This is a genomic window from Streptomyces sp. NPDC048018 (assembly GCF_043202995.1).
Taxonomy (GTDB): Bacteria; Actinomycetota; Actinomycetes; order Streptomycetales; family Streptomycetaceae; genus Streptomyces.
Genome location: NZ_JBIDBK010000003.1, coordinates 685,079 through 909,190, shown reverse-complemented (window position 1 = coordinate 909,190; position 224,112 = coordinate 685,079). Strand labels below are relative to the sequence as shown.

The 224,112-nt window shown below is 73.8% G+C and carries 205 protein-coding genes, 2 pseudogenes and 1 riboswitch (1 of these 208 running past the window's edge); of the genes and pseudogenes, 92 read left to right on the top strand and 115 right to left on the bottom strand.

The features are described from left to right. Window positions 1-1,089 carry the 5' portion of an ROK family transcriptional regulator gene (locus ACGF1Z_RS15295; RefSeq protein ID WP_393003921.1) on the bottom strand. 69 nt of this gene lie to the left of the window's left edge, so the window shows 1,089 of its 1,158 coding nt (coding positions 1-1,089); its start codon is at window positions 1,087-1,089; its stop codon lies off the left edge, out of view. Window positions 1,090-1,276: 187 nt separating this feature from the next. Here ACGF1Z_RS15295 and ACGF1Z_RS15290 point away from each other — a divergent pair, with 187 nt between their 5' ends. Beyond that, complete coding sequence (locus ACGF1Z_RS15290; RefSeq protein WP_393003919.1) at window positions 1,277-1,645, top strand: hypothetical protein; 369 nt, start codon at window positions 1,277-1,279, stop codon at window positions 1,643-1,645. Between the two features lie 139 nt (window positions 1,646-1,784). Here the strand turns inward: ACGF1Z_RS15290 and mug are convergent, their stop codons facing one another. The 10 genes from mug to bioB all read right to left on the bottom strand — a co-directional run bounded on the left by mug (window position 1,785) and on the right by bioB (window position 12,103). Then, the gene (mug, locus tag ACGF1Z_RS15285) at window positions 1,785-2,300 is read right to left on the bottom strand and encodes a G/U mismatch-specific DNA glycosylase (protein WP_393003917.1); all 516 of its coding nucleotides are present in this window, start codon (window positions 2,298-2,300) and stop codon (window positions 1,785-1,787) included. A gap of 62 nt (window positions 2,301-2,362) precedes the next feature. Then, window positions 2,363-3,805: an adenylosuccinate lyase gene (gene purB / locus ACGF1Z_RS15280; RefSeq protein ID WP_393003915.1), complete on the bottom strand. Its 1,443-nt coding sequence runs from the start codon at window positions 3,803-3,805 to the stop codon at window positions 2,363-2,365. A 78-nt stretch (window positions 3,806-3,883) separates the two neighbouring features. Beyond that, window positions 3,884-4,678, bottom strand: a complete 795-nt coding sequence (locus ACGF1Z_RS15275; protein ID WP_393003913.1) for an SGNH/GDSL hydrolase family protein — start codon at window positions 4,676-4,678, stop codon at window positions 3,884-3,886. 219 nt (window positions 4,679-4,897) lie between these two features. Continuing rightward, a complete protein-coding gene (locus ACGF1Z_RS15270) occupies window positions 4,898-5,914 on the bottom strand; it encodes a hemolysin family protein (RefSeq protein WP_393003911.1) in 1,017 nt (338 codons plus the stop codon). Then, window positions 5,911-7,242: a hemolysin family protein gene (locus ACGF1Z_RS15265; protein WP_393003909.1), complete on the bottom strand. Its 1,332-nt coding sequence runs from the start codon at window positions 7,240-7,242 to the stop codon at window positions 5,911-5,913. The genes ACGF1Z_RS15270 and ACGF1Z_RS15265 overlap by 4 nt, the downstream gene beginning before the upstream one ends. Window positions 7,243-7,414: 172 nt before the next feature. Further along, window positions 7,415-7,873, bottom strand: a complete 459-nt coding sequence (locus ACGF1Z_RS15260) for a GNAT family N-acetyltransferase (protein WP_393003907.1) — start codon at window positions 7,871-7,873, stop codon at window positions 7,415-7,417. Window positions 7,874-8,298: 425 nt separating this feature from the next. Continuing rightward, the gene (locus ACGF1Z_RS15255; RefSeq protein ID WP_393003905.1) at window positions 8,299-8,643 is read right to left on the bottom strand and encodes a VOC family protein; all 345 of its coding nucleotides are present in this window, start codon (window positions 8,641-8,643) and stop codon (window positions 8,299-8,301) included. 65 nt (window positions 8,644-8,708) lie between these two features. Beyond that, a complete protein-coding gene (gene bioD / locus ACGF1Z_RS15250) occupies window positions 8,709-9,437 on the bottom strand; it encodes a dethiobiotin synthase (RefSeq protein ID WP_393003903.1) in 729 nt (242 codons plus the stop codon). A gap of 142 nt (window positions 9,438-9,579) precedes the next feature. Next, window positions 9,580-10,860, bottom strand: coding sequence for an adenosylmethionine--8-amino-7-oxononanoate transaminase (locus ACGF1Z_RS15245; protein ID WP_393003901.1), 1,281 nt, complete (start codon window positions 10,858-10,860; stop codon window positions 9,580-9,582). Then, window positions 10,853-12,103 (bottom strand): biotin synthase BioB, encoded by a 1,251-nt coding sequence (bioB, locus tag ACGF1Z_RS15240; protein WP_393003899.1) that lies wholly within the window; start codon window positions 12,101-12,103, stop codon window positions 10,853-10,855. The genes ACGF1Z_RS15245 and bioB overlap by 8 nt, the downstream gene beginning before the upstream one ends. Before the next feature lie 142 nt (window positions 12,104-12,245). Between bioB and ACGF1Z_RS15235 the strand changes: the two genes are divergently transcribed. Both ACGF1Z_RS15235 and ACGF1Z_RS15230 read left to right on the top strand, forming a co-directional pair. Further along, the gene (locus ACGF1Z_RS15235; RefSeq protein ID WP_393003897.1) at window positions 12,246-13,457 is read left to right on the top strand and encodes an 8-amino-7-oxononanoate synthase; all 1,212 of its coding nucleotides are present in this window, start codon (window positions 12,246-12,248) and stop codon (window positions 13,455-13,457) included. A gap of 460 nt (window positions 13,458-13,917) precedes the next feature. Continuing rightward, window positions 13,918-14,715, top strand: coding sequence for a DUF817 domain-containing protein (locus tag ACGF1Z_RS15230; RefSeq protein WP_393003894.1), 798 nt, complete (start codon window positions 13,918-13,920; stop codon window positions 14,713-14,715). A gap of 51 nt (window positions 14,716-14,766) precedes the next feature. Here ACGF1Z_RS15230 and ACGF1Z_RS15225 read toward each other — a convergent pair whose 3' ends face one another. After that, entirely contained in the window at window positions 14,767-15,177 is a 411-nt protein-coding gene (locus tag ACGF1Z_RS15225; RefSeq protein WP_393003891.1) for a VOC family protein, read from the bottom strand. A 194-nt stretch (window positions 15,178-15,371) separates the two neighbouring features. Here ACGF1Z_RS15225 and ACGF1Z_RS15220 point away from each other — a divergent pair, with 194 nt between their 5' ends. Next, on the top strand, window positions 15,372-15,809 hold the full coding sequence (locus tag ACGF1Z_RS15220; protein WP_393003889.1) for an ATP-binding protein: 438 nt from the start codon (window positions 15,372-15,374) through the stop codon (window positions 15,807-15,809). A 291-nt stretch (window positions 15,810-16,100) separates the two neighbouring features. On the opposite strand, the gene ACGF1Z_RS15215 is transcribed toward ACGF1Z_RS15220, so the two are convergent. From ACGF1Z_RS15215 to ACGF1Z_RS15205, 3 genes are all read right to left on the bottom strand, one after another. Then, entirely contained in the window at window positions 16,101-16,577 is a 477-nt protein-coding gene (locus ACGF1Z_RS15215; RefSeq protein ID WP_393003887.1) for a C40 family peptidase, read from the bottom strand. 3 nt (window positions 16,578-16,580) lie between these two features. Next, a riboswitch (cyclic di-AMP (ydaO/yuaA leader) is annotated at window positions 16,581-16,778 on the bottom strand. A 315-nt stretch (window positions 16,779-17,093) separates the two neighbouring features. After that, window positions 17,094-17,399: a hypothetical protein gene (locus tag ACGF1Z_RS15210; protein ID WP_393003885.1), complete on the bottom strand. Its 306-nt coding sequence runs from the start codon at window positions 17,397-17,399 to the stop codon at window positions 17,094-17,096. Window positions 17,400-17,405: 6 nt separating this feature from the next. Next, a complete protein-coding gene (locus ACGF1Z_RS15205; RefSeq protein ID WP_393003883.1) occupies window positions 17,406-18,038 on the bottom strand; it encodes an ATP-dependent Clp protease proteolytic subunit in 633 nt (210 codons plus the stop codon). A gap of 56 nt (window positions 18,039-18,094) precedes the next feature. On the opposite strand from ACGF1Z_RS15205, the gene ACGF1Z_RS15200 reads away from it, so the two are divergent. The 8 genes from ACGF1Z_RS15200 (at window position 18,095) to ACGF1Z_RS15165 (ending at window position 25,025) form a co-directional block, all read left to right on the top strand. Beyond that, window positions 18,095-18,379: a type II toxin-antitoxin system Phd/YefM family antitoxin gene (locus ACGF1Z_RS15200; RefSeq protein WP_393003881.1), complete on the top strand. Its 285-nt coding sequence runs from the start codon at window positions 18,095-18,097 to the stop codon at window positions 18,377-18,379. Window positions 18,380-18,763: 384 nt separating this feature from the next. After that, window positions 18,764-19,066, top strand: a complete 303-nt coding sequence (locus ACGF1Z_RS15195; RefSeq protein WP_376631714.1) for an urease subunit gamma — start codon at window positions 18,764-18,766, stop codon at window positions 19,064-19,066. 16 nt (window positions 19,067-19,082) lie between these two features. Beyond that, complete coding sequence (locus tag ACGF1Z_RS15190; protein WP_393003878.1) at window positions 19,083-19,421, top strand: urease subunit beta; 339 nt, start codon at window positions 19,083-19,085, stop codon at window positions 19,419-19,421. Further along, window positions 19,414-21,135 (top strand): urease subunit alpha, encoded by a 1,722-nt coding sequence (locus ACGF1Z_RS15185; protein ID WP_393003876.1) that lies wholly within the window; start codon window positions 19,414-19,416, stop codon window positions 21,133-21,135. The genes ACGF1Z_RS15190 and ACGF1Z_RS15185 overlap by 8 nt, the downstream gene beginning before the upstream one ends. A 17-nt stretch (window positions 21,136-21,152) precedes the next feature. Beyond that, the gene (locus ACGF1Z_RS15180) at window positions 21,153-21,827 is read left to right on the top strand and encodes an urease accessory protein UreF (RefSeq protein ID WP_393003874.1); all 675 of its coding nucleotides are present in this window, start codon (window positions 21,153-21,155) and stop codon (window positions 21,825-21,827) included. A 25-nt stretch (window positions 21,828-21,852) separates the two neighbouring features. Next, window positions 21,853-22,530 (top strand): urease accessory protein UreG, encoded by a 678-nt coding sequence (ureG, locus tag ACGF1Z_RS15175; protein ID WP_393003872.1) that lies wholly within the window; start codon window positions 21,853-21,855, stop codon window positions 22,528-22,530. 14 nt (window positions 22,531-22,544) lie between these two features. Beyond that, window positions 22,545-23,291, top strand: coding sequence for an urease accessory protein UreD (locus ACGF1Z_RS15170; RefSeq protein WP_393004195.1), 747 nt, complete (start codon window positions 22,545-22,547; stop codon window positions 23,289-23,291). Window positions 23,292-23,447: 156 nt separating this feature from the next. Further along, window positions 23,448-25,025, top strand: coding sequence for an alpha/beta hydrolase (locus ACGF1Z_RS15165; protein ID WP_393003870.1), 1,578 nt, complete (start codon window positions 23,448-23,450; stop codon window positions 25,023-25,025). Between the two features lie 53 nt (window positions 25,026-25,078). On the opposite strand, the gene ACGF1Z_RS15160 is transcribed toward ACGF1Z_RS15165, so the two are convergent. Continuing rightward, on the bottom strand, window positions 25,079-26,113 hold the full coding sequence (locus tag ACGF1Z_RS15160; protein ID WP_393003868.1) for an NAD-dependent epimerase/dehydratase family protein: 1,035 nt from the start codon (window positions 26,111-26,113) through the stop codon (window positions 25,079-25,081). Window positions 26,114-26,177: 64 nt separating this feature from the next. Beyond that, window positions 26,178-26,891 (bottom strand): lysophospholipid acyltransferase family protein, encoded by a 714-nt coding sequence (locus ACGF1Z_RS15155; RefSeq protein WP_393003866.1) that lies wholly within the window; start codon window positions 26,889-26,891, stop codon window positions 26,178-26,180. A gap of 83 nt (window positions 26,892-26,974) precedes the next feature. Here ACGF1Z_RS15155 and ACGF1Z_RS15150 point away from each other — a divergent pair, with 83 nt between their 5' ends. After that, window positions 26,975-27,976: a DUF3048 domain-containing protein gene (locus ACGF1Z_RS15150; RefSeq protein ID WP_393003864.1), complete on the top strand. Its 1,002-nt coding sequence runs from the start codon at window positions 26,975-26,977 to the stop codon at window positions 27,974-27,976. An 84-nt stretch (window positions 27,977-28,060) separates the two neighbouring features. On the opposite strand, the gene ACGF1Z_RS15145 is transcribed toward ACGF1Z_RS15150, so the two are convergent. The 5 genes from ACGF1Z_RS15145 to ACGF1Z_RS15125 all read right to left on the bottom strand — a co-directional run bounded on the left by ACGF1Z_RS15145 (window position 28,061) and on the right by ACGF1Z_RS15125 (window position 32,641). Then, window positions 28,061-28,270 (bottom strand): hypothetical protein, encoded by a 210-nt coding sequence (locus ACGF1Z_RS15145; RefSeq protein ID WP_393004205.1) that lies wholly within the window; start codon window positions 28,268-28,270, stop codon window positions 28,061-28,063. Between the two features lie 101 nt (window positions 28,271-28,371). After that, on the bottom strand, window positions 28,372-29,322 hold the full coding sequence (locus tag ACGF1Z_RS15140) for a cytochrome c oxidase assembly protein (RefSeq protein WP_393003862.1): 951 nt from the start codon (window positions 29,320-29,322) through the stop codon (window positions 28,372-28,374). A gap of 113 nt (window positions 29,323-29,435) precedes the next feature. Beyond that, entirely contained in the window at window positions 29,436-30,461 is a 1,026-nt protein-coding gene (locus ACGF1Z_RS15135; RefSeq protein ID WP_393003860.1) for a 6-phosphofructokinase, read from the bottom strand. A 177-nt stretch (window positions 30,462-30,638) separates the two neighbouring features. Beyond that, entirely contained in the window at window positions 30,639-31,367 is a 729-nt protein-coding gene (locus ACGF1Z_RS15130; RefSeq protein ID WP_393003858.1) for a type 1 glutamine amidotransferase, read from the bottom strand. Between the two features lie 32 nt (window positions 31,368-31,399). Then, entirely contained in the window at window positions 31,400-32,641 is a 1,242-nt protein-coding gene (locus ACGF1Z_RS15125) for a MurT ligase domain-containing protein (protein ID WP_393003856.1), read from the bottom strand. Between the two features lie 114 nt (window positions 32,642-32,755). Between ACGF1Z_RS15125 and def the strand changes: the two genes are divergently transcribed. Continuing rightward, window positions 32,756-33,316 carry a peptide deformylase gene (gene def / locus ACGF1Z_RS15120; RefSeq protein WP_393003854.1) on the top strand — a complete coding sequence of 187 codons (561 nt, stop codon included), beginning with the start codon at window positions 32,756-32,758 and terminating at the stop codon, window positions 33,314-33,316. A gap of 178 nt (window positions 33,317-33,494) precedes the next feature. Here the strand turns inward: def and ACGF1Z_RS15115 are convergent, their stop codons facing one another. Further along, window positions 33,495-34,145: a TetR family transcriptional regulator gene (locus ACGF1Z_RS15115; protein ID WP_393003852.1), complete on the bottom strand. Its 651-nt coding sequence runs from the start codon at window positions 34,143-34,145 to the stop codon at window positions 33,495-33,497. 175 nt (window positions 34,146-34,320) lie between these two features. Between ACGF1Z_RS15115 and ACGF1Z_RS15110 the strand changes: the two genes are divergently transcribed. Further along, window positions 34,321-35,553, top strand: a complete 1,233-nt coding sequence (locus ACGF1Z_RS15110; protein ID WP_393003850.1) for an acyl-CoA dehydrogenase family protein — start codon at window positions 34,321-34,323, stop codon at window positions 35,551-35,553. Window positions 35,554-35,825: 272 nt separating this feature from the next. On the opposite strand, the gene ACGF1Z_RS15105 is transcribed toward ACGF1Z_RS15110, so the two are convergent. Further along, window positions 35,826-36,293: a VOC family protein gene (locus ACGF1Z_RS15105; RefSeq protein ID WP_393003848.1), complete on the bottom strand. Its 468-nt coding sequence runs from the start codon at window positions 36,291-36,293 to the stop codon at window positions 35,826-35,828. A gap of 218 nt (window positions 36,294-36,511) precedes the next feature. Between ACGF1Z_RS15105 and ACGF1Z_RS15100 the strand changes: the two genes are divergently transcribed. Further along, a complete protein-coding gene (locus ACGF1Z_RS15100) occupies window positions 36,512-37,882 on the top strand; it encodes a cytochrome P450 (protein WP_393003846.1) in 1,371 nt (456 codons plus the stop codon). A gap of 94 nt (window positions 37,883-37,976) precedes the next feature. Here the strand turns inward: ACGF1Z_RS15100 and ACGF1Z_RS15095 are convergent, their stop codons facing one another. Next, complete coding sequence (locus ACGF1Z_RS15095; RefSeq protein ID WP_393003844.1) at window positions 37,977-38,762, bottom strand: putative protein N(5)-glutamine methyltransferase; 786 nt, start codon at window positions 38,760-38,762, stop codon at window positions 37,977-37,979. Further along, a complete protein-coding gene (locus tag ACGF1Z_RS15090; protein WP_393003842.1) occupies window positions 38,755-39,237 on the bottom strand; it encodes a glutathione peroxidase in 483 nt (160 codons plus the stop codon). The genes ACGF1Z_RS15095 and ACGF1Z_RS15090 overlap by 8 nt, the downstream gene beginning before the upstream one ends. 35 nt (window positions 39,238-39,272) lie before the next feature. Between ACGF1Z_RS15090 and ACGF1Z_RS15085 the strand changes: the two genes are divergently transcribed. Continuing rightward, window positions 39,273-39,494: a DUF6011 domain-containing protein gene (locus tag ACGF1Z_RS15085; protein WP_393003840.1), complete on the top strand. Its 222-nt coding sequence runs from the start codon at window positions 39,273-39,275 to the stop codon at window positions 39,492-39,494. A 59-nt stretch (window positions 39,495-39,553) separates the two neighbouring features. Here ACGF1Z_RS15085 and ACGF1Z_RS15080 read toward each other — a convergent pair whose 3' ends face one another. Next, complete coding sequence (locus ACGF1Z_RS15080; protein ID WP_393003838.1) at window positions 39,554-40,417, bottom strand: acyl-CoA thioesterase; 864 nt, start codon at window positions 40,415-40,417, stop codon at window positions 39,554-39,556. 190 nt (window positions 40,418-40,607) lie between these two features. Then, window positions 40,608-43,181 (bottom strand): DEAD/DEAH box helicase, encoded by a 2,574-nt coding sequence (locus ACGF1Z_RS15075; protein WP_393003836.1) that lies wholly within the window; start codon window positions 43,179-43,181, stop codon window positions 40,608-40,610. Between the two features lie 95 nt (window positions 43,182-43,276). Between ACGF1Z_RS15075 and ACGF1Z_RS15070 the strand changes: the two genes are divergently transcribed. Together ACGF1Z_RS15070 and ACGF1Z_RS15065 are read left to right on the top strand one after the other, a co-directional pair. Further along, window positions 43,277-44,068: a metal-dependent hydrolase gene (locus tag ACGF1Z_RS15070; RefSeq protein WP_393003834.1), complete on the top strand. Its 792-nt coding sequence runs from the start codon at window positions 43,277-43,279 to the stop codon at window positions 44,066-44,068. Window positions 44,069-44,452: 384 nt separating this feature from the next. Beyond that, window positions 44,453-46,054 (top strand): peptide-N4-asparagine amidase, encoded by a 1,602-nt coding sequence (locus ACGF1Z_RS15065; RefSeq protein ID WP_393003832.1) that lies wholly within the window; start codon window positions 44,453-44,455, stop codon window positions 46,052-46,054. A gap of 75 nt (window positions 46,055-46,129) precedes the next feature. Here ACGF1Z_RS15065 and ACGF1Z_RS15060 read toward each other — a convergent pair whose 3' ends face one another. Both ACGF1Z_RS15060 and ACGF1Z_RS15055 read right to left on the bottom strand, forming a co-directional pair. Then, window positions 46,130-49,054 (bottom strand): FAD-binding and (Fe-S)-binding domain-containing protein, encoded by a 2,925-nt coding sequence (locus ACGF1Z_RS15060; protein WP_393003830.1) that lies wholly within the window; start codon window positions 49,052-49,054, stop codon window positions 46,130-46,132. A gap of 55 nt (window positions 49,055-49,109) precedes the next feature. Beyond that, window positions 49,110-49,571: a MarR family winged helix-turn-helix transcriptional regulator gene (locus tag ACGF1Z_RS15055; RefSeq protein ID WP_393003828.1), complete on the bottom strand. Its 462-nt coding sequence runs from the start codon at window positions 49,569-49,571 to the stop codon at window positions 49,110-49,112. A 91-nt stretch (window positions 49,572-49,662) separates the two neighbouring features. On the opposite strand from ACGF1Z_RS15055, the gene ACGF1Z_RS15050 reads away from it, so the two are divergent. Both ACGF1Z_RS15050 and mltG read left to right on the top strand, forming a co-directional pair. Beyond that, a complete protein-coding gene (locus ACGF1Z_RS15050) occupies window positions 49,663-51,498 on the top strand; it encodes an ABC transporter ATP-binding protein (protein ID WP_393003826.1) in 1,836 nt (611 codons plus the stop codon). Window positions 51,499-51,784: 286 nt separating this feature from the next. Next, window positions 51,785-52,645 (top strand): endolytic transglycosylase MltG, encoded by an 861-nt coding sequence (gene mltG / locus ACGF1Z_RS15045; protein ID WP_393003824.1) that lies wholly within the window; start codon window positions 51,785-51,787, stop codon window positions 52,643-52,645. Here mltG and ACGF1Z_RS15040 read toward each other — a convergent pair. The 3 genes from ACGF1Z_RS15040 to ACGF1Z_RS15030 form a co-directional block, all read right to left on the bottom strand. Beyond that, window positions 52,611-53,711 (bottom strand): FAD-dependent oxidoreductase, encoded by a 1,101-nt coding sequence (locus ACGF1Z_RS15040; RefSeq protein ID WP_393003822.1) that lies wholly within the window; start codon window positions 53,709-53,711, stop codon window positions 52,611-52,613. The genes mltG and ACGF1Z_RS15040 overlap by 35 nt on opposite strands. Before the next feature lie 356 nt (window positions 53,712-54,067). Then, window positions 54,068-55,282: an LLM class flavin-dependent oxidoreductase gene (locus ACGF1Z_RS15035; RefSeq protein WP_393003820.1), complete on the bottom strand. Its 1,215-nt coding sequence runs from the start codon at window positions 55,280-55,282 to the stop codon at window positions 54,068-54,070. Between the two features lie 153 nt (window positions 55,283-55,435). After that, window positions 55,436-55,519: a putative leader peptide gene (locus ACGF1Z_RS15030; protein ID WP_356842044.1), complete on the bottom strand. Its 84-nt coding sequence runs from the start codon at window positions 55,517-55,519 to the stop codon at window positions 55,436-55,438. A gap of 91 nt (window positions 55,520-55,610) precedes the next feature. On the opposite strand from ACGF1Z_RS15030, the gene ACGF1Z_RS15025 reads away from it, so the two are divergent. Further along, window positions 55,611-56,027 carry a secondary thiamine-phosphate synthase enzyme YjbQ gene (locus ACGF1Z_RS15025; RefSeq protein WP_393003818.1) on the top strand — a complete coding sequence of 139 codons (417 nt, stop codon included), beginning with the start codon at window positions 55,611-55,613 and terminating at the stop codon, window positions 56,025-56,027. A 188-nt stretch (window positions 56,028-56,215) separates the two neighbouring features. On the opposite strand, the gene ACGF1Z_RS15020 is transcribed toward ACGF1Z_RS15025, so the two are convergent. Together ACGF1Z_RS15020 and ACGF1Z_RS15015 are read right to left on the bottom strand one after the other, a co-directional pair. Further along, window positions 56,216-56,509 carry a nucleotidyltransferase domain-containing protein gene (locus ACGF1Z_RS15020; RefSeq protein WP_393003816.1) on the bottom strand — a complete coding sequence of 98 codons (294 nt, stop codon included), beginning with the start codon at window positions 56,507-56,509 and terminating at the stop codon, window positions 56,216-56,218. A gap of 75 nt (window positions 56,510-56,584) precedes the next feature. After that, window positions 56,585-58,540 (bottom strand): amino acid transporter, encoded by a 1,956-nt coding sequence (locus ACGF1Z_RS15015; RefSeq protein WP_393003814.1) that lies wholly within the window; start codon window positions 58,538-58,540, stop codon window positions 56,585-56,587. A 639-nt stretch (window positions 58,541-59,179) separates the two neighbouring features. On the opposite strand from ACGF1Z_RS15015, the gene ACGF1Z_RS15010 reads away from it, so the two are divergent. Next, on the top strand, window positions 59,180-60,094 hold the full coding sequence (locus tag ACGF1Z_RS15010) for a hypothetical protein (RefSeq protein ID WP_393003812.1): 915 nt from the start codon (window positions 59,180-59,182) through the stop codon (window positions 60,092-60,094). 43 nt (window positions 60,095-60,137) lie between these two features. Here the strand turns inward: ACGF1Z_RS15010 and ACGF1Z_RS15005 are convergent, their stop codons facing one another. Continuing rightward, window positions 60,138-60,878, bottom strand: a complete 741-nt coding sequence (locus ACGF1Z_RS15005) for a class I SAM-dependent DNA methyltransferase (RefSeq protein ID WP_393003810.1) — start codon at window positions 60,876-60,878, stop codon at window positions 60,138-60,140. A gap of 284 nt (window positions 60,879-61,162) precedes the next feature. Between ACGF1Z_RS15005 and ACGF1Z_RS15000 the strand changes: the two genes are divergently transcribed. Beyond that, window positions 61,163-61,624: a DUF6325 family protein gene (locus ACGF1Z_RS15000; protein WP_393003808.1), complete on the top strand. Its 462-nt coding sequence runs from the start codon at window positions 61,163-61,165 to the stop codon at window positions 61,622-61,624. Between the two features lie 55 nt (window positions 61,625-61,679). Beyond that, on the top strand, window positions 61,680-61,964 hold the full coding sequence (locus tag ACGF1Z_RS14995) for an SHOCT domain-containing protein (protein ID WP_393003806.1): 285 nt from the start codon (window positions 61,680-61,682) through the stop codon (window positions 61,962-61,964). Window positions 61,965-62,502: 538 nt separating this feature from the next. Here ACGF1Z_RS14995 and ACGF1Z_RS14990 read toward each other — a convergent pair. After that, window positions 62,503-63,231: a GAP family protein gene (locus ACGF1Z_RS14990; RefSeq protein WP_393003804.1), complete on the bottom strand. Its 729-nt coding sequence runs from the start codon at window positions 63,229-63,231 to the stop codon at window positions 62,503-62,505. A 226-nt stretch (window positions 63,232-63,457) separates the two neighbouring features. Between ACGF1Z_RS14990 and ACGF1Z_RS14985 the strand changes: the two genes are divergently transcribed. Continuing rightward, window positions 63,458-64,576 (top strand): YhjD/YihY/BrkB family envelope integrity protein, encoded by a 1,119-nt coding sequence (locus ACGF1Z_RS14985; RefSeq protein ID WP_393003802.1) that lies wholly within the window; start codon window positions 63,458-63,460, stop codon window positions 64,574-64,576. A gap of 39 nt (window positions 64,577-64,615) precedes the next feature. Here the strand turns inward: ACGF1Z_RS14985 and ACGF1Z_RS14980 are convergent, their stop codons facing one another. After that, window positions 64,616-66,373, bottom strand: a complete 1,758-nt coding sequence (locus ACGF1Z_RS14980; RefSeq protein WP_393003801.1) for a DEAD/DEAH box helicase — start codon at window positions 66,371-66,373, stop codon at window positions 64,616-64,618. 87 nt (window positions 66,374-66,460) lie between these two features. Further along, the gene (locus ACGF1Z_RS14975) at window positions 66,461-66,664 is read right to left on the bottom strand and encodes a cold-shock protein (RefSeq protein WP_007502648.1); all 204 of its coding nucleotides are present in this window, start codon (window positions 66,662-66,664) and stop codon (window positions 66,461-66,463) included. 185 nt (window positions 66,665-66,849) lie between these two features. Between ACGF1Z_RS14975 and ACGF1Z_RS14970 the strand changes: the two genes are divergently transcribed. Continuing rightward, window positions 66,850-67,422: a HutD family protein gene (locus ACGF1Z_RS14970; protein WP_393003799.1), complete on the top strand. Its 573-nt coding sequence runs from the start codon at window positions 66,850-66,852 to the stop codon at window positions 67,420-67,422. A gap of 30 nt (window positions 67,423-67,452) precedes the next feature. Here the strand turns inward: ACGF1Z_RS14970 and ACGF1Z_RS14965 are convergent, their stop codons facing one another. The 5 genes from ACGF1Z_RS14965 to ACGF1Z_RS14945 are packed head-to-tail and all read right to left on the bottom strand — an operon-like array spanning window position 67,453 to window position 74,095. Next, window positions 67,453-67,737 carry a hypothetical protein gene (locus ACGF1Z_RS14965; RefSeq protein ID WP_393003797.1) on the bottom strand — a complete coding sequence of 95 codons (285 nt, stop codon included), beginning with the start codon at window positions 67,735-67,737 and terminating at the stop codon, window positions 67,453-67,455. Window positions 67,738-67,765: 28 nt separating this feature from the next. Next, complete coding sequence (locus tag ACGF1Z_RS14960) at window positions 67,766-68,695, bottom strand: acetoacetate decarboxylase family protein (RefSeq protein WP_393003795.1); 930 nt, start codon at window positions 68,693-68,695, stop codon at window positions 67,766-67,768. Further along, window positions 68,692-69,765, bottom strand: a complete 1,074-nt coding sequence (locus tag ACGF1Z_RS14955) for an alpha/beta fold hydrolase (protein WP_393003793.1) — start codon at window positions 69,763-69,765, stop codon at window positions 68,692-68,694. The genes ACGF1Z_RS14960 and ACGF1Z_RS14955 overlap by 4 nt, the downstream gene beginning before the upstream one ends. 5 nt (window positions 69,766-69,770) lie before the next feature. Then, window positions 69,771-71,669 (bottom strand): hypothetical protein, encoded by a 1,899-nt coding sequence (locus ACGF1Z_RS14950; RefSeq protein ID WP_393003791.1) that lies wholly within the window; start codon window positions 71,667-71,669, stop codon window positions 69,771-69,773. Continuing rightward, a complete protein-coding gene (locus tag ACGF1Z_RS14945) occupies window positions 71,666-74,095 on the bottom strand; it encodes a GMC family oxidoreductase (protein WP_393003789.1) in 2,430 nt (809 codons plus the stop codon). Before ACGF1Z_RS14945 ends, ACGF1Z_RS14950 begins: the two co-directional genes overlap by 4 nt. A 218-nt stretch (window positions 74,096-74,313) precedes the next feature. Here ACGF1Z_RS14945 and ACGF1Z_RS14940 point away from each other — a divergent pair, with 218 nt between their 5' ends. Further along, window positions 74,314-75,252: a MurR/RpiR family transcriptional regulator gene (locus ACGF1Z_RS14940; RefSeq protein WP_393003787.1), complete on the top strand. Its 939-nt coding sequence runs from the start codon at window positions 74,314-74,316 to the stop codon at window positions 75,250-75,252. Between the two features lie 290 nt (window positions 75,253-75,542). Here ACGF1Z_RS14940 and ACGF1Z_RS14935 read toward each other — a convergent pair whose 3' ends face one another. Beyond that, window positions 75,543-76,571 carry a TolB family protein gene (locus ACGF1Z_RS14935; protein ID WP_393004193.1) on the bottom strand — a complete coding sequence of 343 codons (1,029 nt, stop codon included), beginning with the start codon at window positions 76,569-76,571 and terminating at the stop codon, window positions 75,543-75,545. Between the two features lie 2 nt (window positions 76,572-76,573). Next, complete coding sequence (locus tag ACGF1Z_RS14930; protein ID WP_393004191.1) at window positions 76,574-77,899, bottom strand: MFS transporter; 1,326 nt, start codon at window positions 77,897-77,899, stop codon at window positions 76,574-76,576. A gap of 592 nt (window positions 77,900-78,491) precedes the next feature. Here ACGF1Z_RS14930 and ACGF1Z_RS14925 point away from each other — a divergent pair. The 9 genes from ACGF1Z_RS14925 (at window position 78,492) to ACGF1Z_RS14885 (ending at window position 88,140) form a co-directional block, all read left to right on the top strand. Continuing rightward, window positions 78,492-79,712 (top strand): hypothetical protein, encoded by a 1,221-nt coding sequence (locus ACGF1Z_RS14925; protein WP_393003785.1) that lies wholly within the window; start codon window positions 78,492-78,494, stop codon window positions 79,710-79,712. Further along, window positions 79,709-80,488, top strand: a complete 780-nt coding sequence (locus tag ACGF1Z_RS14920) for a WecB/TagA/CpsF family glycosyltransferase (RefSeq protein WP_393003783.1) — start codon at window positions 79,709-79,711, stop codon at window positions 80,486-80,488. The genes ACGF1Z_RS14925 and ACGF1Z_RS14920 overlap by 4 nt, the downstream gene beginning before the upstream one ends. Beyond that, the gene (locus ACGF1Z_RS14915; protein ID WP_393003781.1) at window positions 80,488-81,744 is read left to right on the top strand and encodes a nucleotide sugar dehydrogenase; all 1,257 of its coding nucleotides are present in this window, start codon (window positions 80,488-80,490) and stop codon (window positions 81,742-81,744) included. Before ACGF1Z_RS14920 ends, ACGF1Z_RS14915 begins: the two co-directional genes overlap by 1 nt. A 5-nt stretch (window positions 81,745-81,749) precedes the next feature. Further along, the gene (wecB, locus tag ACGF1Z_RS14910) at window positions 81,750-82,889 is read left to right on the top strand and encodes a non-hydrolyzing UDP-N-acetylglucosamine 2-epimerase (protein ID WP_393003779.1); all 1,140 of its coding nucleotides are present in this window, start codon (window positions 81,750-81,752) and stop codon (window positions 82,887-82,889) included. Window positions 82,890-83,041: 152 nt separating this feature from the next. Then, window positions 83,042-83,971, top strand: coding sequence for a chain length determinant protein (locus ACGF1Z_RS14905; protein ID WP_393003777.1), 930 nt, complete (start codon window positions 83,042-83,044; stop codon window positions 83,969-83,971). Between the two features lie 14 nt (window positions 83,972-83,985). Then, complete coding sequence (locus tag ACGF1Z_RS14900) at window positions 83,986-85,533, top strand: oligosaccharide flippase family protein (RefSeq protein ID WP_393003775.1); 1,548 nt, start codon at window positions 83,986-83,988, stop codon at window positions 85,531-85,533. Between the two features lies 1 nt (window position 85,534). Next, window positions 85,535-86,578: a hypothetical protein gene (locus tag ACGF1Z_RS14895; RefSeq protein ID WP_393003773.1), complete on the top strand. Its 1,044-nt coding sequence runs from the start codon at window positions 85,535-85,537 to the stop codon at window positions 86,576-86,578. Window positions 86,579-86,674: 96 nt separating this feature from the next. After that, the gene (locus ACGF1Z_RS14890; RefSeq protein WP_393003771.1) at window positions 86,675-87,337 is read left to right on the top strand and encodes a class I SAM-dependent methyltransferase; all 663 of its coding nucleotides are present in this window, start codon (window positions 86,675-86,677) and stop codon (window positions 87,335-87,337) included. Next, window positions 87,337-88,140 carry a glycosyltransferase family 2 protein gene (locus tag ACGF1Z_RS14885; protein ID WP_393003769.1) on the top strand — a complete coding sequence of 268 codons (804 nt, stop codon included), beginning with the start codon at window positions 87,337-87,339 and terminating at the stop codon, window positions 88,138-88,140. The genes ACGF1Z_RS14890 and ACGF1Z_RS14885 overlap by 1 nt, the downstream gene beginning before the upstream one ends. Here the strand turns inward: ACGF1Z_RS14885 and ACGF1Z_RS14880 are convergent. Then, window positions 88,119-89,063 carry a glycosyltransferase family 2 protein gene (locus ACGF1Z_RS14880; RefSeq protein WP_393003767.1) on the bottom strand — a complete coding sequence of 315 codons (945 nt, stop codon included), beginning with the start codon at window positions 89,061-89,063 and terminating at the stop codon, window positions 88,119-88,121. The genes ACGF1Z_RS14885 and ACGF1Z_RS14880 overlap by 22 nt on opposite strands. After that, entirely contained in the window at window positions 89,063-91,117 is a 2,055-nt protein-coding gene (locus tag ACGF1Z_RS14875) for an O-antigen ligase family protein (RefSeq protein WP_393003765.1), read from the bottom strand. The genes ACGF1Z_RS14880 and ACGF1Z_RS14875 overlap by 1 nt, the downstream gene beginning before the upstream one ends. A 44-nt stretch (window positions 91,118-91,161) precedes the next feature. On the opposite strand from ACGF1Z_RS14875, the gene ACGF1Z_RS14870 reads away from it, so the two are divergent. Next, on the top strand, window positions 91,162-91,842 hold the full coding sequence (locus ACGF1Z_RS14870; RefSeq protein ID WP_393003763.1) for a hypothetical protein: 681 nt from the start codon (window positions 91,162-91,164) through the stop codon (window positions 91,840-91,842). Here the strand turns inward: ACGF1Z_RS14870 and ACGF1Z_RS14865 are convergent. From ACGF1Z_RS14865 to ACGF1Z_RS14830, 8 genes are all read right to left on the bottom strand, one after another. Next, window positions 91,817-92,425: an acyltransferase gene (locus ACGF1Z_RS14865; RefSeq protein ID WP_393003761.1), complete on the bottom strand. Its 609-nt coding sequence runs from the start codon at window positions 92,423-92,425 to the stop codon at window positions 91,817-91,819. The genes ACGF1Z_RS14870 and ACGF1Z_RS14865 overlap by 26 nt on opposite strands. Window positions 92,426-92,523: 98 nt before the next feature. Beyond that, complete coding sequence (locus ACGF1Z_RS14860) at window positions 92,524-93,570, bottom strand: glycosyltransferase (RefSeq protein WP_393003759.1); 1,047 nt, start codon at window positions 93,568-93,570, stop codon at window positions 92,524-92,526. Between the two features lie 94 nt (window positions 93,571-93,664). Beyond that, window positions 93,665-96,919 carry a DUF4082 domain-containing protein gene (locus tag ACGF1Z_RS14855; RefSeq protein ID WP_393003757.1) on the bottom strand — a complete coding sequence of 1,085 codons (3,255 nt, stop codon included), beginning with the start codon at window positions 96,917-96,919 and terminating at the stop codon, window positions 93,665-93,667. A 64-nt stretch (window positions 96,920-96,983) separates the two neighbouring features. Then, window positions 96,984-98,099 (bottom strand): DegT/DnrJ/EryC1/StrS family aminotransferase, encoded by a 1,116-nt coding sequence (locus tag ACGF1Z_RS14850; protein WP_393003755.1) that lies wholly within the window; start codon window positions 98,097-98,099, stop codon window positions 96,984-96,986. Then, window positions 98,096-98,821: an acetyltransferase gene (locus tag ACGF1Z_RS14845; protein WP_393003753.1), complete on the bottom strand. Its 726-nt coding sequence runs from the start codon at window positions 98,819-98,821 to the stop codon at window positions 98,096-98,098. Before ACGF1Z_RS14845 ends, ACGF1Z_RS14850 begins: the two co-directional genes overlap by 4 nt. Next, on the bottom strand, window positions 98,818-100,941 hold the full coding sequence (locus ACGF1Z_RS14840) for an aminotransferase class I/II-fold pyridoxal phosphate-dependent enzyme (protein ID WP_393003751.1): 2,124 nt from the start codon (window positions 100,939-100,941) through the stop codon (window positions 98,818-98,820). Before ACGF1Z_RS14840 ends, ACGF1Z_RS14845 begins: the two co-directional genes overlap by 4 nt. After that, window positions 100,938-102,098: a Gfo/Idh/MocA family protein gene (locus ACGF1Z_RS14835; RefSeq protein WP_393003749.1), complete on the bottom strand. Its 1,161-nt coding sequence runs from the start codon at window positions 102,096-102,098 to the stop codon at window positions 100,938-100,940. Before ACGF1Z_RS14835 ends, ACGF1Z_RS14840 begins: the two co-directional genes overlap by 4 nt. 1 nt (window position 102,099) lies before the next feature. Continuing rightward, complete coding sequence (locus tag ACGF1Z_RS14830) at window positions 102,100-103,572, bottom strand: sugar transferase (RefSeq protein WP_393003747.1); 1,473 nt, start codon at window positions 103,570-103,572, stop codon at window positions 102,100-102,102. A gap of 355 nt (window positions 103,573-103,927) precedes the next feature. Here ACGF1Z_RS14830 and ACGF1Z_RS14825 point away from each other — a divergent pair, with 355 nt between their 5' ends. The 5 genes from ACGF1Z_RS14825 to ACGF1Z_RS14805 all read left to right on the top strand — a co-directional run bounded on the left by ACGF1Z_RS14825 (window position 103,928) and on the right by ACGF1Z_RS14805 (window position 109,328). After that, a complete protein-coding gene (locus ACGF1Z_RS14825) occupies window positions 103,928-105,037 on the top strand; it encodes a glycosyltransferase (RefSeq protein WP_393003745.1) in 1,110 nt (369 codons plus the stop codon). 127 nt (window positions 105,038-105,164) lie between these two features. Continuing rightward, window positions 105,165-106,460, top strand: coding sequence for a glycoside hydrolase family 6 protein (locus ACGF1Z_RS14820; protein WP_393003743.1), 1,296 nt, complete (start codon window positions 105,165-105,167; stop codon window positions 106,458-106,460). A gap of 88 nt (window positions 106,461-106,548) precedes the next feature. Then, window positions 106,549-107,592 carry a M4 family metallopeptidase gene (locus ACGF1Z_RS14815; RefSeq protein WP_393003741.1) on the top strand — a complete coding sequence of 348 codons (1,044 nt, stop codon included), beginning with the start codon at window positions 106,549-106,551 and terminating at the stop codon, window positions 107,590-107,592. 428 nt (window positions 107,593-108,020) lie between these two features. Beyond that, window positions 108,021-108,524: a hypothetical protein gene (locus ACGF1Z_RS14810; protein ID WP_393003739.1), complete on the top strand. Its 504-nt coding sequence runs from the start codon at window positions 108,021-108,023 to the stop codon at window positions 108,522-108,524. 141 nt (window positions 108,525-108,665) lie between these two features. Beyond that, window positions 108,666-109,328, top strand: a complete 663-nt coding sequence (locus tag ACGF1Z_RS14805; protein WP_393003737.1) for an HdeD family acid-resistance protein — start codon at window positions 108,666-108,668, stop codon at window positions 109,326-109,328. Window positions 109,329-109,551: 223 nt separating this feature from the next. Here ACGF1Z_RS14805 and ACGF1Z_RS14800 read toward each other — a convergent pair whose 3' ends face one another. Both ACGF1Z_RS14800 and ACGF1Z_RS14795 read right to left on the bottom strand, forming a co-directional pair. Then, window positions 109,552-110,946, bottom strand: coding sequence for an NAD(P)/FAD-dependent oxidoreductase (locus ACGF1Z_RS14800; protein ID WP_393003735.1), 1,395 nt, complete (start codon window positions 110,944-110,946; stop codon window positions 109,552-109,554). 293 nt (window positions 110,947-111,239) lie between these two features. Further along, window positions 111,240-111,950: a TetR/AcrR family transcriptional regulator gene (locus ACGF1Z_RS14795; protein WP_393003733.1), complete on the bottom strand. Its 711-nt coding sequence runs from the start codon at window positions 111,948-111,950 to the stop codon at window positions 111,240-111,242. Between the two features lie 121 nt (window positions 111,951-112,071). Between ACGF1Z_RS14795 and ACGF1Z_RS14790 the strand changes: the two genes are divergently transcribed. After that, a complete protein-coding gene (locus ACGF1Z_RS14790; RefSeq protein WP_393003731.1) occupies window positions 112,072-113,706 on the top strand; it encodes an amidohydrolase in 1,635 nt (544 codons plus the stop codon). Between the two features lie 232 nt (window positions 113,707-113,938). Here ACGF1Z_RS14790 and ACGF1Z_RS14785 read toward each other — a convergent pair whose 3' ends face one another. Further along, complete coding sequence (locus ACGF1Z_RS14785) at window positions 113,939-115,012, bottom strand: LacI family DNA-binding transcriptional regulator (protein ID WP_393003729.1); 1,074 nt, start codon at window positions 115,010-115,012, stop codon at window positions 113,939-113,941. A gap of 130 nt (window positions 115,013-115,142) precedes the next feature. On the opposite strand from ACGF1Z_RS14785, the gene ACGF1Z_RS14780 reads away from it, so the two are divergent. Genes ACGF1Z_RS14780 through ACGF1Z_RS14760 form a run of 5 tightly spaced genes read left to right on the top strand, consistent with a single transcriptional unit; the run spans window position 115,143 to window position 120,443 of the window. Then, window positions 115,143-116,774, top strand: a complete 1,632-nt coding sequence (locus ACGF1Z_RS14780; RefSeq protein ID WP_393003727.1) for an ABC transporter substrate-binding protein — start codon at window positions 115,143-115,145, stop codon at window positions 116,772-116,774. Window positions 116,775-116,782: 8 nt separating this feature from the next. Next, window positions 116,783-117,736 (top strand): ABC transporter permease, encoded by a 954-nt coding sequence (locus ACGF1Z_RS14775; RefSeq protein WP_393003725.1) that lies wholly within the window; start codon window positions 116,783-116,785, stop codon window positions 117,734-117,736. Beyond that, on the top strand, window positions 117,733-118,623 hold the full coding sequence (locus tag ACGF1Z_RS14770) for an ABC transporter permease (RefSeq protein WP_393003723.1): 891 nt from the start codon (window positions 117,733-117,735) through the stop codon (window positions 118,621-118,623). The genes ACGF1Z_RS14775 and ACGF1Z_RS14770 overlap by 4 nt, the downstream gene beginning before the upstream one ends. 3 nt (window positions 118,624-118,626) lie before the next feature. Further along, complete coding sequence (locus tag ACGF1Z_RS14765) at window positions 118,627-119,643, top strand: ABC transporter ATP-binding protein (protein ID WP_393003721.1); 1,017 nt, start codon at window positions 118,627-118,629, stop codon at window positions 119,641-119,643. After that, complete coding sequence (locus tag ACGF1Z_RS14760) at window positions 119,640-120,443, top strand: ABC transporter ATP-binding protein (protein WP_393003719.1); 804 nt, start codon at window positions 119,640-119,642, stop codon at window positions 120,441-120,443. Before ACGF1Z_RS14765 ends, ACGF1Z_RS14760 begins: the two co-directional genes overlap by 4 nt. On the opposite strand, the gene abc-f is transcribed toward ACGF1Z_RS14760, so the two are convergent. The 3 genes from abc-f to ACGF1Z_RS14745 all read right to left on the bottom strand — a co-directional run bounded on the left by abc-f (window position 120,429) and on the right by ACGF1Z_RS14745 (window position 124,107). Beyond that, complete coding sequence (gene abc-f / locus ACGF1Z_RS14755) at window positions 120,429-122,060, bottom strand: ribosomal protection-like ABC-F family protein (protein ID WP_393003717.1); 1,632 nt, start codon at window positions 122,058-122,060, stop codon at window positions 120,429-120,431. The two genes, ACGF1Z_RS14760 and abc-f, sit on opposite strands and share 15 nt — an antisense overlap. 373 nt (window positions 122,061-122,433) lie before the next feature. Continuing rightward, window positions 122,434-123,255, bottom strand: a complete 822-nt coding sequence (locus ACGF1Z_RS14750) for an SGNH/GDSL hydrolase family protein (RefSeq protein WP_393003715.1) — start codon at window positions 123,253-123,255, stop codon at window positions 122,434-122,436. A gap of 198 nt (window positions 123,256-123,453) precedes the next feature. Beyond that, a complete protein-coding gene (locus ACGF1Z_RS14745) occupies window positions 123,454-124,107 on the bottom strand; it encodes a class I SAM-dependent methyltransferase (RefSeq protein WP_393003713.1) in 654 nt (217 codons plus the stop codon). Window positions 124,108-124,644: 537 nt separating this feature from the next. On the opposite strand from ACGF1Z_RS14745, the gene ACGF1Z_RS14740 reads away from it, so the two are divergent. Further along, a complete protein-coding gene (locus ACGF1Z_RS14740; protein WP_393003711.1) occupies window positions 124,645-125,346 on the top strand; it encodes a VC0807 family protein in 702 nt (233 codons plus the stop codon). Window positions 125,347-125,773: 427 nt separating this feature from the next. Continuing rightward, window positions 125,774-127,855 (top strand): SpoIIE family protein phosphatase, encoded by a 2,082-nt coding sequence (locus ACGF1Z_RS14735; protein WP_393003709.1) that lies wholly within the window; start codon window positions 125,774-125,776, stop codon window positions 127,853-127,855. Window positions 127,856-128,115: 260 nt separating this feature from the next. Here ACGF1Z_RS14735 and ACGF1Z_RS14730 read toward each other — a convergent pair whose 3' ends face one another. The 4 genes from ACGF1Z_RS14730 to ACGF1Z_RS14715 all read right to left on the bottom strand — a co-directional run bounded on the left by ACGF1Z_RS14730 (window position 128,116) and on the right by ACGF1Z_RS14715 (window position 130,518). Then, on the bottom strand, window positions 128,116-128,568 hold the full coding sequence (locus ACGF1Z_RS14730; RefSeq protein WP_393003707.1) for an SRPBCC family protein: 453 nt from the start codon (window positions 128,566-128,568) through the stop codon (window positions 128,116-128,118). A gap of 69 nt (window positions 128,569-128,637) precedes the next feature. Then, complete coding sequence (locus tag ACGF1Z_RS14725; RefSeq protein ID WP_393003705.1) at window positions 128,638-129,264, bottom strand: DinB family protein; 627 nt, start codon at window positions 129,262-129,264, stop codon at window positions 128,638-128,640. Window positions 129,265-129,490: 226 nt separating this feature from the next. Further along, window positions 129,491-129,886: a molybdopterin-binding protein gene (locus ACGF1Z_RS14720; RefSeq protein ID WP_393003703.1), complete on the bottom strand. Its 396-nt coding sequence runs from the start codon at window positions 129,884-129,886 to the stop codon at window positions 129,491-129,493. Window positions 129,887-130,044: 158 nt separating this feature from the next. After that, a complete protein-coding gene (locus ACGF1Z_RS14715; protein WP_393003701.1) occupies window positions 130,045-130,518 on the bottom strand; it encodes an Lrp/AsnC family transcriptional regulator in 474 nt (157 codons plus the stop codon). Between the two features lie 309 nt (window positions 130,519-130,827). Here ACGF1Z_RS14715 and ACGF1Z_RS14710 point away from each other — a divergent pair, with 309 nt between their 5' ends. Together ACGF1Z_RS14710 and ACGF1Z_RS14705 are read left to right on the top strand one after the other, a co-directional pair. Next, window positions 130,828-132,327, top strand: a complete 1,500-nt coding sequence (locus ACGF1Z_RS14710; RefSeq protein ID WP_393004189.1) for an FUSC family protein — start codon at window positions 130,828-130,830, stop codon at window positions 132,325-132,327. A 109-nt stretch (window positions 132,328-132,436) separates the two neighbouring features. Beyond that, window positions 132,437-133,498, top strand: coding sequence for a lactonase family protein (locus ACGF1Z_RS14705; protein ID WP_393003699.1), 1,062 nt, complete (start codon window positions 132,437-132,439; stop codon window positions 133,496-133,498). A gap of 187 nt (window positions 133,499-133,685) precedes the next feature. Here the strand turns inward: ACGF1Z_RS14705 and ACGF1Z_RS14700 are convergent, their stop codons facing one another. From ACGF1Z_RS14700 to ACGF1Z_RS14630, 15 genes and pseudogenes are all read right to left on the bottom strand, one after another. Then, window positions 133,686-134,603 carry a sirohydrochlorin chelatase gene (locus ACGF1Z_RS14700; protein ID WP_393003697.1) on the bottom strand — a complete coding sequence of 306 codons (918 nt, stop codon included), beginning with the start codon at window positions 134,601-134,603 and terminating at the stop codon, window positions 133,686-133,688. 98 nt (window positions 134,604-134,701) lie between these two features. Next, the gene (locus tag ACGF1Z_RS14695; RefSeq protein WP_393003695.1) at window positions 134,702-135,679 is read right to left on the bottom strand and encodes an N-acetylglucosamine kinase; all 978 of its coding nucleotides are present in this window, start codon (window positions 135,677-135,679) and stop codon (window positions 134,702-134,704) included. After that, window positions 135,676-136,353, bottom strand: coding sequence for a uracil-DNA glycosylase (locus ACGF1Z_RS14690; protein WP_393003693.1), 678 nt, complete (start codon window positions 136,351-136,353; stop codon window positions 135,676-135,678). The genes ACGF1Z_RS14695 and ACGF1Z_RS14690 overlap by 4 nt, the downstream gene beginning before the upstream one ends. 116 nt (window positions 136,354-136,469) lie before the next feature. After that, window positions 136,470-136,880, bottom strand: coding sequence for a gas vesicle protein K (locus tag ACGF1Z_RS14685; protein WP_393003691.1), 411 nt, complete (start codon window positions 136,878-136,880; stop codon window positions 136,470-136,472). A 154-nt stretch (window positions 136,881-137,034) separates the two neighbouring features. Further along, window positions 137,035-137,223, bottom strand: a pseudogene (locus ACGF1Z_RS14680) (gas vesicle protein); the annotation flags it as partial. Next, window positions 137,220-138,026: a GvpL/GvpF family gas vesicle protein gene (locus ACGF1Z_RS14675; protein ID WP_393003689.1), complete on the bottom strand. Its 807-nt coding sequence runs from the start codon at window positions 138,024-138,026 to the stop codon at window positions 137,220-137,222. The gene ACGF1Z_RS14675 and the pseudogene ACGF1Z_RS14680, both read right to left, overlap by 4 nt. 4 nt (window positions 138,027-138,030) lie before the next feature. After that, entirely contained in the window at window positions 138,031-138,585 is a 555-nt protein-coding gene (locus tag ACGF1Z_RS14670; protein WP_393003687.1) for a gas vesicle protein, read from the bottom strand. Window positions 138,586-138,612: 27 nt separating this feature from the next. Beyond that, window positions 138,613-139,731 (bottom strand): SRPBCC family protein, encoded by a 1,119-nt coding sequence (locus tag ACGF1Z_RS14665; RefSeq protein WP_393003685.1) that lies wholly within the window; start codon window positions 139,729-139,731, stop codon window positions 138,613-138,615. Further along, window positions 139,724-140,329, bottom strand: a complete 606-nt coding sequence (locus ACGF1Z_RS14660) for an ABC transporter substrate-binding protein (RefSeq protein ID WP_393003683.1) — start codon at window positions 140,327-140,329, stop codon at window positions 139,724-139,726. Before ACGF1Z_RS14660 ends, ACGF1Z_RS14665 begins: the two co-directional genes overlap by 8 nt. Before the next feature lie 57 nt (window positions 140,330-140,386). Next, window positions 140,387-140,623: a gas vesicle protein GvpG gene (locus tag ACGF1Z_RS14655; protein ID WP_393003681.1), complete on the bottom strand. Its 237-nt coding sequence runs from the start codon at window positions 140,621-140,623 to the stop codon at window positions 140,387-140,389. A 77-nt stretch (window positions 140,624-140,700) separates the two neighbouring features. Further along, window positions 140,701-141,414, bottom strand: coding sequence for a GvpL/GvpF family gas vesicle protein (locus ACGF1Z_RS14650; RefSeq protein ID WP_393003679.1), 714 nt, complete (start codon window positions 141,412-141,414; stop codon window positions 140,701-140,703). A 2-nt stretch (window positions 141,415-141,416) separates the two neighbouring features. Continuing rightward, window positions 141,417-141,875: a gas vesicle structural protein GvpA gene (locus ACGF1Z_RS14645; RefSeq protein ID WP_393003677.1), complete on the bottom strand. Its 459-nt coding sequence runs from the start codon at window positions 141,873-141,875 to the stop codon at window positions 141,417-141,419. A 34-nt stretch (window positions 141,876-141,909) separates the two neighbouring features. Next, window positions 141,910-142,272, bottom strand: coding sequence for a gas vesicle protein (locus tag ACGF1Z_RS14640; RefSeq protein WP_393004187.1), 363 nt, complete (start codon window positions 142,270-142,272; stop codon window positions 141,910-141,912). A gap of 373 nt (window positions 142,273-142,645) precedes the next feature. After that, on the bottom strand, window positions 142,646-142,858 hold the full coding sequence (locus ACGF1Z_RS14635) for a CsbD family protein (RefSeq protein ID WP_393003675.1): 213 nt from the start codon (window positions 142,856-142,858) through the stop codon (window positions 142,646-142,648). Window positions 142,859-142,988: 130 nt separating this feature from the next. Continuing rightward, window positions 142,989-144,173 carry an alcohol dehydrogenase catalytic domain-containing protein gene (locus ACGF1Z_RS14630; protein ID WP_393003673.1) on the bottom strand — a complete coding sequence of 395 codons (1,185 nt, stop codon included), beginning with the start codon at window positions 144,171-144,173 and terminating at the stop codon, window positions 142,989-142,991. Window positions 144,174-144,495: 322 nt separating this feature from the next. On the opposite strand from ACGF1Z_RS14630, the gene ACGF1Z_RS14625 reads away from it, so the two are divergent. From ACGF1Z_RS14625 to ACGF1Z_RS14610, 4 genes are all read left to right on the top strand, one after another. Then, entirely contained in the window at window positions 144,496-144,870 is a 375-nt protein-coding gene (locus ACGF1Z_RS14625) for an STAS domain-containing protein (RefSeq protein ID WP_393003671.1), read from the top strand. A gap of 76 nt (window positions 144,871-144,946) precedes the next feature. Next, the gene (locus tag ACGF1Z_RS14620) at window positions 144,947-145,693 is read left to right on the top strand and encodes a nucleotidyltransferase family protein (RefSeq protein WP_393003669.1); all 747 of its coding nucleotides are present in this window, start codon (window positions 144,947-144,949) and stop codon (window positions 145,691-145,693) included. Continuing rightward, the gene (locus ACGF1Z_RS14615; RefSeq protein ID WP_393003667.1) at window positions 145,686-145,949 is read left to right on the top strand and encodes a BON domain-containing protein; all 264 of its coding nucleotides are present in this window, start codon (window positions 145,686-145,688) and stop codon (window positions 145,947-145,949) included. Before ACGF1Z_RS14620 ends, ACGF1Z_RS14615 begins: the two co-directional genes overlap by 8 nt. Continuing rightward, the gene (locus ACGF1Z_RS14610) at window positions 145,946-146,740 is read left to right on the top strand and encodes a metallophosphoesterase (RefSeq protein ID WP_393003665.1); all 795 of its coding nucleotides are present in this window, start codon (window positions 145,946-145,948) and stop codon (window positions 146,738-146,740) included. Before ACGF1Z_RS14615 ends, ACGF1Z_RS14610 begins: the two co-directional genes overlap by 4 nt. Before the next feature lie 125 nt (window positions 146,741-146,865). Here the strand turns inward: ACGF1Z_RS14610 and ACGF1Z_RS14605 are convergent, their stop codons facing one another. Next, window positions 146,866-147,951 carry a WD40/YVTN/BNR-like repeat-containing protein gene (locus ACGF1Z_RS14605; protein WP_393003663.1) on the bottom strand — a complete coding sequence of 362 codons (1,086 nt, stop codon included), beginning with the start codon at window positions 147,949-147,951 and terminating at the stop codon, window positions 146,866-146,868. Window positions 147,952-148,140: 189 nt separating this feature from the next. Between ACGF1Z_RS14605 and ACGF1Z_RS14600 the strand changes: the two genes are divergently transcribed. Then, entirely contained in the window at window positions 148,141-148,500 is a 360-nt protein-coding gene (locus tag ACGF1Z_RS14600) for an ArsR/SmtB family transcription factor (RefSeq protein ID WP_393003661.1), read from the top strand. Between the two features lie 430 nt (window positions 148,501-148,930). Here ACGF1Z_RS14600 and ACGF1Z_RS14595 read toward each other — a convergent pair whose 3' ends face one another. Both ACGF1Z_RS14595 and ACGF1Z_RS14590 read right to left on the bottom strand, forming a co-directional pair. Next, window positions 148,931-150,310, bottom strand: coding sequence for an FAD-dependent oxidoreductase (locus tag ACGF1Z_RS14595; RefSeq protein WP_393003659.1), 1,380 nt, complete (start codon window positions 150,308-150,310; stop codon window positions 148,931-148,933). A 284-nt stretch (window positions 150,311-150,594) separates the two neighbouring features. Beyond that, the gene (locus tag ACGF1Z_RS14590; protein WP_393003657.1) at window positions 150,595-151,251 is read right to left on the bottom strand and encodes a DUF305 domain-containing protein; all 657 of its coding nucleotides are present in this window, start codon (window positions 151,249-151,251) and stop codon (window positions 150,595-150,597) included. Between the two features lie 167 nt (window positions 151,252-151,418). Between ACGF1Z_RS14590 and ACGF1Z_RS14585 the strand changes: the two genes are divergently transcribed. Beyond that, window positions 151,419-152,978, top strand: a complete 1,560-nt coding sequence (locus ACGF1Z_RS14585) for an LVIVD repeat-containing protein (protein WP_393003655.1) — start codon at window positions 151,419-151,421, stop codon at window positions 152,976-152,978. On the opposite strand, the gene ACGF1Z_RS14580 is transcribed toward ACGF1Z_RS14585, so the two are convergent. The 4 genes from ACGF1Z_RS14580 to ACGF1Z_RS14565 form a co-directional block, all read right to left on the bottom strand. Then, entirely contained in the window at window positions 152,915-153,637 is a 723-nt protein-coding gene (locus ACGF1Z_RS14580) for a TetR/AcrR family transcriptional regulator (RefSeq protein WP_393003653.1), read from the bottom strand. The two genes, ACGF1Z_RS14585 and ACGF1Z_RS14580, sit on opposite strands and share 64 nt — an antisense overlap. A gap of 129 nt (window positions 153,638-153,766) precedes the next feature. Then, window positions 153,767-154,441, bottom strand: a complete 675-nt coding sequence (locus ACGF1Z_RS14575; protein WP_393003651.1) for a phosphatase PAP2 family protein — start codon at window positions 154,439-154,441, stop codon at window positions 153,767-153,769. 121 nt (window positions 154,442-154,562) lie between these two features. Beyond that, window positions 154,563-155,501 carry a M56 family metallopeptidase gene (locus tag ACGF1Z_RS14570; RefSeq protein ID WP_393003649.1) on the bottom strand — a complete coding sequence of 313 codons (939 nt, stop codon included), beginning with the start codon at window positions 155,499-155,501 and terminating at the stop codon, window positions 154,563-154,565. Window positions 155,502-155,592: 91 nt separating this feature from the next. Beyond that, window positions 155,593-156,171: a DUF5134 domain-containing protein gene (locus ACGF1Z_RS14565; protein ID WP_393003647.1), complete on the bottom strand. Its 579-nt coding sequence runs from the start codon at window positions 156,169-156,171 to the stop codon at window positions 155,593-155,595. Window positions 156,172-156,344: 173 nt separating this feature from the next. Here ACGF1Z_RS14565 and ACGF1Z_RS14560 point away from each other — a divergent pair, with 173 nt between their 5' ends. Next, complete coding sequence (locus tag ACGF1Z_RS14560) at window positions 156,345-156,896, top strand: GNAT family N-acetyltransferase (protein ID WP_393003645.1); 552 nt, start codon at window positions 156,345-156,347, stop codon at window positions 156,894-156,896. Between the two features lie 120 nt (window positions 156,897-157,016). On the opposite strand, the gene ACGF1Z_RS14555 is transcribed toward ACGF1Z_RS14560, so the two are convergent. Then, window positions 157,017-157,700 (bottom strand): glycerophosphodiester phosphodiesterase, encoded by a 684-nt coding sequence (locus ACGF1Z_RS14555; protein WP_393003643.1) that lies wholly within the window; start codon window positions 157,698-157,700, stop codon window positions 157,017-157,019. Window positions 157,701-157,957: 257 nt separating this feature from the next. Here ACGF1Z_RS14555 and ACGF1Z_RS14550 point away from each other — a divergent pair, with 257 nt between their 5' ends. The 3 genes from ACGF1Z_RS14550 to ACGF1Z_RS14540 are packed head-to-tail and all read left to right on the top strand — an operon-like array spanning window position 157,958 to window position 161,255. Next, the gene (locus ACGF1Z_RS14550) at window positions 157,958-159,364 is read left to right on the top strand and encodes a DUF6421 family protein (protein ID WP_393003641.1); all 1,407 of its coding nucleotides are present in this window, start codon (window positions 157,958-157,960) and stop codon (window positions 159,362-159,364) included. A 53-nt stretch (window positions 159,365-159,417) separates the two neighbouring features. Further along, on the top strand, window positions 159,418-160,179 hold the full coding sequence (locus ACGF1Z_RS14545) for an SDR family NAD(P)-dependent oxidoreductase (protein ID WP_393003639.1): 762 nt from the start codon (window positions 159,418-159,420) through the stop codon (window positions 160,177-160,179). Continuing rightward, the gene (locus ACGF1Z_RS14540; RefSeq protein WP_393004185.1) at window positions 160,176-161,255 is read left to right on the top strand and encodes a threonine aldolase family protein; all 1,080 of its coding nucleotides are present in this window, start codon (window positions 160,176-160,178) and stop codon (window positions 161,253-161,255) included. The genes ACGF1Z_RS14545 and ACGF1Z_RS14540 overlap by 4 nt, the downstream gene beginning before the upstream one ends. Before the next feature lie 237 nt (window positions 161,256-161,492). Here the strand turns inward: ACGF1Z_RS14540 and ACGF1Z_RS14535 are convergent, their stop codons facing one another. Beyond that, window positions 161,493-162,218: a lysophospholipid acyltransferase family protein gene (locus ACGF1Z_RS14535; protein ID WP_393003637.1), complete on the bottom strand. Its 726-nt coding sequence runs from the start codon at window positions 162,216-162,218 to the stop codon at window positions 161,493-161,495. 224 nt (window positions 162,219-162,442) lie between these two features. Between ACGF1Z_RS14535 and ACGF1Z_RS14530 the strand changes: the two genes are divergently transcribed. From ACGF1Z_RS14530 to ACGF1Z_RS14505, 6 genes are all read left to right on the top strand, one after another. Beyond that, on the top strand, window positions 162,443-162,754 hold the full coding sequence (locus ACGF1Z_RS14530) for a TlpA family protein disulfide reductase (RefSeq protein WP_393003635.1): 312 nt from the start codon (window positions 162,443-162,445) through the stop codon (window positions 162,752-162,754). Between the two features lie 221 nt (window positions 162,755-162,975). After that, window positions 162,976-163,518, top strand: coding sequence for a flavin reductase family protein (locus ACGF1Z_RS14525; protein ID WP_376631435.1), 543 nt, complete (start codon window positions 162,976-162,978; stop codon window positions 163,516-163,518). Window positions 163,519-163,718: 200 nt separating this feature from the next. Then, complete coding sequence (locus ACGF1Z_RS14520; RefSeq protein ID WP_393003633.1) at window positions 163,719-164,504, top strand: electron transfer flavoprotein subunit beta/FixA family protein; 786 nt, start codon at window positions 163,719-163,721, stop codon at window positions 164,502-164,504. Window positions 164,505-164,570: 66 nt separating this feature from the next. Further along, entirely contained in the window at window positions 164,571-165,533 is a 963-nt protein-coding gene (locus tag ACGF1Z_RS14515; RefSeq protein ID WP_393003631.1) for an electron transfer flavoprotein subunit alpha/FixB family protein, read from the top strand. A 162-nt stretch (window positions 165,534-165,695) separates the two neighbouring features. Further along, window positions 165,696-166,985: a DUF6986 family protein gene (locus tag ACGF1Z_RS14510; RefSeq protein ID WP_393003629.1), complete on the top strand. Its 1,290-nt coding sequence runs from the start codon at window positions 165,696-165,698 to the stop codon at window positions 166,983-166,985. Between the two features lie 79 nt (window positions 166,986-167,064). Further along, window positions 167,065-168,906, top strand: coding sequence for a protein kinase (locus ACGF1Z_RS14505; protein WP_393003627.1), 1,842 nt, complete (start codon window positions 167,065-167,067; stop codon window positions 168,904-168,906). A gap of 348 nt (window positions 168,907-169,254) precedes the next feature. On the opposite strand, the gene ACGF1Z_RS14500 is transcribed toward ACGF1Z_RS14505, so the two are convergent. Then, complete coding sequence (locus tag ACGF1Z_RS14500; RefSeq protein ID WP_393003625.1) at window positions 169,255-170,286, bottom strand: LacI family DNA-binding transcriptional regulator; 1,032 nt, start codon at window positions 170,284-170,286, stop codon at window positions 169,255-169,257. 145 nt (window positions 170,287-170,431) lie between these two features. On the opposite strand from ACGF1Z_RS14500, the gene ACGF1Z_RS14495 reads away from it, so the two are divergent. After that, the gene (locus ACGF1Z_RS14495; protein ID WP_393003623.1) at window positions 170,432-171,361 is read left to right on the top strand and encodes an ROK family protein; all 930 of its coding nucleotides are present in this window, start codon (window positions 170,432-170,434) and stop codon (window positions 171,359-171,361) included. Between the two features lie 248 nt (window positions 171,362-171,609). Here ACGF1Z_RS14495 and ACGF1Z_RS14490 read toward each other — a convergent pair whose 3' ends face one another. Then, on the bottom strand, window positions 171,610-171,789 hold the full coding sequence (locus tag ACGF1Z_RS14490; RefSeq protein WP_393003621.1) for a hypothetical protein: 180 nt from the start codon (window positions 171,787-171,789) through the stop codon (window positions 171,610-171,612). Between the two features lie 174 nt (window positions 171,790-171,963). Here ACGF1Z_RS14490 and ACGF1Z_RS14485 point away from each other — a divergent pair, with 174 nt between their 5' ends. Continuing rightward, window positions 171,964-173,076, top strand: coding sequence for an NUDIX domain-containing protein (locus ACGF1Z_RS14485; protein ID WP_393003619.1), 1,113 nt, complete (start codon window positions 171,964-171,966; stop codon window positions 173,074-173,076). Window positions 173,077-173,637: 561 nt separating this feature from the next. Here the strand turns inward: ACGF1Z_RS14485 and ACGF1Z_RS14480 are convergent. After that, window positions 173,638-174,336: an MBL fold metallo-hydrolase gene (locus ACGF1Z_RS14480; RefSeq protein ID WP_393003617.1), complete on the bottom strand. Its 699-nt coding sequence runs from the start codon at window positions 174,334-174,336 to the stop codon at window positions 173,638-173,640. An 83-nt stretch (window positions 174,337-174,419) separates the two neighbouring features. Next, window positions 174,420-175,784: a dipeptidase gene (locus ACGF1Z_RS14475; protein WP_393003615.1), complete on the bottom strand. Its 1,365-nt coding sequence runs from the start codon at window positions 175,782-175,784 to the stop codon at window positions 174,420-174,422. Window positions 175,785-175,954: 170 nt separating this feature from the next. Here ACGF1Z_RS14475 and ACGF1Z_RS14470 point away from each other — a divergent pair, with 170 nt between their 5' ends. Further along, complete coding sequence (locus ACGF1Z_RS14470; protein WP_393003613.1) at window positions 175,955-177,376, top strand: geranylgeranyl reductase family protein; 1,422 nt, start codon at window positions 175,955-175,957, stop codon at window positions 177,374-177,376. A 64-nt stretch (window positions 177,377-177,440) separates the two neighbouring features. Here ACGF1Z_RS14470 and ACGF1Z_RS14465 read toward each other — a convergent pair whose 3' ends face one another. Further along, a complete protein-coding gene (locus ACGF1Z_RS14465; protein ID WP_393003611.1) occupies window positions 177,441-177,929 on the bottom strand; it encodes a nitroreductase family deazaflavin-dependent oxidoreductase in 489 nt (162 codons plus the stop codon). Window positions 177,930-178,082: 153 nt separating this feature from the next. Between ACGF1Z_RS14465 and ACGF1Z_RS14460 the strand changes: the two genes are divergently transcribed. From ACGF1Z_RS14460 to ACGF1Z_RS14450, 3 genes are all read left to right on the top strand, one after another. Further along, window positions 178,083-178,787, top strand: coding sequence for a TetR/AcrR family transcriptional regulator (locus ACGF1Z_RS14460; RefSeq protein ID WP_393003608.1), 705 nt, complete (start codon window positions 178,083-178,085; stop codon window positions 178,785-178,787). A gap of 714 nt (window positions 178,788-179,501) precedes the next feature. Further along, window positions 179,502-180,839 carry a sensor histidine kinase gene (locus ACGF1Z_RS14455; RefSeq protein WP_393004183.1) on the top strand — a complete coding sequence of 446 codons (1,338 nt, stop codon included), beginning with the start codon at window positions 179,502-179,504 and terminating at the stop codon, window positions 180,837-180,839. A gap of 59 nt (window positions 180,840-180,898) precedes the next feature. Continuing rightward, complete coding sequence (locus ACGF1Z_RS14450; RefSeq protein ID WP_393004181.1) at window positions 180,899-181,564, top strand: response regulator; 666 nt, start codon at window positions 180,899-180,901, stop codon at window positions 181,562-181,564. A gap of 40 nt (window positions 181,565-181,604) precedes the next feature. On the opposite strand, the gene ACGF1Z_RS14445 is transcribed toward ACGF1Z_RS14450, so the two are convergent. Beyond that, the gene (locus tag ACGF1Z_RS14445) at window positions 181,605-182,348 is read right to left on the bottom strand and encodes a maleylpyruvate isomerase family mycothiol-dependent enzyme (RefSeq protein ID WP_393004179.1); all 744 of its coding nucleotides are present in this window, start codon (window positions 182,346-182,348) and stop codon (window positions 181,605-181,607) included. 70 nt (window positions 182,349-182,418) lie between these two features. Next, window positions 182,419-183,642: an MFS transporter gene (locus ACGF1Z_RS14440; RefSeq protein WP_393003606.1), complete on the bottom strand. Its 1,224-nt coding sequence runs from the start codon at window positions 183,640-183,642 to the stop codon at window positions 182,419-182,421. 570 nt (window positions 183,643-184,212) lie between these two features. Between ACGF1Z_RS14440 and ACGF1Z_RS14435 the strand changes: the two genes are divergently transcribed. The 3 genes from ACGF1Z_RS14435 to cpt are packed head-to-tail and all read left to right on the top strand — an operon-like array spanning window position 184,213 to window position 186,872. Beyond that, the gene (locus ACGF1Z_RS14435; RefSeq protein ID WP_393003604.1) at window positions 184,213-185,445 is read left to right on the top strand and encodes an ROK family protein; all 1,233 of its coding nucleotides are present in this window, start codon (window positions 184,213-184,215) and stop codon (window positions 185,443-185,445) included. Between the two features lie 11 nt (window positions 185,446-185,456). Next, the gene (locus ACGF1Z_RS14430) at window positions 185,457-186,296 is read left to right on the top strand and encodes an SAM-dependent methyltransferase (protein ID WP_393003602.1); all 840 of its coding nucleotides are present in this window, start codon (window positions 185,457-185,459) and stop codon (window positions 186,294-186,296) included. 54 nt (window positions 186,297-186,350) lie between these two features. Continuing rightward, window positions 186,351-186,872, top strand: coding sequence for a chloramphenicol phosphotransferase CPT (gene cpt, locus ACGF1Z_RS14425; protein ID WP_393004177.1), 522 nt, complete (start codon window positions 186,351-186,353; stop codon window positions 186,870-186,872). 307 nt (window positions 186,873-187,179) lie between these two features. Here the strand turns inward: cpt and ACGF1Z_RS14420 are convergent, their stop codons facing one another. Both ACGF1Z_RS14420 and ACGF1Z_RS14415 read right to left on the bottom strand, forming a co-directional pair. Next, window positions 187,180-187,773, bottom strand: a complete 594-nt coding sequence (locus ACGF1Z_RS14420) for a DUF4865 family protein (protein WP_393003600.1) — start codon at window positions 187,771-187,773, stop codon at window positions 187,180-187,182. A 20-nt stretch (window positions 187,774-187,793) separates the two neighbouring features. Then, on the bottom strand, window positions 187,794-188,381 hold the full coding sequence (locus tag ACGF1Z_RS14415) for a TetR/AcrR family transcriptional regulator (RefSeq protein WP_393003598.1): 588 nt from the start codon (window positions 188,379-188,381) through the stop codon (window positions 187,794-187,796). Between the two features lie 144 nt (window positions 188,382-188,525). On the opposite strand from ACGF1Z_RS14415, the gene ACGF1Z_RS14410 reads away from it, so the two are divergent. From ACGF1Z_RS14410 to ACGF1Z_RS14400, 3 genes and pseudogenes are all read left to right on the top strand, one after another. Next, window positions 188,526-188,822 carry an SHOCT domain-containing protein gene (locus ACGF1Z_RS14410; protein ID WP_393003596.1) on the top strand — a complete coding sequence of 99 codons (297 nt, stop codon included), beginning with the start codon at window positions 188,526-188,528 and terminating at the stop codon, window positions 188,820-188,822. Beyond that, a pseudogene (locus ACGF1Z_RS14405) lies at window positions 188,819-189,556 on the top strand (ABC transporter ATP-binding protein); the annotation flags it as partial. The gene ACGF1Z_RS14410 and the pseudogene ACGF1Z_RS14405, both read left to right, overlap by 4 nt. Window positions 189,557-189,903: 347 nt before the next feature. Then, the gene (locus tag ACGF1Z_RS14400; RefSeq protein ID WP_393003594.1) at window positions 189,904-192,453 is read left to right on the top strand and encodes an ABC transporter permease; all 2,550 of its coding nucleotides are present in this window, start codon (window positions 189,904-189,906) and stop codon (window positions 192,451-192,453) included. Between the two features lie 58 nt (window positions 192,454-192,511). On the opposite strand, the gene ACGF1Z_RS14395 is transcribed toward ACGF1Z_RS14400, so the two are convergent. Both ACGF1Z_RS14395 and ACGF1Z_RS14390 read right to left on the bottom strand, forming a co-directional pair. Beyond that, window positions 192,512-193,036 (bottom strand): ATP-binding protein, encoded by a 525-nt coding sequence (locus ACGF1Z_RS14395; RefSeq protein ID WP_393003592.1) that lies wholly within the window; start codon window positions 193,034-193,036, stop codon window positions 192,512-192,514. 190 nt (window positions 193,037-193,226) lie between these two features. After that, a complete protein-coding gene (locus ACGF1Z_RS14390) occupies window positions 193,227-193,517 on the bottom strand; it encodes a hypothetical protein (protein WP_393003590.1) in 291 nt (96 codons plus the stop codon). A 364-nt stretch (window positions 193,518-193,881) separates the two neighbouring features. On the opposite strand from ACGF1Z_RS14390, the gene ACGF1Z_RS14385 reads away from it, so the two are divergent. After that, window positions 193,882-195,000 (top strand): PLP-dependent cysteine synthase family protein, encoded by a 1,119-nt coding sequence (locus ACGF1Z_RS14385; RefSeq protein ID WP_393003588.1) that lies wholly within the window; start codon window positions 193,882-193,884, stop codon window positions 194,998-195,000. Here ACGF1Z_RS14385 and ACGF1Z_RS14380 read toward each other — a convergent pair. From ACGF1Z_RS14380 to ACGF1Z_RS14370, 3 genes are read right to left on the bottom strand one after another with little or no spacing between them, the layout of a single operon-like run. Further along, window positions 194,960-195,460 carry an SRPBCC family protein gene (locus ACGF1Z_RS14380; RefSeq protein WP_393003586.1) on the bottom strand — a complete coding sequence of 167 codons (501 nt, stop codon included), beginning with the start codon at window positions 195,458-195,460 and terminating at the stop codon, window positions 194,960-194,962. The two genes, ACGF1Z_RS14385 and ACGF1Z_RS14380, sit on opposite strands and share 41 nt — an antisense overlap. 56 nt (window positions 195,461-195,516) lie before the next feature. Next, window positions 195,517-195,951, bottom strand: a complete 435-nt coding sequence (locus tag ACGF1Z_RS14375; protein WP_393003584.1) for an SRPBCC family protein — start codon at window positions 195,949-195,951, stop codon at window positions 195,517-195,519. Beyond that, window positions 195,948-196,799, bottom strand: coding sequence for a DeoR/GlpR family DNA-binding transcription regulator (locus ACGF1Z_RS14370; RefSeq protein ID WP_393003582.1), 852 nt, complete (start codon window positions 196,797-196,799; stop codon window positions 195,948-195,950). The genes ACGF1Z_RS14375 and ACGF1Z_RS14370 overlap by 4 nt, the downstream gene beginning before the upstream one ends. Window positions 196,800-196,962: 163 nt before the next feature. On the opposite strand from ACGF1Z_RS14370, the gene ACGF1Z_RS14365 reads away from it, so the two are divergent. Further along, window positions 196,963-199,371: a hypothetical protein gene (locus tag ACGF1Z_RS14365; RefSeq protein ID WP_393003580.1), complete on the top strand. Its 2,409-nt coding sequence runs from the start codon at window positions 196,963-196,965 to the stop codon at window positions 199,369-199,371. Here the strand turns inward: ACGF1Z_RS14365 and ACGF1Z_RS14360 are convergent. From ACGF1Z_RS14360 to ACGF1Z_RS14340, 5 genes are all read right to left on the bottom strand, one after another. Beyond that, window positions 199,341-201,749 (bottom strand): right-handed parallel beta-helix repeat-containing protein, encoded by a 2,409-nt coding sequence (locus tag ACGF1Z_RS14360; protein WP_393003578.1) that lies wholly within the window; start codon window positions 201,747-201,749, stop codon window positions 199,341-199,343. The genes ACGF1Z_RS14365 and ACGF1Z_RS14360 overlap by 31 nt on opposite strands. A gap of 145 nt (window positions 201,750-201,894) precedes the next feature. Next, window positions 201,895-202,500, bottom strand: coding sequence for a hypothetical protein (locus ACGF1Z_RS14355; RefSeq protein WP_393003576.1), 606 nt, complete (start codon window positions 202,498-202,500; stop codon window positions 201,895-201,897). A gap of 214 nt (window positions 202,501-202,714) precedes the next feature. Next, on the bottom strand, window positions 202,715-203,548 hold the full coding sequence (locus ACGF1Z_RS14350; RefSeq protein ID WP_393003574.1) for an MOSC domain-containing protein: 834 nt from the start codon (window positions 203,546-203,548) through the stop codon (window positions 202,715-202,717). A 37-nt stretch (window positions 203,549-203,585) separates the two neighbouring features. Beyond that, a complete protein-coding gene (locus tag ACGF1Z_RS14345; RefSeq protein ID WP_393003572.1) occupies window positions 203,586-204,113 on the bottom strand; it encodes a DUF6643 family protein in 528 nt (175 codons plus the stop codon). A 543-nt stretch (window positions 204,114-204,656) separates the two neighbouring features. Beyond that, the gene (locus ACGF1Z_RS14340) at window positions 204,657-205,835 is read right to left on the bottom strand and encodes a glycosyltransferase (protein ID WP_393003570.1); all 1,179 of its coding nucleotides are present in this window, start codon (window positions 205,833-205,835) and stop codon (window positions 204,657-204,659) included. 58 nt (window positions 205,836-205,893) lie between these two features. Here ACGF1Z_RS14340 and ACGF1Z_RS14335 point away from each other — a divergent pair, with 58 nt between their 5' ends. The 7 genes from ACGF1Z_RS14335 (at window position 205,894) to ACGF1Z_RS14305 (ending at window position 213,645) form a co-directional block, all read left to right on the top strand. Further along, entirely contained in the window at window positions 205,894-206,679 is a 786-nt protein-coding gene (locus tag ACGF1Z_RS14335; protein ID WP_393003568.1) for a glutamate racemase, read from the top strand. Between the two features lie 59 nt (window positions 206,680-206,738). Next, window positions 206,739-207,296, top strand: coding sequence for a hypothetical protein (locus ACGF1Z_RS14330; RefSeq protein ID WP_393003566.1), 558 nt, complete (start codon window positions 206,739-206,741; stop codon window positions 207,294-207,296). Between the two features lie 111 nt (window positions 207,297-207,407). Beyond that, entirely contained in the window at window positions 207,408-209,003 is a 1,596-nt protein-coding gene (lnt, locus tag ACGF1Z_RS14325; RefSeq protein WP_393003564.1) for an apolipoprotein N-acyltransferase, read from the top strand. 48 nt (window positions 209,004-209,051) lie between these two features. Continuing rightward, window positions 209,052-209,534 carry an NUDIX domain-containing protein gene (locus tag ACGF1Z_RS14320; protein WP_393003562.1) on the top strand — a complete coding sequence of 161 codons (483 nt, stop codon included), beginning with the start codon at window positions 209,052-209,054 and terminating at the stop codon, window positions 209,532-209,534. Between the two features lie 55 nt (window positions 209,535-209,589). After that, window positions 209,590-210,423 (top strand): 3-hydroxybutyrate dehydrogenase, encoded by an 834-nt coding sequence (locus ACGF1Z_RS14315; protein WP_393003560.1) that lies wholly within the window; start codon window positions 209,590-209,592, stop codon window positions 210,421-210,423. 76 nt (window positions 210,424-210,499) lie between these two features. Further along, the gene (locus ACGF1Z_RS14310) at window positions 210,500-212,389 is read left to right on the top strand and encodes a helix-turn-helix domain-containing protein (RefSeq protein WP_393003558.1); all 1,890 of its coding nucleotides are present in this window, start codon (window positions 210,500-210,502) and stop codon (window positions 212,387-212,389) included. Between the two features lie 56 nt (window positions 212,390-212,445). Beyond that, on the top strand, window positions 212,446-213,645 hold the full coding sequence (locus tag ACGF1Z_RS14305; RefSeq protein WP_393003556.1) for a CaiB/BaiF CoA transferase family protein: 1,200 nt from the start codon (window positions 212,446-212,448) through the stop codon (window positions 213,643-213,645). A 33-nt stretch (window positions 213,646-213,678) separates the two neighbouring features. Here the strand turns inward: ACGF1Z_RS14305 and ACGF1Z_RS14300 are convergent, their stop codons facing one another. Then, the gene (locus ACGF1Z_RS14300; RefSeq protein WP_393003554.1) at window positions 213,679-214,533 is read right to left on the bottom strand and encodes a LysR family transcriptional regulator; all 855 of its coding nucleotides are present in this window, start codon (window positions 214,531-214,533) and stop codon (window positions 213,679-213,681) included. 70 nt (window positions 214,534-214,603) lie between these two features. On the opposite strand from ACGF1Z_RS14300, the gene ACGF1Z_RS14295 reads away from it, so the two are divergent. Next, window positions 214,604-215,503, top strand: a complete 900-nt coding sequence (locus tag ACGF1Z_RS14295; RefSeq protein WP_393003552.1) for a DMT family transporter — start codon at window positions 214,604-214,606, stop codon at window positions 215,501-215,503. Here ACGF1Z_RS14295 and ACGF1Z_RS14290 read toward each other — a convergent pair. The 3 genes from ACGF1Z_RS14290 to ACGF1Z_RS14280 all read right to left on the bottom strand — a co-directional run bounded on the left by ACGF1Z_RS14290 (window position 215,477) and on the right by ACGF1Z_RS14280 (window position 218,313). Then, window positions 215,477-216,652: an AI-2E family transporter gene (locus tag ACGF1Z_RS14290; protein ID WP_393004175.1), complete on the bottom strand. Its 1,176-nt coding sequence runs from the start codon at window positions 216,650-216,652 to the stop codon at window positions 215,477-215,479. The two genes, ACGF1Z_RS14295 and ACGF1Z_RS14290, sit on opposite strands and share 27 nt — an antisense overlap. A gap of 103 nt (window positions 216,653-216,755) precedes the next feature. Further along, window positions 216,756-217,313 (bottom strand): NUDIX domain-containing protein, encoded by a 558-nt coding sequence (locus ACGF1Z_RS14285; protein ID WP_393003550.1) that lies wholly within the window; start codon window positions 217,311-217,313, stop codon window positions 216,756-216,758. 34 nt (window positions 217,314-217,347) lie between these two features. Further along, entirely contained in the window at window positions 217,348-218,313 is a 966-nt protein-coding gene (locus tag ACGF1Z_RS14280; protein ID WP_393003548.1) for a threonine/serine dehydratase, read from the bottom strand. 200 nt (window positions 218,314-218,513) lie between these two features. Here ACGF1Z_RS14280 and ACGF1Z_RS14275 point away from each other — a divergent pair, with 200 nt between their 5' ends. Then, complete coding sequence (locus tag ACGF1Z_RS14275) at window positions 218,514-221,024, top strand: bifunctional serine/threonine protein kinase/MFS transporter (protein WP_393003546.1); 2,511 nt, start codon at window positions 218,514-218,516, stop codon at window positions 221,022-221,024. Here the strand turns inward: ACGF1Z_RS14275 and ACGF1Z_RS14270 are convergent. Further along, entirely contained in the window at window positions 221,008-222,339 is a 1,332-nt protein-coding gene (locus ACGF1Z_RS14270; RefSeq protein WP_393003544.1) for a C45 family autoproteolytic acyltransferase/hydolase, read from the bottom strand. The two genes, ACGF1Z_RS14275 and ACGF1Z_RS14270, sit on opposite strands and share 17 nt — an antisense overlap. 48 nt (window positions 222,340-222,387) lie before the next feature. After that, window positions 222,388-223,857 (bottom strand): purine-cytosine permease family protein, encoded by a 1,470-nt coding sequence (locus tag ACGF1Z_RS14265; protein WP_393003542.1) that lies wholly within the window; start codon window positions 223,855-223,857, stop codon window positions 222,388-222,390. Between the last annotated feature and the right edge of the window lie 255 nt (window positions 223,858-224,112).

Sequence of the window (224,112 nt, the reverse complement as noted above, 5' to 3'; positions counted from 1 at the left end):
CAGGGCGCCCGTGCCCACCGCGGCCTCGCCCAGCAGCGAGAGCACCACCCGCGGCGGCCGCAGACAGAACCGGGCCAGCTCGTCGCGCAGCGGCTGCAGCACCCCGTCGAGTCCCGCCGCCCAGCCGCCGATCACCACCAACTCCGGGTCGATGGCGAGCACCAGCGCCGCCACGTCGTGCACCAGGCGCTGGATGAACCGCTCCACCGCCGCCTGGGCCCGCGCATCGCCCTCCCGGGCCAGCGCGAACACCGCCGCGACCGCCTGCTCGTCCAGGGGGTGCAGGGGCTCGTCGGTCGTCGACAGCAGATGCTCCGGCGTGACACCCCGGCCCAGCAGGTGCAGGGCGCCGATCTCGCCGGCCGCACCGCCGTAACCCCGGTGCAGCCGCCCGCCGATGAGCGAACCGGCGCCCGGGCTGAGGCCCGCGAGGACGAACACGATGTCGTCGGAGTCGGTCGCCGCGCCCTTCCAGTGCTCGGCGACCGCCGCCGCGTTGGCGTCGTTCTCCACGATCACCGGGCAGCGGAACGAGCGCCGGAGCCGCTCGCCGAGCGCCAGCCCCGTCCAGCCCGGCAGTGCCGTGCCGAGGCGGACCGTACCGTCCGTCTCCACGATCCCCGGCGTACCGACGCCGACCGCCCGCAGATTCGACCGGGGCACCCCGGTCCTGCGCAGCACGTCGGCCACCACGGTGCGCACGCGGTCGAGCCGCTCGTCCTCGGGGGCCGTCTCCGACACCTCGCGCGAACCGGCGCCGATGATCCGCCCGTCCAGGCCCGAGATCAGCGCGGCGACCCGGTGCGGACCGATCTCGACACCGAGCAGATGTCCCGCCTCCGCCCGGAAGCGGAACCGCCGGGCCGGCCGGCCCTGCCTGCGGGCCTCGCCCTCCTCGGGCGCGGCCTCCATGACCAGACCGCCCTCGATCAGACCCTCGGTCACGCCCTCGACCGTCGGCCGGGACAGGCCCGTGATCCGGGTCAGGTCCGTGAGCGTGAGCGCGCCGGAGCTCCGCAGCGCATGGAGTACCACCGCGGAGTTGATCCGCCGCAACAGCGACGGGTCCCCGCCGGTCAGCCGCCCCACCCTGTGTCCTCCCAGCTCGTGCGCCTCTTTGGCCGGATGTTACTCAATGGACGGGTGGGCGGCGAGCGCCGCCCGGGGCGCCGCGGGGCCACCGGCCCGCCAGGCGGAGCCGCCCCGGCCGTCCGGCGCCCCGGGACGGGCGCCTGACGGAGCGCCAACTGTCAGTGCCCGGCGCTTTACTGGACCCATGAGCCTGGCACGCCACGTCGAGACCGTCGACCTGCTGCGCGGACGTCCCTTCCGCGACGGCGGGCACCATCTGACCGAGTTAGCGGCCGCCGACGCCTCCGAGGAGCAGACCGAGGCGGAGCGGTCGGCGCTCGCCGGCCACCTGGCCGCCCGCTGGGGACCGCCGCAGCACGTCGGCCTCGGCACCGTGCGGCTGCGCGCCGCCCGCGGCGAGCCCGTACCGGCACCGTGGGACCTGGTGAGCGCGGCCGCCCCCGACGTCGAGCTGTGGCGGACGGACGGCCGCTGGATAGCCCTCGGAGTCGTACGGGCCACGGAGGACGAGCACCGGATCCTCCTCTGCGTCACCGTCGTCGACCCGCCCTGAGCCCGGCGGCCGGACCGTGCCGTTCGTGCGCCACGGCCCGCGGCCGGGCGACGCTGCTCTCCGGACAGTACCCAGCTCCTGTCGTGACACTCCCGCCTCCCCCGCGCCCCGGGCAACGACGGGAGCGTGACGACAGGACCTAGCCGCGCCGGTCCGGCACGCCCGCGGCCTCCCGCAGCCGGGCGTACTCCTCCGCCATCGTCTGCGCCGTCCAGTGGGCGTTCAGCCCGCTGGGATTGGGCAGCGCCCAGATGCGGGTCGTTCCCGAGGGCCCGTCGACCGTGCGCTCCTGCGGTCCGATCGCGGCCTTCCGCTCGCCGAAGGCGGTGCGGTAGGCGGTCACGCCGACCACCGCGAGCCAGCGCGGGGCCAGCCGCCGCACCTTCTCGGTGAGGATCCGCCCGCCCTCCCGGTACTCCTCCGCGCTCAGCTCGTCCGCCCGCGCAGTGGCCCGCGCCACCACGTTGGTGATGCCGAGGCCGTACGCGAGGAGCTCCTCCTGCTCGGCCGGCGCCAGCAGACGCGGAGTGAAACCGGACAGGTGCAGCACCGGCCAGAAACGGTTGCCCGGCCGGGCGAAGTGGTGGCCGGTCGCCGCCGTCATCAGACCCGGGTTGATCCCGCAGAAGAGGACCGAAAGGCCGCCCGCGACCACATCGGGAACGAGGCGGTCGCGGGCGGCCTGGAGCTCCTGCGCGGAGAACCGGGGGGTTCCGGTCAGAGGATCGCCCCGGGGGTGTATCCGGCGGCCTCCGGGTGCTGCTTCACGATCTCCTCGATGCGGGAGACCACCGCCGCGACCTGGCCGGCGGCGGCACCGGTGAAGGACAGCTTGTCCGCCATCAGCTCGTCGAGCTGCGCGCGGTCCAGCGGGATGCGCTCGTCGGCGGCCAGCTTGTCGAGCAGCTCGTTGCGCTCGGCGCCCTGCTCGCGCATGGCGAGGGCGGAGGCGACGGCGTTCTCCTTGATGGCCTCGTGGGCGAGCTCGCGGCCGACGCCGGCCCGCACGGCGCCCATGAGGACCTTGGTGGTCGCCAGGAAGGGCAGGTAGCGGTCCAGCTCGCGGGCGACGACGGCGGGGAAGGCGCCGAACTCGTCGAGCACGGTGAGGAAGGTCTCCAGGAGACCGTCGAGGGCGAAGAAGGCGTCGGGCAGGGCCACGCGGCGGACCACGGAGCAGGACACGTCGCCCTCGTTCCACTGGTCGCCGGCGAGCTCGCCGGTCATCGAGGCGTAGCCGCGCAGGATGACCATGAGGCCGTTCACGCGCTCGCAGGAGCGGGTGTTCATCTTGTGCGGCATCGCCGAGGAGCCGACCTGACCGGGCTTGAAGCCCTCGGTGACCAGCTCGTGACCGGCCATCAGACGGATCGTCTTGGCGATCGAGGACGGGGCCGCGGCCAGCTGCACGAGCGTGGTGACCACGTCGTAGTCGAGCGAGCGCGGGTAGACCTGGCCGACCGAGGTGAAGGCGTGCGCGAAGCCGAGGTGTCCCGCGATCCGCTGCTCCAGGTCCGCCAGCTTCGAGGCGTCCCCGCCGAGCAGGTCGAGCATGTCCTGCGCGGTGCCGACCGGGCCCTTGATGCCGCGCAGCGGGTAGCGGCCGAGCAGCTCCTCCAGGCGCGCGTACGCCACGAGGAGCTCGTCGGCGGCGGTCGCGAAACGCTTGCCGAGGGTGGTGGCCTGGGCGGCGACGTTGTGCGAGCGGCCGGCCATGACCAGCTCCGCGTACTCGCCGGACAGCTTGCCGAGACGGGCGAGGACGGCGACCGTACGGTCCCGCATCAGCTCCAGCGAGAGCCGGATCTGCAGCTGCTCGACGTTCTCGGTCAGGTCGCGGGAGGTCATGCCCTTGTGGACGTGCTCGTGGCCGGCGAGGGCGTTGAACTCCTCGATCCGGGCCTTCACGTCGTGCCGGGTGACCTTCTCGCGCTCGGCGATCGAGCCGAGGTCGACCTGGTCGAGCACGCGCTCGTAGTCGGCGAGCGCCGCGTCCGGAACCTCGATCCCGAGGTCCTTCTGGGCACGCAGCACCGCGAGCCACAGCCGGCGCTCCAGCTTCACCTTCTGCTCGGGGGACCAGAGGACGGCGAGCTCCGCGGAGGCGTAGCGGCCGGCCAGGACGTTGGGGATGCGGGGCTTCGCAGTCACAGCAGTCACGTGTCCAGATTCTACTGGCGGTTTCTGCAGGCCAGCGCCACGGTCCGGCCTGGAGCTTGCTACGAGACGCGCGTCACGTCAGAGCCCGGTCCTGCCGGTCTCCGGCAGCTCGTACGGCAGCAGCTCCGGGCGCTTGGGCGCGCGGCCGTCGCCCGACGAGCGGCCGGTGAGCCGGCGCCCTATCCACGGGCCCAGGTGCTGCCTGGCGAAACGGGCGTCCGCCACCCGGCGGGAGCCCCAGCCCGGGCGCGGAGTGGGCGCGAGCGGGGTGCGCCAGTCCTCCTCGGCGGGCAGGCCCAGCGTCTGCCAGACCGCCTCGGCCACCCGGCGGTGCCCCTCGCCGGTCAGGTGCAGCCGGTCCACGTCCCACATGCGCGGGTCGCCGAGCGCGGGGGCGCCGTAGAGATCGACGACCAGGGCGCCGTGCCGGGCGGCGAGCTCGTCCACGTACGCGAAGAGCTCCTCCATGCGCGGCCGGAAGCGCTCCAGGACCGGCCCCCGGCGGCCCGGGCTGCGCATCAGGACGAGCTGTCCGCACGAGGGGGCGAGCCGCTCGACGGCCTCGCCCAGCAGGCCGCGCACCCGGCCCATGTCGCACTTGGGGCGCAGGGTGTCGTTGAGACCGCCGACGAGGGTGACGACATCGGCCTTCATGGCGGCCGCCGTGTCCACCTGCTCCTCGACGATCTGGCCGATCAGCTTGCCGCGCACGGCCAGGTTCGCGTACCGGAAGCCGGGCGTACGGGCGGCGAGCCTGCCCGCGAGGACGTCGGCCCAGCCGCGGTAGGAACCGTCGGGTGTCAGATCCGACATGCCCTCGGTGAAGCTGTCGCCCACGGCGACGAGACTGGTGTACGTGGCATTGATCTCCATGGCCCCGCGATCATACCGCCCGGTATGGCGTGCCCGCCCCGGACGGGTCGGGTCCCGGGCGGGTGGGCCCCGGACGGGTCGGCCCCGGGCGGGTCGGCCCCGGACGCCTGGCGGTGCGGCGAGCGTGCGCCGAGAGCGCTCGTGGCTCCGGCGTGCCTGCTCCGGCACGCCGAAGGGTCCCGGGATGCCGTCCCGGGGCCCTCCGTCACGCGGCCGGGATCACGCCGCGGGGCGGCCCACCAGCTCGCGCAGGACGTCCTCCATCGTCACCAGACCGGCCAGCCGGCCGTCGTCGTCGATGACGGCCGCCAGATGGGTCCGGCTGCGCCGCATCGCCGTGAGGACGTCGTCCAGCGGTGTGGCCGCCCGCACGCGGGCGATCGGCCGCAGCGAGGCCACCGGGAACGGCAGGTCGCGCGGGGTGACGTCCAGGGCGTCCTTCACGTGCAGATAACCCAGGATGCGGTGCTCCGAGTCGACGACCGGGAAGCGGGAGAATCCGGACCGCGCCGACAGCGCCTCCAACTGCTCGGGAGTCGTGTCGATCTGGGCGTAGACGACCTTCTCCGCCGACATCACCACGTCGCGCACCGGGCGCCGGCCCAGCTCCAGGGCGTCGTGCAGCCGCTCGGCCGCCCGGTCGTCGAGCAGGCCGGCGTCACCGGCGTCGGTGACCATCCGGGCCAGCTCGTCGTCCGAGAAGGTTGCGGCGACCTCGTCCTTCACGTCCACCCGCAGCAGCTTCAGGATGCCGTTGGCGAAGGCGTTGATGGTGAAGATCACCGGGCGCAGCGCGCGGGTCACGGCCACCAGCGGGGGGCCGAGGAGGAGCGCCACGCGGGACGGTTCGGCCAGCGCGATGTTCTTCGGGACCATCTCGCCGAGCAGCATGTGCAGATACGTGGCCACGGTGAGCGCGATCACGAACGAGATCGGGTGCACCAGGCCGTGCGGCACGCCGACGGCGTCGAAGACCGGCTCCAGGAGATGGGCCATGGCCGGCTCGGCGACGATGCCGAGGACCAGGGTGGACAACGTGATGCCGAGCTGGGCGGCCGCGAGCAGCGCCGAGACGTGCTCCAGACCCCAGATGACGCTGCGGGCCCGGCGGTCGCCGGCCTCCGCGAGCGGTTCGATCTGACTGCGGCGCACGGAGATCAGGGCGAACTCCGCGCCGACGAAGAAGGCGTTGACGAGCAGGGTCGCCAGGCCGATGAGCAGCTGGACGACGGTCATCGGCCGGCCTCCTCACGGGGGTCGGGGAGCGGGGCGTGCAGCAGCACACGGGCCGCCCGGCGCCCCGTGTCGTCGACCACGTCGAGGCGCCAGCCGGCCAGCTCCACGTGGTCACCGAGGACCGGGATCCGGCCGAGCGCGGTGGCCAGCACGCCGGCCAGGGTCTCGTACGGCCCCTCCGGCACGCGCAGGCCGATGGCCTCCAGCTGGTCGGTGCGGGCCGCGCCGTCCGCGGACCACAGCGTCCGGCCGTCGGCGTCCTCGCCCGCCTGCGCCAGGTCCGGCGTCTCGTGCGGGTCGTGCTCGTCGCGTACCTCGCCGACGACCTCCTCGACGATGTCCTCCAGGGTCGCGACGCCGGCCGTGCCGCCGTACTCGTCGATGACGACGGCCATCGTCTGCTTCCCGGACAGGCGGTCGAGCAGTTTGTCCACGGTCAGGCTCTCGGGGACCAGCAGCGGTTCGCGCAGCAGGTCGCCGACGTTCCGGTGCGGCCGTTCCCCGGCCGGTATCGCGAGCACGTCCTTGATGTGCGCGATGCCGACGACCGAGTCCAGGCTGCCGCGGTAGACGGGGAAGCGGCTCAGGCCCGTCGCCCGGGTCGCGTTGGCGACGTCCTCGGCGGTGGCCTGCACCTCCAGGGCGGTGACCTGGACGCGCGGGGTCATCACGTTCTCCGCGGTGAGCTCGGCCAGGTTGAGGGTGCGGACGAACAGCTCGGCGGTGTCGGCCTCCAGCGCACCCTCCTTGGCGGAGTGCCGGGCCAGCGCCACCAGCTCCTTCGGGGAGCGGGCGGATGCGAGCTCCTCGGTGGGCTCCAGGCCGAAACGGCGCACGAGATGGTTGGCCGAGTTGTTGAGGTGGCCGATCAGCGGCTTGAACGCGGCGCTGAAGACGCGCTGCGGGGTCCCCACCACCTTGGCGACGGCCAGCGGGGAGGAGATCGCCCAGTTCTTGGGCACCAGCTCGCCGACGACCATCAGGACGACGGTCGACAGGGCGGTGCCGAGCACCAGGGCCACCGAGGAGGCGACCGAGGGCGACAGTCCGAGGGCCTCGATCGGGCCGCGGATCAGCGCGGCGATCGACGGCTCGGAGAGCATGCCGACGACCAGATTGGTGACGGTGATGCCCAGCTGGGCGCCGGAGAGCTGGAAGGTGAGCGACCTGACCGCCTTCAGGGCGCCGGACGCGCCGCGCTCGCCCCGGTCGGCGGCGGCCTCCAGCTCGGAGCGCTCGACGGTGGTGAGCGAGAACTCGGCCGCCACGAAGGCGCCACAGGCGAGGGCGAGGAGCAGCGCCACCAGGAGCAGCAGCACCTCGATCATCGGTTCACCTCCGTCCCTCGACGAGTCCCATGATCAGTCAGGGAGGGGAGGACCGCGCGATGTCGGCTCGGGGAACGGGTACTGGGAGGCTCGCCCATGGGCGGACGCTCACACCTTTCGATAGATGATCGATTCTGCACACCATGGTAAAGGATCGGCAAAGCGCTCCGGGTCAGCCGGCCAGCGGCTTCACCCAGCGCGTCCACTGGTCCTGCGGTCCGTACGCCGCCGCCCGCCACGCGGTCTCCCCCAGAGCGTTCCGGTCCAGCACCATCGCGTCCGCGCGCCGGCCTCCCAGCCGGACGAAACGCTCCTCCGCCGCGGCGAGCAGCGCGCCGCCGATCCCACGGCGACGGTGCCCGGGATGGACCGCGAGCCGGTACAGATGACAGCGCCATCCGTCGAACCCGGCGATCACCGTCCCCACCAGCTCCGCTTCCGCCCCGCCCGGCCCTTCGGCCGTCGCCCCGACCCGCTCCGCCAGCAGCAGCGCCTCCGGGTCGCGCTCGACCAGCCGAGCCACCCCGGCCCGGTCGTCGCTGATGCTCGTCCCCTCGGCCGCCGCCGCCCAGAAGGCGAGCACGGCGTCGATGTCGGCCGCCACCGCGGCCCGTATCCGAAGATCCTCCATGCCGGAATCCCACCACCGGACCCTCCCACGCGTCGAGCCTGTTTCACCCCTCAGACGCGTCGTGGCCCTCGGCCGCGCGCGACCGCCCGGGCACCGGACCGAAGGCCTCCAGGGATTCTCCTCAGCGCGGCCGCCGTCGCCTCGCGCGCGAGCAGCACATGGACCCTGAAGGCAGCGTCGGGCACGATCGTGCCCCCGGCCGCCGAGGTGATGCCCCGCGCGGCGGCGACGAGCCACGGGAACGCGGCTGACCCCCCGGGTGGCCGGCGCCCCGGATCGGGTAGGTCGGTCGCACCGGACCTCTCGGCGCGGCGGCAGCGGGACCGCCATGCGCTCCCGGTGCCGGCCGTGAGCACGGTGGCGGAGAAACGGCAGGACGGCACCCGACGCATCCTCCTGACGGGCGGACCCGCGGTGACCGGCGCTCACCCGGTCACGAAGCAGAACTCGTTTCCCTCAGGATCGAGCATCACCTGGAAGGAACCCTGCTCGTCGGTCACGAGACCACCCGACCGGCGGGCGCCCAGGGGCGCCACCTCCTCGGCCGCCGCCGACGGATCGGCCACCTCCACGTCCAGATGGACCCGGTTCTTCACCGCCTTGCCCTCCGGCACCTGCTGGAAGGCAAGCCGCACGAAGCCCGGCGGGTCGACGTACGACCAGGCGGGGCTCCGGTCGACCGGAGCCCCGCCGAGGACGGCCGCCCAGAACCGCACGAGGGCGGCCGGTTCGGCACAGTCGAACACGATCTCCTGAACTCGGGCACGCATGCGGTCAGCGTACGGCCGTGCATCCGGCGCAAGGCCCGGTCCCGCCCCGTGCCGGGCGCGCGGGCTCAGGCTCGGGCTGCCGCCCCCGCTCCCGCGGTGAACGCCGCCGCGTCCCAGACACCACCCAGCGCGGGAGCCAGCCACGAGGCGGCCCCCGACCGGAACTCCTCCGCCGTCAGCGCGCCCGCGCCCGCCGGAACGGCCCCGAGCAGCGGCGCGTCCGCCTCCTCGGGAAGGTCCGCCAGATTGCACCGCGAGGCCAGATCCGGGTCCTCCGGCCAGCTGCCGATGACCACGCCCAGCTGCTCGACGCCCCGTGCGCGGAGCGCCTCCGCCGTCAGGGTGGTCGTGTTGAGCGTGCCGAGCCCGGCCGGGACCACCACGAGCACCGGCGCCCCGAGCAGCCGGGCCGCGTCCGCGAGCGTCCCGCCCTCGTCGTCGAAGCGCACGAGCAGCCCGCCCGCGCCCTCCACGAGCACGAGGTCGTGCGTGGCCGCCAGCTCGCGCGCCGCCGCCGCGACGGCGTCGGGCCGGACGGGCGCCATCCCGGCCCGGCGCGCCGCGGTCCCGGGAGCCAACGGCTCGGGGAAACGTGCCAGTTCCGCCCCGGTCGTGGCCCCCGACAGCCGCAGCACGTCGGACACGTCCCCCGGCTCGTCGGGGCCGACGCCCGTCTGCGCCGGCTTGAGCACGGCGACGGACCGCCCGGAGGCGGTGGCGACGGCGGCGAGGGCGGCGGTGACGACGGTCTTGCCGATCTCGGTGCCGGTGCCGCTGACGACGATGACGCTCATGAAGCTGATGTCCTCTCAACCGATCAATTCCACTCCGTCCCCAGGGCACGGAACCCCCTCCCGCCCCCGGGGCACGGACTACCCCCTGCGTCGACGAGCCCCCACGGGGGCGGCGGGGCGGCGCCCCACCCCCCCGGCCGGCTCAGCCCGCCGCCGCTGCGGCCGTCACTCCCGCACAGATCCTCGCCACGTCCTCGTCCCCCGTCACGAACGGCGGCATCGTGTAGACGAGGTCGCGGAACGGGCGGAGCCAGACCCCGGCGCGGACCGCCGCGCTCGTGGCGGCGGCCATGTCGACGTCGTGGTCGAGCTGGACCACCCCGATCGCCCCCAGGACGCGGACCTCCCGCACCCCCGGCAGGTCGGCGGCAGCGGCGAGGCCCTCCCGCAGGCCCGACTCGATGCGCTTGACCTCGACCTGCCAGTCCTGCCCGAGCAGCAGGTCCACGGAGGCGAGGGCGACCGCCGAGGCGAGCGGGTTGCCCATGAAGGTCGGCCCGTGGGCGAGGACGGGGACCTCGCCGCGCGAGATGCCCTCGGCGACCCGGCCGGTGCAGAGGGTGGCGGCCATCGACAGATAGCCGCCGGTCAGCGCCTTGCCGACGCACATCACGTCGGGGGACACCCCGGCATGGTCGGCGGCGAACAGCGCGCCCGTGCGCCCGAACCCGGTCGCGATCTCGTCGAAGACCAGCAGCACGTCGTGGGCGTCGCACGCCTCCCGCAGCACCCGCAGGTACTCGGCGCTGTGGAAGCGCATGCCGCCCGCGCCCTGCACGACCGGCTCGACGACGACCGCGGCCAGTTCGTCCGCGTGCCGCCCGATGGCCTCGCGCAGCAGTTCCGCGTACGACTCCTCGTACTCGGCCGGCGGCGCCTCCACGAACACCTGCCGCTGGAGCACCCCCGACCACAGCTCGTGCATGCCGCCCTCGGGGTCGCACACGGACATCGGCTGCCAGGTGTCGCCGTGGTAGCCGCCGCGCCAGGTGAACAGCCGGTGCTTGCCGGGACGCCCGACGGAGCGCCAGTACTGCAGGCACATCTTGGCCGCGACCTCGACCGCGACCGACCCCGAGTCGCTGAGGAACACGTGCTGCAGCGGCCCGGGCGTGATCTCGACGAGGCGCGAGGCGAGCCGGACGGCGGGCTCGTGGGTGAGCCCGCCGAACATGACGTGGCTCATCCGGTCGAGCTGACCGCGCGCCGCCTCGTTGAGCACCGGGTGGTTGTAGCCGTGGACGGCCGACCACCACGAGGACATGCCGTCGATCAACTCGGTCCGGCCCTCGCTGGGTTCGGCGAGCCTGAGCCGCACCCCGGACGCGGACGCGACGACCAGCGGATCCGTACGGCCCGGCATGGGGCCGTACGGGTGCCAGACGTGCGCCCGGTCCAGGGCGAGGAGTTCGTCGTTACGCATTCGGCGCGAGGTCCGTACCGGCGCCCCGGCGGCGCACGGCCACCAGGTCCGTCCGGGCCTCCGAGGCCGGGGCGGTCGCCGCCGCCGGCACCTCGGCGTGCCCGCCGCACGGCCCGCAGCCGCCGCCCGCCTCGGCGTGGGAGCCGCAGCCGCCGCCGGCCGGGGCGGCGGAACCGCAGGCGCCACCGGCCTCCGCGTGCGAGCCGCAGCCGCCGGCGGCCGCCGCGGCCAGGGCGTCCGCCCGGTGGGCCGGGAGCGTCGTCGTGCCCGCCCCCTCCACCTCGAAGCCGGCGTCCGCGATCATGTCGAGGTCCGCCTGGCCGGCCTGGCCCTCGCTGGTGAGGTAGTCACCCAGGAAGATCGAGTTGGCGATGTGCAGCGCCAGCGGCTGCATCGACCGCAGGTGCACCTCGCGGCCGCCGGCGATACGGACCTCGACGTCCGGGCAGACGAACCGGACCATCGCCAGGATCCGCAGGCAGCGCTGCGGCGTGAGGTGCCACTCCTTGGCGAGCGGCGTGCCCTCGAAGGGGATGAGGAAGTTGACCGGCACCGAGTCGGAGTCCAGCTCGCGCAGCGCGAACACCACGTCGACCAGGTCCTCGTCGCTCTCGCCCATGCCCGCGATCAGGCCCGAGCAGGCCGACAGGCCGGCCCCGTGCGCCTTCTGCACGGTGTCCACGCGGTCCGCGTAGGTGTGGGTGGTCGTGATGTCCCCGTACGTCCCCTCGGACGTGTTGAGGTTGTGGTTGTACGCGTCGGCACCGGCCTCCTTGAGCCGTTCCGCCTGGCCGTCGGACAGCAGACCGAGACAGGCGCACACCTCCACGCCCTCGTTCTGCTCCTTGATCGCCTCGATGGTCCTGCCGACGCGCTCGACGTCACGGTCCGTCGGACCGCGGCCGCTCGCCACCAGGCAGACCCGCTTCGCGCCGCCCGCGACACCGGCCGCCGCTGCGGCCGAAGCCTCGTCGGGCTTGAGCCACGTGTACTTGAGGATGCCGGCGGTCGAGCCGAGCCGCTGCGAACAGTACGAGCAGTCCTCGGGGCACAGCCCCGACTTCAGGTTGACCAGATAGTTGAGCTTCACCCGACGCCCGAACCACTGACGGCGCACCTTGCCGGCAGCGGTCACCACATCGAGCAGGTCGTCGTCGGATGTCGCCAGTACGGCGAGGGCTTCTTCGCGGGTCGGCAGCTCGCGCCGCAGCCCCTTCTCCACCAGGGTGTTCAGCAGGTCCATAAGGGCTGATCCTTACCTACGGCACGCCCCGGGGCCAAGGAAGAGAAGAACAAACAGACCGGTTCGATGTGTGTGTATGGCCACACCATGTCCTCGGTCCCGGCCGGTTAGGGTCTGTGGGCTGCCTACAAAAGGATCTGCCATGCCGCCGTACGCCGAGGACCCGCAGGACGTGCCGGAGCCGAGGGAGGACCCGGACCCCCGCGGGGCCGCCTTCGCCTGGACGGAGACCGCGGCACGGCAGCGCGCGGAGGCCGGTCTCGTACGGACCCTGCGGCCCCGGGCGGCCGAGTCGGACCTGCTCGACCTCGCGAGCAACGACTACCTGGGCCTCACCCGGCGCGCGGAGATCACCGAGGCGGCGGCCGCGGCGGCCCGCCGCTGGGGCGCCGGCTCCACCGGCTCGCGGCTCGTCACCGGCTCGACGCGGCTGCACGCCCGGCTGGAGCGCGAACTCGCCGAGTTCAGCGGTTTCGAGGCGGCGCTCGTCTTCTCGTCCGGATACACCGCGAACCTGGCCGCGCTCACCGCGCTGTCCGCCCGGGACGGGCTCATCGTCTCGGACGCGGGCAACCACGCCTCCATCGTCGACGGCTGCCGGCTGTCCCGCGCCGAGACGGCGGTCGTCCCGCACGCCGACCCGGAGGCCGTCGCCAAGACGCTCGGTGCGCATCCCGACCGCCCGGCGCTCGTGGTCAGCGACTCCGTCTTCTCGGTCGACGGCGACAAGGCACCACTCGCGGCGCTCGCGACCGCCTGCCGGGCGCACGGCGCGGGCCTGGTCGTCGACGACGCGCACGGGCTCGGCGTGCTCGGCACCGGCGGACGCGGCGCCCTCCACGAGGCGGGGCTCGCGGGCGACCCCGACGTCGTCGCGACCCTCACCCTCTCCAAGTCGCTGGGCAGCCAGGGCGGTGCGGTCCTGGGCCCCGCCCGGGTGATCGAGCACCTCGTGAACGCCGCCCGCACCTTCATCTTCGACACGGGGCTCGCCCCGGCCGCCACGGGCGCCGCCCTCGCGAGCCTGCGGCTGATCGCGGCCGAGCCGGGCCTCGCGAACCGGGCCCGCACGGTCGCGGGCACGCTCCACCGGCTCCTCACCGAGGCCGGCCTGACCGCCGTACGTCCCGACGCGGCCGTGGTCTCGGTCCGCGCCCCGGGCCCCAACGAGGCGCTGCGCTGGGCCGCCGACTGCCGGGAACTCGGCCTCGCCGTCGGCTGCTTCCGTCCGCCGTCGGTGCCGGACGGCATCTCCCGCCTCCGGCTGACCGCCCGCGCGGACCTCACGGACCAGGAGATCGAGCGCGCGGTCGCCACCATCGTCCGCACGGCCCCGCAGGGTGCGGCGGGCTGACACCCCTCGCCGCCGTCCCGGCCGGCCGGCGGTCCCGCGCCTGCCCGCCGTGGGCGGCGCCGGCCGCCGGCAGACGTGAGGCCGCCCGGTAGGCGCGGCCGTTCGGTCCGCGAGCGCGCCGGCCGTTCCGCGAACGCGCCGACGGGCCGCAGCCGCACCGGCTGCCCGCATTCGTGCGGGCTGTTCCGGAGTGCGCCGGCCGTCAGCACCCGTGCGCGCCGTTCCGCGAACGCGCTGGCCGTCCGCACCCGCACCGGCCGTTCCGGGAACGCGCCGGCTGTCCGGACGCGCACCGGCCGTTCCGGGAACGCGCCGGCTGTCCGGACGCGCACCGGCCGTTCCGGGAGCGCGCTGGCTGTCCCGGACCCGTGCGTGCCGTTCCGCGAGCGCGCCGGCCGTCAGCACCCGCACCGGCCGCCCCGCAACCGCACCGCCCGTCGTGCTCGTCCTAGAGCGCACCATGCCGACCCTCCCCGTTCCCGTCACAGGGCTCCTGGCCTCGGCCGCCCGCCGCCTGTTCGTGTTCGCCTGGACGCAGACCCGGGCCTGCGCCTTCGCGATCGCGCTGCTGTCGGGGGTCGCGGCGTCGACCCTGCTGCCCGGGCTTCCGGTGGCCCGTTACGACCTGCTCGTCGTGTACGGGGTGCTGCTCACGCTGCTCTTCTGGATGCGCGGCTGGGAGTCCGGCCGGGACGTCGCCGTCATCGGCGTGTGCCATGTCATCGGCCTGGCCTTCGAGCTGGTGAAGGTGTCGCTCGGCTCGTGGAGCTACCCCGAGACGGCCGTGCTCAAGTTCGCCGGCGTCCCGCTGTACGGGGGTTTCCTCTACGCCGCCGTCGGCAGTTACGTCTGCCGGGCCTGGCACCTCTTCGACCTGGAGCTGGTCCGCTACCGGCCCGGGTCGACGGCGGTGGTGGCCGCGGCGATCTACCTGAACTTCTTCACCCATCACTGGCTGCCGGACGTGCGCTGGCCCCTGGCCGCGATCCTGGTGGGCGTCACGGCGGGCACCTCCGTGCGGTTCACGGTGCGCGGTGCCCGCCTGCGGATTCCGCTGGCGCTGTCGTTCGTCCTGATGGGCTTCTTCCTGTGGCTGGCGGAGAACCTCGCCACCTACCTGGGCGCCTGGCGCTATCCGTACCAGCTCCACGGGTGGCAGCCCGTCGGCGTGGAGAAGTTCGGCGCGTGGTCCCTGCTGATCAGCATCACCGTGGTGCTGGCGGCGGCCACCCGCCACGCGGACCCGCGCAGGCCGTGACGGCGCCGGCGCCCGGACCGGCGCCGGACGGGACAGGGGGCGGCTGCCCGGTCATGTCGCCGGGACTCCGGGCACGGCGGCGATGACGAAGGCGTGCCCGGCCGGATCGGTGCAGCGGCGTACGGCGGAGCGCCGGTCGAGGCGGGTGCCGTCGAGTTCCGCCGCCACCGGCCGGGCGCCCAGGGTGATGGCCTCGCGTTCGGCCTCGTCGAGGGCGTCGGGGGCGACCAGGATCCTCAGGTGGGCCTGCTGGGAGTCCTCCGGCCGGGGCCAGCTGGGCGGAGCCTGGCCCAGGTCGCGCTGGATGCCGAGGACGATGCCGGTGGGGGAGGAGACCAGGAGCAGATCGGGATCGCCCGCGGCCGGTTCGACGGTGCCGCCCAACAGGGTGGCGTAGAAGCGGGCGAGGGGTTCGGGATCGCTGCTGTCGAGGACGAGAACGGTGCTCTTGGACACGGTCATGGGACCCGTGTGCCCGCTCAAGGGCCTTACAGGCACGCCGAGTCGGGATCCGCTCGCCCGTTGCACGCTTCACCGCTTCGGGCGACAGATATCCGCCCGTCCTGGTGGATCGCCGGGCAGGGCGGCACGATCGGTGGCACTCTGACGCGAAGTGCAATCCGGGCGGGGCCCGGTGGGAAAGGGACAGCGTCGCCATGGCAGACCACCTGGAAGCAACCGTCACTCTGCCGAGCGATCCCGCCTCGGTGTCCGCCGCGCGGAGACACGTCGCCGAGGTCCTCACCTCCTGGGGCCTCGGGAGCTCGACCGAGACGGCGGACGCGGTCCGGCTGATCGTCTCCGAGCTGGCGACCAACGCCGTGCAGCACACCTTCGGTCAGTCGCCCACCTTCACGGTCGACCTCCGCCTCGAACGCGACGAGCAGCTGCACATCGGCGTGACCGACAGCCATCCGCGCTGGCCCCGGCGCCTCCCGGCAGCCGTCCAGCAGGACAACGGGCGCGGCATGGTCATCATCCGCTGGCTCGCCGCGGAGGCGGGCGGCCGCCTCTCGGTCGAGCCGACGCCCGAGGGCGGCAAGACGGTCTGGATCCGACTGCCCTGGACGGCCGTGGCGCTGACGCCCCGGTAGAGCGGCTCCGGCCCGCCGCGGCGAGCCCGCTCCGCCCGGTCGGCGTCGCACCGGGCCCGTATGGGGCGACCGTACCGCCCGGCGGCCCGGTCGGCCATCCGACCGGCGCCGCCCTCCGCGGGGGCGGGGCCGACCGGTCTCCCGGGGCCGGCCCCGCGGAGGGCGGCGCCGTCCCCGCGACCCCGGGGACGGGGGGCGCGGGGCGGCCGGGGGACGGGCGCCGGGTGGGGCGGCCCGCGGCGCCCTCGCGTGGCGGCCCTTCGCGGGGCGCGGGACGGCGGGGTCCGCTGGTCAGCGGACGCGGCCGTACAGCACCTTCGACGTCCAGATCCGGTCGAGCTTCACCCAGGAGCCGGTCTTCGGGGAGTGCCAGATCTTGTTGTTACCCGCGTAGATTCCGACGTGGTAGACCCTTCCGCCGGAATGGAAGAAGACGAGGTCCCCCTTCTGGCGGCTGGACGCCGTGATGTGACGCGTCTTGTTGTACTGCTGCTGCGCGGTGCGGGGCAGTGTCTTGCCCGCCTTCTTGTACGAGTAGAGCGTGAGGCCCGAGCAGTCGAACCTGCTGGGCCCAGCGGCCCCGTACTTGTAAGGCGATCCCTTCTTCGAGGCGGCGATGCCCAGAGCCGTGTTGGCGTACGAGCTCGCGGCCTGGGCCTCCGGCGCCGCTCCTGGGGCGAGCAGCGTGCCGCCGACGGCGGCGAGGGTGAGAGCCGAGACGGCTCCGGCCCGGGACAGCAGGGACGGGACATGAATCTGCGCAGTCATGCGCAACCCTTCGTCAGCCGCCTGTGAAGGATGACCTGTCGGGTTCGGGCAGGCGAAGATGCCCGGCCGCGGCTGCGGCTTCACCCCGAGGGACGTCACCCTTGCGGGCACGTCCCGTGTTGCTCGGGTCCTCCACTCCTGCCGATCCACTCCTGTCGACCAGACGTCCGGGACAGCGGCAGGACTCGGCGTCCGCCCGGACCGCCCCGCCTCGGGTGGCGGGGGCTTGTCGTCGACAGGGATCTTGACTCACAGTCGGGTAGAAATCCGAGCTGAAACAGCGATATGTGAGGCTCCTCACGACTGATCCATTCGAGTGGACAGTCAGGTTTCGTGATCTTCGGAGGTTTGCCCGACGAGCCGTTCACCAGCGATGGAATGCCCGATTCCGCTAAATGTGTAGACCTGTTGCGCAACTCGCCTGAGCTCTATGTCGATTCGTCGACTACGCCGAACGGGGGAGCGATTCTGCGGCTCGTGTGCCCCGAGTGGACCTCGACACGACACGCCGCACTGTCAACTCGACGACTCTTCGGGGACGGTGACGCGCCCTGAGCGCCGCTCTCCGTCCAACACCCTTAGCGCACGCGCCAATGTGGCCGCGTGGACCTCGCTCTCGCCTCGCACATGCATGAGCGTCACGGCGTCCCGGAGTGCCGTCGCGCGCCCGACCAGGGCCTGAGCGGCCCTCAGGGCCCCATAGGTATGCGATGTCCTGGATGGATTGATCCTTCCGAGGAGGTCGACGACTTCGAGGTACGCGTCCACGAACTCACCCTCGGCGCGGGTCAGCGCGGGCAGCGGCGGCAACTCCGGGACCATCGGGTCTCACCTCTCGCCGACGGTGCCCGCGGACGAGCGACGGCTCTTCACCACGTGGTCCACCAGCCCGTACGTCACGGCCCCCGCCGCGTCGAGCACGGTGGTCCGGTCGATGTCGGCGTCGATCCGGTCGAGATCCTGCCCGGTGTGCTCCGCGAGCAGTCCGGCCACCAGCGCGCGCTGACGCAGCAATTCCCGCGCGTGGATGTCGAGATCGCTGGGCTGTCCGTGCAACGGCTCGTCGAGCGTGGGCTGCTGGAGGACGATCCTGGCCCCCGGCAGGGCGAGCCGGCGCCCCGGCGAGCCGGCCGTGAGCAGCACCGCGGCGGGGCCGACCGCCTGGCCCAGGCAGATGGTCTCCACCTCGCACGAGACGGTGCGGATCGTGTCGTAGATCGAGGTCATCGCGCTGATCGAACCGCCGGGGGAGTTGATGTAGAGGCTGATCACCTGCTCCGGCGCGGAGTGGTCGAGATGCAGGAACTGGGCGATGACGTCGTTGGCCGAGGTCTCGTCGACCGGGGTGCCCAGGAAGACGATCCGCTCCTCGAGCAGCTTCGAGTACGGGTCGAGGGTGCGGGTCCCGAAGTTCGTGCGCTCGGTGAACTCCGGAAGGACATATCGCATGGCGGGACGCATGGCGCTCCCCCTTCTGTAAAAAATGTACAGGACGTACAGCCCGTAAGATGAGGAGCATGGCCTATGAGATTCCGGTGACGCAAGCGCGCGCAGAGCTCGCGGACCTCATCAACCGCGTCGTCTACGGCGGTGAGCGCGTGGTCGTCACCCGGCACGGCAAGCCGCTCGTCGCCCTCGTCTCCGCCGCTGACCTGGAACGACTCGAGGCGGCGGAGGCGCCTGCCGAGGAGCAGGTGATCAGCTCGCTCTCCTCCGTCCGCAGCATCACGTCCGCTCCGGGTGAACAGCGCCGCTTCGGCATCGCCGCCCACCACCGCGATCCGGGCGCGCCCGACGCGTGACGCGCGCCGGGTGGCGCAGGGCAGGGGCGAGGGGCGGTCCGCGGCGGGCTCCCGGCCCGCGGACCGTCGGGGCGGACCGGAAACGGGCTCATGCGGCCGGCGTGTCGCCCGGCCGCATGGCCAAAACCCCCTTGCGCTCGCCCGGGGGTTCCCCGTCCGACAGGCGCTCTTCGGGGACGCCGACGCCGGGATGCCGGAGGACGGCCGGCACGGGCTGATGTCCATGCACATGCAAAGCGCGAGTTAACGAGCCGGAAAAACTTCCGCCCTAACCTGCAATGTCTGATCCCGCGGCCCGTCTCGTGGCTCAACAGAGTGTTGAAGATCGCTATGGTCCGCTGCTGTCCGGGTGAGTCACCCGGTGGAAGACAGTGAGGTGGAAGCGTGCAACTCAGCCCCCACGAGCAGGAGCGTCTGCTCATTCATGTCGCGGCCGACGTGGCCGAGAAGCGCCGGGCGCGCGGTGTGCGACTCAACCACCCCGAGGCCGTCGCGCTCATCACCTCGCACGTCCTCGAAGGGGCCAGGGACGGCCGCACCGTCGCCGAGCTGATGGCCTCCGGACGCAAGGTGATCACCCGTGACGAGGTCATGGACGGCATCCCCGAGATGATCCACGACGTGCAGGTCGAGGCCACCTTCCCCGACGGGACCAAGCTCGTCACCGTCCATGACCCGATCGTGTGAAAGCGGGCCGTCGCCGATGATCCCCGGAGAGATCCTTTACGGGGACGGGCCGGTGCCCCTCAACGAGGGCCGCCCCGTCACCCGCCTCACCGTCCTCAACGCCGCCGACCGGCCCGTCCAGGTCGGCTCCCACTACCACTTCGCCGAGGCCAACCCGGGCCTCGACTTCGACCGTGCCGCCGCCCGCGGTCTGCGCCTGAACATCGCCGCGGGCACCGCCGTCCGCTTCGAACCCGGCATCCCCGTCGAGGTCGAACTCGTGCCGATCGCCGGCCGCAGGATCGTGCCCGGCCTGCGCGGCGGGACCGCGGGACCCCTCGACCACGACGAGACCAAGGGGGGCGAGCGTGCCTGAGCTGCACCGCGCCGTCTACGCCGACCTGTTCGGCCCCACCACCGGCGACCGCATCCGGCTCGCCGACACCGACCTGCTCGTCGAGATCGAGGAGGACCGCTCCGGCGGCCCCGGACGCGCCGGCGAGGAGGCCGTCTTCGGCGGCGGCAAGGTCATCCGCGAGTCGATGGGCCAGTCCCGCACCACCCGGGCCGAAGGCGCGCCCGACACCGTCATCACCGGTGCCGTGGTCATCGACCACTGGGGGATCGTCAAGGCCGACATCGGCATCCGCGACGGCCGGATCACCGCCCTGGGCAAGGCCGGCAACCCCGACACCATGGACGGGGTCCACCCCGAACTCGTCATCGGCCCCGAGACCGAGGTGATCGTCGGCAACGGCCGGATCGTCACGGCCGGCGCCGTCGACACCCATGTGCACTTCATCTCGCCCACCGTCGTCGAACAGGCCCTCGCCACCGGCGTGACCACCCTCGTCGGCGGCGGCACCGGACCCGCCGAGGGCACCAAGGCCACCACGATCACCCCCGGCCCCTGGCACATGGCCCGGATGTTCGAGGCGCTCGACACCTTCCCCGTGAACATCGGCCTGCTCGGCAAGGGCAACACGATGTCCCGCGAGGCCATGCACTCCCAACTGCGCGGCGGCGCCCTGGGATTCAAGATCCACGAGGACTGGGGAGCCACCCCCGCCGTCATCGACGCCTGTCTGGGCGTCTGCGAGGAGACCGGCGCCCAGCTGGCCATCCACACCGACACCCTCAACGAGGCGGGCTTCGTCGCCGACACCCTCGCCGCCATCGCCGGACGCAGCATCCACGCCTACCACACCGAGGGTGCGGGCGGCGGACACGCGCCGGACATCATCACCGTGGTCTCCGAGCCGTACGTGCTCCCCAGCTCCACCAACCCCACCCGGCCGCACACCGTCAACACCATCGAGGAACACCTCGACATGCTGATGGTCTGCCACCACCTGAACCCGGCCGTGCCCGAGGACCTCGCCTTCGCCGAGTCCCGCATCCGGCCCTCCACCATCGCCGCCGAGGACGTTCTGCACGACCTGGGCGCCATCTCGATCATCTCCTCCGACTCCCAGGCCATGGGCCGGATCGGCGAGGTGATCATGCGGACCTGGCAGACCGCCCACGTCATGAAGAAGCGGCGCGGCGCGCTGCCCGGCGACGGGGCGGCCGACAACCACCGGGCCCGGCGCTACGTCGCCAAGTACACGATCAACCCGGCCGTCGCGCAGGGCATGGGCCACCTCGTCGGCTCGGTCGAACCCGGCAAGCTCGCCGACCTGGTGCTGTGGGAGCCCGCCTTCTTCGGCGTCAAGCCGCTCGTCGTCGTCAAGGGCGGGCAGATCGCCTACGCGCAGATGGGCGACGCCAACGCCTCCATCCCCACCCCCCAGCCGGTGCTGCCCCGGCCGATGTTCGGCGCGCTCGGCCGGGCCGCCGCGGCGGGCTCGGTCAACTTCGTCGCGCAGGCGGCGATCGAGGACGACCTGCCGCAGCGGCTGGGCCTGAACAAGGAGTTCACCGCCATCGGTTCCACCCGGCGGGTCACCAAGGCCGACATGCGGGAGAACGACGCCCTGCCCCGGGTGGAGGTCGACGCCGACACCTTCTCGGTGACCATCGACGGCGAGCACGTCGAACCGGCCCCCGCCCACGAACTTCCCATGGCCCAGCGCTACTTCCTCTTCTGAGCGGCGAAGAACCCGAGATGTCCCGATCCGCACTCCTCGTGCTCGCCGACGGGCGGTTCCCCGCCGGCGGGCACGCCCACTCGGGCGGCGCCGAAGCCGCCGTCAAGGCCGGCCGGCTCAGGAACGCCGCCGACCTGGAGGCGTTCTGCCGCGGCCGGCTGCACACCACCGGTCTCACCTCGGCCGGCCTCGCCGCCGCCGCGGCCCTCGGCGCCGACCTCCACGAGCTCGACACCGCCGCCGACGCCCGCACCCCGTCGCCCGCCCTGCGCGCCGTCGCCCGCCGGCTCGGCCGGCAGCTGATGCGGGCCGCCCGCGCCGCCTGGCCCGGCCCCGAACTCGACCGGCTGGCCGCCGCGTTCCCGCGCGGCGCCCACCAGCCGGTGGTCCTCGGGACCGCCGCCCGGTCGGCCGGGCTCGGCCCCGAGGACGCCGCCCACTGCGTCGCGTACGAGACGGTCGGCGGTCCGGCGACCGCGGCCGTGCGGCTGCTCGGCCTGGACCCCTTCCAGGCCACCGCGGTCCTCGCCCGCCTCGCCCCCGCCATGGACGAGGTGGCCGCCGAGGCCGCCGAACGCGCCGCCGTCGCCCTCGTGGAGGGCCTGGACGCCCTGCCCGCGGCCTCCGCCCCGCTGCTCGACCTGACCGCCGAGCAGCACGCGTCCTGGCCGGTCCGCCTCTTCGCCTCCTGACCCCCCGCCCCCGCAAGGAGCCCTCATGCACCTCGATCACGGCCACGACCACGGCCCCGCCGTCTCCGCCGACGCCCACCGGCCCGACGGCACCCGCCGCGCCCTGCGCATCGGCCTCGGCGGCCCCGTCGGCTCCGGCAAGACCGCCACCGTCGCCGCCCTCTGCCGCACCCTGCGCGACTCCCTCTCCCTCGCCGTCGTCACCAACGACATCTACACCCGTGAGGACGCCGAGTTCCTGCTCCGTGAGGCGGTCCTGCCGCCCGAGCGCATCCAGGCCGTCGAGACCGGCGCCTGTCCGCACACCGCGATCCGTGACGACATCTCCGCCAACCTCGAAGCCGTCGAGGACCTGGAGGACTCGGTCGGCCCGCTCGACCTGATCCTCGTCGAGTCCGGCGGCGACAACCTCACCGCCATCTTCTCCAAGGGCCTCGTCGACGCCCAGATCTTCGTCATCGACGTCGCCGGCGGAGACGACATCCCGCGCAAGGGCGGCCCCGGCGTCACCACCGCCGACCTGCTCGTGATCAACAAGACCGACCTCGCCCCGTACGTCGGCTCGGACCTGGAGCGGATGGCCCGGGACGCCAAGGAGCAGCGCGGCGAACTGCCCGTCGCCTTCACGTCCCTGCGTTCGGAGGAGGGCGTCGCGCCCGTCGCCGACTGGGTCCGGGCCCGCCTCGCGGACTGGACCGCATGAGCCTGCCCGACCGCATGAGCCTCGCCGCCACCGCCCGCATCACCGCCGCGGCGGACGGCAGCCTCCCGGTCCTGGAGAGCGACGGCCCCCTCGCCCTGCGCCGCACGCGCGCCACCGGCCCGTACGCCCGCGTCACCGTCGTCGGCGCGATGAGCGCCCCGCTCGGCGGCGACCGGCTCGCCCTCCGCGCGGACGTCCGGGACGGCGCGCGGCTGCTCGTCGACGCCGCGGCGGCGACCGTCGCCCTGCCCGGGCGGTCCGCCGCCCCGGCGACGTACGACGTGACGCTCGCCGTCGGTGCGGACGCGGAGCTGCGCTGGCTGCCCGAACAGCTGGTCTCCGCCGCCGGATCCACGCTCAGCATGCGCACGACGGTCGAGCTCGCCCCCACCGCGCGTCTCGTCCTTCGAGAGGAGCAGGTCCTCGGCCGGCACGGGGAGCCGCCCGGCACCCTCACCACCCGGCTGACCGTGCGCCGTGCCGGGCGCCCGCTGCTCGACCAGGAGTTGCGCTTCGGTCCCGGGGCGCCCGGCGGCTGGGACGGCCCGGCGGTCCTCGCGGACCGCCGGGCCACCGGCCAACTCCTTGTCGTCGAACCGGAGTTCACCGAGAAGCCGGTGGCGGCTCGGCTGCTCGGCGAGCATGCCGTGCTCGTCCCCCTCGCCGGGCCCGCCGCACTCCTCACCGCCGCGGCACCCGACGCCCTCGCCCTGCGGCGCGTGCTCGACGAAGCACTGGTCCTGCTCACCGGCGGCCGGTGACGTTCCGCTCAGCGGTACACCGGTCTCCGGTTATTGGTTCGGCAAAGAAACAGGTGTACGCCCTTTCACCCGAGGCCACCTTGACGAAAGGATCCCCCGGACAACACAGAACACGGCGCTGCCACGGGGGCGGCGCCCGCAAGGGGGAGGGACCACTTGAGACGTACAGCTGTGTTCGGCTCTGCCGGCACGCTGGTCACGGCCACGCTCATAGCCGGGGCCATGGCCGCACCGGCGGCCAACGCCCAGAGCAGCCACCACCGTGACGACGAGGCGCGCGGCGCCACCGTCGCCGCCGCCCGCGCCGCGAAGGCGGGCATCGACTGGCAGGACTGCCCGGCGGACTGGGGCCTCGAGAAGCCGATCCAGTGCGGCTTCGTCACCGTCCCGGTCGACTACGCCAAGCCCAACGGCAAGCAGATCAGGATCGCCGTCGACCGGATCGGTGCCACCGGCACCCCGGCCGAGCGCCAGGGCGCGCTGCTCTACAACCCGGGCGGCCCCGGCGGCTCGGGCCTGCGCTTCCCGCGCCGGGTCACCACCAAGAACAAGATCTGGGCGAACACCGCCAAGGCCTACGACTTCGTGGGCTTCGACCCGCGCGGCGTCGGCCACTCGGCGCCCATCTCCTGTGTCGACCCGACCGAGTTCGTCAAGGGTCCGAAGGCCGACCCGGTCCCGGACAGCGAGGCGGACAAGCTCGCCCAGCGCAAGCTGGCCGCCGAGTACGCCAAGGGCTGCGCCGAGAAGAGCGGCGACATGCTGCCCTTCATGACGACCCGCAACACCGCCCGCGACCTCGACGTCCTCCGGGCCGCGCTCGGCGAGAAGAAGCTCAACTTCGTCGGCGTCTCCTACGGCACCTACCTCGGCGCCGTGTACGGCACGCTCTACCCGACCCACGTGCGCCGCATGGTCGTCGACAGCGTGGTCAACCCGGAGAAGAGCAACATCTGGTACCAGGCCAACCTCGAGCAGGACATCGCCTTCGAGGGCCGCCTCAAGGACTGGATGAACTGGGTCGCCCAGAACGACGCCACCTACCACCTCGGCGACACCCTGGCGAAGGTCCAGCAGCAGTGGGTCACCCTGCGCGCCGCAGCCAAGAAGGCGCCCCTGGGCGGCAAGGTCGGACCGGCCGAGCTCATCGGCTTCTTCCAGAGCGCCCCGTACTACGACTCGTCGTGGGCCCCGGTCGCGGAGGCCTGGAGCGCGTACGCCGCGGGTGACCCGCAGCCGCTCATCGACGGGGCCGCCGCGGACCTCACCGACACCGCCGGCAACATCGCGTCGGAGAACGGCAACGCCGTCTACACCGCCGTCGAGTGCGCCGACGCGCCCTGGCCGACCAGCTGGAAGAAGTGGGACCGGGACAACTCCCGCCTCCACGCCCAGTACCCCTTCATGACCTGGGCGAACGCGTGGATGAACCTGCCGTGCGCCACCTGGTCCGCGCCGCGCCAGAAGCCGACCGAGGTCAAGACCGGCAAGGGCCTGCCGCCGGTGCTGATCGTCCAGTCCGAGCGGGACGCGGCCACGCCGTACGCCGGCGCGGTCGAGCTGCACAAGCGCTTCAAGGGCTCGCGTCTCATCACCGAGAAGGACGCGGGTTCGCACGGGGTCACCGGCCTGGTGAACTCCTGCATCAACCCGAAGGTCGAGACGTACCTGCTCACCGGCAAGGTGGACAGCCGTGACGTGACGTGTGCTCCGCACGCCACGCCGCAGCCGTAACACCCGCAGCACAGCGAGGGGCGGTCGCCGCACGGCGGCCGCCCCTCCGCCGTTCACCGCGAGGCCAGCCAGGCGTCCTCCGCCGCGTAGTCGAAGAAGTCCACCCCGTACTTCACCAGACCGGGGAAGGCCTCGCGCCAGTCCTGCCGCGCGACCGCGGCCGCGAGCCACTCGACCGTGCCCGGCAGCGACTCCTCGTACGTCACCACCGGCCGGTAGCCCAGCTCCCGCTCCGCGGCCGTCATGTCGCAGACCACCGGATGCGGGGCCGTCCACGGGGTGCCGCCGACCCGGTCCTTCCCGGGCGGTCCGTCGAAGAGGATCGTCTCGCTCGTCACCCCCATCACCGCGTCGACCGCCGCGCCGATCTCCGCGACCGTCGGGGCCACCGGGTCACCGCCGTTGAGCACACGGGTCCCCGGCCGCGCCGCGGCCAGGCGGATCAGCTCGGCCAGGTTGTCGACGTGCACCGGGTGGAAGACCGACCGCCCGCCCTCCGCCAGGATCCGCACCGGGCGCCCGTCGAGCGCCCGCTTCACGAACCACAGCTCGCGCGGCGCGGGGCAGTGCGGACCGTGCACGGCCGCGGCCCGCAGCACCGTCGCCGGCAGCCGCTCCCCCGCCGCGAGCACCTCCCGCTCCAGGGCCGCCTTCCGGGTGCTGTACGAGCGCGGGCCCGGCGCGACCGTGCGCCAGGTCACCGGGATCGGCAGCGGATACTCAGGGAACCCGTCCGGCTCCTCCTGCGTGTCGAAGTTCCGCCCCCGGTCGTCCTCGTAGACGGTGCAGCTGGAGATGACCACGGCCGACCCGATCCGGTCCGCCAGCCCCGTCAACTGGCGTCCGTGCCCGGCGTCGTAGGCCACGACGTCCACCAGCACGTCCGTCCCGGTGCCGAGCGCCGCCGCCAGCGCCCCGTCCTCGTCCCGGTCCACCGCCACCGACCGGACCTCCGCCGGCCACTTCTCGTCCCGGCCGCCCCGGCGCGAGGCGGCGGTCACCTCCCACCCGTCCTCGACGAGCGCCCGTACGGCCGCCCGCCCGATCTGTCCCGTCGCTCCCAGCACGAACGCGTTTCCCTTGGTCATGCAGGGGACGCTACGGGTCCCGAGCCGGGCGGCCCAGCACCTTACGCCGTGCGCGGATCCGCCCTCAGCGTCCCGGTCCGGGGAACTTCCGGGGCCCCTCGGGGGTCTCCGCGGCCTTGACCTTCGCCGCGTACTCGTCCACGTACTCCTGGCCGGACAGCCGCAGGATCTCGTACATGATCTCGTCCGTCACCGCACGGACGGCCGCCTTCTCGTCCGCGAGGCCCGCGAAGCGGGAGAAGTCCAGCGGCTCGCCGAAGCGGATGGTGACCCGGCGGATCCGGGGCAGGACCCGGCCCGGCGGCTGGATCTCGAAGGTGCCGACCATCGCGCACGGCACCACCTTCACGCCCGCCCTGAGCGCCATCACCGCGACCCCGACCTTCCCCTTGTAGAGGCGCCCGTCGGGCGAGCGGGTGCCCTCCGGGTAGATCCCCAGCAACTCGCCCCGGCCGAGCACACCGAGGCCCTCGCGGATCGCGGCCCGCCCCGCCTCCTTGCCCGAGCGGTCCACCGGGATCTGGCCCGCGCTCCGGAAGAAGGCCGCGGTCAGCCGCCCCTTGAGACCGGGACCGGTGAAGTACTCCTGCTTGGCGAGGAAGGTGATCCGGCGGCTCAGCACCACCGGCATCAGGAAGTGGTCGGAGAACGACAGATGGTTCCCCGCGACGATCGCCGCGCCTTCCTCAGGAACGTGCTCCAGCCCCTCCACCCTCGGCCGGAACAGCAGCTTGAGGAGCGGCCCGAGCAGGACGTGCTTCAGGACGTGGTAGAACACCGACAACCCCCGTTCGCGCGGCAGCAGCTCCCTTTGTAACCAAGGGCGCCCCCGTGGTCCACTGGTGGGGAGGAACGGGTGCGATGACAGCCGCGCGCGGGAACAGGCGTCCCGGCGCTGTCGCCACCGCCGTACTGTGCGCCGTGGCGGCCGCCGGTCTTCACGGCTGCTCCGGATCGGCCCCTTCGAAGCCGACGCCGACGCCCGCGCCCGTCACTCCGCCCCCGGCCACCCCGCCGACCCGCGGCGGGGTCTCCCCGCTCACCGGACTGCCGGCCCGCTCCGCCCCGGTCCTCGCCGTCAAGATCGACAACGTGCCGCCCGCCCGGCCACACACCGGACTCGCCGACGCCGACCTCGTCTACGCCGAGCAGGTCGAGTCCGGCCAGACCCGGCTGATGGCCGTCTACTCGTCCCACCTGCCCGCGCGGGTCGGCCCGGTCCGCAGCGCCCGCGAGTCCGACCTCGCGCTGCTCCGCCAGTTCGGGCGCCCGGTGCTCGCCTACTCCGGCGCCCAGACCGCCCTCACCCCGCTGCTGCGGGCCGCGCCGCTCCACCTGGTCAGCGAGGGCAGCACCCCGGGCGCCTTCGCACGCGACCCCGGCCGGGCCGCCCCGCACAACCTCTACCTCAAGCCCGTCCGCGCGCTCGCGACCGCGCCCGGCGCCACGCACGCCAAGGACATCGGCTTCCGCTTCGGCCCCGCGCCCGGGGGCGGCACACCGGTCAACAGCCGAACCGTGCGCTTCCCCGCCGCCCGCTACACCTTCACCTGGGTGCCCGCCGGGCACGTCTGGCGCGTCGCCATGGACGGCCGGTCCGACGGCCCGCTGAAGCCGGCCACCGTCGTGGTGCAGCACGTGTCCGTACGGCCCTCGCGCTTCCACGACTTCCTCGGCGCCGTCTCCCCGTACACCGTCACCACCGGATCGGGCCGCGCGGAGGTGCTGCGCGACGGGAAGGTCCACGAGGCCCGCTGGAGCCGGCCGAACGCCGACTCCGGCACCACCTTCACCACCCCCGCGGGCGCGCCGATGACCTTCGCGCCCGGTCAGGTGTGGGTGCTCCTCACCGGGACCGGATGAGCCCCGGGCCGGCGACCCGGCGCTCGCGGGGAGCGGGCTGACGCCCGGGCCCGGGGCCCGGTCCTCACCGGGACCGGACGGGGCTCAGGGGCGGCGTCCGGGGCGATCGGGCCGGGCCGGCCGGGCGTACGGTTCGCCGGCGTCGGCGGCCGCCATCCCGATGGTGGCCACGCCGAGCACCACCCAGCCGAACCAGAGCCAGCCGCTGCTGCCGAGCGCCACCGTGTAGGTCGTGATCAGCACGAGCGCGGCGAGGGTGGTCACACCCATCGTCTTCGTGGGACCGGACATCATCGCTCCGCCCTCCTCGAAGTCATGACGACCCTGCCATCGTGGCCCCGCGAGGGGGGAGCGCGCCAGACATGCGACGCGCCGTTGTGCGCCGGTACGGAGGGTTACCGCCCGCGGCCCTGGAGCGAGGCCAGGTACGCGTTGTACGCCTCCAGCTCCTGATCGCCGTCCCGGTCCGCGGCCCGGTCCTTGCGGACCGCCTGGCGCTGCTCGGAGTGGTACCACTGGTAGACCAGCGCGATCAGCACCAGCACGGACGGGATCTCGCTGAACGCCCACGCGATGCCGCCCGCGGCGTGCTGGTCGGTCAGCGCGTCGATGCCGAGCGAGGCCGGCGGGTTCTCGTACACCTTCACCAGCGGCTCGGTCGCCATCATCATCGCGATGCCGAAGAAGGCGTGGAACGGCATGCCCGCGAAGAGCTCCAGCATCCGCATGACGTAGCCGGGCCGGTGGGGTCCCGGGTCGACGCCCATGATCGGCCAGAAGAAGACCAGGCCCACCATGAGGAAGTGCACCATCATCGCGACGTGCCCCGCCTGCGACCCCATCAGGAAGTCGAAGAGCGGAGTGAAGTACAGCGCGTAGAGGCTCGCGATGAACATCGAGATGGTGAAGGCCGGGTGCGTGACGATCCGCATGTACCGGCTGTGCAGCAGCTTCAGCAGCAGCTCGCGCGGGCCGGTCGAGCCGCGCGCGGCCACCGGCAGCGCCCGCAGCGCCAGCGTCACCGGCGCGCCGAGCAGCAGCAGGATCGGCGAGAGCATGGAGATCACCATGTGCTGCACCATGTGCACGCTGAACATGACCATGCCGTAGTCGTTGAGCCGGGTGCACATCACCAGCGCGATGGTCAGCACGCCCACCGTGAAGGACACCGTCCGGCTCACCGGCCAGGCGTCCCCGCGCCGACGCAGCCGCGTCACGCCCCAGCCGTACAGGCCGAGCCCGGCGAGACAGCCGAAGAGGAAGAACAGGTCGGGCGAGAACTCCAGGGCCCGCCCCAGCGTGAACGGCGGCATGTCCATCGTCATGCCGTGCCCGCTGTGATCCATGTCGTACTCCTGGAGCCCGATTCGCGCTTGTTGTCCGCACCAGACTAGAACCGCCCCCGGTCGCGATCGCGACCGGGGGCGGTTCGTGGCGTGACGCCCGCGCGGGAAGGCGGTCAGAGCACGTTCTCGGCCTCGGCGTAGCGGCCCTCCGGGACCGTCTTCAGCGTCTCCACGGCCTGCGCCAGCGGGACGAGCACGATGTCGGTGCCGCGCAGCGCCGTCAGCATCCCGAACTCGCCGCGGTGCGCCGCCTCCACCGCGTGCCAGCCGAAGCGGGTCGCGAGGACACGGTCGTACGCGGTCGGCGTACCGCCGCGCTGGACGTGCCCGAGGATCACCGGGCGGGCCTCCTTGCCGAGGCGCCGCTCCAGCTCGACGGAGAGCTGGTTGGCCACGCCGGTGAAGCGCTCGTGGCCGTAGATGTCCGTGCCGGCGGTCTTGAAGTCCATCGAGCCCTCGCGCGGCTTCGCGCCCTCGGCGACGACGACGATCGCGAAGCGCTTGCCGTCCTCGAAGCGGGCGCCGACCCGGGCGGCCAGCTCGTCCATGTCGAAGGGGCGTTCCGGCACGACGATGGCGTGGGCGCCGGCCGCCATGCCGGAGTGCAGCGCGATCCAGCCGGTGTGCCGGCCCATGACCTCGACGATCAGGACGCGCTGGTGGGACTCGGCGGTGGTCTTGAGCCGGTCCAGGGCCTCGGTCGCCACGGTGACGGCGGTGTCGAAGCCGAAGGTGACATCGGTCGAGGCGATGTCGTTGTCGATGGTCTTCGGCACGCCGACGATCGGCAGTCCGGCCTCCGACAGCAGGTTCGCGGCCTTCAGGGTGCCCTCGCCGCCGATCGGGATGATCGCGTCGAGGCCCAGGTCGGCCACGTGGCCCCGGGCCCGCTCGACGCCGTCGACCAGATGGGCGGGCTGGACCCGGGAGGAGCCGAGGATGGTGCCGCCGCGGGCCAGGATGCCGTTCACGGCGTCCAGGTCCAGCTTGCGGTAGTCGGCCTCCAGAAGACCCTTCCAGCCGTCGAGGAAGCCGATGACCTCGTCACCGTGGTCGACGACGGCGCGGTGCACGACGGAGCGGATGACGGCGTTCAGACCGGGGCAGTCTCCGCCGGAGGTGAGCACACCAATGCGCATAGCCCAAAAACCTTTGCAACGTGGGCCGACTCCCGGACCACGTCGTCCGGCTGGATCCCCGCCACCCTATCGGTGCCGAGTGGCGGGGCCGAACCGAACGTCCGCAGAGTGGACACCGCATTCACATACGAATCCCATGTGCGTACGGGTGCTCAGACGTGCAGTGCTGCCGAGCCGTCAGGACGGCTGCGTGGCGGCGGCGATGCGCTCGTTGCGCAGCGCCTCGTACCAGCGGTCGTCCGTCGGCGGCAGCGCGTTCACGTCGAGCGCCAGCTTCAGGAGCAGGTCCGCGATCTGCGGGTTCCGCGCCATGACCGGCCCGTGCATGTAGGTGCCGAACACGGTGTCGTTGTACGCGCCCTCGGTGCCGTCGCCGGTGCCGTTGCCGTTGCCGAACACGGTCCGGGCGAACGGGCGGGCGGTCGGGCCGAGGTGGGTGACGCCCTGGTGGTTCTCGAAGCCGGTGAGCTGGGGCAGGCCCAGCTGCGGGTCGATGTCGCCGAGCACGTCGCCGACGCAGCGCGCGCCCTCGCCGCGGACCGTCGTCACGTCGAGGAGGCCGAGGCCCGGCTGGCGCTCGCCGACGTCGTTGACGAACTCGTGGCCCAGGATCTGGTAACCGGCGCACACCGAGAAGATGATGGCGCCGTTGGCCGCGGCCCGGCTCAGGCCGCCGTCGCGGTTCAGCCGCTCGGCGGCGAGCCGCTGCGGCCGGTCCTCGCCGCCGCCGATCAGGTAGATGTCGCCGGAGGTCGGGACCGGCTGGTCACTGCGCACGTCGACGCGCTCGACGCTGAGGCCGCGCTGGAGGGCGCGGCGCTCGACGACGAGGACGTTGCCCTGGTCGCCGTAGGTGCTGAGCAGGTCGGGGTAGACCCAGACCAGACGCAGGCTGCTGTCACTCATGCTGCAAGTCCTTCTGCGGGGTCGAGGCGCGGTCAGTTGCCGACGCGGCGGCGGACGTCCTGGAACGCGGTGTAGTTCGCGATCAGCTCGATCTGCCCGGGCGGGGCCACCGTGACGGCCTCGTCGAGCGTCTCGCACACGCGGAAGTCCACACCCGCGACCTCCAGGCGGACCGCGAGGTCCAGCTTGCGGTCGCCGATCACCATGATCGGGTGGCCGGCCAGGCGGCCGTAGTCCACGTCCCACAGCCAGGACGTGTCCGTGCCGTCGGCGCCACGGGCGTTGACGGAGAGGATCACCGGCGTGGGCGGCTGGTCGATCAGGGAAAACGTTTCGAGCCAGCCCGCCGGGTTCTTCGCCAGCAGCAGCCGCAGCTCACGCCCCTGGAAGGAGACCACGTCGTAGCGGCCGGCGACGGCCTGGACCTGGTACATGCGCTCCAGGGCGACCTGCGGCGGCACCCCGAAGACCGCGGCGACCGCGGCCGAGGTCGCGGCGTTCGCCTTGTTGGCACGGCCCGGCAGCTGGAGGTGGATCGGCCAGGCCGAACCGTGCGGGTCGAGCACGTGGTCGCCGTTGAGCGCCCAGCTCGGCGCGGGGCGGCGGAAGCCGCACTCGCCGCAGAACCAGTCGTCGCCGGGGCGCTGCAGCACACCGCCGCAGGCGGGGCAGGACCAGGCGTCGTCCTTCCACTCCTGGCCGACCGCGACCCACACCACGTTGGGGGAGGAGGAGGCGGCCCAGACGATCAGCGGGTCGTCCGCGTTGGCGATGACCACGGCCTTGGTGCCGTTGAGTCCCTCGCGCCACTTCTCGGCCAGCATCCGGGTCTCGGCCGCGCGGTCGAGCTGGTCGCGCGACAGGTTGAGCAGCGCGATCGCCTTCGGGGTGGTGTCCCGGGCGACGCCCGCCAGGTACTTCTCGTCCACCTCGATGACGCCGAACTTGGCGTCCGAGCCGCCGGCCAGCGCGGAGGTGATGCCCGCCGGCATGTTCGCGCCGAGCGCGTTCGACACGACCGGACCGCTGGCCCGCAGGGCCTCGGCGATCAGCCGGGTCGTGGTGGTCTTTCCGTTGGTCGCCGACACGAGGACCACGTCCAGGTGCTGCGCGAGCCGCCCCAGCAGATCGGGGTCGAGCTTGAGCGCGACCCGGCCGCCGATCACCGATCCGCTGCCGCGTCCCGCTGCCCGCGACACCGCGGCGGCGGCCTTGCCCGCCGTCACGGCCAGCTTGGCGCGCGGCGTCAGCGGCTCCGAGTTGCTGCCTGACATCGTCCTTGTTCCTCCTTGCGTCGGTCCGGCCTCAGCCTATCGAGATCCGGCCAGCAGCCCGAACCGCGGCACCGTGGCGCGGATGGGCTGACCCCTGAACGTACCCTTGCGCCCATGCGAAACCGCCTGATCCCCGGCACTTCCGGCCGCGTCCGAGCGATGACCCTGCTCGGCGATCCGGTGCTGCACACCCCCTGCGAGCCCGTCACCGACTTCGGCCCCGAGCTGGCCCGCCTCGTCGAGGACATGTTCGCGACGATGTACGCGGCGAACGGCGTGGGCCTCGCCGCGAACCAGGTGGGGGCCGGGCTGCGCGTCTTCGTGTACGACTGCCCGGACGACGAGGACGTGCGGCACCTGGGCCACGTGGTCAACCCGCGGCTGGTCGAGGCCGACGGCGGCGTCTTCCGCGGCCCCGAGGGCTGTCTGTCCCTGCCGGGCCTGGAGGCGCCGACCCCGCGCCACGACCGCGCGGTGGTCGAGGGCGTCCGTCTCGACGGCACCCCGGTCCGCGTCGAGGGCACGGGCTTCTTCGCCCGCTGCCTCCAGCACGAGTGCGATCACCTGGAGGGCGGGGTGTACGCGGACCACGTCACGGGACGGGCCCGGCGCCGCCTGCTGCGGGCGATCCGGAAGGAGCCCTGGGGCGGTGGCGTGACCGTCCTGGAGGGCTGACGCACCGGTGCGGCCGCGCCTGCGCGGCGGGACGGCGCGGGGCGGCTCCGTCCGGGGCGCTCCACGCCGACGACCGGGGGAGGGGGCACGGTCCTCGGCCCCGAAGGCGCCCTGCGCCGGCCCCCGCACTCCGTGTCTCGCCGGCGGAGCGAGCGCGGTCCTCCGCCTGTCGCCCGGGTCAGAACCCCGGCCCGTCCGCCCGGTCACCCGCCGCCGCCAGCCGGCCCCACAGGAGGTCCGCGAGACTCCGCACCAACTCGGCGCGGGAGCAGGGGCGTTCGCCCAGCCACCAGTCGCCCGCGGCGTGCATCATGCCGACGATCCCGTGGCCCCAGATGCGGGCCTGCGCCTCGCTGCCCGCGCCGAGGTCGACGCGCTCCGCGATGACCTGGCCGAGCTCCTCGCCCATGCGGCGGAGCAGCGGTGCGGAGTGGCGTCCGACGTCGAAGCCCTGCTCCGCCTGGTGGGACTCCTCGGCCGGGTGCATGAGGAAGCGGTAGACCTGCGGCATGGCCTCGATCGAGGCCAGGTAGGTGTCCAGGGTGGACTCGACCCGCTGCCGCCGCTCGGCCGGCGCGTCGAGCGCGGCCCGGAGGGCGGAGAGCAGGGCGTCGGTGTGGCGGGTGGCGAGGGCCCGGTAGAGGCCGCCCTTGTCGCCGAAGTGGCGGTAGAGGATCGGCTTGGTGATCCCCGCCTCGGCCGCGATCGCGTTCATGGAGGCCTTGGGGCCGTCGCGGAGCACCACGCGGTCCGCCGCCTCCAGCAGCTCCCGGCGCCGCTGGTCGGCCGGCTTCTGCTGGTCGGTGGTGGTCCGGTGTGTGGTGTCCATAAGTGTCTCTCCCCGCCCGTGCGAATTCCTGAGGCTGTCCGCAACGTAACACCCGAACGGCACTCGGTGCCGTTCGGCCGCTGCCTCACGGGAAGCGCTCCGCTGCTGGTTGACAGCCCCTACCCGTCGGTAACAGACTGCTGTTACCGCAAGTAACGTATCGCCTGGAGGGACCATGGCCGAGTTCACGCTCGAACTCAACGACGACCAGAAGCAGGTGCGCGACTGGCTCCACGGCTTCGCCGCCGACGTGATGCGCCCCGCGGCGGCCGAGTGGGACGAGCGTGAGGAGACCCCCTGGCCGATCATCCAGGAGGCGGCCAAGCTCGGAATCTACTCCCTCGACTTCTATGCCCAGCAGTTCTTCGACCCGACCGGCCTCGGCATCCCGATGGCCATGGAGGAACTCTTCTGGGGCGACGCCGGCATCGCCCTCTCCATCGTGGGCACCGGCCTCGCCGCCGTCGGCGTCCTCGCCAACGGTACCGAAGAGCAGATCGGAACGTGGGTACCGCAGATGTACGGCGACGCCGCCGACGTCAAGGTCGCCGCCTTCTGCTCCTCCGAGCCCGACGCCGGCTCCGACGTGGCCTCCATGCGCACCCGCGCCGTCTACGACGAGGCCAAGGACGAGTGGGTGATCAACGGCACGAAGACCTGGGCCACCAACGGCGGCATCGCCAACGTCCACGTCGTCGTCGCGGTCGTCGACCCGGAGCTCGGCTCGAAGGGCCACGCCTCCTTCATCGTGCCGCCGAACACCCCGGGCCTCTCCCAGGGCCAGAAGTTCCAGAAGCACGGCATCCGCGCCTCCCACACCGCCGAGGTCGTCCTGGAGAACGTCCGCGTCCCCGGGCACTGCCTCCTCGGCGGCAAGGAGAAGCTCGACGAGCGCCTCGCCCGGGCCCGGGAGAAGGCCAAGCAGGCCGGCGGCGGCGAGCGGGTGAAGAACGCCGCCATGGCCACCTTCGAGGCCTCCCGCCCCGCCGTCGGCGCCATGGCCGTCGGCACCGCCCGCGCCGCGTACGAGGTCGCCCTCGACTACGCCAGGACCCGCGAGCAGTTCGGCCGCCCGATCATCGACAACCAAGGCGTGGCCTTCCAGCTCGCCGACATGCGCACCCAGATCGACGCGGCCCGCCTGCTGGTCTGGCGCGCCTCCTGGATGGCGACCGCCGGCAAGCCCTTCACCTCCGCCGAGGGCTCGATGTCCAAGCTGTACGCGAGCGAGGTCGCCAAGAAGGTCACCGCCCAGGCCATCCAGATCCTCGGCGGCAACGGCTACACCCGTGAGTACCCGGTCGAGCGGATGCACCGTGACGCCGCGATCTACACGATCTTCGAGGGCACGAGCGAGATCCAGCGCCTCGTCATCGCCCGCACCCTGTCCGGCATGCCGATCCGCTGACACGGATCCGCCGCGGGTAACGCGGGCCCGCACGGAGAAGCGCCCTCCCCGGCCCGGGGAGGGCGCGCGGCGCATCCGGAGCCGGCGGGGCGGAGCCCCGCGGCCCGTGCGCGCCGCCGGGGGCCCTGACCGGCCCTCGGGGCCCGGACGTGCCCTCCGTGTGCCGTCGGTCCGGAACCCGGTCCTGCGTACCCCCGGGCCCGTACCCCCCGGCCCGTACCCCCGGGGCCCGGACCTCCCGGCGGCCGGGCCGCCGGACCGGCCGGACGGGGTCAGACGACGCAGAACTCGTTGCCCTCCGGGTCCTGGAGCACCACCGCGTAGTAGTCCATCCCGTCCGGCTCGTCCATCGCGTACAGCACGGACGCGCCCAGCGCGGTCAGCCGGGCCACCTCGGCGTCCACCCGCTCCCGGCGCACGGCGAGCGGGACGGTGCGCCCGCCGCCGATCTTCAGGTCCAGATGCAGCCGGTTCTTGACCGTCTTCGGCTCCGGGACCCGCTGGAACCAGACCCGGGGGCCCGTGCCCCGCGGATCGACGATCGACTCCGGCAGCGCCCCGGCACCGTCCCCGAGCTCCTCCTCGGGGACGCCGATCGCCCGCCAGTACGCGTTCCAGCTGGCGTGTCCCTCCGGCGGCGGCTCCGGCACGTACCGCAGGGCCTCGGCCCAGAAGGCGACGAGGCGCTGCGGTTCGGCGCAGTCGACGGTGAGCTGCAGGGTCATCTCGGGTGCGTCCATGGGGAGAGCGTTCCAGAGGCCACTGACAACGGCCCGCCGCGCCGACTACCGGCCGGTCCTCTCGTGCGGCAGAATCGATCACGAGATCGATCACGATCACGCGATCCGATCGGCGGACTCGCCGGCCAGGAAGGCCCGTCGACCGGGAGACCGTCGGCCGGACGATCCGGTCACGAGCACCGACCACGCCACCGAAGCTCTCAGGGGGGAACGGCACGATGGCGACGACCACCGCGCGGGCGATACCCGAACTCACCGGAATCCCGCTGCTCGGCTCACTGCTCGACCTCAAGAACGACTCGCTCGGCACCTTCCTCAAGGCCCGCCGCGACCACGGCGACGTGGTCCGGATCAGCGCCGGGCCGCCCGGCGCCCGCGGCATCGTCCACTGCGTGTTCTCCGCCGAGGGCGCCCAGCAGGTCCTGGCCGGCGACGCCGCCAACTTCCGCAAGGACAACGCCTTCTACCAGGAGATCCGCGAGTCCTTCGGCAACGGACTGCTCACCAGCCAGGACGACGACTACCTCCGCCAACGGCGTCTGGTCCAGCCGCTGTTCACGCGTCGCAGCGTCGACACCTACGCCTCCGCCGTCGCCGCCGAGGTCACCCGGCTCACCGACACCTGGCGGGCCGGGGGCGAGGAGTCCGTGGACGTCGTCCACGAGATGACCGGGTTCGCCCTCCGCGCGGTCGCCCGCATCCTCTTCGGCACCGACGTCGAGGCAGCCGTCGGCACCGTCGAGCGCTGCTTCCCGGTGATGGGCGCCTATGTCTCCCGCCGCGGCTACTCGCCCCGCAAGCTCCCGCGCGGCTGGCCCACCCCCGGAAACCGCCGGGCCGCCGCCGCCCACGAGGAGCTCTACGCCGTCTGCGACCGCATCATCGCCCAGCGGCGCGCGGCCGGAGGCGGCAGCGGCGAACGGGACCTGCTGACCCTGCTGGCCGCCGCCGGCAGCGACGAGGACGGCGGCTTCGACGCGGCCGAACTCCGCGAGCAGGTCCTGGTGTTCCTCCTCGCCGGCCACGAGACCACCGCCACCTCGCTCGGCTTCGCGCTGCACCTGCTCGCCCGCCATCCCGAGGAGCAGAAGCGCGCCCACGAGGAGGTGGACCGCGTCCTCGCCGGCCGCACGCCCGAGGCCGCCGACCTCGACGCCCTGCCGTACCTGACCCGGGTCCTCAAGGAGGCCATGCGGCTCTTCCCGGCCGCCCCGGCCATCGGGCGGCGGGCCGTCGAGGCCACCGAGATCGACGGGTACGCGATCCCCGCCGGGGCGGACGTGATCGTCTCGTCGTGGGTCACCCACCGGCACCCCCGCTACTGGGACGACCCGGAGCGCTTCGACCCGGACCGGTTCACGCCCGAGGCCGAGGCCGCCCGTCCCCGCTACGCCTGGTTCCCCTTCGGCGGCGGCCCCCGGGCCTGCATCGGGCAGCACTTCTCGATGCTGGAATCCGTGATCGCCCTGGCGATGATCCTCCGGGACCACGAACTGGAGGCGATCGACACCCAGGTGCCGCTCGGTTCCGCGATCACCCTCCAGGCACTCGGCCCCGCCCGCTGCCGCATCAGGGCACGGACCCGCTGAGAGCGTCGGCCGGCGAACCCCGCCCGCGAAGGAGCCTCGTCACGGCGTGCGCGTCGGGCCGGTGCTCCTTCGCCCACGCCGCGGCCGGACGGCGCTACGCTCCGGGTACGGCCCGGCCGTGGGTCGCCACGATCACCGTCGCGTACAGCTCCTCGTCCTCCAGGACCCGGGCCGTCAGGCCGTGCCCGGTGACCGCGGCGACGGCCCGGGCGGCCTGGCGCTCGCTGGTCTCCACCAGCAGGTGCCCGCCGGGGGCCAGCCACTCCACGGCCCCGGCCGCGACCCGCCGCAGCACGTCCAGGCCGTCCGTGCCGCCGTCGAGGGCCACCAGCGGCTCGTGCTCGCGGGCCTCGGCCGGCAACAGCGCCACGTCCTCGCTCGGGACGTAGGGGACGTTGGCGACCAGGACCTCGATCCGGCCGCGGAGCCCCTCCGGCAGCGGCGCGAAGAGGTCGCCCTCGTACACGCTGCCGCCGCGCGGCTCCACGTTGCGGCGGGCGCAGCGCACCGCCGCGGGCTCGATGTCGGAGGCGTACACCTCGGCACCCTCGACCGAAGCGAGCAGTACCGCGCCCGCCGCGCCGGAGCCGCAGCACAGGTCCACGCAGACGGCCCCCGGCCGGGCCAGGGAGACCGCCCGGGCGACCAGGAACTCCGTACGCCGACGCGGGACGAACACCCCGGCGTCGACCTCGATCCGCAACCCCCCGAACTCGGCCCAGCCCACGACGTGCTCGAGGGGCAGGCCCGCGGCCCGCCGCTCGACCATCGCGTCGAGCTCGGCCGGACCGGCCGCCGCCGCGTGCAGCAGCTCCGCCTCCTCCTCGGCGAAGACACAGCCCGCGGCCCGCAGCCGCTCCACCACCCCCGGGTCAGGCAAGCTGGGCCTCGATGGCGGCGACGACCTCCGGGGCCTCCGGCTCGGTGCGCGGACGGAAGCGGGTGACCGTGCCGTCCCGGCCGATCAGGAACTTCTCGAAGTTCCACTGCACGTCGCCGGCCTCGCCCTCGGCGTCCGCGACCTCGGTCAGCACGGCGTACAGCGGGTGGCGCGCGTCACCGTTGACGTCCGTCTTCTCCAGGAGCGGGAAGCTCACGCCGTACGTCGTGGAGCAGAAGGTCTCGATCTCCTCCGCGCTGCCCGGCTCCTGGCCCGCGAACTGGTTGCAGGGCACGCCGAGCACGGTGAGGCCGCGGTCCCCGTACTCCTTCTGCAGCCGCTCCAGACCGGCGTACTGCGGGGTGAGACCGCACTTGGAGGCCACGTTCACGACCAGGACCGCACGGTCCCGGTAGTCGGCCAGCGAGAGCGGGTCGCCGCTCAGGGTCTTCAGCGGAATGTCGTACAGGCTCATGACTGCTCCTCGTCGGAATGAGGTTTGATCTCAGCATGGGAGATGAACCGCTGGCAATCGACATCGATTCCGCACCCGGGGAGCGGACCGGGCCGCCGCCGGTACGGTGCCGGCTGTGCGGCCGCCCGCTGACCGGCGCGTCGTCCCGCCGATCCGGTCTCGGCCCGGCCTGCGACGCCAAGCTGCACCCGCCCGGGCCGGAGATCCGGACCCGGCGCCACGAGGTCGAGCAGGACACCCTGCCCGGCGTCCCCTGACCCCCTGCCCGGCGTCCCCTGACCCCCTGCCCGGCGTCCAGGACACCCGGCCGGGTGTCCTACAGCTTGCGGAACAGTCCCTCCTGGACCACCGACACCAGCAGCCGCCCCTCCAGGTCGTAGATCCGGCCGCGGGCCAGCCCGCGGCCGCCCGTCGCGATGGGGGACTCCTGGTCGTAGAGGAACCACTCGTCGGCGCGGAAGGGGCGGTGGAACCACATCGCGTGGTCCAGGGACGCCATGTCGAAGCCGCGGGGGCCCCACAGCGGCTCGACCGGGATCCGGACCGCGTCGAGCAGGGTCATGTCCGAGGCGTAGGTGAGCGCGCAGGTGTGCACCAGGGAGTCGTCGCCCAGCGGGCCGACGGCCCGCATCCAGACCGCGCTGCGCGGGTCCGCCCCGCGGACCTCGTCCTTCGTCCAGCGCAGCCGGTCGACGTAGCGGATGTCGAAGGGCTGGCGCCGTGCCATCCGCTCCAGCGCCTCCGGCAGGACGCCGAGGTGGTCGCGGACCTCGTCCGCGAGGTTCGGCAGGCTCTCCGGGTCGGTGAGGTGCCGGGGCGGCAGCTGGTGCTCGAAGGCGCCCTCCTCGGGGAGGTGGAAGGAGGCCGTCAGATTGAAGATCGTCCGGCCCTCCTGCACCGCGGTGACCCGGCGGGTGGTGAACGAGCGCCCGTCGCGCACCCGCTCCACCTGGTAGACGATCGGCACCCCCGGCCGGCCCGGGCGCAGGAAGTACGCGTGCAGCGAGTGCACCGGGCGCTCGTCGTCCACGGTGCGGCCGGCCGCCACCAGTGCCTGGCCGGCGACCTGCCCGCCGAAGACACGCTGCAAAGACTCCTCCGGGCTGCGGCCGCGGAAGATGTTCACCTCGATCCGCTCCAGATCGAGCAGATCCACGAGTCTCTCGGCGGGGTTCGTCACCGTGCTCCTCCTCCAGGTCCCTGTACGGGTGGGCCGTGCCTTCCGGATCATGCCCGGCTCGCGGCGCCGGGCACGCACGTCTGCCGCGGTGCCGTCGCCGGCCAGGGCTCCGCCGTGGCTCCCGCCTCCGCCTCGCGCCCGCACGCGCCGGGCACCGTTCCCCGGCCCGCGCTCGTCCGGGCGTCTGCGCCTACAGCTGTCCGACGGACGTCACGCGGACGATCGCCCGGCCCTCCTCGTCGGAGGCCGCCAGGTCCACCTCCGCGCTGATGCCCCAGTCGTGGTCGCCGTTCGGGTCGGCGAAGGTCTGCCGCACGCGCCAGACGCCGTGCGCCGGGTCCTCCTCGATCGACAGCAGCTTCGGACCGCGCGCGTCCGGCCCCGTACCGAGGTCGTCGTACTCGTCCCAGTACGCGTCCATCGCCTCGCCCCACGCGTCCGCGTCCCAGCCGGACTCCGCGTCCATCTCGCCGAGCTCGTTCACGTTGTCCAGCGCCGCCAGCTCCACCCGGCGGAACATCGCGTTGCGCACCAGGACCCGGAAGGCGCGGGCGTTCGCGGTGACCGGCTTGACCTGGTCGGCCTTCTCCTGGGCCTCCTCCGCGGACTCCAGCTCCGGATTGGCCAGCTGCTCCCACTCGTCGAGCAGCGAGGAGTCGACCTGCCGCACCATCTCGCCCAGCCAGGCGATCAGGTCCTCCAGGTCCTCCGTCTTCAGGTCGTCCGGGATGGTGTGGTCGAGCGTCTTGTAGGCGCTCGCCAGGTAGCGCAGGACGATCCCCTCGGTGCGCGCCAGCTCGTAGAAGGAGGTGAACTCGGTGAAGGTCAGGGCCCGTTCGTACATGTCGCGGATGACGGACTTCGGCGACACCGGGTGGTCGCCGACCCACGGGTGCGACGTGCGGTAGACGTTGTACGCGTGCCACAGCAGCTCTTCGAGCGGCTTCGGGTACGAGATGTCCTGGAGCCGCTCCATGCGCTCCTCGTACTCGACACCGTCGGCCTTCATCGCGCCGACCGCCTCGCCGCGCGCCTTGTTCTGCTGCGCGTGCAGGATCTGCCGCGGGTCGTCGAGCGTCGACTCGACGACCGACACCATGTCGAGCGCGTACGACGGGGACTGCTGGTCGAGCAGGTCGAAGGCGGCGAGCGCGAACGTCGACAGGGGCTGGTTGAGCGCGAAGTCCTGCTGCAGGTCGACCGTCAGACGGATGATGCGGCCCTCGGCGTCCGGGGTGTCCAGCCGCTCCACGACCCCGCCGTCCAGCAGCGAGCGGTAGATCGCGATGGCCCGGCGGATGTGCTTGAGCTGGTTCCGGCGCGGCTCGTGGTTGTCCTCCAGGAGCTTGCGCATCGCCTCGAAGGCGTTGCCGGGACGGGCGATCACCGAGAGCAGCATGGTGTGGGTGACCCGGAAGCGGGAGGTCAGCGGCTCCGGATCGGCGGCGATCAGCTTCTCGAAGCTGCTCTCCGTCCAGCCGACGAAGCCCTCCGGGGCCTTCTTCCGGACCACCTTGCGGCGCTTCTTCGGATCGTCGCCGGCCTTGGCGAGCGCCTTCTCGTTCTCGATGACGTGCTCGGGCGCCTGCGCCACCACGAGGCCCGCGGTGTCGAAGCCGGCCCGGCCGGCCCGGCCCGCGATCTGGTGGAACTCCCGCGCGCGCAGCGTGCGCACCCGGTTGCCGTCGTACTTTGTGAGCGCGGTGAAGAGCACCGTGCGGATCGGCACGTTGACGCCCACACCGAGGGTGTCCGTACCGCAGATGACCTTCAGCAGGCCCGCCTGCGCCAGCTTCTCGACCAGACGCCGGTACTTCGGCAGCATGCCCGCGTGGTGCACGCCGATGCCGTGCCGGACGTACCGGGAGAGGTTCTTGCCGAACTTCGTGGTGAAGCGGAAGTTGCCGATCATCTCGGCGATGGCGTCCTTCTCCTCGCGCGAGCACATGTTGATGCTCATCAGCGACTGGGCGCGCTCCACCGCCTGCGCCTGCGTGAAGTGGACGATGTAGACGGGCGCCTGCTTCGTCTCCAGGAGCTCCGTCAGGGTGTCCGTGATCGGGGTGAGCCGGTACTCGTACGACAGCGGCACCGGCCGGGTCGCCGAGCGGACCACCGACGTCGGGCGCCCGGTCCGCCGGGTCAGGTCCTTCTCGAACATCGACACGTCGCCGAGCGTGGCCGACATGAGGACGAACTGTGCCTGCGGCAGCTCCAGGATCGGGATCTGCCAGGCCCAGCCGCGGTCCTGCTCCGCGTAGAAGTGGAACTCGTCCATCACGACCTGGCCGATGTCGGCGTTCCGGCCGTCGCGCAGCGCGATGGAGGCGAGCACCTCGGCCGTGCAGCAGATCACGGGGGCGTCCGCGTTCACCGACGCGTCGCCGGTGAGCATGCCGACGTTCTCGGTGCCGAAGATCTTGCACAGGTCGAAGAACTTCTCCGACACCAGCGCCTTGATCGGCGCCGTGTAGAACGTGACCTGGTCATTGGCCAGCGCCGTGAAGTGGGCCGCCGCCGCGACCAGCGACTTTCCCGAACCGGTCGGGGTCGACAGGATCACGTTCGCCCCCGAGACCACCTCGATCAGCGCCTCCTCCTGGGCAGGGTAGAGCGTGATGCCCCGGTCCTCCGCCCAGGAGGAGAAGGCCTCGAAGAGGGCGTCGGGGTCGGCGGTCGGCGGCAGCTGATCGATAAGGGTCACGCCCCCATCTTGCCTGGATTCCGTACGGATGAGGGAACCGGCCACCGGATCGAAGATCACGGACGATAGGCTGGCCCGTCGACCGGTCGCAGGACCGGTCGCACGACCGGTCGTCAACTGGGCGCCGGCGTCAGAGGAACGGGGCGGGAACGACCATGATGGGACCGGCGCACTCGCTGTCCGGAGCGGCGGCCTGGCTGGGCGCCGGTGCGGCCGCCGCCGCCTTCGACCACCCCATGCCGTGGCCGGTTCTGGTCGTCGGAGCGCTCATCTGCGCGGGCGCGGCCCTCGCGCCCGACCTCGACCACAAGTCGGCCACCATCTCGCGCGCCTTCGGGCCCGTCTCACGGGCCCTCTGCGAGATCGTCGACAAGCTGTCGTACGCCGTGTACAAGGCCACCCGCTCCTCCCACGACCCGCGCCGCTCCGGCGGCCACCGCACCCTCACCCACACCTGGCTCTGGGCGGTCCTGGTCGGCGGCGGCTGCTCCGTGGCCGCGGTGACCGGCGGCCGCTGGGCGGTCCTGGCGATCCTCTTCGTCCACCTGGTCCTGGCGGTCGAGGGCCTGCTGTGGCGGGCCGCCCGGATGTCCAGTGACGTCCTGGTGTGGCTGCTCGGCGCCACCAGCGCCTGGATCCTGGCGGGTGTCCTCGACCAGCCGGGCCAGGGTGCCGGCTGGCTCTTCACCGAGCCCGGTCAGGAGTACCTGTGGCTCGGGCTGCCGATCGTCCTGGGCGCCCTCGTCCACGACGTCGGCGACGCGCTGACGGTCTCGGGCTGCCCGATCCTGTGGCCCATACCGGTCGGCCGCAAGCGCTGGTACCCGGTCGGCCCGCCGAAGGCGCTGCGCTTCCGCGCGGGCAGCTGGGTCGAGCTGAAGGTCCTGATGCCCGTGTTCATGCTGCTCGGCGGCGTGGGCGGGGCCTCGGCGCTGGGGTATCTGTAGCTCCCGTCCGCCGACCGGACCAGGGCACGGGCCCGAGGCTCAGGCGCCCGCGCGGAGCCTGCCGCCGGTGCGCGGGGCCGGTCTCACCTGTCCGCCCAGCCGTGACCGGCCGGGCCAGAGCAGCAACCGGGGCCCGAGCGGACGTCCGGGTCTCCCGGGCCGGCGAACGGAAGATCGCGAATCCGCATGCTGTCCCAGCGCCGTCGACCGAGGACCCGGACCGGTCCGGCGAGGTCCCGGGCCGGTCCAGGCCCGCCCCGCCGGGCAGTCGCCGGCCATCGGTTCTCCGGCACCCGGGATTTCCGGCAACCGGGCACAGATCCCGCCAACCCGGGCCCAGGCCCTCTGGACCGCGTGAGCGGCCCCGCGCTTCACTCACCACCCATGAGACAACGGAAGATCATGAGCGTGATCGGCGGCCTCAGCCTGGCCGCCGGGCTGCTGCTCGCCGCCCCGGCGGCCCACGCGGACGAGGCCCCCACCCCGCCGGCCGAGTTCGGCACCGACTGGCACGATCCGATCACCGCGGCGCCACCGGTCGCCACGCCCGGCACCCGCAGCTGCGAGGTGACCCTCGCCGAAGCCGCGTTCCGTGACTTCACCCCGTACAAGGGGAGTTACACCCCTCCCAAGGAGTGCGGCACCCGCTGGAACAAGGTCGTCCTGCGCCTGGAGGGCAAGGTGAAGGGGCGTCAGTACGACCGGCTCGGCCACCTCGCCGTCGGCGGCGTCGAGATCCTCCGCACCTCCACCCCGGAACCGTCGCCCGACGGCATCACCTGGTCGGTCGAGAAGGACGTCACCCGCTACCGCGACACGCTCAGCCGCCCGCAGCCCGTCGAGATGCTCATCGGAAACGTCGTCGACGAGACGTACACCGGGGTCCTCGACGTCCGTGTCACCCTCACCTTCCACACCGCCCAGGGCCGGGTACGGCCCGCCGCCGGGACCCCCGACCGGGTCCTCCCGCTCACCGGCGCCACCCTCACCACCCCGCGCAACACCGAGCGGATCCTCGCCGAGGTGTACGCCACCGGCTCGGGCGGCGGCTGCGAGGAGTTCTGGTACCTCACCGTCCCCGACGACGCCCCCTACTCGTGCAAGGCCACCGACGGCCCGTACCGCGAGGTGCGGATATCCGTCGACGGGCGCCTCGCGGGGATCGCCGCACCCTTCCCGCACGTCTGGACCGGCGGCTGGTCCAACCCCTTCCTCTGGTACGTGACCCCGGCGCCGCGCGCCTTCGACGTCCGGCCGATCGTCTACGACCTCACCCCGTTCGCGGGCGTCCTCAACGACGGGCGCGCCCACCGCGTGGAGGTCTCCGTGGCCGGCGTCCCGACCGGCGGGACCGGCTGGAGCGTGCCCACCAACGTGCTGCTCTGGCAGGACGAGGGCCGTGCGGTCGTCACCGGCGCGCTCGACCGCCACGAGGCCGGCACGCCGCGCAACTCCTCCGTCCACACCGCCGGTTCGCCCGACGTCCTGGAGACCGCGGGAGGCCACACCCTCACCGTCGCCGGTCACGTCGACACCTCGCACGGACGGGTCGCCACCACCGTCACCCGCACCGTCGACCACCGGTCCACCCACCGCTGGGGCGCCGACGAGAACCCGGACGCGCTCAGCGCCTACTGGACCGACGACGAGACCGTGACCGCGGGCCGGACCACCACCCGCACCCACCGCCGGTACACCATGGACGGCGAGATCGGCATCGGCGCCGGCGACCGGCTGCGGACCGTCCTCACCCTCGGTGACCGGGCCGACGTCACCGTCGTGCGCGACGGCAGGCGCCTGTCCTGGTCGCGCCTGGACGACACCTCCACCGGCGACGCCTCCTTCACCCTCGGCGTCCCGCGCGAGCAGCGCCACGCGATCGGCACCAGCACCGAGCGCTACCGCCTGTACGGCTCCGACGGCTGCTACGACCGCGCGCTGAAGAGCGTCCAGGGCACCCTCGTCGAGGACCTGCGGCGCTGCTGAAGCGGTGGACCCGTGCGGTGCCCCCGCCCGGCGGGCCGGGACACCGCACGGGACGCCCCGGCGGCGCGCCCTCCGTCACGGCCGCGTCGCGCGCTCCAGTTCCAGCAGCGCCGAGTAGTACGTGCGGCCGGTGGCGCGGTCCATGCCGATCTCGCACATGCGGTTGGCCGAGAGATGCGCGTCGAAGGGCCTCGCGGTGACCTCGGCGGCCTCCCGCGCCGTGGCGGAGGCCGTCAGTTCCGGGTGCAGCATGCCCCGGTCGCCCGCGAAGGCGCAGCAGCGCGCATCGGCCGGGACGACCACCTCGTCGGCACAGGCCCCGGCGACGGCGAGCAGACTGCCCTCCACGTCCAGGTGCCGCATGGAGCAGGTCGGATGGACCACCGCCGCCGCCACCCGGTGGCGCACGTCCAGCCGGGGCAGCAGCTCGTCCGCGGCCCAGACGAGCGAGTCGAGCACGGTCAGCTCGGCGTGCAGCTCCCGGTTGTCGTCGGTGAGGTACGGCACGACCTCCCGCGCGATGCCCAGCGTGCACGAGGAGGCGTCGACGACCAGCGGCAGCCGGCCGCCCGCGGTCCAGCCCCAGGCCGCCTCGACGATCCTGTTGGCCATCACCTCGTTGCCGCGCTCGTACGCCTTGGAGTGCCAGATCGTCGCGCAGCAGGTGCCCGGGACGTCCTCCGGGATCCACACCGGCCGGCCGGCCCGGGCGGACAGGGCCACCACGGCCTCGGGGAGCGACGGGCCGCCGAGGCCGTCGGGGTTGCCGAAAATCCGGTTCACGCAGGACGGGTAGTAGACGGCGACCGCGGCCGGCCGGTGGGTGCGGGGGAGCCGGCGCTTCGCCGCCCCGGGAATCTGGGGCAGCCATTCCGGGACGAGGCCGGAGCGCACGGCCTTGCGGGCGAGCCCGGTCACCGACTCCATGAACCCGTCGCCGAGCCGCGCGCCGGCGCCCACCGCGAGCCGCGCCGAGGCCTCCACGGCACGGAAGTTCCCGGCGGCGAGGGTGGCGATCCGCTCCTCGCGCGGCGAGTGCCGCTCGTGCCGGAACTCCTTCATCAGGGCGCCCGTGTCGATGCCGACCGGGCAGGCCAGGCCGCACGTGGAGTCGCCGGCGCAGGTGTCGACGGCGTCGTAGCCGTACGAATCCAGGAGCCGGGTCTCGACCGGGGCGCCGTCCGCCTGCCGCATCATCTCGCGGCGCAGCACGATGCGTTGACGGGGTGTGGTGGTCAGGTCCTGGCTGGGGCAGGTGGGTTCGCAGAAGCCGCACTCGATGCACGGGTCGGCGATCGGCTCCACGGTGGGAATGGTCTTGAGGCCGCGCAGGTGGGCCTGTGGGTCGCGGTCCAGGACGATCCGCGGCGCGAGGACCCCGTCGGGGTCGATGACCTCCTTGGTGCGCCACATCAGCGCGGTCGCCTTCGGCCCCCACTCCAGCTCCAGGAAGGGCGCGATGTTGCGGCCGGTGGCGTGCTCGGCCTTGAGCGAGCCGTCGAAGCGTTCCACGGTCAGCTTGCAGAACTCGTCCATGAAGGTCGCGTACCGCTCGACGTCACCCGGGTCGCCGGCATCGAAGGCGAGCAGGAAGTGCAGGTTGCCGTGGGCGGCGTGACCGGCGACGGCGGCGTCGAAGCCGTGCCGGTCCTGCAGGTCGAGCAGTTCGGCGCAGGCCTCGGCGAGCAGGGCGGGCGGGACGGCGAAGTCCTCGGTGATGAGGGTCGTGCCCGACGGGCGGGCACCGCCGACCGCCGTCACGAAGGCCTTCCGGGCCCTCCAGTAGCCGGCGACGGTTTTCGGGTCGCGGGTGAAGGCGTTGCGTACGGAGGCGACCGGCGCGACGAGGTCCAGGCCCGCCATGACCCGGGCCGCCGCCCGCTCGTACGCCTCCTGCGCGGCCTCGTCCGGTGCCCGGAACTCGACGAGCAGGGCGGCCGTCCCGGCCGGCAGCTCCGCCCAGTCGGCGGGCACGCCCGGCACGCTGACCGAGGCACGGAGGGTGTTGCCGTCCATGATCTCGACGGCGAGCGCGCCCGCCTCGGTGAAGCCGGGCACGGCGGCCGCGGCCGCGGGCAGGGAGGGGAAGAAGAGCAGGGCCGTGGAGACCCGCCGGTCCAGGGGAACGGTGTCGAAGACGGTCTCGGAGATGAAGCCGAAGGTGCCCTCGGAGCCCACCATCAGGCCGCGCAGGATCGCGACCGGGGTGGCACCGTCGAGGAAGGCGTCGAGCCGGTAGCCGTTCGTGTTCTTGATCGCGTACTTGGCGCGGATCCGGGCCGTGAGCTCCGGGTCCGCCTCGATCTCGGCCTTCAGCGCCGTGAGTCCGGCGCAGAGCCGCGGCTCGGCACGGGCCAGTTCGGCGTCGGCGTCCGGGTCCGCGGTGTCGACGACGGTGCCGCTCGGCAGGACGAAGGTGAGCGAGGCGAGCGTGCGGTAGGAGTCGCGGGTGGTGCCCGCGGTCATGCCCGAGGCGTTGTTGGCGACCACGCCGCCGATCGTGCAGGCGATGGCGCTCGCCGGGTCGGGGCCGAGCACCCGCCCGTACGGCGCGAGCGCCGCGTTGGCGCGGACGACCGTCGTGCCCGGCCGGATCCGGGCGCGGGCGCCGCCGTCCAGGACCTCGACGCCCGCCCAGTGGCGGCGCACGTCGACCAGGATGTCCTCGCCCTGCGCCTGCCCGTTGAGGCTGGTCCCGGCGGCCCGGAAGACCACCTCGCGGCCCTTGCCGTGCGCGTACGAGAGGACCGCGGACACGTCGTCGATGTCCTCGGCCACCACCACGACCTGCGGCACGAAGCGGTAGGGGCTCGCGTCGGAGGCGTAGCGGACCAGGTCGGAGACGCCCGACAGCACCTTGCCCGGGCCGAGGACGGCGACCAGCTCCTCCCGCAGGTGCTTCGGGGTGCCCCGGGCCTGCAGGTCGGGCACCCGGTCGGGCGCCGGCCGCCGTTTCGTGCCGGCGCGCAGGATCTGCGGATTCGGCTCCCGTACGGGCATGGCCAGGGCTCCCCTCCGGTGTGCGGTGCGTGCCCCGGTCCGAGCTGCCCCGGTCTCAGCAGACGCGCTCCGGATCATGGTCGACCAGGGCTGACAGCAGACCTCCGAGCACCTCGCGCTGTTCGACGGTCAGTGGGGCCAGCATGTCCTCTGCGGCGGCACGGCGCGCGCTGCGGAGCTCCCTCAGCGTGTCGCGGCCGGGGTCGGTGAGCTCGATGCGCACCACCCGGCGGTTGGTCGGATCGGGCACCCGGCGGACCCGGCCGGCCGCCTCCAGCCCGTCGACGAGGGTGGTGACGGCGCGGGGGACCACTTCGAGCCGGGCCGCGAGGTCGGCCATCCGGGGCGGTTCCGGACAGTGTGCGACCGTGCGCAGCAGCCGGGACTGTGCCGGGGTGATGCCGACCGGCTCCAGGTGCCGCTTCTGGATGCGGTGCAGCCGGCGGGTGAGGCGGAGCAGCTGCTCGGCGAGGAGACCGTCGGGGTCGGGGCTGCCGGGAGTGGCCGGGGTGTTCATGACGGAACAATATCAGGACCATGTTCATTGTGAGTATAGGTAACAGTGAGCTATGCTCTCATCGCCACACCCCGAACCCTCGTAGGAGCCCATGCACCCGCACGACCAGACCCCGTGGACGCCCTCCGCCCGTGACCGCGCCCGACCCGAGGAGCCCGCCCAGCTGCGGCGCATCCTGAGCCTCTTCCGCCCCTACCGGGGCCGCCTCGCCCTCGTCGGCCTGCTCGTCGCGGCGGCGTCGCTGGTCTCGGTCGCCTCGCCCTTCCTCCTCCGGGAGATCCTCGACACCGCGATCCCACAGGGCCGCACCGGGCTGCTCAGCCTGCTGGCCCTCGGCATGATCGTCACCGCCGTGGTCTCCGGAGTCTTCGGCGTCCTCCAGACGCTCATCTCCACGACCGTCGGCCAGCGCGTCATGCACGACCTGCGCACCGCGGTCTACGCGCAGCTGCAGCGGATGCCGCTCGCCTTCTTCACCCGCACCCGCACGGGCGAGGTGCAGTCTCGCATCGCCAACGACATCGGCGGCATGCAGGCCACGGTCACCTCGACCGCCACCTCCCTGGTCTCCAACCTGACCGCCGTCGTCGCCAGCGTCGTCGCGATGCTCGCGCTCGACTGGCGGCTCACGCTCGTCTCGCTGCTCCTGCTGCCGCTGTTCGTCTGGATCAGCCGCAGGGTCGGCCGCGAGCGCAAGCGCATCACCACCCGGCGGCAGAAGCAGATGGCCGCCATGGCGGCCACCGTCACCGAGTCGCTGTCCGTCAGCGGCATCCTGCTCGGCCGGACCATGGGCCGCGCCGACTCCCTCACCCGGTCCTTCGCCGAGGAGTCCGAACGCCTCGTCGACCTCGAAGTGCGCTCCTCCATGGCCGGGCGCTGGCGGATGTCCACGATCGGCATCGTCATGGCCGCCATGCCCGCCCTGCTCTACTGGGCCGCGGGCCTGGCCCTCCAGTCCGGCGGCCCCGCCATCTCGCTCGGCACCCTGGTCGCCTTCGTCTCCCTGCAGCAGGGCCTCTTCCGGCCCACCGTCGGCCTGCTGTCGACCGGCGTGCAGATCCAGACCTCGCTCGCCCTCTTCCAGCGGATCTTCGAATACCTCGACCTGCCCGTCGAGATCACCGAGCCCGACGAGCCCGTCCGGCTGCCGAAGGCCGCCGGCGAGGTCGTCTTCGAGAAGGTCGGCTTCCGTTACGACCCCGACGGCGAGGGCCGCCCCACCCTCGACGGCGTCGACCTCACCATTCCGGCCGGCGGCAGCCTCGCCGTCGTCGGACCGACCGGCTCCGGCAAGTCCACCCTCAGCTATCTCGTGCCCCGGCTCTACGACGTCACCGAGGGCCGGGTCACCCTCGACGGGGTCGACGTGCGCGACCTCGACTTCGACAGCCTCGCCCGCGCCGTCGGCGTGGTCTCCCAGGAGACCTACCTCTTCCACGCCTCCGTCGCGGACAACCTCCGCTTCGCCAAGCCCGAGGCCACCGACGACGAGATCGAGGCCGCCGCGCGCGCCGCCCAGATCCACGACCACATCGCCTCGCTGCCCGACGGCTACGACACCCTCGTCGGCGAGCGCGGCTACCGCTTCTCGGGCGGCGAGAAGCAGCGCCTCGCGATCGCCCGCACCATCCTGCGCGACCCGCCGGTGCTCATCCTCGACGAGGCGACCAGCGCCCTCGACGTGCGCACCGAACACGCCGTGCAGCAGGCCATCGACGCGCTCTCCGCCGGACGCACCACGCTCACCATCGCCCACCGGCTCTCCACCGTCCGTGACGCCGACCAGATCGTCGTCCTGGAGGCCGGCCGGATCGCCGAGCGCGGCACCCACGAGGAGCTGCTCGCCCTCGACGGGCGGTACGCGGCACTGGTCCGCCGGGACGAACACACGAACGCGGGAGCGGTTGTTCCCCAGAACGTGTGATCGTGCCGGATTTCGTTGCCCGGCTCCCGTGCGGCGGCCGATGATGACGGTGCGCAAGCGACGGGCTGCAGACCGCGACTGCGCAGTCCCACAGAAAGCTCTGTACGAGGAGAAGCACCACCATGAACGTCATCACCAACCTGCTCGCCGGCGTCCTCCACTTCCTGGGCTGGCTCGTCTGACGATCGCAGTGCCCGGCGCCGCCGGTCCCCCGTCCCAGGGGACCGGCGGCGCCGCCGCGTGTGCGCTCCGCGAATTCGCGGGCGCTCCGGGTTAGCGTGCGCCCATGACGTACCGGTCCTGGCAGCCCGAACACCGTCGCCGGCCCCGCCTCACCCCGCGCGGCAGGCTCGTCGTCCTCGTGGGCGCCGTCCTGGCCGCGGCCGCCGCGGTCGCCGTGCCCCTGCTGCTGCTCGGCGGCCCGGACCGGCCGGCCCCCGAGAAGACGCGCACCCTCCTCATCCCGGAAGGCTGGCGCGGGGGAGAGGTCTACGCGGCCGTCGACCGCTCGCTCGGTCTGGCCGCCGGCACCGCCCGCAAGGCCGCCCAGACGCCCGCCACGAAGCTCGCCCTCCCCGCCGCCGCCGGCGGCAACCCGGAGGGCTACCTCTTCCCCGCGACCTACCCGGTGGGCAGGGCCACCACCGTCGAGGCCCTGCTGCGCTACATGGTCGACACCGCGGGCAGGCGCTTCGGCACGGCGCGGATCGCCGAGGGCGCCCGCAGCAACGGGCTGACCGTCCACCAGACCGTGATCGTCGCCAGCATCGTGCAGGCGGAGGCCGACACGCCCGCCGACATGGGCAAGGTGGCGCGCGTCGTCTACAACCGGCTGGCCCGGGGGATGCCGCTCCAGATGGACTCGACCATCAACTACGCCCTCGGCCGCGACACCGTGGACACCAGCCACTCCGACACCCGCATCGACAGCCCGTACAACACCTACGAGCGCGCGGGACTGCCCCCCTCACCCATCGGGAACCCCGGCGACGAGGCCATGGCCGCGGCGGTCGCCCCCGCCCCGGGCGACTGGCTCTACTTCGTCACCGTCCGGCCCGGCGACACCCGCTTCACCGCGGACTACGCCGAACACCAGGCGAACGTGGCCGAGTTCAACGAGCAGCGACGGGCCGCGGCGAGTTCCTGAGCAGTGCGCGGATCTCCGCGACCGCCGCGCGGCCCGCCCGGTTGGCGCCGATGGTCGAGGCGGAGGGCCCGTACCCGACGAGATGGATCCGCGGGTCCCGTGCCGCCCGGGTGCCTTCCAGTCGGATGCCGCCACCCGGCTCGCGCAGCCGCAGCGGGGCGAGGTGGTCGATCGCGGCGCGGAACCCCGTCGCCCACAGGATCACGTCCGCGTCGACGGTCCGGCCGTCGTCCCAGGCGACCCCGGTCGGCGTGATCCGGTCGAACATCGGCAGCCGGTCGAGGACCCCACCGGCCCGGGCCTCCCGGACGGCGTCGTTCAGCGGCAGCCCGGTGACCGACACGACGCTCTGCGGCGGCAGTCCCCGCCGGACCCGCTCCTCCACGCGCGCCACCGCGGCCCGCCCCTGGACCTCGCCGAACGGCCCCTCGCGCCACACCGGCTCGCGGCGCGTGACCCACGTCGTCGCGGCGGCACGGTCCGCGATCTCCATCAGATGCTGGGTCGCGGAGGCCCCGCCGCCGACCACGACGACCCGCTGCCCGGCGAAGGCCTCGGGCCCCGGGTACTTGGCGGTGTGCAGCTGACTCCCCCGAAAGGTCTCCTGCCCCGGGTAGCGCGGCCAGAACGGCCGGTCCCAGGTCCCCGTCGCGTTCACGAGCGCCCGAGCCGCGTACGCCCCCTCCGAGGTCTCCACGAGCAGCCGCCCGCCCTCGCCCTCACGTACGGCCGTCACGTCGACGGGCCGGTGCACCCGCAGGCCGAAGGCCTCCTCGTAGTCGGCGAAGTAGTCACCGATCACCTCGGAGGACGGGCGCGCGGGGTCGGCCCCGACCAGTTCCCTGCCCGGGAGCGCGTGCATCCCGTGCACCTTGCCGTACGTGAGCGACGCCCACCGGAACTGCCAGGCGCCGCCCGGCCGCGGGGCGTGGTCGAGCACGACGAAGTCCCGGTCGGGCTCGAAGCCGCTCCGCCGGAGGTGGTAGGCGGCGGAGAGCCCCGCCTGCCCGGCTCCGATGACCACCACGTCGACGTCGCGTGCTCCGTGTACCCCGAAATCGTTCACGATTCCACCAACCGGGGGCGGCGCGCAGTTCTTCCCGGCCCCGGCCGCACCCCGTACCCCGCCTCTCCGGTCCCGGGCAGGGCCGGTGGCCGCGGGGCCGCAGGCGGGGCCGCCCTCCACCACGCGGCGAGGGCGCCCGGGAGGGGCCCGTCCCTTCAGGGGCCCTGCCCCTTGAGCGCGGCCACGGCGCCCGGCAGGGACCGCTGCCCCTTAGGCGCGGCCACGGCCCCCTGCACGGCCCCGCCCCTTCGGCGCGGTACGACACCCGGGCGGGGGTCCTGCTCCCGCCGCCCGGCCACAGTCCCCGCTCCGGCCCTCCGCGCCACCCCGCCTTGCACCGGGGGGGACCGCCCCGCTTAGCGCCCGCGGCCCCCGACGATCAGTGGCGCTCCACCCGGCGCCGAGGCCGGACGGCCGTTCAGGGCCGGGACCCCGAGCAGCGGGGACGGCGGAACGGTCGCGAGCAGGCCGCGGGCGGCGAGCTCGGGGGTCACGCCCTCGCCGAACCAGTACGCCTCCTCCAGATGCGGATAGCCGGAGAGCACGAAGTGCTCGACGCCCAGGTCGTGGTACTCCTCGATCCGGTCGGCGACGTCGCCGTGGCTGCCGACGAGCGCCGTGCCGGCCCCGCCCCGTACGAGACCGACCCCCGCCCACAGGTTCGGCGCGATCTCCAGTCGGTCCCGGTCGAGCGTGCCGCCCCCGTGCAGGGCGAGCATCCGCTGCTGGCCCACCGACTCGCTCCGCGCGAGCGCCGCCTGGGCCGACGCGACGGTCTCCGCGTCCAGGTCGGCGAGCAGCCGGTCGGCAGTCGCCCAGGCCTCACGGGCCGAGTCGCGCGCGATGGTGTGGAGCCGGATCCCGAAGCGCACCTCGCGACCCCGCTCCTGCGCGAGGCGCCGGATCCAGTCGATCTTCTCCCTCACCTGCCAGGGCGGCTCGCCCCAGGTGAGGTACACATCCGCGTGCTGGGCAGCGACCGGCCCGGCCGCGGCCGAGGAACCCCCGAAGAAGATCTCCGGCAGGGGGTCCGGCGGCAGCGCGGTCAGCCCGCCCTCCACCCGGTAGTGCTCGCCGTGGAAGTCGTACGGCCGCCCGTTCCACGCCCCGCGCACCACTTCCAGGAACTCTGCCGTCCGGGCGTAGCGCCGGTCGTGGTCGAGGAAGTCGCCGTACCGTCGCTGCTCGGCGGAGTCGCCGCCCGTCACCACGTTCAGGAGCAGCCGGCCCCGGGTGATCCGCTGGTACGTCGCCGCCATCTGCGCGGCCAGGACCGGCGAGACGACTCCGGGACGGAAGGCCACCAGGAACTTGAGCCGCTCGGTGTGCTGGGCGAGCGCCATCGTCGTCAGCCAGGCGTCCTCGCACCACGTACCGGTCGGGGTGAGCACCGCCTCGAATCCCAACTGCTCCGCCGCCTTGGCGATCTGCACCAGGTACTCGACGTCCGGCGGCCGTACGCCACTCGCGGTACGGCCGCGACCGATGCCCCCGTCCCCGTAGACGTGCCGGTCGACGAGGCCGCGGCCGTCGCCGCCGGTCGGCAGGAACCAGTGCAGGTGAACGGTCATCAGGGGGAGCCCTTTCCGTGGAGGCGCGCGGGGGGCGGGCGCGCGAGGGCACGCCGCGGCCGGAGGACGCGCGAGGGACACGACGGGGCGGGAACGCCGGACGCGTCGTGGAGGAGGAGAAGGAGAAACCGGGGAAGCGGAGGTGAGGAGGCGTCAGCAGCCGCGCGGACACGCGGCGGAGGCCACCCGCAGCAGGTCGATGTGACCGCGCGTGGTGAGCAGGGCTGTACGCAACATGGGCCGAACGTAGCGAGCCGTTCCGCCGAGGGTCAACGACGTCTCGGAGCGTGGACGAGCGATCCCGACCCCTGAACGGCACTATGTTCCCATGGCCTTCAGCACCAAAATCCTCACGCTCACCACCGGCTCCACGGAGACCGTCACCGATCTCACCCGTCACTGCGAGGACTTCCTCGCCCGCGCGGCCCAGGGCGGCGACGGCCTCCTCAACCTCTTCGTCCCCCACGCCACCGCCGGCCTCGCGATCCTGGAGACCGGCGCCGGCAGCGACCAGGACCTCCTCACCGCCCTGCACCACCTGCTCCCGGCCGACGACCGCTGGCAGCACCGCCACGGTTCCCCCGGCCACGGCCGCGACCACGTCCTCCCCGCCCTCGTCCCCCCGCACGCGACGCTCCCGGTCATCGCCGGCCGCCTGGAACTCGGCACCTGGCAGTCGATCTGCCTGGTCGACACCAACAAGGACAACCCGGAGCGGCAGGTGCGGCTGTCGTTCCTCGGGTAGCGGCTCGCTGCGGCTGAGGGCCGTGGGGAGGGCCGGTGATCTCGGCGAAGCGGACCGTCGTGGAGACGTGCCTCAGGTCGATGCCGTCCGTGCTGCAGATCGCGTAGGCGAAGGTCATGTTGTCCGCGCCGCGTCCGCCGCCGATCCCGCCGACCGCCGTCCAGGAGTCGGGGCGCCGTTTCTCGTGCTCATCGGATTCCCCCTCGTGCGTTCACGGGTACGGCCTGTCGCCATGGTCGAAGGTCTCCCCGGCCGGGCGGATCGGCCACGTGCAGGTCCCGGTCGGCCGGCAGGTCGCGTACGAGGGTCTGGTCGCGCCGGAGGAGGACGTCGAGATCAGCGTGTGCGCGCAGCTCGCGGCCGACCGCCAGTTCGATCGCCTGGCCACCGGCGATCCACCACCGGAAGTCCGCCTCGGTGAAGAGGGCGGCGACGTCCTCGGGACGATCCGGCACCCAGGGTCCCCACAGGGCAGTACTCACCCACCCGTGGTCCCCGTGACCAGGCGGTCGGAGGTGGAGGTCCGCGGCGGGTCGCGGGACCTCCGACCGGCCCGGTCAGCCGACGTGGACGCGGGGGCGGCGGTCCCGGTCCGGCTCCGCCTCGCGCAGCACCTCACGGGTGACCGGGGCGACCTCGCCCTGGCCGAAGAGGAAGAAGCGGACGAAGTTGGCGAAGGGGTTGCCCTCGGTCCACTCGAAGTAGATGTGCGGACGGGTGCCGGTCGTGTCACGCGCGTACAGGAGCAGCGCGGCCAGGGCGTTGGGAACCGACGAGCTCTCCAGGGTGAGGACGCGGTAGCGGTCGTGGAGGACCTCGCCGCGGACGGTCAGCCCGGCCTCGAACTCCGACGGGTCGGTGACCGTCACCTCGACGAAGACGAAGTCCTCGGTGGTCGGCAGGTCGTTGTCGGTGCGGATCTGCTCGATCTTGTCGCGGTACTCGGCGGCGTCCCGCCGGTCGGGCTCGTTGGCGATGAAGCGCGGCGTACGGCTGGCGATGTCCCGGACGAAGCGTTCCGCCATGTCGTCGAGTTCGACGTGGGTGACGCGCAGTTCGAAGGCGCGGCCGAGCCGGGAGAGGAGCGAGATGAGGATGATGCCGGCGATGAAGCAGGCGCCGATCTTCACGCCGTCCGGGCGCTCGATGACGTTGACGACCGTGGTGTAGAGGAAGACGGCGGAGATGACGCCGAAGCCGATGGCCCAGCCGCGCTGGCCGGCCTTGCGGGCGGCGATGGTCACGGCGATGGCCGCGGAGCAGATCAGGACGAGGACGCCGGTCGCGTAGGCGCCGCCCTGCGCGTCGACGTTCGCGTCGAAGATCCAGGTCACCAGGAAGGCGACCAGGATGAAGACGATCACCATGGGGCGGACGGCGCGGGCCCAGTGCGGGGCCATGCCGTACTTGGGCAGGTAGCGCGGCATCAGGTTGAGCAGGCCCGCCATGGCCGAGGCGCCCGCGAACCACAGGATGGCGATCGTGGAGACGTCGTAGATCGTGCCGAAGGTGTTGCCGAGGTACTCGTGCGCGAGATAGGCGAGCGCGCGGCCGTTGGCCTTGCCGCCGGGTTCGAACTCCTGGTGCGGGATCAGGACGGTGGTGATGAAGCTGGTGCAGATGAGGAACACGCTCATGATCAGCGCGGCGGTCGTCAGCAGTTGCTTCGTCCCGCGGATCCGGCCGGACGGGCGCTGCTCGGTGTCGTCCTGGTCACCCTTGACGTGCGGCATCACGGCCACGCCCGTCTCGAAGCCGGACAGGCCCAGGGCGAGCTTGGGGAAGACGAGCAGGGCGACGCCGACCATGGCGAAGACGTTGCCGTGCTCGGCGGTGAGCGCGGCGGTCCAGTCCGTGACGACGTGGCCCTCGGTGAGGACGTGATAGAGGCCGCTGACCACGACGACCGCGTTCAGGGCGAGGTAGACGCCCACGAGGGCCACGGCGACGCCGATCGCCTCCAGGAAGCCCTTGAGGAACACCGCGCCGAGCAGTGCGATCAGCACCATCGTGATCAGCATCTGCTTGTTGTGCAGTGCCTCTTCGAGGTGCGGGTTCTCGACCAGGTGGGTGGAGGCGTCGGCGGCCGAGAGGGTGATCGTGATGAGGAAGTCGGTCGCCGCGAAGCCGAGCAGCGTGAGGACGAACAGCTTGCCCTTCCAGAAGGACAGCAGGCGCGACAGCATCGCGATCGAGCCCTCGCCGTGCGGGCTCTCCTCGGCCACGCGACGGTAGACCGGCAGTGCGCCCGCCAGGGTGACGATCACGAGCACGATCGTGGCCACGGGGGAGAGGAGGCCGGCCGCCAGGGCGGCGATGCCCGGCTGGTATCCGAGGGTCGAGAAGTAGTCGACACCAGTCAGGCACATCACCCGCCACCAGGGCTGGCCCTTGTGTCCGGCGTCCGGGGCCGGCTCCATGGGCCGCGACGGCTTGCCCTTCCCCATGTCGGACAGGCCCTCCAGCATCCACGCACGCAATCGCCCGGTGCGCGTGTCGGTTCTGGTGGCCATGGGGGTGCTCCTGAGGGCGGTCGGTGAGGGAGATTTCCGGCCATCGCACGGATGGCCGAGTCAGCGTATGCAGCCGGACAGCCGTCGGCCCGGCCACAGGCGTAAGGGAAGCGTCAAGATCCCCCGGTCGGGCGTCGGATGTCTCACACCGGGGGCCGCCCGCGCGGCTGGAGCACGTCGGAGCGGTCGACCTTGAGGGCAGGGCCGGGCTGGGCCGGGCTCGGCAGGGTCCGGTCCGGAACATGGACGTGGGGGCATGGCGACCGCGCGTGGCGCGAGGACCGCGTGCGCACGATGACCGCCCGGGGTACGACGACCCGCGCGCTGGGACGGCCGCGCGCACCGACGATCACATGCTGCGCTGGCGCACGTGGCATGACGACCACACGCCAAGCCAACCGCGCGCCAGGCCGACCCCCCGCCACGGCGGCCACACGCCACGACCACGCGCCCCGGCGGCCGCGCCTGGGCGGGCCGCCGTGCCCGCCCCGCCTCACGCAAACCTTCGCGGCAGCATCACACGGGCTGCGCAAGCCCTTCTCCCTGCGCCGATAGCGTTGCTGATCGATCGATCGCGGGTGCGAACCCGGAACAGGTCGTCGGCAGACTCGGCGGCGCGGACAGCGAGAGAGAGCGCAGATGGATTACTGCTCCACGTGCCACCGCACACTCAACGGCGTCTTCGTGTGCCCCGGCTGCGGCGCCTACGCACCCGACATCGCACCGCCCGCCCATCTCGTCCACAGCGCCGTCGCCTCCGTCGCGCCGACGCGCGAGGTGTGGCCGACGCACGGGGGCGCCGCTGCCGGCTCCTTCGACGGCGCGTCCCTCGCCGCGGCCGCTGCGTTCGACGACGCTCCGGCAGCGTTCGACGACGGTCCCGCAGTGTTCGACGACGGTGCCGCCGGGCCCACGGCACCCGGCGCCCCCGACGCCGACGAGGCGGACGGACTCGGAGGCGCCGGCGCCACCGCGGACGGCCGCGCGGCGCGGCGGCGGCAGCGGGAACGCTGGAGGAAGAACCGGCGCCGGGCCCTGGCCGCGACCGCGGTCGCCCTCGTCGGCGGCGGCCTCACGATCGCCGCGATGCCGTCCTCGCGTCCGCCCGCCGGGCAGACGCACGCGGCCCCGCCCCCGGACCCGTCGACGACGCCGGTCACCCCGGAGGCACCGGCCGCCGTCACGATCCCGCAGCGGCCGGCCGGCCCTGCCTCCGAAGGCCCCGGCACCCGCCCGTCCGGCCGGGTGCGGGAGGCGGGCACCGACGATCCGGCCCCCACGGCGACGGGCCGCCCACCGCAGGCCCGTACCGCCGTCGCCGAGACGCCCGCGCACCACGACACGGCGCCGCGAGCGGTTCCCGCCTCGCCCGCACAGACGGACACCGGCAGCACCGGCCCTGCGGTCCCCGTGGAGGCGACGACGCCCCCGCGCACCGAGGAGCGCCCTGCCGACTCCGGGACGTCGCTCCTGGGCGGCCTCGTGTCGACGACCCCCGGGACGGACCCCGCGTCGACCACCCAGGTGTGCCTGGTCGGCCTCTGTCTCGGCTGAGCACCACGTCCCGGGGACGGTGGGATCCGGTTCGCCGGGCGTCTCAGACCGGCTTGCGCCACACGGAGATGTGCTTCGAGGAGTTCTGGTCGAACGGGGCCCCGTCCCAGTCGGCGATCCTTCGCTCCAGCACGAGCCCCGCGATCCGCGCCATGAGATCGAGTTCGGCCGGCCACGCGTACCGGTGCCGGGAGCGGCCGCGGCGGTAGCGGCCGTCCGCGCCGTCCAGGGTGAAGTGGTGCGAGACGAGGACCTGCTCGACGACGTCGAAGGTGTCGAAACCGAGATGCCGCTCGGAGAGGTCGAACGGCACGGCCACCTGTCCGGGCGGCAGGAGGCGCAACGGCGGCAGGCCCAGCTCGACGACGAATCGCCCGCCGGGCACCAGGTGCCGTGCGGCGTTCCGGAAGCACTCGACCTGCTCGTCCTGGGTGAGCAGGTTCGAGAGGGTGTTGTAGACGAGATAGACCAGGGTGAACTCGCCGGGGACGACCGTCGTCGCCATGTCCCCGATGATCACCGGGAGCGTGTCCTCGTCGATCTTGCGCCGGAGGACCGCCGCCATGTGCTCGGAGAGCTCGATCCCCACCACCGGCACCCCCCGCCCGCGCAGCGGAACGCCCACGCGTCCCGTCCCGACGGCGAACTCCAGGGCCCGGCCGTCACCGGCCAGTCCGGCGAGAAGGTCCAGGGCCGGCTCCAGCACCGCGGCCGAGGACATCTCGGTCTCCTCGGCGTCGTAGCGCTCGGCGGTCGCACGGGTCCACAGCTCGCTGCTCGTCACGGGCGGCCACTCTGCCGGGTGCGGCGAGCCGCTGTCGACGCGTTTACGCCCCCGCCCCGTGCCGGAGACCCCGCGGGGGAGGCCGAACCGGTCCGGACACGTAACCGGAGCGAGCTCGGTGCGGCGGGGACGGTGTCTCGCGCGAACGGGCGCCGGCGTGAACGTGCGAAGGCTTCGGGCGAATGCTGCAATGAGGTTACGACTGCGGCCGGTCACGTCCGTCGAGGAGTGACGCAGGCGGGCGGTGGGTGCGGTCACGTCCCCCAGCGGTGAGTGGAGTGGTCATGAGCGACGATTTCGAGGACATGGGCCCGGTCGACTACCTGGTCATCGAGTTCCCGGGCAACCGCATGAGCGGTGAGGCCTTCCCCCTGCTCCTCGACCTGGTCGACCGAGGCATCGTGCGCGTTCTCGACCTCCTGTTCGTCCGGAAGGACGACGACGGCAGCGTCGTCGGCGTCGAACTCAGGGACCTCGCCGCCGACGGCCCGTTCGACGTCTCCGTGTTCGAGGGGGCCAGGTCCGGGCTGCTCGGGCAGGACGACCTCGACGAAGCGGGGGCGGCGCTGCAGCCGGGCAACTCCGCGGCCGTCCTCGTCTACGAGAACGTCTGGGCCGCCCCTCTCGCGCGGACCCTGCGGCGCGACGGTGCGCAGCTCGTCGCGGGCGGGCGCATCCCGGTGCAGGCGCTCCTCGCCTCGCTCGACGCCGTGGAGGCGGCCGAGGGCGGCGGAGCCGCCGCCTGACAGCCCGGACGGCGGAGGAAGCGATCCAGTCGAGAGTGGTCTAGGAGGACCCGACATGCCAGGACTTCTTCGAGGGGTGGCGCGCACCGCGGTCGTGGCCGGAACGGCCACCGCGGTCTCCAACAGGGTCTCGCGGCGCCAGGCCGGCCGGTGGGCCCAGCAGGAGGCGGAGGCGCCCCCGCAGTACGCACCGCCACCGCCGCCGCCCGCGCCGGCCCCGGCCGGTGACGACATGGGCGACAAGATCGCCCAACTGAAGGAACTCGGACAGCTGAAGGAACAAGGTGTGCTGACCGAGGAGGAGTTCGCGGTCCAGAAGAGCAAGATCCTCGGCTCCTGACCTCGCCGGACGCCCGCCCCGCGACACCTGCGCAGGGCGGGCGTCCGCGCGCACCCGGCAACCCGGCTGCCCGTCTTCACCGTGGTGCTCGCCGCGGGTCGGCGTGCTCCTGGCTCACCTGCGAGGCGCGCCCTGGCCGGGCCGCGCGCACCGCGGCGGCCGCGGAGACCGTCTTCGCCGATCTCCTCCGCTTTCTGCGCATCGGCCTGCGGACCGCGCTCGCGCTCGGCATCGTGATCGCCCTCGGCGCGTACGTCATCGGCCCTGGACGCCTGGCCCCTGCCCCGCGCTCCACGGCCGAGCGCGGCGACCGACTCGGGGGCGGCGGGTGGGGGGGGCGCCGCCTCGGCCGGTACGCGCCCGGGGCGGCAGGCACACTGCCCATTCCCAACGGTCGGCACGCATCCCGGGCCCCCACGTCCCCCAGGGCTGCAAACCGTCCGGGAAGCGACGACGCCGACCGGGGAGCGACAAGGCCGGTGGGGGAGCGACGACGCCTACCGGCCCTGGGAGTCTGCTCCGGGCGTGTGCCGCCGGGTCAGGACGTCAGCTCGTAGATGCTCTTGCCCATCAGGAACAGGCCCACCACGAGCGACACACCCACAAGAGCCTGGTTCTGGTGCGTCTGGAACCAGGTACGCAGCTGCCCGAGTCGTTCGCGGGACGTGTCGGGCGCGAACACCGCGTAGAGCTCCATCGCCAGCAGACTGCTGGTGGCGAGGACGGCGTACGCGACCAGGGCCAGGTACGAGGAGGTGCGGGACAGGTCGGCGCCCACCACCGTCGCCGCGCCGGCCGCCACCAGGCCCCAGGGCTGGAGCAGCGGAGCCAGCCCCGCCGCGGTCCAGCCGGAGATCCGGTCGAGCCGTGCCGACATCCTGCCGGAGGGCTCCTCGGGCTCGGGGGACCGGCCCGCGTCGGCCGCCTCCCCTCCCGCCGGGGCGTCGTCCGCGCCGGAAGGCCGCTCCTGACGGGTGGTCCGCCCGCCGCCCCGGTAGCGGTACCACCCGTACACGACCAGCCCCGTGCCGATGGCGAGCTTGACGGCGATCGTGGCGGTGGACGGAGGGGACTTCGGGGCCGGCGGCTTGCCGCCGGTGGTGATCAGCACGGCGGCGAGGACCGCCACGAAGCAGGCGACCCAGGAGAGGATGAAGGCCAGCCCCTTCCACGTTCCGCGGTCCGCGGACAGGACCACGACGAACGCGGTCACCGACAGGGGGAAGATCGCGATCCCGAGGCCGATGAGCACCAGATCAGGCAGCATGGCGGCCCCCGCACGGCCTCGCGGGCCCGGCTGACGGGCCGCTCTCGCTCATGGCTTCATCTTCACCGGCCCGCCGGAACCCCACAAATCCTCGCCGGCGCCGTCCCGGCCGGGACGGCCGTGCCCCCGTACGCTCCGCCGCCCCGATCGTGCCGGGTTCACCCGTTCGGTCCCGGCCCCGCCGCCGCTGCGAGCCGGGCGGGCGTACGGGCGGCACGCTGGCAGCATGCAGCGAGGGACGAAGGCCGGGGGGTGGCGCCGCGGCCGTGGCGCGCGCCGGGACCGGCGGCGCGACCGGAGGCGCAGGTCCGGCGCCTCGCTGCGGGCCCGCGCGGCGCGTCTGCGGAACCGGGCGGTGGGTCTGTGGAACGGGGCGGAGGAGCGCTTCCCGCTGATCACGAACCTGATGTCCCGCCTGATCTCGGTGAACGTGTTCGACTCGGCGACCCGGCTGGCATCCCAGACCTTCCTGACGGCGGTCCCCCTGCTCTTCGTGGTGGGCTCCGTCGCGCCGGACGGGGTGCGCGATCAGTTCGTCAGCTCGCTGCACGCCGTCTTCGGCCTGACCGGGAGCGCGCAGGCCGAACTGGACAAGGCCCTCCAGGGCACCGGGGACCCGTCCGACGAACTGCGTCAGACCTTCGGTGTCGTCAGCGGGCTGATGGTGCTCATCTCGGCCACCGCGTGCAGCCGGGCCATGCAGCGTCTCTGCGAGCGCGCCTGGAGGCTGCGAGGGGCGAGCCCCCGGGTGGCCGCCTGGCGCTGGATCGCCTGGCTCGCCGCGTGGCTGGTCATGATCGCGGTGCAGGGGAGCCTGCGCGACGGCTTCGGCCTGGGACTCTGGCTGGGCGTGCCGCTGCTGCTGCTCGCGGAGGTGGGCATGTGGTGGTGGTCGCAGCACCTGCTGCTGGCCGCCCGGGTGCCCTGGCTGCCGCTGCTGCCGGGCGCGCTGCTGACCGGGGTCGCCCTGAGCGTCGCCACGGCGACCGCGTCGCTCTACATGCCGAGGGCCCTCGACCGCAGCCTGGAGAAGTACGGCTCGCTGGGCGCGGTCTTCACCCTGCTGTCCTGGCTCATCGTGCTCTGCGTCGTCGTGACCCTGTGCATCACCGCCGGCGCCGTCATCGCCCGCGAACCCTGGGCGGCCCGCCACCTGGGGACACCCGAGTCACCGGATCCGCCGTCCGCCGGCGCCGCACCGCCCCTGCCGTCCGCCGGCCCCGCACCGGATCCGCCGTCCGCCGGCACCGCACCGCCCCTGCCGTCCGCCGGCACCGCGCCGGCGCCGCCCCCCGACGACACCCCGTCGGACGGGCCGGGGGCGGCCGGTCCAGCGGCGGACTGACCCCCGCGCCACCGCGCAGGCGGCGGCGCGGGGTCCGGACTACGTCGCGGACCTGCGGCGGTCGCCTCGGCCGGAGGAGCGCTCGGCGGTGCCGCCCGCCGCCGTCGTCCGGCGGCCGGAGGCCCCGCGGCCGGCCCTGCCGGCGGCGCCGCGGGACGGCGCACCCTCGCCGGTCCTGCGCTCGGTACCGCGGACGCCCTGGCCGCCGGCCGTGCCCGCGGCCTTGCCCGCTCCGGCCCCGGCGCGTCCGCCCGAGCCGGCACCGGCGGCTGCACCCGTCCCGCCCCGGCGGGCCGAGCCGCGCCCGTTGGCCGCGGCCGGCTTGTCGGTGCCCGTCGTCCCGGCGGCGGGCCGCCGGCCCTGGCCCCGGTCCCTCGTGCCGGCGGCGGCTTCCGGAGCCGCCGGAGCATCACTCCTGCGGCGGCGGCGCCCGGACCGGGCACCGGACTCGCCGCCGGTCTTCCCGCCCCGGCGGGGCGCCGGCGGGGCGGCCGGCGCGACGACCTCGACGACCACGGGAACGCCGGAGGGCTCGCGCGCGCCGGTGATCGTGGTCAGTTCCTCGTCCGTGGACCTGATGCGGGCCGTCCTGGGGCTGATGCCCGCGTCCGACATGATGCGGGTGACCTCCCGCTTCTGGTCCGGCAGGACCAGGGTGACCACGCTGCCGCTGCCGCCGGCGCGGGCCGTCCGGCCGCCCCGGTGCAGGTAGTCCTTGTGGTCCATGGGGGGATCGACGTTCACGACGAGGTCGAGGTCGTCGACGTGGATTCCCCGGGCCGCCACGTTCGTCGCCACCAGGGCGGTGACATGGCCGCTCTTGAACTGGTCCAGCGTGCGGTTCCGCTGCGGCTGTGAACGGCCGCCGTGCAGGGCCGCGGCGCGGACGCCGACGGACAGGAGCCGCTTGGCGAGCCGGTCGGCGGACCGCTTCGTGTCGAGGAAGAGGATGACCCGCCCGTCACGCGCCGCGATGCGGGTGGTGACGGCCTTCTTGTCGGTCTCGTCCAGGACGTGGAGCACGTGGTGCTCCATGGTGGTCACCGCGCCCGCGGACTGGTCCACGGAGTGCACGACCGGGTCGGTGAGGAACCGCTGCACGAGGCGGTCGATGTTGGCGTCGAGGGTGGCCGAGAAGAGCATGCGCTGACCGTCCGGCCGCACCTGCTGGATCAGCTTGGTGACCTGGGGCAGGAAGCCCATGTCGGTCATCTGGTCGGCCTCGTCCAGCACCGTTATGCGCACGTCGTCGAGGACGCAGTCCCCGCGCTCCACGAGGTCGTTCAGCCGGCCGGGGCTCGCCACGAGCACCTCGGAACCGCGGCGGAGCGAGGCCGCCTGCTTGGTGATGGACAGCCCGCCGACCACGGTGGTCAGCCGGAGGTTCACGGCCGTGGCGTAGGGCGTGAGGGCGTCCGTCACCTGCTGGGCGAGTTCCCGGGTGGGCACCAGGACGAGGGCGAGCGGCGCCTTGGGCTCGGCCCGCAGGCCGGCGGTACGGGCCAGCAGCGCCAGCCCGAAGGCGAGGGTCTTGCCGGAGCCGGTGCGCCCACGGCCCAGCAGGTCCCGGCCGGCCAGCGAGTTGGGCAGCGTGGCGGCCTGGATGGGGAAGGGCGTGGTCACACCCTGGGCGGCGAGGGTCTTCAGGAGAGCTGGCGGCAGCTCCATACCCGCGAAGTCCTCGACGGCGGGAAGCGCGGGCGTCGTGTTTTCCGGCAGCCGGAACTCCCTCGGTGAGGACGGGGCCGGTGACGGCGCCGAGGAACGCCGGTTCGACTTCTGGGGCCTACGGGACATGCGGTGGTCTGCCTTCCTGGGAACAGCGCAAAACCGGGGTCCGCACCCTGACGGTGCGGACCCCGGTGAGCGATACGCGAGTGGCGATCAGGCGGGGACGATGTTCTCCGCCTGCGGGCCCTTCTGGCCCTGCGTCACGTCGAAGGAGACCCGCTGGCCCTCCTGGAGCTCACGGAAGCCCTGGGTGGCGATGTTCGAGTAGTGGGCGAAGACGTCCGGACCGCCACCGTCCTGCTCGATGAAGCCGAAGCCCTTCTCCGAGTTGAACCACTTCACGGTTCCCTGCGCCATGATTTTCTCCTTCTGGTAGGCAGAGGCCCCATCCGGAGATGCCGGAAAACAAAATATGCGCCCAGGAGCATTCCAGGGCGCACATAGGTTCATGGGTACCGCAACTGCAACTACTTCACCTTACCACACTCCCGCCGGGATGATCTCGGTACGCTGCCGGGCACGACGAGCGAAGGAGCGACGACATGACCGCAGGACGCCTGCTCAGGACGCGGGACCGGGCGGCGACGCGCTGGCGGAACGGCGGTGGCGTGACCCGGGAGGTCGCCGCGGGCCCCGCCGACGCGGGCCTGGAGGACTTCGCCTGGCGGGTGAGCCTCGCCGACGTGGCGGCCGGCGGTCCCTTCTCCTCCTTCCCCGGGGTGGACCGGATCATCACGGTCGTGGACGGGCCGGGGATGGAGCTGACCGTCGACGGGGTCCCGCACGTCGTCGACACGCCCTACGAGCCCTTCTCCTTCTCCGGTGACGCCGTCACCGACTGCCGGCTGCTGGGCGGCCCGCTCGTCGACCTCAACGTGATGACGCGCCGCGCCGCCGCGACGGCGGACGTGCGCGTGACGCGAGAGGGGTTCTCCGTCGTCCCGGGGGCCGGTGCCGTGACCCTGGTGATCGCCCTGGCGGGCACGGTGGAGGTCGCCGGGTCCGGGCTCGCCCTCGGCCGGCTCGACGCCGTCCTGTTCTCCGGAGCCGACGCGGCCGCCGTCCACGTCGAGGGCGTGGCCGCTGCCGTCACGATCACCCCCGCGCGGAGCTGACGCGCCGCGCGCGGACGCCGAGCGACACGATCACGCCCGCAGGGTCCCGACGCCCGCGCTCCGCTCCTCACTCCCTCCCCAGGGCGCGCGGCAGCCCCGTGCCCGCCGGCCCGCTCCCGCCGCGACCGGCTCCATGACGGTGCCGGCGACGGTGGGCAGACGGCGGCTGACGACGGTCGAGTCCGCCGGCCGCAGGTCCAGGACCGGGCCCGGCGCCACGAGTCGGCGTCCGCCCGTGAGCACCGTCACCGCCCCGATCGGGACGAGGACCGGCCGGAGCGGGTCCCGGGCGACCCGGGTCGGGAGCAGGCTCACTTCAGGGCTCCGGCAGGCAGGGGCTCCTTCACGACCCGGTCCCCACGTCGAGGCGCGGCGGCTCCGGCCACTCCTGCGACAGGCCCAGGCCGACGACGCTGTCCAGGCGTTCCCCGTACGTCCGCCCCGGCTGCTCGCTGGTGAGGAACCAGCACTCGAAGTGGTCGTCGAGGACGCCCTGGGCGGCGGGCAGGTACACGGTGAACAGCGGGTCGTCGGCGATGCCCAGGCCGTGCAGCGCGGCGACCTGCGGCGCGTCGCCCAGGACGAGCCGGGCGCGGGCCCGCCGGCCGACGGCGACGTCGGCCGGACCGTCGAAGTAGACGGAGGACTTCATCAGCATCCCGCGGAACGGGCAGTAGTTGACCGCGCCGACCCGCATCGGCAGCGCCGTCGCCGGCGGGCGGGCGATCTCGACGTACATCCCGAGCCGCCCGTCCACCTCGTACTGGCTGGACACGGCCGCGTCGCCGACCGTGAAGTCGAGGCTGGCCCGGTGCTTCGGCATCCCCCAGATGCCCTTGCCGCCCTTGACGGAGATCTCGCTGCTCACCGGCAGGTCCACGACGTACTGCCCGGTGCGGAAGGCGCCGCGCAGCAGCCCCGGCAGCAGCGGCGGGGCGGGCCGTGGCCCGTGCGTACAGGCGATCGCGATGGAGAACTCGATGTAGCGCCCGATGTCGGTGCGCAGGTAGTTGACGACCGTGACCAGCAGCAGCCCCTTGCCGCCGGGGAGTGCCAGCGGGTGCAGTTCACCGCCGGGCAGGAGACGGGCGGCCGCCTCCCGGTCGACGGGGAAGCCGGCCATCAGGGCGGGTGTGTCCACCGAGTCGACGGGCAGCACGAACGGGATGCCGTCGACCAGCGCGTGCCGGCCGGCGAGCCGGCGCTGCCGGCGCGGTACGGGCGAGGGCACGGCCGAGAGCCCCAGCCGGGCGAGGCGCAGGAACCGGTTCATCGGGCGAGCTCCTCAAGGATCAGCGGGTACGTGTCGGTCGCCGCGCGGCGGCCCAGGAACACGTCGAGGTGCCCGTAGCCGGGCAGCAGGTGCAGGCGGTCGTCGCGGCCGGGCCGGTGCCGGGCCAGGAAGTCGTAGGTGCGCTCCTGGCTCTCGGCCAGGAAGCAGCGGTTGTCCTCGCCGGCCAGGAGCACGATCCGCGCGTCGGTCCGCGGCGCCCGGTCCGCGAAGGCCGGCGGCAGGGATCCGATGCCCTCCGTCGACACCAGCTGCCCGGCCCGGATGCACCGGTTCATCTGCGCGAAGAACGTCATCGGCACGTCGGCGAACTCGCCGCGGATCCAGTCGTGCGTGGCCTCGTCGAGGTTCTCGTGGGACCACAGGGCGGGCCGGCCGCTGCCGTACGTGAAACTGACCATGCGGCACACGGTGTTCCGGCACTCCGGGTGGGTGGCCCGGACGAAGCCCACGAGCAGCCGGGACAGCGGGCCCGCCGGCCGGTCGCCCCAGGCCGGTGAGATGGCCGGCAGGAAACGGCCGATCACCGGCGCCAGGCGGGCGATCTTGAACATCGAGAGCGGGGGCACGACCGGGTGCAGCGACACGGCGTTGCTGACCACCGTCTCCACCTGGGGCAGCAGTCCGGCGGACAGCGCCATCATGAAGGACGTCGAGCCCTGGCAGTGCACCACGGCCCTGAGCCGGTCCGTCCCCGTCGCCTCCAGGACGTGCGCCACCGCCGCCGGATGGTCGTACGCCGCCGCCTGGTCCAGCGTCCACGGCACCGGGTCCAGGTCGATCGACGCCCGCCAGTTCAGCAGCCACACGTCCCATCCGGCGTCGACGAGGGCGTCCACGAAGGTGCGCCGCAGCGGCGGACGGAACAGCTCTGCCCGCACCCCGGCACCGTGCACGACCAGCACCGGGCCCCGGGTGGGCGGGCGCCGCCCCCGGACGTGCACCAGTGTCAGCGGCCGGCCGTCGAGCGCGGTCAGCGGCCGTACCTCGGTGACGTGGTCGCGCAGGGGCGAAGGAGGGGCCGGCGGGGCCGGCTCGGGTGTGGCGGTCATGGCGGTCACGCTTCCCGGGAGATCACGACGGGGTCCTCGACCAGCCGGACGGGCGGCAGGGCGGCAGGCACGGGACGCTTCGCGCCGTTCGCCTCCTCGCGCAGCTCCCAGTCGCGGCAGACGGTGTCGAGGACCAGCGGGTAGAGGGTGAGGTCGCCGCCCGGCGCGATGCGCAGCCGCAGCAGGCCCTTGCGGTCCTCGATGGACTGGCCGGACATCTGCCAGCCGGCGACCTCGCCGCCCGTCGCGGACAGCACCCACAGGGCGAACACCCCCGAGCCGAGCACCGCGCCCAGGACGGCGGCGACGCCCAGACACGCGAACAGCACCAGCCAGCCGTCCCAGCCGGCCGGGAACGGGATCGCGACCGTCACGGCCAGTGCCACCAGCGCCACCGCGACCTGCGCGAGAACGGCGATCGCCGGGCCCGACGGCGGCGTCGCCCGCCGCCCGCGCAGCAGCCGGCCGAGGAAGCCGAGGACCAGCAGCCCCCCGGCCACGCCCAGGCAGACGGCTCCGAAACCCCAGAAGTCACCGAGCCCGGCCCGCCGTACCGCGTCGACCGGCCGCAGCACCCCCTTCGCCAGCGCGAACAGAAAGCTCATCAGGAGGAAGAGCACCGCGTGCACGCCGGCCGTCAGCTTCGCGAAGCCCAGGTTGCGCCACGGCAGCCAGCGTCCCGACCACGGCACCGCGATGCCGCGGGCGAGCCGCCGGGACTCCGCCATGTCCGGATACGTCCCGCTCATGCGCGCGAACTCCACCGGCGGGTCGTCCTTGTCGCGCAGCCGCGCCCCGCGCGGCGGCAGCGGCAGCACCGCCGGCAGCCGGTGGGTGGCCGCCAGGAAGGCGCCGCCCAGCCCGCAGGTCACCATCTGGCGCCGACGCGGGTCGGGCGGCGGGGGCCCGGCGCCCGGCGGGTCGCCGGGCAGGCGCTCGGCGTAACGGGCGTAGTGATGGCGGTCGCCGGTCAGCCAGAGCCGCACCGAGGCGTGGGTCGGCACCCGCTGCCCGGTGCGCGGGTCGACCCGGGTGCGGACGATGTTGCGGTCGAACCAGTGCAGGGCGTTGAAGGCGTCCACGTTCCGGTCGGCGCTCTTCACCCAGGTCGGCTCGGCGGAGCAGACGATCACGCCGTCGCCCTCGCGCAGGTTCGCCGACAGGTGCTCCTCGAAGTAGCGCAGTTGCGGGTCGTCGAAGTACGAGCCCAGCTGGCTGTCCAGGCCGACCAGCCACCAGCGTTCCGGCAGCCGGACGCAGAAGTAGCTGCGGGTCTGCAGGGTTCGCCAGGCGCCGATCGAGCGCGCCTGTGTGAACATGCGCAGGAAGGCGGTCAGGCCGTCGTACCAGTCGTGGTTCCCCGGCAGCGCGACCATCAGCGGCGGGTCGGCCGCCTCGGGGAGAGCGGCCCGGTAGGGGCCCTTCATGCGGTCCTCGTATCCGGCCGCCGAGGCCGCCGGATACACCTCGTCACCTCCGAGCACCAGGAGCGAGCCGCGCACGAGCCGCAGCGGCGCGCCGCCGGGCCCGGGTGCACCGTCCCCGGCCGCGCGGGAGCCGTCCCGCTCCGTGGAGGCGTCGCCGTCGGTCGGGGGAGCGGCGACGGTGAGTTCCTCTGCGGCCAGGGTGAAGGCCACGGTGGCCGTCGCGTCGAAGCCGTCGCCGAGGTCGGCCACGAAGTCGATCCAGATCTCCCGGGCGTCCGGCCGGCCGAGCGGGGCCCGGAGGAGGTCCGCCTCCAGCACCTTCTGGAACTCACGCTTGTCCGAGTAGCCCGCGAACACCGTCGCGAGGACGGCCTTGACCGCGGTCCTGGCCAGCTCCCTGGGAGCCAGCCAGCGCACCTGGTCCTGGGGCGTGAAACCGAGTTCGCCGGCGTGCCCGCGCAGTTCGCGTGTCTTCACCCGGGCTCCCCGGCCGGGGCGACGCGGGAGCCGTACACGTCCCACAACTCACCCAGGAACAGACGCCCGAAGCGGGCGAGCGCCCGCGCCGGATGCGGTCCGGAGGCGCGGAACGAGGTCAGCTGGCGGGCGAAGTCGGCGGGCAGGATGACGATCACGCCCGCGCCGAGGACGCGCGCCCCGGCGTCCTCGTCCTCCGGGACGTGACCGCCGAGCAGCCGGACGTAGAGCGTGGAGGTGTCGCTCCACACGTCGGGGTCCGGGTCGTCCCGGACCTCCTTGTGACCGACGAGCGTGAGCGGGTTGCCGCCCGGGTCGCGCAGGTGCAGCCGGTACATCATCCGGCGCCGGGAGGGGTCCCCGTCCCGGGTGAAGAGGTTGAACCAGCCCGCCTCGACGGGCAGTCGGCCGCCGAGCGCGTCGCACTCGACGTACCCGGACGCGCCCGCCCGGTGGCGCGGGTCCGCCACGAACCGGTCGACGTCGTCCGCCGTGATCGTGAGCCGGAACATCAGCCGCCGGCCGTCCGCGCGGCCGAGCGCCCGCCCCTCCTCGGGGTCGGTGACGCCGAGCGCGACGTATCCCTTCATCTCCTCGGTGAAGGAGAGGGACGTGGGCCGCCCGCCGTCCGGGCCGGTGGCGGCGTGGTGCGCCGGCGGGGCGGCGGGCGCAGCCTCGGGCCGGCGCGCCGGCGACGCGGCCGGTGCGGTGGCGGGCCGCTCCAGGATGCGGGTGCAGGCCCGGTCGGCGAAGGCGGCGATGGTCAGCGACGGGTTCGCGCCCACCGGCCCGGGCAGGGCGGAGCCGTCCAGCACGTACAGGCCCGGGTGTCCGAACACCTCGCCGTAGGCGTCGCAGACCCCTTCGGCCGGATGCCGGCCCATCGGCGCGCCCCCGAGCGGGTGCACGGTGATCACCCGGCGGGTCCACCACAGCGGGTTGTCGTGGAACTCGCCGCCGAGCGCCCCGGCCAGGTCGCCCATGGTGCGGCGCACGCGCTCGAAGTAGCCGCGCGAGGTGAGGGTGGTCCAGTCGACGTCGAGGTAGCCGCGGCGCAGGCTCATCCGGCCGTCGGGCACGTCCCGGCCCATGCCGAGCAGCGGCAGCGCGCTGTCCGAGAAGACGGCCGGGCCGAGGAGCAGGGCGAGCCCGGCACTGATGTTGCTCTGCGGGCTGAGGCCGAGACGGGCGCGCAGCCGGTGCAGGGCGAAGCGGACGGTGCGGGGGAGGCTCTTCGGCACCTGGGACACCTCGGCGAGCCAGTCCACGAAGGCCGGGTAGCCGGCGTCCTCGACGTAGTACCCCCGGCCCGTCGAGCCGTCCCCGTCGAGTGCGTCGCCGACGCGGATCGCGCTGGTGATGACCGGTCCGGTGCTGCTCGCGAGCCTGCGCGGCCCGCGCCCCGCGGAGCCGCCGGTCGCGTCGAGGATCAGGCCGAGCAGGTCGCCGTTGCCGCTGAAGCGGTTGCCGAGGGCCGGACCGATGCCGGGCAGCGCGGCACGGTTGCGCAGCAGCAGGAACGTCGAGCCGAACGCGCCGGCCGCCAGGACCAGGCGGCGGCAGCGGATCCGGTGCAGCGGCAGCCGGCCCGTGGGGGTGCGGTGCCCCTCGCGGGCGGGGTCGTGGACCACGTAGCGGACCTCGTAGCCGCCGCCGGGGCGGGGCGCGAAGCCGCGCACCTCGCAGCGGGTGCGGAGGTCGGCGCCGTGGTGGCGCGCGGCCGACAGATAGGTGTGGTCGAGGGTGTTCTTGGCGCCGGTGTTGCAGCCGAGGTCGCACTCGCCGGTGAGCCGGCAGGTCCCGCGCGGCAGGCCGTGCAGGTTTCCGTAGTCCGGCTCGGGCAGCGGGGCGCCGGGGACGGGGGCGCCACCCTCGCCGTCGGCGGCGAAGGAGACGGCGAGCGGGGGCCGGGACACCTCCAGGCCCAGCCGCCCGGCGGCCTCGTGCAGGGCCACCGTCTTCGGGGTGTCCCGGTACGGGTACGGCGTGGCGCCGAGCATCCGTTCGACCTCGGCGTAGTGCGGGTCGAGGTCCTGACGGGAGATCGGCCAGTTCTCGTAACCCCCGCCCGGCAGGGGCGACTCGTGGACGAACCACTTCTCGTCCTTGCGCAGGAGCACGTTGGCGTAGATGAGGGAGCCCCCGCCGAGACCGCTGGAGACGACTCCCTCGAGTCCGCGGAAGGACCAGATGTCGAACAGGCCGTGCAGGCCCTCGCTGGGGTCCCAGAAATTGCGGGCCATGGCCGCGGGCGTCCTGGGGAAGCCGCCCGGCGGGTAGGGCTTGCCGCGCTCCAGGACGACGACGGAGCGGCCGCCGGCGGCGAGCCGGTAGGCGGCGACGGAGCCGCCGAAGCCCGAACCGACCACGACGACGTCGACCTCTTCGTCGGATTCCGGTGTGCGGTGGCGCCGTTCGTGCGTCATCGGCGATCCCCTTACGGGCGACGATCGGGCATTCTGCCCCGAAAGGGACGCTAAGGTCTGCCGGGTCGCGGCACCAAGCGAACGGCGCGTCCGGGGGAAGGGCGTGGGGGGGCGGCACGGGAGCGGGAACCCCTCGGGCCCGCTCGTCGGGCGTCCGTCCGGGGGAGGGCGCGCCGTTGAACTATCTTGGGCGGCAGGAGACGAGAGGGAGGCACCCCGTGCCATCTGGGCAGCAGGCGCGCGCACAGGCGGCCGCGATCACGCCGGGCAGGCGCTCGTCGGAGCCGGAGGCGGCCACGCCCGCCGAGCGGGTCCGGGCACTCTTCGGCGGACACCGGCTGTCCCCCGCGCAGCGACGCATCGCCCAGTTCCTGATCGACCACCTCACCGAGGCCGCGTTCCTGTCGATCACCGAGCTCGCGGAGCGCGTGGGCGTCAGCCAGCCGTCCGTGACGCGGTTCGCCACGTCGCTGGGATTCACCGGCTACCCCGCGCTCCGGGAGGCCCTGCAGCCGATCGCGCTCAGCGCGGTGGCCGGTGCGCCGGACGAGGGGGACAAGGAGGGCGAGGGGCGGCTCCGCAACGAGCTCCAGTCGGCGGTCGACGCCGAGATCGAGAACCTGACGGCGCTGCGGCGCGTGTTCGCCGACCCCGACCGGATCCTCGACATCGGCCGCGAGCTGGCCCGGTCCGTGCCGCTGACCGTCGTCGGCCTGCGGATCTCGGTGTCCCTGGCGGAGTACTTCGCCTATGCGGCGCGCCGGATCCATCCGGACGTGCGGGTGGTGACCCGCGGCGGCAGCGTGGCCTACGACGGGCTGCTCCAGGCCCGGGAGGCCGGCGGTACGTGGGTGGTGGCCTTCGCGATGCCCCGGCACGCCAAGGAGACCCTCGCCGTGGTCAGGGCGGCGCGCGGCGCCGGACTGCGCGTCGCGCTGATCACCGACCTGGCGCTCGGACCGCTCGTGGACGAGGCCGACGTGGTGTTCACGGCCGGTACGGGCTCACGGCTCGTCTTCGACTCGTACGCGGCGCCGGGGGTGCTCTCCGCGGCCATCCTGCAGGCCATGGCCGACGCGGACCCGGAGCGGACGCAGCTGCGGCTGGAGAAGTACGAGCAGGCGGCGGAGCAGCACGCCTTCTTCCTGGACGACTGAACCGGTCGCCGGCCGGGCCCGGGGCGCCGGACCGTGGCCGGCCGAACCGTCACCGCGAAGAGCCCGGGAAGACGGGTGCGGCTTCCCGTACCGGCGAGTAGCATGAAAATTTTCATTCTCTTGCTTTCTCGACAGTAAGTATATTTACTGAAGAGGCCCCCACGGGCCCGAACAGAACATCGAAGGTCGCCCCCTCCTCCTCGGACGGCCCTCGTGTTTGAACGGCAGGACCGCACCCCACGCGGTCGCACTGACGGCGGCTCCGGTCAACCCCTGGACCGGAGCCGCCGTCATGCGCGGGGGCCCGCCGGGGCGAGACCGTCCTCCAGGAGAACGGCAGGGGTGCCCGTGCCATCCGCCGGGACGGTCCAGACGTCGTCGGAGTTCGCGCGGGTGTCGGCGGGCAGCGCGTAGGCGAGCGTACGGTCGTCGAGCCAGACCGCCTGATCGTCCACGCTGCGCCGCTCGGCGAGCGGGGTGGACTTCAAGGTCCGCAGGTCCAGGACGTGTTCGCGCCACAGGGCGGACTTCCCGAGCACGCGCTTCTTGTAGGCGACGCGCGTCCCGTCCGGCGACAGGGACGGACACTCGACGTTCCGGGTCAGGGCCGTGACGGAGCGGGCCGCGAGCGAGCCGCGGACGAGATACGTCTCCTCGCCCGTGCTCAGCGTCGCGTAGAACGTGTCGTCGTCCTTCGCGAAGGTCACACCCCAGAAGTTCACGTCCTCGCTGCGGTACGGCCGTCCGTCCAGGACGATCGCGAACTCCTCCAGGTTCGGCGAGAGCCGCCAGCCCCTGGTGTCCAGGATCGCGGTCCGGGTCGAGAAGAACGCCGAGCCGTACGACTCGCCCTTCACGAACACCGTCCAGGCGGCCAGCCGGCCGCTCGGGGAGACCCGCGCCCGGCTCGGGATGCCCGCCAGCGCGTACGACTTCCTGACGCGCAGCTCCCGGTCGAGGATCTGTGCGCGGTACGCCGGGCGTCCCAGGACGGTGGTGGACTGCAGGCAGACGCCCGTGCCGGCCGCGGAGTGGAAGCGCAGACAGCTCGTGTCGGAAGCGGTCCGGACGGCGCCCGCCGCGGTGGCCGCAGGGACCGACACCAGACGGTCGCGGTGCGTGCCCGCCGCCGTGTTGCGGAAGACCAGCCGGTCCGGCTCGTCCAGCCGCACCCGGCCGTTCGCGAAGGCGGGACCGCCCGGCCGCGGCCTGTCGTCCTCGGCGGCCCGGTCGGCCGCCGACAGGACCGACCAGGCGCCCACGCCCCCGAGGAGCACGAGCCCCGCGGCGAGTATCAGCAGGCGGCGCAGCGGGGTCAGGGTCATCGCGGATCTCCCGTGGGACGCAGGGCCGCACCGGCGACGGCCGCACAGCAGGCGAGGCCGGCGGCCGCCGCGGCCAGCGCGGGGCCGTCGCCCCACGCGGCCCACGCGGCGCCGAAGGCCAGGGAACAGCAGAAGCGGGCGAGCGCCTGGCCGGTGCCGACCAGGGCGATACCGCTCGCCCGCAGTCGTTCGGGCACCACGGCGGCCACCGCCGCGGGCAGCACGCCGTCGGTGGCGGCGTAGAAGACGCCGTGCAGCACGAGGACCAGATACGGCAGGGCCGGGACGGCCGGCGCCCACAGCAGCAGGGCGTACGCCAGCAGCAGTCCGGCGTGCCCGGCCAGGAACACCGCCCGGCGCCCCACCCGGTCCGCGAGCCGCCCGACCGGCAGCGCGAGCAGCAGGAACACGGCGGCCGTGCCCAGGGGCAGGAGCGGGAAGAGCTGCTCGTCGATCCCCGTGCGGCGCTGCACCAGCAGGTACAGGAACGCGTCGCTCACCGTCGTCAGGCCGAGCAGGACCGCGCACACGAACAGCGCCCGCAGCCGCCGAGTCCGCAACAGCCCGAACGCCGCCCGCAGATCGACCCGCGGCGGCCCGCCGCCGGCCTCCCCGGGCGCCTGCTCCCCGGCCCCGGGTGCCTGCTCCCTCGCCCCGGGCGTCCGGCCCGCGGCCTCGGGGGCCGCCTTCCTCCCGCCCGGCACGAACAGCAGCAGCACCAGGACCCCGAGCGCCGCCACGCACCCGCTGACCGCGAACACCGCGTCGTAACCCCCGGCCGCCACGCCCAGGATGAGGAACGCGAGCATCGGGCCGAGCAGCGCCCCGGTGGTGTCCATCGCCCGGTGCACCCCGAAGGCCCGGCCCTGGCGCTCCGGCGGCGCCGACAGCGAGATCAGCGCGTCGCGCGGGGCGGTGCGCAGGCCCTTGCCCGTACGGTCCAGGGCCAGCGCCGTCCCGAGGGCGCCCACGTCGTGCACGAGCAGCAGCGGTCTGCACAGGGCCGACAGGCCGTAGCCGATGCCGGCGACCAGCTTGTGGTTGCGCACCCGGTCCGCGAGATGCCCGCCGGTGAGCTGCACCAGGGCGCTCACCCCGTTCTGCAGCCCGTCGAGCATCCCGAACCCCAGCGGACTGAGCCCGAGGCCCATCACCAGGTACAGCGGCAGCACCGCGGTGACCATCTCGCTGGAGACGTCGGTGATCAGACTGACCGTGCCGAGCGCGAGGACGGTCGGGGAGACCGCCCGGACCGTGCCGCGGACGCGGTCCGGCGCGGAACGGGGCGCCCCCTGGGGCGCGGAGCGGTCGGCCAGGTACACGGTCCAGGACTCCAGGCTCGTCGAGCGGGTGAACGCGCGCCCACTGTAACCGCTGGACCCCCGCCGGAAGGTCTGGATCGGTGCGGCTTCGCGACCGCTTGCCACCAATTCCGCGAAAGGCCTCATCATCACCGTGTTGTGCGCCTATCTTCCCGATGTACGCTGCGAGTTGAGCACGACGTTCGCGTTGTGCGCAGGGGGTGTTCGTGGGGGGTTCCACCGGCAGGAGGCCGAAGCGCAGACGCTTCGACGCCGACTGTCCGTCTCATCGTGTTCGTCCTGCCCGGGTTCGTGACGCCCGGGACCGATCGCGCGCCGGCCTGCCCGAGAACCGGGCGGTCACCGGATAGCGCGCACCCGCGCAGGGCGGCGTCCCGGGGGGTGCCGCGGTTCCGTCCTGTGCCCCGTCGCGCTGCCCGCAACCCGGCGTCGCACGACACCCCGTCGCAGTCCCGCACCACCGTCGCCGGCCCCACCGCCGGCCGATCAGCCAGCCGATCCGGACCAGCCGCTCTGGTCCGGGACCGACCCGAGGGGGGTGGGTGTGTCCGATCGTCCTGCCAACACACCCGACATTCCACGCAGTTCACGGATGACCGAGCTCGCGGCGGCGGACCGACCGCTGCACGACCTCGCCACCCGCCTGCTCGCGGTGGCCGAGCGGGGACTCCCGAAGATGCTCCTGCCGGAGGGGACCGGCTTCGTCTTCACCCGTGCCGGACACCCCGCCGCCGACGGCGGGTGGACCCTGGAGCAGCGCGGCACCAGCAACCGCTACGCGGCGATCACCGCCCTCGGCGCGCGCTTCCTGCCCGCCGACCGGCAGCGCGCGGTCCTCGGCGGCCGCACCGCCGAGGAGTTCACCGGCCTGCTCGTCGAGCGGCTGCCCGGAGTGGGCAACCTCGGGGACGCCGCGCTCATCGCCTGGGCCGCCGCCGAGACCGGCCACCCCAAACTCTCGGACGCGCTCGACCGCGTCGCGGCCCTCGACGTACCGGGCCGCCCCCAGTACACCGTCGAGGCCGCCTGGGTGCTCTCCGCGCTGGCCGCCGCCCGCGGCATCCTCGACGTGGAGCAGCGCCTCGCCGCCGCCCGCGACCGGCTGCTGCGCGCCCGGATCGGCGGCAGCCCGCTCTTCCCGCACGCCACCGGACCCGGCCTCAACGCCTGGTACCGCGACCACATCGGCTGCTTCGCCGACCAGACCTATCCGCTGCAGGCCCTCGCCCGCGCCCACGCCTCCGGCGACGACCCGCAGGCCCTCGCCGCCGCCGACGCCTGCGCCACCCGCATCTGCGCCCTCCAGGGCGACGGCGGGCAGTGGTGGTGGCACTACGACGCCCGGCGCGGCACCGTCGTCGAGGGCTACCCCGTCTACAGCGTGCACCAGCACGCCATGGCCCCCACCGCCCTCCTCGACCTCGCCGAGGCCGGCGGCACCGACTTCGGCGAGCCGGTCCGCCGCGGCCTGCGCTGGATGACCGAGGTACCCGAACTCGCGGGCACCGGAGCCTCGGAGCCGATGATCCTCGACGACCTCGGCGTCACCTGGCGCAAGGTGTACCGCGGCGACCCGAGGAAGGCGGTACGCGCCGCCCGCGGCCTGTCCACCCGGGTGGTGCCCGGACTGCGGCTCGGCGCGCTCGACTCCTTCTTCCGTCCCACGGCGGTGGACCGCGAATGCCGGCCGTACGAGTTCGGCTGGATGCTCTTCGCATGGCTCGGGTCGATCCGCGAGGGCAGGCCCCTCGGGGCCGGCGAGGCGGGCGCGGCCGGACCGGAGGCCACCGGCACCGAGGCGGCCGGCAGATGACCACACGTCAGACCCTTTTCGGCGTCACCCTCGACGCGCTCACCATGGACCGGACCGTCGAGCGCTGCCTCGCCGCCGTCCGGGCCGGCGAACGCCTGGAGATCGGCGTCGTCAACGCCGCCAAGCTCGTCAACATGCGCCGCGACCCGGCGCTCGCCCGGGCGGTCTCCGGCTGCGACCTGGTGCTCGCCGACGGCCAGGCCGTCGTCTGGGCGAGCCGGCTGCTGCGCCGCCCGCTGCCCGAACGGGTCGCCGGCATCGACCTGTTCATGCGGCTGCTCGGCGAGGCGGAGGCGGCCGGACACTCCGTCTACCTCCTCGGCGCCAAGCAGGACGTCCTGGAGCAGATGCTCCGCCGGATCGCCGTCCGTTTCCCCGGACTGCGCGTCGCCGGCAGCCGCAACGGCTACTTCGACGACGCCGAGCAGCCCGCGATCGCCGACGCGATCGCCGCCAGCGGCGCGGACATGCTGTTCCTCGGCATGACCTCGCCCAAGAAGGAGATCTTCACCGCCGGTTACGGCGAACGCAGCAAGGTGGCGCTCGTCCACGGCGTCGGCGGCTCCTTCGACATCCTCGCCGGTGTCACCCGGCGCGCCCCCGAACGCTGGCAGCGGCTCGGCCTCGAATGGCTCTACCGCGCCCTGCAGGAACCGCGCCGCCTGGGAAAGCGCTACCTCACCACCAACGTCTCCTTCGCCCTCATGACGGGACGGGAGTTGTTCCGCCGCACGCCGGCACCGTCGATCAGCACCGCAAGCAGGGGGGAATCGTGATGCGCGTCGTCGTCGTGGGACAGGGATACGTCGGACTGCCGCTCGCCGTCCGGGCCGCCGAGACCGGCCACGAGGTCATCGGCTACGACGTGGACGCCGAGCGCGTGAAGAGCCTCGCGTCCGGGGAGTCGTACGTCGAGGACGTCTCCTCCGAGCGGCTGCGCGCCGCCCTCGAGGCCGGGACCTACCGTGCGAGCGACTCCGTACGGGACATCGGCGGCTTCGACGTCGCCGTCGTCACCGTGCCGACCCCGCTGCACGAGGGCACCCCGGACCTGCGCTACATCGAGGAGTCGGCCCGCACCCTGGCCCGCTACCTGCGCCCCGGGGCGACCGTGATCCTGGAGTCGACCACCTACCCGGGCACCACCCAGGAGCTGTTCGGCCCCCTGCTGGAAGAGGGCTCCGGGCTCGTCGCCGGATCCGACTTCCACCTCGGCTACAGCCCCGAGCGCATCGACCCCGGCAACCCGGTCTGGGGATTCGAGCAGACTCCCAAGGTCGTGTCCGGAGTCGACGCCGGCTCGCTCAAGGCCGTGCAGGACTTCTACGACGGGCTGGTCGACACCACCGTTCCGGTCGGCTCACCCAAGGAGGCCGAGCTCGCGAAGCTCCTGGAGAACACCTTCCGGCACGTCAACATCGCCCTGGTCAACGAGATCGCCATGTTCGCCCGCCACCTCGACATCGACGTGTGGCAGGCGATCGACGCCGCCTCCAGCAAGCCCTTCGGCTTCATGCGCTTCACCCCCGGCCCGGGTGTCGGCGGCCACTGCCTGCCCATCGACCCCTCCTACCTCTCCTGGCGGGTGCAGCGGGAACTCGGGCAGAGCTTCCGCTTCGTCGAGCTCGCCAACGACATCAACAACCACATGCCCGACTACGTGATCCAGCGCCTGGTCAGCGCCTTCAACACGCGCAAGCGGGCCGTCAACGGCTCCCGGATCCTGCTGCTCGGCCTCGCCTACAAGAAGAACACCGGCGACGCCCGCGAGTCGCCCGCCGTCAGGATCTCCCAACTCCTGCTGGAGATGGGCGCCGACGTCCGCGCCGCCGACCCGCACGTCGTCGAGGGACATCAGGTCGACCGGCGGCTGGCCCGCGTGGAGCTGACCGAGGAGGAGCTCGCCGCCGCCGACGCGGTGGTGCTCATCACCGACCACGACGCCTTCGACTACGGCCTCGTCGAGGCCCACGCCGACTACGTACTCGACTGCCGGCGCCGGCTGAGCGGTCCCAGGATCGAGGTGCTCTGAACCGCATGACCGTCACCACCGTCCGCAGGATCCTCTGCGTCGCAGGCGCACGCCCCAACTACATGAAGATCAAACCGGTGATGGACGCCCTGGAGGCCCAGGGCGCCGAGGTGGTCCTCGTCCACACCGGACAGCACTACGACCCGGCCATGAACGACGTCTTCTTCCAGGACCTCGGCCTGCGCCCGCCCGACCACTTCCTCGGCGTGGGCTCGGGCAGCCACGCCGTCCAGACCGGGCGGGTGATGGCGGCCTTCGAGCCGCTCGTCGAGCAACTCGCCCCGGACGTCGTCGTCGTGGTCGGCGACGTCAACTCCACCCTGGCCTGCGCCCTGGTCGCGGCCAAGGGAGGCCCGCTGCTCGCGCACGTCGAGGCGGGCCTGCGCAGCCGCGACTGGTCCATGCCCGAGGAGGTCAACCGGGTCGCGACCGACCGGATCAGCGACTACCTGCTCGCCCCGTCCCCCGACGCCGCGGACAACCTGCGCGCCGAGGGCTACCGCGACGACCAGATCCACGTCGTCGGCAACGTCATGATCGACACCCTCTTCGCCAACCTGGAGCGGGCCAAGGAGTCGCGCACCCTGACCGAAACCGGTCTGGAGACGGGGGAGTACGGTCTCGTCACCCTGCACCGGCCGGCCAACGTCGACGACCCCGCCATCCTCGCCGGTCTCCTCAAGGCGCTCGGCGAGGTCGCCACGCACTGCCCGCTCGTGCTGCCCGTGCACCCGAGGGCCGCCGACAGGCTGCACGCGCTCGGCGTTCCCGGCGGCATCCGGCTCGTGCCGCCCGCCGGCTACCTCGACTTCATCGCCCTGCAGGCCGGCGCCCGGATCGTGCTCACCGACTCCGGCGGCGTCCAGGAGGAGACCACGGCCCTCGGCGTGCCGTGCGTGACGCTGCGGGACAACACCGAGCGCCCGATCACCGTCGAGCAGGGCACCAACGTCCTGGCCGGCCGGGACCCGGCCCGGATCGTCCCCACCGCCCTCCGGCTCCTGGCCGACCCGCCACCGCCCCGCCGCCCCGAACTGTGGGACGGGCACGCGGGCGAGCGCATCGCCCGGGTGCTGCTGGACGGGGGAACGGCGGCCGAACGCGCCCGACCCACCGACCACCCCCGCCCCACGGACCACCACTGACAACCGGCGGACACCGCTGACGGCACGTAGCACCGCAGAACGTCGAACGTGGTGATCGCGAAGGGCTCACGCCCGCTCGCGATCCCACCTATCCTCATCTGCGGCAAGGCAGTTGAGCAGCCGCCGATCAGGGGCGCGCAAGGGGGAACGCCATGGACCTCGCAGAGATCTTCCGGGTCATGTGCCGGCGGTGGTACGTCCTCGTGCCCGGACTGCTGCTCACCGCCGGGCTGACGGTGGGCGCGTGGCTGCTCGTACCGGTCTCGTACGAGTCGCAGAGCACCGTCGCCATGCTCAACTCCCGCAAGGGCGCGGAGGCGGACGGCAATCCGTTCCTGAGCATGGAGCCGTCGCTGACCGGGATGGCCGACAGCCTCGCCCGCAACGTCAACTCCGACGTGTCGGCGGCCGAGCTGAAGTCCCAGGGCCTCACCGGGAAGTACGAGGCGAAGATCGCGGACAACGCGCAGGGGCCGCTGCTCTGGCTGACCGTGACCGGCGAGGACCCGGACGCGGTCCTGCGGGGGAACAAGACGCTCATGGCGTTCACCGCCCAGCGGCTCAAGGACCTGCAGGCCGACCAGAAGGTGTCCCCGGACTCCATGATCCGGATCACCACGATCGTCCCGCCGCAGGACCCCGAGGCCAAGCTCAAGTCCAAGGTCCAGTACCTCGTCATGGCCGCGGGCCTCGGGATCGTGCTCAGCCTCGTGGCGACCTTCTTCGCGGAGGCCCGCCGCCGCGGCCGCTCCCCGAGGAAGCACCGTCAGGATCCGGACACCGAGCAGACCGGGCTCGCCGCGGAGCCCGACCGCACGCCCGGCCCCCGGCCCGCGCCGACGGCGGCCGGCCCCGCGCGGCAGGCCGACCTGGCCGGTCACCTCACGGACGGGCTGCTGACCGGCACGGACGCCCCGGACACCCACGACAGCCACGACACCCACGCCCCGCACGCCGAGGCCGAGCGCGACCGGCCCGGCGGCGAGCGGGAACAGCAGCCCGACCAGCCCACCGTCCAGCTGCCCGTGCTGCCCGCCGCCGAGCGCCGCCCCGCCAAGCGGCCGCCGTCATGGGTGAAGTGACCAGGAGACCCTCGATGGAGTCCGCACCCGCCCAGGGCGAGGCGTCCCTGGGGACCAAGGTCCGTTCGGCGACCCGCTGGAGCCTCGTCAACACCATGGTGATGCGGCTCGGCAACTTCGCCACCGGCATCGTCCTGGTCCGCTATGTGCTCGACCCTGCCGCCTGGGGCGTCTACGGCGTCGCCCAGACGGTCCTCATGGTCCTGCTCGCCGCCAACGAACTGGGCGTCACCCTCGCCGTCGTGCGCTGGGACGGCGACGTGCGGCGGTTCGCGCCGACCGTGCTCACCCTCGGCGCGCTCTCCAGCGGCCTGCTCTACCTGCTGCTCTTCGTCTCGGCGCCGGCCGTGGCCGCCCTGCTGGGCTCCGACGAGGCCACCGCCGTGCTGCGCGTGATGTGCCTGTGCCTGGTGCTCGACGGACTGTCCCAGGTCCCCGCGGGGGTGCTCACCCGGGAGTTCCGCCAGGGCCGCCGGATGGTCGTCGACGGCCTCAACTTCGTCGTCAGCACCTCCGTGACCCTGATCCTCGCCCTGCGCGGCTGGGGCGCCATGAGCTTCGCCTGCGGCGCCGTCGCGGGCAACGTGGTGGCGCTCGCCGGCTGCGCCGTGGCCGCACCCGGCATGCTGAGGTTCGGCTGGGACAAGGAGCAGGCCCGGGCCCTGCTGCGCTTCGGCCTGCCGCTCGCCGGCGCCAGCCTTCTGTCGCTCGCCGTGGTCAACGCCGACGCCATGATCGTCGGCGCGGTCCTCGGGAACATCGCCCTCGGCTTCTACATGCTCGCCTTCAACATGGCCGGCTGGCCCGTCCGCGTCATCTCCGAGACCGCCCGCCGGGTCTCCTTCGCGGGCTTCTCCCGCCTCGCCGACGACCCGAAGGCCCTCTCCGCGGGCTTCGCCCGGGCCCTCGGCGTCCTCATGGCCGCCACCGTCCCGGCCTGCGTCCTGCTGGGCGCGCTCGCCGGACCCCTCGTCGAGCTCGTCTACGGCGCCAGGTGGCGGCCCGCCGCCGCAGCGCTGCCCTGGCTGATGGCGCTCGGCCTCGCCAGGATCGCCGCCGAGCTCACGTACGACTGCCTGGTGGCGATCGGCCGGCGCCGCTCGCTGCTGCTCATCCAGGGGCTCTGGCTGGTCACCCTGGTCCCCGTGCTGATCCTCGCGGCCCGGGCCGGAGGCATCGACACGGTCGCCGTCGGCCATGTCGTGGTCGCCGGCATGATCGTCCTGCCCGCCTTCCTCGTCGCCCTGCGGCGCGGCGGCATCGCGGCCCGCGCCCTCGCCCGGGTCTGCGTCCGGCCGGTGCTCGGCGGGACCGTGATGGGCGTCGTGCTGGTCCTGCTGCGGCAGCGTCTCGGCGAGGGGGTCGTGGCCCTGTGCGCCACGAGTGTCATCGGGCTCGCGTGTTACGGGCTGTGCGTGCTGCCCGGCCGCACACTGGTGCGCGGCGCACTCGCCCGGCGCGGCCGGACCCGGGGGGACGAGCGGCCCGTGGCGGACGCCGAGCGCGCCGCCGCCCCCGTACCGGCGCAGAAGCAGCCGGCCGCGCCGGCCCGTGAGCGATGAGGTGAGTCCCCTGGCCCGATCCGGCCGTCGCAAGGTCCTCGGTGCGGCGTTGCTCGCCGCCGTCCTGCTGTTCTCCGTGCTCACCTTCACCGGGCTCGGCCAGAACGCGCTGTGCCTGGGCGGCGCCGCCCTGTGCGAGTCGCGCGCCATCACCGCGCCCGGGGTGACCGGCCCGCCCGGTACGCCGCCCGGCACCGCGGACGGCAAGCCGCGCGCACCGAAGGGCTGCGCGAGCCCCAAGGCCTGCGGCTACCCCGACGCGAGCACCACCGGGCCGCGGCTCGCGACCCTGACCCCGCAGAGCACCGGAAACGCGTCGATCCGCACCGACGGCACGGTCATCCGGGGCTGGGACATCACCGGCTCCCTCGACATCTACGCCAACGACGTCACCGTCGTCGACAGCCGCATCACCTCCACCAACTGGTGGGGGATCAACCTGCGCCCCGGCTACTCCGGCCTGCGCATCCTGCACACCACCATCACCGCCGTCCCGGGCAAGGGACCCGACAACGGCGGCTCGGACTACGCGGTGTCCAACATGAGCACCAGCTCCGTCGAGGTCGGCTTCTGTGACGTCTCCGTCTTCGGCGACGCCCTGTCCATGGGCCAGGGCAACCTGCACGACAACTACGTGCACGACGTCACGCCGTTCAAGAACCTCGGCGGCGAGTGGCAGCACACCAACGCCGTCATCAGCAACGGCGGCGGCAAGGGCAAACTGATCATCCGCCACAACACCCTGCTCAACCCGACCCCGGTCGAGAAGGGCGCCTCCGCCGCCATCGGCCTCTTCGCCGACAGCGCACCCGTCACCAACACCGTCGTCGACGACAACTGGCTGGCCGGCGGCTCCTACGCGCTCTACGCGGGCGGCAAGGACTCCACCGGCATCGAGGTCACCGACAACGTCTTCTCGCCCCGGTACTACCCCGCGGGGGGCCGATACGGCGCCGTCGCCTACTGGAATCCCACCGGCAGGGGGAACGTGTGGCGCGGCAACCGGATGGCGGACGGGACACCCGTCGTCCCGACCCCCTCATGATCCGACGGGGTCGGCAGATCAGCTGATAAATCCCCACTTCCCGCATAGGGTTGGCCCCGACCCCACCCTCTCCTCGAACCCCAGGTGGTTGATGCGATGTCCGGCATCCGTGCCCTCCGCAATCGTTTCGTCGACGCGCCCGACTCCCTCGGCGAACGATTCCGCGCGGCCCGCTGGGAGCGGTTCCGCAACTGCTTCCCCGGCATCGCCGACATGCGCGTCGTCGACCTCGGCGGCACCGCAGACAACTGGCTGCGCTCCCCGCTGCGGCCCCGTCACGTGCACCTGGTGAACCTGGAGGCGCACCCCGCCGAGCTGCCCGACTGGATCACCGCCGAGATCGCCGACGTCACCGACCCCGCGATCCCGGACTCCCTCGGCCAGTTCGACCTCGTCGTCTCCAACTCCACGATCGAGCACGTCGGCGGGCACGCCCAGCGGCGGCGCTTCGTCACCGCCATCGAGAAGCTGGCCCCGCTGCACTGGGTGCAGACCCCGTACCGCTACTTCCCGGTGGAGCCGCACTTCCTCGCCCCCGGCTTCCAGTTCCTGCCGCTGGCCGCCCAGGCCAAGCTCGTCCGGCACTGGCCGCTCACCCACAGCCGCCCCGGCACCCCCGAGGAGGGCATGGACGCGGTCATCAACATCGAGCTGCTCACCCGCGCCGAGATGAGCTACCTCTTCCCCCGGTCCGTGATCCTCAGCGAGCGGGTGGCAGGACTCACCAAGTCGCTGACGGCCGTCCGCACCCGGCCCTGATGCGCAGCCTGCCGCGCCGGGCCCTGCGCGCACCCTGGGAGCTGCTCAAGCGGCGCTTCGGGTGGCTCGTCCTGTACGAGCTGCGGAACAAGCTCCTGCTCGCGCCCACCGCGCGGCGGCTGCGCCGTGTCGAGGACGCCGAGACCGCCCGGCTCGCGAAGGTCCTCGGGCACCGTCCGAGGGCCCGGGTGGCGACCGTCATCGCCACCCACCGGCGCCCCGAGGCGCTGCTGCGGGCGGTGCGCTCGGCCCTGGAGCAGTCGGTGCGCGACCAGGTCGTCCTCGTCGTCGACGACGGTGCCGGACTGCCCGAACTCCCGGACGACCCCCGGCTCTTCGCCGTCTCGCTGGCCCGGAACACCGGGGTGGCGGGCGTCGTCCGCAACGTGGGCATCCGGCTGACCGACTCGTCCTACGTCGCCTTCCTCGACGACGACAACGTGTGGGAGCCGGACCACCTCCAGGAGGCGCTGGCCGCCCTGGAGGCGGCCGGCGGCCCCGACGGCGTGTACACGGCGCTGCGGCGGGTGCGGCCGGACGGCACCGACATGGACGTCCTGTCGGTGCCGTACGACCGGCGCAGGGCCGCCCACGAGGCCTTCCTCGACACCAACGCCTTCGTCGCCCGGCGGGTCCCCGCCCTGCACTTCAGCCGGCTGCGGCGCACCCCCGAGGTGCTGCCCCGCGAGGACTGGGAACTGATCCGCCGCTTCGGACGGACGCACCGTGTCGCCCACGTCGCCCGGCCCACCGTGCGCTATCTGGTCAACCCCGGCAGCTTCTACACCTCGTGGCGGGACTGAGGCCGGCCCAGCAGGGCCCCCACGGCGGCGCGCGCGGGCGCCCGCCCCAGCGCCGCCCGGGACAGCTCCCGCAGCAGCACCGCCCCGCGGAAGGCCGCGGCCGCGGCGAGGCCGTGCCGGCGCCGGTAGAGCCGCACCCGGTTCACCACCAGCAGCGACCACAGGCGCGGCGAGACCCGCGACTCGCCGCCCAGGTGCGTGGCGCGCGCCGCAGGCTCCAGCCGGGTGCGCAGGCCGCGGTCGCCGGCCCGCAGGCAGTACTCCGTCTCCTCGGAGTAGAGGAAGAAGGACTCGTCCCAGGGCCCGCAGGCCGCCACGCACGCCCGTGACAGCGCCATCAGCGCCCCGGTGGCCCAGTCCGCCGTCGTCGGCGCGGCGTAGGCACCCGGGGCGGTGACGAGCTCACTGAGCCACGGGAAGCGGCCGGCCCTGCGGTTGCCGAGGACGGCCTCGCCGAGCGCCCGGCTCAGGCTGGACTCGCGGCGCAGGGAGTGGACGAGGGACCCGTCCTCCTCGTAGAGCAGGGGCACGGAGATCCCGACCGCCGAGCCGTCCGGGAGCGGCGTGCCGAGGGCCTCGACCAGGGTGGCGGCGCAGCCCTCGGCCATCCGGATGTCGGGGTTGCAGATCAGGACCGCCCGGTAGGCGTCCTCCCAGGCCTCGGCGGCGCGCAGGGCCGCGTTGACCCCGAAGGCGTAGCCGCCGTTGCGGCCGGTCTCCACGACCGTGGCATCCGGGGCGCGCGTGCGCACCACGGCGACGGTGTCGTCCGAGGAGGCGTTGTCGGCGACGACGAGCCGCCAGTCCAGGCCCTTCATCCCGGCCGGGAGGGAGTCGAGGAAGCCGGGCAGCACCTCGGCGCTGTTCCAGGTGACGACGAGGACGGCCACGGGGCCGACCCCGGCAGCGAGCTGATGACGCATCAAATCTCCACGAGACGGTGGGAGTCAGGAGTGCGCGGACGGGGCGTGCGCGACGCGGTGCGCTCCTCGGGCGTGGCGGGGGCGACTGCGGCCCCGGCCGCCTCGCGCCGCACGAAGCCGAGGCAGCTGCCGCCCGCGCCGAGGAGCAGGAAGAACACGCCCGCGAACATGGGGAAGCTGAGGGTGTCGAAGGTGGCGCTGATGACCAGGGCGACCGTCGCCGAGGCGAAGAAGGCCTGGCCGAGCTCCCGGTCCGACTCCCGCCGGGCGAGCCGCCGGATGGCGCCGCCCTGGTGCACCCCGGTCAGGCCGAGCAGGAGCAGACAGGCCACGCCGAGGGCGCCCAGCTCGGCGACGGTGAGCAGGTACTGGTTGTCGGTGAAGAAGTAACGCTCCGGGGTGAAGGTGCCGAAGCCCCGGCCGAAGACCGGATCCTGCACGAAGTACTCGTAGATCTTCGGGTACTTGATGGTGCGGGCCTGGGTGCTGCTGTCCGCGTTGTTCAGGCTGCCGGAGAACAGGCCCGTGATCGTCCCGATGAGGCCCGGCACCAGGACCTTGAAGACCGCGACCGAGCCGAACAGGATGCCGATCGCCGTCCAGCGCCGCTCGGGCTTCCAGCGCGGCACCATCACGAGCGCGACGACCAGGATCCCGATGATCGAGGTGCGCGACACGGTCAGCGGCAGCCCGCCGCCGAGCAGCACCACCGGCGCCCAGCGCCGGTAGGCGCGCAGATGCCGGCGGGCCGGGTCGAAGGCGTACCAGATGGCGAACGGCAGCAGGATCGCCAGCATGCCGCTGAACTCCAGCGGATGGGCGGTCAGCGAGCGCGGCCGGGTGAAGGAGCCGCGGTCCATGACGTTGACGCTCGCGGTGCTGGAGCTGAGGCCCGGGATGCGCAGCGAGTCGGCGATGTTGGTGCCCGTGAAGAAGTCGTACAGGCCCAGCGCCGCGACCACCGTGCCCATCACCACGAGCCGTCCCATCAGCACGTTCAGCCGCTCGCGGTCCTGGATCCCGGCCGTGGTCAGCACCACGAGCGACACCCACACCAGGAGCACGATCAGCCCCCGGTCGGCCGCCAGGATCTCCTTCTGGCCGCTGATCCGGTCCTGGTTGGCGATGTACGACAGCAGGACGGTGACGCCGAGCACCAGCATCACCGTCCGCATGGTGCGGGTGCCGGGCGCCGGGGCGATCCGCCCGCTGCACCAGGTCGCCAGGTACCAGAACAGACCGAGCAGGGCGAAGACGTTCGCCGGGGTGCCGGCGCCGCCCAGCGCGGGCAGCGCCAGGTTGGACGGCAGGAAGAGGGCGAGGGCCAGATAGCCGGTCAGCACGGCGGTGGCGTCCAGCGGCCGGGTGAGCAGCCGCCGCAGCCGGCCCGCCCCGGGCGCGGGCGCCGGGGGAGCGGGGTGCGGGTCCGGCAGGCCCCGCGAACGGCGGCGCGCCCCCGCCCAGGTCTCCACCACGAAGGACAGCAGGAAGGCGCCGGTGATCCCGAAGACCACGACCGCGGCCACCTTCTGATAGCGGGACTTCGGCTGCGAGACCGGCTTCTGCGGCGGCACGATGCGCGCCGACTGTACGTAGTAGCCGTCCGGCACCCGGGCCTGCCTCTGCAGGACCTGGAGCTGCTCGGCCGCGTAGTCCGTGATCTTCCGCGTCTCGTCGAGCACCTTCGCCCGGTCCTCGCCCTTGACCGTCAGCGTGAGCAGCGGCCCCTCGGCCTTGGCGGCGAAGTCGACCCCGTACTCGTCGGTGATCCCCTTCGCCTGGAGCGTCCGCGCCGTCTCCGGCGACTGCAGCGCCCGGATCAGGACGTCGGCGGTGCCGATCAGCGAACCGCTCGCGTACGCCAGCGGATTGCCGTAGCTCGGCGCCGGCTTGGCCACGCGACTGGAGTTCAGCAGGGCGAGCTGGCTCTGCGACTCGTACGTCACGGGGACCGTCGTGTACAGATAGCCGCCCGCGACCAGACCGAGCAGGGTCAGCGGCACCATCACGTACCAACGCCTGCACAGCACACGGAAGATCTCGGCGATGCTCACGAACCCTCCCCCGGTTCCCCTCGGTCCTGCCAGTATCGGTGCTGATGAACAGAGACGTGCTGACTCCCGAGGGACTCGCCCGCGTGCTGCTGCGCCGCTGGTACGTCCTGGTCCTCGCCGCGCTGGTCACCGGCGTGGCCTGCTACCCGGCGCTGCGGCCCGAGCCGCGCTACCAGAGCTCCGCGGTGCTCGTGGTGAAGCCGCCGCGCACCGACAACCAGCCCAACCAGCTGACCAACCTCCAGCCCTCGCTGGCGATGGTCTCCTTCTCGGTGGTCCAGCAGCTCCAGTCGCCCGCCGGGCGCGCCGAGCTGCGGGAGGCCGGGGTGCACGGCACCTACCGCCTCACGCCCCGCAACAGCGGCACCAGCGCCACGCCGTACTACTCGATCCCCACCCTGCAGATCGAGTCGGAGCAGTCCGCGCCCGAGGCGGCCGACCGCACGGTACAGGCGATCATCGGGGTCTACAGCCGGCACCTGAGCGCCCTCCAGGCGGCCCAGGGCGTGCCCGCCGCGACGCTGCTCACCGTCGATCTGGTGAACCGCCCCGGCACCGTCGCCCTGCCCCCCAACCGCTCCCGGGCCTTCGCCGGGGTGGGCGCCCTCGGCACCCTCACCGGCGTCATGTCCGCGCTGTGGGTCGAGCGGTACGCGACGGCACGCCGCCGCCGGCGCACCGCCCCGGAGCCGCCGGAGGTCAGTGCGCCGCACCGTGCTCCGTGAGACGTCCGTCCCGCTCCTCGTAGAGCTCGCCCGTCTCCGGGCACTCCCAGATCCCCGGGCGCTCCGCGTGCGCCGTCAGCCGGACGCCCGCCTTGCCGACCCAGCCCGCCCGCCGGGCGGGCACGCCCATCACCAGGGCGAAGTCGGGGACGTCGGCGGTCACCACCGAACCGGCCGCGACCAGGGCCCAGCGTCCGACGCTCACCGGGGCCACGCACACCGAGCGCGCGCCCACGGCGGCGCCGTCGCCGATCCGCACCGCCACCGGCTCCCAGTCGCCGCCCCGCTTGAGACGGCCCCCGGGATCCACCGCGCGCGGGTTGTGGTCGTTGGTGAGGACCACGGACGGTCCGATGAACACCCCGTCGCCGAGCACCGCGGGCTCGTACACCAGGGCGTAGTTCTGCAGCTTGCAGTTGTCGCCGATGGTCACACCGGGGCCGACGTACGCCCCCCGGCCCACCACGCAGTTCTCGCCGAGACGGGCGTCCTCGCGGATCTGGGCGAGCTCCCACACACTGCTGCCGGCGCCGACGACGGCCTTCTCGTCGACCTGCGCGGTGGGCTGGACCCGGTAGTTCACAGACGTGCCTTTCGTTCGGAGGGTCTCTTCGGGAGCGGCTGCGGCCGCCGAGGTGCCCGCCGGGAGCCACGGCCCCGGCACGCACCGCAGGACAGGACCTAGATCCCGCGCCGCTTCCACGACTGCCACCAGAACCACTCGCGGGCCCGCTCGGCGACCGCCGAGAGGACGAGCGGCTGCAGGTACGGCATGGTGCGGGCGCCGATCCGGCGCCGCAGCCGCAGCGCCCGGTACTCCGGCAGCGCCTCGGCGTCGGGCCGGCAGGCGCGGGCGAACTCCACCAGCTCGTCCACCGGCACGACGTCCGTGCGTCCCCGGTCGTACGCCCGGTAGGCCCGGCGCAGCGCCTGGCGGGCCAGGCGCGTGTCGACCAGGCCGGCGAGCCGCTGCCGCTGCGGGAGCAGGTCGCCGCACTTGTCGAGGACCGAGGTGAACGCCACCCGCCGCTGCCGGATGTCGTCCAGCTGGCCGCCGAAGTCCGTGGTGGACATGTTGTCGCCGTGCACGCGGTAGAAGGCCTGGTCCGCCCCGCGGACGTAGCCGACGTCCGCGTGGGCGGCCAGCCGCATCCACATCTCGATGTCCCCGGCGTGCGGCAGGTCGGGGTCGTAGCCGCCCACCGTGCGCTGCAGGCTGGTGCGGACCATCACCTCGGGCGAGGTGATGCACCCCGTGCCCTCCCGGAAGCGCCGCTCCAGCCACCAGTGGCCGGGGTAGACCACGGAGCCGGTGCTCCGGGTGCGGGCCGCCGGCAGCGGCCCGCCGTGCCGGAACCGGAGCGGTCTGCCGTAGGCGAAGCCCGCCTCCGGGTGGGCGTCGAGCAGGGCCGCGGCCCGCACGAGCGCCCCGGGGACCAGTCTGTCGTCGGCGGAGAGCAGGACGACGTAGTCGCCGTCGGCCCACTCCAGGAGTCCCTCGTTGTAGGTGGCGATGTGGCCCATGTTGCGCTCGTGGACCCGCACCTCGATCCTCGGGTCGGAGGCGGCCAGTCTCCTGGCCACGTCCGCCGAGTCGTCGGGCGACGCGTCGTCGATGATCAGTACCCGCACGTCGAGGCCGGGCTGCTCGTCGAGCACGCTGCGTACGCAGTCGGCCAGGAAGTGGCCGTACTTGTAGCAGGGGATCACGACGCTGACAGAGCTCATGTGGTGCGTTCCCCGTTTTCGTTGCGTGGATCGGTCGGTCGGAGGGCCGGTCGTGAGGATCGGGCCGGCCCTCCGTGGTGCGGTCGGCCGGAGGTCAGTCGGTCGTGAAGACCGGGCCGACCCAGTAGTTGGTGGAGTTGTAGGAGCCGTTCGGGAAGGCGGCCGAGGCGCCGTACCTGTAGAGGCCGTTGGCGGAGCCGCTGGTGTCGGCGGGCGCCGACAGCGGGTAGTTCAGGTACGTGCCCGTGAAGTACGCGGGATCCGAGGCGTAGTTGCCGTTCGGCGCGTGGTACGAGGCCACGTACGTGGTGCCGGCGGTGACGGCGACCGGGGCGGCGAAGGTCAGGGTCTGCCAGCCGGTGGCCGTCTCGCCCGTGAAGGTGCCGGTGGCCAGCAGGGTGCCGTCGGCGGCCCACAGGCTGCCGGTGTGGCTGCCGGTGTTGGTCGCGCCCTTGTAGAAGGTGATGCCGGTGACCTTGCCGTCGACCGCGGACCGGAAACGGGTGCCCAGTTCCAGGGAGTTGCCGTCACCGGTCTCCGCGGGCTTCGCGGGCACGGTCTGCGCGTTCCACAGGGTGCAGGGACAGGCGGTCGGCGGCGGCGTCGAGCTCGTCGTGAAGGTCCACGTGACCGGGTCGGCCATCGCGTTGCCCCACAGGTCGGCGGCCTGCACGGAGACCGTGTAGGTGGTGCCGAGCGCCAACTGGCTGTTGAGCGTGAAGGCCGCGGTCTTGCCGTCGCCGTCGAGCGTGGCCCGGCCCGGGACGGGTGTGCCGCCGGGGCCCTGCACCGTGAACACCAGGGTGCCGCTGTCGATGCTCTGGTTGAAGGTCGCCGACAGCGGGGCGGTGATCGACACGCCGGTCGCGCCCGCGGCCGGCGTGCGACCGGTGACGGCCGGCGGCACGGTGCTGGCCGAGCCGGTCTCCAGGATCGCGTCCACCCAGTAGTTGCTGCCCGCGGCCGCCTGGTTCGGGAAGCCGCTGGTGGCGGTGTACCGGTACACGCCGTTGCCGCCGTCGGTGCCGGACTGCAGCGCCGTCAGCGGGGCGAGGCCCGCCGCCTTGTCGGTGAAGTAGTGCGCGTCGTAGGAGTATCCGCCGTTCGGGGCGAAGTACGAGGCGACGTAGGTGGTGTTGGCCTTCACCGGCACGGGGGCGGCGAACTTCAGCTCCTGCCAGCCGGACGCGGTCTCGTTGGTGAACGTGCCGGTCGCGAGGAGCTGGCCGGTGGCGGACCACAGGCTGCCCTTGTGGGTGCCGGTGTTGGCAGTCGACTTGTAGAAGCGGACGCCGGTGATCGTGCCGGGCACCGAGCTGCGGACCTTCACGCCGAGCTCGACGGAGCTGCCGTCGCCGCCGTTCGGCTTGGCCGGGGCGGCCGTCGCCGGCCACACGGTGCACGGGCACTGCTGCTGGGCCACGGTGAGCGGGACGTTGGTGACGTTGCCGATGTTGACGCTGTCGTCGACGGCGCGGACCTTCAGCTGGACCGGTCCCTCGGCGATGGGCGTCCACTTGTAGCTCCAGGAGCCGGTGCCCTCGGCCGCCTTCCAGGTGGTGCCGCCGTCGGTGGAGACCTCCACCCGGGCGACCACGCCGCCGCCCGCGTCGGCGGCGGTGCCGGTGACGGTGATCTGGCGCAGGGCCGGGACGGAGGCGTTGGCGGCGGGGCCGGTGACCGTGACGGCCGGCCCGGTGGTGTCGGTGGAGGCGGAGGCCGTGACGAGCCCGGACTGGAGCGACCTGGGCTGGAGGCCCATGTCGGCCAGGACGTTCACGGTGGCCTGCTGCATCCGCTTGTCCTCGGTGACCACGCCGCCGTCCGGGTCGGCCGTCGGGACGTTGGTCAGCCCCCAGGACCACTGCACGGTCCCGGCGCCGAACACCAGGGCGTGGGAGGTCTGGTCGCGGAAGGCGACGAGGCTGTGCGTGGCGGTGCCGTTGCCGTAGTAGTTGCCCCAGTCGAGCAGGTAGTTGCCGTCGTTGACGTCGACCGTGGTGGAGGAGAGCCTGATCTGGCCGGACGGCCGGGAGGCGTTCTCGATGTCGCTGTCCCACTCGTAGCCGAGGGTGCCCTGCGGGAAGGTGGCGACCTGGTTGCCGGTGAGGCCGGCGACCGTCGTGTTGCGCCACAGGCGCATCTTCGCGAAGGCGGCGGGCACGGTGATGGCGTCGTTGCGGGGGCCGTTCACCTGGAACAGCGAGCCGGTGAGGATGTTCTGCGGTCGGTAGGGCTCACCCTCCTTGGTGCTGTCCGGGTCCATCCAGGTGCCCGTCCACACGTTGCTCGGGTCGGCCACGCCGTTCGGCGTCGGGAACTTGAGCTTGGTCTCCTTGTAGCAGACCAGGGTCCGGTTCGCCGTGCCGCTGCCGTCGATGCTCGGTTCGAGCCGGGTCTTCCAGAAGATCTCGTTGCCCGAGAAGTACGTCTGGTGCTGGCCCGCCTTGCGTGCGTTGAGGACGTTGGTGAACTGCTCCTGGGTCCAGTACTCGTCGTGGCCCTGCGACATGAACATCTTGTGGTTGGCGAGCAGGGCGGAGCCGCGGGTGGCCGTGTCCAGACCGGAGACGTAGCTCAGGTCGTAGCCGTTGCGCTCCAGCCACGAGATCATCTCGTACTCGGAACCGTAGATCCCGTTCTCGCCGCCGATGTCCATCGGGCGGTTGTAACTGACCTTGTACGCACGCCCGTCGGGCGCGGGGCCCTGGCCGTCGTAGAGGTTGGTGCCGCCCCAGTCGTTGTACGCCTGCCAGGTCTGGTCCGAGGTCTGCACGACGATGTCGGAGCGGCTGGCGTCGTTGCGCACGACGAACGGGTACGGCATGAGCCCGTTGCCGTCGGCCTGGTCGAAGTTGACCACGTAGAGACCGGAGACCGCGTCGCTCGGCACCGTCCAGCTCACGGTGGTGGGCCAGTTGCCGCAGTCCATCAGGCCCGTCGGCTGGTCCTTCACACAGCCGGGGCGCTGGCTGAGATAGGTGGCGGGGTAGGTCTGGGCGGCCTGGGCCTCGGTGGAGACGAGCCGCGCGCCGTCACCGCCGTACCAGCCGAGCCGGTAGATCCTCACGTGGTACGAGGAGGGCGACTGGACCTTGAACTGGAGGGTCTCCCCGGCCTGGAGGCTCATCTTGGTGGGGAATCCCGCGATGTCGCCCCAGGAGCTGCCCGCGAACCAGTCGGACATGGGCGTGCCCGGCTTGGAGTTCTCGCAGACGATGGGATTACTGCCCGTTCCGCAGGGATCGGCGAGCGCGCTCGCCTCTCCGCCCGGCGGCAAGAAGATCGCTGTCAGCGCCGCGGCCAGGGCGAACAAGGCGCCTCTGGCCCGGCGGAAGTGGTTTTGCATCGCTGTACCTTTCACGGGCAGTACAGATCCAGGCCGCCCAGCGGCCGGGGTGGGGGAGCAGGCCCTAGTTCAGGGCGTTCACCAGTGCGTCCACGACCTGTCGCTGCTGGTCGTGGGTGATCTGCGGGAACAGCGGCAGCGACAGGATCTCGTCGGCCGCCCGCTCGGCGTGCGGGAAGTCCCCGCGCTCGTGGCCGAGATGCCGGTAGGCGGGCGTCAGGTGCACCGGGGCCGGGTAGTGCACACCCGCCCCGATGCCGCTCGCGTTGAGCTTGCCCACCACCGCGTCCCGGTCGGCGCCGGGCACGCGCACCACGTACAGGTGCCACACGTGCGCGTTGCCGTCGGCCGTCGTGGGGCGGACCACGCGGCCGGTCCCGGCGAGCGGGGCGAGCAGCTCGTCGTAGCGGGCCGCCGCCGTCCGCCGCGCCTCGTTGCCGGCGGCGAGCCTGCGCAGCTTCGCGCGCAGCACGACGGCCTGCAGACCGTCGAGGCGGCTGTTGAAGCCGGGCACGTCGTGCCGGTACTTGCGGACGCCGCCGTGGTTGGCGACGGACCGCACCAGGGCGGCGGCCTCGGGGTCGTCGGTCAGGACCGCGCCCGCGTCCCCGTAGGCGCCGAGGTTCTTGCCCGGGTAGAAGCTCGTGGCGGCGATGCCTCCGCTGCCCGGGGTACGCCCGTGCCGGCTCGCGCCCTGGCTCTGGGCGGCGTCCTCCACGATGCGCACCTGCGCGGGCAGTTGCCCGGCGAGCGCGGCGACGTCGGCGCACTGCCCGTAGAGGTGGACCGGCACCACGGCCCTGGTGGCCCCGCCGACCGCGGCCCGCGCGGCCAGGGGATCGATCAGCAGGGTGTCGGGGTCGCAGTCGACCAGGACCGGGCGGGCGCCGGTCCGGGTGACGGCGCCCGCCGTGGCGATGAAGGTGTTCGCGGGAATGACGACCTCGTCGCCCGCGCCGACACCGCTCGCGCGCAGCGCCAGCTCCAGGGCGTCCGTGCCGTTGGCGACGCCCACGACGTGCGCGACGCCGCCGAACTCGGCGTACTCGCGCTCGAAGGCGGCGACCTCCTCGCCGCCGATGAAGGCGGTGTCGGCGAGGACCCGGTCGAAGCCGACGCGTATCTCCTCCGCGACCTCCGCGTGGGCCGCCTTCAGGTCGACCAGGGGAATCTGGTTCATGAGCCGTTCACTCCTCGTGCCGGGACCGTCAGGTCCCCCTGGACGGTGCTGTCGTCGCGGTCGCGGTGTCGTTCGTCGAGTGCCGGGGCCGGCGCCTCCCGCAGCCGGCGGGCGGGGGAGCCCGCCCACACCTCGCCCGGCGGTACGTCGCCGAGGACCGTGGAGCCCATGCCGACCAGCGACCAGTCGCCGACCGCCGTGCCCTCGCGGACCAGCGCGCCCGCCCCGAGATACGCGCCCCGGCCGATCCGGGCGCCGCCGCCCAGGCGTACGCCCGAGGCGAGGGTGGCGAAGTCGGCGATCTCGTCGTCATGGGTGAGGACCGTGTGCGGCATCACCGCGACGTGCCGGCCCACCCGTACGGCCGCGGTGAGCACGGTGTGGGCGAGCAGCACCGTGCCGGGGCCGACCGTGCAGCTCGCGGAGACCACGGCGGCCGGGTGGACCACCGTCGTGTAGCGGTGCTCGGGCAGGGCCAGCCGCCGCACCACCCGGGCCCGGGAGGCGTAGTCGCGCGGGCTGCCGACGCACACCACGAAGGACGCGTTCGGCAGCTCCGCCGCCCGCTCGGTGCCGCCGAGCACGGGCACGCCGTCGACCTCGGCGCCGTGCAGTGCCGGGTCGTCGTCGAGATGGCCCGCCAGCGGCAGGCCGGCGGCGCGGGCGGCCTGCGCGGTCTCCCGCGCGAAGCCGCCGGCGCCGATGATGACGAGCTGGGTCACGGACGCGCCGCCGCTTCCCGCAGCACGGCGACCACGTGGTCCTGCTGCTCCTCGGTCATGGTGTGGAACAGCGGCAGGATCAGCGAGTCCCGGCTGATCCGCTCGGTGACGGGGAGGGCCGCGGCGGGGTGCCCCGCGTAGGCGGGTTCGAGGTGGCTCGCCATGATGCCGCGGCGGGCCGATACCCCGGCCTCGGCGAGCGTCGCCAGCAGCTCGTCGCGTCCCGACGGGAAGTCCTCGCCGAGCAGCACCCAGTACGACTGGTAGTTGCTCTCGCCGTGCGCGGGGTCCCGCACCGGTTCCAGGCCCGGCACGTCGGCCAGCAACGCGGTGTAACGGGCGCCCAGTTCACGGCGCCGGGCCACCATCGCGTCGAGCTTCCCCAGCTGGGCCAGGCCGACCGCGGCCTGGATGTCGGTCATCCGGTAGTTGAACCCGGTCTCCAGGTAGCTCTCCAGGACCGGCTTGCCGCTCGCGTGGCGCTCGGCGGCCGACACGTTCATCCCGTGCTCACGCAGCCGGCGGAGCCGCGCCGCCCACTCGGCGTTGTCGGTCGTGATCATGCCGCCCTCGCCGGTGGTGAGGAGCTTGCGCGGGTGGAACGACCACGCGGCGAGCAGGGCGCCCCGCCCCACCGAGCGGCCGGCGACGGTCGAGCCGATCGCGCAGGCCGCGTCCTCCACCAGCGGCAGCCCCCAGGCCGCGCAGGCCTCCCGCAACTCCTCCACGTCCGCGGGCACCCCGCCCTGGTGGACGACCAGGACGGCCTTGGCGCGCCCGGTGCGGACCGCGTCCACCGTGGCTGCGGTCAGGTTTCCGGTGGCCGGGTCGACGTCCGCGAAGACCGGCTCGGCGCCCACGTACCGCACCGCGTTGGCGGTGGCGATGAAGGACAGGGACGGCACCACGACCTCGTCGCCCGGGCCGATCCCGAGCGCGACGAGCGCCAGGTGCAGGGCGGTGGTGCAGGAGCTCACGGCCACGCCGTGCCGGGCACCGACCCGCTCCGCGAAGGCCTGCTCGAACGCGGCGACGCGCGGCCCCTGGGCGACCCAGCCGGACCGTACGGCCTCGGCGGCGGCGCTCGCCTCCTCCTCGCCCAGCCACGGCACCATCACGGGGATCCGCACCGGGGCCTGCTCGGCGTCGGTCGCGGTCGCGCCCTTCTCCGCCCGCCACCAGTCGACCAGGTCCCTCAGGCCGGTCCGCAGGTCGATCTCGGCCTTGAAGCCGAGCCGCTCCTCGGCCAGCGAGGTGTCGGCGAGCCGTCGGGTGACCCCGTTGACCGCGCGCGCCGGGCCGTGCACCGGCTCCAGGTCGGAGCCCATGACCTCGAGCAGCGCGTCGGCGAGCTCGCGCAGCGAGGTCTCCGTGGCGCTCGCCACGTTGAACACCTCGTCGGTCAGGTCCGCGCGGGCGGCCAGGATGTTGGCGCGTGCGATGTCGCGGACGTCGACGAAGTCCATCGTCTGCGTGCCGTCGCCGAGGATCAGCGGCGGCTCGCCCGAGGCGATCCGCTCCATCCAGCGGATCAGCACCTCGGTGTACAGACCGTGGATGTCCATCCGGGGCCCGTAGACGTTGAAGTAGCGCAGGGCCACGTAGTCCAGGCCGTACATGGCGTGGAAGCTGCGCAGCATGCCCTCGTTGAAGGCCTTCGCGGCGCCGTAGAACGTGTCGTTGTTGTACGGGTGGTGCCGCTCGCCGGTCGGGAACGACTCGGCCAGTCCGTACACGGAGGCCGAGGACGAGGCGATCACCTTGCCCACGCCGGCGGCCGCCGCGGCCTCCAGGACGTTGAACGTGCCGTCGACCATCACCTCGTTGGCCAGCCGCGGTTCCTCCGCGCACTGCGTGATGCGGATCGCCGCCAGGTGGTAGACGAGATCGGCGCCCTCGGTCACCCGGCGCACCGTCGCCCCGTCCCGGATGTCGCCCTCGACGAGGCGGACCCGTCCGCTCGCCATCGCCCCCGCCAGGTTGGCCCGGCGGCCGCGCACGAAGTTGTCGAGCACGACGACCTCGCGCGCGCCCCCCTCGACCAGCAGGTCCGTCACATGGGAGCCGATGGTGCCGGCACCGCCGGTGACCAGGATCCGCTTGTCCCGAATATCGCTCAACGCCGTTCTCCCACCGCTTCGTTCGCGTTTTTCAGGGACCGGTCGGCACCGGTCCGCAGGCCGACGACCGCACCGCGGAACTCCAGGCTCCGCGAGGCCGCCTCCAGAATGTCCAGGACCCGCAGCCCCGCACGTCCGTCCGTCAGCGGCGCCCGGCCCCCGGTGATCGCCGCCGCGAACTCGTCGACCATGCTGCGCAGCGCCTCCTTCTCGCCGATCGCGGGGGCGACCATGTCGCCGCTCCGGTACGAGATGAGGGCCTCACGGCGCTCGTCCGCGCCCAGGTCCTGGGGCGTCGCCAGGTCCACCCCGCGGTCGAAGACCGCGACGCGCTGCGCGGGGTTCAGGTCGTCCCAGACCAGGGTGCGCTTCGCGCCGCCGACCATGGTGGTGCGCACCTTGGTGGGGGAGAGCCAGTTGACGTGCACGTGCGCGATGGCACCGGTGTTGAGCTGCAGGGTGAGGTACGTGATGCAGTCCTGGCCCGCGCCGATCGGGTCCGCGCCGTGCGCGGCGACCGCCACAGGTTCCACGTGGTCGGGCAGGATGAAGTCGAGGATGGACAGGTCGTGCGGGGCGAGGTCCCACAGCACGTCGATGTCCTTCTGCACCAGGCCGAGGTTGATCCGCACCGAGTCCACGTAGTGGATGTCGCCGAGCGCGCCCTCGTGCACCAGCTCGCGGATCTTGGCCACGGCCGGGGTGTAGCAGTAGGTGTGGTCGCACATCAGGGTCAGGCCGCGTTCCTCGGCCTCGGCGACCAGCCGCGCCCCGTCGGCGTAGGTGGTGGCGAGCGGCTTCTCGACGAGGACGTGCTTGCCGGCGCGCAGCGCGGCCAGCGCCACGTCGAGGTGGGTGCCGGCCGGCGTGGCGACGGCGACGGCGTGCACCTCGGGGTCGGCCAGGACCGCGGCGTAGTCGGCGGTGGCCTGGACGGTGGAGTATCCGCCGAGGACCCGCTGGGCCCGGGTGACGTCGAGGTCGCACAGCCAGCGCAGCCGGAAGCGGTCGCTGGACTGGAAGTTGCGCACGAGGTTGGGGCCCCAGTAGCCGGCGCCTATGACGGCGACTCCCAGTCGCTCGTCGGGTCGGTCGGCGTCGTTCAACGTGTTCCCCTCCAGGTCGGTGCCCGTGTCGGTGGGCTGGTGTGTGCGCATGTCAGTAGGCACCCGTGCCGCGCAGGACGGCGGGGCCGGTGCGGAGCAGGATCACCGCGTCGAGGCCGAGCGACCAGTTGTCGACGTACGCCAGGTCGAGCCGTACGGCCTCGTCCCACGGCAGGTCGGAGCGGCCGCTGACCTGCCACAGGCCGGTGAGGCCGGGCTTCACGAGGAGGCGGCGGCGGACCTCGTGGCTGTAGCCGGCGACCTCCTCGGGCAGCGGCGGGCGCGGTCCGATGAGCGACATCCGCCCGCTCAGCACGTTGATCAGCTGCGGCAGTTCGTCCAGCGAGTAGCGGCGCAGCGTGGCGCCGACCCTGGTCACCCGCGGGTCCTCGCGGACCTTGAAGAGCAGCCCGTCGCTGTTGTGGTTGGCGTCCGCGAGCTCGGCCCGCAGGGCCTCCGCGTCGGGCCGCATCGTACGGAACTTCAGCATGGTGAACTGCTTGCCGTGCAGGCCCACCCGCACCTGCCGGAAGAACGCCGGCCCCTGGCTGCCGAAGCGCACCATCACCGCGACCACGCACATCAGCGGTGCCAGCAGCACCAGCAGCACCGCGGCGATCAGCCGCTCGGCCAGCTCCTTGGGGAGCCGGGCGAGCCGGGACAGCCGAGGCGCCCGGACGTGGATCAGCGGGACGCCGCCGACCGGCCGGACCTCCAGGCGCGCCGCGGCCACGTCCCCGAACCCCGGGGCGAGCAGGAAGTCGCCCCCCGCGGCGGCCGTGCTCCAGGAGAGCCGCCGCATCAGGACCGCGTCGATCTCCGGAGTCGGCAGCACCACCACGGCCGTGGAGCCGCGGAACGTCCGGATGGCGCCCGGGACCTCGTCGACACCGCCGAGCACCGGCACCCCGAGGGCGGCGACCTCCTCGGCGTTCACCGGGTCCGTCAGGCACACCCCGGCGATGTCCATGCCCTGGAGCACGGCGGCCGCGGGCGCACCGGGCCGTCCGTCGCGCAGCAGCGCGGTGAGCAGTTCGGCGACCCCGGCCGCGGGCCCGACGAGCACCGCGGTCGTACGGTTCCGGCCCCGCGCCCAGTCGCGGCGCAGCCACTGCCGCAGCGCGAACCGTGCGGTCAGGGACAGGACCGCGGCCGCCGGGGCCGCCAGGATCATCTCGTGCAGCAGGTCGAGATCGCGGGCCATCCCCCAGCCGAGCCCGGCGGCCAGGGCCGGCAGGACCAGTGCGCCGCGCAGCACGCGCCGGTACACCTCCGTCCCCGACCCCAACGAGCCGCGCGCGTGCGCCCGGTGGGCGTACAGCGCGACCACCCAGGCCGGCGGCATTCCGAGGACGACCGGCCAGTGGCCGCCGGCCCGCAGCACCAGCAGTGCGGCGGCGACGGCCGCGGCGGCGTCCGCGGCCAGCAGCACGATCTGGTGTCTCCTCCGCCACCACAGGCGGTGGACGTCGAAGTGTGTGGATTCGACGCGATGCCGCTCATGCGTGACCGGCAGGACGGTCATCCATTCCCCCCAAGGGCGCTTCGCGCGCACCCCGTTGAACCCCTCGCGGCCTCTCCCCCCGATCGATCCATGAGCGCACGACGCATGGACAGGGGAAGGGCGGCGACGGTCGACGAGGGTACGCGGCTCTTCCGCCTGACAAATCGGTGCGGACCGAGGTCGCAAGTCTCCCCAGCCACGGCCGGGGTCCGCACAGGACGCAGAATCCGCCCGGGACACGACTGTGTTCGCGACCGAGCGGATCCGGCAGCGCTCAATCTAGACCAACTGGGGCAGGTCATCCAGGAGTTGTGTGAAACTCCTACCGATAGTTGAAGGAACTGTAAGAGTGGGACGGGTTGGTCATACTGTCCCCGTGCCCAGCATCGTGATCCCCGCCCACAACGAGGAGCGCACCCTCGGGCGTCTCCTGGACCGTCTCCTGGACGGCTCCTCGGCCGACGAGTTCGACATCCTGGTCGTGTGCAACGGCTGCACGGACGCCACCGCCGACGTCGCCGCCGCGCGCGGCCCGAGGGTCCGTGTGGTCGAGACCCCCGTCCCCTCCAAGCACGAGGCCCTGCGCCTCGGCGACGAGCACGCCCACGGTTTCCCACGGATCTACGTGGACGCCGACGTGGAACTCGGCGCGGCCGACGTACGGGCCCTCACGGGCGCGCTCACCGGGCCGGACGGCGTCCTGGCCGCCGCGCCCGAGCGGGAGCTCCCGATGACCGGGTGCTCCTGGCGGGTCCGGGCCTACTACCGGGTGTGGCAGCGGCTCCCCGCCGTACGCGACGGCCTGTTCGGGCGCGGCGTGATCGCCATGTCCGGCGAGGGCCACGCCCGTGTCGCCGCCCTGCCGCCCCTGATGGCCGACGACCTGGCCGCCTCGCTCGCCTTCGGTCCTGCCGAACGCGCCGTGGTCCCGACCGCCCGGGTCGTGGTCCGCCCGCCCCGCACCTGGGCCGACCTCATCCGGCGCCGGGTCCGCGCGGCCACCTCGACGGCCCAACTGGAGGACCACCAGCGCCGGTCGGCCCCCGCCGGGAGCGCGGCGCCGGCCGGGGCCGGCGGACCGGGCGAGGCCGGGGCACCGGCGGAGGTCACCCGATCGGCCGGACCCGCGGATTTCGCCGGGGTCGCGGGGTCCGCGGGGTCCGTCCCAGGCGCGGAAACCGCCGAGGTCGCGGGGTCCGTCCGGGGCACGGAAACCGTCGAGGCCGCGGAATCCGTCCGGCCGGCGCAACCCTTCCGGGCCGGGGTGTCCGCGCAGCCCCCGGCGCCCGTGGGGTCCACGCCGTCGCCCTCGGCCCGTACCGGCCTCGGCGACCTGCGCGCGATCCTCCGGGCCGAACCGACCCTGCTCCCCGCGATGTTCGTCTTTCTCACGGCGGCGCTCGCCGCCCGCCGGGGCGCGCGCCGGGCCATCCGGAAGCGCGACTTCGACACCTGGCTCAGGGACGAGAGCAGCCGCCAGGACTGAGCGCCCCGCCCGTGTCCCGGTGCCCCGGTGCGCCCGCCACGCGCACCGGGGGGATCCGGCCGTTCCCGCCCGAAGGTGATCACCGCCGCCTACGCTGCTCATGATCGCGCCTGAGGAGGGTCATGCCATGACGAACCGGATTCCGGGGCGGCGTTCCGCCCGCACGGCGGCGGCGCTCGCCGTCTGCGCCGCCTGGATCGCCGTCACCCCGGCCGCGGGCGCCGAGGAGCCGGCGCCCGCCGGACGCGCCGCCGCCGCCGGACCGCTCACGCCCGCGAGCCGGTTCTACGTGGACCCCGACAGCGGGGCCGCCCGGCAGGCGCTCGTCGACCGGGCGGCCGGCGACCCGGAGAACGCGGCGCGCATGACCGCGCTCGCCGGACTTCCGCAGGCCGAGTGGTTCACCGGCGGTACCCCCGACCAGGTGCACGACGACGCGGCGGACCTCGTGGTCCGGGCCCGCGCTGCCGGGCAGCTGCCCGTGCTCGTCGCGTACAACGTGCCCGGCCGGGACTGCGGGCTCTACTCCAGCGGCGGCGCGGCCGACTCCGCCGCGTACCGCGCCTGGATCGGCGCCCTCGCCGACGGCATCGGCGACCGGCCCGCCGTCGTGATCCTGGAGCCGGACGGCCTCGCCGCCCTGCCCAAGGACTGCGCCGGCTCCGTCGATCCCACCGGCGCCCTGACCGCAGCCCGCATCGCCGACCTCGACTTCGCCGTGACCACCCTCAAGGCCCGCACCGGCACCGCCGTGTACCTCGACGCCGGCAACAGCCGGTGGCGGGCCGTCGGTGACATCGCCCGGCGCCTGATCGACGCCGGAGCCGCCCGCGCCGACGGCTTCGCCCTCAACGTCTCCAACTTCCAGCCGACCGACGAACTGGAGCGGTACGGCACCTGGGTGGCCAAGTGCGTCCGGTTCGCCACCGGGGGACCCGAGTGGGCCCGCGGACACACCGACTGGTGCGCCGACCAGTACTACTCCGCCGCCGCGCCCAACGACGGCGCGCCCGGCAACGCCGTCTCCGTCGACGACCCGAGCACCTGGCACTGGACCGACGCCTGGTACGACCAGGCCGTCGGCCACCCGTCCGCCACCGAGCTGCTCCACTTCGTCGTGGACACCAGCCGCAACGGCCGCGGCCCGTGGAAGCCCGCTCCCGGCACCTACGCCGACCCCGAGACCTGGTGCAACCCGCCCGGCCGTGGCATCGGCGCACGTCCGACCGCCGACACCGGCGTCCCCCTCGTCGACGCCTACCTGTACGTGAAGACCATCGGCGAGTCCGACGGCAGCTGCGCCCGCGGCACCGGCGGCACCGTCGACCCCGAGTACGGCGTCGTCGACCCGCCCGCCGGAGCCTGGTGGCCCGACCTCGCGCACGGGCTCGCCCGCGAGGCCCGGCCGGCTCTCCTGCCCTGACCCTCGACGCGGAGCCCGGTCGTGGGCGATGATCACGGCCGCACCACGCCATCCCCCACACCGCACACCCCCCAACGGGAGGACGTTGATGGCACGCCGCACATCCCGCGGCCTGATGGCCGCGGCCACCGCCACCGTGGCCCTGATCGCCCCGGCCGGGGCGGCCTCGGCCACGGGGCAGGCCCCCGCCACGGCCGGACCGCAGGCCCGGATCTTCATGGTCAACCCCGTGCAGTCCTCGGGAGACCAGTCGCTCGGCGACGGCAAGGACTCCGCCACCGCGGTGCCCGCCACCGCCTACACCACCGCCGTGCTGCGCAACCTCGACGGCAGCGGCGGCCTCTCCGGCCGCTGGGCCTATGTCAGGTCCGACACCGGCGCGTCGGCGAAGACCGCCGCGGCGGCCGGGTACGACCGGAGCGACGACCAGTTCGAGCAGGTCATGGCCTACTTCTGGGTCGACCGGGCCCAGGAGTACCTGCAAGGGCTCGGCTTCGGCAGCGAGCTGCCCGGAGCCAACGACCGCCCGCAGGCCGTCCGGATCAACCAGTGGGGCGCGGACAACTCCTTCTTCACCGACAAGAAGGACGAGATCCGCTTCGGCAAGGGCGGCGTCGACGACGCCGAGGACGCCGAGGTCATCGTCCACGAGTACGGGCACGCCGTGCACGAGGCCCAGGTGCCCGGCTTCGGCAGCTCGCCCGAGGCCGGTGCCATCGGCGAGGCCTTCGGCGACTACCTGGCCGTCGAGGTCGGCGCCGACGCGGCAGCCGGCTACGGCTGGCCCGTGCGGACCGCCCCGGGCTGCGTCGCCGACTGGGACTCCGTCCCGTACAGCACGGCCCCGCACTGCCTGCGCCGCGTCGACGGCGGCAAGGTGTACGCCGACCGGATCGGCGAGGTGCACGCGGACGGCGAGATCTGGTCCCGGGCGCTGTGGGACATCCGCGGCGCGCTCGGCGCCCGGACCGCCGACCGGATCATCGTGAACGCGCAGTTCGGCTTCGCCCCCGACACCTCGTTCTCGGACGCGGCCGCGAAGACCGTCGCGACGGCGCGCGTCATGTACGGCCAGAGCGCGGCGGACGCCGTTCGCGCGGCCTTCCGGTCCCGCCAGATCCCCGGCGTCTAGCACAGAACCGGGGGCCCGTGGCCTCCGCGGCCGAACGGCACGACCGGCCCCGGGCACCCCGCCCGGGGCCGGTCCCGTGCGGGGCGGAGGCCCTGCGGCGCGGGTGCCGGTGGGGCCGGCCCCCGGCGACCGCGGGTGCCTGTGGGGGCCCGGGGACGCGGGTGCCGGTGGGCCGGACGCCCAGGCACATGGGGGTGCCGGTGGGGCGGGGACGCACGGGGACCGGGGTGCGGTGCGACGGACGCCCGGCGACCACGGGTGCGGTGCCGGTGAGGTGAACGCCCGTGGCCGTGGATCCGGCGTGTCTCCCCGGGCGGCGTTCCCTTCCTCCGCGGCGGGAGGCGAGGGGCGGCGCACGATGCTGGAATGGGAGCGGCCGCGGCCGCGGGCGCGCGCGCCCGCGGCCCCGTCGGACCTGAGGGAGACCCATGTCGAGCACACGATCCCCCACCTCCGCCCCTGGCCGTGACGCGGACTACTCCGGTGGTGTCTACGGCTCGATGCTCGCCGCCTCCGTGGTCATCGGCGCGGGCACCCTCGGCGACTTCCCGCGCGCGGAACTGGTGGTGCTGCTCCTGCTCACCGGGGTGGTCTTCTGGGCGGCCCACGTGCACGCCGAACTGTTCGGGACGCGGCTGGTGGAACGGAGCGTGGACCGCCGGGCCGTCCTGCACGCCTGCCGGGAGGAGTGGCCGATCGTCAAGGCCGCCGTCCCGCCGGCCCTCGCCGTCGCGATCAGCCCGCTCGTGGGCCTGGACGTCGAGGGAACCCTCTGGCTCGCGGTCTGCGTGGCCGTGGTCGGCCAGATCGGCTGGTCCGTGGCCGCCGCACGGCGGGCCGGTGCCTCCACCCGGCTCATGGCGGTCACCGCTGCGGTCAACCTGCTGCTCGGCATGCTGATCATCTCCTTCAAGATCGTCCTGAAGCACTGACCCGGACCCTCGGCGCCGCTGCCTCACCCGTGGCGGGTGAGGCAGCGGACGGGATCCGGGCGAACGCTCGAAGGGACGGAACTCCGTGCCCGCCCCCGGCCCGCCGTTGGGGAACGGCCCGTCCGTACGAGAGGAGGAGCCATGACCACGCCACGTGATCCGGCGTCCGGTACCGGACCCCGACCGGCGGCCGGCGGGGCGGACCCGTACGGCTCGCCCGACCCCGCGGAGCAGCTGGCCCGCCTGGGCCGTTCCTGGAGCTGGGTCCTGGGCGCGGCGATCGCCACGCTCGTCCCGGGCATCCTGGCCCTGGTCTGGCCGGACGTGACCCTGCACGTGCTGGCCGTGCTCCTCGGCCTGTACCTGCTGGTGATGGGCGGCTTCCGGTTCGTCGCCGTCTTCGGCAGGGAGGAGGCCGGCGAGCGGGTCGCGGGACTGCTGGTGGCCCTGCTGTTCGTCCTGGGCGGGGTGCTGTGCCTGCGCAACCCGCTGCAGACCATCGCCGCGCTCTCGCTGATCGTCGGCGGCGTCTGGCTGGTGTCCGGCATCCTGGGCTTCTACGCGGCCGTCGCCGACAAGGGGATGCCGCACCGGGGCGTCGCCCTGGTGGTCGCCGTCCTCGGCATCACCGCCGGGATCGTCGTCCTCGCCCTCCCCACGGAGTCGGCCCAGGTCCTCACCCGGCTGCTCGGGCTGTGGCTGGTCCTGCTCGGCGTGGCCGAGGCCGTGCTCGCCCTGGCCTGGCGGTCCGCGCTGCGCCGGGCCGGCATTCCCGGCCGGCCGGGCCCCGACGGCCCGGCCTGACGCCGCCGCAGACCCGACGCCGCCGTCACGGCGTCGGAGGAGCGAGCGCCGCCGGCGGGACGCGGCGGAACGTGACGGTCTCGTAGGGGCTGCGCGCTCCGGTCTCGTAGCGTCCGCCGACCGTCCGCGCGTCCACCCGGACCAGGTCCGAGTAGCGTGTCGCCTGGTGAACGGGTAGCGCGCGGCGGGTGCGCCCGCCCCGTGGAGGGCCGGGCGGGCCGGTTCAGCTGTCGAAGCCGAGGCCCGCGCGGTCGAGGGCGCGCAGCCACAGGTTGCGACGGCCCTCGTGCGCGTCGGCGCGGGCGAGCGCCCACCGGGTGAGGCCGATGCCGACGGAGCGCACCGGCTCCGGCGGGAACGGCAGCGGCTTGCGGCGCACCAGGTCGAGCGAGGTGCGCTCGGTGCGTTCCCCGGCGAGCAGGTCGAGCATCACCTGCGCGCCGAAGCGCGTCGCGCCCACGCCGAGACCGGTGTAGCCGGCGGCGTACGCCACCCGGCCGCGGTGGCTGGTGTCGAAGAAGACGCAGAACCGCGTGCTCGTGTCGATCGCGCCGCCCCACGCGTGGCTGAAGCGGAGGCCGGCGAGTTGCGGGAAGGCCGCGAAGAAGTGTCGGGCGAGGGTGGCGAAGGTGGCGGGGCGCTGGTCGCGCTCGGCCCGTACGCCGCCGCCGAAGCGGTACACGGCGTCGAAGCCGCCCCACAGGATGCGGTTGTCGGCGGAGAGCCGGACGTAGTGGAAGCGGTTGGCGCAGTCGGCGAAGCCCTGCCTGTTCCGCCAGCCCACGGAGGCGAGTTGAGCCTCCGTCAACGGCTCGGTCATCAGCGCGTAGTCGTAGACGGGCACGGTGTACGGCCGGTGCCGGCGCAGCAGCGAGGGGTACGCGTTCGTGGCGAGCGCGACGCGCCGGGCGCGCACCCGGCCGTACGGGGTGGTCACCGCGATCCGGGCGCCGTCCTCGGTGAGCGCGGCGCCCGGGGTGTGCTCGTACACCCGCACGTCGAGCTCCTGACAGGCCCGCTTGAGGCCCCAGGCGAGCCGGGCCGGGTTGACCATGGCCACCCCGTCCCTGTTCCAGAGGCCGCCGAGGAAGGTGGGGGAGTCGATCTCGGCGCGTACGGCGGCCTCGTCGAGCAGGGTGACCTCGGCGCCGTACCGGCCGGCGGCCTCGGCCTCCTCCTTCAGTCCGGCCAGCTGGTACGGCTCGGTCGCCACGGTCAGGGAGCCGGTGCGCTCCCAGTCGCAGTCGATTCCGTGCCGCTCGATCGTGGCGCCGATGCCGTGGAGGTTCTCCCGGCCGAGACGCTCCAGCCGTCCGATCTCGCCGGGCCAGCGGGCCAGCCCGTTGCCGAGGCCGTGGGTGAGACTCGCCTCGCAGAAGCCGCCGTTGCGCCCGGAGGCGGCGGCGCCGACCTCGCCCGCCTCGATGAGCACCACATCGGCGGACGGGTCGCGCTCCTTGGCGATGAGCGCGGTCCACAGTCCGCTGTACCCGCCGCCGACGACGAGCAGATCGCAGTCGGTGGGGCCGACGAGGGCCGGCGCGGGGGCGGGCCGGCGGGCGTCGTCCAGCCAGAAGGGGGTGGGCGAGGTGTCCCGGAGCGCGGAGAGGGGGGCCATGGGGCGGGGCTCCTTCGGATCGTGGAGGTAGAGGCCTCCGAAGTGCGCCCATGAGATCCGGCGGAGGGAATTTGCGTCAATGGTGTTGTCGTAAGGGCTCTTGCGGGGGCGCCGCGCGCGGTGGGGAGGGACAGGTGCGCGGCAGGTCGCTCCGCGGTGCGATCACGCCCGGGCTCGGGAGGATGCGGCCGTCGCCGTCGCCGTCGCCGTCGGCGGTGCTGCGGTGGGGTGCGGGAAGGGGAGGGGGCAGGATCGGGACCGGGCGCGGGGGCGGCCGGGGCGACGCGCCCTGGTCAGTGCGTGACGTGCTTCGCCAGGCGCGCACCGACCGCGTCCAGCATCAGCTCCAGCGCGAACGGGTGGCCGCTGTCCCGCATGTCCGCCGCGAGCAGCGGATACGTGGCCGCCACATGCGGGTGGGTGTCGGCCGACAGCTTGCCGTACGCCGCGTGCCAGACCTGCTCGTCGGCCTCGCGGGCCGGCTCCGGCAGGGCCTGCGCGGCCGCGTCGAGCGCGGCGAAGGCCAGCGCCTGGTCCACGAACGCGTGGTAGATCCGTACCGCCTCCGCGTCCGGGAAACCCGCCCGGCGCAGCACCCCGAGGATGGCCTCGACGGCCCGGGTCTCGTGCTCGCGCCCCGTCGTGCGGTGCGCGGCCAGCGCCGCCACCTGCGGGTTCGCCAGGTAGGCGGCGTGGATGCGCAGCGCGATGTCCCGCAGGTCGGCCCGCCAGTCCCCGGTCGCCCGCCAGCCCGCCTGGGCCCGGCCGACCATCTCGTCGGCGAGGGCGAGCAACAGGTCGTCGGTGTTGCGGAAGTAGCGGTAGACCGCGCTGGGGTCGGCGCCCAGGGCCGCCCCCAGGCGGCGTACGGACAGCGCCTCCGCCCCGTGCTGCGCGACCAGGCGCAGCGCGGTCTCGACGATCACCCGCTCGGAGAGCACGGTGCCCTGCTTGGTGGGGCGGCGGCGCTGCCGCCGGTTCTCCGGAACCACTCGTTCGGTCATGCCGGGACCCTACCGGCGGCAGCCTTACGACAACACCCTTGACCTTTTGCGGACGGCGCCTGTTGCATGGCGCACCTCGTACCGGCCCCGAGCCGGGCCCCTCACCTCCAGGAGTACGTACATGAGCACGGCCGACCTGGTCTTCACCGGTGGCCCCGTCTTCACCGGCGACCCCGCCCGCACCCGGGCCACCTCGCTCGCCGTGGTCGGCGAGCGGATCGCCGCCGTCGGTCACGACGAGGTGCGCGAGCTCGTCGGACCCCGCACCGAGGTGGTCGACCTCGCCGGGAAACTGCTGGTCCCCGGCTTCCAGGACGCCCACATCCACGCGGTGTACGGCGGCGTGGAACTCGCCGAGTGCGACCTGAGCGGCACCACCGGCGTCGACGAATACCTCCGGATCATCCGCGAGTTCGCCGCGGCGCACCCCGAGAACGAGTGGATCACCGGCGGCGGCTGGTCCCTGGAGAGCTTCGAAGGCGGCCTGCCCACACGGCAGTTGCTGGACTCGGTCGTCGCCGACCGGCCCGTGTGCCTGGTCAACCGCGACCACCACGGCTCCTGGGCGAACTCCCGGGCCCTGGAACTCGCCGGCATCACCGCCGAGACCCCCGACCCCGCCGACGGGCGCATCGAGCGCGACGCCGACGGCGAGCCGACCGGCGTCCTCCAGGAGGGCGCGGCCGCCCTCGTCTCCCGGATCGTCCCGCCCTGCACGGCGGCCGACCGGCTCGCCGGACTGCTGCGCGCCCAGTCCATGCTGCACTCGCTCGGCATCACCGGCTGGCAGGACGCCCTGCTCGGGGAGTTCGGCGGCAAGCCCGACCCCTCCGACGCCTACGTCACCGCGGCCCAGGACGGCACCCTCACCGCGCGGGTCACCGGGGCGCTCTGGTGGGACCGGCTGCGCGGAGCCGAGCAGATCCCCGACCTCGTCGCCCGGCGCGAGAAGTCGAGTGTCGGGCGGTTCCGCGCCGGCTCGGTGAAGATCATGCAGGACGGCATCGCCGAGAACTTCACCGCCGCCATGACCAGCCCCTACCTCGACGCGTGCGGCTGCGCCACCGCCAACACCGGGATGAGCTTCGTCGACCCGGAGGCGCTCCGCGCCTACGTCACCGAACTCGACGCCCTCGACTTCCAGATCCACTTCCACGCCCTCGGCGACCGCGCCGTGCGCGAGGCGCTGGACGCCGTGGAGGCCGCCGTCGCCGCCAACGGGCGGCGCGGCAACCGGCACCACCTGGCCCACCTCCAGGTCGTGCACCCCGACGACATCGCCCGCTTCGCCCGGCTGGGGGCGCTCGCCAACATCCAGCCGCTGTGGGCCGCGCACGAACCGCAGATGGACGAGCTGACCATCCCCTTCCTCGGGCCCGAGCGCGCCGCCTGGCAGTACCCCTTCGGCGACCTCGTCCGGGCCGGGGCCACCCTGGTCGCGGGCAGCGACTGGCCGGTCAGCAGCCCCGACCCGCTGGCGGGCCTCCACGTCGCCGTCAACCGCGCCGAGCCCGGCGCCACCGACGGCCGGGTCTTCCTGCCCGAACAGCGGCTCGACCTCACGACCGCCCTCGCCGCCTACACGGCGGGCTCCGCCCACGTCAACGGCCACGACGAGGCGGGCAGCCTCCGTCCCGGCCACCTCGCCGACCTCGTCGTCCTCGACCGCGACATCCTGACGGGCCCGCCGGAGCGGATCGCCGAGGCCCGCGTGGAACAGACCTTCGTGGGCGGCGCCCGGGTCCACGCCCTCTGACCCGGCACCGCCTCGCGCCCCCGCCCCGCAGGACGGGGGCGCGCCGGGCACGCGGGGAGTCCGGTCCCTGCCGGGCCCGGACTCCCCGCCCGTCCGCCCGCCCCGCATCCGCCGGGGGCACGCCGGGCCGCGCCGGACGCGGCGGGTCCGGAGATCCGCCCTGCGGGCGCCACCCGGAACCCGCGCCCGGCGGGGCACCGGCCGGCCTTTCCCGCCGTCGTCCGCATCCGACTCACCGACCAGGAGGCCCGCTCTCATGTCCGGACGAGGACCGCACCTGGAGCCGGGCGGTGAGCAGCACACCCGGGGGGGTGCCGCCGCCGCCTTCCAGGGCGGTGACGAGCAGGGAGACGCCCGCCTCGGCGACATCCGCCGGACGCAGGCTCAGGGTGCTGACCGGCGGGTCCGCGTGGGCGGCCGACTCGTCCTCGCTGACGCAGACCACCCGCAGGTCGTCGGGGACGCGGCGGCCCAGCCGGCGTGCCGCGTCCATCACGAGCGGCGGGCTGGCCTCGGCGACCACGAACAGGCCGTCGGTACGCGGTTCGGAGGTGAGGGCCCGTTCGACCGCCCGGACCACGGGGCCGTTGCCGGGTGCGGGAACGAACGTGACGAGTTCTGGCCGGCTCTCCCCGCACCACGCGCGGTACGCGGCGAGCACCTCGCGGTGGAAGCGGGTGGTGCTGTCCGGCAGGACGAGCGCGGTCCGCCGGGCGCCGCCCGCGCGCAGGTGGTCCAGCGACTCCCGGACCGCCGCGCCGACGTCCAGGTCGACCCAGTGCGCGCCCGGCCGGCCGGCGACCGAGGCGTCGCTGAAGACCGGGATGCGGGCGGCGAGGAAGTCCTCCACGAGGGGGTCGTCCTCGACCGGGTCGGCGACGATCACCGCGTCCAGCGCCAGGTCCGCCCACTCCCGCTGCAGTGTTCCGGCGGGAAGCATCACGAGGGCGTACCCGTGCCGGAGCGCGGCGGACGCCGTCGCGCCGGTGAGCCGTGCGAAGTACGGCGAGTCGAGGTACGTCCAGGGCTCGCCGGCGAACTCGCCGACCACGTAGCCGATGAGCCGGGCCCGCCCGGCGCGCAGCTGGCGTGCGGTGGCGTTGGGCCGGTAGCCCATGCGGCGCGCGGTCTCGACGGCCTTCTCCCGCACCGCGGGGGAGAGGCGCCCGGTGCCGTTGAGCGCGGCCGAGACGGTCGTCTTCGACAGGCCGGCCTCGCGGGCCACGTCGACGAGCCGTACCCGCGGCCCGGTGATGCCGCCAGGGGTCCGTCCGGCCTGCCCTCCAGGGCGTTCAGGTGTGGTCACGCCCTGATGCTGCCACCTTGCTGACCATTGCAAAACCGTTCCCGCAAAGCCTTGTGCGGGAACGTTCCCGCATCAATACTCGCTCCAATCCCCAGCGCCCGTCACTACACCCGTAAAGGGGTGGGTCTCCTTGCGCACGCCCAGACTCCTCGCCGCCCTCGCCTGTACCGCCGCCCTCGCCGTAACGGCCTCCGCCTGCTCCGGCGCCTCCCGGCCCACGGGCGCGGACGCCGGCTCGTACACCGTCACGCCGCTCACGCCCGCCGCGAAGCGCGGGCTCCCCCTGATCACCTGGTCGCTGTACGCCGAGCCGTACACCCTCGACTACGCCCAGGCCTACGACTACCCGCCCAACACGGTGCTCGCCAACGTCTGCGAGCAGCTGCTGCGGGTCACCCCCGACCTCAAGGTCGAGCCCGGACTCGCCGTGAAGTGGGCGAACCCCGACCCCCTGGTGTGGGTGTACACCCTGCGTCCCGGCGTCACCTTCCACGACGGCACGGTCATGACCGCCGACGACGTCGTCGCCTCCCTCAAGCGCCAGATGGACCCCGCCACCGGATCGCCCTGGGGATCGGCCTTCAAGAACGTCAGGGCGGTCGAGAAGACCGGGCCCCTCGAGGTCACCCTGCGGCTCACCAAGCCCGACGTCCTCCTCAACGAGCTCATGGCCGCCTCGCCCGGCACCGTCGAGAGCGCCGCCTTCCTCGCCAGGACGGGCAAGGGGTACGGCGTGCCCGGCGGCAAGGTCAACTGCACCGGTCCGTACGCCCTCGACACCTGGCAGCAGGGCGAGTCCATCACCCTCAGGAAGCACCCCGGCTACTGGGACGAGAAGCTGAGGCCCAAGACCGACACCGTCCGCTTCACCTTCGTCGAGGACCCCGCCGCCCGCACCAGCGCCTTCCTCTCCGGCACCGCCGACGGCGGCTACATGGTGCCCTCGTCCTCCTTCGGCCAGCTGCGCACCACCACCAAGGGCAAGCTCTACTTCGGCCCCAACACCGCCACGTCCAACCTCGCCGTCCTCGACTTCAAGGGCACCCTCGGCGACCTCAAGGTCCGCAAGGCCCTCTCCATGGCCCTCGACCGCCCGAACATCATCAAGGCCGCCGCCGGCGGCATCGGCGTCCCCGCCAAGGCCCCCACGGCCCGCGGTGCCTGGGCCCTCCTCCCCGAGCGGACCGAAGGCTACTTCAAGGAACTGGACGAACCCGTCCACGACGTGGCGGGGGCGAAGCGGCTCGTCGAAGAGGCCGGCGCCACCGGCAAGAAGATCACCCTGGTGACCAGCACCCTCGCCCCCGAGATCAGCGTCGTCGCCAACGCCGTCCAGGCCGCCGGCCGCCAGATCGGACTCGACGTGCGGCTCAAGGCCGTCGCCCCCGAGGCCTACAGCAGCATCTTCGTCGACCCGAACGCCCGCAAGGGACTCGATCTGGTCATCACCAGCGGGTACGACAACACCCCCGACCCGCTCGAGTTCTACCAGTACCTGCGCACCGGCGACTTCGGGAACTACGGCAGCTGGTCCGACCCGGTCTACGACTCCGCCTTCGACCGCGCCAACGCCGCCGCCGACCCCGGCGCCCGTTCCGACCTGACGCAGGAACTCCAGCGGATCGCGATGCGCGAGCTCCCGATCATCCCGATCTACGAGGCCCCCTACTCCGTCTTCCTCGGCAGCCGCGTCACCGGCGCGCCCGCGGGCATCGCCCAGCTCTACTACCCCTGGGCCGCGACGATCGGCGCCGCGCGGTGACCGACGGCATGCCCCGCTACCTCCTCGGCAGAGCCGCCGGCCTCCTCGGCGTCCTGCTCGTCACGTCCTTCGTCGTCTTCGCGAGCGTCCACCTCGCCCCCGGCGACCCCGTCGCCTTCCTGCTGCACGGGAGGCCCGCGACCCCCGAGACCGTGACCGCGCTCCGGGCCGAGTACCACCTCGACGACCCTCTGGCCGTGCAGTACGCCAAGTGGCTCGGCGGGGTGCTGCACGGCGACTTCGGCCGCTCCGCCCAGTACCACCAGGACGTCTCCGCGCTGCTCGGCTCCCGTCTCACCGGTACCGTCCTGCTCGTCGGCTACGCCGCCCTGCTCGTCACCGTCGGCGGCATCGCCGCCGGGACACTCGCCGCGCTGCGTCCCGGGCTCGTCGACCGCACCGTGCTCATCGGCACCGGGATCGCCACCGCGACGCCCTCCTTCGTCAGCGCCATCGGGCTCGTGTCCCTCTTCTCGGTGCACCTCGGCTGGTTCCCCGGCCCCGGCGGCACCCCCGAGGGACTCGGCGACCGGCTCTACCACCTGACCCTGCCCGCCTTCGCCCTCGCGACGACCTTCGCCGGACTCCTCGCCCGCGTCACCCGCTCCGCGATGCTCGACGAACTCGGCCGCGAACACGTCGACGTGGCCCGCGCCCGCGGCGTCGCCGGCCGGACCGTGGTCCGCCGGCACGTCCTGCGCAACAGCCTCGGGCCCATCGTCACCGTCGGCGGCACCATGCTCGCCGGACTCCTCGTCACCACGTCCATCGTCGAGACCGCCTTCGACGTCCCCGGCATCGGCTCCCTCCTCGTCCAGGCCGTCAGCGCCCAGGACTTCGCCGTCGTCCAGGCCGTCACCCTCCTCAGCGTCGCGGCCTTCGTCCTCGTCAACCTCCTCGTCGACCTGCTGGCGCCCCTCATCGACCCCCGGCTCACCCTCCACGGGGAAGGCACCTCATGACCCTCACCGCACACCCCGGGGCGGCCGACCCCGCGGTCCCGCTGCGCAGGCGCCCCGGCCTGCGCGGCCTGCGGGCCCTCGGCCAGGGCCCCCTGTTCACGGCCGCCGTACTGCTCCTCGTGGCGCTCGTCGCCGTCGCCGCACTGGCGCCGCTGCTCGCCCCGTACGACCCCGAGGCCATGGACCTGTCCGCCAGCCTGGTCGGCACCGGCGGCGACCACCTCCTCGGCACCGACCAGTCCGGCCGCGACATCCTGTCCCGGCTGCTGCACGGCGCCCGCACCGGACTGCTCGGCCCGCTCCTGGTCGTCGCCGTCTCCACGCTGCTCGGCACCGCCCTCGGCGTGCTCGCCGGCTGGCGCGGCGGCTGGGCCGACGCGGTGCTGTCCCGCTCCATGGACCTGGTCTTCGCCCTCCCCGGCATGCTCCTCGCGATCATGCTGGTGGCCGTGCTGGGCTCCGGCATGACCGCCCCCGTCATCGCCATGTCCGTCGCCTACACCCCGTACGTCGGCCGCCTCGTCCGCGGCATCGCCCGCCAGGAGAAGGCCCGGCCCTACATCGAGTCGTACGTGGTGCAGGGCTGGTCCGGCCGGACCATCTGCCTGCGCCACCTGCTGCCCAACATCGCGCCGACCGTCCTCGCCCAGTCGGCGATGAACTTCGGCTACGGCCTGATGGACCTGGCCGCCCTGTCCTTCCTCGGCTTCGGCGTGCAGCCGCCGACCGCCGACTGGGGTGCCATGATCAACGAGGGGCAGTCGGCGCTCCAGATGGGCGCGATGCTGCCCGCGCTCGCGCCGTCCTTCTGCATCGTCCTCGCCGTCGTGGCGTTCGGCATCGTCGGCGAGGGCATCGCCGACCGGATAGCGAAGCGGGAGCGCTGACGCATGAACGACCTCCGCAACTCCCCGCGGAACCCCGGGCGGTCCGCCGCCGCGGCGCCCGTCCTGGAGATCGACGGGCTCACGCTCCGGCTTCCCGAGGGCCGGGCCGCCCGGCCCCTCCTCGACGGGGTCTCGCTCACCGTCGCCCCCGGCGAGACCGTGGGCCTCGTCGGCGAGTCCGGCTCGGGCAAGTCCGTCGCCTGCCGCACCGTCCTCGGCCTGCTCCCCGCCAAGGCCCGTACGGAAGGCCGGGTCAGCGTCGGCGGACGCGACGTCCTGTCCATGGACCGCACCTCGCTCGCCTCCCTCCGGGCCCGCGAGATCGCCATGGTCTTCCAGGACCCGCGCGCCTCCGTCAACCCGCTGCGCCGCGTCGGGGACTTCGTCACCGAGGGCCTGCGCGCCGCCGGCACCCCCACCGGGCAGGCCACCGCCCGTGCCGAGGAACTCCTCGCCGCCGTCGGCATCCGCGACCCGCGCGGCGCCCTGCGCCGCTACCCCCACGAGTTCTCCGGCGGCATGCTCCAGCGCGTCGTGATCGCCGCCGCCCTGGCCGGCGACCCGGCCCTCGTCGTCGCCGACGAGCCGACCACCGCGCTCGACGTCACCACCCAGGCCGAGATCATCGCGATCCTCACCCGCCTCCAGGCCGAGCGGGGCACCGGACTCCTCTTCGTCACCCACGACCTGGAACTCGCCGCCGCCATCTGCGACCGGGTGTACGTCATGTACGCGGGCCGGATCGTCGAGACCCGCTCCACCGCCGAGCTCTTCGACCGCCCGCGCCACCCCTACACCGCGGGCCTCCTCTCCTGCACCCCGCGCATCGACCCCGACGCCCCCGCGCCGCGCCCCATCGAGGGCCGCCCCGTCTCCGTCGCCGAGGCGCCGCCCGGCTGCGCCTTCGCCGCCCGCTGCGCGCACGCCCAGCCGCGCTGCACCGAGCAGGTGCCCGCGCTCACCGCGCACGGCGACGGGCTCGCCGCCTGCCACCGCGCCGACGAAGGGATCCTCCAGTGACCACGCCCCCCGGGCTCGTCGTCGCCGGACTCCGCAAGGAGTACGGCGACCACACCGCCGTCGACGACGTGTCGTTCACCCTCGCCCCCGGCTCCTCCCTCGGCATCGTGGGCGAGTCCGGCAGCGGAAAGACCACCACCGTACGCATGCTCGTCGGCCTCGAACGCGCCGACGCCGGCACGGTCACGCTCGACGGCCGGGACCGTTCGGCCCGCCCCCGAGGCCGGGCCGAACGGCTCGCCCGGGCACGCGAGATCCAGATGGTGTTCCAGGACCCGTACCTCTCCCTCGACCCCCGGATCACGGTCGGCGGCTGCGTCGACGAGGTGCTCCGGCTGCACTTCCGGCTCACCCCAGCCGCCCGCGAGGCCCGGGTCGCCGAACTCCTCGACCAGGTCGGCCTCGGCCCGCGGGAGGCGGCCGCGCTGCCCCGCGGCCTGTCCGGCGGCCAGCGCCAGCGCGTGGCCATCGCCCGGGCACTCGCCGCCGAACCGCGGATCCTGGTCCTCGACGAGGCCGTCGCGGCCCTGGACGTCTCCATCCAGGCCCAGATCCTCGAACTCCTCGCCGGGATCCGCCGCGAGGCCGGTGTCGCCTTCCTCTTCGTCACCCACGACCTCGGGGTGGTCCGCCACATCACCGACGAGCTCGTGGTGCTGCGGCACGGCGCGGTCGTGGAGGCGGGTCCGACGGCGAGGGTCCTCGGCGCGCCCGAACACCCCTACACCCGGCTGCTGCTGGACTCCGTCCCGCGGCGGGGCTGGGACCCCGCGCGGATCGCGCGGTCAGCGGGCGTCTGAGACGGCGCGGCCGCCGCGAAGCTCCAGACGGGCCCCGCCGAACGCCGCACGGAACCGCTCGTCGTGGGAGACCGCCACGACCGCGCCCGCGAACCCGGCCAGCGCGGCCTCCAGTTCCTCGATCAGGGACAGGGCCAGGTGGTTGGTCGGTTCGTCGAGGACGAGGAGGTCCACCGGCCGCGCCACCAGGCGGGCCAGCTCCAGGCGCCGCCGCTGCCCGACCGACAGCGCCCGCACCGGCACGCCCAGGTCCTCGTCACGGAACAGCCCGAGGGCGAGCAACTCCGCCGCGTGCTCGTCGGGCGGCCCCGGCCGGCCCTGCGCGTAGGCCGTGAGCAGCGGCTCGGCCGCGGCGACGGCGGGCAGCTCCTGCGCGAGGTGCCCCACGCGCGCCGGAAGGAGCACCTTGCCGCCGTCGGGCTCGATCTCGCCCGCCAGCACCCCCAACAGGGTGGACTTCCCGGCCCCGTTGGGTCCTGACACGAGAAGCCGGTCGCCGGGGGAGAGGCGCAGCCCGTCCAAGGCGAGCCGATTCCCGACGGTGACGTCACGGAGCTCGGCAGCGGCTCCCGCATCGCCCTCGCCGGTGCTGAAGTGGGCCCGGAAGCACAGGGGTTCGGGCGGCGCCGGCACCGGACGGGCCCGGAGCTCGGCCAGCCGGGTCCGGGCCGCCCTCACCTGACCGGAGAGCTTGTTCTCGCTGGAGCGCCGGTGCTTCCCGAAGCCCTGGCCCGGATCCCGGCCGGTGGCGGCGAGCCGCTGTCCCGCCGCGGCCACCAGCTCTTCCGTACGGGCGAGTTCGTCGCACCACTCCTGGTGCTCCTGCGTCTGCCGCCGTCGGGCGGCGGCCTTGGCCGTGCGGTATCCGGCCCAGCCGTCCCCGTAGCGCGTGACCGTACGGGTGTCCCGGTCGACCTCCAGGATCGTGGTGGCGGTGGCCTCGAGGAACGCCCGGTCGTGGGTGACCGCGACGACGGTGCCACGGTGTCCCCGCAGCCGCTCCTGGAGCCAGCGCACCGCGTCCCGGTCGAGGTGGTTGGTCGGCTCGTCGAGCAGCAGCAGCTCCGCACCGGACGCCAGGACGCAGGCGAGCGCGAGCCGCGAGCGCTCCCCGCCCGACAGGGTGCCGATGCGGCGGTCGTGGCGGAGGTGGCCCAGACCGAGCCCGTGCAGCGCGGCGGCCACGTCGGCATCGGCCCGATAGCCGCCGCGCTCCTCGAAGCGCTCCAGCAGGGCGCCGTACGCGAGGAGCCGGGCGTCGGACGCATCGCCGAGCCGCTTCTCCGCCTCCCGCAACTCCTGCTCCATCGCGCGGAGTTCGGCGAGCGCGGCGTCGACGGTGTCCCGCACGGTGTGCCCCGGCCCGACGGCGTACGTCAGCTCCAGGGTCTGGGCGAGCCGGGCCACGCCCCCGGGGAAGCGGACGGTCACCTCACCGCCGTCGGGTGCCTCCGCCCCCGCGATCAGCCGCAGCAGCGTGGACTTGCCGGAGCCGTTCTCGCCGACGACGGCGGCGCGCTCACCGGGGCGGACGGTGAAGGAGACCTGGTCGAGGACCTGGCGGTCCCCGTACGAGTGAGTGACCTGGTGCAGCGTGAGCTGGGCGCGATCGCGCATGGGAGTCCTTGGGACGGGTTCGACTGATCCGGACGTGCGCGGACACCGGCGCCCCCGAACCGCTCAGCGGTCCGGGCCGTCGTGTCCGTGGCCGGAATCAGAGAAAGAAGTAATGCGAACCCATACGCCCGACGGTAACAGCGCCGCCCCGGGGTCCGCCCGCGAATTTCCGTCCCGCAGCCGGAACCCTGGGCGGTGCCCCGCACCGACACGGCCCGCCGCCCACCCGGCGGACCGGCCGCGCGCCACCGTGCAGCGCGGCCGAGGCCGACGCGCCGGCCCACGGGCACGCCCTGTCCCGCCCTCGGCTCCGCTGTCGTGATCACGCCGAGATCGCCGGGGGACCGGCGAGTCTCCCCGGCCGCCGCTCCGCTCAGACAGGCGTCACCGGCAGCAGTTCGGGCCGCTTGGCCGTACGGCCGTCGCCGGACGAGCGGCCGCGCAGGCGGCGGCCCAGCCAGGGGCCGAGGAAGGCGCCCGCCCAGGCCACCTCCACACCCACCGCGAGCAGTCCGCCGGCCGGCCGCACACCCCTCGGCGGCAGCGGGAGCGACCAGGAGCCGTCGCTGCCCGGCAGCCCCAGGGCCTCGGCGACGGCGGCGGCGATCCGGGCGTGGCCGAGCGGGCCGGCGTGCAGCCGGTCCCGGCTCCACAGCCGGGGGTCGGTGACGACCGGGTGGTGGCCGGTCTCGACGACGGTCACGCCGTGCCGGCGTCCGGCCTCCCGGATGCGCTCGTTCATCGCCGCGATCCGGGACGCGACCGGCCGGGCCGCGGGGATCATGCGGGTGAGATCGGGAAACGTCAGGGTGGCGACGTGGGCCCCCTGCCCGGCGAGGGCGGCGAACATCGCCTCCAGGTGTCCGGCGGTCTCGTCGGCGTCGAAGCGCGGGCGCAGCAGGTCGTTGACGCCGGCGACGACCGTGGCGAGATCGGGCTGCAGGGCGAGGGCCGGTCCGAGCTGTTCCGCCCGCACCTGGCCGGCGAGCCGTCCCCGTACGGCCAGGTTGGCGTAGCGGAGCTGCGGGCTCGACCGTGCGACCAGCTCGGCGAGCCGGTCGGCCCAGCCGCGCAGGCCGTGCGCGTCGTCGCCGTCCCCGACGCCTTCCGTCTGGCTGTCGCCGAGGGCGACATAGCGCAGGTACGGGGTGGCGGGAGCCCCCGCCCGCTCCGCCGGTCCACTCGCCTCGCTCACAAGCCCCACCCTTGTCACTCGCATGCTCCATTATTCGCATTGTTGAGTATAGGTGGGAGATCGGGGCTGCTCGGCGGGGCCCGGCCGCGTTCCGGGGCCGCCCGGCCCTCGGTCGGGGCGCGATCGGGTCCGTGCCCGCGCGCCCCGCGTACGCCTCCTCCGCTGGCGGGCGGCGCCGGGTGTCGGCCGTCGCGGGGGTCAGCCGGCGGCCGGCGCCGTCATCGTCACGCGCCAGAGACGCCGGGGCAGGGCGCCCTCCTCGAAGGCGTGCACCTCCCGGAGGGTCCAGCCCTCGGCGAGGCGGTCGACCAGTTCGCGCGAGAAGAAGTGGACCGCGAAACCGCCGTGCTCGTAGACGTCGTCGCCGTGCGACACGCCCGTCCCGAAGTGGGCGTCACCGGTGTGCCGGACCGTGTAGACGAAGGTGCCGCCGGGGCGAAGGGCCCGGCGCACCTCCGCCACCAGCTGCTCGATGCGCCGCGTCGACAGGTCCATGCACAGCAGCATGTGGGCGAAGACCGCGTCTGTGCACCCGGGCCCGAACGGCAGCGGCTCTCGTACGTCCACGACCTGCGTCGCGACCCGGGTGCCGAGCCCCGCGGCCTCGGCACTGCCGGCGAGCCGGGTCAGCCCCGCCTGGCTGAAGTCGGTGGCGCGCACCGTGAACCCGCGGCGGGCGAAGTACAGCGCGTCCCGCCCGTGCCCGGCACCCAGTTCCAGGAGGTCCCGGGCGCCGGCCCGGGCGAAGACGCCGGCCGCGTGGAGCGCCGGGGCGGAGGGCTCGGCCCCGTACATCTCGGGGTGCGCCTCGTACGTGCGCTGCCAGTGCTCCCGCTGCGCGTCCTGAGCCATCGGCCTGGTCGTCCTTCGGTCGTGCCTGCCCGGAACCGGCAGGGTAGCCCGACGTGGACCGGGCCGGGGGGACCCGGCTGGACGACGACCGCGAGCCGGTGCTCAGGAAGGGCCGAGGGGCGAACCGCTCCGCCTGCGACCCGCGCCGTCGGTCGGGCTCGCGCCCGTCATCGGGACGCTGGTCGCCGCCGGCGGGATGATCCCCCTCGTGGAGAACCGGGCCGGCCCCTTCGCGCCACCGCCCGGCCCCACCTGGCGCCCTCCACCGGATGCCTGCCCTCGGCCCGTGGGGCCTCGGCGCCCTCGCCCGCGGTCGCGTCTCGTGAGGCACACGCGGCCTCCGACCGGCTCGACGGCGCTCCGCGTGCGTCGGTCCGGGGGCGCCGCGTGCCGGGATGCGCAGATGGTCCGGGTGCATCCGGAATGGCATGCTCCGGACAGCTTGAAGATCATTTTGGCCGGACGCACCTTGTGACGCCCCGTCGGCGGCCCTAGCGTGCCGATGCCGCACCGATCTGCAACGACCCAGGGGGACCCATGTCAGCACCACAGGTGCAACCCGCAGCGCCGGCCCGCTCCGGGGCCGCCACCGCCATCGGCTGGACGCTCACCGTCGGCCTCAACATCGTGGCGCCCATCGTCACCTTCGGAGCGCTCACCGACCGTGGCTGGAGCGACGCCACCGCGCTGCTCGTCAGCGGCGTCTGGCCGGTTCTCGACACCGTGATCCACCTCGTCTGGCACCGCAAGATGGACGACTTCGCCATCGTCTCGATCTTCTTCATCGCCCTCACGGCCGTCGTCTCGCTCGTCGGCGCGGACTCCACCCGGGCCCTGCTCGTCAAGGACTCGGTCGTGACCGGCCTCTTCGGCGTGCTCTGTCTCGCCACCCTGTTCGCACCCCGGCCGCTGATGTTCTACTTCGGACGCCGCTTCGCCACCGACGGCACCGCCGCGAGCCACGACTGGTGGAACGGCCTGTGGCAGTACGAGGGCTTCCGGTCCACGATGCGCCTCATGACGATCGTCTGGGGCGTCGGCTACCTCGCCGAGGCCGTGGTCCGCATCGTCCTCTCCTACGTGCTGTCCGTCGGCACGATGGTCGTCGTCAACCCGTTCCTGATCTACGGCACCCTCGGCGTGCTCGTCCTGTGGACCATCCGCACCGGCAAGCGCTCCCGTGCGGAGGGCGAGGCCAGGGCGGCGGCCGCGGCTCGCGCGGCCGGCGCGCCGGCCTGAGCCACCGCGCTCCGGACCACGGGGGCACCGGCCACACGGGCGGGGGTCGTGTCCTGCGGGGCCGGACCCCCGCACCGGCACGGTCCGGTGCGGGGCCCCGGCCCGCCGCCGACCCGGCGGTGCGGACGGCGGCGGCCAGGCCCGCGCCGTAACGGCCGGTTCTGCGGAAGCCGGGCCCTGCGCCGTGACGGCCGGTTCTGCGGAAGCCGCGGCCCTGCGCCGTAACGGGGCCGGAAGCACCGGACAGGACCTCGTCCCGCCTCCCCACTCCCGGCGCTCCGTGTGCCCGGAGGTGCCGACCGTGACGGCGCCTGGCGGCCGCCGCCGACGCATGCGCAGCGCCCGTCTGGTACGTCTCGGATAGGGTGATTCGGTAGGTACCGCGGATTGCGCCCCCAGGGGCCCGGCCGATGCGTAGGTCGATGCGTTGGACACTCACCAGTCGCCGAGCAGGGTTCCGCCGCCGCCCCGGGCGGCCGTCGGGTACGCGGGCGTGCTCAACGACCTGCTGCCGATCGCCCTCTGGCGGGAGGACGCGCGCGGCCTCATCATCGAGTGGTCGCTGGCCGCGCAGGACCTGCTCGGCTACCGCCCCGACGACGTCATCGGCCGGCCCGCAGCGCCCATCCTCGTGCCCAGCGCCAACCGCGAGCTGGCCGATCGGCTGACCCGCAAGGTCCAGGCGGGCGAGACCGTCGTCGGCACCCTCCCCGTCCGCCACCGCGACGGCCACTCGGTCGTCATGGAGATGTGGATCGTGCCCGCCGCCGATCCGGACGGGCGCCCGGGCGCCATGCTGATCGCCTTCGAGACCTCCCAGGTCGTGAAGATGCGCGACTCCCTCGCCGCCCTCGAATCGCTCTTCACCCAGTCGCCCATCGGCCTCGCCACCCTCGGGCCCGACCTGCGCTTCCTCCGCGTCAACGACGCCCTCGCGCAGATGAACGGCGTACCGCCCGCCGGACACGTGGGCCACCGGCTCACCGAGGTCGTGCCCGGCGTCAACGCCGGCGCGCTCGAAGCCCTCATGCGACAGGTCCTGGAGACCGGCAACGCCGTCGTCGACGCCCGCCGGGCCGGCCGCACACCCGCCGACCCCGGCCACGACCACATCTGGTCCAACTCCTACGCCCCGCTCTTCGACCACGGCGGGCGGCTCCTCGGCATCATCGCCTCCGTCATCGACATCACCGAGAGCCAGCAGGCGCACATCGAGGTCGAACGGGCCCGGGAGCGCTTCGCGCTGCTCGCCGAGGCCGGCGAGCGCATCGGCACCACCCTCGACCTGCGGCAGACCGCGGAGGAGGTCGTCGACTTCCTCGTCCCCCAGCTGGCCGACTCCGCGGACGTCCAGCTCCTGGAGGCCGTCCTGGACCCCGACGAGTCCGGCGCCGCCACGCGCGGCGTCCTGCGCCGCCTGGCCGCCGGCTTCCCCGACCCCACCGCACCGACCGCACTGCTCGCCGCCGGCCAGACCTTCCAGATCCCGCTCGACTCCGTGTACGAGGAGGTCATCACCGACGCCCGTGCCATGGACCTGCGGGTCGGTGACATCCCGGCGCTCATCCGGGACCCCCGGCTGGAGGCCCTGCGCCGTTACCTGTCCACCCGCATCGGCTGCGCCCGGCTGATCCCGCTGGTCGCCCGGGGCAAGGTGCTGGGCACGGTCTCGGTGACCCGGCTGCGCACCCGGACGCCCTTCGACGAGCAGGACCGGGTCCTCATGGACGAGGTGGTGGCCCGCGCCGCCCTCAACATCGACAACGCGCGCCTCTACACCACCCAGCGCCAGGCCGCCCTCACCCTCCAGCGCAGCCTCACCAACAGCGAGCTGCCCGACGTCACCGGCCTGGAGCTCACCGGCCGCTACCTCCCCGCGAGCTACCACGACGTCGGCGGCGACTGGTTCGACGTCGTCGCGCTGCCCGGCGGCCGCACCGGACTGGTCATCGGCGACGTCATGGGCCACGGCATCCACGCGGCGGCCGTCATGGGACAACTCCGCACCGCCGTACGCACCCTGGCCCGGCACGACATCGCGCCGGCGCGCATGCTGCGCTCCCTGGACGCCGTCGTCGCCGACCTGGGCGAGGACGAGATGGCCACCTGCGTGTACGCCGTCCACGACCCGGCCACGGCCGTCTGGACCATCGCCCGGGCCGGCCACCCGCCGCCCGCCGTCGTCACCCCCGACGGCACGGTCACCTTCCTGAACGGTCCGCCCGGAACGCCGCTGGGCACCGGGGCCCACGAATTCGGCACCGAGGAGGTCGCCCTCCCCACGGGCGGCCTGCTCGTCCTCTACACCGACGGCCTCATCGAGTCCCGGGACCGCGACCTCGACCAGGGCATGGCCCGGATCGCCCTGGCGCTGCGGGCCATGGACCGGCCGCTGGACGAGCTGTGCGACGAGCTTCTGGGCGCTCTCCCGGAGGGGCCGGCCCAGGACGACGTGGCGATGCTGCTGGCCCGCACGACGAACGGCGCCGGGACCGGGAAACAGGCCTGACGGGCCGGCCGGCGAGCCGGCGCCCCCGCGCTGCCGGGCCGGCGCTCCCGCACGGACGAGCCGGCGCTTCCGCGCTGCCAGGCCGGCGCCCCGGACGGGACGGGTCGGCGCTCCCGCACGGACGGCCCGCCGCCCTGCGCGGCCGCCGGCCATCCCGCAGCCGCCCCCGGCACGCCCTCCGAGGGCTTGCCGGGGGCGGCGTGGCCCCGTTGGCGGAGAGGGCCGGCGGGGCGTGGCGGTGCGCGGGGTGGTGCGCCTGCTCAGGCCGGGGCGCCGCGCTCCAGAATCTCCTTCAGATGGCGCTCGTCCCGGGCCATCTCCTTGCGTACCGTCGGCTTCACCACCAGCGGGACCAGCGCCCTGCCGATGCCGTGTCCCTCGAAGCCGAGGTCGAAGGTCACCCGCGAGCGCGTGCCGTTGTCGAGCGGCTCGATGGTGCCGTGGATGTCGGGGCGGACGGGACCGTCGGTGCCGTGGACGTGCCAACTCCGCGGCGGGTCCGTCGTGGTGAGCTCCACGTTCGTGTCGATGTCGCGGCGCGCGATGTGCCGCGTGACCCTGATCTTCTGTCCGGCGGCCCCCGGGGCGCCGCCGATCCGGCTCACCTTGACCGCGCTCTCCTGCCATTCCGGCAGGTGCGTGGGGTCGGTGACGTAGGCGTAGACGTCCTCCGGACGCCGGTCGATGTCGACGGAGGCCTTGATCCTGGACATGTCGCCTCCTTGCTCGCGCGAGGATGGATCTGCTCCCATCGTCCCACGCGGGACCGCGCCGCAGCGGGGTCAGCGACCCCCGCCCCCGCCCCGGTGCAGATCCCTGAGCAGGGCGATCTCCGCACCGTGGTGGAGCAGTTCCTGGTTCATCCACCAGACGACGTCCACGAACGCCTCCTCCGCATCGCCGCCGTGCGGATAGGTGCTGAGGCCCACCGTGTCCAGGTCGGCGTCCGTGAGCCCCACGAGTGCCGTGCGCCAGTCCGCCGTGGACCGCTCGAAGTCGGCGACGGCCGAGGCCGCGTCGCCGCGGCTCTGGAAGTCGTCCCTGGTCAGACGGTGGCTGCCGACGGTGTGGTCGGTGCGCAGCACGAACATCTCCACGAGGTGGCTCAGCCGCCAGGCGATCGTCGTGAACGGCGCCGGCTCGGGGTGCGGGTGCGGGGCCGCGTCCCGGCCCCACTCGCCCGTGCCGGTGAGGACCGTGGCGCGGGCGCCGGGGCCGGACTCGCGGCGGCGGACCGACCAGCAGTGCGGCACCGGCTCCCACAGGTACTCGGCGTCGGTGATCGGACCGACCCGGACGTCCGTGCCGTTGCCGCTGTCCATCAGCGGGCCGTTGAGCCGGTTCACGAGCCGTTCGCGCGCGAAGTCGAACTGCTCCAGGAGGGGGACGAGGCGGGGCGGGAGGGTCATGGAGCGCTCCAGGGTCGACGGCCGGTGCGTCGGCACCGTGTCACACGCCTCCCGCCCCGGGACAGCGATTTTTCCGCGGCGAGGGTCCCGGCCGGGACGCGGCGGGAGGCTGTGCCGGGCGCGGTGTCCGCGGGCCCGGGCGGGTGCGCTGCCCGAGCGGTCCGGAGGGTCCGCAGCAGGTGTCGCGGGCGGGCGCGCCCTGCGGGCGGAGCGGGGTGCGGGTCGCTCAGGCGCGGTCGATGTGGACGCTGGTCGACTTCACGCGGGCCGTGGCCTGCATGCCGACCTCGAGGCCCAGCTCTTCCACCGCCTCGCGGGTGAGCAGCGAGACGAGCCGGTGCGGGCCCGCCTGGATCTCGACCTGGGCGGCGATGTCGCCGAGCTTGACGGCGGTCACGATGCCGGGGAACGCGTTGCGGGCCGAGGTGTACGGCTCCTCCCCGTCCCCCGTGCCGGCCTGGGCGATCTCGATGGAGAAGGCGGCCAGGGCGCGGCCGTCGATCAGCCGGCGGCCGCCCTCGTCGCGATGGGTGGCGACCCGGCCGGCGTCGGCCCAGCGGCGCGCGGTGTCCGGGCTCACGCCCAGCAGACGTGCGGCCTGGCCGATGGTGTAGGACTGCATGTGCGTCACGTTAGGCCCGCCCGCGTCTCCTCGGCAATCGACTGTGGCCTGTCCTCCGGGCACCCGGTGGCCGCCTGGAGGAAGCCGTGAACGCCGGGGGCATGGCGGCCGCTCCGACGCCGTGCGCGGGATCCCCGGAGGCGGCGGCCCGCTCCGGCTCAGGGCGCCCTCCGCCCCACGGCTTCGACCAGCGGCAGCAGGCGGTGCGGCACCCGCTCGCGCAGCGCGATCTCCGTCCGCGTGCGGACCACCCCGGGCAGCTGGATCAGCCGCTGGATCACGTCCTCGAGATGTCCGGCGTCCCGCGCCACCACGCGCGTCAGGAGGTCGCCGCCGCCCGTGATGGAGAAGGCCTCGACGATCTCCGGGACGCTCGCCAGCGCGTCCCCCACGTCGTCCAGGTGCCCCTGGGTGACCTCGATGTGCACGAAGGCGAGCACCGGGTGCCCGAGAGCCGCGGGGGAGAGCACCGGACCGGTGGCGGTGATCACCCCGTCCCGTTCGAGGCGGTCGATCCGGGCCTGGACGGTGCCGCGGGCCACCCCGAGGATCCGTGCGTACTCGCGCACGCTCGTGCGCGGCTGCTCGATGAGGAGCCGCAGGATGCGGGTGTCGAGCTCGTCCACCGCCATGGTCCGTTGGCCTCCTTCTGGCCGTATCGTCGCCACCTCGACTGTACCAATGGCCCAGCCCCACGCCCGTCGGTTGAGCCAGTGGGCGGAACGGTGCTTTCCTTTCGGAAGAGTTGGACAGATGGCGCCGCGCACGCGCCGGACCGGCAGGGTGGCCGGCCCCGGACCCGCGGCGCCATCGCCATGTCCGAAGCCATGCGGATCCGGCCGGGACGGCCACGACGACGAAGAGGGTGTGTGTACGGCAGCGGGGGCGGAACGACCGTCGTGAAGAGGGGCCTGGCGGCCGGCGGCAGGATCCTGCGCAGGATGTGTGTGGCGCCCGACCCGGGCAGGGTCCGGCTGCGCGTCGCCACGCGCGCCGTGCTCGGCGTCGCCGTGGCCGTGGCCGTGGCCGAACTGGCCGGGCTGTCCCTGACGGCCTCGATCACCGCCGGTCTCGCCGCGCTGCTGGCCCTGTTCACCGTGGGGGACCCCACCGTGCGCCGCCAGGCGGTCACCACCACGCTGCTGCCGCTCGCCGGCTTCCCGGTCCTCGCGCTCGCGACCTCCCTGCACGGGCTGCCGATGCTGCGCGACCTCGCGTGGCTGCTCGTCGTCTTCGCCGGGGTGTACGCCCGCCGCTGGGGCCCGCGCGGGCACGCGCTCGGCATCTTCGCCTTCATGCAGTTCTTCGTGACCCAGTTCCTGCACGCGCTGCCCGCACAGCTGCCGGAGCTGTTCACGGCCGTGCTGCTCGCCCTCGGTGCGGCCGGCGCCGTACGCTTCGTCGCCTGGTGCATCGAGCGGCGCGTCCCGCCGCCCGCCGCGCCGGCGCCGCTGCCCGGCACCGGGCTCGACCGGCCCACCACCCGCCAGGCCTTCCAGACCACCGCCGCCTGCGCCGTGGCCCTCGCCGCCGGCCAGATCCTGTCCCAGGACCGCTGGTACTGGGCCGTCGGCACCGCCTGGTGGATCTTCGTCAACACCGCCTCGCGCGGCGAGACCCTCGTCCGCGGCTTCCGCCGGGTGGTCGGCACCGTGACCGGCATCGCCGCCGGACTGCTCATCGCCCTGCCGCTGGAAGGCGCCGCCGCACCGACCGCCGTGCTCGTGGCCGTCTGCGTCTTCGGGATCTTCTACACCGCCCCGCTCTCGTACAGCTGGATGATGTTCTTCGTGACCGTCATGGCCGGCCTGCTCTACGGGCTGCTCGGCGTCCTGCACCCGGGGCTGCTGCTGCTCCGCTTCGAGGAGACCGCCGTCGGCGCCCTCGGCGCGGCCGTCGGTGTCGTCCTCCTGCCGGTGACCACCCACGCGGCCACCAACGCGTGGATCCAGCGCGCCGTGACGTGCGTGCACGCCTGCACCACCGCGGCGGCCCGCCGCCTCGCCGGCGACCCGCACGCCGACCCGGCGCCGACGGCCGCCGAGCTCGATCTGCTCCTGGCCCGCGCCCGGCTCACCCTCGCGCCGCTCGTCCATCCGCTGAGCCCGTTCCGGGCCCGCAAGGCCCGGGCCCGGCGGGTGCTCGCCCTGCTCGACGACTGCGCCCGCGAGATCCGGGGCCTCGCGGAGGTCGCCGCCGACCCCGACGCCTCCCACGACGCCCGTCTCGCGACCGCCGCCTGGCGCGTCGAGGCCGCCGTGCACGCCCTGGTCCCGGGCGTGCCCCCGGCCCGCCCCGAGCCGGCCACACCCGGCCTCCGGCCCCACCACCCGGGCGCGGAAGCCGCCCTGGCCCACCTCGACAGTCTCGAACGCGCCCTGGTCGACCTCGCCACGCCCCTGCGCACCTCCCCGCGCGCCCCCCTGGTCCCGGCGGCCTGATCCCCACGCCGCCCCGGCCGCACCGCCCCACCCTGGTCTAGACCGCCTGCTACCGTCGGCCGCACGACGGCCGGTCTGCCGTGACCGGCCCAGGGACAGGGGAGGCGCCGTGGGCGACACACGGACGGGACGGGCCGGCGGTCAGCGCCGTGCCCGGGCATTCATCGGCTCGTTCACCTCGGCGGGCGGGCCCGGGGTGCTCGCCGCCGCCTGGGACGCCGACAGCGGCGCCCTGCACGTCACGGGCGCGAGCGACGGCGTCGCCGACCCGTCGTTCCTCGCGCTCGACGGGGACGTGCTGTACGCCGTCTCCGAGACCGAGCAGGGCGCCGTGGCGGCCTTCGACGTCACCGGCCCCGCGCCCCGTCCGCTCGGCGCCCCCGTGCCCGTGGGGGCGTCCGGCCCCACCCACCTCGCGGTCGTGGGCGGACACGTCCTCACCGCGAACTACACCTCGGGCAGCGTCTCCGCCCTGCCCCGCGGCGCCGGAGGCACCCTCGGCGCCCCGACCGGCCGGCTGCACCACGAGGGCTCCGGCCCCGTCGCCGAGCGGCAGGCCGGCCCGCACGCCCACCAGGTGCTGCCCGATCCCGGCGGGCGCTGGGTGCTCGCCGTGGACCTCGGCACCGACTCCGTGACGATATCCGCCCTCGACCCCGCCACCGGCGCCCTGCGCCCGCACGGAGCGGCCGCGCTGCGCCCCGGTACGGGCCCGCGCCATCTCGCCTTCCACCCGGCAGGCACCCACGCCTACGTCCTCAACGAGCTGGAGCCGACCCTCACGGTCTGCCGCTGGGACCCGGAGAACGGGGTCCTCACGCCGCTCGGCGAGACCCCCGTCGTGCCCGACGGCACCACGGGGCCGGCCTACCCCTCCGAGGTCGTCGCCGCGCCCGACGGGCGCTTCCTCTGGGCCGCCGTACGCGGCACCGACACCCTCGCCGTCCTCGCCCTCGACCACGGCGGCGACACCGCCCGGCTCGTCGCCACGGTGCCCTGCGGCGGCCGGTGGCCCCGCGATCTCGCCCTCGCCCCCTCCGGCCGGCACCTCTACGCGGCGAACGAGCGCTCCGGGGACGTCACCTGGTTCACGGTCGACCCCGAGCAGGGCGTCCCCGAGCGGGCCGGCTCCGTCCCCGCTCCCGCCGCCTCCTGCGTGGTCTTCGGATGACCCGAGGCCGGGCGCCCTCACACCCGCCGCCCCGGCACGGGGTGCGCACGAGGTGAGGCGGCCCCGCACCGGGGGGCGCGCACCGGACGCTGCGCGCCCGCCGGACCCGGGCGCGCGGGCCGTCCCGCGCCCGGACGCGCAAAGGGCCCGCACCGGAGCGATCCGGTGCGGGCCCTCGCCGTGACGGTCAGTGGACCGGCGAACCCTGCTGCGGGGTGATGCCGAGCGACGCCATGTACTGCGAGAGCGCCAGACGGCCGATCGCCGGGTACGCGCCCAGCGCCTCGGCGGCCGGGCAGCCCGCCTCCTTCGCGGCCGCGTCGAGCAGCCCCTCGGCCAGCTCGGGGCCGATCAGGTACGGGGCGAGCGCGAGCTGCTCCGAACCGGCGTTGCGCAGCTGCTCGGCGATCGCGGTGATCGAACCCTCCTGGTCGAGCGCCGCCGCCATCACCGGCACCGCGAGACGCGCGGCCAGCAGCATGCCGGTGATCCCGGCGGCCTGTACGGCCTCCTCGCCGCCCACCGTGGCGAGGATGATGCCGTCAGCCGCCGTGGCGACCGTGAAGAGCCGGGCGCGGTCGGCGCGGGCCAGACCGGCCTCGGAGAGGCGCACGTGCAGCGCCTCGGCGAGCAGCGGGTGCGGGCCGAGCACATCGGTCAGCTCGGCGTTGTTGCCCGCGTCCATGACCGCCTGGCGGATCCGCCGGGTCAGGGCGCTGTCGGGGCCCGCGAGCAGCGGGACCACGACCGCCGCCGGGCCCTCGGGGGCGGCGACCTCGCGGCCTGCGGCCACGGCGATCTCGTACCGCTCGGTGCGCAGGGCCGCGGCCCGCGTCAGCACGGCGGACAGGGTGGGGAACTCGGCGTCGTCGCCGTCCAGGTAGCCGATCGCGGCCTCCAGGCCGGGCAGCTCCGAGCGGGCGATGCTGACGACCTCTTCGGCCAGCGAGCGTATGGCGGCCGACGGGACGCCGGGAACAGCGAGAACCAGCGCGGGAGCGCCCTCGGGCGCCGCCACGGGTTCAGGGCGACGGTGCCGCCCGGACTGACGGGGTCGTGGCATTCGTACAGGCAGGCCGGGGTTGGGCCCAGTGGGGGAGCTCATGGCGCCGCATGCTACTGGTTTTGTCCGATGCCGCGTTCGTTGAGGTGCGGTCGGGCGAATTCTGCCCGATTATGTCCGAACTGGCCCGGAACCGCCGATTACCTGGTGACTCGGAGCAGCAGCGGATCCGCCGGCAGGCGGAGCGCGCCGTTCGCCAGCGCTCCGGCGATCGTCACCGCTCCGGCCAGGGGATCTCCCGCCGGGGCGACCTCGCGCGCTGCCGGAAGGAGCCTGGCGAGCTCCTCGCGCAGCGGACCGAGCAACGGCTCGCCCATCGTGAACAGCCCACCCGTCAAGGCCACTTCGACGGCCGCTCCCGACGGGCAGACCGCTGCCGCGGCCTCCGCGGCGTGACCGCCCGCGCGCTCCAGGATCCCCCTCGCCACCGCGTCGCCGGCCGCGGCGCAGCCCGCCACCCCGGGGGCGAACGAGGCCAGGACGGCCGGCCGGTCCGTGCGCGGATAGAGCGCCCCGGGCAACCCCGCCGCAGGACCGAACAGTTCCTCGGCGCGCGCCAGCAACGCGGCCGAACCGCCACGCCGCCCGTCGTACGCGCGCATCGCCGCCTCCAGGCCCGCGCGGCCGATCCAGGCCCCGCTGCCGCAGTCGCCCAGCAGATGGCCCCAGCCGTCCGCCCGGCGCCAGCCGGCCAGGTCCGTGCCGATCGCGATCAGCCCGGTTCCGCCCGCGACCACCGCGCCGGGCCGCTGCCCGAGCGCCCCGGCGTACGCGGTGACGGCGTCCGCCGCCAGCGCCAGCCGCCGCACGCCCCAGGCCCGTTCGAGCGCCCCGGGCAGCTCCGCCCGCAACCGGTCGCCGAGCGTCGCCATCCCGGCCGCCCCGACGCACGCCGCCACGACCCGGCCGCCACCGGCACGCCCGGCCATGGCGTCGACCGCGGGCAGCACCTGCGCGACCAGCTGACCGGCGTCGATCCCGCCCGCCCCGGTCCGGACCGGTTCACGGGAGGAGACCGTCTCCAGGACCCGTGCGTCCGCGGCCCGTGCGAGCGCGATCCGCAGCCCCGAGCCGCCGGAGTCCACCCCGACCACGAGCTCCGGCTCCGCCCCCGTCACGGCAGCTGCCAGTCCACGGCCTGGGCACCCTGGCGGAGCAGCAGTTCGTTGGTGCGGCTGAACGGCCGCGAGCCGAAGAAACCGCGGTCCGCGGACATCGGCGAGGGGTGCGAGGACTCGATGGCCGGCAGGTCGCCGAGCAGCGGACGCAGATTGCGGGCGTCGCGGCCCCACAGCACGGACACGAGCGGCTTCCCCCGCGCGGCGAGCGCCCGGATGGCCTGCTCGGTGACCGCCTCCCAGCCCTTGTCCCGGTGCGCGCCCGGCTTCCGCGGGGCCGTGGTGAGCGCCCTGTTGAGCAACAGCACGCCCTGCCGGGTCCACGGCGTCAGGTCGCCGTTCGAGGGCCGGGGGAGACCCAGGTCGGTGTTCATCTCCCGGAAGATGTTCTCCAGGCTCGGCGGCAGCGGGTGCACGTCCGGGGCCACGGAGAAACTCAGCCCCACGGCGTGGCCGGGGGTCGGATAGGGGTCCTGGCCGACGATGAGGACCCGTACCTCGTCGAAGGGTTGCTGGAACGCCCTCAGGACGTTCGCCCCCGACGGTACGTAGGTCCGCCCGGCGGCGATCTCCTGCCGCAGGAAGTCCCCCATCCCGGCGATGCGTTCGGCCACCGGCGCGAGCGCGTGCGCCCACCCGGCCTCGACGATTTCGTTCAACGGTCGTGCTGCCACGGCGTCACTCTACTGGCGCACACCGACAGCCCCCGCCCTACTGGCGCACACCGACAGCCCCCGCCCTACTGGCGCACACCGACAGCCCCCCGCCCGTCTCCGCCGCACGCCCCGGCTCAGGGAGGCAGCAGGGTGCCCAGGGGGCCCAGGTCGAGATTGAGGTCTTCCAGGGTGAGCCCGTAGTGGTCGCAGAGTTCCGTCATGCGGTCGTGCAGGAGCATCAGGGTCAGACCGAGCCTCTCCTCCTGGTCCTCGGTGAGATCGCCCTGGTCCACCCGGTGCAGGGCCTGGCGTTCCATCAGCTGGCGCAGCAGTTCCACGACGGTCAGCACGAGGGTGACGAGGTCCCGCTCGACGGTGTCGGGATCCGCGTGGAAGCGGCGCACGGGCTGCCGGGCCCGGGCCCCGCCGCTCGGCACGTCGCCCGCGCGCGCGGGCAGGAGGGCGAAGGCGCGGTGCGCCGCGTCGACGACCTCGCGCCGCCGGTCGGCGGCCGCGGGCCCGGTGCGGTCAGTCGGTCCGGTCACCGTCGGGTCCCTCCTTCCCCCCGATTTCTTCCTCTCCTCGCCCGACACCCGGCGCGAGGGGCTCTCCTCGCCCGAGACCCGGTGCGAGGACCTCTCCTTGCGCGTGACCGGGCGGGAGAGCCTCTTCTCGCCCGACCTCCGTGGCGAGGGCCGGCAGGGCCCACCGCGCGTCCTCCCGGACGGCGAGGACGACGGCCCGCAGGGAGATCCGCACCAGGTCGATGTCCGCGATCGACAGCACCAGGTCGCCGGTCAGGACGACGCCCCCGTTCAGAAGCCGGTCCAGCAGGTCGATCAGGGCCACGTGCCGCTCCGCGAGCGCCTTCTCGTCGTGGCCGGTCACGGCCGCCCCACCCCTTCCGGCGCCTCGGGCTCGGGGAGCACCGCGAACGAGTAGGGCGCCCACGGGCCGGTGATCTCGACGCGCACGCCCGGCAGGCCCCGCGTCGCACCCTCGATCCGCTCACGGAACTCGTCGGATCGGCCGGCCGGTACGAGATACGAGTCGTTGGCCACGTTCTCCCCGGCACCGGCGGCCAGTTGGCCCTGCTGCGGGCGGTGGCGCGCCAGGTCCACCGCGACCTCGCCGGCCTCGGCCCCGATCCTGCGCACCGCCTCGGCTGCGGCGGCCCAGGCGGCCCCCCGGTCCTGGTGCTGCCTGCGGCGGCGGCGCAGGTAGGCACGGCCGGGATCGGGGGCGTCCGCGTCCGCGGCCTCCGGGGCGGTGGCGTCGCGGGCGGCCTCGGCGTAGACCTTCACCCCCCACTCCAGCTGGCCGGCGAAGCGGTCCAGCATGCGGGTGAACGTCTCCGCCCCCCGGTGCAGCACCTCGCGCACCCGGGCGTCGTCCACGTAGACGGTGGCCAGCCGCAGCGGGAGCACCGTGGTGCGGGACGCGAGGAACTCGACGACGCCGTGGTGGGCGCGCGCCACCTGTTCCAGCCAGTCGAGGTCCTCCAGGTGGAGCTTCAGGGCGGCTTCGGAGAACTCCTCCTCCGGTACGGAGCCGACCGCCGCGGCCAGGCCCCCCGCGGCGACCAGCCGGACGGTTCCCGAGGCGACGCCGCCGACCTCGCGCAGCGCTTCACCCGAGAGCGCCGCGGTGGGGCGCACGACGGCGTAGGCGTAACTCAACTCTGCAGCCATGACGTCAGTCCCGGTGTCGTTCGGCCTCGGTCTCCTGCTCGGCCCCGTCGTCGTTCTCGTACGCGTCATCGGGATCCGCGTCCGCGGCGTGGCGGGTGCGGGTCTTCCGGGTCTCCGAATCCCTTCGTCTGCTTCGGCGTTCGGGGGCGGGCCGACGTCGGTCGCTCTCCGGGTCGGCGGTCCGGCGACGGCGGGGTTCCGACCCCTCCGGGAGGGCGGAGCGGGGCGCGGGCCGTGCGCGGAGCGCCTCGACCTCGGCGCGCAGGCGCTCGTTCTCCTGCTCCAGCTTCCGCCGGGGCTCCGCCCGCGAGGACAGGTCGGGGTCGTTCTCCCACCAGTCGATGCCGATCTCCTTGGCCTTGTCGACCGAGGCGACCAGGAGCCGGAGCCTGATGGTCAGCAGCTCGATGTCGAGCAGGTTGATCCGGATGTCCCCGACGATGACGATGCCCTTGTCGAGCACGCGTTCCAGGATGTCGGCGAGGTTCGCGCTCTGGTTCTGCCCGTAGGGGGTCAGGCTGCGTCCACCCGAGGGGCCTGCGGGTTCCGATGCGGTCACGACGGATTCGACCTCGCTTTCCGGGCGTCAGCGCTTGCGGCTCCGACGGGCGGCGCGGGGTTCCTCGTCCTCGTCCTCGTCGTCCTCGTCGGCCTCCTCCGGCTCGTCGTCGTACCGGTCCTCCGCCTCCTCCTCGTCCTCGTCCTCGTCGAGTTCGTCGTCCTCGTCGTACCGGTCCTCGGGCTCCCCCTCGTCGTCGTCCTCCTCGTCCTCCTCGTCCCGGTCCTCCGGCCCGAGTTCGTCGTCCTCGTCCTCGTCCTCGTACCCGTCGTCCTCGTACTCGTCCTGGGCCTGGCCCTCCTCGCCCTCCTCCTGCTCCTCGTCCGGGCCCGCGACGACCTCGCCGTCCCGGATCTCGCCGCGCCAGCTCCCGGTCGCCTCGCCCTTCAGCATCACGAACGTGCGGAAGGCCTTGAGGTCGAGCCGGACACGTCGCCCCTGCGCCCGCACGAGGCTGCCCGTCTTCTCGAAGAAGCCCTTGGGGTAGTACTCCATGACCAGCAGGACCTTGGTGAGGTTCTCGCCCAGCGGATGGAAGGTGACCACGCCCCTGGTCGTGCCCTTGGCGCCCTCCGAGGACCAGGCGATGCGCTCGTCGGGAATCTGCTCCGTGACGTTTCCCGTCCAGGCCCGGTTCGACTTGGCGACCTTGACCTGCCAGCGGGTGGTCGTCTCGTCCTTCTGCTCGACGGAGACGACGCCCTTGGCGAAGCGGCTGAACTCCTGGAACTGCGTCCACTGGTTGTACGCCTCTTCGACGGGAACGCCCACGTCGACGTCCTCGATGATCGTCAGGTTCTTGCCGCCCGAGTTCGAGGACGAGGACTTGCCGGACTTGCCAGAGGTCACCTTGTCCATGATCGAGTCCTTCGCCTCCGAGGCCATGTGCCCGACCCCCTTGCCGACGCCGCGGAGCAGGGTGCCAGGGCCGAGGTGCGCCTCGCCCACCTTCTCCGCCACGTCGCCGATGCGGTCACCGACGCCGCCGAGCGCCTTGTCGAGCCGAGCCTGGAAGTAGGAACCGAACTCCTCCGCCAGGTGGTTGGCGCCGGGATTGCGGTCCAGCAGCCCCTGCGTGCCGGATCCGCCGGAGGCGTCGCCGTTGCCGTCCTGCGCCTGCCGTTCCGATCCCCTCGTGTCAGTCATCGTCCTGCCTCCTGCCGCCTCCTGAACGGCTGCTCCTCGACGCGGTGGACGAGGACGCCCGCTGCGTCGATCGCTTCGTCGTCCCGCCGGACGTCTTCGACGCCGTACCGCCGCCGCGACCGGAGGAGGCCGTGCGCCGCGGCCGCGGCTTGGTCTCGCCGTCGTCGCCCGACGTGTCCTTCCTGGCGCGGGCCGGCCTCCCGGAGTCACCGCCCGAGCGCTTCCGCCGCCCTTCCGGCTCCGACCCCGCGTCGTCCCGTGCGTTCCCCTCGTCCCCCTCGTCTCCGTCGTCTCCGTCGTCGTTCCGCTGCCCGTCGCGCAGGCCCGCGGTCCGGCCGTGCAGGGCGTCGGCGAGGTGCTCGGCCTTGGCGTTGAGCACGGTCGTGGCGGCGGCCTTTCCCGCCGACATGAGTTCTCCGCGCACCTGCTGGTTCACATGGCTGAGGATCGGCGACTTCGCCAGGGATTTCCCCAGTTGTGCGGGCTTGACCCGGGACCCGGCCAGCGCCATTGCCAGCCCGAGCGCGAGTTTCCCCTTCTTGGTCCGTCCCAGCAGGTAACCGCCGATGAGAGCGGTGCCCATCTTGGCGTTGTTCATGATGCTTCTCTCCTCGCCCCGGACGTGTGCGGTCCTCTGACGGAACCGGGACTCCCGCTACGTGCCCTGCGGTCCCGATCGACCGAGTAGGTACAGCCGTATCTCCTCGAGACGCTGCAGGAGCAGCTCCTCGCGCTTCTCGAATTCCTCGTCGTCGATGTTGCCCTCCTCCCGCTCCTTTTCGAGCGCGGCGAGCGCTTCCTGCACCGGGCCCGGGTCGTAGTACTCCTGTTCCGCGGCCTGCAGCACCTTGTCGAGCACCCAGGAGACCCCTCTGAACGGGGCTGCGGGCAATATCAGGATCTCCGTCAGCAATCCCACGGATCCTCCCAGCGGTTTCGTGCCACCCCTTCGCGGACGGCGTGCCCACCTCAGGCGAAGCTGTACGGGGGCAGTGGCCCGCGGACCCGGACCTCGACCCCGTCGGGCAGCTCGCCGGTCGCCTCCTGCACGGCCCGGGTGAATTCCTCGGTGCCTTCCTGGTCGACCAGGAACGACGCGTTCAGGAGGTATTGCTGCGAGGGCTCCGACAGGCGTTCCGCGCGGGCGTGCGGCCTCAGCGTGGCGAGGACGGACTCGGCCAGCGCCGCCTGCCGGGCCTGGACCTCGTCGTGCAGCAGCTGTCCGAGTTCGAGGCGCTGCTCGTAGGTGCCGCCGCCCTCACGCGTGGCGGCGTTGAGCTCCCGGATCGGCTCGGACTCGGCGACGATCTGCCGGAGGACGGCGTCCTCCTCCTGGACACCCTTCACATTGAACTCGACCCGGTCGGTGAGCTCGTCGAGGCGCTGGGCGAACTGATCTGCTCCCCCTTCGAGAACCGCACGGACGGCGTCCTCGTCCTCGGCCACGAAACCGAAGCCCAGCGGCAGGGTGGGGCCGTCGCGCCACAGGCGCTCCTGCACGGCCTGGTGCGCCTCGATGTCGGCGCGCTTCACGCGCACGTTGTCCGGAGCCTCGCTCACGACGGCGCAGAGTGAGTCTCCGCGCACGGTCCGCACGGGCGAGTCGTCGCCACCGACGCCGGTCAGATCGTCGACGTCGAGGGGGTGCGACGACTTCGTGACGGCATAGACGTAGAGGGCCATGGTCAGTCGCCGCCCTCCGAGGACCGCCGCGACGAGCGGCGCTCACGCGGACGGTCGTCCTCGCGCTTCTCCCGCTCGCGAGGCTGCTTCTCCTTCTCGTCGTCGCCCCGACCGGTCAGGGAGTCCGTGAAGGCCTCGACGGCCCCGGTCAGCGCGCCCTTCGACTTGCCCTTGGCTCCGCCCTCCATCGTCTTCTCCATGACGTCGGGCAACTGCGCCGGGGCCTTCCTGCCACTCTCGAGGTCGAGGCGGTTACAGGCCTCGGCGAAGCGGAGGTACGTATCGACGCTTGCCACGACCACGCGGGCGTCGATCTTGGCGATCTCGATTCCCACGAGGGACACCCGGACGAAGGCGTCGATGACGAGGCCCCGGTCGAGTATCAGGTCCAGCACGTCGTAAAGATTTCCGCTGCCGCCGCCCTGTCCGGGCATCCCGCCACCTTGCTGTACAACAGACACGTTCTCCTCCCTCGGTCCTGAGGGAACGGCATGCTCAGCGGCCGTTGTCGACCTGAGCGCGCGTGTATCGCTTGCCGCGTTCGTACCCCAGCAACTGCCCGTCCGAGCGGAGCGCAACCTCGTAACTGGCCAGAACGCTGGTGGTCTCCGGAATTCGTTCGATCTCGACGACTTCGATCTGCGCCGTCCAGCCCTCTTCCGTCGGTTTGAGGCCGGACACGGATTCGGGGGTCCTTCCCAGAAGTTCCGTGAGCTGCTGCACGCCGAGCCGGAGCGCTTCCGTGGCCGGCACCCGCTCGGGCGACGTGGCCGATTCGGCGGTGTCGCCACGCCTGCCCCCGGAATCGGAATCGGAATCGGAATCCGTCCCGGGATCCGGTTCGTCGTCCTCGTCGATCTCCTCTTCGGGCTCGTCGTCCTCCTCGATCTCCTCGGGCTCGTCCTCTTCCTCGAACTCCTCCTCGGGTTCGTCCTCCTCGTCGAACTCCTCCTCGGGCGCGTCATCGAGTTCCGCGTCGCGCTCGGTCTCGTCCGGGTCTTTCCTCTTGCGTCTGCGGTTGCTGTTCGTGACGGTTCACCGCCAAAGTCGAAAAAATCCCCTGCGTAATCACTGCGAATTCCAACAACAACCCCGTCCGAAACACGGCGGTCGCCGCGAGAGCGCGGTCGGACGGCGAATCCGGGGTGTTACACGGCCGAGGGTCCGGAAGGCAGTGCCTTCCGGACCCTCGGAGCGATGCGAAGCGAGAATCGTGTCCCGCGCGCCGGCGTCAGGTGTGCCGCCGCATCCGGCCCTTCGCCTCCTCCGCCGTGCCCTTGACCTTCCGCTCCTGCTTGCCGACCGCCTGCTTGGCCTTGCCGGCCACCTGGTCGCCGGCGCCCTTGAGGCGCAGATCGTCCCTGTCGGTGGCCTCTCCGGCCTTCTCCTTGACCTTGCCCATCTCTTCCTGGGCCTTGCCGCGGATCCTCTTGCCTCCGGCCATTGCGCGTCAGCTCCTCGGCCTCGTAGTCGTCGGGAACCCGCTCCGACCTCTCCCCGGGCTCCCGCAGGGGCGGTTACCCGCCGTCCCGGGGACCATTCACGCGTGGACGTCACGCGTCGAGGAGGTTCCGTCAGGGCTTGAGCAGGGTTTTGATCATGCCGTCCTCCTTGGCCAGGAACATCGCGTAGGCCCGGGGCGCCTCCTCCAGCGGCATGGTGTGGGTGGCGAAGCCCTCCACGCCCAGGGGGTCCGCGTCGTCGAGGAGCGGCAGGATGTCGTCCACCCAGGAACGTACGTTGGCCTGGCCCATGCGGAGCTGGATCTGCTTGTCGAAGATCGTGAGCAGGGGCATGGGATCGACCGCTCCACCGTAGACACCCGACACGGAGACGGTTCCGCCGCGACGCACGATGTCGATCGCCTTGTGGAGGGCGTCGAGGCGGTCGATGCCCGCGTGTTCCATGAGCGGCCTCGCCAGGGCGTCGGGCAGGAGCGCCGTGGCGCGCTGCAGCCCTGCCGCGAGCCGTGTCCCGTGCGCCTCCATGCCCACGGCGTCGATCACGGAGTCGGTCCCGCGGCCCTCCGTCAGCTGCCGGATCGCGTCCGCCAGGTCCTTTCCGTGCTCGTCCGGGTCCATGGTGTGCACCCCGCTCGCAGCGGCCCGCTCGCGCCGGGCGAGCACCGGGTCGACCCCCACCACCAGGCCCGCGCCACGGTGGAGGGCGATCCGCGCGGCCATCTGTCCGATCGGGCCGAGACCGAGGACGGTGACGGAACCACCCGGCGGAACATCCGCGTACTCCACCGCCTGCCAGGCGGTGGGCAGCACGTCGGACAGGTACACGTAGCGCTCGTCGGGCGGGCCCTCGGGCACCTTGACGGGCAGCGTGTCACCGAACGGGACCCGCAGGTACTCGGCCTGCCCCCCGGGCACCTGCCCGTAGAGCTTGGTGTAGCCGAAGAGCGCCGCGCCCTTGCCGTACTCCTGGACCTGGGTGGTCTCGCACTGGGAGTGGAGCCCCTGGTCGCACATGTAGCAACGCCCGCAGGAGATGTTGAACGGGACGACGACCCGGTCACCGCGCCGCAGCGTGGTCACCTCGGAGCCGACCTCCTCGACGACGCCCATGGCCTCGTGACCCAGGATGTCGCCGGCGTCGAGGAAGGGTCCCAAGACCGTGTAGAGGTGGAGGTCGGACCCGCAGACTCCCGTGGACGTCACCTTGACGACGACATCCGTCGGTTCCTCGAGTCGCGGGTCGGGTACGGACTGCACGCGGACGTTCCGCGTGCCCTGCCACGTCAGGGCGCGCATGGTGCTGCCTCCCGGGAAGGGTGCTCGAACGGACGGCAGGCGGCTGCCCCGCCCGCGGCGTGATCACTCACCGCCCGCCCCGGCCCGCCTGCCCGTCTGGCCGGTCTGCCCGTCTGGCCGGTCTGCCCGTCTGGCCGGTCTGCCCGTCCGCCCGGTCTGCCCGCCTGGCTGGTCTGCCCGTCTGGCTGGTCTGCCCGCCTGGCTCGGGCGGCGGGGGGCGAGGGCGGGGGCCCGGGGGACGTGCGGTGATGGGACGGGGCGCGGCACGTGAGCATGCGATCCCCTGCGCAGGGCAGTCGCCTCCCTGACGAGGAGGTGTGCGATGACGTCCGTGACGGAGACACCACACTCCGAGGCCGATCGCTCCGCCCCTGACCCGTTCGTGGTGTGGGTGAGGGGCGACATGGACCTGGACCACTCGGCCCGGCTGCGAGCCCTGATTCGCACGGCCGTGGCGAGGGCGCCACGGGGCGCCGAGATCATTCTCGACCTGCAGAACTCGTCGTTCTGCGATTCCACAGGTCTCAACGAGCTGCTCAGCGGCAGGCGGCGCGCCCTGGAGTCGGGGCACCCCCTGACCCTCGCGGCGCCCAGCCACCAGATGGTGCGCATGCTGGAGATCACCCGCTCGATCGGGCTCTTCGGTCTCTGCCCCGCCGTGCCGCAGGAGCCACCCGCAGGTGCGGCTCGCGGGTAGCGGTGCGACGGCCCGGAGCCCCGCGGACACGGCGCGCCGCCGTCCGGGGAGGACCGACGCCACGGAGGGAGAACGCATGAACCTCACGGACGACCGGGGCGACAGCGCGCGCTCCGGAGCCACCGCTCCGCACGGAGCGCTGCACCCGCCCGACGCGCACCAGGGAAGCCGGCCGGGCGGCACGGATCACGTGGCCGCTCCCCACCCGGGTGCCGACCGGGCGGGCCCCCTGCCGGCCGACCACACGCAGGCCATCCTCCAGGCCACGAAGGAGATCGCCGCCGTTCTGAAGACCTCGGACTGCCCCTTCGCCCTCGTCGGGAGCGTCGCCGTGTACGCGCACGGCGTGCCGGTGCGCCTGCAGCACGACACCGACTTCGCCGTCCGCGGGGAGGACGCCGAGACCGTCACGCGTCTGCTGCGCCAACGGGGCGTACGCATCGTCGAACCGCCGGAGGACTGGCTCGTGAAGGCCCGCACCGGCGGTGAGGAGATCGATCTCATCTTCGCCCTCGCCGGGCGGCCCGTCACCACCGAACTCCTCTCCCGTGCCTGGACCTTGCCGGTGGACTCGGTGCACATGCCCGTGATCGACCCGACCGACCTCATGGTCGGGCGGCTCTCGGCCTTCTCCGAGCACCACTGCGATTTCGGCGCTCTGCTTCCCGTGGCCCGCGGGCTGCGCGAGCGCGTCGACTGGGAGCGCGTGCGCGCGGAGACCAGGGACATGCCCATGGCGGTCGCCTTCCTCTACCTGCTCGAACTGCTCGACGTGATCGGCGGGGACGCGGCCGGTGCGAGAGGAGGACCGGACGATGACTGAGCATCCTGCCGCGTCCGAGGACGAGTACCGCCTCGCGCGGCTGGTCGCGCGCCTCGCGGGCGACGACGTGGCCGAGCTCGGCGTGCACGTGGAGCAGCGGGGCGGTGCCGTCCTGCTGACCGGCACCGTGCCCACGGCCGCCCGGCGCGACGAGATCCTGCGAGTCGCCCGCGGCGAGCTCGCGGGGCTCACGGTGCACGGCGACCTGGCCGTGGCCTGCGCGGACGCGCCGGACCGGCCGGAAGAGCTGTCATGACCGCCCCGTCGCAGCCACCGGTCGTACGGGTCGCGGCCGTCGGCGACATCCATCTGGGCCCGGACTGCCGGGGTCTCTTGAAGCCCGCCTTCTCCGTCCTGCCGGACTGCGCCGACCTGCTGCTCCTGGCCGGCGACCTGACCCGGCACGGCACGGCCGAGGAGGCCGTGGTCGTGTCCGAGGAGGTGAGGGAGGCCGGTGTGCCCGTGGTGGCCGTCCTCGGCAACCACGACTACCACTCCGGCCAGGAGGCGGAGCTGGAGCGTGTCCTGGAGGCCGCGGGCGTCACCGTCCTGGAAGGCACGGCGGCCGTGCTCTCCGTTGCCGGACACAAGGTCGGCGTCGCCGGCACCAAGGGCTTCTGCGGGGGCTTCATGGGGGCCAGCGCGGGCGAGTTCGGGGAGCCGGAGATGAAGGCGTTCGTCCGGACGACCCGGCGCAGCGCCGACCGGCTCGCGGGCGCGCTCGGCGACCTGTCGGCGGCCGGGTGCGCGGTGCGCATCGCGCTGACCCACTTCTCGCCCGTGCCCGACACGCTGGCGGGTGAGCCGCTGCAGATCTACCCGTTCCTCGGCAGCTACCTGCTCGCCGAGGCGATCGACTCCGCCGGTGCCGACCTGGCCGTGCACGGTCACGCCCACCTCGGTACGGAACACGGCATGACCGCAGGCGGCGTCCGGGTCCGCAACGTCGCCCAGCCGGTGATCGGCCGCGCTTTCACCCTCTACCGGCTTCCGTTGGACGGCCACCCGGTGCCGCGGGAATCCTCACGGCACCGGACAGTCACGTGACGCGCGGGCCCGCCACGTGCGTCACGGGCTCCGGCGCCCCTGGTCCCGGCCCCGGGTCACGCCCCGTCGAGGGCGGGGCCTCATGACGGGGCCTCATGACGGGGCCCGCGGTGGCAGCCCTCCGCTCACCCGGTCACCACCGCCCGCACGCACAGGACGTCGGGCAGGTGGTCGGCGAGAAGCTGCCAGCTGTCGCCGTCGTCGGCGCTCGCGTACAGCTCCCCGTTGCGGTTGCCGAAGTAGACACCCGCCGGGTCGCCGTCGTCCGTGCACAGGGCGTCGCGCAGCACCGTGCCGTAGTGGGCGCCCTCCGGGAGGCCCCTGGTGAGCGGCTCCCAGGTCGCCCCGGCGTCCGTCGTGCGGTAGACGCGGCAACGCCGCTCGGCGGGGACACGGTCGGAGTCCGCGTTGAGGGGGAAGACGTAGGCGGTGTCGGGCCGGTGCGGGTGCGCGGCGACGGCGAAGCCGAAGTCGGAGGGGAGTCCGCCGCCGATGTCGGTCCAGCTGCCGCCGGCGTCGTCGCTGCGGAACACCCCCCAGTGGTTCTGCAGATAGAGCCGGTCCAGGTCGCCCGCGTCCTGGGCGATCTTGTGCACGCACTGGCCGAACTCGGGGTGCGGATCCGGCAGGAACACCGCCGACACCCCCTGGTTGGCGGGCGCCCAGCTCGCTCCGCCGTCGCGGGAACGGAAGACGCCGGCGGTCGACACCGCGACGGTCACCAGCTCCGGGTCGCGCGCGTCGGTGACGACGGTGTGCACCGCCTCGCCGCCACCGCCCGGCACCCACTTGTCCCGGGTCGGGTGCTCCCACAGCGGACGGACCAGCTCGAAGGACTCGCCGCCGTCCGCCGACCGGAACAGCGCCGCCGGCTCCGTCCCCGCGTACACGACGTCGGGGGAGTGGGCGGGAGCGGGCTGGAGCTGCCACACCCGCTCCAGGGAAGCCCCCGTGTCCTGGGGGAACTTCACGGCCGGCGCGGGCGGCTCCGTCCAGCTCGCGCCGAGGTCGTCGGAGCGGAAGACGGAGGGGCCCCAGTGCGAACTGTCCCCGCCGACCAGGATCCTCGGGGTGCCGCGGCGGGTGTCGATGCCGACCGAATAGATCGCCTGCGCGGCGAAGTGGGGATCGTCGAACTCCCATCGCCCGCCCCGCCGACGGCCGATGAACAGACCCTTGCGGGTACCTACGGTCAGTAGCACGTCGGTCATGCCCGACACCTCCAGGACGCCGTTGTCGCGGATACCGGCCAGTCTGCACCCGGCCACTGACAACGGCCCTCGGAGTGGGCTCCGCCCCAGGTGGGAGGCGTGTTGCCGGCCTGGCCGGGGCGGCCCCTGCCGGTGCCGGGGGCTCGTACAATGGGCGCATCCGTTCCCGAGCGCCGTGGAGCCGCAGCCGTGACGACCGCGACCAGCCCCCGGCACATCGAGCACCCCGCGCGCGAGGACATCCGGCTCGGGCCCGTGCTGCACGCGCTGTCCGACCCCATACGCCTGCGGATCGTGTGCGCCATGGCGCACGGCAGGGGCGAGGCGTTCAGCTGCTCGTACTTCGCCCTTCCCGTGACGAAGTCGACCAGCACCCACCACTTCCGCGTGCTGCGCGAGAGCGGTGTCGTCCGGCAGACCTATCAGGGCACCGCCAAGCTGAACAGCCTCCGCCGCGCCGACCTCGACGCCCTCTTCCCGGGCCTTCTCGACAGCGTCCTGGAGTCCGCCGACGCCGAGGCGCACCGCGAACGGCCACACCCGCAGTAGGCGTGGCGCCCGGCGGCGGCCGGGCTCCGGACGACGGGCCCGCCGGGCCGGGCCACGGCCGACCGCCCCGGTCGCCTCACCGCCCCGACCGCCCCGGTCGTCTTACCGCTCCGACCGCCCCGGTCGCTCACGGTCCCGCCCCCCGTGGGTCTCGATTCGCTCGCCCTGGATCCGGCCGGAGGATCAGCGGGCCCGCAGCGGGGCCACCACCTTGAGCCGGAGATAGGCGGCGGTCATGGGGGATCCTCGGTATGCCGGGGGGCGAGGTGACGGCGGGTGGGACGGGCGCGCGGTACGTCAGTCGTCCAGGGCGGCGACGCCGGCCCGGGCGAACTTCTCTCCCGCCCTGTCGTCCGTCGTGGTGCCGCGACCGGCTGCGGCCGGTCCGCCCGCCGGTCCCTCCCCGCGCCCTGCCCGGTCGACCCCCGAGTCATCCGATCGGCTGACCCGCCGCCGTCCAAGCCACCCGCGCCGCCTCGCGGAGCCCCGCCCAGTCGGGGATCTTCACCGGTCCGCGGCCCAGCGAGCCGCCCAGGGCCGCCTCCGCGCGTTCGATCATCTGCCAGCCCGTCCAGGGCACCGGCGCGTGTCCGAGGGCGCGCAGCGCGGCGAGCGGGTCGGGCGCGATGTCGCGGCCCGTGAGGGCTGCCGCGTCGGCCAGGAGGGACGCGGCGGTCTCCTTGGCGCAGGGCCGGTTGGTGCCGATCACACCGGTGGGGCCGCGCTTGATCCAGCCCGCCACGTACTCGCCCGGCGACGGCGTCCCGTCCCGGAGCACCCGGCCGGCCGCGTGCGGGACCGTGCCGGGCGCCGGGTCGAAGGGGAGTCCCGGCAGCGGTACGCCCTGGTAGCCGACCGCCCGCAGCACGAGGCCGGCGCGGATCTCCTCGTGGAGCCCGGTGCCCCGTACCCCACCGCTCCCGTCGGGCTCGGTGCGCTCGAAGCGCACGCCGGCGACCCGGCCGTCCGCGTCCCCGAGGATCTCCACGGGCCGCAGGAAGAACCGCAGCCGCACCGATCGCGTGGCCGGCGCGGCCAGGGCGGCGCCCGCCGACCAGCTCCGTACGACGTCGAGGTTGCGCCGGTTCACGGCCGGGAGGCCGGAAGGGTCGTCGTACGCGGGGTCGAGCGCGAGATCGGTACGGTCGACCAGGATCCGGGTGTCCGGGAGCGTGCCGAGCTCGCGCAGCTCCTTGGTGGTGAACCGGGCCTGCGCGGGCCCGCGGCGCGCCACCATGTGCACGTCGCGCACCCCGCTCGCGCCCAGCGCCCGCAGTGCGCCCTCCGGGATGTCGGTCGGGCGCAGCTCCTCCGGCCGCCGGACCAGGAGCCGGGTCACGTCGACGGCCACGTTGCCCGCCCCGACGACCACGGCGCCGGGCCGGTCCAGGCCGAAATCGTCCTGGACGGCGTCCGGATGGGCGCTGTACCAGGAGACGAACTCCGTCGCCGAGAAGCTGCCGCGCAGCTCCTCTCCCGGCACCCCGAGCCGCCGGTCGCGCGCGGCGCCCACGCAGTACACGACCGCGTGGTAGAGCTGCAGGAGCCGGGCCGGAGTGAGCCCGTGCGCCCCCACCTCCACGTCGCCGAGGAAGCGGATCCGCTCGTCCTCCAGGACCGTGCGCAGACTCCCCTGGAGCGACTTGATCTTCTCGTGGTCCGGCGCGACCCCGTACCGCACGAGCCCGTACGGGCACGGCAGCCGGTCCAGCACGTCCACCCGTACGTCGGGCACGGCGCTCTGCCCGACCAGGGCCTGGGCCGTGTAGACCCCGCTGGGGCCGGAACCGACGACGGCGACACGGAACACGCACGCACCCCTTCCCGCCGGGAGACCTCCAGCATGGCACCGGCGGGGCCGGCGGGGGAGGGGGCGTGCGCCGGGACCGGGAGGGGGCACGTCGGGCATTCCGGCCCAGGCCTGGCACGCCGTACGCCGCTTCCCGCCGTGCACCCGCAACCCGCGAGCCCGCATCTCGCGCACCCGCCACCATGCCGCGTACGCGCCGTACGCGCCCCGGCGCGGCAGACCACCTCCTCGGCCGGACGCGCCCTCGTCTCACGTCGGTCCCGGGCGGTCCCGGCCGTCCCGTCCTACAGCGCCCGCATCCGGTTGATCTCCGCCGTCTGCTGGGCGATGACGTCGTTGGCCATCTCCTCCACCAGGACGTTGTTGCCCTGGCCGAGGGCCTCCGACGCCATGGTCACCGCCCCCTGGTGGTGGATGATCATCAACTTCAGGAAGAGCGTGTCGAAGGCCTTGCCCCTGGCGGCCCTCAGCTCGGCGAGCTGGGCCTCGGTGGCCATGCCGGGCATGCCGTGGTGGTCGTGGCCGGCCGTCGGGCGCGGACCGCCGTTGCTCTTCAGCCAGCCCTGCATCGCGCCGATCTCCGGGCCCTGCGCCGCCGCGATCCGGGCCGCGACCGCCTTCACCTGGGGGGAGGCGGCCCGCTGCGGGGCGAGGGCGGTCATCGTGAGCGCCTGGCGGTGGTGCTCGATCATCATCTGGACGTAGCGGTAGTCGGATCCGTTCGGTCTCTCGTCGGGCATCAGCCGGGCCGCCTCCTCGGGCGAGACGCGTCTCGCGGGCTCGCCGGGCCTGCCCGGGGCCACGATGGCCGGACCGCTCGCGGCTCCCGCCCCGGGGGCCGCGCCGCCCGTGTCCGAGCCCGACTCGCAGGCCCCCAGCGCCAGTACGGCGGAGACGGTCAGCAGGGCGGCGAGGACGCGGCGTTCGGGGCGGTTCAACAAGGCTTTCTCCACAGGCACTTGAGCAACTCCGGTCCCTCGGGTGTCGGCGACTTTTCGGAGAATCTTCATGACGTGTGTGTTGCCATCTGTTGAGATGCGCACGCCAAGGAAGATACTGCCGAGGTCCATCCGTCGTTCAGCTGTGAACGGAATCCAGAGAGGACGGAGTGACTTCGTTGCGTACCACGAGTACCCCGCGTGCACGGATCAGAGGCCTGGGTGTGGCAACCGCCGCGGTCGGCCTGCTGATCGGAATGCTCGCCGCCGGACCTGCGGCCGCCACACCCGACCCGGGCGACGCCTCGGTGCAGGGCACCGTCAGCGCGGAGCAGGCGGCGCAAGCCCGCGCCGCGATCGCGAGCGGTGAGATACCCGGCGTGGACGAGATCGTCCACAGCCCGAACATCGAACACCTCGTCAACATCCCCAAGGACGCACTCAAGGGAACCAACTCCGACCTGGCCTTCCAGGGCAGGTACGCCTTCGCGGGCAACTACGACGGCTTCCGGATCTTCGACATCAGCGACCCCCGGGCGCCGAAGACGGTCACCCAGGTGCTGTGCCCCGGCTCCCAGAACGACGTGTCCGTCTCCGGGAACCTCCTGTTCCTCTCCACCGACTCCTCCCGCAGCGACGACTCGTGCGCCAGCGTTCCCCAGCCGGCCTCGGTCAAGTCGTCCTGGGAGGGCATGAAGATCTTCGACATCAGCGACGTCGCCAACCCGAGGTACGTCGCCGCCGTCGAGACCAACTGCGGCTCCCACACCCACACTCTGGTGCCCAAGCGCAAGGACGTGTACGTCTACGTCTCCTCGTACTCGCCGAGCGCCTCCTTCCCCGACTGCCAGCCGCCGCACGACGGCATCTCGGTCATCAAGGTGCCGCGCGACGCGCCGGAACAGGCCAAGGTCGTCGGCTTCCCCGTCCTGTTCCCGGGCAGCGGCCCGGACGGCGGCGGCAACCCCGGCGCGCCCACCAACCCCGGTGTCTCCAAGACCACCGGCTGCCACGACATCACCGTGCTCCCCGGCGAGGACCTCGCCGCCGGCGCCTGCATGGGCGACGGCATCCTGTTCGACATCAAGGACCCCGAGCGCCCCCGGGTGATCGACCAGGTCCAGGACAACGTCAACTTCGCCTTCTGGCACTCCGCGACCTTCAACCAGAAGGCCGACAAGGTCGTCTTCACCGACGAGCTCGGCGGCGGCGGCGCGGCCACCTGCAACGAGGCCGTCGGCCCGAACCGCGGCGCGGACGGCATCTACGACATCGTCGGCAAGGGAGACAAGCGCAGGCTGGTCTTCCGCAGCTACTTCAAGATCCCCCGACACCAGGCCGACACCGAGAACTGCGTCGCCCACAACGGCTCGCTGATCCCGGTCAGGGGCAAGGACATCATGGTGCAGGCCTGGTACCAGGGCGGCGTGTCCGTCTGGGACTTCACCGACTCCCGGCGGCCGAAGGAGATCGCGTACTTCGAGCGCGGCCCGATCTCCGCGACCACCCTCGTCGGCGGCGGTTCCTGGTCCGCCTACTACTACAACGGGCACATCTTCTCGAACGACCTCGTCAAGGGCTTCGACGTCCTGAAGCTCACCGACAAGCGCACCGACAAGGCCGCCCGGATCCGGATGGACGAGCTCAACGTCCAGACGCAGCCGGACTACTTCGACGACTTCGACCGCGCCGGTGGCTCCCGGTCCGGTGGCGAGGACGCCGACGACTGAGCCGGCACCCGGACCGCCCGGTCCGGTAACGGCCTACCGAGTTCCGGTGTGCCGCCGGGCGGACCCCCGTCCGGCGGCACACCCAGCTCCCAGCCGAGTCCGTACCGCTGGAACAGCTCGGCCCGCAGCCGGGCCTTCGGCATCGGCGCCCCCGGGAGCAGCTGCGCGAACACCGCGCCCATCAGCAGGGCCCGCAGCAGCGGATAGTCGCGGGACACGTCGGTGGAGCCGTAGCGCTCCACGGTGTCCCGCAGCAGGGCGGCGAGCCGCTGTTGCTCGGGGCACTGCACGAAGCCCTCGGCCTGGAGGATGCCGGCCATGTGCGTCCGCATGAGGACGGGCCGCTGCTCGGCCAGCCCGAGGACCGCGTCGACCGCCCGCGCCAGCCGCTCCCGGCCGTCCTCGGTGCGCGGCTCGCGCTCCAGCGCCTCCTCCAGCGTCAGGTGCATCAGCCGGTGCACGGCGGACTGCAGCAACTGCCGTTTGCCGGGGAAGTAGTACGAGATCAGCCCGCGAGCCGAACCGGCCCGCTCGGCGATGTCCCCGAGCGTCGTGGCCTCGTACCCCCGCTCGGTCACGAGCTCCACCGTGGCGGCCAGAATCCGCTCACGCGAGCGTCTCCGAAGCTCTTCATTGACCGATGCGCTACGCGGGGACATGCTGGACTCCTGCGTTGACTGGCTCGCAGCCAATATACTCAGCGCGTCCTGCCGTCGTGCCCTCGTGGCCGGAGGCGGGACATGCCGTCTGTTCTGGGCGACGCGGGGGATCGTCCAGAACAGGCGGCTTCATCGTGTTCCTCCCATTCTGCCTCCGGCGGGCGCGTCGCCCTGATCCGTTCCGCCGGCGCCGAAGCGCCGGTACGTGACGATCGCCACGGCCACGCAGCACCAGCCGAGCAGCCAGCCCGCGAGCACGTCCGAGAGCCAGTGGACGCCCAGGTAGACCCGGGTCCAGCCGACCCCGGCGACCGACACCGCGGCCACCCCGGCGAGCGTGCCCCAGCCGCGCCAGGACGCTCGCCAGTGCAGCGCGAGGACCCACAGCAGGAGGCCGCAGGTGACCGTGGCCGCCATCGCGTGACCGGAGGGGAAGGCCGCGTACGGGGCCGTGTCGACGGGGTCGGGCCAGCGCGGCCGCTCCCGCCCCACGACGGCCTTCAGGCCCTGCTGGAGGCCCCAGGCGACGAGGGTGGTGACGGCGACCCACAGGGCGAGGCGCCGCTCGCGCCGCCACCAGAGCACCACCACGGCTGCCGTGGCGAGTGCGCGCATGGTGAACGGGTCCCAGACCCAGTCGGTCAGGATCCGGTTCAGGTGGGTGAAGCCGGGTTCGGCGACCGCGCTGCGGTGCAGCGCGTCGGCGACGTCCCGGTCGAAGGACAGCAACGGCGCCCAGCCCACGGCGACCAGGACGAGCAGGAGCACGGTCAGGGCGCCGGACACGACGGCGGAGATGCGCATGGGTCGATCCTGCCCGACGCGCATGCCGTGCCGGGTGCCAGGGCCCCGCGTCGCGTCCCTGGGCCCTGTCGTCGGACTCCCGCCTGCCCCGCGGGCAACGACGGGAGTGTGACGACGGGACCTAGGGGAGTGCGGCCAGCGCCGGGACGAAGGCCACGAGGACCGGGATCACCGGGACCAGGGACGCCGCGGCCGTCAGGCGCAGCCGGCGTCCGGGGCTGAGCCGGGGCGCGGCGGTGAGCAGCCGGTTCACCCGCTGCGGGAGATCGGCGTCGGGGGCCGGGCCGGGGCCGAAGACCCCGCGGTCCTCGTTGAGGTCGACCAGGGCGAGTGCCACGGTCATCCGTCCGAAGCGGCGCGAGGCCACGTCGTCCGCCGCCAGTTCCACCAGCCGGTGCATCTCGCCGCGGAAGGCCGCGAAGACGGGCACGCCCGGGAATCCGCCCGCGAGCGCCTCCCCGCAGTGCAGCAGCCAGTCGTGCCTGGCCCGGGCGTGTCCCTGTTCGTGGGCGAGCACCGCGTCGAGCCGGCGGCCCTTGAGCCGGCGCAGTGCGGCCGTGGTGACGACCAGGCGGGGCGTCCCGCCGGGCAGCCACCAGGCGTCGGCGCGCTCGCCTTCCAGGACCACGAGACGCTCGCTGCCGGAGATCTCCTCGCCCGGCAACAGCGGAGCCCGTTCCAGGAGTTCGCAGCGGCGCTGTTTGCGGCGCGCCCGTGCCTGGCCGATCTCCCGGCCCAGCATCGCCCCGGACCACAGGCCGCCCGCCGCGAGGAGGACGGCGAGGACGGCCGACCACGGCCGATTGGCGCCCAGCTCGTAGGCCTCGATCACCGCGCGCGGCGCGGACGCGAAGACGTGGCCCCGTACCGCCTGCCAGGCCGCCGCCGCACTGAACGTCATCGACAGCGCGAAGCTCAGCAGGACCGTCGCCACGACGCACTGCCACACCCACAGCGCCACCACGGGTTCCCGCTCCGCCCAGTCGGCTCGCGGCAGGAGCCGCGGAGCCACGACGGCGGTCAGGACGCCGAGCGCGAGCAGCGCGAGGGAGACCAACATGCGGCCACCCTATGAGTGCGGTACCAGCCCGGGGTATGGCCTTGCGGATCAAGTGACGTACGCCACGGTTTGATCCCACCGCACGGGCACCTCAGAGAGTGAGCAGCATCGCCAGCATCGCGAGCGCCATGGACAGCCGGCAGGCCAGCGTCAGCTCGGGGCCCGAGGCCGCGGCGCGCGGCGCGTCGGCCGGGCCCGCCGGGGCGGCCACCGGCACCAGCCGGGCACCCGACCGCAGCACGTACACCCCGTAGTAGGCGAGCAGTGCCCCGGTCAGCACGGGTATGCCGCCGGTGCCGGCCATGCCGCCGTGCCCCGCGCCGTGTGCCCCGTGCGCGCCGGGTGCGGCGGACATCGCCACCGCCATGTAGACCATCGCCAGCGATCCGACCAGATGGTGCAGATGGTGCCCGCCGTGCCGTACGGCGTACCCGAGCGCCTGCAGCGCGGCGAGGCCGAACACCCCCGCGTACAGGGTCCAGCTCCACCTCGGCTCGGTGAGCGCCGCAGCGGGCAGCGCCATCACGGCCATCCCGAAACCCATCACGGCCTCACTGCCGGCCGCGGTGCGCTCCGCACCGGTGCTGTCCCGCATGCGCAGCAGGCAGTACGCCCCGCTCGCCGCGCACAGCACCACCAGCAGCCACCCGGACAGAGCCGGTCCGTGCACGCGGCACACCCCCTCCTCGCGATCCCGACGCGGAGTGCATGCCCGGGCCGCCCCGCGACCACGCGAGCATCTGGGCGCGCACGGGTGTACGAGGGGGGAGTGTGGGGAGCGCGTTAGGCTCGTGCCCGATCGCGCCCGTCGATCGCCAGCGCCCGAGGGGAGACCCGCACACCATGGACACCGCCGCGACCCAGCAGACCGGCCGGATCACCTACCGCGACGCCGTCCTGGACGACGTCCCGGCGCTCGTCCCGCTCGTCGAGTCGGCCTACCGCGGCGACTCCAGCCGGGTCGGCTGGACCACCGAGGCGGACATCCTGCAGGGCCGGCGCACGGACGCGGAGGGCGTGGCGGCGGTCATCACCGCGCCGGGCAGCCGGCTGATGGCGGTGGAGCTCGACGGCACGCTCGTCGCCTGCTGCCAGCTGGAACACCGCGACGAGGCCGCCTACTTCGGCATGTTCGCCGTCAGCCCGGAGCTCCAGGGTGCGGGCCTCGGCCGCCAGATCATCACCGAGGCCGAGCGCCGGGTGCGGGAGCTGTGGGGCGTGCGCGAGATGCACATGACGGTCATCTCGGTGCGCGAGGAGCTCATCGCCTGGTACGAGCGCCGCGGCTACCGCCGTACGGGCCGGATGACGCCCTTCCCGTACGGTGACGAGCGCTTCGGCGTGCCGCAGCGCGACGACCTGGAGTTCGAGCTCCTGGTCAAGGAACTCACCTGAGCGGACGTCCGCCGTCCCGGCCGGCGCGGCCGCAGACCCGGCTGCCCCGACCGCGCGGACGAGGTGGCGCCCGCTCGCGGGCCGGCCATACGGTCTGGCCGCGCTGACCGGGCGTACGGGTCAGGCCGTGAAGCGTCCCGTGCGGCGGATCTCCGGCCGGTCCGTGGTCGCCCCGTCGAGGCCGAGGGCCCGGACGAGCCGCAGATCGTCCTGGGTGTTCACCACCCAGCCGATCACCCGCAGACCCGCCTCGTGCGCCTGCTCGACGGTGGCCTGGGTGAGGTGCCGGATGTTCAGGACGAGCGTGGCGGCGCCGACGGCCAGCGCGCGTTCCACCACGTCGGACTGACGGTTGTCGGCGACGAGCGCGGTGCGCACCTCCGGCACCAGGTCCCGGATCTCGGCGAGCGCCCCGTCGTGGAAGGAGAGCACCTCCACCCGGTCGGTCAGATCGCGTGAGCCGATCACCTCGGCCAGCGCGCGGGCCGCGGCGACGTCCTTGATCTCTGCCTGGATCGGGGCCCGCACCGCCGCCAGGACCTCCTCGAAGACCGGGACCCGCTCCCCTTCGCCCGCGTCGAGCTCGCGGAGCTCCGCGAGCGTCTTGCTCGAGATCGGCCCGCTGCCGTCCGTCGTGCGGTCCACGTCGGCGTCGTGCATGACGACGAGCGCGCCGTCCCTGCTGAGGTGGAGGTCGAGTTCGATGGCGTCCATGCCGGCCTGCTCGGCACGGACGAAGGAGCGCAGGGTGTTCTCGGGCGCGACGCCCATGACTCCGCGATGACCGATGGTGAGGAAACTCAAGATCTTCTCGCTTCCGTCGGGGTCCGGTCCGGCTCCGCGGGGCCAGGACGCGGCTCGTGGCGCAGCCTAGTAGCTGGGGACGGAACGGGAAGCTGCCGCGCGGAACACCGTATTTCTCGGCCTCAAACCCCACCTTGCAGGAAATTCAGCGGTCGCATGGGGGGTGTCACAGGAGATTTTCTCCTCGCCCCCTTGTGGGAGAGATCCAGCCATGATTACGTGGTGCTGACGCAAGGTTCTCCTGTGAAGGAAGAGGCATGACGGAAATTCTTGTGCAGGACGTGACCGGTGGGGGGATATCCGCCGACGCTCCGGTGATCGCCCACCCTGCCTGGCCCGAGCTCAAGAATGCCGTGGAGGAGCTCCGCCCCTGGCAGAGCGCGGACGGCTCCATCGACTTCGCGGCCGAGGGCGCCCCGGCCCGGGCCCACGCCGAGCGGACCGTCGAGCGCATCGTCGCCGCGGTCGAGCAGCTCTCCCCGCTGCTCCCGCACGACGCCGACTACCACCGCGCGCTCGTCGCCGACCTGCGCAAGTGGGCGCAGGTCGGCTTCGAGGTCCCGGACTTCCTGGACGCGCTGCTGGCCTTCCAGCCGGCGGCGAACCGCCAGGACGGGCTCCAGCACCTGGTCGTCTTCCCGATGTACACCCAGAACGGCAACCCCGACCGCAATCTCGAAGCGGTCGTGCTGCGCATGGTGTGGCCCGAGTGGCTCTCCGAGCTGGAGGCCACCCGCTACGACAACCCGCTGTTCTGCGGCATCACCTTCGAGGACTTCACCGCCGGCTACGACACCAACTCGGCCGTCCTCTTCCCGGAGACCATCGCCGTCCGCGAGGCCCCAGAGCGCTTCAGCTGGGGCGGCATCTTCTGCGACCGCGAGGCCGCCCGCTTCCGCAAGGTCACCGAGGCCGCCGTCGACACCCTCGGCATCGAGCTGCCCGAGGACATCGCCGCGATGGTCGACGACCAGGACCGCTGCGAGAAGGCCTTCGTCCTGTGGGACATGGTCCACGACCGCACCCACAGCCACGGCGACCTGCCGTTCGACCCGTTCATGATCAAGCAGCGCCAGCCGTTCTGGATGTACGGCCTGGAGGAGCTGCGCTGCGACCTCACCGCCTTCAAGGAGGCCGTGAAGCTCGAGGCCGAGGGCAACGAGCACGGTCGTGACGTGCAGTACGCGGTGCTCTTCGACCGCATGTTCCGCTTCCCGCTCTCCGGCGACCGCAACCGCAACTACGACGGTCTCGGCGGCCAGCTGCTCTTCGCGTACCTGCACAAGCACGACGTGATCCGCTGGACCGACAACAAGCTGAAGATCGACTGGAAGCGCGCTCCGGAGATCACCAACCAGCTCTGCGCCGAGATCGAGACGCTCTACCGCGACGGCATCGACCGTCCGAAGCTCGTGCACTGGTTCAAGGCCTACGAGCTCGTCTCCACCTACCTGGCCCCGCACCCGGGCTCCACGTGGGCGAAGGGCCCTGACGCCCTGGACCTCACGCTTCCGCCGCGCAAGCTCGTGGACGACGTGCTTCCGGACGAGTTTCCGCTGAGCATGTTCTATGAGGCCCTTGCGAAGAAGCTCAAGGCCGTGATCGCCTCCACCAAGGGCATCACCGCCGCCGGCGCCGTGCGGGCCGAGCAGGCCGCCGCGTGACCGACACGGCAGAGGTGAACCAGGCGGCACAGGCGACAGAGCGGGAGGCGACCATGATCGGTAACGGTAACGGCGGAGCCCTGGACGGAGCCGTCATCGCGGTCGCGGGCGCGGCCGGCCCGGCCGGCCGGGCCACCCTCCTGCGCCTGGCCGAGGCGGGCGCGACCGTCGTCGCCTCCGACGCCGATCCGGCGCGCCTCGTGGAGGCCGTGGACGCGGCCCGCTACGCCCACGGCGGCGCCACGGTCACCGGCGACACCGTCGACCTCCTGGACCTGGACGCCACCAAGGAGTGGGCCGCGAAGACCGAGAAGGAGTTCGGCCGGATCGACGGCCTGGTCCACCTCGTCGGCGGCTGGCGCGGCAGCAGCTCCTTCGTCGAGACCGACCTCAAGGACTGGAACTTCCTGGAGAAGCTCCTGATCCGCACGGTCCAGCACACCTCGCTCGCCTTCCACGACGGGCTGCTGCGCAGCGGCGGCCGCGGCCGCTACGCGCTGATCAGCCAGGTCGGCGCGCACAAGCCGCAGGCCAACAACGCCGCGTACAACGCCGGCAAGGCGGCGGCCGAGGCGTGGACGCTCGCCATGGCGGACTCGTTCCGCAAGCTGGGGGGCGACGACGGGCCGCAGGCGGCGGCTGCGATCCTGGTGATCAAGGCACTGGTGCACGACGCCATGCGCGCCGAGCGCCCGAATGCGAAGTTCGCGGGCTTCACCGACGTCAAGGAACTGGCCGACGCCGTCGCCGGACTCTGGGACCGGCCCGCACAGGAAGTGAATGGACAGCGCCTGTGGCTGACCCCCAAGCCGTGACCTCGGCCCTGGGCCCCGTGACCGACGCCCGTCGTCACCACGACCCGTCGGTCCGGGGCTTCGCCAGCGACAACTACGCCGGCGCGCACCCCGAGGTCCTCGCGGCCATCGCCCTCGCCAACGGCGGCCACCAGGTCGCCTACGGCGAGGACCAGTACACCGAGCACCTCCAGCGCATCATGCACAGCCACTTCGGCCCCTCGGCCGAGGCCTTCCCGGTCTTCAACGGGACGGGGGCGAACGTGACCGCGCTCCAGGCGCTCACCGACCGCTGGGGCGCGGTGATCTGCGCCGAGAGCGCCCACATCAACGTGGACGAGGGCGGCGCACCCGAACGCATGGGCGGCCTCAAGCTGCTCACCGTGCCCACCCCGGACGGCAAGCTCACCCCCGAGCTGATCGACCGGCAGGCCTGGGGCTGGGAGGACGAGCACCGGGCGATGCCGCAGGTCGTCTCGATCACCCAGAACACGGAGCTCGGCACGGTTTACACGGTCGACGAGATCCGGGCCATCGTGGAGCACGCGCATTCCAAGGGCATGAAGGTGCACCTCGACGGCGCCCGCATAGCCAACGCGGCCGCGTCGCTCGACGTGCCGATGCGCGCGTTCACCAACGCGGTCGGCGTCGACGTCATCTCGTACGGCGGCACCAAGAACGGCATGCTCTTCGGCGAGGCCGTGGTCGTCCTCAATCCGGACGCGGTCAGCCACATGAAGCACCTGCGCAAGCTGTCCATGCAGCTCGCGTCCAAGATGCGCTTCGTTTCGGTGCAGCTGGAGGCGCTGCTCGCCAAGGACCTGTGGCTGCGCAACGCGCGGCACGCCAACGCGATGGCCCAGCGCCTCGCGGCCGGTGTGCGGGGCGTGGACGGGGTGGAGATCCTCTACCCGGTCCAGGCGAACGCCGTCTTCGCGCGGCTGCCGCACGAGGTCAGCCGCCGTCTCCAGGAGCGTTTCCGCTTCTACTTCTGGGACGAGACGGCCGGCGACGTGCGCTGGATGTGCTCCTTCGACACCAAGGAGGACGACGTCGACGCCTTCCTCCAGGCGCTGAAGGAAGAGATGGCGCGCTAGCCACCGGCTCTGCATGAAGGTGCGGCCGGACGGAGTTGCATCGACTCCCGTCCGGCCGCATTCCCATGCTCCGAAAGCGCGCACTCCCCGGTCCACGGCCTCGTCGCCGTGAAGCTGCCACGACGCTGCTCGCCGGGGTGCCGAGGAGGGGGGGACCGGGGTGCGGATCACCGCCCGCGACCCGTGTGACATCCGGAGAGACGTTTCGTCGCCCGGGGGTCCTGGCGTCCCGGGCGCCTACTGCTCCCGGGCCTTGACCTCTTCGGGCGTCGGCGCCGTGCCCCCGAGGTGCGCGGGCACCCACCAGGTGTCGCTCGCGTCCTTGGGGCGCACGGGGTACGCGCGCTGGGCGGCCTCCAGGAGCTCCTGGACCCGCTCGCGCAGCCGCCGGGTGATCGCCCCCGCGAACTGGTCCGCCGGCGCCTCCACCGGCTCGCCGACCCGGATGGTGACCGGGATGTGGCTGCGCCCGAAGTTGCGCGGCCTGCCCTTGGTCCAGATCCGCTGGGTGCCCCACAGCGCCATCGGGATCAGCGGCACCCCGGCCTCCTGGGCCAGCCGGGCGGCGCCCGACTTGAAGCTCTTGAGGGTGAAGGACTGCGAGATGGTCGCCTCGGGGAAGACGCCGACGAGTTCGCCCGACCGCAGCGCCTTCAGCGCGTGCTCGTAGGCGTGCTCGCCCTGGGCCCGGTCCACCGGGATGTGCTTCATCGCGCGCATCAGCGGGCCGGACACCTTGTGCCGGAAGACCGAGTCCTTCGCCATGAAGCGCACCAGGCGCTTCTGCGGCAGTGCGGCCAGCCCGGTGAAGATGAAGTCCAGATAGCTGATGTGGTTGCTCACGATCACCGCCCCGCCCTCGCGGGGGATGTTGTGCGAACCCTGAGTGTCGATCTTCAGGTCCAGCGCCTTGAACATGGTCCTGGCGGCGCCGATGACCGGCCGATAGACGAGCTCTGCCATCTGGGTGGAACCCCTTCGTCTCTGCCTGGGGAGGGTTCTCCCGGCGAAGTTACGCGGCCGTAGGTTTTCGGCTTTGGGCAGATCGTGCCCCATGTGGGGGCTCGTGACCAGTCCTGACGGCTTCGTACGGGGAGATTCTCGTCACTCCCGGTGTTCGTGGCGGGAATCGAACGGTGTCGTGGGACGCTGCACCCCGTATGGACGTACGCGAGGAGGCAGTGGGCATGACCGAGGTCCTGGGTGCGGCGGCGCTGGGCGCCGAGCTGGGGGAACGGGCCACCCTGGTCCAGTTCTCCACCGCCTTCTGCCAGCCCTGCCGGGCCACCCGCAGGACCCTCGCCGAGGTGGCCGCCATGGTCGAGGGCGTCGGGCACGTCGAGATCGACGCCGAGGAGCGGCTGGATCTGGTCCGTGCACTCGGGATCGTGCGTACGCCCACGGTGCTCGTCCTCGACCGGGCCGGCCGGATCGTCCGCCGGGCGTCGGGACAGCCGCGCAGGGCCGACGTCATCGCGGCGCTCGGACGGGCGGTCTGACCCGGTGCGCCCTACGGTCCCTGACGCGGTGACACATCTCCCACATCCCGGTACGCACTTGACTGCACACGTCAACGATCGTCAGTCTGGCGTAGTGCCCTCAGAACTCCTTCTCTTCGGCCGGGCCCACGTGGACCTGGCCCGCAACGCGAGCGCGCGCTGTCCGGGTGTCTGACGAACCCGACGCCCACCTCCCGCCGCCACCGCAGAAGGACAACTCCATGACGGTCTCGCCCGAGCTCCGTACGCTCACGACGATTCCCTCCCTCCCCTCCGTCGGCGCACCCCGGCCCGGCTCTCCCGATCTGCTCCGCTCGGTCTTCCGGCAGCACGCCGCCGGCGTCGCGGTCGTCACCGCGCACGGGGACCGGCCGGTCGGCTTCACCGCCACCTCGCTCAACTCCGTCGCCGCCGATCCGCCGCTGATCTCCTTCGGCGTGGGCACCGGATCCTCCAGCTGGCCCGTGGTGGCCGAGGCCGAGCACATCGGTGTGCACATACTCGGCGAGCACCAGCAGGAGCTGGCCGCCACGTTCGCCCGCAGCGGCACCGACCGCTTCGCCGCCCCCACCCGCTGGAGCCGGGGCCCGGAGGGCGTGCCCGTACTCGACGGCGTCCTCGCCTGGCTCGTGTGCCGGGTGGTGGCCCGTGTGCCGGCCGGTGACCACCGCATCGTCATCGCGCAGGTCGTCGCGGGCGACCCGGACGGCGTGGGCCGTCCACTGCTGTACCACCAGGGACGCTTCAACGCGCTGCGCGACTGAGAGTTCCCGTACGCGCCCCTCAGGGGGGCGTTGGCAAGGTCACACGGCTGAGCGCTTGCTCACTCGTAACGAACTGGGTGTACTGACGAGTAATATTTCGGTCGGGGCGTCCGACGCCCCGACCGGAAACCCGCCCTTCAGGCGCCTATGCTGCGAGCAACACCGCAGCCCAGTTATGACGATGCAGTAGGAGAGCCGGCGTGAGCTTGAGGATCGTTGTCTGTGTGAAGTACGTGCCGGACGCCACTGGCGACCGGAAGTTCGCCGATGACCTGACGGTCGACCGCGACGACGTCGACGGCCTCCTTTCGGAGCTCGACGAGTACGCGGTCGAGCAGGCCCTGCAGATCGCCGAAGAGGCGGACGACGCCGAGGTCACCGTCATCACCGTCGGCCCCGAGGACGCCAAGGACGCCCTGCGCAAGGCGCTGTCCATGGGCGCCGACAAGGCCGTCCACGTCGAGGACGACGACCTGCACGGCACCGACGTGATGGGCACCTCGCTGGTGCTCGCCAAGGCCATCGAGAAGACCGGCTACGACGTCGTCATCGCCGGTATGGCCTCCACCGACGGCACCATGGGTGTCCTCCCGGCGATCCTGGCCGAGCGCCTGGGCGTCCCGCAGGTCACGCTGCTCTCCGAGGTCAAGATCGAGGACGGTGTCGTGACCGGCCGCCGTGACGGCGACTCCGCCTCGGAGCAGCTGGAGGCGTCCCTCCCCGCCGTCGTCTCCGTGACGGACCAGTCGGGCGAGGCCCGCTACCCGTCCTTCAAGGGCATCATGGCCGCCAAGAAGAAGCCGGTGGAGTCCCTGGACCTGTCGGACCTCGACCTCGAGGCCGAGCAGGTCGGCCTGGAGGGCGCCTGGACCAAGGTCGAGTCGGCCGCCGAGCGTCCCGCGCGCACCAAGGGCACGATCGTGACGAACGAGGGCGAGGGCGGCAAGCAGCTCGCCGAGTTCCTCGCGAGCCAGAAGTTCATCTAAGGGCTCGCGCGAACCGCGCCGTCCCCTCAGGCCGTCCCCGTTTCTTCCGCAGGAGATTGAAGTCCCATGGCTGAGATTCTCGTCTACGTCGACCACGTCGACGGAGCCGTTCGCAAGCCCACCCTGGAGCTGCTGACCCTCGCCCGCCGCATCGGCGAGCCGGTCGCCGTCGCGCTGGGCAAGGGTGCCGGCGACACCGCCGCCGTCCTCGGCGAGCACGGCGCCACCCGCGTCCTGACCGCCGACGCCCCCGAGTTCGCCGACTTCCTGGTCGTCCCGAAGGTGGACGCGCTCCAGGCCGCGTACGAGGCCGTCTCCCCGGCCGCCGTCCTGGTGCCGTCCTCCGCCGAGGGCAAGGAGGTCGCCGCGCGCCTCGCCGTCCGCATCGGCTCCGGCATCATCACCGACGCCGTGGACCTGGAGGCCGGTGACGAGGGCCCGGTCGCGACGCAGTCCGCGTTCGCCGCCTCCTTCACCACCAAGTCCCGCGTCTCCAAGGGCACCCCGGTCATCACGGTCAAGCCGAACTCGGCCCCCGTGGAGGCCGCCCCGGCCGCGGGCGCCGTCGAGGCCCTCGCGGTCTCCTTCGGCGAGCTGGCCACCGGCACCAAGGTGACCGCCCGCACCCCGCGCGAGTCGACAGGCCGCCCCGAGCTGACCGAGGCCGCGATCGTGGTCTCCGGTGGCCGCGGTGTCAACGGTGCCGAGAACTTCGCGGTCATCGAGGCGCTCGCCGACTCGCTCGGTGCCGCCGTCGGCGCCTCCCGCGCCGCCGTCGACGCCGGCTGGTACCCGCACTCCAACCAGGTCGGCCAGACCGGCAAGTCGGTCTCGCCGCAGCTGTACATCGCCTCCGGCATCTCCGGTGCGATCCAGCACCGTGCGGGTATGCAGACCTCGAAGACCATCGTCGCCATCAACAAGGACGCCGAGGCCCCGATCTTCGACCTCGTCGACTACGGCGTGGTGGGCGACCTCTTCGACGTCGTCCCGCAGCTGACCGACGAGATCACGTCCCGCAAGGGCTGATCTGCGGATTTCGCCGGCCCGGGGGCCGCGTGGTGATCTTCACCGCGCGGCCCCCGGCCGTTTCGGCCGGCCGTGGACACCCATTGACGCAAGCGGAGCCTGGCTACTAACTTCGCCATACGGATTGTTGATTCCGTGCAGCGGAAAACAGGAGGATCTGGGATGGGTCAGCAGGAGAAGGTGTCGACGAGCCTCGCGGGCACGGTCAGCGAGGGCATCAGCGCCTCCCTCGCCACCGTGGACGCCGAGCTGGACCGTCGTTACCCGGGAGACCCCGGCACCCGCCAGCCCGTCCACACCGTCTACGTACCCGGCGACGTCTTCGACGCCGGCACCATCCGCTCCTGGGGCGACCAGGCGCTCGCCGCCCTCGACGAGCACGCCCCCGACGCCGCCACCTTCGCGGCCGTCCTCGGCCTCTCCGACGACCTCGCCGAGGACGTCTACGGCCGCGTCCGCGCCAAGCTGGAGCGCGAGCCGATCGAGGACCTGCGCGTCGACTTCGAGGACGGCTACGCCGGCACGGACGAGGACCACGACGCGGCCCGCGCCGCCCGGATCATCACCGAGGCCCACGCGGACCTCGGCGCCGCCCCGTACATGGGCATCCGCATGAAGTGCATGGAGGCCGCCGTACGCGACCGCGGCATCCGCACCACCGACGTCTTCCTCACCGGTCTGATGGAGCACGGCGGCCTGCCCGACGGCCTCGTCCTCACCCTCCCCAAGGTCACCTACCCCGAGCAGGTCACCGCCTTCGTCCGCCTCCTCGAAGCCTTCGAGAAGGCCCACGGCCTCGACGAGGGCCGCCTCGGCTTCGAGATCCAGATCGAGACCAGCCAGGCCATCCTCGCCTCCGACGGCACGGCGACGGTCGCCCGCATGATCGGCGCCGCCGAGGGCCGCGCCACCGGCCTCCACTACGGCACCTTCGACTACAGCGCCTGCCTCGGCGTCTCCGCCGCCTACCAGGCCAGCGACCACCCCGCCGCCGACCACGCCAAGGCGATCATGCAGGTCGCCGCCGCCGGCACCGGCGTACGGGTCTCCGACGGCTCCACCAACGTCCTCCCGGTCGGCTCCACCGCCCACGTCCACGAGGCCTGGAGGCTCCACTACGGCCTCACCCGGCGCGCCCTCTCCCGCGCCTACTACCAGGGCTGGGACATGCACCCCGGCCACATCCCCACCCGCTACGCCGCCGTCTTCGCCTTCTACCGCGAGGGCTTCCAGGCCGCGGCCAAGCGCCTCTCCGCCTACGCCAACCACGCCGGCGGCGACGTCATGGACGAGCCCGCCACCGCCAAGGCGCTCTCCTCGTACCTGCTCCGCGGCATCGACTGCGGCGCCCTCGACACCGCCGAGGTCGACGCACTGACCGGCCTCGGCCGCGCGGACCTCGACCGCTTCGCCGCCCCGCGGCGCGGCGACCTCACGGTGACCGCCCAGTAGCCCCACGGCTCCCACGGGCCGTTCCCGGTGCCCCGTACTCTGTACGCGTCCAACGCAGCCGACAGGGAACGGGGCATCGGTGTCATCGGGGGAGTACGAGCGGCTGGCCGGCCGCTATCGACTGGTGCGGCAGCTCGGGCGCGGCGGCATGGGGGTCGTCTGGCGCGCCGTCGACGAGGTCCTCGGCCGCGAGGTGGCCGTCAAGGAACTGCGCGCCTACAACGACGCGTCGGGTCCCGAACTGGAGGGCCTGCGGCTGCGGATGCAGCGCGAGGCCAGGGCCGCGGCCCGGGTCCGGCACCCGGGAGTCGTCGCCGTCCACGACGTGACCGACCATCAGGGCCGCCCCGTCATCGTCATGGAGCTCGTCGACGGGCCCTCGCTCGACGGCGTGCTCGGCGAGCGCGGCACCCTCGACCCGCGGGAGGCGGCGGGAATCGGCGCCGCCGTCCTGGAAGCGCTCGCCGCCGCGCACGACGCCGGTGTGCTCCACCGCGACGTGAAGCCCGGCAACATCCTGCTCGACCGGTCCGGGCGCGTCGTCCTCACCGACTTCGGCATCGCGGCGATGGACGACCCGGGCGACGGCTCGGACACCCACCTGACCCGCAGCGGCGAGATCGTCGGCTCGCTCGACTACCTCGCCCCCGAGCGCGCCCAGGGCCACCAGCCCGGCCCCGCCTCGGACGTCTGGGCGCTGGGCGCCACCCTCTACGCGACCGTCGAGGGCAGCTCGCCCTTCCGCCGCACCTCCACGTGGCAGACCTTCAACGCCATCGTCGTCGAGCCCCTGCCCGAACCGCGCCGCGCGGGCCCCCTTGCCCCGGTACTCCGTCTGCTCCTGGACAAGGACCCGGCCCGGCGCCCCGACGCGCGCACGGCGGCCCGACTGCTGACGGCCGTGGCGGAGGGGCGCGACGAGACGGCCGCGGCGGTGCCGGAGCCGGGCCGGGTGGATGTGCCGCAGACCGGCCAGGCCCCCGTCGCGTCCGCTCGACCGAACGCCACGCCCCGGCCGTGGGCGCCGACGGAGCTCGACGCCGTTCCGCACGGCCCGCAGGGGTTCGGTCCGGCCGTACCGCCGGCGCCGCAGCCCGTCGGGCACCCGGTGCCGGGGCCGGGAACGGTTCCGCTGTCCGCCGGGTCCGGCGGCCACGGCGGACCGTCCGCACCGACCCGGGCGTCCGGCGCGCACGGCGGGACGGGGCGCCGGCGCTCCGGTGCGCTGGTCGCCGCCGCGGTCGCCGCCGTCCTCCTGGCCGGCGGTGGCGTGACGTACGCCCTGCTCGACCGGGACGGCGGCGCGGAACAGGGGCAGTCGGCCGACGGGCAGTCGCCGACGAGTCCGGGCGCCGACCCCGGGCGGGTGCTCGACCCGGGCGCCCCCGGCGGCCGGGAGACACCGGGCGGGAGCCCGTCCGCCTCCGCCGCCGCCGACAAGGACGACGCGAAGGAACCGGGGAGGCCCACCCCCTCGCCCTCGGAGCCGACGAAGGCGCCCGTGCCCGGCGGGGCAGCGGGCGGCACGACGACGGGGGGCGGCAGCGGCGGAGGCAGCGGCAGCGGGGGGAGTACGGGCGGCAGCACCGGCGACGGTACGGCCGCGACCGGCGGCGGTACGGCCCCCAGGCCACCGGCCGGCAGCTGCACCTCCCAGGGCGGCGGGAAGTACGAGTGCCAGGTGTGGCGGACGGAGAAGACGTACCGTCACGACGGCGGCGAGATGGGCATCCTGAACGCCGGCGCGAACTACTTCTACTGCCAGGTCGACCTGGGCCGTCGTGAGACGTACGGCAAGTGGACCAACATCTGGTGGGCCAGGACGGACGACGACAGCGGCAACACCAACGTGTACTTCAGCGTCGTCTACCTCAAGGGCGGCGACAACGACCAGCCCGTGCCCGGCCTGCCGGTCTGCTGACCGGCCGGGCAGCCGGGTCGGCGTGGGTCCGGGCCGGACCGACGTGGGACCGGGCGTCCGTAGGCGGGGCGTCCGGGACGGCGCGGGACCGGGCCGGCGTGGGTCCGGGCGTCCGCCGGTGGGGTGTCCGGGACGGTGTCGGGGTGGCGCGGCTGACGGGCGCCCGGTTGCCGGCCCGGCAGGACGCGGTCCGGACGCCCGCGGAACGACCGTTCCGCCCGCCGGTGCGAGGGCGGTCGGACCGGCCTCCGGCAGACCTTCGGTCGGACCGGCCCCGCGGGCCCAGGCCGGGGCCCGGGTCCGGGGCGGCATCTGCGCCGAGATCCCGGCCGGCGTCCGCGGCTTCCGTCACATGGCGGGCGGGATCTCGCCCGAGCCCCGCGCGATCAGCCGGGTCCCGAGCACGACCGTCGCCGGCGCCTCGTCGATCCCGTCGAGGCGCCGGAACAGGCGCTCCGCCGCCGTCCGTCCGAGCGCGGCCGCGTCCTGGGCGATGACCGTGATGCCCAGCAGGTCGGCGAGCTCGATGTCGTCGAAGCCGACCAGGGCCACCGGCCGTTCCCGGCCGGCGAGGGTCCGCACGGCGGTCACCGTCACGCGGTTGTTGCCCGCGAAGAGGGCCGTCACGGGCTCGGGCCCGGACAGCATCGCCCCGACCGCCTCCGCCACCCGCCCGGGGTCGGTCGGGCCGAGCGCCACCCACTCCTCGGCCACGTCCAGGCCCGCGTCCTCCATCGCGGTGCGGTAGCCGCGCAGGCGCTCCGTCGCCGTGTGGATGCGCGGCCGGTCACCGATGAAACCGATGCGGCGGTGGCCGTGCGCGATCAGGTGCGCCACCCCGGACCGCGCGCCGCCGAAGCTGTCCGAGAGCACGACGTCCGCGTCGATCCCGCCCGCCGGACGGTCGACGAACACGGTCGCGACGCCCGCCCGTATCTCCGGCTCCAGGTAACGGTGGTCACTGCCCGCCGGGATGACGATCAGGCCGTCCACGCGCCGCGCGCACAGCGCGAGCGCCAGCTCCTGCTCCCGGTCCGGGTCCTCGGCGCTGGAGCCGTTGATGAGCAGCGCCCCGTGCGCCCGGGCGACCTCCTCGACGGCGCGGCTGAGCGGACCGTAGAAGGGGTCGGCCAGATCCTCCAGGACCAGGCCCACCGAAGCCGTACGCCCCTTGCGCAGCACGCGCGCGCTGTCGTTGCGGCGGAAACCGAGCGCGTCGATGGACTCCTGGACCCTCCGCTCGGTGTCGGGCGTGACGCCCGGCTCGCCGTTGACGACCCGTGAGACGGTCTTGAGTCCGACGCCCGCCCGGGCGGCGACGTCCTTCATCGTGGGCCGATTGCCGTAACGATGTTCGGGGCGGCGGGCGATGTCGGCCACGGTGTGCGGATCCTCCGTCGGGTGTGCGCTCGCGCGCTCATGTGTGTATCGATCTCGTTGCTGTCGAGCATAGGCCCTGGACAACGTTGTCAGAGGGCGGAAGACTGTAGCTCACACACACTGTCCCCACAGAGACCCGGAGCCCATGCACACTGAGCTCGTCGTCGCCCTCGACATCGGCGGCACCAAGATCGCCGGAGCGCTGGTCGACGGCGGTGGCCGGATCCGGCTCCGCACCCAGCGGCCCACACCCGCGCGGGAGGACGGCGAGACGGTGATGGGGGCGGTGACGGCGGTCCTCGACGAGCTCGCCGGATCGCCGCTGTGGGCCTCGGCGGGTGCCGTCGGCATCGGCAGTGCCGGACCCGTCGACGCGGTGGCCGGCAGCGTCAGCCCGGTCAACGTGCCCGGCTGGCGCGACTTCCCGCTGGTCGAGCGGGTCCACCGGGCGAGCGGCGGACGGCCCGTCACGCTCGTCGGCGACGGCGTCGCCATGACGGCGGCCGAGCACTGGCAGGGTGCGGCGCGCGGCCACGACAACGCACTGTGTCTCGTCGTCTCCACCGGCGTCGGCGGCGGCCTCGTCCTGGACGGACGGGTCCATCCCGGTCCCACCGGCAACGCCGGTCACATCGGCCACATCAGCGTGGACCTCGACGGCGAGCCGTGCGCCTGCGGCGGGCGCGGCTGCGTCGAGCGGATCGCCAGCGGCCCGCACATCGCGCGTCGCGCCCTGGAGAACGGCTGGCGGCCCGGCCCCGACGGCGACACCTCCGCCGCCGCGGTGGCCGCCGCCGCCCGCGCCGGCGACCCGGTCGCCGTGGCGTCCTTCGAGCGCGCGGCCCAGGCCCTGGCCGCGGGGATCGCCGCGACCGCCACCCTCGTGGAGATCGACATCGCCGTCGTCGGCGGGGGAGTGGCGGGCGCCGGCGAGGTCCTCTTCGCGCCGCTGCGCCGCAGCCTCCGCTCGTACGCCACGCTCTCCTTCGTGCGGGACCTGCAGGTCGTCCCGGCGCGTACGGGCACGGACGCGGGGCTCCTGGGCGCGGCGGCCGCGGCGACGGCGCGGGCCTGAGGCCGCGCGCCGGGCACGTCGTGGTCGGGGCGCGGCGGGACCGAGGCCTGACCAGGACGGGCCCGGCGGTGCCGGTGCCGGTGCCGGTGCCCGGTCCCGCCGGGGGCCGGCCTGATGCCTCCGGCTGGTGTCCGGCATAGGCTGTCCGGTCCGCCGGTTCGTCGCCGGCCCGCCGCTGGTCCGCCGCTGGTCCGCCGATGGGCAGCGCCCGCCGGCCGACACCCGGGCCCCGCACTCGCGTCCGGCGCTCAGCCCGGCAGCGTGTCCGGCGTCCGCTGTTCCACGATGACCAGAAAGGCGTCGGCCGCCAGATCCATCACCACCCGCGCGGCGAGACCCTCTTCGCGCCGCGCATGGGCGAACTCCTCCGCGGGCAGGCTGCCGCGCGGGCCTCCCGCCGGAAACCACTCCAGAACCGTACGGTCCATCTCCGCACCCCCTCGTGCTCGCCGTTTCCAACGACGACGGCTCGGGATGTGTTACGCGCCGGGGGCGTGCCCCGGTTCCGCCGCCCGCTGCCGCGACCGGACCACTTCCGCCGGAGGGTTTCCGTGGCAGGGTGGTGCGGGCAGTCCACTGGGGGCAACCGAAGAGGGGGAATCGTGATCGTCTGGATCAACGGTGCGTTCGGCGCGGGGAAGTCCGGCACCGCGCGCGAGCTGGTCGATCTGATCCCGAACAGCACGCTGTACGACCCCGAGCTGGTCGGAGGCGCCGTCTGCCGGCTGCTTCCGCAGAAACGTCTCGCGGAGGTCACCGACTTCCAGGACCTGCCGGTCTGGCGCCGTCTGGTCGTGGACGCGGCCGCCGCGATGCTCGCCGAGGTCGGCGGGGTGCTGGTGGTCCCGATGACCCTGATCCGGCAGGACTACCGGGACGAGATGTTCGGCGCCCTCGCGGCCCGCAGGATCGAGGTGCGGCATGTCGTGCTCGCTCCCGATGAAACGATCCTGCGGGGCCGTATCGACAGCCGTGCCGCCTTCGCCGCCGAGGCGGAGGCGGGGGGCGGCGTGGCGGGTGAGGCCGGCTCCGAGGCGTACGCCGAGACCTCGGGGGAGTCCCCGGCGCAGGCGGCCGAACGCGTGCGCCGCTGGTGTCTCGACCACGTCGGCCCCTTCCGCGACGCGCTCGACGGCTGGCTGGCCGCGGACGCCTACGCCGTCGACAACTCGGCGCTCACGGCCGCCGAGACCGCCCGGGCGATCGCCGACGCCGTCGCCGCGGGCCACGCGGCGCCGTGCGGGATCGTCCAGACCCCCGAGCCCACCGGCGAGACCCTGGCCGCCGGCGTCCTGCTCTTCGACGAGCATGACCGCTTCCTGCTGGTCGACCCCACGTACAAGCCCGGCTGGGAGTTCCCCGGGGGCGTCGTCGAACCAGGCGAGGCGCCCGCCCGCGCCGGAATGCGCGAGGTCGCCGAGGAGATAGGGCTCGAACTCGACACCGTCCCCCGCCTTCTCCTGGTCGACTGGGAACGGCCCCAGCCTCCCGGCTACGGCGGCCTCCGCCTCCTCTTCGACGGCGGCCGACTCGCCACCGCCGACGCCGACCGCCTGCTCCTCCCGGGCGCCGAACTCCGCGCCTGGCGCTTCGTCACCGAGGAGGAGGCCGCCGACCTCCTGCCGCCGGTCCGCTACACCCGCCTCCGCTGGGCCCTCCGCGCCCGCGAACAGGGCACGGTGCTCAACCTGGAGGCCGGAGTGCCGGTCGGCTGACGCACGGCGCACCGGGGCGCCCGGCAGGCGGGGAGACGGCGAGGCCTGTGCCGCCGCGGTCCGGACCCCGCGGGGCGGTGCCGACCCGTGCCGGTTCCGGCTTGCCGCTGCCAGCTCGTGCCGCTGCTGTCCCGTGCCGGTGCCCTCCCGAGCCGCTGCCGTCCCGTGCCGGTGCCCTCCCAGCCCCGTTCCGGCTCGTGCCGCGACCCGTGCGGTCGCCCGTGGTGCCCGCGCCGGTCCCCCGCAAGGCCCGGCTCCGGGACCGGACCGGCCGAGAGATCAGGCTCCCCGGCCGGTCGGGCCGTCGGTCGCCAGGCGATCGCCCGGATCGTGTTCCAGCTGCCGAGGCCCCCCGTCGTGCGCGCACCGTCCGACGGGTCACCGTCGGAGTTCGTGCCGCCCGCGGAGAACATGAGCGTGCCGGTGCCCTCGCCGGTGGTGGCGCACAGATCCGCCACGCCGTCGCCGTTCGCGTCGCCGTCGCCGGCGAGGAGCGGCCGGTCGACGAGGTCGTGGCCTTCGGTCCGGGCCGGACACTCCGACCGCCGGCGACGTCCGGGCCTATACCGGGGCGGGTCCGAGCCGGGCGGCCGTGGCCAGTCGCTCCGCCGCGTCCTCCGTCACCGGCTCCCCGTGCCCGCAGCACAGCACCGACGGGCGCAGTGCGGCGAGGCGGCGCATGGAGGCAAGGGCCTCGGCGCGGTCGACGTGGAAGACGCCGAACATGACGTCCGGCACGGAGGCCACCGTGTCGCCCGTGAACAGGACGCCGTGGCGCGGGAGATGGACCGCGAGCGAACCGGGCGTGTGACCGGGGGTGTGCAGCGCCACCGCGCCGTCGCCGAAGCCGAGCTCGTCGCCGTCCGCGAGCTCGCGGTCCACCCGGGTCGGCGGCGCCTCGGGGGCGGTGAGCCCGTGCGCGTACAGCGGCTTCTCCCAGTCCAGCAGATCCGGTTCGGGGACAGGGAGTTCACCCCGGACGACGGGGGCGTCCACGGTGTGCGCCAGGATCTCCGCACCGAAGCGGTCGGCCAGTGCCCCGGCCGAGCCGACGTGGTCGCGGTGGCAGTGGGTGAGCACGATCCGGCGCAGGCGGGACGGGTCGAGGCCCGCGCCCCGCAGCGCCGTCGCGATCTCGTCGGCGGCGCCCGGCCAGCCCGCGTCGACCAGGGTCAGCTCCGCGTCGTCGCGCCACACGTAGGCCTGGCCGACGGAGAAGCGGAGCATGTGGAGCCGGGGAGCGATCTCTACGAGGTCCATGCGGCGAACGTACGTCCGCGGACCGCCCCCGGGGCCGGTCTACGCTCTGGGCGAGATCCGCCCAGAGCGTGACCGCGGGGGAACTACGCCTTCGAGCGCGCGTAGTTGAGCAGGAAGTGCGCCTCGGCCACCGACAGGCGCTCCAGCTCCTCCGGCGACACCGACTCGTTCACCGCGTGGATCTGCGCGTCCGGCTCGCTCAGGCCGATCAGCAGGATCTCCGACTCCGGGTACAGCGTGGCCAGCGTGTTGCACAGCGGGATCGAGCCGCCCATGCCGGCCGTCTGCATCTCCTCGCCCGGGTACGCGACCTTCATCGCCTCGGCCATCGAGACGTACGCCGGGCTCGACGTGTCCGCCTGGAAGGCCTGGCCCTGCCCGACCTGCTCCAGGGTCACCCGGGCGTTCCACGGCGTGTGCTTCTCGATGTGCGCGAACAGCAGCTCGGTGGCCTTCGCCGCGTCCTGGCCGGGCGGCACCCGCAGGCTGATCTGCGCACGCGCGGTCGCCGGGATCGACGGCGTGGCACCCGCCACCGGGTGGCAGTCGATGCCGATGACGGTCACGGCCGGCCGCGCCCAGATCCGGTCGGCGACCGTGCCGTTGCCCGTGAGGGACACTCCGTCGAGAACCTTCGCGTCCTTGCGGAAGTCGGCCTCCGGGTACTGCAGGCCCTCCCACTCCGCGTCCGCCGGCAGCCCGTCGATGACCGTCGACCCGTCCTCGGCGCGCATCGAGTCCAGGACGCGGATCAGCGCCGCCAGCGCGTCCGGCGCGGCACCGCCGAACTGCCCCGAGTGCAGATTGCCCTGCAGCGTGTCGACGGTGACCCGGATCATGGTCATGCCGCGCAGCGTCGCCGTCACGGTCGGCAGGCCGACCCGGAAGTTGCCCGCGTCACCGATGACGATCGCGTCGGCCGTGAGCAGCTCGGGGTGGGCCTCCGCGTACCGCTCGAGACCCCCCGTGCCCTGCTCCTCCGAGCCCTCCACGATCACCTTGACCGTGACCGGTACGCCGCCGTTCGCCTTCAGGGCGCGCAGCGCGAGCAGGTGCATGACGAAGCCGCCCTTGCAGTCGGCGGCCCCGCGCCCGTACCAGCGCCCGTCCTCCCGCTCGGTCAGCTGGAACGGCGGGGTCACCCACGCCGACTCGACCAGCATCGGCTGCACGTCGTAGTGCGCGTACAGCAGCACCGTCGGGGCACCGGCCGGGCCGGGCAGCACGCCGTACACCGACTGCGAACCGTCGGGGGTGTCGAGCAGTGCCACGTCCTGGAAGTCCTCGGCGCGCAGCGCGTCGGCCACCCAGTTCGCGGCGGCCTCGCACTCGCTGCGGGGCGCCACCGCCTCGTCCGCGACCGACTGGAAGGCCACCAGCTCCGTCAGCTCCGCCTTGGCGCGGGGCATCAGCGATGCGACGGTCTCGGCGATCGGATTCGCGGTCATGGGCACGCTCCTGGTGGGTGCGACGTTGTCAGGACGACGCCGTGTATCGGTTGTACGGCGAACGCATGGCCGATCCTACGGCGCGGGGCGACACGGCCGGGCCCTGCTACCGAGCCGTAGGATGCGTGCAGAGCAGGAACCACCGGTCGGATCAGGAGCAGAAGCACATCGTGAGCAGCGAGAACGCAGACGCCGGAGCGGCAGAGGCTGGAGCGGGGGCGGCGGGCCCGGACGGGGGGCAGCCGGTGTGGGACGTGGTCGTCGTGGGCGCCGGCCCCGCGGGGGCCTCGGCGGCCTACGCGGCGGCCGTGGCCGGACGCCGCGTGCTGCTCCTGGAGAAGGCCGAACTGCCCCGCTACAAGACATGTGGCGGCGGCATCATCGGCCCCTCGCGCGACGCGCTGCCGCCCGGCTTCGAACTGCCCCTTCAGGACCGCGTCCACGCGGTCACCTTCCAGAACAACGGGCGCTTCGCCCGCACGCGGCGCTCCCGCCGCATGCTGTTCGGGCTCATCAACCGGCCCGAGTTCGACGCCCAGCTCGTCGAGCACGCCCAGAAGGCGGGCGCCGAGCTGCGCACCGGAGCCACCGTCAGCCGCGTCGAGCAGCACGGTGCCGCGGTGCCGGACCGCCGCACGGTCGCCGTGGTCCTCGCCGACGGCGAGACGGTCCTGGCGCGCGCCGTCGTCGGCGCGGACGGCAGCGCGAGCCGCATAGGGGCCCACGTCGGGGTCAAGCTGGGCCAGGTCGACCTGGGGCTGGAGTCGGAGATCCCCGTCCCGCCGTCGGTGGCGGAGGACTGGAAGGGCCGCGTCCTCATCGACTGGGGGCCGCTGCCGGGCAGTTACGGCTGGGTGTTCCCCAAGGGCGACACGCTGACCGTGGGCGTCATCTCCGCGCGCGGCGAGGGCGCCGCCACCAAGCGCTATCTGGAGGACTTCGTCGCGCGGCTCGGGCTCGCCGGCTTCGAACCGTCCGTGTCCTCCGGGCATCTGACCCGCTGCCGCACCGACGACTCGCCGCTCTCCCGTGGCCGGGTCCTGGTCTGCGGCGACGCTGCCGGTCTCCTGGAGCCGTGGACGCGCGAGGGCATCTCCTTCGCGCTGCGCTCGGGCCGCCTCGCGGGCGAGTGGGCGGTCCGGATCGCCGAGGCGGGCGACGCGGTGGACGCGCGCCGGCAGGCGCTCAACTACGCCTTCGCCATCAAGGCCGGCCTCGGCGTCGAGATGGCCGTGGGCCGCCGGATGCTCGCCGTGTTCGAGCGGCGCCCTGGGCTGCTGCACGCGACGATCACGGGCGTGCGGCCCGCCTGGAAGGCGTTCACGGACATCACCCGGGGGTCGACGACGCTGGCCGGGCTGGTCCGCGGCAACGGCCTCGCGCACCGTGCCCTCGACCTCCTCGACCGCCGGATCGACACCTCCGCGGGAGTGGGGCCGGCGGGACGCGGCGTGGCGCCGCGCCAGGAGGGAGCCGCGGCGGAGGCCGACGCCGACGCCTTGGAGGCGGAGGGCAACGTGGCCGGGCCCGGGCCCGAGGCGGGCGCCGATGCCGGGGAAGGCACCGACCGGCAGGTGCCGGAAGCCTCCTGAGCCGGTCGCGCGGCCGGTCCTGACGGCGTCCTGAAGGGCGGTACGGAGTGCATCCGTACCGCCCTCACGCGTCGGTGGGGGTGGGGACGACCCGGAAGACGGGGTGCTTGGGCGCGATGGCCCGCAGCTGCTCGTCCGTGGAGTCCGGGCCGACGCCCTGGAAGAAGACGCCGACCTCGGCCTTCCAGCGCTTGAGGTAGGCGCGCAGCAGGGCGGGCTTGTCGTCGTCCGCGATCTCGATGGCCGTGAAGGGCTCGACGTGCCTGCCGAGGTGCAGTTCGCCGCCGCCCGCGGCGCGCATGTTGTGGGTCCACTGGACGTGGCCGCGGGGGGCCACCAGGTACTGGGCGCCGTCCACCGTCAGCAGGTTGACGGGGGTGCGGCGCCATTCGCCGCTCTTGCGGCCGCGGACGGCGAGGACGCGGGAGCCCCAGACGCTGATGCCGCGGCGGGTCATCCAGGCGACCGCGCGGTTGAGGACGTTGACCGTGAACCAGCCGGGCTTCATGACGTGAGCGGGGGTGGCGGGGCGGTCGGACGGCTGAGCGGACATCGGAGCCTCCGGGAGCGGGGAGATCGGGTGAGCGTTGCTCCGAACTGTGAGCGGTGCTCTCGCTTGAGATCAGTGTGCACGGATCGGCGTTGCCGCACAAGAGCACCGCTCTCGTTTTAGTGCTGTGCTCCGAAACATGGCAGACTGCTCTCCATGACCGCCGTCCAAGGAGCCCGCGCCCGCGCCCGCATCGAGATCACCGCCGCCATCAAGGACGAGGCCCGCCGGCAGCTCGCCGCCGACGGCGCCGCGAAGCTCTCGCTGCGCGCCGTCGCCCGGGAGCTCGGCATGGTCTCCTCCGCGCTCTACCGTTACTTCCCCAGCCGCGACGACCTGCTGACCGCCCTCATCATCGACGCGTACGACGCCGTCGGGGCCGCCGCCGAAAAGGCCCACGCCACCGCCGAGACCGACGCCCCCCGCGCCCACCTCACCCGCTGGACCGCGGTCTGCCGCGCCGTCCGCGCCTGGGCCCTCGCCCATCCGCACGAGTACGCCCTCATCTACGGCTCGCCGGTCCCCGGCTACACCGCACCGCAGGACACCGTCGGCCCCGCCTCCCGCACCGGCCTGCTCCTGGTCTCCATCGCCCGCGCCGCCTACCGGGACAAGGGCGTCGCCCCGCCACCGCTCCCGGCCCCGCTCACCGGGGAAGCGGCCCGCCTGGCCGCCGCACTGGGCCCCGACCTCCCGCCGGCCCTCTCCATCGCCCTGGTCTCCGCCTGGGCCCAGCTCTTCGGCCTGATCTCCTTCGAGGTGTTCGGCCAGTTCAACCGGGTCGTCGAGGACCGCGACGCGTTCTTCGACTCGGCGGCGGAGCGGCTGGGCCGGGAGGTGGGCCTGCTCCCGAAGCCGTGAGCCCGGGCGGTGGGGAGGGGTCCCGGGAGGCGTTCCGAGGAGTGGTCCGCCGGCGGCTGTGTTCGACTCCGCTGCCGGAGGTGAACCGGCCCGGCCGCCGGGCGGGCTCCACGAGTGGAGGTTCGGCTGCGGGGCGGGCCGGAGAGCGGCCGCCTGCAGCCCCTCCGGCCGCGCCCCGTCCGCCGGGGTCCGCCCGTCCGCCCCCGTGTGCGCCGCCCCGGCCGCGGGCCTCGTTGGGCGGCGCACCGACCGCTCGGCCTGCCTGGTCACCCGTACTCCCCGGGGAGTACGGGTGACCACCCCGCCCGGCTGACGCCCCCGGGACCCGGCCCCGTCTAGCGTGGCCGCATGGACGAAGAGGCGACCACGACTCCGGGCCCCGGGCAGGACGGGACCCCGGGCCGCCGGGGGCGGTGGCGCCGAGGCGCCCGCGCCGATGAGGTGGTACGCGGTGACGCCGGGCGCGATGAGGCCGGGCGCGGTGACACCGGGCGCGATGAGGCCGGGCGCGGTGACACCGGGCGCATTGATGGTGTGCGCGGTGATGCCGGGCGCGATGCCGCCGTACGCGGTGACGCCGGGCGCATTGAGGCTGTACGCGATGCCGCCGTAAGCGGGGATGCCGTGCACCGTGACGACCGGCGCGGTGAGGACGGGCCGGGCATCTCCGGGTGGGGGCGGTCGGGGCGTTCCCCGGCCTCGCACGGCCGGGCGCTGTCCGGCCGGTCCGGGAACGGGGGGCCGTGGCGTGGTGGCCCCTGGAGGTGGGCCGAGCGGGAGCCCGGTCGTGGGCTGCCCTGGCGGTCCACGGCCCTGATCACCGCGTTCGTGCTCGTCGGGAGCGGTTTCGCCGCCCGCAACCAGCCCGATCGGCTCGCGCTCGACGCGCTCGGCCGGGTCCTGCTGCTGCTCGGTGCCGCGCCGCTGCTCCTGCGCCACCGCCACCCGGTGCCGGTGGTGTTCGCGGTGACGGCGGTGACGTGGGCCTTCCTCGCGGCGGGCTACCCGTACGGACCGGTCTTCGTCCTCGTCGCCGTCGCGTGCTTCGCCGCCGTGGTGCAGGGGCACCGGCGGGCCGCCTGGTGGGCGCTCGGGCTGCTGTGGGCGGGGCACCTCGTGCTGGCCCACTGGCTCTACCGGTACCTGCCGCCGGACGGCGACGCCGCCGCGCCCTGGGGACAGGAGATCCCGGTCGCCGGCTTCGTCGTCGCCATCCTCGCCGCCTCCGAACTGGTCCGGGTCCGCCGCGAGCAGTGGGCCGGGGAGCGTGCCGAGCGGGCCGCCGCCGAGCGCCGCAGGGCCGACGAGGAGCGGCTGCGGATGGCCCGCGAGCTCCACGACGTCCTGGCGCATTCCCTCTCCGTGATCAACGTCCAGGCCGGCGTCGGCCTCGCCCTGCTCGACTCCGACCCCGGCCAGGCCCGTACCGCCCTCACCACCATCAAGGCGGCCAGCAAGGAGGCCCTGGGAGAGGTGCGGCAGGTGCTCGACACGCTGCGCGCCCCCGGCGATGCGCCCCGCGCGCCCGCGCCCGGCCTCGACCGGCTCCCCGAACTGGTCGAGCAGGCCGCCTCGGCGGGGCTCACCGTGCGGACGGAGACCGCGGGGCGGCGCCGACGTCTCCCGCCGGGCACGGAGCTCGCCGCCTTCCGGATCGTCCAGGAGGCACTGACCAACGTGGTGCGCCACTCCGGTTCGCGGACGGCCCTGGTCGTCCTCGGCTACGGCTCCGCCGCGCTCGATCTCCGGATCGACGACGAGGGGCCGGCGACCGGCGACGACGCGGGCGGCAGCGGCAACGGCCTGGCCGGAATGCGGGAGCGAGCCGCCGCCCTCGGTGGCACGATCGACGCGGGCACCCGGCCGGACGGAGGCTTCCGCGTGCACGCGGTGCTCCCCGTACGGCCGGAGGAACCGTCCGTACGGCCGGACGGCTCCTCCGCACGGCCCGGGGAGACGCCCACGAGCCCGGCGGAGACGCCCGTACGGCGCGACGGGCCCGGCACACGGAACGACGAACCACCCGCCGCACGACCCGAGGAGTCCTCGTGAGCCCCGAGCGCCCTGTGATCCCCGAGAGGCACGAGCGGCCCGCGAACCCGGCGGGCCCCCTGATCAGGGTCCTGCTCGCCGACGACCAGTCGCTCGTCCGGGCGGGTTTCCGCGCCCTCCTGGACGCGCAGGCGGACATCGAGGTGGCGGGCGAGGCGGCGGACGGCGAGGAGGCCGCGGCGAAGGTCCGCGAACTGCGCCCCGACGTCGTCCTGATGGACATCCGGATGCCGCACCTCGACGGTCTCGCCGCCACCCGCCTGATCACCGCCGATCCCGGACTCGGCGCGGTCAGGGTGGTCATGCTGACGACCTTCGAACTCGACGAGTACGTCTTCGAGGCGATCCGTTCCGGCGCCTCCGGCTTTCTCGTCAAGGACACGGAACCCGAGGAGCTGCTGCGCGCCGTGCGCGCCGTCGTGGCGGGCGACGCACTGCTCTCGCCCGGAGTGACCCGGCGGCTCATCGAGGAGTTCGCGGCCCGCTCGAAGCCGCCCGCGCGGTCCGGCGGTCTCGACGAACTCACCGAGCGGGAAAGGGAGGTGATGGCCCTGGTCGGCATCGGCCTGTCCAACGAGGAGATCGCCCGCCGCCTGGTCGTCAGCCCGCTCACCGCCAAGACCCACGTGAGCCGCACCATGGTCAAGCTCGGCGCCCGGGACCGGGCCCAACTCGTGGTCCTCGCCTACGAGTCGGGCCTGGTGCGGCCGGGCTGGCTGGGCTGAGCCCGGCCGTGCGGAGGGCGGATCAGGATGCCCGCGACGTCTACGACCAGACGATGCCGGAGTTCTCCCGCCACAGCCGGGCCAGGGACGCGTCACCGGTGACCGTCACGGCCTCCTGGGGCAGGCGGTTCCACAGCGTCAGGTAGAGCCGGTCGGCCGGCCCGCCGATCTCGCAGTCGGCCGGCCCGTCGCCGTTCCGGTCCGTCCGCGGCGCGTCCGGAGAGAGCCGGACGGTCCACACGTCGCCGGTGTCGGTGGCGTGGACGCGGAGGGTGCGGGGCACGTCGGAGCGCACGCGGCTGCGGTCACGGGCGTGGAAGCCGCTGAGGAGCTCGTCGACGCCGTCGGCGGCGATCGCCGGATCCACGGGGCCGGGAACCGCTGCGAGCGCGGACTCGGCATCGGCCCGGTGCACCGTCGTCTCGTGCGCCTGGCGCCTGGCCCAGAACGCCAGCGGTGAGGGCGCGGGCAGGAAGCTCCAGCAGTCCAGGTCCGCCGGAGCGGCGCGCAGGGCGTCGACGAGCAGGGTGTGGCCCTCGCGGAAGTGCGTGAGGAGTTCGGCGCCGTCCAGGTCGGGCTCGCCGCCGGCGGGCCGAGGGGAGGTGTGGCCCTCGGCGATGTGGGCGGCGGCCCAGCGGTGCACCATCGTGGTGTGCCGCAGCAGGTCGCGGACCTGCCAGCCGGGGCAGGTCGCGACCGTCGCGTCGGGCCCGGCCGCGGCGGCGGCGTCGGCGAGGGCCTTGCCCGCCGTGTCGAGCGCGTCGATGTGGGTGTCGATGCTCAAGGTGTCCATGGTGTCGGATTATCGCGCGCCGCCCGGGCTGCGGCGGCCCCCCACCTGCCCGTGGAACCTCTCAACTCCTCTTTTGGGTGCCGGTGTTGCGGGAGGCGTAGCCCATCACGGCGGCGCCGGCGGCGAGGGCGGCGACCGTGGTGAGGGCCACCGGCAGCGAGAACCAGTCGGCGAGGAAGCCGTTGGCCGGAGGGCCGAGCAGCATGCCGCCGTAGCCGAGGGTCGAGGCGGTCGCGACGCCGCCAGGCCCGGCGAGGGCGCCCGCGCGGGCGACGGCGACGGGGAAGATGTTGGCGAGCCCGAGGCCGGTCACGGCGAAGCCGAGGAGCGCGGCCCACACGGTGGGCGCGAGTGCCCCGAGCAGCATGCCCGCGCCGGCGGTGAGGCCGCCCGCGACGAGGGTGCGGGTCTGGCCGAGCCGTTCCAGCAGGGCGGTGCCGGAGAGCCGGCCGGCGGTCATGGTGAGGGCGAACAGGGCGTACCCGGCCGCGGCGACGCCGGGGTGGGCGTGCAGGTCCTGTGCGAGGTGCAGCGCGCCCCAGTCGGCCAGCGCGCCCTCCCCGTACGCCGTGCAGAGCGCGATCACACCGAAGACGAGAACGGCCCGGCGCGACCCGGCGGGCCGGGCGCCCGAGGGGTCGGCGCGGAGCGACTCGGGCGGAGCGGGGGAGGGGTGCCGGAGGAGTACGGGACCGGCGGCGGCCGTCAGGAGCAGCCCGACGCCCGTGAGGGCGAGCAGGTGCGCGGTCGGCGAGAGGCTCCCGGCCACGAGCCCGCCGAGACCGGCGCCGAGCATGCCGCCGAGGCTGAAGGCGGCGTGGAAGCTCGGCATGACGGGCCTGCGGAGCGCGGCGACGAGGTCGACGGCGGCGCTGTTCATGGCGACGTTGATCCCGCCGTACGCGGCGCCGAAGAGCAGCAGGACCAGTCCGAGGGCGAGCGGGGAGCGGGTCAGCGCCGGCAGGGCGAGGGACAGGGAGAGCAGGACGGCGGTGGCGACGGTGACGGGATGGCTGCCGTGGCGCCGGCAGAGGCGCCCGGTCAGCGTCATGGTGACCACGGCACCGGCGGACACCCCGAGCAGCGCGAGCCCGAGGTCTCCGGCGGAGGCCCCGGTCTGCTCCTTGATGGCCGGGATGCGGACCACCCAGCCGGCGAACAGGAAGCCGTCGAGAGCGAAGAAGAGGGTCAGGGCGAGGCGGAGGCGGGCCAGGGGGAGGGAGGCGGTGTCTCCGCGGGATCCCCCTGATACGGCGGCCGTCCGTACTTTGTTTAGTAGCGGCACAAACTCAGGATAGGGGTGCGGGGGCGTCGGATTCAAGGCGGGACGCCGGAGGGCCGGGGACGGCCCGGGGCGCGGTGGCCCGGGCGGCGGCCGGGCGCGTGGCGTCCGGGGGCGGGATTCCGGGCGCCCCGTGAGCCCGTACGGAACACTGCGTCGTACGCGGCGCCACGGCCGGGACCTGGCGCCACGGCCGGGATCTGGCCCCGCGCCCCGTGAGTGCTCGGCCGCCCCTCGTCCCGGGAGGGCCTGGTGACGGGCGGGCCCGGTCTGTGCCTCGTGAGTGCGCGGCCGCCCCTCGTCCCGCCAGTGCCCGGCCCTCGCGGTCCGGACGGGCCCGCGGCCGGGGCGGCGGATGCGCGGCGGGGCCGTCGGACGCGCGGCGGGACGGCGGACGCGCGGCGGGGTGGACGCGCCCCCGGGCGGCCCGTCGGCCCGTACGGCGACCGGCCACCCGCCCCCGTGGCCGACCGCCCGCCCTCCCTGACCGCATTCGGCCACTGCCGCGACCCGACCCGGCCGAAGCCGGGTGCCCGGAGCTGGGGGTGGGCCGATCATGGGAGACTCGCCCACATGAACGGCAAGGCGACGACGACCCGCACACGGCTGGACAGGGGGCGCAGCGCGCTCGGACCCGCGTTGGAGCTGGTGCACACCGGGAGGGCGCCCACGCGGGCCGTACTGACCGCCGAGCTCGGGGTCACGCGGGCCACCGCCGGAGCCGTCGCCGCCGAGCTGGAGGCGCTCGGGCTGATCCGGGTCGACTCCAACCCCGGCGCGGCCGCCGGCTCGCAGGGCCGCCCCTCGCACCGGCTCGCCGTGCACGAGAAGGGGCCCGTCGCCCTCGCCGCCCAGGTCCACGCCGACGGCTTCCGTGCCGCGCTCGTCGGCCTCGGCGGCACCATCGAGGCGACCGCGCCCGGCTGCGTCACCGTCTCGGCGGACCCCGCACAGGTCCTCGGGGAGGTCGTCGCGGCCGGGGCCGCGCTGCTGCGCGCCAGCGGGCGCCGGTGCGTGGGCGCCGGGCTCGCCGCGCCGTCCGCCGTGGCCGAGCCCGAGGGCACCGCCCTCAACCCGCTGCACCTCGCCTGGCCCGCCGGCGCGCCCGTCCGGGAGATCTTCGCCGAGCAGGTCCGTGCCGCCGGCATCGAGGGACCCGCCTTCACCGGCAACGACGTCAACCTCGCCGCCCTCGCCGAGCACCGCCACGGCGCCGGGCGCGGCGCCAAGGACCTGTTGTGCGTGGCCACCGGCCACCGCGGCGTCGGCGGCGCGCTCGTGCTCGACGGGCGCCTGCACACCGGGAGTTCGGGGCTCGCGCTCGAGGTCGGCCACCTCACCGTCAACCCCGAGGGGCGCCCGTGCCACTGCGGCTCCCGCGGCTGCCTCGACGTCGAGACCGACCCGCTCGCCTTCCTCACCGTCGCCGGTCGCGCGCCCGGCCCCGAGGTCTCGTTGCTCCAGCAGGCCCGCGACCTGCTCCGCGACCATCCGCAGGATCCCGGAGTGCGGGTCGCCACGGAGGAGTTGATCGACCGGCTCGGTCTCGGCCTGGCCGGGCTCGTCAACATCCTCAACCCCGACCGGATCATCCTCGGCGGCCTCCACCGGGAGCTACTGGACGCCGATCCGGGCCGTCTGCGCGCCGTCGTCGCCGACCGCAGTCTGTGGGGCCGCAGCGGCGGCGTGCCGATCCTTCCGTGCACCCTCGACCACAACAGCCTGGTGGGCGCCGCCGAACTGGCCTGGCAGCCGGTCCTCGACGATCCGCTAAATGCGTTGGGCCGGGTGCCGGCCGCCGACTAGGGTCCGGCCATATGACCGAGACCAGCTCCGCACCGCCGGCATCCGCCACCGCCCCCACCACCGGTTCGTCCGCCACGACCGGTTCATCCGGTACCACGGATCTCCCGCCGCGCCTCGGCTCCGGGCTGACCTTCCACGGTCCGCTCTCCGAGGCCCGCGCCGCCCGTGTCGTCGCGCGGCTCGCCGCCGCTTCGCCGGGCACCGTACTGGACATCGGATGCGGCTGGGGCGAGTTGCTGCTGCGGGTGCTCGACGCCGCGCCCGGCGCGCGCGGTCTCGGTATCGACATCAATGCCGACGACCTCGCCCTCGGCCGCCGCCTCGCCGCCGAACGCGGGCTCGCCGAACGGGTCGAGTACGTCGAGGAGTCCGGGCGGGACACGAACCGCGGCCCCGCCGACACCGTCCTGTGTCTCGGCTCCGGTCAGGCGCTGTGCGATCCCGACCTCCCGTACGACCCGGCCGTGGTCCTGAGCGAACTGCGCCGCCTGGTGCGGCCCGGGGGCCGGGTCCTGCTGGGCGAGGGCTTCTGGCAGCACACGCCGGACGATGCCGAGCTCGCCCGGATGTGGCCCGGCGCCCGTGTCGACGACCACCTCACGCTCGACGCCCTCGTGGACCTCGCCATCGAGGCGGGATTCCGGCCTGCGTGGATCGAGACGGCGAGCGTGGAGGAGTGGGAGGAGTTCGAGTCGGGCTACCGCCACGACGTCGAACTCTGGCTCGCCGCCCACCCGGACCACCCGCTGGCCGCCGAGACCCGTGCCCGCGTCGACCGCCAGCGTTCCCAGTGGCTGGGCTACCGCTCGGTGCTCGGCATCGCGTACCTGACCCTGGTGCCGGTGGGCTGAAATGCCGGTGCGGGTCGTCACCGCGCCGCCTAGTCTGGCGCGGTGACGACCCGAATGATCATCCTCAACGGCGGTTCCAGCTCCGGCAAGTCCGGCATCGTGCGCTGTCTGCAGGCCGTGCTCCCCGACCCGTGGCTGGCCTTCGGCGTCGACGACTTCGTCGACGCGCTGCCCGCGAGGCTGCGCGAAGGCGATGGCGGCATCGCCTTCGGGGAGGACGGCGCCGTGACCGTCGGGGCGGAGTTCCGCGCCCTGGAGGCGGCCTGGCTGGAGGGCGTCGCGGCGATGGCCCGGGCCGGTGCCCGGATCGTCGTCGACGAGGTGTTCCTGGGCGGAGCCGCCTCTCAGGAGCGCTGGCGCAGGGTGCTCGACGGCATCGACGTGCTGTGGGTCGGGGTGCGCTGCGACAGCACGGTCGCCGCCGGTCGCGAGATCGCCCACGGCGACCGCACGCCGGGCATGGCCGCGCGGCAGGCGGAGCTCGTCCACGAAGGCGTGGTCTACGACCTGGAGGTCGACACCTCCCGTACGGAGTCCCTGGACTGCGCCCGCGTCATCGCCGCGCACGTACGCTGATCCGCCGCCCGTGCGTCGCCGACGCGGCGCAGCCCACGGCAGCCCGACTGCCCCCGCGTGCCGAACCGCCACCCGGGCACGCTGACCGGGCCCCCGCACGCTGACCGCCCGCCCCCGTAGGCAGGGCCAGGACGCCCTCCCGCGTGCCGAGCCGTCACCACCATTCTGTGCGTCGAGCCGTCGCCGCCACCCCGCATGCCGAGACGTCACCACCGTCGCCACCCGCCCCCCCAGCCGTCGCCACCCTCGTCACCGGCCCCCAGCCGTCCGGCCCCTCCCCAGCCCCGATCCCTTCCCACCCCCCGGCTCACCACAGCCGGCCCGCGGGCAACCCCGCGCGGCCCGGCTGGGACAGGTGCAGGACCTGGAAGCGCTCGCCGGGCGCACCCGCCCGGGCGGGCGCCTCCGGTGTCGCCCACAGCGTGAAGGCGAGCAGCTCCCAGTGGCGCGGGTCGACGGCGAGCGCGCTCGCCACCACGCCGTCGGTCGTCGCCTCGCGGGCGTGCCGGGCCAGCGCGTCCGTGACCGCCTCGGCCGGCGGTGCGCCCTCGGGCAGGTGCCGCCGGTGCCGGGTGGCGGCGAGCGGGGGAGCGGAGGTCGCCGGGCCCTCCTCGTACGCGACGGGCGTCCAGTGCTGGACGACGGGCCGGCCGAAGTCGTTCACGATGCCCTGGAAGCCGGGGCCCCAGAGGAACGCGTTCATCCCCTGGGCGGTGGCCCACAGGTAGAACGGTGCGTACTGGTTGACGGGGGAGCCGTCCGCGCGCTCCCGCATCAGATACGCCTTGAGCCCCAGACCGGGGAAGGCGTCCAGGAGGTGTCCCCGGGTCGCCACCCGCTCGCGGATGGACCCCATGTCGTGGTCCGCGGGCAGCGTGATCTCGTACTGCATGGCGTGCACGGGCCGTACTCCTCGGGGCGTCAGCGGGCGGTACGGGGGGCGAGCAGGGCGAGCAGGCCGCTCACGGCGGTGTCGAAGGCGGCGGGGGAACCGGAGGCGCGGGCCAGCACATAGCCGCCCTGGACCGTCGCGACGACGGTCGAGGCGAGCTCTTCCGCGGACAGCGGTCCGGTGAACTCCCCGCTGTCCAGGCCTTCCTGGACGACTCCGGCGAGCCGGCGGCGCAGCCAGCCGAGCGTCTCGTCGACGGGGACGCGCAGCTCGGCGCTCGCGATGACGTCGGGGTCCATCGTCAGCCGGCCGACGGGGCAGCCGCGGAGCACGTCGCGCTCGCGGAGCAGATAGGCCTCGATGCGCTCGTACGCCGACCCCTTGCCGCCGAGCACCCGCTCCGCCGCAGCCCGCAGCTCGTCGGCGGTGCGCCGGATCGCGGCGAGCGCGAGGTCGGGCTTGCCGTCGAAGTGGTGGTACATGCTGCCCTGGCCCGCGCCGGCCGCCTGCTGGATCGCCTTGGGGCTGGTGCCCACGTAGCCGCGCTCCCACAGCAGTTCGCGGGTGGCCTCGATCAGTCGCTCGGACGCGTTGGTGCTCATGGCATCACTGTACATACCAGTAGGTACAGCGTCGAGGAGCAGCTGCCGGACCGGCTCCTACTCCCGCCGGCGTACGAGCGAAGCCGCTGACCGTACGACGACCCGGCGGCCTCGTCGGAGGAGTCTCGAAGCATCCACCACCAGAGGAGCTGACCGACGATGAACACCCTGGCCCACGCGGGCCCCGGCCCGTGGATCCTCTTCTTCCCGCTCGTCTGGGCGGCCGTGATCATCACGGTGGTCACGGTCCTGCGCCGCTTCGGCCGGCGCCGGCACGGCGGCCCGGGCGGGTTCGGCGGCCCCGGTGCCCCACGCGTCGACGAGCAGTCGCCGATCGCGCTGCTCGGCCACCGGTTCGCCGCGGGCGAGATCGACGAGGACGAGTACTGGCGGCGGCTGACCGTCCTGGAGGAGCAGTTCGGCCGCAGGACCGATGACAAGGGGCGCCGCCGATGAACACCACCACCGAGGCTCCGGCCGCCGCGCGGGTCGTCGACGCGGTCAAGGTCTACGGCCGCGGGGACACCGAGGTCAGGGCCCTGGACGGGGTGAGCGTCGGCTTCCCGGCCGGCCGCTTCACCGCGATCATGGGCCCCTCGGGCTCCGGCAAGTCCACCCTCATGCACTGCGCCGCCGGACTCGACACCCTGACCTCGGGCTCCGCCCTCGTCGGAGACACCGATCTGTCCGCGCTCGACGACCGGCGCCTCACCCTGCTGCGGCGCGAACGCATCGGCTTCGTCTTCCAGGCCTTCAACCTGCTGCCGACGCTGACCGTCGCCGAGAACATCACCCTGCCCCTGGACCTGGCGGGCACCGCCCCGGACCGCACCTGGATCGACAGCCTCATCGACACGGTGGGGCTGCGCGACCGGCTCCACCACCGGCCGAGCCAGTTGTCCGGCGGCCAGCAGCAGCGGGTCGCCGTCGCGCGCGCCTTCGCCGGCCGGCCGGACGTCGTCTTCGCCGACGAACCCACCGGCAATCTGGACTCCCGGTCCGGCGAGGAGGTGCTGCGGCTGCTCGGCGACACGGTACGGCGGACGGGCCGGACGGTCGTCATGGTCACCCACGATCCGGTGGCCGCCGCCCACGCCGACGAGGTCGTGTTCCTCGCGGACGGGCGTCTGGTCGACCGGCTCCACCGTCCCACGGCGGAGCTCGTCCTGGACCGGATGAAGTCGCTCGACGGCAGGACCGAGCGCATCCCCCGCCCGGAAGCCGCACCCGCACCCTCATCCGCACCCTCATCCTCAGCCGGGCCCTCAGCCGGGACCGAGGCCGGAGCCGGGCCCTCAGCCGGGACCGAGGCCTGGGCCGGGGCGGGACCCGGGCCCTCAGCCAAGGCCGGACCCCCGACCGAGGCCGGACCCGCGGCCGGAGCCCACGCCGCCCCCGCCCCCGGCACCGTGGCCGGACCCCCGACCGAGGCCGGACCCGCGGCCGGACCCGCGGCCCGGGCCCACGCCGCCCCCGCCCCCGCCCCCGGCGCCGTGGCCGGACCCCGCGCCGGCTCCACGGAAAGGGAGCGGTGAAGATGAGTACGCTCCGTCTCGGCCTCGCCTCCCTGCGGGCCCACCGCCGCCGCTTCCTCGGCACCTTCGCCGCGGTCCTGCTCGGCGTCGCGTTCCTCACCGGCACCCTGGTCATGGGCGACACCCTCCGGGGCAGCTTCGACACCCTCTTCGGCAACGCCAACAGCGGCACGGACGCCGTCGTGCGCAGCACGAGCGTCGTGACGGTCGCGGGGGAGGGGCAGGGCACCCGCAGCCCCGTCGACGCCGCCCTCGCGGAGCGCCTCGGGAAGGTCCCCGGCGTCGCCGCCGCCGTCCCCCGCATCGAGGGGGCGGGCCAGCTCGTCGGCGCCGACGGCCGGCCGGTCGGCGGCAAGGGCCCGCCCACGCTCGCGGGCAACTGGATCCAGGATCCGGAACTCAATCCGTACGCCCTCGCCGAGGGCCGTGCCCCGCGCGAGAGCGGCGAGGTCGTCGTCAACCGGGGCGCCGCCGAGGCCGGCGGACTCACCGTCGGCTCCACCACGGTCCTGCGCACCCCCGACCCGCTGCGCGTCACCGTCGTCGGTCTCGCGACCTTCGGAGGCGCCGACGGAATGGGCCAGGTCACCTACACCGGGCTGACCCGCGCCGACGCCGAGAAGTACCTGACCCCGAAGGCCGGAGAGGCCACCGACATCCTCGTCAGGGCCGGCCCCGGCACCTCTCAGGGCGACCTGGTCGCCGCGCTCGCCCCCGCGCTCCCCGAGGGCGTCGAGGCCATCACCGGACAGCAGGCCACCGACGAGAGCAACGACATGATCTCCGGCCGCTTCCTCAGCCTGTTCACCACCTTCCTGCTGGTGTTCAGCGGGGTCGCCCTGCTGGTCTCGGTCTTCTCCATCCACAACACCTTCGCCATCGTCGTCGCGCAGCGCACCCGCGAGAACGCCCTGCTGCGCGCCCTCGGCGCCGCGCGCCGCCAGATCGTCGCGATGACGCTCGCCGAGGCCGTCGCCGTCGCGGTCCTCGCCTCCGCCGCCGGACTCCTCGGCGGTATCGGCATCGCGGCCGGGCTGCAGGCCCTCTTCCCGGCGGTCGGCTTCGCCTTCCCCGAGGGCGACCTGGTGATCAGCGGGGTCTCGCTGGTCCTGCCCTTCGGCGTCGGCCTCGCCGTCTGCGTCGGCTCGGCCCTGCTCCCCGCCGTCCGGGCCGGGCGCACCGCTCCGCTCGCCGCCCTGCGGGAGACCGCCGTCGACGACTCGGCCGCCTCGCGTTCCCGTACCCGGGCGGGCGCCGGACTCCTCGTCCTGGCCGTGGGCCTGGTCCTGGCCGGCGTCCTGGCCACGCCGTCGCTGTGGCTCGCGGGCACCGGTGCGGTCCTCGCCCTCGCCGCCTTCGTCGTCCTGGGCCCGGTGGCCTCCTCGTACGCTATCCGGATCCTCGGCGGCCCGCTGCGCGGAGCCAACCGCGGGCTCGCGCGCCGCAACGCGCTGCGCAGCCCCCGCCGGACGGCCGCCACCGCCACCGCGCTCATGATCGGCGTCGCGGTGGTCTCGCTCTTCACCGTCTTCGGTGCCTCGCTCAAGGCGACCATGGACGACACCGTCTCCCGCTCCTTCGCGGGCGACGTGGCCGTGAGCGCGCCGTCCTTCGGCGCGGGCGGCAGCGGCCTCAGCCCGCGGCTCGCCCCCGCCGTGGCCGCGCTGCCCGAGGTGAACACCGCCGTCGGGCTCGGCAAGGGGCTCGCGGAGGTCGACGGCCGGGGCCGTGCCCTCACGGTCACCGACCCGGCCGCGCTCGCCCGCACCTTCGACCTGGGGGTCGTGCACGGCTCGCTGACCGGGCTCGGTACGGACGGGATCGCGGTCGCCGACGACGAGGCCGAGCGTTACGGGCTCACCCCGGGCCGCACGGCCGAACTGGCCTTCACCGACGGCACCCGGCGCACCTTCACCATCCGCGCCGTCTACGAGCGGGCGGACCTGGCCGGCGACTACGTCCTGACCCGGGAGGCCTGGGCCCCGCACCGTACCCAGGACTCCGACCGGCTCGTCGCCGTCAGCTTCAGGGACGGCGTCGCGGCCGACGAGGGCAAGGCGGCGGTCGAAGGCGTCGCCGCGCGGTACGGCGGTCCGGAGGTGCAGACCCGCGACGAGTACGCCGCGTCCTCCGCGTCCGGCATCGACATGATGCTGACCCTCGTCTACGCGCTGCTCGCCCTCGCGGTGCTGATCGCCCTGCTCGGCATCGCCAACACGCTGACCCTCGCCGTGCACGAGCGCACCCGTGAGCTGGGCCTGCTGCGTGCGGTCGGCCAGACCCGGTCCCAGCTGCGGGCCATGGTCCGCTGGGAGTCCGTGCTGGTGGCCGCCTTCGGCACCACCGGCGGACTGCTCCTCGGCGGCTTCCTCGGCTGGGTCCTGGTGCGCGCCTCCGACGGCGCCTCGGACAGCGCGTTCAGCTTCGCGCTGCCACCGGTCCAGCTGGCCGCCGTCGCGCTGATCGGCCTGGCCGCCGGCGCGGTCGCGGCCTGGCGCCCGGCCCGGCGGGCGGCCCGACTGGACGTGCTGCGGGCGATCGCGACGGAGTGAGGGCGGGCGGCGCCGTCGGATCGTGGATCCGGGAGACCGCATCCGGGGTCCGACGCGGTCAGCCCGCCAGGGATTCGACCAGGCTCGGCTCGTCCGCCCGGCCCGCTCCCAGGAGGGGGCCGTCGGTCGTGGCGCCGTAGACGGCGAGGGAGCGGGGGACGGGGGCGACGGTGGACGGCGGTGCCTGGAGTGTGAACCAGACGGCCTTCCCGGCGTCGCCGTGCGGGCGGACGCCCCAGCTCTCGCTCATCGCCTCGATGATGGCGAGGCCCCGGCCCGAGGTGGCGAACTCGGGATCGGTGTCGTCCGGTTCGGGCACGTCCGGTATGCGCGGATCGTTGTCGCGGACGGACACGGTGAGGCGGTCGAGCAGCAGTTCCACCTCGACGGTGCACATCTTGTCGGGCTGGGCGTGCCGGTGGACGTTGGTCAGGAGCTCGGTGACACCGAGCGTGGCGTAGTCGACCAAGGCGTCGAGCTGCCAGTGGCGCAGATGCGCCGAAACGATTCTGCGGACCTGACCGATCCGCGACGGCAGGGCCTGGAGCTCCACCGTGCAATACCTGCTGGGCTCGCTGATCACGGCTGCGACTCCCCGAAGTAGGTCAAGAAGACGGAGATTCGGATCTGTCATGCGGTGTAGCAGGACGGTGGCTGGTTCGCAGCGTCACCGCCGGTAAACCCTCGGTGAGGTGGTTCCAGGGTGAACCAGTGGTGACCGTGCTGCAACTCGCGGCGACGCGCCGCAGGTCGGGGGCGTGCCGGGCGCCGGTTCAAGACCGTCGCGGCGGCTTCGTCGTCGCCTGCTTGAGGGCGTCGAGCAGCCGTCCCGAGCCCGAGATCCGGTAGCGCGTGCCGTTCATCGTCGCCACCGCCTCGTCCGGCTTCGCGAACCACGGCCGGCCCGCCCGCACCGTGCCGAGCGGCGCACTGTCGATCTCGCTGCCGTAGCTGGTCAGCAGGGACAGGCGGCCGTCCTCGATGCGGACCTCGCCCGCGCGGGTGAGCGACCGGGGCCAGCGGTCGATCCGTACCCCGGTGGCCGTGAACTCGGGCTCCGTCATGGTGCTCCGCCCCCTTCGCGCAGGCTGCCTGTCCCCAGTGTGCCGGGCCGGGGCCCTAGGCACCAGAACGGCTCCCGGAACGGTGCCCGGCATGACCGGGAGCCGTTCCGGGAGGCGGCGCCGCGGCCGCGCCGGAGTCGTCGCCACGACCGCGCCGCGGCCGCGCCGGAGCCCGTACCGCGGCCGCGCGGGTGGCACGGCGAAGAGTCCGCGGACACGCCTCCTCGCACGTCTGTCCACGCCGTCTGCAAGGGATCCCTATGGGCCCTCAAAGAGAACGTTTGCCCAGGTGAGAGGGGTATTGTCGAAGAGTGGGCACCCCCGTGGGCAACCCCCTGGGCAGCACGAGAAGAGGCACGCACGCATGACCAGCACCGCAAGCCCGATGGCCACCGTCGACGTCGACCGCAGTGACGCCGAGTACCGCTCCTGGCTCAAGGAGGCCGTCCGCAAGGTCCACGCCGACGCCAACCGCTCGGCCGACACCCATCTGCTGCGCTTCCCGCTCCCGGAGAGCTGGGGCATCGACCTCTACCTCAAGGACGAGTCGACCCACCCCACCGGCAGCCTCAAGCACCGCCTCGCCCGCTCGCTGTTCCTGTACGGCCTCTGCAACGGCTGGATCCGCCCCGGCGCCCCCGTCATCGAGGCCTCCAGCGGCTCGACCGCGGTCTCCGAGGCGTACTTCGCCAAGCTGGTCGGCGTCCCCTTCATCGCCGTCATGCCCCGCACCACCAGCCCGGAGAAGTGCCGGCTGATCCAGTTCCACGGGGGCCAGTGCCACTTCGTGGACGACTCGCGCACCATGTACGAGGAGGCCGCCGCGCTCGCCGTGCGCACCGGGGGCCACTACATGGACCAGTTCACGTACGCCGAGCGCGCCACCGACTGGCGCGGCAACAACAACATCGCCGAGTCGATCTACCAGCAGCTCCGGCTGGAGCGCTACCCGGAGCCCGCGTGGATCGTCGCCACGGCCGGCACCGGCGGCACCTCGGCGACCATCGCCCGCTACGTGCACTACATGCAGCACGACACCCGGGTCTGCGTCGCCGACCCGGAGAACTCCTGCTTCTTCGACGGCTGGACCCGGCACGACCCGGATGCCGCCAGCGACTGCGGCTCGCGGATCGAGGGCATCGGCCGGCCCCGTATGGAGCCGAGCTTCGTCCCCGGCGCCATCGACCGCATGATGAAGGTGCCGGACGCGGCGAGCGTGGCCGCCGTCCGCGCCCTGGAGGGCGCGATCGGCCGCAAGGCGGGCGGCTCCACGGGCACCGGCCTGTGGAGCGCGCTGAAGATCGTCGCCGAGATGGTCGCCGAGCGGCGCACCGGCAGCGTCGTCACCCTGATCTGCGACGGCGGCGAGCGCTACCTGGACAAGTACTACAGCGACGACTGGCTGGCCTCACAGGGCCTCGACATCGCGCCGTACGCCGCCACTATCGACCGGTTCCTGTCGACGGGAGTCTGGCCGGAGTGAGCCGCCGGTCCAGATTGCGCATCGCGCCGCGGAAGGATCTGCCGACCCCCGGCCGGGCCAGTCGCACCGCGAGGCGGCAGGGGCCGCTGCCGTCCACCGCCATGGTCCAGCGGACCCGCGTGCCGGCCCCGGCGGGGGAGAGGGCCCACTCCTCCAGGAGGGCCGACAGGCCGGGTGCGTTGGTCTCGTCGACCCGGTAGGCGTAGCGGGTGGCCGGGTCGGTCGCCAGGATCGTCTCGCGGAACTCGACCCCGCCGCGCAGCCGTACGGTCCGTCCGGCGCCGCCGTCTGTCGGCGCCGCGGCCGCGACGGCCGTGAACCACGTCGGCGTGCTGGCCAGTTCGACCGCGAGCGACCGGTAGACGGCCGTGGGCGGAGCAGCCAGTTCCGTGCTGAACACCAGGCGCAGGGGTGCGGAGTCGGTGAAGTCGAGCTCCACCGGCCGGAGTCGGCGTGCCATGGGCCGTACCTTCCGTCGGGCGGACCGTGGGCCCGTCCACCGTAGCTGACAAACCGTCAGTTACCCAGCAGTCCGTCCAGGGCCCGGCCGAACACCCGTCGCCCGGCCGCCGCGAGGACCGGATCGAACAGCCCCGGCACGCCTCGCAGCCGCAGCTCCTCCGTCCACCGCACCCTGCTCCCCGCGCCCTCGCCGGTCACCTCGAACGCCGCCCAGCCCAGCACCACCCGGCCGTGCTTCACCAGGCGGCACACACCCGGCCGGCCGGCCTCGGGCGGCTCGAACCGCACCACCTCCATCGGGTCCTCGAACGCCAGGCGTCCCAGACCCGTCCGCGCCGAGAACCGGGTCCCCGCCCCGCTCGGCCCCGCCGTCAGCACCGTCGTGCGGGTCAACGGCACCTGAGCGCCGTGCGCCGGCCAGTCCGTGAGCCGCCGCCACACCTCCGCGGGCGGCAGGCCCACGGTGCGCTCCACCAGGAACCGGCTCACTCCGCCTCCTCCGGGCCGCCGTCCGTCCCCTCTTCGCCCGCCACCACGAGTCCCGGCAGATGCTCCGCCATCTCCTCGCGCACCGGCAGGGACAGCCCCCGGTCCGTCACCAGGGTGTCCACCTCTTCCAGGGTCGCGAACGAACTCAGCCCCACCGTTCCCCACTTGGTGTGGTCCGCGACCACCACCACCCGGCGCGCCGAGCGCAGCAGACGCCGGTTCGTCTCCGCCTCCGCCAGATTCGGCGTCGACAGGCCCGCCTCCACCGAGATGCCGTGCACCCCGAGGAACAGCGCGTCGAAGTGCAGCGAACGGATCGCCTGGTCGGCCACCGGCCCCACCAGCGCGTCCGACGGCGTCCGCACCCCGCCCGTGAGCACCACCGTCGCCGCCCCCGGGCGGGCCTCGCCGCCCGAACCCGCGTACTGCGCCTCGTAGAACACGTCGGCGACCCGCACCGAGTTCGTGACCACCGTCAGCTCCGGCACGTCGAGCAGGTGCCGGGCCAGCGCGTACGTCGTCGTACCGCCCGACAGGGCGATCGCCGTACCCGGCCGCACCATCGCCGCCGCGGCCCGGGCGATCTCCTCCTTGGCGCCCAGTTCGAGCGCCGACTTCGCCTCGAAGCCCGGCTCGTGGGTGCTCGCCTCGACCACCGGCACCGCGCCGCCGTGCACCTTGGCCAGCATGCCCTGCCGGGCCAGCGTGTCCAGATCCCGGCGCACGGTCATGTCGGAGACGTTGAGACGCCGGGTCAGCTCGTTGACCCGGACCCCTCCGCGCCGGCGCACCTCGTCGAGAATCAGGGCGCGTCGCTGCTCCGCGAGGAGGTTCTGATTGTCACTCACCGACGGGCCGGTCCTTTCGAAGGGAACATGAAACGGGGTAAAGGGGTAGAGGGGCGTCGGATTCGGTGAGGACCGTGCCCCGGGGCACGGCGTCCGCGATCCTGGTGCCTGCCGTCGCATCCTCCCACCCCGGATCCTCCCATTCAGAGAGCGAGTCCCCGAAGTGTCCCCTGCCACACCCGACCCGAAGACCGGGGGCGCGGCGCTCGAACTGCTCGTCCACGGCGTGGGCGGTACGACCGCGGCCGACATGCTCGACGACCCGCGCACGGTACGGGTCACCGGCGACCGGACGGCGGCGATGTACCGCCGCAGGGACGACGCCGACGCCGAGGACCACCCCGAGCGGTACGCCGACCGGCCCGTCCCCGAGGCGTACTGCTGGTCGAACCTCACCTCCGGCAACGGCGCCCGCGCCCTGTGGCTGCTGCTCCTGCCCTTCATGGTCGCCAACCTCGCCCACTGGATGCGGCCGCCCACCGAGGGCCGCGCCGGACTGGTGCGGCTCTACGGCATCCTCGTCCGGCTCGTCGCGCTCAGCCTCACCGTCCTGCTCACCGCGGCCGCCTGCGAGGTCGCCCTCGACCTGACGGCCTGGCAGTGCGCGGGTTCCGCGCCCTGTGCCGGACAGCGCTCCTGGCTCGGCTTCCTCTCCGCCGAACGGGGCGGCTGGTGGTCCCAGCCCGGCCGCCGACTCACCCTCGCGGCCCTCGTCCCCACCGCTCTCGTCGGCCTGCTCTGGTACCTGTCCAACCGCACCTGGAGCGCCTACGAGGCCCAGCGGCCGCCCACCGGATACGACACCGATCCCACCGACCCCCACGGACCCGCGTCCGACACCGAGGCCGCCGACGCCACCAGCCCCACCGGGAACACTCCCGTCGAGCAGCGCCCGGCCCTCGGCCGGCCCGGCTTCTGGTACGGGCGCCGGCTCGTCGCCCGGCTGCGCGCCGCCCACACCGCCGCCGGGTTCCTCACCGTCGCCGCCGCGCTCACGGTGGCCGCCGGCGGCCACGACCACCGCGCCCTCCCCGGCTCGCTCTCCGAAGTCCTCGGCCGCATCCTCCAGGGCTCCGTCGTCGCGCTCGCCCTGGTCGTGCTCTGGGTGGTCTGCCGGCGCGGCCGCAGCGAGAACCGGCTCGACCTGCGCATCGAACGCGCCCTCGTGTCCTGGCTGCCCGCCACCGCTCTGCTGCTGCTCGTCCTGGCCGCCGTGCACACCGCCTGGTCCCGACCCGGCTGGCGCACCACCGGCACCCTGCCCGGCGACGTCGTCTTCGGCGTCCTCACCCTCGCCCAGGGGGCGCTCGTCGTGGCCCTCGGCGTGGTCGCCCTGCTCCTCCACCGCCCGCACCGCGACCCCCGCACCGCCCTCCACGGCCTCGGCGGACCCGCCACCGCCATGCTGGCCTGCGCCCTCGGCGGCGTCATGTCCGGCGGCGTCGCGCAACGGGTCGCCGACTGGCTCGACGGGTCCGGCACCCCCGGCGCCGGCGACGGGCTCATCACCGGACCACCCGTCCTGCTCAGCTGGCAGGCCTCCGTCATCCCGCTGCTGCTCGTGCTGCTCCTCGTGCCGACCGCGCTGCTCGTCGCCCGCACCGTGCTCACCGCCCGCCGGCTCCGCCCCGTCGTCGACACCGCCTACGCGGCCGAGGACCCCGACCCGCTGCGCACCGACCAGATCGCGGCCGGCCGGGCCCGCGCCGGGCTCACCGACTCCGCGCCCGTCCTCATCGGGGTCGTCTCCGGCGCGACCCTCCTGCTCGGCGCGGCCTCCGTGGCCGGCGCCTGGGCCAGCGGCAACGTCCCCGGGCGCGCCTTCGACGGCGCCCACCCCGCGATCGCCTCCGCCGCCACCGCCGCCCAGGCACTCGGCTCCTGGATGATCGGCTTCGGCTTCCTCCTCTTCGTCACCTGGGGCCGCCGTGCCTACAAGGACCCCTCCGCCCGCCGCACCATCGGCATCCTCTGGGACGTCGGCACCTTCTGGCCGCGCGCCGCCCACCCCTTCGCGCCGCCCTGCTACGCCGAGCGCGCCGTCCCCGACCTCACCTGGCGGATGAGCTCCTGGACCCGGCAGACCGGCGGACGGCTCGTCATCTCCGGACACTCCCAGGGCAGCGTCCTCGCCGCCGCCGCGGTGTGGCAGCTGCCGCCCGCCACCCGCCGCCGGGTCGCGCTGCTCACCTACGGCTCGCCGCTCGAACGCCTCTACGGGCGCTGGTTCCCGGCCTACTTCGGCCCCGAGTCGCTGCGCGGCCTGCACCGCACCGTGCACTGCTGGAGCAACCTCTACCGGGCCACCGACCCCATCGGCGGCCCCGTCCGGGTCCCCGCCGAGGGCGACCGGCCTGCCGTCGACCGGTCCGAGCTCCTCGACCCCGTGGTGTACGGCCGCACCCGCACCCACCCGCTGCCCGAACCGATCCTGGGGCACTCCGACTACCAGGCCGACCCGGCCTTCGCCGACGCACGCGCCGCGCTTCTCGACCGGCTGCCGCCCGCGCTGCCCAGGCAGCGCGACGAGACCACCCTTGCTCAGGGGAGTTCGGGCAGGTCCTCCGGATAGAGCAGGGTCAGGTCGTCCGTGCTCGGATCCGCGAGCGCGGCGACCCGGCCCGCGTGCCGCTCCACCATCGACTCGAAGGTCTGCCGCGCCGTACGTCCGTTGCCGAACGTCGGGCCCTTCGGCAGCGCGCCGAAGTACGTCAGCAGGGCCTCCCCGCTGCCGGAGCCCAGCCGGTACTCGTGGTCCTCCGCCTGCTGCTCGACGATCCGCAGCAGCTCCTCCGGCGCGTAGTCCGAGAACCTGATGGTCCGGGAGAAGCGCGACGCCACACCGGGGTTGACGCCCAGGAAGCGCTCCATCTCGGCCGTGTAGCCGGCGACGATCACCACGACCGCGTCGCGGTGGTCCTCCATCAGCTTCACCAGCGTGTCGATCGCCTCCCGCCCGAAGTCCCGGCCCGAGTCCTCGGGGGACAGCGCGTACGCCTCGTCCACGAAGAGCACGCCGCCGCGGGCCCGCTCGAAGGCCTCCTGGGTACGGATCGCCGTCGAGCCGATGTGCTCGCCGACCAGGTCGACCCGGGACACCTCCACCAGGTGGCCGCGCTCCAGGACGCCGAGGGAGGCCAGGATCTCGCCGTACAGGCGCGCCACCGTCGTCTTGCCCGTGCCCGGGTTCCCCGTGAAGACGAGATGGCGGCGCGCGGACACCGCCTTGAGGCCCGCCTCCTGGCGCCGGCGGCCCACCTCGATCATGTTGGTGAGGGTCCGCACCTCGTGCTTGACGCTCTCCAGGCCCACCAGCGCCTCGAGTTCGCCGAGCACCTCGTGCGAGGAGCGCGCCGCCACCGGATCCGGCGCGACGGCCGGCGCCACGGCGGGCGTGCGCGCCGCCGGGACCGCGCCCAGCAGCCCGCCCGGCTGGGTCGCGGTCAGGACGCCGCCCGGCTCCGGCGCGGGCGGGGTCCGCACCTGGCTCTCGTCACTGGTGCAGTCCTCGGCGGTCACCCCGTCCTCCGGGAACTCGTAACCGCCGCGCGCGCACCGCTCCGTGCGGCACTTGCGCAGCGTCGTACGGCAGCCGTCCGTGACATGGAAGCCGTACCCGCCGCTGCCCGTCACCCGGGAACCGTGGAAGGAGCCGCGGCCCTCCGCCGAGACGTAGAAGCCGGCCTCGGCGGGCGAGGTGACCGTGCAGCGGTCGACGGTCGGGTCGGCGCCCTTGGTGACGATCACCCCGGTCTGCACGGCGTCGATGGTGCAGCCGCCCAGGGTGCCGCCGCTGCCGTGGTCCCGGAACCAGGCACCCGTGGACGCCTCCCGGATCCGGCAGTCGTCCAGCTGGGCGGTCGCCCCGTCGCTCACCGACACGGCCGTGTTGCGCACCTGCGACAGGTCGCTGTCGACGACGTCCACGCGCGAGCCGCGGTCCAGCACGAACAGCGCGTCCGGCACGTCGTGGACGCGGCACGCGTCGAGCACGGCGGTCGCCCCGTCGCTGACCCAGACGGCCGGGTAGTCGCCGGTGCTGTCGTGGATCTCGCACTGGTTGGCGTCGACCCGCGTCCCGGGGTCCCACACGGACAGACCGTTGCGCCCGAACCGCCGCACCGTCGAGCGGGTCAGGGTCAGGACCGAGCGCGACCGCAGGTCGACGGCGTTCTCGGGGATGTCGTGGATGTCGCAGTCGGACAGCGTGAGCACCGCGTCCGTGTCGAGGGTGATGCCGTCGGCGGAGGTTCGGTGCACGGTCGAGTCGCTGAGGTGCGCGGCGGCCCGGGACGCGATCTGCAGACCCGTGCCCTTGATCTCGTACACCTCGCAGCCGACGCCCTCCAGGCCGCTGCCCTCGCCGTTGACGCTGATCCCGGCGCCCGAGGCGTGGTGCACCCGGCAGCGTTCGAGCCGGGGATGGGCTCCGCCGCGCACCGAGACCCCCGCCTGCCCGGCGGAGACGATCTCGCACTCCTCGAAGACCCCGCCCGCGCCGTCGAGCACGGCGATGCCGACACCGGCCGGATTGTCGACCGTGACCCGGCGGACCGTCGGCCGCGCCGCGCCGCGCACCTCGATCCCGGCGGCCGACCGGGTCACGATCCGCAGGTCGAGCAGCTCGGGCGTGCCGTCCTCGACGAGCAGCGCGGGCGCGGCCGCGTCCTGCCCCTCGACGTGCAGGTCCTGCAGCGTGGCCGAGGCCCGGACGGTCAGCGGCACCCCGTCCACGGGCGCGATCCGCACCGAGCCGACCGCCCCGTCGCCGCCCCGCAGGGTGACGGCCCGCTGGACCACGAGGTTCTCCCGGTACGTGCCGGGGGCCACGGTGAGGACGTCCCCGTCGCCCGCGGCCTCCAGGGCGGCGGCGAGGGAGGCGTACTCGCCCGTGCGGCGCCGCCACCGCGACGTGCCGGTGTGCGTCACCTGGACCGTGCCCTGTGCCATGGGTGTGCTCTGCCCCCGCCTCGTGCGTCGACGCTGATCCGGGATCCCGCCTCCGGGTCTCGAACCCGGGATCCCGATGCGATGCCCCACCGTAGCGCGCGCGGCGCCGCCCGGTTGACGGGTCGTCCGCGTCCCCCGCCACGGGTCAGCTGCCCGTCCCGGTCCGCCCCCAGTCGGGACCGGCCTGGGCCCAGGCCCGGTCGAGACGTGCGTACCGCCGCTGCACCAGCCGGTGTACGACCACCCGGCGGGCGGTCTCCACCAGGAGGCCGACGAGCAGCGCGACGGTGAGTCCCGCGACCAGGGCGTGCGCCCGGGCCGTGCCGGCCGCCATCGGCGGGGTCACGGCCCGCCCGCTCCGGTCCGTGTACAGCGGGAACGTGTCGCCGGGGTGCGCGTGCGCCCGGTCGGTGGTCACGGTGCCGGTTCTGGGGGTGCCGTCCGGCGCGGTCCAGTCCGCCACGACGGCGGGCCGGAGCCGCTGCTCCCCGGCCAGCTCGGCGGCCCGTTCCCCGGCAGCGGTGTCGGCGGTCCGCACCACCCGGGCGACCGTCGGGACGCGTTCCTGGTGCTGCACGCGGACGGAGTGCTGCAGCGAGGCGTCGGCGGAGACGCCGGCGGCCCAGCCGGCCAGCGGCACGGCCAGACACAGGAGCAGGGCGGCTGTCAGGGCCACCCAGGCCTCGACCAGGTCCGTGGTCCGGCACAGGGGATTGTGCCGCCAGCGCCAGATTCCGGTGGCTGCGCGCACGCTCCGCACCCCCTCGTCTCGACGGCGGCCCGGCAGGGCCCTTCGGCGGTTGCCGTCCTTCCAACGAGTGTCCCCCGGGGGTGGGTTCCGCGCCTGTCGGGAGTAATTTCCGCGGGCGCGGGCAGGGGTGCGGCGGGAGCGAGGCGTGTGGGTCGGGTCCGTGACCGCCTGCGGGGCAGGGCGGACGTGCGGACCGGGCGCGGGACCGGGGAGGTCAGTCGAGGATCTTGACCGGGTCGCCGACCCGGATGACCCCCCGGTGCTCGGGGACCAGGTTCTGTCCGAAGATCAGCCGGTTGCCGTCCTTGCGGTGCCGGGCCAGGGTGCGCAGCGGCTCCTTGCCCCGCTCCGCCGTCTCCTGGTCGGTGGTGGTGACCACGCAGCGGCCGCAGGACCGGGGGACGCGGAAGGCGACGTCGCCGATGGAGATGCGCCGCCAGCCGTCCTCGGACCAGGGCGCGGTGCCGTCGACGACCACGTTGGGCCGGAAGCGGTTCATGGGCAGCGGGCCCTCGTCGGAGTGATCGCCTTGGGCGATGAGGGAGTTGAGGGCGTCGAGCGAGGAGGTCGTGGTGACGAGCAGGGGATAGCCGTCGGCGAAGCTCACGGTCTCGCCCGGCAGCGCGTAGTCCGGGTCGACGGGACGCCGGCGGGCCGGGTCGTCCATGTGCGTGAGGCGCACCTCGCTGTCGAGGTAGGCGCTGAACCACGCGTCCGCCGCGGGATCCGCCGGTACGGCCTCCACGACGGTGCCGAAGACGTCCACCGGGATCGTGCCCAGCGCGGCGGACGGGCGCGGAACCTCCACCGTCAGCGTCTCGCGACCGGGTGCGGAGAGGGTGACCGCGCCGTCCCCCGACAGCGCGGCCGACGCCAACGCCAGCCGTGCGTGCTGGCGTTGGGTCACGACCTTGCCCGCGGTGTCCACGACGGCCCAGCGGCGGTCACCGGCCAGTCCCCATGGCTGGACCTCCGCCTCGGCGGGTGAGAACCCGCGCAGTGCTTTGACCGGGTGGACGTGGACGGAGCGCAGGACAGGATTCGACATGTCCTCATCCTGCCAGCAGCCTCGTCCGATCCGAAGATCAGTATCCGCGGCCCTGGTAGGGACGGTTGTACGGGTCGTCGTACGGCGCGGGCGCCGGGCGCGGGGCCGCCGGGCGCATCGCCTCGTAGCCGGCGGGCGCGGGACGCTGCGGCTGCGGCGCCTGCGGTCCCGGGTAGCCGCGCGGGGCGACGGGCTGCTGCGGGATGTACGGCGTCGGCGCCTGCTGCAGCGGCACGGGGGCCATCAGCTGGGTGGCCGGGGCCATGTGTGCGGCGGGGGCCATCTGCGGTGCGGGCTGCGGATAGCCGTAGCCGCCGGTGCCGCCGTAGGCGGGGGAGGGCTGCGGAGCGGGTGCCGCCGGGAGGGCGGGCAGGGCGGAGGGCAGCGCCGGCATGTAGCTGCTGCTGCCGGAGAAGCCGCCGGGGGTGTCGTACGCGGAGGGCACTCGGATCGGGGCGATCTGAGGCGTGCCCCGCTCTGCGACGAGGGAGTCGTAGATCGGGGTGTCGGGGAACGACGGCGCGGTGTAGTAACCGCCTCCGTAGGTGGAGCGCGGGGAGGTCATGGCCATAAGTTAAGCCCACGATGTGCTGGTTGGGGAGCCCGATAAGAGGGTTGTTTGACTGCTTCGTTGAGACCGCCGAACGGCAATGTGAGCGAATCTGTCAAAAACGGTCGCTCCAGGGGTGAGTGATCTTGAAAAACCCAAGCTCGGGAGGGGTTACCCACGGGTCACGCAGAGTGCCCGGCATGCCCCGTGCCCGTTCTGTGTAAAGGAATCTTGATGCGCCGGGAGCCGCAATGTGGGGGCATGTTCATGATTAGGCGAGCCGGCGTTCCGCTGACGGCCCCGGAGATCCGGGGGAATTGACGCGGCGTTCAGCGAGAGGCGCGCCGGACGCCGACGCCTCGGCGCTGCTCCACGCGCAGGGAAAGGCGCGCGGAAGCGGACCTCGTCTTCTCCGGCGTCCGTGCGCGCGTCCGCACGGACGCCGCCGGAAACCCCGGTGGAGGAGAGGGGACGGGAAGGGCAGCCCTCGGCGACACCGGGAGGCGGCCGTGAGGACCGCCCCGCCCAGGGGGACCGAGGCGGCCGGCAAGACCCCCTTCACCGGTCCGGCGCGGCCTCTGGCCGGGCGTAGGTACGCCCCTTCCAGGCAGCGCCCCGGCCCTGGTGATGCCGGACCGCCGAGTCCACGGTCATCAGCAGATAGAGCAGAGCCGTGAACGGCAGCAGCGGCGCGAGCCAGGCCGGCTGGCGGTAGTAGCGGAGCATCGGCAGGTACGTGCCCGCCATCACCGCCCAGGCGAGCCCCCCGGCCCAGGCCGCCCGGGCGTCCCCCGCCCACACCCCGGCGGCCAGGGCCACGGGAGGCACGAGATAGACCAGCGCGAGGCCGGCGACCGTACCCACGAGCAGCAGCGGGCTGTGCCGGAGCTGCGTGTACGCGCTCCGCGAGACCATCCGCCACAGGTCGCCCAGGCGGGGATACGGGCGGATGCTGTCCACCCGGTCCGCGAGCCCCAGCCAGACCCGGCCCCCCGCCCGCCGCACCGCCCGGGCCAGTGACACGTCGTCGATCACCGCCTGCCGGATCGCCTCCGGCACCCGGGCCCGCTCCGCCGTCTCCGACCGCAGCAGCACGCACCCGCCCGCCGCCGCCGTCGCCAGCGGGCGCCGCCGGTTGATCCAGCGGAACGGGTACAGCTGGCAGAAGAAGTAGACGAAGGCCGGCACGATCAGCCGCTCCCAGCCGCTCGTCACCCGCAGCCGCGCCATCTGCGACACCAGATCGAGCCGGTGCCCCGTCGCCGCGGTGACGAGCAGGCGCAGACTGTCCGGCTCGTGTGCGATGTCCGCGTCCGTAAGGAGGAGGAATTCGGGTCCCCGCGCGCGTGCCAGCCTCATTCCGTGCCGCAGCGCCCACAGCTTGCCCGTCCAGCCCGGCTCCGGTTCGCCCGGCCGGGACACCGTCAGCGGCAGCCCGCCCTGGCAGCGCGCGAGCTCCTCGGCGAGGGTGCCGGTGCCGTCGGTGCTCCCGTCGTCCACGAGGATCACCTCCGCCCGCCCCGGATAGTCCTGTGCGAGCAGCGAGGGCAGACTCAGCGGCAGCACCTCGGCCTCGTCCCGGGCCGGGACCACCACCACGACCGCCGGCCAGTCCTCCGGTGCGGTGCCGGCCGGCGGCGGCAGGCGCTGGTCCGTACGCCAGAAGAAGCCCTGGCCGAGCAGCAGCCATCCCCAGACGGCCAGAGAGGCGATCGCGATCCAGGCAAGGGGGCTCATTCGCCGCAGTCTGCCCCAGATCGCCGGGGATGCAAGGGTGGTCGGCTAGGGTGACCGGGTGAAGATCGCGCTCATGGACTCCGGTATCGGCCTGCTCCCGGCAGCTGCGGCGGTCCGCGCCATGCGGCCCGACGTGGATCTGGTGCTCTCCTCCGACCCCGACGGCATGCCGTGGGGCCCTCGCACCAGCGAGGACCTCACCCGGCGTGCCCTCGCCGTCGCCCGGGCGGCCGCCGCGCACGCCCCCGCCGCGCTGATCGTCGGCTGCAACACCGCGACCGTCCACGCCCTGCCGGCGCTCCGCGCCGCGCTGGAGCCGCACATCCCCGTCATCGGCACCGTGCCGGCCGTCAAGCCCGCGGCCGTCGGCGGCGGCAAGATCGCCATCTGGGCCACCCCGGCCACCACGGGCAGCCCGTACCAGCGGGGTCTGATCCGCGACTTCGCGGACGGCGCCGAGGTCACCGAGGTGCCCTGCCCCGGTCTCGCCGACGCCGTCGAGCACGGCGACGCCGACGCCGTGCGCCGGGCCGTCGCGGCCGCGGCCGCGCTCACCCCCGTGGACGTACGCGCCGTCGTCCTCGGCTGCACCCACTACGAGCTCGTCGCCGACGTCATCCGGGACGCGCTGCACCGCACCGAGCACCCGCCCGTGGTTTTGCACGGTTCCGCCGGGGCAGTCGCCGCACAGGCGCTGCGGCGGATCGGCGTCGCGGCCGACCCCGCGGCGGCTCCCACCGGCGGACTGACCGTGCTCCTGAGCGGGCGGACGGGTGAACTCCCGCCGGCCGCGCTCGGCTACACCGAGGGCCGCCTCCTGGGAGCGGCGACCGCCGCGCACTGAGCGTGTCCGGACGGCTCCGCTGAGGAGCCGCTCCGGCAGAACGTGCGTAGGCTGACACCATGAGGGACCACTCCCCGAAACAGGGTCCCGAGGGACCCGCGACCCCGGTCTGGACCGGACGAGCGACCAACCGGATGCAATGGCTTCCGGCCGTCGCCGGTGTCGCCTGCCTGGCGCTCGGCATCGCGCTCGCCGTCGAGTCGCCCTGGACCTCGGGCATCGCACCCCTGCTCATGGCCGTCATCGGCTGCGTAGCGGCCGGCCTCCTCGTGCTCTTCGGCACGCTCGCCTTCGTCCACGTCGCGGTCCGGGTCGACGCCCGCGCGATGGAGGTGCGCTGCGGGCACATCGGCGTACCGCGCCGCCGCATCCCCCTCTCCCACGTCGTCGGCGCCGAGTTCGAGCCGTCCGTCACCCCGCGCCAGTGGGGTGGCTGGGGCTACCGCTGGCGTCCCGAGAAGGGCACGGCGGTCGTCGTGCGGCGAGGCGAGGGCCTGGTGCTGCGGCTCGGCGACGGGCGCACCTTCACGGTCACCGTGGACGACGCGGAGTCGGCCGTGACGGCCATCCGCGGCCTGCTCCACCGCGCGACCCCGCCCACTCCGACGGGCGCGTAGCCGAACCCCGCCGCCCCTCCCGCTGTCGGCGGCCGTTCCGCGAACCGGGACGCACGCCCCCCGCGTCGGCGGCCGTCCCCGCGTTCCGGCGGGCGCCGTAGACTCCCGGACGTGAGCACCACCATCGCACCCGCCGACGTACCCGAGTCCGTCCCCGCCCCCGAGCGGGCCCGTGGGGTGCGACGGCTGTCGCGGCCCGGCGCCGCCGCACTGTCCGGGGTGCTGTTGTTCCTGAGCTTCCCGCCCCGCCCCCTGTGGTGGCTCGCGCTTCCCGCGTTCGCCCTGCTCGGCTGGGCGCTGCGCGGGCGCCGGCTGCGGGCCGGGTTCGGGCTCGGCTATCTGGCGGGGCTCGGCTTCCTGATGCCGCTGCTCGTGTGGACCGGCGAGGAGGTCGGCCCGGTGCCGTGGCTGGCGCTCGCCGCCGTGGAGGCGCTGTTCGTCGCGGCCGTCGGCCTCGGGATCGCGGCCGTGTCACGGCTCCCCGCCTGGCCGGTGTTCGCGGCCGCCGTGTGGATCCTCGGCGAGGCGGCACGCGCGCGCGTGCCGTTCGGCGGCTTCCCGTGGGGCAAGATCGCCTTCGGCCAGGCCGACGGGATCTTCCTGCCGCTCGCGGCCGTCGGCGGCACCCCGGTGCTCGGCTTCGCGGTGGCCCTCTGCGGATTCGGCCTGTACGAGCTGGTGCGCCAGGTGCGGGCCCGGCGCGGAACGGCGCCTGCCGCTGGCCCGCTCGCCGCCGCCGCGCTCGCCGTTCTCGTCCCGGTGACCGGCGCGGTCGCCGCCCTGCCGCTGGTGTCGGACGCGGCGGAGGACGGCACCGCCACGGTCGCCGCCGTGCAGGGCAACGTGCCCCGCCTCGGCCTGGACTTCAACTCCCAGCGGCGCGCCGTCCTCGACAACCACGCCAACCGCACCCGCGAGCTGGCCGCGGAGGTGAAGGCCGGCCGCGCCCCGCAGCCCGACTTCGTGCTCTGGCCGGAGAACTCCTCCGACATCGACCCGTACGCCAACGCCGACGCCTACGAGGTGATCGAGGAGGCCGTGCGCGAGGTGAACGCGCCGACCGTGATCGGCTCCGTCATCGCCCCGGAGACCGGCAAGCTGCGCAACACCCTCATCCAGTGGGACCCGGACAAGGGCCCGGTCGCCGAGTACGACAAGCGGCACGTGCAGCCCTTCGGCGAGTACATCCCGATGCGGTCCTTCGTCCGTCTCTTCAACAGCGACGTCGACCGGGTCCGCCGCGACTTCGGCCCCGGGAACAAGGTCGGCGTCTTCGACCTCGCCGGTACGAAGGTGGGCCTCGCGACCTGCTACGAGGCGGCCTTCGACTGGGCCGTGCGCGACACCGTCACGCACGGCGCCCAGCTGATCACCGTGCCCAGCAACAACGCCACCTTCGGTCGCAGCGAGATGACCTACCAGCAGCTCGCGATGTCGCGGGTGCGCGCCGTCGAGCACAGCCGCAGCGTGGTCGTCCCCGTCACCAGCGGTGTCAGCGCGGTCATCCGGCCGGACGGGAGGATCGTGGCGGAGACGAAGCTCTTCACCCCCGACGTGCTCGTCGAGAAGGTGCCGCTGCGGTCCTCGCTGACCCCGGCGACCCGGATGGGCACCCTGCCGGAGGCGCTGCTCGTGGCCGTCGCCGTGGCCGGTCTCGGCTGGTCGGCCGCCCGGTCCGTGCGCGCCCGCAGGGCCCGCGCCGCCTGAGGGGGAGCGGCCTGGGTGGCCGCCGTCGAGATGATCTAGGGTCGGTGCATGGGCACCCCCGACTTCATCCGAGACATCCGCGCCTCCGCCGGTCACCAGCTCCTCTTCCTGCCGGGCGTCTCCGCCGTCGTCTTCGACGACAGGGGGCGGGTGCTGCTCGGCCGGCGGGCGGACACCGGCCGGTGGGCCATCGTGGGCGGCATCGTCGAGCCGGGCGAGCAGCCCGCCGCGTGCGCCGTGCGGGAGGTCTACGAGGAGACGGGCGTGCGCTGCGAGGTGGAGCGCGTGGTGCTCGTGCAGACCCTGCGGAAGCCGATCGTGTACCCGAACGGTGACACGTGCCAGTTCATGGATGTGTCGTTCCGCTGCCGCGCGGTCGGCGGCGAGGCGCGGGTCAACGACGAGGAGTCCACGGAGGTCGGCTGGTTCGCGCTGGACGCGCTGCCGGAGATGAAGCGCTTCTCGTACTTCCGGATCGAGCAGGCTCTCAAGGACGAACCCACATGGTTCGACACCACCACCCTGACCTGAACTGTGTGTCCAGCACACATCGGTCGGGGGTGTGGCGCTTCATAGGGTGCGGAGCATGAGCGCCCCCACCACATCAGGGCCCGTCCCGGCCCAGGCCCCCGCGCCCCGGCCCGCCCCCGGGTCCGTCACCCTCGACCTCTCCGGGCGCACCGCGCTCGTCACCGGCGCGGCCGGCGGCATCGGCCGGGCCTGCGCCCTGCGGCTCGCCGCGGCCGGAGCCCGGGTCAGAGCCGTCGACCGGGCCGCCGAAGGGCTCGACGCGCTGTCCGGGGCCGCCGTCGGACTGCCCGGCCCGGTCGAGGCCCAGCTGCTCGACCTCACCGACCTCGACGCCGCCGAGGCCGCCGCCGCGGGCGCCGACATCCTCGTCAACAACGCCGGGCTCCAGCTCGTCCGCCCCATCGAGGACTTCCCGCCGGACGTCTTCCACACGGTCCTCACCGTGATGCTGGAGGCCCCGTTCCGGCTCATCAGGGGCGCGCTGCCGGAGATGTACGCCCGGGGCTGGGGCCGCATCGTGAACATCTCCTCCGTCCACGGGCTGCGCGCCTCCGCCTACAAGTCCGCGTACGTCGCCGCCAAGCACGGTCTGGAAGGCCTTTCCAAGACCGCCGCCCTGGAGGGCGCCCCGCACGGCGTCACCTCCAACTGCGTCAACCCCGGCTATGTGCGCACGCCCCTCGTCGAGCGCCAGATCGCCGACCAGGCCGCCGCCCACGGGATCCCCGCGGAGCGGGTGCTGTCCGAGGTGCTGCTGAAGGACTCCGCGCTCAAGCGGCTCATCGAGCCCGAGGAGGTCGCCGAGGCGGTGCTCTATCTCTGCACCCCGCAGGCGTCCTTCGTGACCGGTGCCTCGCTCGCCCTCGACGGAGGCTGGACGGCGCACTGAGCCCCGCGAAAGTTGTCCACAGGCGGTTGTCCACAGGGCTGGTGCGACCCCCCGTACGACAGGTATCCCTGTGACCATGACCCACGAACAGGCCGCCTACCTGGAGCTCCTCGCCCGCGGCGCCGCCACCGAGGCGTACGACCGCCCCGTGCTGCTCGCCCGCGCGAGCGGCGCGGGGCCCGAGGAGCTGGCCGGGCTGGAGCAGGCCAAGCAGCTCGCGCTCAGGGTCCGGGCCGAGCTGGAGGGCCGGCGCCGGCGCGAGGCCGAGCTGTCGGCGCTCTTCGAGACCGCCCACGACCTCGCGGGCCTGCGCGACCTCGACGACGTGCTGCGCGCCATCGTGCAGCGCGCCCGCTCCCTGCTCGGCACCGAGGTCGCCTACCTCAGCCTCCACGACCCGGTGCGGGGCGACACCTACATGCGGGTCACCGAGGGTTCCGTCTCCGCCCGGTTCCAGCAGGTCAGGCTCGGCATGGGGGAGGGGCTCGGCGGACTGGTGGCCCAGACCGCCCGGCCCTACGTCACCGACGACTACTTCCGCGACGAACGCTTCCAGCACACCGAGTCCATCGACAGCGCCGTCGGCGACGAGGGACTCGTGGCGATCCTCGGCGTGCCGCTCACCCTGGGCAGCCAGGTCATCGGCGTGCTCTTCGCCGCCGACCGCCGGGCCCGGGTCTTCGAGCGGGAGCAGGTCGCCCTGCTCGGCTCGTTCGCCGCGCACGCGGCCGTCGCCATCGACACCGCCAACCTGCTCGCCGAGACGCGCTCCGCCCTCGCCGAGCTGGAGCGGGCCAACGACATCATCCGCGAGCACAGCGGCGTCATCGAGCGGGCCTCCGAGGTCCACGACCGGCTCACCGAACTCGTGCTCCGCGGCGGCGGGGTCCACGACGTGGCCGCGGCCGTCTCCGAGGTGCTCGGCGGCGCCGTCGAGTTCGTCGAGGAGCGGCCCGCGCCCGCCAGGATCGCCGAGGGCCACGCGGGCCGTGACGGCGACGACTGGGTCGCGGCCGTCTCCGCCGGCGGCGAGACCCTCGGCGCCCTCGTCCTGCGCGAGCGCCCCGACCTCGACCCCGTCGACCTGCGCACCCTGGAGCGGGCCGCCCTCGTCACCTCCCTGCTGCTGCTCGCCCGCCGCTCCGCCGGCGAGGCCGAGCAGCGGGTCCGCGGCGAACTGCTCGACGACCTCCTCGACGCGCCCGACCGCGACCCGGGGCGGCTGCGCGAACGGGCCGCGCGGCTGCGCACCGACACGGACGCCCCCCACGTGGTGCTCGCCGCCCGCATCGACCGGGCCGGCGCCGGGGCCGAGGCGGACACCGGCGGCCGGGAGAGCGCCGACCGCCAGCGGCTGCGCTCCGCCGCCTCCCACCTGGCCGCCACCCGTCACGGACTGGCCTCCGCTCGCGACGGCGGCACGGTCCTGCTGCTTCCCCTCGGCCCCGGCGAGTCCGCTGCCGAACTGGCCCGGCAGACCGCGAAGCACCTGGGCGGCGCGCTCCACGAACCGGTGACCGTCGGCGCCTCCGCCCCGGTCACCGCCCCCCTCGCCCACCCCGGGCGGGTGGGGCCCGCCTACGAGGAGGCGCGCCGCTGCCTCGACGCGCTGCGCCTGCTGCAGCGGCAGGGCGAGGGCGCGGCCGCCGAGGACCTCGGCTTCCTCGGCCTGCTCCTCGCCGACACCCGTGACATCGAGGGCTTCGTCGAGCGCACCATCGGCCAGGTCGTCGCCTACGACCGGCGGCGGGGCACGGACCTCGTGCGCACGATGGACGCCTACTTCGCCAGTGGCATGAGCCCGGCCCGCACGAAGGACGACCTCCACGTCCACGTGAACACGGTGGCCCAGCGCATCGAGCGGATAGGGCGCCTGCTGGGTCCCGACTGGCAGTCCCCTTCGCGCTCCCTGGAGATCCAGCTGGCCCTCCGCCTGCACGCCCTGTCGAGCGCCGTCATACGCTGACCGCACCCCACGCGTTGCGCACCCCGGCGCACACCACGGCCCCAGGAGGTCGCCCGATGACCGGTCTTCCCCCGGACCTGCCGCTGTCCGGCATCACCGTCGTCAGCCTCGAACAGGCGGTGGCGGCCCCCTTCGCCACGCGCCAGCTGGCCGATCTCGGCGCCCGGGTGATCAAGATCGAGCGTCCGGGCGACGGCGACTTCGCGCGTCGCTACGACACGACCGTGCACGGCGAGTCCAGCTACTTCGTGTGGCTGAACCGGTCCAAGGAGTCGATCACGCTCGACCTGAAGACGCCCGGGGGCCGCGAGGTCCTGGAGCGGCTGCTCGCCGGGGCGGACGTGTTCGTGCAGAATCTCGCGCCGGGCGCCGCCGCCCGCCTCGGCCTCGCCCCCGAGTCGCTCGCCGAGCGCTTTCCCTCGCTGATCACGGCGGGGCTCTCCGGCTACGGCACCAGCGGGCCGTGGGCCGACCGCAAGGCGTACGACCTGCTCGTCCAGTGTCAGACCGGCCTCGTCTCCCTCACCGGCAACGAGCACGGCACGGCCCGCGCCGGGGTGTCCGTCGCCGACATCGCCGCCGGCATGTACCTCTACACCGGTGTGCTCACCGCCCTGTTCACCCGCGCCACCACCGGAGTCGCCCGCGCCGTCGAGGTCTCCCTGTTCGAGGCGCTCGCCGAGTGGATGCACCAGCCCGCGTACTACACGCGGTTCGGCGGCACCCAGCCCCCGCGCATCGGGACCCGGCACGCCACCATCGCCCCCTACGGCGCCTTCACCGCGGCCGACGGCAAGGACGTGCTGTTCTCCATCCAGAACGAGCGCGAGTGGACCGCGCTGTGCGCGCGCTTCCTGGAGCGGCCGGAGCTGGCGGCGGACCCGCGGTTCGCCACCGGATCCGCCCGGGTCGCCCACCGCGAGGAGCTCGACGCCCTCGTGGCCGAGCGGTTCACCGGCCTCGACAGCGGCGCCGCGATGAAGCTCCTCGACGAGGCGGGCATCGCCAACGCGGGGGTCAACGACATGACGGAGTTCCTGGCGCACCCCGTCCTCGACGCCCGCGGACGCTGGCGGGACGTCGGCATACCCGGCGGCGCCCGGATCCCGGCCCTGCTGCCGCCGGCCGACCTGTCCGGCACGAGCCCGCGGATGGATCCCGTTCCCGCGGTCGGCGAGCACACCGAGCGCATCCTGACGGAGCTGGGATACGGGCCGGACGCCATCGCGGGCCTGCGCGCCGCCGACGTTCTCTGACGCCCCCCAGCCGGCCCCCGGCGCCCGCCCGCCTCACCCCGCGCGGTAGAGCCCGGTCAGCAGCTCGATCACGGCCTGGGCCGCGGGATGCGGGTCGTCCCGCCACCAGGCGAGCCGCACCGCGACCGGTTCGGCATCGCGCACCGGGCGGTAGACGACACCGGGCCGGCGGTACTGGCTGGCCGTGGCCTCCGCGCTCATGCCGATGCGGCGGCCCGTGGAGATCGCGGTGAGCCAGTCGTCGACGTCGTGGATCTCCTCCGTGGCCGGCCGGGAGTCCGGCGGCCACAGCTCCGGCGTCGTGGTGCCCGTGCGGCGGTCGATCAGCAGGGTGTGTCCGCTGAGATCGGCGAGCCGGACCGAACGGCGCCTGGCCAGCGGCTCGTCGGCCGCCATCGCACACAACCGCCGCTCCAGGCCCACGATCGCCGAGTCGAAGCGCCGGTCCTCCAGCGGCCTGCGCAGCACCGCGAGATCGCAGGAACCCTCGGCCAGCCCCGCGGTCGGCGAGTTCACCCGGACCAGGTGGAGCTCCGTCCCCGGCTGCGCCGCCACCCATCCCCGCTGGAACGCCGGCGTGTGCCGCCCCAGCGCCGACCAGGCGTAACCGATCCGCAGCACCCGCTCCCCGGAACCCGCCTCCCGGACCAGCTCGTCCGCCGCGGCCAGCACCCGCCGGGCGTGCGCCACCACCCGTATGCCCGTCGCGGTGGGCGTCACCGAACGGGAGGTGCGGCGCAACAGGCGCACGCCCAGCGTCTGTTCCAGCGAGGCAAGGGTCCGTGACACCGCCGCCTGCGAGACGCCGAGGGCGAGGGCCGCGTCCGTGAAGCTTCCCTCGTCGACGATCGCCACGAGACAGCGCAGCTGCCGCAGTTCCACATGCATACGCCAAGCGTATAGATCTCTTCCGGTCATGCATTTTGTGCAAGCTCGGGCGCCGAGGACGATCGGCTCCATGCCCGCAGCTCCTGCCACCGCCCCGGCGCGGATCCCCGCCGAGACCTCGCACCGCACGTCCCCCGCCGGGGTGGCCGCCATGCTCGGCAGCGGCCTGTCCAACCAGATCGGCGCCGCGACCGGATCCCTCGCGTTCCCCGTGCTCGGCCCGGTCGGGGTGGTCGCCGTCCGCCAGTACGTCGCCGCGATCGTCCTCCTCGCCGTCGGCCGCCCGCGGCTGCGCTCGTTCACCCGCCGCCAGTGGCAGCCGGTGATCCTGCTCGCGGTCGTCTTCGGCACGATGAACCTCTCCCTCTACACGGCCATCGACCGGGTGGGCCTCGGACTCGCCGTCACCCTGGAGTTCCTCGGCCCGCTCGCCATCGCCCTGGCCGCGACCCGCCGCCGCGTCGACGCCTGCTGCGCGGTGCTCGCCGCGGCCGGCGTCGTCACCCTCATGCGCCCGCAGCCCACCACCGACTACGTCGGCATGGGCTTCGGCCTCCTCGGAGCGGTCTGCTGGGCCTCGTACATCCTGCTCAACCGCACCGTCGGCAGCCGCGTCCCCGGCGCGCAGGGCAGCGCCGCCGCCGCGGGCCTGTCCGCGCTGATGTTCCTGCCCGTCGGCCTGGTCGTCGCCCTGCGCCATCCGCCCACCGCCGCGTCCCTCGGCTACGCCGTCGCGGCCGGCGTCCTCGCCTCGGCCGTCCCCTACCTCGTCGACCTCTTCACCCTCCGGCACGTCCCGCCCGCCGCCTTCGGCCTCTTCATGAGCGTCAACCCCGTCCTCGCGGCGGCGGTGGGCTGGATCGGCCTCGGGCAGGGCCTCGGCCCGGCGGACGGGGCGGCCGTCGGCGCCGTCGTCACCGCCAACGTCCTCAGCATCGCCGCCTCAGGCCGCCGAGCCCCCGCCACCTGACGGATCCCGGCCGGCCGACGGACCCGCACCGTCCGAGGACCCGCCGCCGCCCGGCGGTTCCGCGCCGTCCGCCGCGGCCCTCGCGAGGGCCCGCTCCGCCGCACGGGCCTCGCGGAGGGACGTGTGGACCGCCCAGACCACCGACACGAGAGGCACGGCCACCACCGCTCCGACGATCCCGGCCGCGATCGACCCCGCGATGACCGAGATCGCGACCACCAGCGGATGCAGCCGCACGGCCCAGCTCATCACCAGCGGGTGCAGCAGATGGCCCTCGATCTGGCCGATCACCACGATCAGCGCGATCACGATCCCCGCCACGAGCGGCCCCTTGGCCGCCAGGGCGACGACCGCGGCGACCGCCAGCGCGACCGGCGACCCGATCAGCGGGATGAACGCCGCCATGAACTCCAGCAGGGCGAGCGGCACCGCGAGCGGCACCCCGAGCAGCCACAGGGCGATGCCCACGAGGACCGCGTTCGTCGCGGCCACGAGCACGATCCCGTGCGTGTAGCCCGTGAACGTACGCCAGGCCGCCTGCCCCCCGACATCCGCCCGGAGCCGTGCGGACGGCGGCAGCTGGTCCCGGAACCAGGCCCACTGCCGGTCCCCGGAGTGGATGAAGAACACGGAACTGAACAGCGCGAGGGCCAGCGTGGTCAGCACCGCGACGAGCCGGTGCGCGCCGCTCACCGCCTCGCTGACCAGCGCCGAGCGGTGGTCCGACAGGAAGTCCCCGATCCGTGACTGGACGTCGGACAGCGCCCCCGGGCTCAGCCGGAACGGCGGCCGCTCCAGCCAGTCCTCGATGCGCCCGATCCCCGCCCGGAACTCGCGCAGCAGCGTCGTCCGCTCACCCGCCACCGCCTCGCCGACCAGCGCGAGGACGCCCAGGACGAGCGCGATGCCGCCGACGAGCGTCAGGGCCACCGCGAACGGGCGGGGCATGCCCCTGGCGACGATGTCGGCGACCGGCCGCAGCAGGGCGGTGACGACCAGGCCGAGGAACACGGCCACACCGATCTCGTGGAACCGCCCGAGCACGGCGAACAACGCGTAGACGAGTCCGCCGACGACGAGCACACGCCATGCGTAGGCGGCGGCCGTACGGAGGAGGGGGGCGACCGAGGGGGCCGAGCCAGGCTGCATGGCCATCGACGTACCACCCCGGCGCCGCCCGCCCACGCCGCTGCCGACACATTCCCCCGACCGGGGCCGCCACTCGCCGACCCCCGCCCCCGCTCCGCGCGGGCTACACCCACCGGTAGGTGGCGTCGGTGACCGCGGGGAGGGCCGCGTCGGCGACCGTGTCGTACGGGCCCAGCCGCGCCAGGTGGGGGCCGAGAGGCGGGAAGAGCGGCAGGTGCGCGGTCTCCCGGTGGTCGATCCACACGATGTCCCCCGCCTCGTGCCCGCCGTCCGGCAGTTCGTCGTACTCCACGGTGGCCAGACCGGCCCGGACCGCCGGAGCGACCCGCAGACGGTGGATCAGGTGGAGCTTGCGCGGCGGCGGAGTGGGCCCGGGCCGGCTCACCCGCTGGTCCACCGTCCACACCAGCTCGCCCCCGTCGGCATCGTCGACGTCGAGCCCCAGCTCCTCCGCGAGCTCACGGGCGAGCGCGTCCCGGAGGTCCTCGCCCGGCTCGACGTTGCCGCCCGGGGGCGAGTAGTGGACAGACCCGGGCCGGTCCCGCCGGATGAGCGCGACCTCGTTCCCGCAGTAGACGAGGGCGCCGACACGGATCTTGAGCGTGGCGAAGGCGACGGGGGCGGGAGGAGCGGCGGGCGCGGGCTCCGGGGGCTGCGTCATGGGGCGAGTATCCAACGGACCCGCGCCGCCGCTGCTACTGAGGGGAGACCAGGTCCGTGGGGTCGGTGTTGGCGCCGCAGAGGACCACGCAGACCTTCTCTCCCGGTGCGGGCCGGTAGGCCGGGGCGGGCGCGGTGAGGGCCGCGAGGGCGGTGGCTGCGGCGTGTTCGACGACCAGCCGGTGCTCGTCCCACAGCGCCTGCCGGGCCCGTACGATCTCCGCGTCCGGGACGAGGACGGAGCGGACGCCCTCCTGACGGGCGGCGTGCAGGGCCGCGGCGGAGACCCGGCGGGCGCCGAGCGCGTCGGCGGCGACCGACTCGACGGTGACGTCGACCGGGGCCCCCGCCTCCAGCGCGGCGTGCAGCGCCCGGCAGCGTTCCGGCTCCACGGCGACCGTCCGCACACCGTGCTGCCGTGCCGCGGTGGCGACTCCCGCGAAGAGACCTCCCCCGCCCACGGAGACCACCAGCGTGTCGAGGTCGGGCAGCCGCTGGTGGATCTCCTCCATGAGGGTGCCCGCCCCGGCGGCGATGAGCGGGTGGTCGTACGCGTGCGAGGCCAGCGCCCCGCTCTCCGCCGCGAACTCCTCGCAGGCGGCCAGCGCCTCGGCGTACTCCGTACCGGCGAGGCGCACGTCCGCCCCGTAACCGAGGAGCCGCTCCACCTTCACCCTCGGCGCCGACTCGGGCAGGAAGACGGTGGCCCGCACGTCCTGCCGACGCGCGGCCCAGGCACAGGCGAGGCCCGCGTTGCCGCCGGAGGCGATCGTCACCCCGGCCGCGGGCAGGGTCCCGGCCTCCCGGTGCGCCAGCAGGAAGTTCTGCGCGCCCCGCGCCTTGAACGTCCCGGTGTGCTGGAGGAACTCCAGCGCGAAGAACAGCTCGTGGCCGGGGCCGCTCGCCCGGCCGGCACCGGCGGGCGCGACGGTGACCGGCCGGACCTGCCCGTCGACCCGTGCGGTCGCGCTCTTCACGTCGTCGTAGTCGAGGTTCCGCATGCCGCCGCTCCCGATCCTCCGCCGTAGCCCCGTCGTGCCCGACGATCACGTCACCGATCATGTCACCGGCCCGCCGTCCGCCACCAGCGGCCCGGGGCGGCCTCGCCGGGGGGACGCCGCGTCCGGGGAGGCCTCGTGCGCGGTCTTGATCGGGTCAAGGCGCCCGATCCCCGCGGCCGGTTCGGCTATCTTCCCTTCTCGTGGACCAGTTGACCGCGGAAGATCCCAGCCGTATCGGCCCGTACCGGCTCATCGCCCGCCTGGGAGCAGGCGGCATGGGCCTCGTCTACCTCGGGCGTTCGGAGGCGGGACGCACCGTCGCCGTGAAGGTCGTGCAGGCCGAGTACGCCGGGAACACCGAGTTCCGGCGCCGGTTCGCGCGCGAGGTGGCCGCCGCGCGGCGGGTCGGGAGCAGCTGGACGGCGGACGTGCTCGACGCCGACCCCGAGGCCGCCGTGCCCTGGGTGGCGACCCAGTACATCCCCGGGCCCGACCTGCACACCGTCGTCGCCGAGGACTTCGGCCCACTGCCGGAACACTCCGTCCGCGCGCTGGCCAACCGCCTCGCCCTCGCCCTGCAGACCGTCCACGAGGCCGGTCTCATCCACCGCGACCTCAAGCCGTCGAACGTGCTCGTCACCGTGGACGGGCCCCGGGTCATCGACTTCGGCATCGCGCGCGCCATGGACAGCCTCACCGGCGACAGCCTGCACACCCGCACCGGGATGCTGATCGGCTCGCCCGGCTTCATGTCGCCCGAGCAGGTCCGCGGGCTGGAACTCACCCCCGCCAGCGACGTGTTCTGCCTCGGCGCCGTGCTCGTCTACGCCGCGACCGGACGCATGCTCTTCGGCGCCACCGACACCGGCCTGAACGCCCACCTCTTCCGCGTGGCCGAGGAGGAGGCCGACCTCACCGGCGTCCCGGACCCGCTGGTCGGCCTCGTACGGGCCTGTCTGGAGAAGGCCCCCGCCCGGCGGCCCACGCCGCGCGAGATCGCCGAGGCCACCGCCACGGACGACACCTCGGAGTGGCTGCCCGGCTCCGTGCTGGCCCAACTCGGACGGCACGCGGCCCGGTTGCTGGACTTCGCGCCTCCCGTGCAGGATGAGCCGCCCGTCGTGCCGGCCCAGGCCGATCCCCGGATCGCCCTCGCCCGGCAGCAGGGGCGGCCCGTGCCGCCGCCGCCCGCCTACGCGCCCACCGCACCCGGGGCCGGCGCCGTGGGGGAGGGCTTCGGGCCGCCGCCGGGGCAGGGAGCCGCGGCCGGGGGAGTGTGGTCCGGGACCACCACCCCGGCGCATCTCGTCCCCGCCCCGGACCCCCGGCGCTGGTGGGGACTCGGGGTGGCGGTGCTGGTGCAGCTGCTCGTGGTGCTGCAGGGAACCCTCCTCGGCCAGGTCGTGCCGGTCATCCAGGCCGACCTCGGCCTGGACATGAACACGGTCCACGGGATCTTCCGGGCCTACGCGGTCTCCCTCGGCGCCCTGGCCCTGTTCGGCGGTCACCTCTGCGACCTCGCCGGGCGCCGCAGGACGCTGGTCATCGGCCTGTCCGGCATCGTGGTCGCCGCCCTGCTCGCCGGTACGGCGCCCTCGCCGGCGCTGCTCGTCGCGGGCTGGCTCCTCCAGGGCGTCTGCGCGGCGCTGCTCACGTCCGCCGCCCTCTCCCTCGTGGCCGGCGGTTTCACCGACGCCAGGGAACGGCGTACGGCCTTCGGCGTCTTCGCCGGGGTGGTCGCCGGCGGCACGGCCCTCGGGATGCTCGCCGGCGGGGCGATGACCGAGCTGCTCAGCTGGCGGATGGCCTTCTACGGCGCGGTCCCCCTCGCGGTCGTCGCCCTGATCGGCACGCTGACCCTGGTGTCCGCACCCGCCGCACCGGCCGGCACCCGCTTCGATCCCGCCGGGGTGGTGCTGGGCACCCTCGGGCTCGGGGCCCTCTGCTACGGACTCGGCGAGGTCGGCGAGTACGGCTGGGCCGAGCCGGCGACCCTGGTGCCCCTCGCGGCGGGACTCCTGCTGGGCGCCGCCTTCCTCTGGTCGCAGAGCGCCTCGTCCGCCCCGCTCCTTCCCGCGCACGCGCTCAAGGACCCTCGCCGGGCCGGTGCGCTCGGCATCCTGGTCCTGCTCGGCATCGGCACGTACGCCTTCCACGGAGCGCTGTCCTTCCGGCTCCGGTTCGTGCTGGGCCAGTCCCCCCTGACCGTCGGCCTGGGCGCGCTGCCGCTGGTCGTCGCGGCCGTCCTGACGGCGACGCTCATCGCCGCCCGGGCGGCCTCGCCCACCGCACCCCGGATGCTGGTCGTGACGGGCACGGCCCTGACGGGCGCCGGGCTCGCGGTCCTCGCGGTCGCCCCGGTCAGCGGCGCCTACCTGCCGGTCGTGCTGCCCGCGCTGCTGCTCATCGGCGGTGGCGTCGGTCTCGCCCTCCCCCCGCTCTACGACCTCGCCACCGGCGCCCCTGCCGCGCCGGCCCAGGCCGGGCCGGGCGGCAGTGCGGGAGCGGTCGCGGCCGTCGGGCAGCTGGGCGCGGCGATGGGCGTCGCCGTCTTCGGCACCGCGCTCGCCGCCGTGTACGGCGAGGGCCCCCTGGAGCGCCTGTCCGGTGCGTACGCCATGAGCCTGTGGTGCGGCACCGGCGCCCTCGTGCTCGCCGCCCTCGTCGGCGGACTCGCCCTCACGGGGCGGCGGGTCACGCCCGGAGCGTGATCCAGGGTCGGGTGAACTGCTCGGCGGGCGTGCCGTCCAGCACCCGTGCCGTACGGGCGGCAGGGTCGAGCACGACCGTCGCGAGGCTCGCCCAGCGCCGGCCCGTCGGCGCGGCCGGGTCGGGGACACAGGTGACGGGCGGCTCGCCCGGGCCGGTGACCAGGGCCCGCGGCAGCCCTTCGGCGGCCACGGGCAGCGGCGGTACGGCGCCGGGGGCCGCTCCGGCCTCGCCCGCACCGTCGTGCAGGCCCGCTCGGCCGTCCGGGCCCGTGCCGTCGTCCCGCCCCTCGCCGCCGGCGCGGGTCAGGCGCTCGCGGAGGAAGCCGAAGCGCTCCCCGGAGTCCGGCTGGTAGAGCCAGGTCTTCTCGCGCCTGGCGGGGGCCGGGGTGAGGAAGTGGTTGGTGCGCAGGTGGATGCCCGGAGCCACCGGGGGCGCCTCGAAGACGCCCACCGGGCTCAGGTCGAGCAGCACGGCGCTTGCGGTGTCGAAGAGCAGGAAGGAACCGGAGGAGGAGAGCGGTGCGGACTCGACGAGCTCCCGCGCGTGCGCGACGCTCCCGGCCTCTTCCAGGACGAGCGCCGCGAGCACGTGCACGGGGAGGCCCCCGGCCCGGTCGTCCGCGTGCCCGAGGATGTTGAAGTGCAGGGCGAGTCCGCCGCTGTTCACGCCGATCTTGGCGAGGATCCCGTGCTCGCTGAGGCCGGCGTAGCGGTGGGCCCCGCCGCCGGACTCCACGGTGTGCCAGTACGGGCTCAGCTCGACGTGCCAGTCCCACGTCTGGACGCCCACGTGGGTGCGCCCGGCGCCGTCGGGCGTCCGGCCCGCGCGGACGATCGTCGAGCACTCGCCCGGCGGGACGGCGGCCGAGCGGGCGAGGATCTCGGTTCGGGCGTTGAGCGCGGCGATGCGCCAGGGCTCGACGCCGGCGCCCTCGGCGATGCCCTCGATCTGCTCGCGCAGCGCGGGCCGGAAGGCGTCGACGGCGTCGAGCGCCCGGCAGGCGTCGTCGCGGACGGTCTCCGGCCGGATGCCGCCCAGGGCGAAGAGCCGGTCGTACGTCTCCAGCCCGCCGTGCAGGGCGGGGACGAGCTGCCGGCCCCGGTCGCGCCCGCGCCGGCGGGGGTCGGCGTCCGCGACCGCCACGTGCGGCCGGTGCGCGGGGCGCGGGAAGGGGAAGGCGGCGACGGCGGCGGGGGAGCCGGAGGGCGTCGGTGACGGGGATGCGGCGGAGGGAGCGGGGGAAGCGGCGGAGGCGGCGAAGGGAGCGGGGGACGCCGGGGATGCGGCGGAGGGCAGGGGGTCCGGCTCGGTCACGGTCTGGCTCCTGAGGTGCGGCGGTACGGGGCGCGTGCGGCGCGGGTGTCAGTCGCGGGCGGGCGCGAGGGCGGGCGCCGGGGCGGGCAGGGTGCCGAAGGCCCGGGACAGTGCCCAGTAGAGGGCGGCCGAGCCGAGCACGCCGACCGGGACGGCCAGGTTGAGGCCGTCGAGGCCCGCGGAGACGGGGCCGGCCCAGAAGGTGGAACTGGCGCAGAGCGCGGCCGCGCCGGAGCCGAGGAGGGTGGCGAGGACGCCGGCCCGGTTGACGCCGCCGCGGTACCAGTACGGTCCGGTCCGGCGCTGGTCGTGGAGCGCGGGGCCGTCGTAGCGGTTGCGGCGCAGCACGACGTCGGTCGCGTACACGGCCATGCAGGGCCCGGTGACGATCACGACGAGCTCCATCATGGCGTTGACGGCGGTGAGGAAGTCGAAGACGAGGATCGAGAAGAGCGTCATGGCGGTGCCGATGACGCCGACGACCAGGACGGCCGCCACGCGGGGGAGCCGGACGCCGATCGACTGCACCGAGAGGCCGGCGCTGTAGGCGGTCATGCCGTTGTTGGCCATCGTGTTCACGACGACGCCGAGGACGAACAGGGGCGCGAACCAGCCGGGCATGACGCTTTCCAGGGCGCCCTGGGGGTCGCTCATGTCGAGGGTCGTGGCCGCGAGCGCCCCGACGGCGGTGAACAGGACGCTCGGCAGGAAGGCGCCGGCCGCCGTCCACAGGGTGATCGCCGTGTTGCTGCTGTCGCGGGGCAGGTAGCGGGCGAGGTCGGGGCTGTTGGCGTACGAGAGGGGCGCCGAGGCGACGAGGGTGAAGCCGGAGGCGAGGGCGACGGCGTGGGCCGTGCCCGTGAGCGGCTCGGCCGGTGCGTACGCCCAGTCGGCGTGGGCGACCACGAGCGCCGAGACGACGAGGAAGACGCCGGTGAGCAGGACGGTCAGGGCCGAGTAGAGGCGCACGATGGTGGCGTGGCCGTAGATCGCGATGAGGATGGTGACGCCGGCGATCAGACAGATCACGACGGCGTCGAGGGCGGCCGACTCGGCCAGACCGAGCCGGCCCGCGAGCCCGATGCCGGCGACGGAGGCGGCGGACCAGTTGAGCGCGAGGTAGAGGGCGGAGATCAGCCAGCCGGTGAGGGCGACGACGATCTTGTTGCCGAGGACGCCGTAGATCGCCCGCGAGACGACCGAGCCGGTGGTGCCCGAGGCGGGGCCGCTGATCGCGACGAAGCCGGTGAGCAGCCAGAGGAGGTTACCGCCGATGATCACGGCCAGCGCCTCGACGAGGGGCAGGCCGATCAGGACGAGCGTGGCGCCGACCACGAAGCTGAGGTAGCTGACGTTGGGGGCGGCCCAGATCGCGAAGAGCTCGCGCGGTGATCCGTGCCGTTCGGCCTCGGGCACGCAGTCGATGCCGCGGGTCTCGACCTGACCGGCACGGTCGACACCGCCGACCGCTCCGCCGGCGGGGCGGACCACGTCGTGGGGCGGGGGGTTGGGGGCCATGGCAGGGGTCCTTTGTCCGGGGAGGGGGGCGGGGGAGGCGTGGCCCGGGGCGGGGCTCGGGCCCGGGCGGGCGGGCTGGGACGGGCGGGACGGGAAGGCGGGAGGCGGGCTGGGGAGGCCGGGCCGGGAAGGCGGGAGGCGGGCTGGGGAGGCCGGGCCGGGGACGGCGGGCCGGGGAGGAAGCTGCGGGGAGGCGGAGGCGGGAGTAGCGCCAAGCTTTATTGGTTGTGTAACCAATAGCTTGTTGGTGCGCCA

Coding starts and splice junctions, on each gene's coding strand:
- ACGF1Z_RS14795 (WP_393003733.1), bottom strand. CDS start 111,950: ATGACCGAACGAGTGGTTCCGGAGAACCGGCGGCAGCGCCGCCGCCCC.
- ACGF1Z_RS14635 (WP_393003675.1), bottom strand. CDS start 142,858: ATGGCCGGAGGCAAGAGGATCCGCGGCAAGGCCCAGGAAGAGATGGGC.
- ACGF1Z_RS15000 (WP_393003808.1), top strand. CDS start 61,163: ATGAGCGACGATTTCGAGGACATGGGCCCGGTCGACTACCTGGTCATC.
- ACGF1Z_RS14815 (WP_393003741.1), top strand. CDS start 106,549: ATGGCACGCCGCACATCCCGCGGCCTGATGGCCGCGGCCACCGCCACC.
- ACGF1Z_RS14665 (WP_393003685.1), bottom strand. CDS start 139,731: ATGACTGACACGAGGGGATCGGAACGGCAGGCGCAGGACGGCAACGGC.
- ACGF1Z_RS14495 (WP_393003623.1), top strand. CDS start 170,432: ATGCACACTGAGCTCGTCGTCGCCCTCGACATCGGCGGCACCAAGATC.
- ACGF1Z_RS14415 (WP_393003598.1), bottom strand. CDS start 188,381: ATGTACAGTGATGCCATGAGCACCAACGCGTCCGAGCGACTGATCGAG.
- ACGF1Z_RS14730 (WP_393003707.1), bottom strand. CDS start 128,568: ATGTCCAGGATCAAGGCCTCCGTCGACATCGACCGGCGTCCGGAGGAC.
- ACGF1Z_RS14700 (WP_393003697.1), bottom strand. CDS start 134,603: ATGAGCTCCCCCACTGGGCCCAACCCCGGCCTGCCTGTACGAATGCCA.
- ACGF1Z_RS15180 (WP_393003874.1), top strand. CDS start 21,153: ATGTCCCGATCCGCACTCCTCGTGCTCGCCGACGGGCGGTTCCCCGCC.
- ACGF1Z_RS14295 (WP_393003552.1), top strand. CDS start 214,604: ATGCCCGCAGCTCCTGCCACCGCCCCGGCGCGGATCCCCGCCGAGACC.
- ACGF1Z_RS14990 (WP_393003804.1), bottom strand. CDS start 63,231: ATGCTGCCTGATCTGGTGCTCATCGGCCTCGGGATCGCGATCTTCCCC.
- ACGF1Z_RS14880 (WP_393003767.1), bottom strand. CDS start 89,063: ATGCGTCATCAGCTCGCTGCCGGGGTCGGCCCCGTGGCCGTCCTCGTC.
- ACGF1Z_RS15265 (WP_393003909.1), bottom strand. CDS start 7,242: ATGATCGAGGTGCTGCTGCTCCTGGTGGCGCTGCTCCTCGCCCTCGCC.
- ACGF1Z_RS14465 (WP_393003611.1), bottom strand. CDS start 177,929: ATGTCCGCTCAGCCGTCCGACCGCCCCGCCACCCCCGCTCACGTCATG.
- ACGF1Z_RS15140 (WP_393003862.1), bottom strand. CDS start 29,322: ATGGATCACAGCGGGCACGGCATGACGATGGACATGCCGCCGTTCACG.
- ACGF1Z_RS14855 (WP_393003757.1), bottom strand. CDS start 96,919: ATGCAAAACCACTTCCGCCGGGCCAGAGGCGCCTTGTTCGCCCTGGCC.
- ACGF1Z_RS14380 (WP_393003586.1), bottom strand. CDS start 195,460: ATGGCACGCCGACTCCGGCCGGTGGAGCTCGACTTCACCGACTCCGCA.
- ACGF1Z_RS14765 (WP_393003721.1), top strand. CDS start 118,627: ATGAACGACCTCCGCAACTCCCCGCGGAACCCCGGGCGGTCCGCCGCC.
- ACGF1Z_RS14820 (WP_393003743.1), top strand. CDS start 105,165: ATGACGAACCGGATTCCGGGGCGGCGTTCCGCCCGCACGGCGGCGGCG.
- ACGF1Z_RS14725 (WP_393003705.1), bottom strand. CDS start 129,264: ATGACCCTCCCGCCCCGCCTCGTCCCCCTCCTGGAGCAGTTCGACTTC.
- ACGF1Z_RS14800 (WP_393003735.1), bottom strand. CDS start 110,946: ATGGCCCCCCTCTCCGCGCTCCGGGACACCTCGCCCACCCCCTTCTGG.
- ACGF1Z_RS15220 (WP_393003889.1), top strand. CDS start 15,372: ATGGCAGACCACCTGGAAGCAACCGTCACTCTGCCGAGCGATCCCGCC.
- ACGF1Z_RS14870 (WP_393003763.1), top strand. CDS start 91,162: ATGAACAGAGACGTGCTGACTCCCGAGGGACTCGCCCGCGTGCTGCTG.
- ACGF1Z_RS14625 (WP_393003671.1), top strand. CDS start 144,496: ATGACGTCCGTGACGGAGACACCACACTCCGAGGCCGATCGCTCCGCC.
- ACGF1Z_RS14400 (WP_393003594.1), top strand. CDS start 189,904: ATGAGTACGCTCCGTCTCGGCCTCGCCTCCCTGCGGGCCCACCGCCGC.
- ACGF1Z_RS14515 (WP_393003631.1), top strand. CDS start 164,571: ATGGCTGAGATTCTCGTCTACGTCGACCACGTCGACGGAGCCGTTCGC.
- ACGF1Z_RS14340 (WP_393003570.1), bottom strand. CDS start 205,835: ATGAGCCCCCTTGCCTGGATCGCGATCGCCTCTCTGGCCGTCTGGGGA.
- ACGF1Z_RS14905 (WP_393003777.1), top strand. CDS start 83,042: ATGGACCTCGCAGAGATCTTCCGGGTCATGTGCCGGCGGTGGTACGTC.
- ACGF1Z_RS14410 (WP_393003596.1), top strand. CDS start 188,526: ATGAACACCCTGGCCCACGCGGGCCCCGGCCCGTGGATCCTCTTCTTC.
- ACGF1Z_RS14790 (WP_393003731.1), top strand. CDS start 112,072: ATGAGCACGGCCGACCTGGTCTTCACCGGTGGCCCCGTCTTCACCGGC.
- ACGF1Z_RS14830 (WP_393003747.1), bottom strand. CDS start 103,572: ATGACCGTCCTGCCGGTCACGCATGAGCGGCATCGCGTCGAATCCACA.
- cpt (WP_393004177.1), top strand. CDS start 186,351: ATGATCATCCTCAACGGCGGTTCCAGCTCCGGCAAGTCCGGCATCGTG.
- mltG (WP_393003824.1), top strand. CDS start 51,785: ATGACGTACCGGTCCTGGCAGCCCGAACACCGTCGCCGGCCCCGCCTC.
- ACGF1Z_RS15160 (WP_393003868.1), bottom strand. CDS start 26,113: ATGACCAAGGGAAACGCGTTCGTGCTGGGAGCGACGGGACAGATCGGG.
- ACGF1Z_RS15210 (WP_393003885.1), bottom strand. CDS start 17,399: ATGGTCCCGGAGTTGCCGCCGCTGCCCGCGCTGACCCGCGCCGAGGGT.
- ACGF1Z_RS15070 (WP_393003834.1), top strand. CDS start 43,277: ATGATGGGACCGGCGCACTCGCTGTCCGGAGCGGCGGCCTGGCTGGGC.
- ACGF1Z_RS14975 (WP_007502648.1), bottom strand. CDS start 66,664: ATGGCGCAGGGAACCGTGAAGTGGTTCAACTCGGAGAAGGGCTTCGGC.
- ureG (WP_393003872.1), top strand. CDS start 21,853: ATGCACCTCGATCACGGCCACGACCACGGCCCCGCCGTCTCCGCCGAC.
- ACGF1Z_RS14955 (WP_393003793.1), bottom strand. CDS start 69,765: ATGACCGCCACACCCGAGCCGGCCCCGCCGGCCCCTCCTTCGCCCCTG.
- ACGF1Z_RS14345 (WP_393003572.1), bottom strand. CDS start 204,113: ATGACCTCCCCGCGCTCCACCTACGGAGGCGGTTACTACACCGCGCCG.
- ACGF1Z_RS15050 (WP_393003826.1), top strand. CDS start 49,663: ATGCACCCGCACGACCAGACCCCGTGGACGCCCTCCGCCCGTGACCGC.
- wecB (WP_393003779.1), top strand. CDS start 81,750: ATGACCGTCACCACCGTCCGCAGGATCCTCTGCGTCGCAGGCGCACGC.
- ACGF1Z_RS14460 (WP_393003608.1), top strand. CDS start 178,083: ATGACCGCCGTCCAAGGAGCCCGCGCCCGCGCCCGCATCGAGATCACC.
- ACGF1Z_RS14605 (WP_393003663.1), bottom strand. CDS start 147,951: ATGACCGACGTGCTACTGACCGTAGGTACCCGCAAGGGTCTGTTCATC.
- ACGF1Z_RS15245 (WP_393003901.1), bottom strand. CDS start 10,860: ATGCGTAACGACGAACTCCTCGCCCTGGACCGGGCGCACGTCTGGCAC.
- ACGF1Z_RS15270 (WP_393003911.1), bottom strand. CDS start 5,914: ATGACCGTCGTCCAGCTGCTCATCGGCCTGGCGACCCTGCTCGTCAAC.
- ACGF1Z_RS14970 (WP_393003799.1), top strand. CDS start 66,850: ATGACCGCAGGACGCCTGCTCAGGACGCGGGACCGGGCGGCGACGCGC.
- ACGF1Z_RS14390 (WP_393003590.1), bottom strand. CDS start 193,517: ATGACGGAGCCCGAGTTCACGGCCACCGGGGTACGGATCGACCGCTGG.
- ACGF1Z_RS14995 (WP_393003806.1), top strand. CDS start 61,680: ATGCCAGGACTTCTTCGAGGGGTGGCGCGCACCGCGGTCGTGGCCGGA.
- ACGF1Z_RS14715 (WP_393003701.1), bottom strand. CDS start 130,518: ATGGCGGTGGACGAGCTCGACACCCGCATCCTGCGGCTCCTCATCGAG.
- ACGF1Z_RS14925 (WP_393003785.1), top strand. CDS start 78,492: ATGACCGAGCTCGCGGCGGCGGACCGACCGCTGCACGACCTCGCCACC.
- ACGF1Z_RS14315 (WP_393003560.1), top strand. CDS start 209,590: ATGAGCGCCCCCACCACATCAGGGCCCGTCCCGGCCCAGGCCCCCGCG.
- ACGF1Z_RS14560 (WP_393003645.1), top strand. CDS start 156,345: ATGGACACCGCCGCGACCCAGCAGACCGGCCGGATCACCTACCGCGAC.
- ACGF1Z_RS15065 (WP_393003832.1), top strand. CDS start 44,453: ATGAGACAACGGAAGATCATGAGCGTGATCGGCGGCCTCAGCCTGGCC.
- ACGF1Z_RS14475 (WP_393003615.1), bottom strand. CDS start 175,784: ATGACCGCGAATCCGATCGCCGAGACCGTCGCATCGCTGATGCCCCGC.
- ACGF1Z_RS15150 (WP_393003864.1), top strand. CDS start 26,975: ATGACAGCCGCGCGCGGGAACAGGCGTCCCGGCGCTGTCGCCACCGCC.
- ACGF1Z_RS15275 (WP_393003913.1), bottom strand. CDS start 4,678: ATGGAGATCAATGCCACGTACACCAGTCTCGTCGCCGTGGGCGACAGC.
- ACGF1Z_RS14945 (WP_393003789.1), bottom strand. CDS start 74,095: ATGACGCACGAACGGCGCCACCGCACACCGGAATCCGACGAAGAGGTC.
- ACGF1Z_RS14920 (WP_393003783.1), top strand. CDS start 79,709: ATGACCACACGTCAGACCCTTTTCGGCGTCACCCTCGACGCGCTCACC.
- ACGF1Z_RS15130 (WP_393003858.1), bottom strand. CDS start 31,367: ATGAGTGACAGCAGCCTGCGTCTGGTCTGGGTCTACCCCGACCTGCTC.
- ACGF1Z_RS14285 (WP_393003550.1), bottom strand. CDS start 217,313: ATGACGCAGCCCCCGGAGCCCGCGCCCGCCGCTCCTCCCGCCCCCGTC.
- ACGF1Z_RS15200 (WP_393003881.1), top strand. CDS start 18,095: ATGGCCTATGAGATTCCGGTGACGCAAGCGCGCGCAGAGCTCGCGGAC.
- ACGF1Z_RS15100 (WP_393003846.1), top strand. CDS start 36,512: ATGGCGACGACCACCGCGCGGGCGATACCCGAACTCACCGGAATCCCG.
- abc-f (WP_393003717.1), bottom strand. CDS start 122,060: ATGCGCGATCGCGCCCAGCTCACGCTGCACCAGGTCACTCACTCGTAC.
- ACGF1Z_RS14770 (WP_393003723.1), top strand. CDS start 117,733: ATGACCCTCACCGCACACCCCGGGGCGGCCGACCCCGCGGTCCCGCTG.
- ACGF1Z_RS14720 (WP_393003703.1), bottom strand. CDS start 129,886: ATGCAGTCCTACACCATCGGCCAGGCCGCACGTCTGCTGGGCGTGAGC.
- ACGF1Z_RS14300 (WP_393003554.1), bottom strand. CDS start 214,533: ATGCATGTGGAACTGCGGCAGCTGCGCTGTCTCGTGGCGATCGTCGAC.
- ACGF1Z_RS14545 (WP_393003639.1), top strand. CDS start 159,418: ATGATCGGTAACGGTAACGGCGGAGCCCTGGACGGAGCCGTCATCGCG.
- ACGF1Z_RS15290 (WP_393003919.1), top strand. CDS start 1,277: ATGAGCCTGGCACGCCACGTCGAGACCGTCGACCTGCTGCGCGGACGT.
- ACGF1Z_RS15260 (WP_393003907.1), bottom strand. CDS start 7,873: ATGGAGGATCTTCGGATACGGGCCGCGGTGGCGGCCGACATCGACGCC.
- ACGF1Z_RS14350 (WP_393003574.1), bottom strand. CDS start 203,548: ATGTCGAATCCTGTCCTGCGCTCCGTCCACGTCCACCCGGTCAAAGCA.
- ACGF1Z_RS15215 (WP_393003887.1), bottom strand. CDS start 16,577: ATGACTGCGCAGATTCATGTCCCGTCCCTGCTGTCCCGGGCCGGAGCC.
- ACGF1Z_RS14620 (WP_393003669.1), top strand. CDS start 144,947: ATGAACCTCACGGACGACCGGGGCGACAGCGCGCGCTCCGGAGCCACC.
- ACGF1Z_RS14430 (WP_393003602.1), top strand. CDS start 185,457: ATGACCGAGACCAGCTCCGCACCGCCGGCATCCGCCACCGCCCCCACC.
- ACGF1Z_RS14530 (WP_393003635.1), top strand. CDS start 162,443: ATGACCGAGGTCCTGGGTGCGGCGGCGCTGGGCGCCGAGCTGGGGGAA.
- ACGF1Z_RS14535 (WP_393003637.1), bottom strand. CDS start 162,218: ATGGCAGAGCTCGTCTATCGGCCGGTCATCGGCGCCGCCAGGACCATG.
- ACGF1Z_RS15110 (WP_393003850.1), top strand. CDS start 34,321: ATGGCCGAGTTCACGCTCGAACTCAACGACGACCAGAAGCAGGTGCGC.
- ACGF1Z_RS14745 (WP_393003713.1), bottom strand. CDS start 124,107: ATGGCTCAGGACGCGCAGCGGGAGCACTGGCAGCGCACGTACGAGGCG.
- ACGF1Z_RS14580 (WP_393003653.1), bottom strand. CDS start 153,637: ATGTCCCCGCGTAGCGCATCGGTCAATGAAGAGCTTCGGAGACGCTCG.
- ACGF1Z_RS14740 (WP_393003711.1), top strand. CDS start 124,645: ATGTCAGCACCACAGGTGCAACCCGCAGCGCCGGCCCGCTCCGGGGCC.
- def (WP_393003854.1), top strand. CDS start 32,756: ATGCGAAACCGCCTGATCCCCGGCACTTCCGGCCGCGTCCGAGCGATG.
- ACGF1Z_RS14675 (WP_393003689.1), bottom strand. CDS start 138,026: ATGGCTGCAGAGTTGAGTTACGCCTACGCCGTCGTGCGCCCCACCGCG.
- ACGF1Z_RS14835 (WP_393003749.1), bottom strand. CDS start 102,098: ATGCGCACACACCAGCCCACCGACACGGGCACCGACCTGGAGGGGAAC.
- ACGF1Z_RS14610 (WP_393003665.1), top strand. CDS start 145,946: ATGACCGCCCCGTCGCAGCCACCGGTCGTACGGGTCGCGGCCGTCGGC.
- ACGF1Z_RS14885 (WP_393003769.1), top strand. CDS start 87,337: ATGCGCAGCCTGCCGCGCCGGGCCCTGCGCGCACCCTGGGAGCTGCTC.
- ACGF1Z_RS14550 (WP_393003641.1), top strand. CDS start 157,958: ATGACGGAAATTCTTGTGCAGGACGTGACCGGTGGGGGGATATCCGCC.
- ACGF1Z_RS14660 (WP_393003683.1), bottom strand. CDS start 140,329: ATGAACAACGCCAAGATGGGCACCGCTCTCATCGGCGGTTACCTGCTG.
- ACGF1Z_RS14900 (WP_393003775.1), top strand. CDS start 83,986: ATGGAGTCCGCACCCGCCCAGGGCGAGGCGTCCCTGGGGACCAAGGTC.
- ACGF1Z_RS14630 (WP_393003673.1), bottom strand. CDS start 144,173: ATGCGCGCCCTGACGTGGCAGGGCACGCGGAACGTCCGCGTGCAGTCC.
- bioD (WP_393003903.1), bottom strand. CDS start 9,437: ATGAGCGTCATCGTCGTCAGCGGCACCGGCACCGAGATCGGCAAGACC.
- ACGF1Z_RS15125 (WP_393003856.1), bottom strand. CDS start 32,641: ATGTCAGGCAGCAACTCGGAGCCGCTGACGCCGCGCGCCAAGCTGGCC.
- ACGF1Z_RS14305 (WP_393003556.1), top strand. CDS start 212,446: ATGACCGGTCTTCCCCCGGACCTGCCGCTGTCCGGCATCACCGTCGTC.
- ACGF1Z_RS15085 (WP_393003840.1), top strand. CDS start 39,273: ATGGGAGATGAACCGCTGGCAATCGACATCGATTCCGCACCCGGGGAG.
- ACGF1Z_RS14960 (WP_393003795.1), bottom strand. CDS start 68,695: ATGAACCGGTTCCTGCGCCTCGCCCGGCTGGGGCTCTCGGCCGTGCCC.
- ACGF1Z_RS15090 (WP_393003842.1), bottom strand. CDS start 39,237: ATGAGCCTGTACGACATTCCGCTGAAGACCCTGAGCGGCGACCCGCTC.
- ACGF1Z_RS14985 (WP_393003802.1), top strand. CDS start 63,458: ATGCAGCGAGGGACGAAGGCCGGGGGGTGGCGCCGCGGCCGTGGCGCG.
- ACGF1Z_RS15135 (WP_393003860.1), bottom strand. CDS start 30,461: ATGCGCATTGGTGTGCTCACCTCCGGCGGAGACTGCCCCGGTCTGAAC.
- ACGF1Z_RS15010 (WP_393003812.1), top strand. CDS start 59,180: ATGGATTACTGCTCCACGTGCCACCGCACACTCAACGGCGTCTTCGTG.
- ACGF1Z_RS14310 (WP_393003558.1), top strand. CDS start 210,500: ATGACCCACGAACAGGCCGCCTACCTGGAGCTCCTCGCCCGCGGCGCC.
- ACGF1Z_RS14810 (WP_393003739.1), top strand. CDS start 108,021: ATGTCGAGCACACGATCCCCCACCTCCGCCCCTGGCCGTGACGCGGAC.
- ACGF1Z_RS14280 (WP_393003548.1), bottom strand. CDS start 218,313: ATGCGGAACCTCGACTACGACGACGTGAAGAGCGCGACCGCACGGGTC.
- ACGF1Z_RS15205 (WP_393003883.1), bottom strand. CDS start 18,038: ATGCGTCCCGCCATGCGATATGTCCTTCCGGAGTTCACCGAGCGCACG.
- ACGF1Z_RS15145 (WP_393004205.1), bottom strand. CDS start 28,270: ATGATGTCCGGTCCCACGAAGACGATGGGTGTGACCACCCTCGCCGCG.
- ACGF1Z_RS14290 (WP_393004175.1), bottom strand. CDS start 216,652: ATGCAGCCTGGCTCGGCCCCCTCGGTCGCCCCCCTCCTCCGTACGGCC.
- ACGF1Z_RS14915 (WP_393003781.1), top strand. CDS start 80,488: ATGCGCGTCGTCGTCGTGGGACAGGGATACGTCGGACTGCCGCTCGCC.
- ACGF1Z_RS14850 (WP_393003755.1), bottom strand. CDS start 98,099: ATGAACCAGATTCCCCTGGTCGACCTGAAGGCGGCCCACGCGGAGGTC.
- ACGF1Z_RS14650 (WP_393003679.1), bottom strand. CDS start 141,414: ATGGCCCTCTACGTCTATGCCGTCACGAAGTCGTCGCACCCCCTCGAC.
- ACGF1Z_RS14490 (WP_393003621.1), bottom strand. CDS start 171,789: ATGGACCGTACGGTTCTGGAGTGGTTTCCGGCGGGAGGCCCGCGCGGC.
- ACGF1Z_RS15030 (WP_356842044.1), bottom strand. CDS start 55,519: ATGTTGCGTACAGCCCTGCTCACCACGCGCGGTCACATCGACCTGCTG.
- ACGF1Z_RS14360 (WP_393003578.1), bottom strand. CDS start 201,749: ATGGCACAGGGCACGGTCCAGGTGACGCACACCGGCACGTCGCGGTGG.
- ACGF1Z_RS14570 (WP_393003649.1), bottom strand. CDS start 155,501: ATGTTGGTCTCCCTCGCGCTGCTCGCGCTCGGCGTCCTGACCGCCGTC.
- ACGF1Z_RS15015 (WP_393003814.1), bottom strand. CDS start 58,540: ATGGCCACCAGAACCGACACGCGCACCGGGCGATTGCGTGCGTGGATG.
- ACGF1Z_RS15170 (WP_393004195.1), top strand. CDS start 22,545: ATGAGCCTCGCCGCCACCGCCCGCATCACCGCCGCGGCGGACGGCAGC.
- ACGF1Z_RS14615 (WP_393003667.1), top strand. CDS start 145,686: ATGACTGAGCATCCTGCCGCGTCCGAGGACGAGTACCGCCTCGCGCGG.
- ACGF1Z_RS15190 (WP_393003878.1), top strand. CDS start 19,083: ATGATCCCCGGAGAGATCCTTTACGGGGACGGGCCGGTGCCCCTCAAC.
- ACGF1Z_RS14525 (WP_376631435.1), top strand. CDS start 162,976: ATGACGGTCTCGCCCGAGCTCCGTACGCTCACGACGATTCCCTCCCTC.
- ACGF1Z_RS15055 (WP_393003828.1), bottom strand. CDS start 49,571: ATGAACACCCCGGCCACTCCCGGCAGCCCCGACCCCGACGGTCTCCTC.
- ACGF1Z_RS14710 (WP_393004189.1), top strand. CDS start 130,828: ATGTGTGTGGCGCCCGACCCGGGCAGGGTCCGGCTGCGCGTCGCCACG.
- bioB (WP_393003899.1), bottom strand. CDS start 12,103: ATGGACCTGCTGAACACCCTGGTGGAGAAGGGGCTGCGGCGCGAGCTG.
- ACGF1Z_RS14890 (WP_393003771.1), top strand. CDS start 86,675: ATGTCCGGCATCCGTGCCCTCCGCAATCGTTTCGTCGACGCGCCCGAC.
- ACGF1Z_RS14330 (WP_393003566.1), top strand. CDS start 206,739: ATGAGGGACCACTCCCCGAAACAGGGTCCCGAGGGACCCGCGACCCCG.
- ACGF1Z_RS15025 (WP_393003818.1), top strand. CDS start 55,611: ATGGCCTTCAGCACCAAAATCCTCACGCTCACCACCGGCTCCACGGAG.
- ACGF1Z_RS14980 (WP_393003801.1), bottom strand. CDS start 66,373: ATGTCCCGTAGGCCCCAGAAGTCGAACCGGCGTTCCTCGGCGCCGTCA.
- ACGF1Z_RS14860 (WP_393003759.1), bottom strand. CDS start 93,570: ATGAGCTCTGTCAGCGTCGTGATCCCCTGCTACAAGTACGGCCACTTC.
- ACGF1Z_RS15105 (WP_393003848.1), bottom strand. CDS start 36,293: ATGGACGCACCCGAGATGACCCTGCAGCTCACCGTCGACTGCGCCGAA.
- ACGF1Z_RS14805 (WP_393003737.1), top strand. CDS start 108,666: ATGACCACGCCACGTGATCCGGCGTCCGGTACCGGACCCCGACCGGCG.
- ACGF1Z_RS15060 (WP_393003830.1), bottom strand. CDS start 49,054: ATGCCCGTACGGGAGCCGAATCCGCAGATCCTGCGCGCCGGCACGAAA.
- ACGF1Z_RS15225 (WP_393003891.1), bottom strand. CDS start 15,177: ATGACCGTGTCCAAGAGCACCGTTCTCGTCCTCGACAGCAGCGATCCC.
- ACGF1Z_RS14265 (WP_393003542.1), bottom strand. CDS start 223,857: ATGGCCCCCAACCCCCCGCCCCACGACGTGGTCCGCCCCGCCGGCGGA.
- ACGF1Z_RS15235 (WP_393003897.1), top strand. CDS start 12,246: ATGCCGCCGTACGCCGAGGACCCGCAGGACGTGCCGGAGCCGAGGGAG.
- ACGF1Z_RS14480 (WP_393003617.1), bottom strand. CDS start 174,336: ATGGACCTCGTAGAGATCGCTCCCCGGCTCCACATGCTCCGCTTCTCC.
- ACGF1Z_RS15115 (WP_393003852.1), bottom strand. CDS start 34,145: ATGGACACCACACACCGGACCACCACCGACCAGCAGAAGCCGGCCGAC.
- ACGF1Z_RS14775 (WP_393003725.1), top strand. CDS start 116,783: ATGCCCCGCTACCTCCTCGGCAGAGCCGCCGGCCTCCTCGGCGTCCTG.
- ACGF1Z_RS15035 (WP_393003820.1), bottom strand. CDS start 55,282: ATGACCGTTCACCTGCACTGGTTCCTGCCGACCGGCGGCGACGGCCGC.
- ACGF1Z_RS15230 (WP_393003894.1), top strand. CDS start 13,918: ATGCCGACCCTCCCCGTTCCCGTCACAGGGCTCCTGGCCTCGGCCGCC.
- ACGF1Z_RS14385 (WP_393003588.1), top strand. CDS start 193,882: ATGACCAGCACCGCAAGCCCGATGGCCACCGTCGACGTCGACCGCAGT.
- ACGF1Z_RS14320 (WP_393003562.1), top strand. CDS start 209,052: ATGGGCACCCCCGACTTCATCCGAGACATCCGCGCCTCCGCCGGTCAC.
- ACGF1Z_RS14575 (WP_393003651.1), bottom strand. CDS start 154,441: ATGCGCATCTCCGCCGTCGTGTCCGGCGCCCTGACCGTGCTCCTGCTC.
- ACGF1Z_RS14435 (WP_393003604.1), top strand. CDS start 184,213: ATGAACGGCAAGGCGACGACGACCCGCACACGGCTGGACAGGGGGCGC.
- ACGF1Z_RS14510 (WP_393003629.1), top strand. CDS start 165,696: ATGGGTCAGCAGGAGAAGGTGTCGACGAGCCTCGCGGGCACGGTCAGC.
- ACGF1Z_RS15255 (WP_393003905.1), bottom strand. CDS start 8,643: ATGCGTGCCCGAGTTCAGGAGATCGTGTTCGACTGTGCCGAACCGGCC.